Source organism: Pseudoclavibacter sp. RFBJ3 (assembly GCF_002931375.1).
In the GTDB taxonomy this organism is placed as follows: domain Bacteria; phylum Actinomycetota; class Actinomycetes; order Actinomycetales; family Microbacteriaceae; genus Pseudoclavibacter.
The window spans coordinates 55,390-279,329 of record NZ_PSXZ01000001.1; the positions used below are offsets into that span (position 1 = coordinate 55,390).

Genomic DNA, 223,940 nt, shown 5'->3' on the forward strand with positions numbered 1-223,940 from the left:
AGCTCCACGACGACGGGCACGTGGTCGCTCGGGCCGTCGCCCTTGCGCTCGTCGCGCTCGATGGATGCGTCCACGACGAGGTCGTCGAACTCGGTGTTCCCGAGGATGAAGTCGATGCGCATGCCCTCGTTGCGGGGGAAGCGGAGCTGCTTGTAGTCCCAGTACGTGTAGCCCTCGACGCCACGCGAGCGCACGGTGTCGACGAAGCCGGCCTCGAGGAACGCCTCGAACGCGGCACGCTCAGGGGCCGAGATGTGCGTCGAGTCGACGAACGCGGCGAGGTCCCACACGTCGATGTCGAGGGGCGCGATGTTGAAGTCGCCCATGAGCGCCAGCGGGGTGTCCGGGTGCGCCTGCCGCCACGTGGTCATGTCGGCGAGGAGCGCCTTCAGCCAGGCGAGCTTGTAGGTGTAGTGCTCGTGCGTGAGCTCGCGCCCGTTCGGCACGTAGAGCGACCAGAGGCGGAGGTCCTCGACGGTGACGCCGAGCGCGCGGGCCTCGAGGGGAAGCGTGCCCTCGGGGGTCGTCTTGCCGAAGCCGGGCATGTCGGCGAACGTGATCTCCGGGTCGCTCATGGGGAGGCGGCTCGCGAAGGCCACGCCGTTCCACTGGTTGAGGCCGTGGATCTCGAGCTCGTAGCCGGCTTCCTCGAACACCTCGCGGGGGAACTGCTCTGGCTTGCATTTGATCTCCTGCATCGCCAGCACATCGATGTCGGCCCGCACCATCCAGTCGATGACTCGGCCCGAGCGGGCCCGGATGGAGTTGACGTTCCAGGTGGCGATGCGCATGCGGTCAAGGCTATCGCCCAGGTATCGGGGTTGACGCAAACCAGTTTGTAACGCAAACTACTTTGCATGGAGACCAACGGAAGCTCGACCCCCGCAGGCATCACTCCGTCGCAGGACGACGAGGCAGCCCTCGCCCCGAGCGAGATGCTGGCCCTCATGCGCGAGCAGCAGCGCACCACGCGCACCCGCCTCGACCGGGCGCTCTACATCCTGCTCGCCACCTGGGCCCTCGCCTGGCTCGTCGGATTCCTCGCCCTCTGGAGCGCCGAGGACGGTGGCGGCAACCCGGTGCTGCGCATCCCGACCACGACGGCATTCGTCGTCTTCGGGGTGCTCATGGTCATCGGCGTCATCGTCTCGGCGGTCTCCGGCATCTCCATGGGCCGCGGGATGCGCGGCCGCAGCAACACCGCAGGCATGCTCTACGGCTTCTCCTGGTCGATCTCGATGATGGGCGCCTGGTTCTTCGCGGCGTCGCTCCTGCGCCAGGTGGACGATCCTGCCCTCGCGCCGCTCCTCATGCCAGGCGTGTTCGCCCTCACGATCGGCGTCCTCTACATGGCGGGCGCCGCCATGTCCCGGTCGAGAGCGCAGTTCGCGCTCGGCGCCGCAGTCGTCGCCCTCGTGGTCGTCGCGACGGCGCTCGGCGCCCCCACGCACTACCTCGTCTACGGCACCGTGGGTCCGCTCATCTTCATCACGTTCATCGTGCTGCTGCGCACGGGCGTCATCTCGAGCGAGCCGACGCTGCGGGGCGAGGTGGCCGCATGAGCGACACGAGCATCGACCTCGACCCGATCATCCACGCCCCTGCTCGGCTGCGCATCATGACGACCCTCGCCGAGAGCCTCGACGACGGCGACGAGATGACCTTCTCCAAGCTCCGCAGCCTCCTCGACATGACCGCCGGGAACCTCACGACGCACCTCTCGAAGCTCGAGGACGCCGGCTACGTCGTCATCGACAAGGCCTTCGCCGGCCGCAAGCCCATCACGTATCTGACCATCAGCCCCGCCGGACGCGCAGCGTTTCGCAGCTACCGGACGGCGCTCCTGAAGCTCCTCGGAGGATGACATGGACGCACAGCCCACCCGCGAACAGCGCGCCACCACGCCGGCACGATCCATCGTCGAGGTCACCGACGTCGTGAAGCGCTTCGGCCAGCACGCGGCCCTCGACGGCGTCACCCTCGACGTCCGGGCGGGGGAGTGCGTGGGTCTCCTCGGCCCGAACGGCGCGGGCAAGACGACGCTGCTGTCGCTCCTGCTCGGCCTCCGCTCGCCCACGACCGGCACGGTCCGTCTCTTCGACGGCGACCCGCTCGACGTGCGCACCCGCACCCGCGTCGGCTCGACACCGCAGGCGAGCGCGCTGCCGGAGGCCCTCAAGGTCGGGGAGGTGCTCGACTACGTCGCCGCGCACTTCCCGAGACCCGCGGCGAGGGGAGGGCTGGTGGATGCGTTCGACCTCGGCCCCCTGCTCGGCAAGCAGTGCGGCTCGCTCTCTGGCGGGCAGCAGCGTCGGCTCGCCGTGGCCCTCGCCTTCGTCGGCGACCCCGAGCTCGTGCTCCTCGACGAGCCGACCACGGGCCTCGACGTCGATGCGAGGCGCAGCCTCTGGGATGCCCTCCGTGCCAAGCACCGCAGCGGTTGCGCGGTCATCGTCACGAGCCACCACCTGGAGGAGATCGAGCAGCTCGCCGAGCGAGTCGTCGTCATCGACCACGGCACCGTCATCACCGACGGCAGCCTCGCCTCGGTCGTCGGCAGCGTCTCCCGGCGGCGCGTCACGATGCGCGGCGTTGACGTTGCGCGCATCCAGGCCATCGACGCCGACGCCCTCACCGAAGCTGTCGATGGTTCGGCGTCCGGCGGGCGGACAGCGGATGCGGGGCTCGTGACGGCACTCGTCCGCGACTCGGACGCGTTCATCCGCTCGCTCGTCGCATCCGGTGCACCCTTCACGGACCTGACGGTTCGCGGAGCCACGCTCGAGGAGGCGTTCCTCGCCATGACGCAGAACGCCCAGAACAGGAGCTGAGGACCATGTCCACTGCAGGACTCATCGCCACGCACGTCAAGTACTCGCTCATCGAGACCGCGCGCGTGCCCATCGCCGTGATCGGCTCGCTCGTCTTCCCGACGCTCGCGTTCTGCTTCTTCGTGCTGCCGCAGAGCGCCATCGTCGACGACCCGGCGTTCGCGACGCAGGCCACCGCGTCCATGATCGTCTTCGCATTCATGACGAACGGCCTCTTCAGCCTCGGCCTCGACCTGGCGGAGCAGCGATCGAAGCCGTGGGTGCCCTACCTGCGCACACTGCCCGGCAAGCCGTCGGCGCGCATCGCGGGTCTCGTGATCAGCACGCTGGTCATGGCCACGCTGGCCATCATCCCCCTGCTCGTCGTCGGCGGACTGTTCACGGCCGCCGACCCGACCCCGATGCGCGTGCTGCTCGGACTCGTCGCCGTCGTGCTCACCGCGGTTCCCTCCGCCCTCATCGGCGCGATCGTCGGCACGACCGCCGGCCCGAAGGCCGCCATCGCGATCACGCAGGTGCTCATGTTCCTGCTCGCGTTCGGCGGGGGCCTGTTCCTGCCGCCCTTCCTGTTCCCCGACTGGCTCGACTCGGCGTCGAAGGTGCTGCCCGTCCGCCAGGCCCGCGAGCTCGTCATCGCGACCGTCTCCGGAAGCGAGTTCCCCGTGTGGGCGCTGCTCGGCATCCTCGCCTGGACTGCGGTCCTCGGCTTCCTCGCCGTGTTCCTGTACAAGCGCGACGAGGGCCGCAAGTTCTCCTAGGGGGCCGTGGGGGAGGCCGCATGTGCACAGCGTTCTGCTGGGCAGCACCGCGTGCTGCGCCGAAGTCGGCCTAGTCCTGGCCCCCATGTCGGAGACCAATCCGCTGCGTGGCCTGGGGTGCGTGGTCCTCACTGCGCGTCGGCTCAGCGGCGCCCTCCCTGCTGGCGTGCCCATCGAGTGGTGATGGCCGATGTCGGCCGCCGCCGAGTCTCGATCCAGGTGGATGGCCCTATATTTGCGATCGTTCCCAGCGCCCGTCGACGGAGCCTTTGGCCGCACGTTGACCTCCACCGAGCCCGGCGGCACTGCCATCACTCTCCACGACAAGGTCGGACACATGACTCGACTCGAGACGGTTCACGAGATCGTCGGGCCCTGGTCGCTCGCCACCAGCAAGCGCTTCTGGGAGGGGTTCGCCCCCGGCAGGCTCGCATCCCAGACGGAGACCGCGGGCATCCAGACCACTTTTCTCTGCGATACCGACTGGCAGCGAGTGGATGCCGTCATCACCCAGGACGGGCCATCCGTCCGCATCGTGGTGGAGGGCCCGGGTGATCTGGATGCCGCGACCGAGCAAGTCCGTCGGCTGCTGTCGATAGACATCGATGCGCGCGGCTGGCCCGATGTCGCGGCGCGCGATGAGGTCATCGCGGGTGCGCAGGCTCGGCTCCCCGGGTTCAGGCCGTGCGGTTTCTTCTCGCCATACGAGGCGGCCGTGTGGTCGGTGCTGTCGCAACGGCTGCAGATGCGCCAGGCGGTGGCGATCAAGACGCGGCTCACGCTGCAGCTCGGCGACGACGGAGCCTTTCCGTCTCCGGCCACGCTGCGGGCGGCGTCACTCACCCTGCCCGGGCGCAAGGCGGAGTACCTGCACGCGATCGCCGAGGCCGCGCTCGACGGCCAGCTCTCCGGCTCCTACCTGCGCTCGTTGCAGTCGTCCGAGGCGTTCGTCCAGGTGCAGAGCATCCTGGGGATGGGGCCGTTCTCGGCCGAGCTCGTCGTGATTCGCGGCGCGAACTTCCCCGATGTGCTGCCGCGCAACGAGGGTCGACTGAGCGAGGAGGTCATGGAGCGCTACGGCGCTGATCGCTCGATCGACGAGATCGCCGAGGCGTGGAAGCCGTTCCGCTCGTGGGCAGGGGTGCACTTGCGCGCGCTGCGGGCGCTCGACGAGTAGACGATCGTCACGATCGCATCGCCGCAGGCGCGGGCCGAACTCAGGATGAGTGACGGCCAGCGGCAGTGAGCCGCTAGCGCCTGCGCGCTGGCGATGCTGCGTCGAGAACGGTGTCGAACGCGTTGGGATCATCAAGTGCGCGGGCGAGGACGATGCCGCCCTGAATGGCAGCGACCAGGTGGAGCGCGTGCGAGCGGGGCTCCGGCGACCCGGCGGCGGCCAGGGCGGCAGTGAGCGAGTCGACCCATTCGGTGAAGTAGCCGCGCACGGCCTCATCGAACTGGTCGCGTTCGCGGCCGGTGGCGAATGCGCCGGGGAGGCACGCGCGCCGACCCGAGCGGAAGTAGGCCCGTACCTCGTCGATCATGGCGTGGATGCCTCGTCGCGCCTCCTCCGCGTTGGTGCTGGTGGCGCGCAGCGGTGTGAAGATCCGCTCGTCGAACCATGCCTGGATATCGGCGAGGACTGCCGCCGCCATCTCTTCCTTGCCACCGGGGAAGAAGTGGTACAGGCTCCCGCGGCCGAGGCTGGTCGCGTCCTGGAGGATGGCCATGCTGGCCCCCTCGTATCCGTGCTCGCGGAATGCTTCCGTCAGGAGGGGGATCACGGCTTCACGAGTCGTCGACGGCTTGGCCATGACGCTCAGATGCCCAACTCGGTCAGCCCCGGGTGATCGCTCGGTCGCGGGCCGAGGGGCCAGTGGAAGAGCCGGTCGGCCTCGTCGATCGCAACGTCGTTGATCGCCGCGAGTCGACGACGCATCAGGCCGTCCTCATCGAACTCCCAATTCTCGTTGCCGAACGAGCGGAACCATTGCCCCGTCGCGGTGTGGGACTCGTAGACGAAGCGGACGGCGATGTGGTTCCCCTCGTGGGCCCAGACCTCCTTGATGAGCCGGTAGTCGAGCTCCCGGCTCCACTTCTCTGTGAGCAGCGCCACGATCTCGGCGCGCCCGTTCACGAACCGATCACGGTTCCGCCAGGCGCTCTCGACGGTGTAGGCCAGGGAGACCCGCTCGGGATCACGCGTGTTCCAGGCATCTTCGGCCGCCCGCGCTTTGCGTGCAGCGGTCTCCGCTGTGAACGGGGGAAGGGGCGGACGCTCGTCCATGGAAGCTCCTTGATGTCGCCACCGGTTCTTTACCGATTGGTACAGAGGGTACGCTGTATCGATCGGTAAAGCCAGGGTGCGGGATGGGCTGCTTGGTAGACTTGGAGCCCACTGAGCGAGAGGCTCGAGATGGCCGTCGAATTCGACATCCAGGAGCGTTGGCCGGAGCTCTTCGCCCCGCTGAGCGCACAGCAGCGCAAGATCGTCGTGAACGCGCTCGCCTCCAGCTGGCACGAGGGCTGGGTGCCGAATCGCGAAGACGTCGAGAACCTGACTGACCTGCTGCGCGGAGCGATCGACAAGGCCGAGTACGACCGTCGAGTCGCCGGTGCGATCGAGCGCACGCACGCGCACGCTGCCGCGAGCTGATGGCGGCCGACTCCGCCGCCTGGGATTCGTACCTCTGGGAGCCGGGCGGTTCCGTGCTGCGCAACCTCTTCGGGCTGCGGGACAAGGCCGATCTGGCGAAGGCGGAGTTCGCCGAGGCGAATGCGCAGCAGGCGCTCGTCGAAGAGGGTCCCCTGTCGATCCCGAAGACATACGACGCTGCACACGTCAAAGCGCTCCACAGGCAGCTCTTCGGGAACATCTACGAGTGGGCAGGGGAGTACCGCACGGTGCCCATCTACAAAGACCAGTTCGGGTTCGCGGAGCTCGACGACATCCCCAGATACCTCGAGGACGCCGGCCGGATCATCGACGAGCTCGACTGGTCGGAGCTCGACATCGACCAGTTCGCGGCCACGGCTGCCATGTGGAACGAGGGATCACGATTCTCCGGTCCCGATCGCTTCTCCTACGAGCCGGTGCCTGACTCGCTCGTGCCAGTATTCCGCGCGCTCGCCGCTGAGCGGTGAGGGCCGGCGTCGAGGCCGCGCCCGCGCCCGCGATCAGCGCACGAGCGACCGCAGGCGCCGCAGCGCGACCGACAGCGTGGCGAGACCCGTGTCGTCGCCAGCGTGCACCGCATCCGCAGCCTCGTCGAGCGCGCGGGTGGCGCTGGGGCCGAGCTGGCTGATCCACGCGTCGATGCGCGCGGTGTGCTCGGCCGGCTCGGTCTGCGTCATAACGGAGGCGGCGAGCTCGATCATGACCGCGTACAGGTCGTCGCGCATGGCGGCGCGCGCCATCGACCCCCAGCGGTCGTCCTGCGGCAGTGCCGTCGCCCGCACGAGCATGTCGTCGAAGCTGACGCGCGCCGACAGCACGTAATAGAGGCCGACGAACTCCTCGAGGTCCCAGCCGTGCTGGTCCGCGCGTTCGATGATGTCGAGCAGCGGCATGAGCTCGAGGAGGCCGGCCCCGCGCAGCGCAAGCGCACGCGGGACGGCGGCATCTTCGAACTCCTGCACGCGGGCGTCGAAGCGCTCGCGTTCCTCGCCCTGCTGCAGCTCGCCCATCCGGCTGGCAAACTGCGCGACCGGGCCGCTGAACCGTTCGATCTCCGCACCGACGTCGATGCTGTCGGGCCGGTGCTGCACGATCCAGCGAGTCGCCCGGTCGAGGAGTCGACGGAAGCCGAGGTACAGCTCGGTCTGGATGGACGCCGGCACGAGGTTGTCGGTGGCTTCGATCTCGACGACGAAGCCGCGCAGGTCGAAGATCTCCCGGGCGGCGACGTAGGCGCGCGCGATCTCCTCGCTCGTCGCCCCCGTCTCGTCCTGGGCGCGGTAGGCGAAGGTGATGCCGCCGCGGTTGACCATCGAGTTCACGACGGAGTTCACGATGATCTCCTGGCGCAGCGGATGCGCGTGCAGGTCGTCCGCGTACCGGTCGCGAACCTCGGCCGGGAAGTACTCGGCGAGGGTGTTCGCGAACCACGGGTCCTCGGCGAGGTCGGTCTCGGCGAGGTCGCTCTTGAGCGCGAGCTTCGCGTAGGCGACGAGCACCGAGAACTCGGGCCTCGTGAGGCCGCGCCCCTCGTCCATGCGGCGCCTGATCTCGGCGTTGCTCGGCAGGAACTCGAGGTCGCGGTCGAGCTCGTCACGTTCCTCCAGCCACGTGATGAGGCGCTTGTGGGAAGGCAGCATCTTGGCGGCGTTCGAGCGCGAGTTGCCGAGGAGCACGTTCTGCTCGTAGTTGTCGCGCAGCACCTGCGTGCCGACCTCGTCGGTCATGGCGCGCAGTACCTCGTTGCGGGCGTCGCGGTCGAGGCGGCCGTCGCGTTCCACGGCGCCGAGGAGGATCTTGATGTTGACCTCGCGGTCGGAGGTGCCGACGCCAGCGGAGTTGTCGATCGCGTCGGTGTTGAGGCTCACCCCGGCGAGGGCCGCCTCGATGCGACCGCGCTGGCTCACGCCGAGGTTGCCGCCCTCGCCGACGACGCGCAGCCGGAGCTGATGGCCGTCGACGCGGACCGCGTCGTTGCCGCGGTCGCCGATCTCCGCGTTCGTCTCGTCACTGGCCTTGATGTAGGTGCCGATGGCGCCGTTCCAGAGGAGGTCGACGGGGGCGAGCAGTACGGCCTTCTTCAGCTCGAGCGGGGTCAGGCGCTGCACGTCGGCGTCGAGGCCGAGCGCTTCCCGCATCTGCGGCGTCACCGGAATCGACTTCTGGGAGAGCGGGAAGACGCCGCCTCCCTCCGAGATGACGCTGCGGTCGAAGTCGTCCCACGAGGAGCCGGGGAGGTCGAAGAGTCGCTGACGCTCCACGAACGTGGCCGCCGCATCCGGGGTCGGATCGACGAACACGTGCCGGTGGTCGAACGCCGCGACGAGGCGGATGTGCTCCGAGCGCAGCATGCCGTTGCCGAACACGTCGCCCGACATGTCGCCGACGCCCACGACCGTGAAGTCCTGCGTCTGCGTGTCGTGGCCCAGCTCCCGGAAGTGCCGCTTCACGGACTCCCACGCGCCGCGGGCGGTGATGCCCATGCCCTTGTGGTCGTAGCCGGCCGAGCCGCCAGACGCGAAGGCATCCGCGAGCCAGAAGCCGTACTCCTCGGAGATGCCGTTCGCGATGTCGGAGAACGAGGCCGTGCCCTTGTCGGCGGCGACGACGAGGTAGGAGTCGTCCCCGTCGTGGCGCACGACCCGTGGCGGAGGCACGATGTCGGTGCCGTCGCGGTTGTCGGTGATGTCGAGGAGCCCGCGGATGAAGGTGCGGTAGGCGGATCGGCCGCCCTCGAGCCACGCGCCCCGGTCGCTCGGCGCGGGGAGCTGCTTCGCGAAGAAGCCGCCCTTCGATCCGGTCGGCACGATGACGGCGTTCTTCACCATCTGCGCCTTCACGAGGCCCAGTACCTCGGTGCGGAAGTCCTCGCGCCGGTCGCTCCAGCGCAGCCCGCCGCGGGCGACGCGGCCGAAGCGGAGGTGGACGCCCTCGACCTCTGGCGAGTAGACCCAGATCTCGGCCATGGGGTGGGGCTTCGGGAGGCCGGGCACGCGGGTGCAGTCGAGCTTCATCGACACCCACGACTTGGGCTCGCCCTGCGCATCCACCTGGTAGAAGTTGGTGCGCCAGGTGGCGTCGACGATGCCGATCATGGAGCTGAGGATGCGGTCGTAGTCGAGGCTGGCGACGTTGTCGAGGGCCTCCTGGACCTGCCCGGCGAGCGCGGCGAGCGCCGCTTCTCGGTCGCCGGCGAAGTCCGGGTCGAACCTCGTCTCGAAGAGCCGCACGATGTCGGCGGCGATGACGGGGTTGGCGATGAGGGCCTGCTCGATGTAGTCGACGGAGAACGTGGTGCCGACCTGCCGCAGGTACATGCTGATAGCGCGGAGGATCACGATCTGCCGCCAGCGCAGCCCGCCAAGGAGGACCAGCGAGTTGAGGCGGTCGCTCTCTGCGGCCCCCGACCAGACGGCGCTGAAGACCGACTCGAGCTCGGCACCCCATTCGGCGTCGTTCCACACGGACGCGCTCGGCGCGGTGAGCCCGAAGTCGGAGATGTGCAGGTTGCGCCCGTCCGGCAGCGTGACGACGTACGGGTGCTCGTCGACGACGTCGACGCCGAGATCGGTGAGGGTGGGGAGCACCATCGTGAGCGGGTACACGTCGTGCGACGCGAACGTGAAGTAGCGCTTCCCGGGCTCGTCCTCTTCCGGCGCGTAGAGGTGCACGGCGAAGGTGGTGTCCTCGTCGAGCTGCTCGAGGAGGGCGATGTCCTTCACCGCGTCGCTCGGGGGGATGTTCTCCTTGTAGCCCTCGGGGAAGGCCGAGCCGTAGGTGCTCAGGATCTCGGCTGCCCGCTCCTCATCGTGGTCGAGGTGGAGGGCGTCGACGAGCTCCTCATCCCAGCCGCGGATGGCGCGCTCGATGCGGGGCTGGATGTCCTGCTCGGAGACCTCTGGCAGGCGCACGCCCTTGGCGGCGCGCACGACGAAGTGGAGTTGTGCGAGCGGGGAGTCGCCGACCTTCGTCGCGTGATCGACCTGGCTCGCGTCGAAGGCGGTGCGGAGTTCCTGCTCGATGCGGAGGCGCACGGTCGTGTTGTAGCGGTCTCGCGGCAGGTAGATGAGTGCGGACGCGAACCGGCCGAACTCGTCGCGGCGCAGGAAGATGCGGTAGCGCCTGCGCTCTCGCAGCCGGCTGATCTCGGACGCGACGGCGTGGAGGTGGTCGGTGCTGTCCTGGAACAGCTCGTCTCGCGGGTACTGCTCGAGGATCTGCAGGAGGTCCTTGCCGGAGTGGGAGTTCGGCGCGTGGCCGGATGCGGCGAGCACGGATCGCACCTTGGCACCCACGATGGGCAGGGTGAGCACGGAGGCGGCGTAGGCGACGGACGTGAACATGCCGAGGAAGCGCAGCTCCCCGGTGACGTTGCCCGCTTCATCGAAGCTGCGGACGCCGATGTAGTCGAGGTACACGTCGCGGTGCACGGTGGCGCGGGAGTTCGCCTTGGTGATGGTGAGGAGTCGCGGCTCGCGGGCGGTGCGCTGGGCCTCCGGGGTGAGGTGGGTGGTCGCGGTGGACGGTCGGCGCAGGATGCCGAGCCCGGTGTGCGGCAGCGGTCGCAGCACCTCCTCGCCCCGCTCATCGGTCTCGAGCGAGTACTCGCGGTAGCCGAGGAACGTGAAGTTGTCCTCGGCGAGCCAGGTCAGGAACTCGACGGCGGAGGTGACCTCGCCGTCGTCGACGCTCGTGGGCGGCTCCGTGCGCAGGTCGGTGACGAGGTCGAGGCAGGCTCGGCGCATGGGCCGCCAGTCGGCGACCGCGGTGTGCACGTCGTCGAGCACGTGCTGCAGCCGGTCGGCGAGCTCGTCGCGGCCTTCCTCGGTGGGGATGCGGTCGACCTCGAGGTGGATCCACGATTCGAGGGTGCCGCCGTGGGCGTGCATCTCGAGCAGCTCGCCGTCGTCGTCGCGGCGAACCGAGACGACGGGATGCGCGAGCAGGTGCACGGCGAGACCCTGGCGCGCGATCGCCGCCGTGACGGAGTCGACGAGGAACGGCGCATCCGCGGTGCAGATGTCGACGATCGTGCGCCGGGAGCTCCAGCCCTCTTCCTTGAGCGTCGGCGTGAACACGGCGATGAGGGTCTCGCCCGTCTTGCGTCGTGTGGCGAGCCGGCGCATGGTCGCCGCGGCGCCCACGATGTCGCGGGGCTCGCGCGTGGCGATGTCGTCGGCGTCGACGTCGTCGATGAGCCGTTCGAGTCCGGTCCGCAAGCTCGGCTCGATGTCGTCGAGCGCCTCGCGCAGTCCGGTGAACTCGGTTCCGTGGATCATGCTTCCCCCTTCGCAGGCGAGCCCCCATTGGCCCGCCGTCGCACCCCGTGCCTTGATGGTAGCGGGGTGGAGGGGCGAGGGGTGCGGCTCAGATCTCCACGGTGAGTCCGGTGCGCGCGCTCTCGCGTGCCGCATCCAGGATCTCGACGGTGTGCACGGCCTGCTCGATGGGAACCGGGGGAGCGGACTCGCCCCGGACTGCGGCGAGGAGCATCCGGTAGTACTCGGCGTAGTCGCCGCGCGCGGACGGGATCTGCTGGCTGCCCTCGGTGGTGTGCAGGGTGCCCCAGCGGGCTTCGGCCTCGACTCCCCAGCCGGCGGCGGCGGATGCTGGGCGCAGGCCGGCATCGATCTGCGCCGTCTGCACGTCGTCCATGCGCGACTCGTAGGCGCCGAGGTCGCCGTACGCGATGAGCTCGCGGCCGTCGAGGTGGTTGATCTTGCTGGAGGCGACGCGGGTGAAGACGCCGTTCGCGTGGTGGAGGGCGACGTCGAAGCCGCAGTCGACCTCGACGCCGTCCACCTCGGTGATGTCGAGGTGGGCGCTCACGCGCTCGACGGGGCCGAAGAGGAAGGCCATCTGGTCGACGAGGTGGCTGCCGAGGTCGCGCAGGAGTCCGTGGGCTGGGCCGGTCTCGAGGGTGCCGGAGTCGTCCTGGTCCATGCGGGAGGAGACGCGCCAGATGTCCCCGAGCTGGCCTTCGTCGATGACCTGCTTGAGCGTGACGAGGTCGGTGTCCCAGCGGCGGTTCTGGTAGGCGGTGAGGATGCGACCGCTGCGCTCCGCGGCTGCCTGCAGCTCGCGCGCTCCCTGCGCGGTGGGCGCGAAGGGCTTGTCGGCGACGACGTGCGCGCCGCGCTCGAGGGCTCGCAGGACGAGCTCGCGGCGTGTGTCCGGCGGGGTGGTGATGACGACCGCGTCGACGCCGGCGCCGAGGAGGGCGTCGAGCGAATCGAAGGCTGGCACGCCCGGTGCCTCGGTGGCGAGGATCGCGCGGCGTTCCGCTGAGCGGGTGACGACGCCGGCGAGCTCCCAGCCCTCGACGGCCTGGATGTAGGGCACGTGGAAGCGGTGGCCGCCAGCCCCGTAGCCGACGACGCCGATGCGTGCGGGGGTGGACGCGCTCATGGTGCTCTCGATTCTGCGCTGCAGTGATTCGTTCTAATGACAGGACAAGGCTACGTCAGGGGTGCCCGGGTGACAACGGCTCGCCTGTCGGGGGTGTGGTGTTGAATGGGCGCAGACAGTGACAAAGGGGTGCGACCGTGGTGGAGAGCAAGAACGGGTACACGCCGCCGGCGGACTACAAGGCGCCTGACTTCGTGCGGCAGTGGGCCGACACCGCGAGTCGCGGCGCAGACCGCATCGAGCAGGAGCGCGAGCAGCGGGCGAGGGACGCCGAGCGGGCCGCCGCGCAGCGCGCGCAGGATGGGCAGCGTGCCCTCGATCAGACGTCGCAGGACGCCCAGCGCTCGGCTGGCCAGTCGGCGCGGGATGCGCAGCGCGCGGCCGAGCAGCTCGCCCGCGATGAGGGGCGCGCCGCGACGAGCACCGCAGCGCGCGCCACGTACGACCTCGACCGGGTCGGGGAGGGCGCGAAGCGCGGCCTCGCCTACACGCACGGCGGCTCGCAGGACGCCCTGCGGCGCGGGTCAGGGCCCGCGGCTCCCTCGGTGTCGGCTCCCTTCGAGGCGGCCGACGCGCCGCAGCCCACCACCGCGGGGCAAGCCCCGCCACCCCCACTCCCGCCGGCGCCGTCTGGTCGCGCGGCTCGCCAGGGTGGCAGGCCGACCGGCAATCAGCCCGGGCTCAAGCCGGGCCTCGCCGTGGGTGCCGGCGTCGCCGCGATCGTCGCGGCCCTCGTGGGCCTCTGGTTCGGGATCGTCTTGGCTCTGATCTTCGCGGCCCCGTCCATCAGGCGCGGCTTCCGCTCGGGCGCCAAGGGCGTCGCCGTCTCGATCCTCGCAATCCTCCTGTTCGTGGTGGCCGCCGGCATCCAGCTGCTGCAGTTCGCCTCCGACTCGCGGGAGAGCTCTGCCGCCGAGAGCAGCGCGACGTCGACGCCGGTCGGGTTGGAGGGCGACGCCGTCGTGACCGATCCGGTGCCAGAGCTCACGCTCGAGCCAGGGGTGCCGCTCAGCGGATACGGGGAGGCGAACATCGACGTCCTGCTTCCTTCCGGCGCCGGAGAGCTCGCGGTGCTGGAGGTCGTCGACACCATGGGCGACGTCACCTTCCTGGTCGCGAACCCGCAGGCCACGGAGGACGTGGAGTTCAGCAGCGGCATCCCGGGGGACACCACGCAATGGCTCGTGAATACGGCCGGTGCGGACGCCGCGGCTCGGGGCGAAGACCCGACGCCCGTGGCCACCAACAGCATCCAGGTCATCTCGGGTGGCGTGTGGGAGATGACGCTCTCCGCCGTCGACGTCCTTCCGACGTTCGATGCGACCCTCTCCGGTGAGGGCGCCGGTCTGTACCTCTATACGGGGGCTGGCGGGGAGGCCGCGATCAGCGCCGGCGACTACGGGAAGCTGCAGATCACCACGCACGGGGCGACGCCCGAGCTGACGCAGGTCGAGCTTCCCGAGACCGTCTCGCGCACCTGGCAGCCGGGTCCGATGGTGGTCGAGGTCGAAGAAGCGAGGCGCATCGACGGCACCCCGCAGCCCTGGAGCATCCAGGTCGCACAGCTCTAGGGGTGGTCGTGAGGTGCGGGGTGTCGTGCGTGGGTGCTTTCGGCCGGCGTGCCCTCGGGTCTCCGGCAGGCACGGCAGAACCGCAGCTGCGGCAGTAGAGTTAGCTTTGTGGCGCAGGTTCGGCCCCTGGGCCAAACTGGTTCCTCAGATCCAGGATCACTCAGAAGCCCCCGTACCTCGATCTTCGAACCGCTGCCCGAAAGGTCTCGACACATGACCCCCACCAGGAAGATCGCGGCGACGCTGCTGACGGCGGCGGTTGCTCTCAGCCTCTCGGCCTGCGCGGGCAGCGGCGCCCCCGCAGCCCCCGCCGCGGAAACTGCCCCGGCGAGCGCATCCACCCTCGAGGGATCCATCACGGTGTTCGCGGCGGCGTCGCTCAAGAGCACGTTCACGGAGCTGGCCGACGAGTTCGAGTCGAGCAACCCGGGCGTGACGGTCGAGCTGAACTTCGCCGGTTCCTCCGACCTGGTCACCCAGATCACCGAGGGCGCCCCGGCCGACGTGTTCGCCTCGGCCGATGAGAAGAACATGGCGAAGCTCACGGATGCCACCCTCATCGCGCCAGACGCCCCGGTGGATTTCGCCACCAACGTGCTCGAGATCGCGGTCCCGCCGAGCAACCCGGCCGGCATCGCCACCTTCGCGGACCTCGCCAAGCCGGAGGCGAAGACCGTCGTCTGCGCTCCCCAGGTGCCGTGCGGTGCCGCGACGCTCGCCGTCGAGACGGCGACCGGTGTGGACATCACCCCGGTGAGTGAGGAGTCGTCGGTCACCGACGTGCTCGGCAAGGTCACCTCCGGTGAAGCGGATGCCGGACTCGTCTACGTCACCGACATCATCGCCGCGGGAGACGCCGTCACCGGCATCGAGTTCCCCGAGTCGAGCGAGGCCGTGAACACCTACCCGATCGCCCCGGTCGCCGCGTCGACGAACCCCGAGGTTGCCCAGGCGTTCATCGCCTTCGTCACGGGAGCGGTGGGCCAGGACGTGCTCGCGACCGCCGGGTTCGGCCAGCCGTAGGAACGCATCCCGTGCCACGAAGAAGCTCCGCCGCTGCCGCCGTGCCCGGCTGGGTGCTGACCGTCGCGATCATCGGCGCGTCCTTCGTGCTGCTGCCGCTGATCGGGATGATCACCCGCGTGAACTGGGCCGAGTTCGTTCCGCTCGTCACGTCGGAGTCGTCGGTCGACGCGCTCCTGCTGAGCCTCCGCACCTCCCTCAGTGCGACAGTGCTCTGCGTCGTCCTGGGGGTACCCATGGCCATCGTGCTCGCCCGCACCGACTTCTGGGGGCAGAAGCTCCTCCGTTCCCTGGTGCTGCTCCCGCTCGTGCTGCCACCCGTGGTCGGCGGCATCGCCCTCCTCGCCACCTTCGGTCGGCGCGGGCTCCTCGGCCAGAGCTTCGAGGCCATGGGGATCACCATCGCGTTCTCGACGACGGCCGTCGTCCTCGCGCAGACCTTCGTGGCGCTCCCGTTCCTCGTGCTCAGCCTCGAGGGGGCGCTGCGCACCGTCGGAACGCGCTACGAGGCGATCGGCGCCACGCTCGGTGCACGGCCCACCACGGTGCTGCGCCGCATCACGCTGCCGCTCGTGCTGCCCGCCGTGATCTCCGGCGCGGTCCTCTCCTTCGCGCGCGCGCTCGGCGAGTTCGGGGCCACTCTCACCTTCGCGGGCTCGCTGCAGGGCGTCACGCGCACCCTCCCGCTCGAGATCTACCTCCAGCGTGAAACCGATCCGGATGCCGCGGTCGCCCTGTCGCTCGTCCTGGTCGCCGTCGCGGTGATCGTGGTCGCGGTGGCCCACCAGGCCGGCGAGGCCAACGGCTTCCGGCTCCGGCGGAGCGCGTCGTGAGCTTCGAGTTCGCCGCCACGGTGCGGGCGCGGGCGTTCGACGTCGAGCTCACGATCGCCGACGGCGAGACCGTCGCGGTGCTCGGGCCGAACGGTGCCGGGAAGTCGACGCTCCTCACGCTCATCGCGGGCCTGGTCCGCCCCGACACCGGCACGGCCCGGCTCAACGACGAGGTCCTCTTCGACATCGGCGATCGCGGCCGTGGACGCTGGCTGCCACCTCATGCTCGCGGCGTCTCGATGCTCGCGCAGGACGCGCTGCTCTTCCCGCACCTCACCGCACTCGACAACGTCGCCTTCGGTCCGCGCAGCAAGGGACGCTCGCGTGCCGAGGCCAACTCGCGCGCATCCAGCTGGCTCGACCGCGTCGATGCGGGAGGACTGGCGCAGAGCAGGCCCGCTCAGCTCTCCGGGGGCCAGGCGCAGCGGATCGCCGTCGCCCGGGCGCTCGCGTCCGACCCCGCTCTGCTCCTGCTCGACGAGCCGATGGCAGCCCTCGACGTGTCGGTTGCGCCGGCGATCCGACGGATGCTCCGCGACGTCCTGGCGGATCAGACGACGATCATCGTCACGCACGACGTGCTCGACGCCTTCATGCTCGCCGACCGCGTCGTGGTGCTCGAGGGCGGGCGCATCGTCGACGTCGGCCCCACGCGCGAGGTGCTCGAGCGGCCCGTCACGCAGTTCGCGGCCGGCCTCGCCGCGCTCAACCTCGTGACCGGCACCGCCCTCGACGACGCCTCCGTCGGGGCCGACGGCGGGCAGCGCCTCGCGGCGAGCTTCGTCGAATCGCTCCCGGCTGGCACGCGGGTCGGGATCTCCGTGCGGCCGACGCAGGTCGCCGTCACCACCGAGGAAGCGTCGGAGCCGAGCGCCTCACGGAACGTGCTCCCCGGCATCGTCACGGACCTCGAGCCGCGAGGGGACATCATCCGGGTCCGGAGCGCCGAGTTCTCCGCCGACGTGCCGCCTGGCAGAGTCGCTGAGCTCGACCTGGCGCCCGGCACTCGCGTGTGGTTCGCCTTCGCCGCCTCCGATGCCATCGCGTACCGGCTCTGAGGCCCTGCTCAGTCGAGGGTGCCGCCGCCGACCCGCACGTCGCTCTCGTGCGCGAGGGTCGCTCGCACGACGGCGGTGAGCGCGCTCGCGAGCTGGTCCATGGGCAGGAAGGGGCGGTCGGTGCCGACGGCTTCCTCCGCGGAGTAGGGGATGTGCACGAAGCCGCCGCGTGCGCCGGCCCGCTGCCGGAGCTCGTGCAGGAGCAGGTAGAAGACGTGGTTGCAGGTGTAGGTGCCGGCGGTCTGGGAGACGACGGCAGGGATGCCGCTCGAGCGCACGGCCTCGACCGCGGCCTTGATGGGCAGGGTGCTGAAGTACGCGGCGGGGCCGTCGCCCACGATGGGCTCGTCGATCGGCTGGAAGCCGCTGTTGTCGGGGATGCGCGCGTCGTCGACGTTGATCGCGACCCGTTCCACCCTGATCGTGTCGGTGCCGCCGGCGAGCCCGACGGCGATCACGATGTCAGGGTCGACCTCGGCGAGGGCGGCCCGCAGCGCGTCGTCCACCCTCGCGAAGTCGACGGGGAGCTGACGCACGTGGATCTCCGCGTCGCCGTCCCAGCGATCGCGCACCTCCTGCACGGCCGTCCACGACGGGTTGCTCGTGTTGCCGTCGAAGGGTTCGAAGCCGGTGAAGAGGACGGTCGGCATGCGGGGGCTCCTGTCGTGCGGGTGGGGCGGCCGGAAGGGGGAGACCTCAACGCTACGCCGCGGATGCACCCCTCGCTGGCCCCTCACCTGACGAGCAGGTGACCGAATGTGACTCGGAGCTTCGCCGCGCGACCGTGTCGGAACTTCCGTGAAGGGAGGCCGTCGCCCCCGCATCCGCGTGCCCATACCTTCTCGACATGCCCTCGAAATCGAGGGTGAGCCCCTCGAATCGAGGGTCCGCCGAGAGGAGAACGCGATGTCACAACTCGACACCGCACCGACCACCGACAGCCCGTCGTCGACGCCGCCAGACGACGCGAAGCCACTCGCGAGCCGGCGGATGCAGACGCTCGGGCCGGGCGAGCACCTCAAGGTCGTCCACCCCAAGCACTGGGTGCTGTGGATCCTCTCCGCCGTCGCCGTGTTCGCGGTCGCCCAGTTCGCGTGGTCGCTCGTCACGAACCAGCGCTACGAGTGGAACGTCTTCGGCGAGTACTTCTTCAGCCAGATCGTGCTCAACGCGCTTGTCCTGACGCTCCAGCTGACGGTGCTCTCCGGCGCGATCGGCTTCATCCTCGGAGCCCTGCTCGCGGTCGCACGCCTCTCGAAGTCGCCCCTCCTGAACTCGTTCTCGTGGAGCTTCATCTGGTTCTTCCGGTCCGTGCCGCTCGTCGTGCAGCTCGTGGTCTGGTACAACCTCGGCTACCTCTACCCGACGCTCGGACTCGGGACGCCCTTCACGACCGACTTCTGGCTCGTCGAGTTCCCGACGGTGCAGCTCATCTCCTCGTTCGCCGCGGCGACGCTCGGTCTCTCCCTGCACCAGGCCGCCTACTCGGCGGAGATCATCCGCGCCGGCATCCTGTCCGTCGACCAGGGCCAGCTCGAAGCATCCGCCGCGCTCGGCCTGCCCCGCCGGTACCGCTTCTTCCGCATCATCCTGCCGCAGGCGGCCCGCGCCATCACGCCGAACGCCTTCAACGAGATCATCGGCCTCGTCAAGGGCACCTCCGTGGTGTTCGTCGTCGCCCTGCCGGAGCTGTTCTACACGGTGCAGGTCATCTACAACCGCAACCAGCGCATCATCCCGCTGCTCCTCGTCGCGGTCGTCTGGTACGCCATCATCACGACGCTCCTCTCGATCGCGCAGTACTACATCGAGCGGCACTTCTCGAAGGGCGCGCACCGGGAGCTGCCGCCGACGCCCATCCAGAAGGCGCGCGCGTGGATCTCCGAGAAGTGGGCGCTGCTCGACGACGGTGAGCAAAGCGGAGGCAGAGAGAAACAACGCGAGGACCCCGAGAAGCCGGACGGAGAGCAGGCCGAGAGCGCGAAGGCGCTCGACCGCAAGAAGCACGGCATCCCCGCGGGCGCGCCAGCCCGCCCCACAGAAGCACCAGCGCCAGCACCAGCACGGAAGGACGTGAGCGAAGCATGAGCCAGGCAACCATCAACCGGAACGCCGAAGCGGAACTCGAACGCAGCAGCGCAGCATCCGGGCAGGTCAGCGTGTGCGGCGTCAGCAAGTCGTACGGCACCCACGAGGTGCTGCACGACATCGACCTCGAGATCGAACCAGGCGAGGTCGTCGCCCTCCTCGGGCCCTCCGGCTCCGGCAAGTCGACCCTCCTGCGCACCATCAACCACCTCGAGTCCGTCGACGGCGGATCGATCCTCATCGATGGCGAGTACATCGGCTACGTCAGGAAGGGAGACCGCCTCTTCGAGCTGCGCGAAGCTGAGACGCTTCGCCGCCGTACGAGGGTTGGCATGGTCTTCCAGAACTTCAACCTGTTCCCACACCTCACGGCGCTGCAGAACATCACGGCCGCGCCGGTGGCGCTGCAGCGAGCATCCAAAGCGGACGCGGAGGCGCAGGCGCGCAAGCTCCTCCAGCGCGTTGGCCTCGAGGGCAAGGAGCACCACTACCCGCGGCAGCTCTCCGGCGGCCAGCAGCAGCGCGTCGCGATCGCCAGGGCGCTTGCACTCAAGCCGGACGTGCTCCTCTTCGACGAGCCGACGAGCGCACTCGACCCCGAGCTGGTCGGTGAGGTGCTCGACGTCATCCGCGAACTCGCCCACGGCGGCACGACGCTGGTCATCGTGACGCACGAGATCGGCTTCGCCCGCGAGGTCGCCGACCGCATCGTGTTCCTCGACGCCGGCCGCGTCATCGAGCAGGGCACACCGGAGCAGGTGCTGACGAACCCGCAGCATCCGCGCACGCAGGACTTCATCCGCAAGGTGCTCTAGCCACACCCTGGCCCGTCGCTCATCCCCCACCCCAGAACTTCAGCAACGCACGTACCCGAAAGGTGCCACCCATGGCAAAGCTCAACAAGAAGAAGGTCGGCGTCATCGCCGGCGGTGTCGCAGCACTCGCCGTCATCGGCGTCGTCGCCACGACCCTCATCGTCAACGGCCAGTCGGCCCCCGTCACGGCAGCAGAGCCAGACGGCGCGGCCCCCGCGAGCGACCTCATCCAGTTCGACCTGACCAGCGCGAACGTCGACGGCCGCCCGCAGATCGACCCGGTCCCAGAAGCCATCGCCGCCCTCGAGGCCTCCGGATGGCAGCCCGCCGAGACGGGCAAGCTCACCGTCGTCGGCAGCGCGTACATCCCGCCGCTCAGCTTCCTCGCCGAGGACGACAACGTGACGCGCCTCGGCAGCGAGGCCGACTTCGCGCAGCTCATCGCCGACGGGCTCGGCCTCGAGCTGAAGGGCGAGGTCGCCGCCTGGGCCGACTGGCCCCTCGGCATCCAGTCCGGCAAGTACGACCTCATCACCTCGAACGTGACGGTCACGGAAGAGCGCAAGGACCTCTTCGACTTCGCCACCTACCGCGAGGACGTGCTCGGCTTCTACGTGAAGGCCGACAGCGAGATCGAGTCGATCACCGAGGCGAAGGACGTTGCGGGCCTCTCCGTCATCGTCGGCGCCGGCACGAACCAGGAGAAGATCCTCGTCGCCTGGGACGAGGAGAACAAGGCCGCAGGGCTCGAGCCGGTCGACTTCCAGTACTTCGAAGACGACGCGGCAGGCACCCTCGCGCTGCAGTCTGGTCGAGTCGACGTGAACTTCGGCCCGAACGCGACCGCCGCGTTCAAGGCTGCGAGCGACGGCGAGACGAAGCTCGTCGGCACCCTCAACGGCGGCTTCCCCGCCAACGCGCAGATCGCAGCAGGCACCGCGAAGGACAACGGCCTCATCGAAGCCGTCTCGATCGTCATCAACCACGCCATCGAGAACGGCCAGTACGACGCGATCCTCGACCGCTGGGGACTGCAGGATGAGCGCATCGACGTCTCCGAGGTGAACCCCGCGGGCCTCCCGCGCGAGGAGTAGCCATCGCCGCGCACCCCATGGCGACGGAACCCGTCGCGCCCTCGAAGGCTGAGGGCGCGGCGGGTCTCGCCGCGCCCTCAGCTCTCCGTCGACGCCGCCACGAACCCCGCCGCCGGATAGGTCAGCTTCGCCCCATTTCGACGCCGAGAACGGGGTGAAAGTGACCTATTGGCTGGGCTGCGGCGCTGCGCGCTGCGCGCGGCGGGCGGCTCGGCAGGCGGCGGTCAGGCAGCCGACGTGACCGACTTCAGGAAGTCGATCGTCGAGGTGAGCGCGCTCTGCGCATCCGCCCCCTCGAGCTTGAACTGGTACTCGTGCTGCAGCGCGGGCTGGTGGTCGTCCGGGTAGAAGACGGTCGTGACCGGCACGCCGAGCCCCTGCAGCTTCGCCGCGAACGGCTGCGACTGGTTCGAGGTGAGCGGGTCGGCGTTTCCGCCGGAGATCCACGTCTGCGGGAAGTCGGCGGTCACGGAGTCGAGGGTCGACATCTCGAGGCCGCCGGGCGTCTGCGACCAGTCCTTCTCTCCCAGATAGGCCCACAGCGCGACGCGGAAGCCGTAGCCGCCGAGGCCAGGCGCGTCCGGGATGCCGCTCACGTCGTAGATGCCGCAGTTCAGCACCATCCCGGCGATCTGCTCGCCGGCGAGCGCTGGCGTCAGACCGACGAGCTCGGCGTAGTCGGGGTTCGTGGCGAGCGTCGCGAGCTGGCTCGCGAGCTGTGCGCCCGCGGAGTCGCCGGCGAGGACGATGCGGTTCGGGTCGATGTTGTACTCGGCGGCGTGCTCGATGAGGTGCGCGAGCGCGTCGTTCAGCTGCGTGAGCGCCGTCGGGTACGTGGCCTCGGGGGCCACCGTGTAGTTCAGGGCGACCGTCGTGAACCCCTCGGCGGCGAGGATCTGCACGTACGGGTCGACGTTCTGCTTGCCGCCGGAGATCCACGCGCCCCCGTGGATCCACACGACCGTCGGCAGTGCCTCGCTCGTGCCAGCGGGGGAGTACAGGTCGAAGCTCGTGTCCGATCCATCGTCGCCGTAGGGGACGTCGAGCTGCGCCTGCAGGGTGTCGGCGGTTGGCGCGAACGACTCCATCTCGGTGATGGTGCGCTTCGCGTCGAGCTCGAACAGGGCGCGGATGAGCATGGCAGCTGGCCAGGGGGTCGACACCCAGATGATCGCGCCCACGAGCCCGGCCGAGAGCACGCCGAGGGGCACCGTCCTGCTCTTCCGGCGGTACCAGGGCTTCTTCGGCGTGACACTCGGGTGGATGCTCACCCGGCCATTCTTTCAGTACCGCGGTCCATGTAAACGCACGTCGCCGTGTTGTCGGCGGTACTCGGCATGCAATAGCGTGCAGATCACCCCTCCCTCGATGCAGCGATGCAGCACTGACCGCTCAGATCGGCAGTGGTGCTGCGGGCATCCCGACGCCGATCGGACCGTGCATGTACGCCCTCCTCGTGATCCTCCAGACAGTGGTGCTGCCGCTGATCTTCGGCGGCGTCCACCTGGGCGTCGCGGGCGGGAACCCGGCCATCGTGTTCGGGATCTGGTTCGCGTTCTGGGGTGTGGGGATACGCCTCATCGTCGCCGGCATCAGCCAGCTCACGAACCCGCGGCGCACCACGCAGACGATTCTCGGGGCGGCGCACGACGACGCGGAAGACGCTCCTGACGACGACGACGACGACGCCGCCGACGACGACGCCGCCGTGCGGGACGAGACGGGGACCGTAACCGCAACCGGAACCGGTGCCGCGACCGACACGATGATGAAGACCGGAGCGGCGACCGCGCAGGTCGTCCAAGAGCTCGGCCTCGCCAACCTCAGCCTCGGCGTGGTCGCACTCGTCTCGTCGCTCGTCCCCGGCTGGGGGCTCATCGGCGCGCTCCCTGGGGCGATCTACCTCGGCCTCGCGGGTCTGCGCCACCTCGCGAAGCGCGGCAAGAGCACGAACGAGCTCGTCGCCACCTGGACGGACCTGCTGGTCTTCCTGCTCGTCGTCGGGGGCGTCGTCGCCGCGGGTCTGCGCGGCTGGTGAGCATCCACCCGACCGGCCTGTCGCTCCCTCGCCTGCGATAGCGTCGGGCACACCATGATGCTTCGCCTGGCCCGCGCACTGCTCGTGCGCAGCGCTGTGCGCGACGTGCGGACGGGGCTGCTCTCGATCGCCGTCACGGGCATGCCTCCGGCGGGCGGGGCGGTGCTCGCCGCGAACCATGGCTCCTGGTGGGACGCCTATCTCATCGGCCTCTTCGCCAGGAACGTCGGCTCGGACGTCGCCGTCATGATGGGCGACGAGCAGCTGCAGCGCTTCCCGTTCCTGAGGCTGGTCGGGGCCGTGCCTCCGCGCGCGCTCCGCACCCTCGTCGCCCGCGCCCGTGCGGGCGACTGGGCGCTGATCTTCCCCGAGGGTGAGCTGCGCGCCGGACGCGGCCTGTCCGCCCTGCACCCTGGTGCCGAGTGGGTCGCGGAGCGAGCTGGGGTGCCGCTTGTGCCCGTCGCCGTCCGCGTCGTCCTGCGGGGCGCCGCGAAGCCGGAGGCGTTCATCCGCTTCGGCGCACCGGTGCGCCCGGAGCAGCTCCGGGCGGCGCTCGCGTCGATGCTCGACGAGCTCGACCGGGCGCTCGACGCCGCCGATCCCGCCCGCCCGCTCCCCGGGTACCGGGTCGTGTTCGACGCGCAGCGCTTCCGCCGAGACCGGGTCGGGATCGCGGGGCGGATGCTCGCCTACCTGACGAGGCCCGAGGGCTTCGGGATGCGCCGCGGCGGGGCGCGCGGTAGGGGCAGCGGGTGAACCGGGGGCTCGCGAGCCGCGCCGTCGCAGGAATCGCGCTCGCCTACCTCGGTGCCCGGGCCGTCGTGCTGCTCGCGAACCTGCTGACGCAGCCGAGCCTGCGGGCCGGCGCACCAGCTCGACGGCCGGCCCCTCGCGTCTCGCTCCTGATCCCGGCTCGCGACGAGGAGGCGACCCTGCGGGAGACGCTGCCAGGGTTCCTCGGGCAGGGCGCCGATGAGGTCGTCGTGCTCGACGACGAGTCGAGCGACGCGACGAGGGCCCTCAGCGAGTTGGCTGGTGCTCGAGTGCTCGGCGGCGCGCCCCGCCCCGACGGCTGGACGGGCAAGAACTGGTCGTGCGCGCAGCTCGCAGAGGCAGCTGCGCCCGCTCCCGCTCCTTTTCCCGGTCGTGCCGCTCCCGGTCCCGCTGGTCGCGCAAGCCAGTGTCCAACTTCAGTGCAGAATCCGCCGGCAGCGCCCGCTGCGGGCCGAGAACACTCGGAATCGCACCGATGTTGGTCAGGAGATCCTGAAGCAGCCGACGCAGACGCAGACGCAGACGCCGTCGCGCGGCACCCGAGCGACGTGCTGGTGTTCACCGACGCCGACGTGCGCTGGAGCCCCGGCGCGCTCGATGCGCTGATGGCCACCATGCGCGAGTCCCGCGCCGATCTGCTCACGGTGTTCCCGCGCCAGGAGACGCGGACGCTCGGCGAACGGCTCATCACCCCGTTGAACGACGCCGTCGTGCTCGGCTCGGTGCCCGTGGCCCTGCAGCACCGGCGCGCGCCGGTCGTCGCGAACGGCCAGGTCATGGCGTTCACCCGCGCCGCCTACGACCGCATCGGCGGCCACACCGCCGTGAGCGGGGAGCTCGTCGAGGACATGCGCCTCGCCGAGCGGATGCGCGCCGCTGGCGGGCGGGTTGTCGTCGCGCGCGGCGGAACCGCCATCGCCGTGCGCATGTACGACGGCTACGGCAGCTCCGTGCGCGGCTTCGCGAAGTCGCTCCTCGGCCTCCACCACGGCTCGCGAGCGCTCATGGCGGTGACGAGCCTCCTCACGGTCTGCGTCTACACGCTGCCCTGGGTGCTGCGCGTGTGGCCGGGTGCCCAAGCCAGCGCGGGCAGGGGCGCGACCGCCCGCATCCTGCACTTCGTCCGCATCGCCGGGCTGCTCGATCGCACCCTCGTGAGCGTCATCACAGGGAGATACCGGCCGCTCGACCTGGCGGAGGGGATCCTGGGCCCGATCAGTCCGCTGCTCGTGCTGCCCGTCTACGCGCTGGCCGGGCGACGCCGTGTCGCATGGAAGGGCCGCGTCTACGAGGCGTAGAAGAGCCGCCTAGACTTGAGGGGTGACCTCGACCGGCCTCCTGACACCCACCATGGGTGAAGTGGAGCTGCGAGGCACCGTTCTCGATCTCGACACCGATCTCGACTTCGGCACCGATCTCGACGTCGAGGCCGGTCTGGCCGCGCCCGTCGATCAGCGCCCGCGCGATGCCGCCCGGGTCCGCCGCGTGCAGCTCGCGTTCGTCGCCGCCTCCGTCTCCACGTTCATCGCGCTTGCCTCGCACGTCCTCGCGGGTGGCGGGATGCCGGGCCTCCTCGGCGTCGCCTTCCCGTTCGGCCTTGCCGTGCTCGCGTGCCTGCTGCTCGCGCGCATCCGCACCGACTCGCTGCGGCTGGCCCTGTCGGTCGGGGCCAGCCAGTTCCTCTTCCACACGCTCTTCGTGCTCGGCACGCCGTCCGCGACCGTCGGCGCGGGGTCGGCGGCGGATGCGCACGCCGGCCACGGCCAGCTCGCCGCAGCCTCCGCCATGGCTGACTTCGCGTCGAGCGCGGGCAGCGCGGCTCCTTCTGGCGCGGCGCTGCACCTGGCCCACGACGGCGCGCTCATGTGGGCGATGCACGCCGTGGCCGCGGTGCTGACGGCCCTCGCCCTCTTCTTCGGCGAGACGCTCGTCGCGAGCCTCGCCAGGGCGAAGGACGCGGCAGTCGAACTGCTGCTGCCGTTGCTGCGCACGATCTTCCTCCTCCTCGCCCGAGGCGCGCGCCCCATGGCGACCGTCGACTCGGCGCCACTCGGCCTGCCCTGGGTGCCGTCGCTGACGGTTCGCGCCGGGCGCACGCAGCCGCGACGCGGCCCGCCCGCGCCCCAGCGACCCTCAACGTTCGCGACCCCGAGCTAGCACCGCATTCCCTCACCTCCTCTTCCACGGGGGAGGCACTCCGGTGCGGGTCGGCGTCGAACTTTCTCCGTCCGCGGCAGCCGCGCGCCCTCTGCGCGCTCGGTTCGCGTGCGGTCGGACAGACCCGAGGAATTCTCGAGATGTCAATCGACTCAACTTCCCTTTCCACGACCCAAGCACTCCTCCCACCGACCACCGAACCGAAGCGCGCCCTCCGCGCGGCCGCCGCAGTGCTCGCGCTGCTCGTGGCCTGCCTCCTGGGCTTCGCCGGCGCGGCCCCCGCGCAGGCGCACGACCAGCTCATCGAGAGCGCACCAGCGCCGGGGGCGGCGCTCGACGCGGCACCCGCCGACGTCACGCTCCGCTACTCCGCCGACATCATGGACATCGGGCCGATGATCGTCCTCGAGGACGCCGACGGCACCGCCCGGGCGACCGGCGAACCGGTCATCGACGGCTCCGAGGTCACGAGCACCATCGACGATGCGCTGCCGGACGGCACGTACACCATCAATTGGCGCGTCGTCTCGTCAGACGGGCACCCGATCACCGGCACGATCCCGTTCACGGTCGGCGACGCGAGTGCAGCGGATGCGCTCGCCGCCGAGGCCGCCACACCGGCGCCGAGCGAGGCGGCCGTGCCGGACGCCGATTCGGCCCCTGCCTCGGAGTCCGACTCCGGCGCGACGACCGAGCCCACGGCCGAGGTCACCTCCCGGTCGGCGTTCGACGTGCCGCGGCTGCTTCTCATCGGCGGGCTGGGCGCGGTCGTCGCGCTCGGCGTCGCCTGGGTGATCGTCCGCTCCCGCAAGGGCGCCCAGCAGGACGGCGACGCCGGTGCGCGCTGACTCGGCCGCGCAACACCTTCACTTCTCCTCCCGAAAAGGAACCCCACTCGTGGCCAGCATGACCAGCATGACCGCGACCACCACCCGCCCCCTCGCAGCAGCGGCGTTCCTCGCGGCCGCGGCGCTCGCCCTCACGGGGTGCGCGACGGCAAGCACCGCGACCGGGGCCGATGCCGACTCAGCGACGCCCGCCGCCGACTCCGTCACCGTCGAGAACACCTGGGTCAAGGCCGAGGACTCCGGCATGTCCGCCGCATTCGGCGAGATCGAGAACACGGGGGCGGGGGACGTGACGATCGTGTCGGTCGCGAGCCCGGCATCCTCCGCCCTCGAGCTGCACGAGACCGTCGCGAACGAGACCGGTGAGATGACGATGCGCGAGAAGGGCGGCGGATTCACGATCGCCGCCGGCGAAGCGCTCACCCTCGAGCCCGGCGGCAACCACATCATGCTCATGGACCTGCCGGAGCCCATCGTCGCGGGGGACGAGATCACGTTCACCCTCACGTTCTCGGACGACTCGACGCTCGACTTCACCGCCCCTGCCAAGGACTACGCGGGCGCCAACGAGACCTACGAAGACGGCGACATGGATGACATGGGCGGCGACATGGAGATGGACAACAGCGACCACGCCGACCACAGCGACCACGCGGACAACAGCGACCACGCGGACAACAGCTGATGCACGGCGACCAGAGCCCTGGTCGCACCCGCCCGACCCGGCGGCAGCTCCTCTTCGGAGGAGCTGTCGCCGGGTTCGGCGCGGCCGCGGCCATCGGCGCAGACCAGGCGCTCCGCCTCGTGGCACCCCTTGCGAGCCAGGACGACAGCGCTTCCGTTCCCCTGCCGGGGGACGACACCGTCCCGTTCTACGGCCAGCATCAGGCCGGCATCGCGACGCCGCCACAGGCGCACGCGACACTCGTTGCCCTCGACCTGCGCGACGGCACCGACCGCGACGCGCTGCGCCGCCTCATGCAGCTCCTCACCGACGACGCGGCGAGGCTCGCGCGTGGCGAACCGGCGCTCGCCGACTCCGAACCCGAGCTCGCGCACGTCCCCGCGAACCTCACGGTCACGTTCGGGTTCGGGCCGGAGTTCGTCCGCCGCGCCTCCACCTCCTCGACGCGGGCCCCCGCCTGGCTGCGGCCACTCCCCGCCTTCGGGATCGACCGCCTCGAGGACGCGTGGAACGACGGCGACCTGCTCTTGCAGGTCGCCGCCGACGACCCGTTCACCGTCGCCCACGCGCTGCGGATGCTGCTGAAGGACACCCGCAGCTTCGCGACCGTGCGGTGGACGCAGCCCGGGTTCCGCCGGGCACGCGGCTCCGAGGCATCCGGCACGACGATGCGGAACCTGTTCGGGCAGGTCGACGGCACCGTCAACCCCGCGCCGCCGACCGTCGACTTCGAGCAGCTCGTGTGGATCACGGAAGGCGCGTTCGCGGGAGGGACGGGCATGGTGGTGCGGCGCATCAGCATGGACCTCGACAAGTGGGACAGGCTCGACCGCAGCGGCCGCGAGCAGTCGGTCGGGCGCACCCTCGCGAACGGTGCCCCGCTCACCGGCGCCCAGGAGCACGACGAGCCCGACTTCACCGCCAAGAACGCCGCGGGATTCCCCGTCATCGCCGAGTTCTCGCACCTGCGGCGGGCGCGGTCGGAGAACACGGCGGAGCGGTTCTTCCGCCGCGGCTACAACTACGACGACGCCCCGAGCGGCGAGCAGATCTCGAACTCCGGCCTGCTCTTCATCTCCTTCCAGGCGGACGTGGATGCGCAGTTCGTGCCCGTGCAGCGGCGCCTCGACGAGCTCGATCTGCTCAACGAGTGGACGACGCCGATCGGCTCCGCGGTGTTCGCCATCCCACCCGGATGCGCGGAAGGCGGCTACATCGGAGAGGGGATCCTCGCGTGAGCTCTGCGCGTCCGACTCCACGGCGAGGCTGGTTCGTTCAGCTGCTGATGCGCCTCCACTTCTTCGCCGGCGTGTTCGTCGGCCCGTTCATCCTCATCGCGGCGCTGAGCGGCGCACTGTACGCGCTGACACCGCAGATCGAGCAGCTCGTGTACGACCGCGAGCTGCACGCGCCGACGGCGGACGAGGTCCTGCCGCTCGCCGAGCAGATCGAGGCGGCCGACGCCTACATCGCGGACGGTGCGGACGGTGCGGACGGTGCAGCCCCGGCGATCGTCGCGGTGCGGCCGGCCCCGGAACCCGGCGACACGACGCGAGTCATGTACGCGGATTCCGGGCTGGGGGAGAGCACGACCAGAGCCGTCTTCGTCGATCCCGCGACCGCCGAGGTGCGCGGGGACCTGCCCGTGTATGGCACCTCGGGCTCCCTGCCGTTCCGAACCTGGGTCTCCGACCTGCACCGCAGCCTCCACCTCGGCGATGCCGGCAGGCTCTACAGCGAGCTCGCGGCGTCTTGGCTCGGGGTCGTCGCACTCGCCGGAGCTGGCCTCTGGGCGACCAGGTATCTGCGGGCTCGCAGTGCGAAGCGGGCGTCGCAGCAGCGCGAGCTGCTGCGGCCGAACCTCGCTGCGACAGGGTTCGTTCGCACGCGCAGCCTGCACGCATCCACCGGCATCTGGGTGCTCGCCGGGGCGCTCTTCCTGTCGGTCACGGGCATCACCTGGTCGCAGTACGGCGGGGCGAACTTCAGTGAGCTGCGCGCCGCCGTGGGCTGGACGACGCCGTCGGTCAGTACGAGCCTCGACGGCGTGGGCGGCCCAGCTGCCGACGAGCACGACGAGCACACCGGGCACGCCGGGCACGGGCACGGGCACGGTCACGGTGCGCCGACGCCGAGTGCCGACGTCGCAGCGCTGAGCCCGCGCGCCTACGACTCGGTGCTCTCGGTCGCGCGCGAGGTGAACGTCAACACGGGGCTCGTGGAGATCAGGCCGCCGGCCGAGCCGGGCACAGCATGGGTCGTGCAGGAGATCCAGCGCAGCTTCCCGACCGAGGTGGATGCGGTGGCCATCGATGGCGCGACGATGCAGGTCGTCGACCGGGTCGACTTCGCCGAGTTCGGGCCGGTCGCGAAGCTCAGCCGATGGGGCATCGACCTGCACATGGGCTCCATGTTCGGCCTCGCCAACCAGCTCGTGCTGTTCGCCGTCGCCATCGGCATCGCGGCGATGGTCGTGTGGGGCTATGCCATGTGGTGGCAGCGGCGCCCGAAGCACGACCCGTCGCGTCGTGTCGGCGCGTCTCCACCGCGGGGAGCGCTCCGGCGCGCGCCGTGGTGGGGCGTCCTGCTCATGCTGGCGGGTGCGGCAGCGGTCGGAGTGTTCCTGCCGCTCATGGGAGCCAGCCTCGCCGCGTTCCTGCTGGTCGACCTCGCCGTTGGTGTGGTCGGGCGTCGGCGTCGGGGTCGGCGTCGGGGAAGGGAGCGCAGCAGAACTCCTCATCTTCAGCGGTGAGTTTCGAGCGTGTCGTCGGACCGGACCAAGAATGTCGGTGGTTCGGGGGAAGCTGGTCGCATGGTCGATGAAGCGCTCGCAACGAGGATCCCGGAAGGGTGGATGCCACCTGCCCAGATGGTCGAGCGCGTGCGCAACCTCGAGCGCTTCCTGCTGGTCTCCCTGATCGCCGAGGCGAACGCCGGCGTGGCCCGCGCGCAGGCAGAGCAGGCGCGCGTCTACGCGCTGGCGGCACGAACCGGGGTCGCTGAAGATGAGCGAGCGGGCACCCTCGAGCAGGAGTGGGCGCTGCGGTCGTGGAAGGCGGAGATCGCGGCGGTCACGAACACCTCGAGGCAGGCCGTCGCGAGCATCATGGGCCGCTCGGCGGTTCTCACGGAGGACTTCCCGCTTGTGCACGCGGCGCTCGCGGCCGGTGAGGTGTCGATGGCGCACGCGCGCATCGTGTGCGAGGCGGGCACGATCATCGTGCACGAAGACCCAGCGGAACAGGCCGCGCGGCGTGAGCTGCTCGTGCAGGTTGCGCTCGAGAAGGCCCGGTCGACGTCGCCGGGCAGGTTGAAGGACTTCGCGATCAAGCAGGCCGAGCGACTGACGGCCTCGTCGCTGGAGGAACGCTACGACCAGGCGATGGGGTCGCGGGCTGTGCTCGTCACGCGCGAGGCGGACGGCATGGCGTCGCTTGGCGCGCGGCACTCGCTGCCGGTGCTCACGGCGATCGACGGGCGCTTGTCCGAAATGGCGAAGTCCATCATCGCGACGAGAGGCGGCGAATCCGACGACCCGCGAACCTTCCACCAGGTGCGGGCCGACGTGTTCGCCGAGCTGCTCCTCACCGGCGAGCTGACGTCCTGCCCGGCCGCGGCAGGCATCACCGCCAAGGCATCGGTCACGATGCCGGTGCTGACGATGCTCGACGCCAGGGCAGGCGACGGCAGCTCGCTCGAGACGACTCCCGCGCTCTTGGACGGCGTGACGCCGATCCCGATGAGCGTCGCGAAGGCCCTCGCCGCCAACGCACCGAGCTTCGAGCGCATCCTGACCCACCCGATCACGGGAACGGTGGTCGAGGTCGACCGCTACCGGCCGACCGAGGCGATGCGTGCGTGGCTGCGCGCTCGAGACGTGCACTGCCGGTTCCCGGGGTGTCGCCTCCCCGCCGAGAAGTGCGACCTCGACCACACGATCCCGGCGTCCGAGGGCGGGCCGACGAGCCTCGTCAACCTCGCCGGGCTGTGTCGCTGGAACCACACGGTGAAAGGCAACACGGCCTGGCGGGTCCGCCAGCTGCCGGGCGGGGTCCTCGAGTGGACCTCGCCCAGCGGCATCGTCCTGGTCGACGCTCCTGAACCGCGCGGCGTCACCTTCGGGCCCTCGCCGGGCGGTGCGCCCGGCATCGAGATCCGCGGGAGCACCTACCGGGTGCAACCGCCGGGATCTGCGCCTGGCCCGTTCTCTGGCCCGGCTTCTGGCCTGGCGCCCGGCCCGTCCGCTGGCCCGGCGACCGGCCCGGCTTCTGGCCTGGCGCCCGGCCCGGCTTCTGGCCTGGCGCCCGGCCCGGCTTCTGGCCTGGCGCCCGGCCCGGCTTCTGGCCTGGCGCCCGGCCCGGCTTCTGGCCTGGCGCCCGGCCCGGCTTCTGGCCCGGCGCCCGGCCCGTCGCCTGGCCCAGCCTCTGGCGTCGACCCTCCGCCGTTCTGACCGGGGCCGGTCGCGCTGCCCTGTCTTCGCTCTACTTCGTTGTCGGCCCGTAGAACCCGTTGACCTCCGACAGCTCGAGCTCGGCCGTCGCCTGGATGAGGGCGAGCAGCTCGGCGTCGAGCCCCGGCGCGAACTCCTCGAGACGCTCGTCGGCGATGAACGACGGGGCGCCTGCCGGCGCCTGCTCGGAGGCGTCCAGCGTCGTCCCATCGTTTGAGGGCGACGCTCCCTGGAAGATCTTGCCCGCCTCCGACTTGCCGTCGAGGTCGAACGAGTACTGCTTGCTCTGCAACTCCAGGTCGAGGAGCTCCTTCACCTCGGGGAACGCCTCGGCGTTCGTCTTGGGGATGGGCAGCAGCGACTTCCAGCTCACGCCGAGCGTCTCCAGCGCCCGCGCGTAGGCGTTCTCGTGCGCCTGATCGCGCACGATGAGGTAGGCGATCGTGCCGCGCGCCGTCGGGTTGTCGGTCATCTCGTAGATGCGGCACTTCTGCAGGCGCCCCGTCGACTCGAGCATGAGGTTGTACAGCAGGTCGAGGGGCAGGTTGCCCGAGTTGTACACGTAGCTGCCGCTCCACGGGTTGCCGGCCGCGTCCACCGGCAGCGCACCCTGCGCACCCACGAGATAGTGGTGGATGTTGCTCGTGTCGAGCGCGATCTTCAGCGGCGTCGCGCCGCCGGCGCCCGGCTTGTCGACGGGGTCGGTGAGCTTGCCCGTGTACTCGGGGGAGCCGTCGAGGAGGCGCGAGATCGTCGTCCCGATGAGCTCGACGTGGCTGATCTCCTCCGTGCCGATGCCCTGGATGAGGTCGCGGTAGGGCTTCGCGGTGGGGCCGCGGAAGTTCATCGCCTGGAAGAGGTACTGCATCATGGTGCGCATCTCGCCGAACTGCCCACCGAGCCCCTCCTGGAGGGCGTTCGCCGCTGCGGGGTCTGGCTCGCCGTCGGCGATGTCATTGATCCAGGTCTGTGCGTGGAAGTACATGGGTGTCTCCTCGTCATCGTTCCGGGCCGACACGGACGCGCCGGTTCCCCAAGAGCACCAACCGTTCCTGGGTTTTCGAGAGGGCTACCGCGAGCCCCGGCTCAGGGTGTAGAACGCGCGACACCTCGCCGCGCGAAGCGCAGCACGACGTACGTGACGAGCCCGACCGCGACGATGATCCCGCCGCGCAGCCACACCTCGCCGCTCTGCTGCGTGAGCAGGACGATGCAGGAGATGATCGCGAGCACGGGCAGCGCCGTCCAGGCTCGGAAGTGGGCGTGCTCGACCTTGTCGCGACGCAGCACGAGCACGGCGAGGTTGGTGCTGATGAACACGATGAGCAGCAGGATGACGACGGTCTCGGCGAGCACGGCGATGCCGCCGGTTGCGGTGAGCACGATGGCGCAGACGGTGGTGACGATGATGGCGACCCACGGGGTGCGCCTCCCGGGCAGCACGCGCCCGAGCATCCGGGGCAGCAGGCCCTGCCCCGCCATGCCGTAGGTGAGGCGGCTCGCCATGATCATGGTCAGCAGCGCTCCGTTGGCGACCGCGATGAGGGCGATCGCGCTGAACAGCCAAGCCGGAACCGGAACCCCGGTCGCCTCGATGACGTCGAGCAGCGGGCCGGTGGACTCGGCGAGCTCGCCAGCGGGCACTGCGATGGACGCTGCGGTGCCGACGAGCATGTACATGAAACCGGCGGTCAGCAGCGAGAAGAAGAGGGCCTTCGGGTACACCTTGGACGGCTCGCGCACCTCCTCGATGAGGTTCGCCGACGTCTCGAATCCGACGTAGGAGTAGTAGGCGAGCAGGGCCGCGCCGAGCACGGCCGGGAACGGGCTGATCCCGTCGCCGAACGACACCGCCCGGCCGATGTCGCCACCGCCGTTGCCGACGAGGACCCCCACGAGGACCACGACCAAGACGAGACCGGTGAGCTCGATGCACGTCATGATGATGTTCGAGCGCAGCGATTCCTTGATGCCGCGGAGGTTGACGAGGGCGATGAGCACAAGCAGCAGGGATGCGCCGACCACGGGCGGCAGATCGACGAACGTGGCCAGGTAGTCGCCGCTGAACGCGAGTGCGAGGCTCGCCGCGCTCACGACGCCGGCCGCGAGCATGCAGAAGCCCACCATGAAGGACACGAACTCCGAGCGGTAGGCGCGCTGCGCGAACACCGCGGAGCCGCCGGCCTTCGGGTACTTCGTGACGAGCTCCGCGTACGACGCCGCTGTGAGCAGGGCCAGGCCGAGGGCGACGAGCAGCGGCAGCCAGGTGACGCCGCCGACCTCGCCTGAGATGGTGCCGACGAGGGCGTAGATCCCGGCCCCGAGCACGTCGCCGAGGATGAACACGAAGAGCAGCAGCCCCGTGACGTCGCGTTTGAGTGCCGGAGTCTGCGATGGGGGCTGCGTGGGAGACATGCTCAGAGTCTGTCCCGCGTGGGGATGAAGGCCCCCGCCCCTTGTCAGGTGTGCGGTGGTGTGCATCCGACGGGTGTGGATGGGCAGCCCCTGTGCATCCGCAGCGACCGCGCCTCAGACCTGGCCAATGGTCCTGGCTGTTGCTACCGTTGGATGTTGAAGCCCCGGAATCGGGCTTGCGGACGAGGGAGCAGTACCCGCACCACGACAAGACTGACTCAGAAGGAGCCGTCGTGGCTTGGTTCGTGTTGATTCTGTCTGGAATGCTGGAGGCCGTCTGGGCCTCAGCGCTCTCCGCCTCGAAGGGCTTCAAGAAGCCCGTCCCCGTCGTAGTGTTCCTCGTGTCGCTCACGATCAGCATGGCCGGCCTCGCCTGGGCCATGACGCAGCTGCCCACCGGCACCGCCTACGCGGTCTGGGTCGGCATCGGCGCGACCCTCACCGTCGTCTGGGCCATGGTCACGAAGCAGGAACGCGTCTCGGTCGCCCGAGTCCTCCTGCTCCTGCTGCTCGTCGGCTCCGTCATCGGCCTCAAGGTGGTGAGTTGACATGGCGTGGATCGCGCTTGTCATCAGCGGCATCCTCGAAGCCGTCTGGGCCACCGCCCTCGGCCAGTCGGAGGGGTTCACGCAGCCCGTCCCGACGATCGTCTTCTTCGTGGGGGTCGTGCTCAGCATGCTGGGCCTCGGCTGGGCCGCAGCTCGCATCCCGATCGGCACCGCCTACGCCGTGTGGGTCGGCATCGGGGCTGCCCTCACCGTCATCTACGCGATGGCGACGGGCGACGAAGCGTTCTCTCCGTGGAAGGCCGTGTTCATCTCCGGCATCATCCTGGCCGTCATCGGGCTGAAGCTCGTGCCGGAGAAGAAGGCTGGGCTCGTCGAAGAAGCCGAACGCGCCTGAGTGCGTTCGGCGCGCATCCAGTCGGGTGTCCGTGGTCGCACGTACGCTGAGCCTTTCGGCCCCAGTCACCGCCGACCCCCGCCGCCGACCCCAGGAAGGGCCAGCATCATCGTCTCGTCTGCCAGCACCCCCGCTCGCACTCGCCTCCTCATGGCGCTGGGTGTCGGCGTCGCGTCCGCTTCGCTGCTGACGGGATGCGCCGGGTCCTTCTTCTCACCCGCCTACGGCGAGGACGAGGTCGGCAGCGGGGAGGCTCAGGTGCAGACGGAGCCGGAACTCGACCCCGCGGCCGAGGGCTACCCGGCGGCGCCTGCGCAGGCCCTGCCCGAGTCGGCGGGGTACGGGATCTGGGATGTGCCGCTCGCCGAGCTCGCGGCTCCGGCCTGGGTGCAGGTGACCTCAGAGGCGACGGGCATCCCGACCAGGGCGCTCTCGGCGTACGCGGGAGCCGCGATCCGCGTCTCGGAGACGCGTCCGGAGTGCGGCATCGGTTGGAACACCCTCGCGGGCATCGGGGCCGTCGAGTCCCGTCACGGCACGTACGGCGGGTCTCAGGTACTGGATTCGGGCCAGGTCGAGCCGCGCATCATCGGCGTGCCGCTCGATGGCAGCGCAGGGTTCCTCGCCATCCCGGACACTGACGGCGGTGCCCTCGACGAGGACACGGAATGGGACCGCGCGGTCGGCCCCATGCAGTTCATCCCGGAGACGTGGGCGAAGTTCGGGCAGGACGCGAACTTCGACGGTGTCGCCGACCCGCACCACATCGACGACGCCGTGCAGACGGCGGCCGCCTACCTCTGCGAGCGGGGTGGCGAGCTCACGAGCGATGACGGCTGGAACACGGCGATCTCCGCCTACAACCTCCCGGCCGAGTACGCACGCGAGGTCGCCGGCTACGCCGTGCTCTACGCCCCGTAGGGGTTCAGAGCAACCGCGGGGCGCGGCCCGGTCACGAGCCCTGGGGCACCTCGACGCAGGGGATCGCCATGGTCGCGACGAAGGCACCATCCGAGTGCATCACCGGGGGGACGGTCTCGTCGAAGATCGCCGCCTCGCCCTCGGCAAGATCGGTGTCGGCGACGCGGAGGCGTCCGCTGATGAGGTAGATGGCGCGCACGTCCGGGTCGAACTCGACGGGGTCGCTCACGAAGACGCGGCCGAGGATGATGGGCTGCATCTCCGACTTGCGGGTCACCCGCAGCAGCCGGGTGCTCTTCGCGCGTCCGATGGAGCTGCGCAGCAGGAGGAGCGGCGTCGTCGACTCGACCACGATCTGGTGGTCGGCGCGCACCTTCTCCTGCCGTGTCCCATCCACGAGTCGCAGCTGCGGCCCGCTGATGCCGAGCCAGTGGTCGACCGTTCCCTCGGGCCGGTGCAGCGACTTCACGTTTCGCTTCACGTCGACGAGGGAGAGGCTCCACCTGGGGTCGACCTCGTCGTCCGGGTCGCGCCAGATCTCGTGCACGCTTCCCGAGCGGAGGTCGGTGCCGAGTCGTTCCCGGGGCAGCGACTGCGGCGTGACGATCTTCATCGAACGGCGTCCAATCTGCGTGTAGCTCAGTTGGGGTTGGCGCTGCCCTGGTGGGGGAAGGCCAGAAGGTGGCGGCCAGTCTGTGAACTGTGCCGCCACCTTCGAGGTCGGTGAACGGGGCGACGCTAGACGCGCGTGTCCTCGAGCACGTAGCCCGCCTCACCGTGCGAGACGGTGTCGAGGCCGGCGATCTCGTCCTCGTCCTTCACACGGAAGCCGATGGTCTTGTGGATGATGAATCCGATGACCAGGGCTCCGACGAAGGAGTACGCCATGATGGCGAAGGCCGCGATGGCCTGCACGAGGAGCTGCGTGCCGTCTCCACCGAGGAACAGGCCGGTGCCGTTGGCGAAGAAGCCAAGGTAGAGGGTTCCGATGAGGCCGCCGACGAGGTGGATGCCCACGACGTCGAGCGAGTCGTCGAGGCCCAGCTTGAACTTCAGGTCGATCGCGATGGCGCAGACGGCCCCGGCGATGACGCCGAGGACGATCGCCCACACGGGGTCGAGGGATGCGCAGGCGGGGGTGATGGCGACCAGGCCCGCGACGGCACCGGATGCTGCGCCGACCGAGGTGGGCTTGCCGTCGCGGATCTTCTCGACGACCAGCCAGGCGAGGAGCGCGGCCGCGGGGGCTGCGATCGTGTTGACGACGGCGAGGGCTGCGACGCCGTCAGCGGCGAGCTCGGACCCGGCGTTGAAGCCGAACCAGCCGAACCAGAGGAGGCCGGCGCCGAGGAGCACGAACGGCGGGTTGTGGGGGACGTGAGCTCCCTTGCCGAAGCCGACGCGGCGGCCGAGGACAAGTGCGAGGGCGAGGGCTGCCGCACCGGCCGTGATGTGCACTGCCGTGCCGCCGGCGAAGTCGATGACGCCGAGGCCGAACGTCTCCTGCAGGCCGTAGGTCGTCCATCCGCCGTAGGCGAAGGAGCCGTCGTCGGCGAGGCCGAAGTTGAAGACCCAGCTGGCGACGGGGAAGTAGACGACGGTCGCCCAGATGCCGGCGAAGATCATCCACGAGCCGAACTTCGCGCGGTCGGCGATGGCGCCGGAGACGAGGGCGACGGTGATGATCGCGAAGGTCGCCTGGAAGGCGGCGAACGCGAGCGGCGGGTAGGCGGCGTCTTCCGGCACCTCGAGGAGGCTGGAGAGCCCCATCGCGGACGGGTCGATCGCGAAGAGCGGGCTCAGGCCCTCAGCCGCCGGGAAGGCGATCGAGTAGCCGAAGAGCACCCACAGCACGCCGATCAGGCCGATCGCGCCGAAGCTCATCATCATCATGCTGATCACGCTCTTCGCCTTGACCAGGCCTCCGTAGAAGAACGCCAGTCCTGGTGTCATCAGCAGCACGAGCGCCGCCGAGAAGAGGATGAATGCGGTATTTCCTTGATCCATCGTTGTAGACCTCTCTGCAAGGGACGCACGTGGGGCGTCGGGGTGCACTCATGGTGCGCTCGTGCTGTTTCGCCTGCGCGGCGGTGGTGTTACGCGAACGAACGAAGTGTGTTGCAGTCGTGTTTCCGGCATGTCCCCTGAAACGCACCGCCCGCCTTGCGCAATGTGACGCCCTGAGTAGTCCGGCGCAGGCCCCGTCTTACGGTTCCAGGCGGCGTCTGCCTACCATCCCCGCATGAGCATCTCGGCTTCCCCGTCCCTTGTCCGCGACGTCGACCGCGACCAGTTCACCCGCGACTGGGAGGCGTGGCACGTCGAGCACGAGAAGCGACGCACGGATGGCCACGGGTTCCTGGCCGTGACCAGCCTGAACTTCCTGTCGGAACAGCCGCAGGCCATCGACGGCATCCCCGGTTCCTGGTCGCTCGAGGACGGGCAGGCGATCGTCGACCTCGCCGACGGCGAGACCCTCGAGGCTGACGGCCTCCTGCTGCAGGGGCCCCGGCTGCACCGGTTCCCGTGCATCGCCGAGCGCGACGGGGTCACCGCCCGCGCCGGCAGGGTGCTCATCGAGATCGCCAAGCGGGGAGGCTTCACGATCGTGCGCCCCCGCGACCCCGACTACGACTACCTGGCCGCCTACTCGGGCACCCCCACCTACCTCCCGAACCCGCGCTGGCGCGCGCAGGGCACATTCGAGGCGTTCGACGAGCCGCGCGATGTCACCGTCGGTGCGGCGGTCGAGGGGCTCGAGCACGTCTACTCCTCGCCGGGCAAGGTCACCTTCGAGCTTCGCGGCGAGCAGTTCTCGCTCACCGCGTTCAACGGGCACGAGGCTGGATCGCTGCTCGTCCTGTTCACGGATGCGACGAGCGGCCTCACGACGTACGCCGCGAATCGTGCCCTGTCGGTCTCGGCGCCGGATGCGGAGGGCCGCGTCACGGTCGACTTCAACCGCGCCGTGAACCTGCCATGCGCGTACACGGTCTTCGCGACCTGCCCGCTGCCTCCCGCGGAGAACCGACTCCCCGTCGGCATCGAGGCCGGGGAGAAGACGCCGCTCGCGAAGGCCGGCGAGCACGCAGAGAGCGCCTCAGCGTGAAGTTCCAGGTCCTCGACATCGAGCTGATCGGGGCATCCGCCGCATGACGCAGACCGCACCCGTGCCGACGCAGGCGGCGTCGGCCGGGCCAGGGCCCGCAAGGCGCGCTGTGCCCGCTGGGATCCACGTCCGCGAGGCAGCGCCCGCCGACTGGCCCGAGGTCATCCGCGTCAGCGAGGCCGCGTTCGCCGCTGGGCCATACGGGCACCTGCAGGTCGGCGAAGAGCGCCGACGCTTCGTGCGCGACGTCGAGGGACGAGCCGCAGCCGGTGCTGTGCTCGTCGCCGAACGCGACGGTTCCGGCGGTCGCGACGGCGCCGAGATCGTGGGCACGCTCAGCATCGCGCGCGCCGGCACGGGCCCATCGCGCCTCGCCACGGGGGATGAAGCGGAGGTGCGCCTCCTCGCCGTCTCACCGACCGCGCAGCGGCTCGGCGTCGCGAAGCGCCTCATGCAGGCGGCGAGCGAGACGGCCCTCGGGTGGGGCGCATCCGCGCTCGTGCTCGACACGGGAGGCAAGAACCTCGCCGCGCAGGCGCTCTACGAGGGCCTGGGCTATCGGCGCACCAACGGGGCCGACGACGCGAGCGACACGGAGGCGGTCGCCGATGCGTCCCGCGTCCCACACATCGACTACCGGCTGCCGTTGCAGCTCGACCCCGGCGTCGTGGTGCGGCTCGTGCGGCCGAACGAGATCGACGCCGTCTCGGCCCTCTCGCTGCGCGCCTACGAACTCGAGTACACGATCTCGAGCCACTACCGCGACGACATCGTCTCCGTCGCCGAGCGCGCCGAAGCCAACCAGGTGTGGGTCGCCGTGGATGCACTGAGCGGGGAGCTGCTCGGATCCGTCGTGACGCCGAAACCGGGGGAGCACCTCACGACGCTGCCCGAGAGCGACGAGGAGCTCGACTTCCGGCTGCTCGCCGTCGACCCAGGCGCTCGCGGGCGCGGGGTCGGCGCGATCCTCACGAGGCTTGTCATCGAGCTCGCGCGACGGCGCGGGCTGCGCCGCGTGGTCATGAACAGCGGACCGCAGATGGTGCGAGCGCACCGCCTCTACGAGCGGCTCGGCTTCTCCATCCTCGAGTCGCGCGTGCGCACCGTCGACCCCGGCGACGGGCGGCCGCCGTTCCAGCTCCTCGCCTTCACGATCGACGTCTGAGCGTTGCCTCCGAACCTCCGAGCCACCGATCCGATGCCGAGCCCGGTTCCGAATGATTCCCGATGCGTCGCAAGTCGCGGCGCGGGAAGGCACCGCAATGACTGAGATCACCGCACACCACGGCCTGCTCGCGGAAACGAAGCTCCACGTCGACGACACGGGCGGAACCGGTCGCCCCGTTGTCCTCATCCACGGCTGGCCGCTCTCGGGCGAAGCCTGGAACCACCAGGTGCCGGCCTTCGAAGCCGCCGGCCACCGCGTCGTGACCTACGACCGCCGCGGCTTCGGCCGCAGCGACAAGCCCCTCACGGGGTACAGCTACGACAGCTTCGCCGACGACCTGCAGTCGGTGCTCGAGGCCCTCGACCTGCGCGAGGTCACCCTCGTCGGCTTCTCCATGGGCGGCGGCGAAGTGGCCCGCTACCTCGCGAAGTTCGGCGACGAGCGCGTGCACAGCGTCGTCTTCGCATCCGCTGTCCCGCCGTACCTGCTGAAGACCGCCGGCAACCCGGACGGCCCCCTCGAGGCTGGAGAGGCCGCGAAGATGACGGCCGCGCTCACCGCCAACCAGGAGTCGTTCTACGACGGCTTCATCACCACGTTCTACTCGGTCGACGACAAGCTCGTCGTCTCCGAGCAGGAGCGCCAGGCGGCCATCGAGCTGACCAAGCAGGCGTTCAAGCCCGCCGCTTTGCAGGCCATGGCGGCGTTCGCGAGCACCGACTTCCGCGACGACCTGCAGGCCGTGAAGGTGCCGACGCTCGTCATCCACGGTGACAGCGACGCGACCGTGCCCTTCGAGGGGTCCGGAGCTCGCACGAACGAGGCCGTCGCCGGCTCCGAGCTGTACGTCGTGGCGGATGCGCCCCACGGCGTCAACGTGAGTCACGTCGACGAGTGGAACCGGGTCGTGCTGGAGTTCCTCAGCCGCTGATTCCGCGAGGAGGGTGACAACTCCGCTGGACGCCGGGACCCGGCCACCGTCGTTTCGGTGGCCGGGTCTCGGCGTCTCGGCGATCTCACAGCGTGCGCGCGCTCGGCGGCCTTGGAGGCGCTGGGATCGCCGCCGTCGCAGGATCCGCAGAGTTCACTGGGAGTCGCGGAGACGGGCGAGTCCAGGCCATCGACGGCCCTGGGCGCTTGACAGCGGGCCGAGGGGCTTGATGGGCTGGCGGCAGCTCGACGCGCAGGACCGGAAGCATCCCGAGACAACGAAGGCCAGCGAGGCGCTGGCCGGAGGAGGCGTGATGAAGACGAACACCGTGACGAAGACCAGCGAACTCGACCCGACCACGTCGTCCGGGGCAGGCGACCATCGGCCCGCGTCCTCCGGTGGCGGCGGCATGACCGCGAGCCGCGACGAACACGGGCTGCCGACGGGCGCCGCCCTGCGGGAGTGGCGTCGCGCGCATCCGCGGGCCACGATCGCCGACGCCATCGCAGCGGACTCGCTCTCAGCGCGCTGACCGGCCCCTCGGGCGATTAGGCTTGAGGACCGTGACGACAGACCGCGACGCCCTCATCGAACTCATCCGCGACGAAGCCGTGTTCCACGGCGACTTCACCCTCACGAGCGGGAAGAAGGCGACGTACTACATCGACCTCCGCAAGCTGAGCCTCGACCACCGCGCCTCGCCGCTCATCGGCCGCGTGCTGCTCGAGGTCATCGAGGAGTTCGAGACCCTCACGGGCGCGCCGGTGGATGCAGTCGGCGGCCTCACGATGGGTGCAGACCCGCTCGCGAGCGCCGTCATGCACCAGGGGCTCGCGCAGGGCAAGATCGTCGACGCGTTCGTCGTGCGCAAGGAGCCGAAGGACCACGGCCGCGGCCGCCAGGTGGAAGGGCCGGACCTGGAAGGCAAGCGGGTCGTCGTGCTCGAGGACACGTCCACCACGGGCGGCTCGCCGCTCAAGGCCATCGAAGCCCTCGAGAAGGTCGGCGCGAAGGTCGTCGGCGTCGCCGTCATCGTCGACCGCGCCACGGAAGCGCAGGGCGTCATCGAAGCCGCGGGCTACCCGTATCGCGCCGCAATCGGCCTCGAAGACCTGGGCCTCGCCTAGGCACTCCCCATGGCAGCGACCCCCACGCCTGAAGCGCGCGAGCAGCCTCAAGCACGCGAGCAGCAGGTGGAGCGCGCCGCGAAGCGCCGCAACCGCGGCGTCCTCGCAGCGCTGATCGGGGTCCTCCTCCTCGGTGGGGCCGCGCTCGGAGTCTGGCTCCAGCCGTTCGGCGACGGGCAGGTCCCGCCAGAGGAGACGGCCGGGCCCGCGCTCACCGAGGTGCCACTCGCGGGCGCCGACGCGTCGATGCTCGAGCCGGGCCAGTGCATCCGCGACTACACCTCGCCCTGGGAGCCCAGGTTCGATGTCGTCGACTGCGACGCCGAGCACTCGGGGCAGCTGCTCGCCGACGTCGAGGCGACGACGCTGTCCGCAGACGCCGAGTACCCGGGTGAGGAAGCGCTCAGGGACCGCGCCCAGATCACGTGCCAGGCGAGCGACGTCCTCGACACCGCCGCGGCCGCGGCCGTGCCCGGGCTCGTCATCGAGGCCAGCTACCCCCTGAACCAGGCGGACTGGGACGCGGGGCTGCGCGGCTACCGCTGCTTCGCCTCCACGCCGGGGGCGTCCACGACCGGCTCGCTCGCGGCGAACCGGTAGCGTGCGACGGCTACGCTCATCGCATGACCTTCGTGAGTGAATCCATCGACATCGATGTGCCCGTCGACGTGCTCTTCAACCTCTACGCCGAGCCGGAGTCGCTCCCGAGCGTCCTCAGCATCGTGAAGCACGTCGAGGTGCTCGGCCCTGACCTCATCAGGTGGGACGTCGAGCTCGTCGGGCAGCGACGCTCGATCGACGCGAAGGTCGTCGTCAACGAGCCGGGCAAGCGCCTTCGCTGGGAATCGGTCGAGGGCCGTGCGTCCTTCGCCGCCGAGGTGCGCACCGAGGCGATCACCCCGGCCAGCACCCGCGTGACGGTGGATGCGGAGTTCGACGCCGGCGGCATCGCCGAGCGCCTCGGCCTCGCGAAGCCCATCGCAGCAGCCGCGATCGCCAGCGAGCTCCGCAGCGCGAAGAAGACCGCGGAGGCGCAGGCCGCCGCCGGATAGCCGTGTCTCGAGATGGCTTTCGCGCCTCGGGATGTGTTGCAAGCCATCCGCGTGCGTGCAGACCATCCCGAGAGAACGGTGACAAGGGCGACGGCGCTGCTGTCCAGGCATTCCCTGGAGCTGTTCGCTCGTCGCGGAGCGTCACGATGTCGCGCATCACGGGGGCGTGTCGTATTCTGGCGACAGAGTCCACGTGCTCCGGGGTCGGTGTAATTCCGAGCCGGCGGTTATAGTCCGCGACCTGCTCCCGCAAGGGAGTGGCTGATCTGGTGAAATTCCGGAACCGACGGTGAAAGTCCGGAAGGGAGGCGCACGTGACGGCACGCCTCGGCGTACCGTCAGCTCGTGGAATCCGCCGACCAGTTCGGCGACCTCCACGCGCCTCGTCATCCCCGGAGCTTTCCACGAAAGCCGGGTAGATGAACACGACGTCAGCACGCTTCCTCGCACCGATCACGGTGGCGATCGGTGTGCTCGCCGTGTGGTGGCTCGTCACAGCGGCGGGGCTCATCTCGCCGCAGTTCCTCCCTGCTCCCGGCCAGCTCGCCGAGCGCTTCTGGCTCGACGTGACGAAGGGCCCGATGCTGGGCCACGCCTGGGTGACGCTCTCGGCGGCCCTGCTCGGCAGTCTCCTCGCGATCCTCGTGGCCGTGCCGCTCGGCTACCTCATCGCGCGCCTCCCGTGGGTCGATGTCGCGATCACCCCGTACGTCGCCGCGTCGCAGGCCGTCCCGGCCATCGCCCTCGCACCCCTGCTCGTGCTGTGGATCGGCTACGGCCTCGCCCCGACGGTCGTGCTCTGCGCGATCATGTCCTTCTTCCCGATGATCGTCACGACCGTGCTCGGCGTGCGGCAGCTCCCGCAGGACGTCATCGAGGCGGGGCGCATCGACGGCGCCAACTGGTACCAGCTGCTGTGGTGGGTCGAGGGGCCGCTCGCCCTGCCGAGCGTGCTCGCCGGCATCCGCGCCGGTGTGACGCTGTCCATCACGGGTGCCGTCGTCGGCGAGTTCACGATGGGCGGGCGGGGGCTCGGCATGCTCCTCACCCTCAACCGCGACGCCAACGACATCCCCGGCATCTTCTCCACGCTGCTCATGCTCGTGCTCCTCGCCGTCGCCCTGTACATCCTCATGCGGCTGTTCCAGAACGCCGTGACCTGGAACGACGACGAACCCAAGTCGAGGCGGCGCGCCCGCGTGCTCGCCGACGAACCGCTCCCCGCCTGACCTCCCACCGCACCTCTCTCGATCTGGAGACGCCCATGAACACTCGTCCAACCACCGCGGGCTTCCGCTCGCGGGCCGTGCGCTCCGTCATCGCGGCCGGCGCCGTGGCAGCCGTGGCCGTGCTCGCCGGATGCTCCCCCTCGGCAGGTGGCGACGGCGCGGAGGCGCCCGCCGCGGCCGCGGGCGACGTGACCATCGGCCTCACCTACACCCCGAACATCCAGTTCGTGCCGTTCTACGTGGCCGAGGCGAAGGGCTACTTCGACGACAAGGGCGTCAACGTGGAGCTGCGTCACCACGGCGAGGGCGAGGACCTGTTCGGTGCGCTCGCGAACGGCACGGAGGACTTCGTGTACGCGGGCGGCGACGAGATCACGCAGGCGCGGGCGGCCGACATCCCCGTCACCTCGGTGGCGACGCTCTACAACACGTACCCGGCGACGCTCATCGTGCCGGAGGACTCCGACATCACGACGGCCGAGGATGCGCGCGGCACGACCATCGGCACGCCCGGCCCCTACGGGCAGACGTACTTCGCGCTGCTGTCGCTGCTGCAGAGCAACGGGCTGACGGCGGACGACGTGAAGATCGAGTACATCGGCTACACGCAGCAGGCGGCGCTCACGACGGGCGCGGTTGATGGGGTCATGGGCTACATCAACAACGACGCCGTGCAGTTCGAGAAGGCGGGCTTCCCGGTTCGCACGATCGAGATCGCGCCGGCGGATGCGCCGACCCTCGTCGGCCCGTCCCTGGGGGTCGCCGACTCGATCATCGAGGGCGACGATGCGTCGGTCACCCCCGTGCTCGAGGCCCTCGCCCTGGCCACGCAGGACGTGATCGACAACCCGGAGGAGTCGATCGACATCGCCGCCGAGTACATCCCGACCCTCTACACGGATGAGGCGAAGAGCGACGCGCTCGCGACGCTCGAGGCGACCATCCCGTTCCTGTCCGCGCAGGAGGGGCAGCCGCTCTTCACGAACGACGCCGACGTGTGGGCCACGATGGCGACGTTCATGAGCGATCAGGACCTGCTCGAGAAGCCGCTGGACGGCGACGCGTTCACGAACGCGTACGTGCCAAAGGGCTAGACGTCTGAGACCAGGACGTTGTTGACGCGGCGCCGGCAATAACGCCCAGTTCAGTGCTGCGACGAGGACGGCGGCGTTGGAGACGACGAATACCAGTCGTGGCCAGTGGCCAGTGAGTGGGGCGGACGAAGTTGAGGACCAGGCTGACGGGCAGGACTCCCGTGTAGGTGATGACGGCCTGTCGCCAGGTTCTGGGCCGGAATGCTGGCCTCACAGAGTGCTGAAACCTTCGCGCCAGCTTGGGTGCTGCAGAACGAGACCGGTGTCATGGGCGCGCGCGTTCGAGACGGGGCGACCGATATTGCCGGAGTCCGGGGTATTCGGCTCGGGTGCGCCGACTGCGGCCGCGAAGAGTGGTGCCCACTCGTACCCGGCCGCGGGCTCGTCGTCGACGATGTTCCAGATCCCGCTCGGCCACCCCAGCGCGAGGAGGGCCGCGTGGGCAGCATCGGCGGTGTGGATGAAGGACGCCACTGTCTCGGTGGTCTGCAAGCGACCGGCTCGTGCGTCCTGTCCGTAGCGTCCGTCGCGGGAGTACCAGGTGTCTGGTCCATAGAGCTGACCAAACCGCAACACAACATGCTCCGGGATCTCGCTGACGGCAGACTCGAGCGCCCTCACCGCGGAGATCGTCGTACGCCTGGGTTCGGCGGGGTCGGGATCGAGCGGCTCGGCCTCTCCGGCGAGTTCGGCTCCAGAGGAGTAGACCCAGGAGATGCTCTCTGCGATCATCCGAGACGTACCAGCCTGCCGGGCTGCGTCGACGAGATTGCGGGTGCCCACGATGCGCAAGCGCGCGTTGCTTGCAGAGCTTCCCGTGCCGAGATCCGTCAGGAGATGCACGATCACCTCTGGTCTTGCCTGGCCCACCGCCTGCAACACGGCGTCTCTGTCGAGCGCATCAACGACGATCGGGGCCGCGCCGAGCCGGCTCAAGAGGGCCGCCCTGACCTCGGAGCGGGTTGTGGCTGCCACCTCATGCCCGGCCGCGTTGAGCAGCGGAATGAGTGCACGCCCGAGCACGCCGGAACCACCAGCAATGAAGATGCGCAACAGGAACCCCTCTCGTTAGGAACGCTCACGAGGCTAAACCAGCCCTGGACCATCTGAAAGTTCCAGATGACGAGCAGTATCTTGGTCCAATGGATGATCTCTTCCGTCTGGACAGGTCATTGCCGAAAGCGCGTGCGGTCGAGCACACCATCCGCAATGCGATCGCACGAGGTGCCCTCGCTCAAGGGGCCAGGTTGCCTGCCACGCGCGAGCTCGCTGTGGAGTTCGGCATCGCTCGCAACACCGTCGTGGCCGCGATCGACGACCTCGTCGCCGAAGGCGTCCTGGAAGCCCGGCCGCGGGCCGGGATTTTCGTCGCTCGCAACACCTCCCCGGCACACCGCACGGAGAAGACTGCCCCTGGGATGCGGTCTGGGTTTGATCTTCGGCCAGGGCAGCCCGAGCGCGGCTCCTTCCCGACCACACGATGGCTCACTGCCACCCGACGCGCCGCGTCAACCGCGGGGGCCTTAGAAACGGATGGAGCGGGCGTCTTGGAGTTGCGCAGCGAGCTCGCGGCCTATCTCAGTCGAGCCCGCGGGGTAGAGACCACTGCCGAGGCGATCGTGATCTGTGCTGGTTTCCGCACCGCCTGCACGCTTCTTGCCGCCGCACTCGCATCTCAGGGCGCGACAACGATCGAGATCGAAGACCCATCGCTGCCCGGGATCGACCGGCCCTGGCGCACGGCCGGGCTCACCGTGAACGATCTTCCCGTAGACAACGACGGTGCCGATGTCAGTCAGCTACGCAATGAGACCAACGCAGTCCTGCTGACCCCGGCGCATCAGTTCCCGCTCGGCGGCGCGCTCGCCCCCACCCGACGTCAACTCGTCGCTGATTGGGCCACAACAAACGACAGCTACATCATCGAGGACGACTACGACGGCGAATTCCGCTTCGATCGTCGCCCGATCGCGGCACTGCAACGATCCGTGCCCGAACACGTCGTCTACGCGGGTAGCGCCAGCAAGACCCTCGATCCCGGGCTTCGGCTCGGCTGGCTCGTCCTTCCGCACGATCTCGTACAGCCCGTCACTGAGGTCTCCGAGGCCCTCACTGGCGGCGCCCCGGTGATCAACCAGCTCGCTCTCGCGGACCTGATCCGCAGCGGGGACTACGAACGCCACATCCGCCGCCAGCGCCGCGAATACGCTCGACGCCGCGCCCATCTTCAACGCGCGCTCCACAGTGCGGGGTACGACGTCCCCGGTATCCCGGCCGGACTCCACGCCCTGATCCCGGTGAGTGAGGATCAGGTGACCTTGGCGAGCGACCATGACGGCCTCTCCTCAGACGCTGTCGCAGTGCACACGCTTTCCCGCTACACCCGAAGCCATCCGCAACCCCGTGGGCTCGTCACCGGATTCGCTACACCCTCGCGCCCTCAATTCGAACCAGCGATCAACGCCCTCATCGCGCTACTGAACACGCCTTGACGTCAACAACCTCACGGCCAGCAACAGCTAGGCGTCCTCCGGCTCCCCGCCGTCGCGCGCGGCCATCCGCTTCTGGATGGCCGACGTGACGGGGCCTGTGAGGAGCAGCAGCAGCCAGGTGTAGCGCGCAGGGTCCGGGCCGAGGAGGAACGCGACCGGGATCGACAGGGCGAACACGGCCGGCACGACGAACGTGAACGCCGACCGGCGGCGCGCCGCCCGCGACGGCTCCGTGAGCCCGCGGTGCACGGCCACGACCCAGATGACGTGCTGCGCGAGCGACGCGCAGATGATGTTGACGGCGTAGAGCACGACCGGCAGGGGCTGCGCGTCGAGGGTCGCCTCGCTCATCGACGCGGTGCTGAACGGCAGCAGCACGATGAAGAACATCGCCACGATGTTGGTGTTGAGCAGCGGGCCGTCGAGCGCCGACACCTCGCCCATGAGGCGGTGGTTGACCTTCCAGAAGTTCGCGATGACGAAGAAGCTGATCGCGAAGGCGAGGAGCTGGTCGAGCACGCCGGAGCCGGCGAGCGCATCCCAGCTCGCCCAATGGTCTGCCGTTGGCGGCACGATGTCGACGACAAGCAGGGTGATGGCGACCGCGTAGACCGCGTCGAAGAACGTCAGCCCACGGTCGAACTCCGTGGTGCCGCGTGCGTAGCTGCGTGAAGCCATGATGGATGCTCCGTCTCCGTGAGGTCCGGTCAGTCGAGGGATCGGATGACGCGTGCCGGGTTGCCCACGGCGACGACATTCGCGGGCAGGTCCTTCGTGACGACGGCGCCAGCGCCCACGACCGTGTTCTCGCCGATCGTGACGCCGGGGCAGACGATGACGCCGCCGCCAAGCCACACGTTGTCGCCGAGCGTGATGGGCGCGCCCGCCTCGTAGCCGGCGCGACGGGGCTCGGGGTCGAGCGGATGCGTCGGCGTCAGCAGCTGCACGTTCGGCCCGATCTGGCAGCTCGCACCGATCGTGATGGGAGTGACGTCGAGCGCCACGAGACCCACGTTGACGAAGGTGCCGTCGCCGATCGTGATGTTGGAGCCGTAGTCGACGTACAGCGGCGCCTTCACGGCGACGTTCGCGCCCAGACTGCCGAGGAGCTCGGTGAGGATCCCGGATGCGCGCTCCGTGTCGACGGGGAACGCGGCGTTGTACTCGGCCTGCAGCCGAACCGCGCGCTCCGCCCCCGCCAGCAGCTCCGGGTCGTCCGCGTGGTACAGCTCGCCGGCCAGCATCCGCTGCTTCATGGTGCGACCGTCGTCGAAGTTCACCGTCATGGCAGAACCCTAGCCTGCGCCCGGATACGGCCGAGTGTGCACGTTCCGGCTCGCTCGGCGCGTTAATCTCGACGGGTGACCTCGTTGTGGAACGCCGCAGGACCCGACCTCGTCGTGCACGGCGACAACCTCGACGCCATGAGTCGCCTCCCAGACGGTGCCTTCCAGGTGATCTACCTCGATCCGCCCTTCAACACCGGCAAGCAGCAGAAGCGGCAGTCGGTGAAGGTGAAACGGCAGTCGCCAGTGGAGGAGTCCGTCGAAGCCGCCGAGCTCGGGGAGGCGCTCGCGCACGACGCCGCGCCCGCCGAATCGGAGGCCGCGGCCCCAGCATCCACGCCGCTCACCCGCACGGGGTTCCAAGGTCGCAGCTACGAGCACACCCTCGGGGAGCTCTCGGCGTTCAACGACGAGTTCGCCGACTACTGGGGCTTCCTCGAGCCCCGCCTCGTGGAGGCCTGGCGGCTGCTCGACGAGACGGGCACCCTGTACCTGCACCTCGACTACCGGGAATCGCACTACGCGAAGGTGGTCCTCGACGCGCTCGTGGGGCGCGACAAGTTCCTCAACGAGATCATCTGGGCGTACGACTACGGGGCGCGCACGTCGAAGCGGTGGCCGGCGAAGCACGACACGATCCTCGTCTACGTGAAGGACCCGAAGAAGTACCACTTCGATGCCGCCGAGGTCGACCGTGAGCCGTACATGGCACCCGGCCTGGTCACCGAGGCGAAGCGGGAGCGGGGCAAGCTGCCGACGGACGTCTGGTGGCACACGATCGTCTCCCCGACCGGGAAGGAGCGCACCGGCTACGCGACGCAGAAGCCGGCGGGGCTGCTGCGGCGCATGATCCGCGCATCCAGCCGTGAGGGCGACTGGGTGGCGGACTTCTTCGGCGGCTCCGGCACGACGGCGGCGGTGGCGCGCGAGTGCGGGCGCAGGGTCGTGACGGTCGACGCGTCGGTGGATGCGCTGCGCACCATGCGGAGGCGTCTCGGCCCAGAGGGGGTCGAGTACCGGAAGCTCACGAAGGACGGCTCGAGGCTCCTCTCGGGCGCCCCGAAGCGCAGGCGCTAGCCCCTCGAGACGCGCGCGACCGCCTCGAGGAGGGCGTCCGCCACCCCACCGAGCTCCTCCGCGGTCGTGGACGCTCCCCACGTGAACCGCAGGGCCGTCCGCGCGTCGTCCTCCGCGATGCCGAGGGCGAGCAGCACGTGCGACGGCTCGTCGTGGCCAGCGGCGCAGGCCGCGCCAGCCGAGGCGAGCACGCCGTGCTGCTCGAGCTCGAGCAGCACCGTCTCGCCGTTGATGCCGGGGATGACGAGCGACGCGTGCCGGGGGAGGCGAGCGGATGCGTGGCCCGTGAGCCGCGCGCCCGGGACCGACCCCAGCACCGCGGCGACGAAGGCGTCCCTGGCACTGACGGCGTCGAGCTGGCCCGCGCGCCGCTCCTCGTCGGCGAGCCGCAGCGCGACCGCGAACGCCACCGCGAAGGCCACGTTCTCCGTACCCGAGCGACGCCCTCGTTCCTGGCCGCCACCGTGCATGAGCGGCTCCAGCGGCAGCCTCGACCGCACCGCGAGCACCCCGACCCCCTTCGGTGCCCCGAGCTTGTGGCCGGACACGCTGAGCGCATCCACGCCGGTCGACGACATCGAGATGTCGAGGGAGCCCGCCGCCTGGATGGCGTCCGTGTGGAACGGCACACCGCGCGCATGGGCAACGTCGGTGAGAGCGGCGATGTCCTGCACCGTGCCGACCTCGTTGTTCGCCGTCGAGAGCGAGACGAGCGTCGTGTCGTCGCGGAGGGCAGCGCCGAGCGACTCCGCGCTGACCGTGCCCCGGGCATCCACGTCGACGAACGACACCTCGAAGCCGTGGAGCCGCACCAGCGCGTCGACGGAGGCGAGCACCGACTCGTGCTCGAGGCGACTCGTCACGACGTGTCGCCCCCGCGGGTCGCCGAGCGCGAGGCCCTTGACCGCCAGATTGTTCGCCTCGGTGCCACCCGAGGTGAACACGACCTCGGTGGCGCGGCAGCCGAGCACGGCCGCGACGCTCTTCCTGGCGTCGGCCAGCGCCGCAGCCGCCTCCTCGCCGAGTCCATGCGTGCTCGACGGGTTGCCGAACGACGCCGTCAGGAACGGCCAGGCGGCGGCGAGCGCCTCCTCGCGAACCGGCGAGGTCGCCGCGGCGTCGAGGTGCAGCACGTCAGGCACCCGCCTCAGGCATCGGTGTCTGACACGGGCCCGACCTCGAGCGACATGTCGAGACCCAGGTCGATGGCCCGCGCGCTGTGGGTCAGTGCGCCGACGGAGATGACGTCGACACCGGTCTCCGCGATCGCCGCGACCGTCTCGAGGCTCACCCCGCCGCTCGCCTCCACGACCGCCCGACCAGCGATGAGGGCGACACCCTCGCGGAGCTCGGCAAGCGAGAAGTTGTCGAGCATGATCGTGTCCACGCCCGCGTCGAGCACCGCCGGGATCTGGTCGAGCCGATCGACCTCCACCTCGACGTGCGTCGTGTGGCCCAGCCTCGCGCGCGCCGCGAGGAGCGCATCCGTGACCCCGAGACCGGACTGCTGGAGCAGCACCGCCAGGTGGTTGTCCTTCGCCATGACCGCATCGGACAGCGAGAAGCGGTGGTTCCGGCCGCCCCCGCTCGCGACGGCGTGCCGCTCGAAGGCCCTGAGCCCTGGCGTCGTCTTGCGGGTGTCCGTGATGCGAGCCGAGGTGTGGGCGACGGCCTCGACGTAGTTCCGAGTGAGGCTCGCGATGCCGCTCATCCGCTGCGTGAAGTTCAACGCGACCCGCTCGGCCGTCAGCACCGACCCGGCGGGGCCCGTCACGGTCGCCAGCACATCCCCGGCCGCGAACGCCTCGCCATCCTCGGCGTGCAGATCGACGAGGACCTCGGCATCCGTCAGCCGGAACGCCGCCGCGAACACGTCGATGCCCGAGAGCACCCCCGCCTCGCGGGCGACGAGCGTCGCGCTCGCGGTCGCCTCGACGGGGATGAGCGCGTGCACCGTGATGTCACCCCACGGGGCGTCTTCGGCGAGCGCCGCGCCCACGGCGGTCGCGATGTGGGCAGGAGTCAGCATCAGTGCGCCATCGCCTTCTGTCGGAGGGGGAGCGAGCGGGGGAGCGCGCGCGGCGACGCGGGCTGGGGTGCCGCCCCCGCCGCCGGAGGCTCGTCGGATCGGAAGTGCGCGCCCACCGTCTCGGTGCGGGCAAGAGCCGCGGCCACCGTGAGGCGGGCGAGGAGGAGCAGGTTCGTGTCCTCGCGGTCGGAGACGGAGGAGGAAGCCCCCTCTGTTGGCCGTGCTTCGGCCCACGCGTCGAGCGTGCGCTTGGCGTCTTCGAGCGCCGGACCGCTGCGGTGCAGGCCCGCGTGCGCCCACATGAGCTCCTGCAGCGCCCCGCGCGAGAAGGCAGGCGCGTCGTCGCGCGACGTCGCCTGTCCAACATGAGTGCGATTCTGGCGAGAATGCGGTTGAACCGGCCCTGCTGGCGCAGATTCGCACTGAAGTTGGTCAGCGGCGGCGGCAACGGGGGCGGGAGCCGGGGCGAGGAATCGCGCTGCGGCGTCGTGGTCGATCGCCTCCGCGACGCGGCGCCCGAACACGGCACCCTCGAGGAGCGAGTTCGACGCGAGCCGGTTGGCGCCGTGCACGCCGGTGCGGGCGGTCTCCCCGGCGGCGAACAGTCCGGGGATGCTCGTGCGCCCGGAGAGGTCGGTCACGACCCCGCCCATGAGGTAGTGGGCGGCCGGCGTCACGGGCACGGTCTCGCGCGACCAGTCGAGCCCGCTCTCGTCGATGTGCGCGGTGATGCTGGGGAACCGGCGTTCGAGGAACTCCCGCCCGAGGTGCCTCGCATCGAGGCGGACGGGGCGGCCGTCCTGCCTCGCCATCTCGTCGGCGATGCCCCGCGCCACGATGTCGCGCGGCGCGAGCTCCGCGTCGGGATGCACGCCGAGGAGGAACCGCTCGCCCGCCTCGTTCAGCAGCACGGCTCCCTCCCCGCGCACGGCTTCCGAGATGAGCGCGCCGCCGGAACCGGCGAGCACCGTCGGATGGAACTGCACGAACTCCAGGTCGGCGAGCTGCGCGCCGGCCCTGGCTGCGGCGGCGATGCCGTCGCCGGTCGCGACGGCGGGGTTGCTCGTGTGGGCGAAGAGCTGGCCGGTGCCGCCCGTCGCGAGGACGACGGCGTCGGCACAGTGGAACCGGGGCGTCGACGCCTCGGGGCTGAGCAGCCACGCGCCGACGGCACGCTCGCCGCGCACCGCGACGTCGGCGAGGAACGTGTGCTCGAGCAGCCGGAGCTCGCCCTTCGCGGCCGCCGATCGGACTGCTGCGCTGAGCGCGCGCTGGATCTCGCGCCCCGTGGCATCCCCGAACGCGTGCAGGATGCGGGCGTGCGAGTGCGCGGCCTCCAGGCCCCGGCTGAGCGCGCCGACGGGTTCCCGGTCGAAGCGGGTGCCGAGCGCGATCAGCTCGAGGATGCGCGCCTCCGCGGAACGGCAGAGCTCCTCGATGGCGCGCCGGTCGCCGAGGCCGGCACCGGCCGTGACGGTGTCGCGGACGTGCGACTCGACGCTGTCGTCGGCGTCGCCGCCAAGCCCGGTGCCGGCGCCGAGCACCGCCGCGATGCCGCCCTGGGCGTGGGACGTGGCGGTGTCATCGAGTGTCGACTTCGTGACGACGCTCACGTCGTGGCCTTCTGCGCAGGCGGAGAGGGCGGCGGTCAGGCCGGCGATGCCGCTCCCGATGACGAGGACCCGCAGGGGCCCGGCCTCCCGGGCCATGTCAGGACGCCATCGTGGTGTCTGGCCTTGCCGCGAGCATCCGCTCGACGGCGACCCTGGCGGGCTCGGCGATGTGGGCGGGCACGCTGATCTGGTTGCGCACCTCGCCCGCGACGAGCCCCTCGAGCACCCAGGCGATGTAGCTGGGGTGGATGCGGTACATCGTCGAGCAGGGGCACACGACGGGGTCCAGGCAGAAGATGGTGTGCTGGGGGTACTCGGCGGCGAGGCGCTGCACGAGGTTGATCTCGGTGCCGATCGCGAACACCGACCCGGCCGGGGCGGCCGCGATGGCCTTCGTGATGTAGTCGGTGGAGCCGTACTCGTCGGCGGCGTCGACGATCGCCATGGGGCACTCGGGGTGCACGATGACGCGCACCTCGGGGTACTCGGCGCGGGCCTTCTCGATCTGCGCGACGGTGAAGCGCTTGTGGACGGAGCAGAAGCCGTTCCAGAGGATCACCTTGGCGGCGTCGAGCGACTCCGGGGTCTGCCCGCCGAGGGGGCGGCGCGAGTTCCAGAGCGGCATCTCCGTGGTGGGCACGCCCATGGCCTTCGCGGTGTTGCGGCCGAGGTGCTGGTCGGGGAAGAAGAGCACCCGCTGGCCGCGCTCGAAGGCCCACGTGAGCACCGTCTCGGCGTTGGAAGAGGTGCAGACGATGCCGCCGTTGCGGCCGCAGAACGCCTTGAGCTCGGCGGACGAGTTCATGTAGGTGACGGGGATGACGGGCACGCGGCCGCTGGCGTCCGGCTCCGTGCCGTAGAGCTCCGTGAGCTGCTCCCAGCACTCTTCGACCGAGTCGCTGTCGGCCATGTCGGCCATGGAGCATCCGGCCGCGAGGTTCGGGAGGATGACGGCCTGCTCCGGTGCCGACACGATGTCGGCGGTCTCCGCCATGAAGTGCACGCCGCAGAACACGATGGCTTCTGCCTCCGGCTTGGCCTTGGCGGCGTTCGCGAGCTGGAAGGAGTCGCCGATGAAGTCGGCGTACTGCACGACCTCGTCTCGCTGGTAGAAGTGGCCGAGGGTCACGACTCGGTCGCCGAGCGTGGCCTTGGCGGCGAGGATGCGGTCGTGGATCTCCTCGTCACTCGCGGTCCGGTACTCCTCCGGCAGGAGCTCCTGCCTGGGTGCCGCGGGCGGAAGCCGGTCGGCCATTGACGCCCCAGGCCCGTAGGACGGCACTTGCAGGTCGAACACCCATGGGGACTTCACGAGCTCCGGCGAGCAGCTCTCGCCCGCCTGCTTGCCGTTCTGGATGCGCGTGATCGTGGTGTGCACTGAGGCGGTCGTGGTCATGGCTTGCGTCTTTCTGGGGGAGGTACCGGTAGAGCTTCGGGGGTCGGTGCCGGGTGCCGGCGAGGGTCTCTCCGGTCTCGGTGAGGGACTTCGAGGCGAGCATGTCGCGGCGGAAGTTGGCGGCGTCGAGCGGCCTGCCGAGCACGGCCTCGTAGACCTCCCGCAGCTGGGCGAGGGTGAACGATTCGCCGAGGAAGCTGTGCGCGATCGAGCTGTACTCGACCTTGTTCCTGAGTCGCCAGAGGGCGTAGTCGATGATGCGCCGGTGGTCGAAGGCGAGGGGCGGGAGGTCGTCGACGGGGTGCCAGCGCACGTTGTCTCCGAGGCGGGCGGTGCTGGCCTCCTCGCCTCCCACGAGCGCCCAGTAGACGACCGAGACGACGCGCGGGTCGTTGCCGAAGACGCGGTCGGCGTCGCCGAAGGCGTAGAGCTGCTCGAGGTACTTCGGCGCGAGGCGCATCGTCTCGAAGAGGGTGCGCGAGGCGGCGGCGCCGAGGTCTTCGTCGCCGAGCGGTCCGCCTGGGAGGGCGAGGAGGTCGATGAACGGCTGGCGCTGACGGCGCACGAGCGGCACCCAGATCGTGGGCGCTGGCGCCCGGTGCGACGAGGGCGGGGATGGGCGCAGCGCGAAGATCACCGTGGAGACGGCGAGGGTCGCGTTGGTGGCGGTCATCCGCTGCTCTCTTCTCTGCTGGTGGTGTCGCCGCTGCGGCGGGTACTTAAGGTCACTTCGACTCTAAGTGGAGTGTACGCCACGTTCGGCGCTCGGCGCGCCTAGGCTGTGGCGGTGAGTGAACAGCAGCAGTTCGGCAGCGAAGACGACGCCCCGCACGGGGTCGGCCCCTGGCCCGGCGGTCGCGAGGACTGGCCAGAGGGGCCCTGGTTCGATGCGGAGCTGCTCGAGCACGGCGACCGCAGGAACGTGATCGACCGCTATCGGTACTGGTCGATGGATGCGATCGTCGCCGACCTCGACACGAAGCGTCACGCGTTCCACGTCGCGATCGAGAACTGGCAGCACGACATGAACATCGGCTCGATCGTGCGCAGCGCGAACGCGTTCGCCGCCGACACGGTGCATATCGTCGGCAAGCGCCGCTGGAACAAGCGGGGTGCCATGGTCACCGATCGGTACCAGCACGTCGTGCATCACGAGACGGTCGAGGCGTTCATCGCCTGGGCGAGAAGCGAGGGCATGCCCGTGCTCGCCATCGACAACGTGCCCGGCTGCGTGCCCATCGAGACCTACGAGCTGCCGGAGCGGTGCGTGCTGCTGTTCGGGCAGGAGGGGCCAGGGGTGTCGACGGAGGCCGTCGAGGTGTCGGATGCTGTGCTGGAGATCTCGCAGTTCGGCTCGACTCGCTCGATCAACGCGTCAGCGGCGGCGGCCGTCGCGATGCACACGTGGGTGCTGCAGCACGTCGAGTTCGCCTAGGGGGCGGTGCTTGTCTCGTCCTTCGCGAGCGCGGCGGCTCCGGCAAGGATCAGGTCGAGGCCTGCCGTGAAGCGCTCGGTGGGATCCTGTGGCTCGAGTGGGTCCTGGGCGTGGGCCTGGAGGGCGCCGACCTCCGCGGCGTGGGTCTGCTGCTGTTCGTGGAAGGCCTGCCCGATCGTGTAGTGCACGACCGCCTCGGCGCACGTGCGACCGCCCGCGCCATCGAGGGCGAAGTCGCTGCGGGCCGCGCCGGAGGTCATCCGCACCAGATCGACGGTCAGCAGGCCGAGGGCGAACGAGCTCGAGACGAGCTCGGCGCCGTCCCTGCGGGAGCGGAGCGCGGTGTGAAGCTGCAGCGCGAGGGTGCGGGTCTGCTGTGTTCTGGGCTTGGTCCCTGCGCCCGGGAGGAGCCAGGTCTCGGCGGTGAGGGGGCGCAGGATGCGGTCGCTCACGGCCGCCAGGAGCGACTGCTTGTTGGGGAAGTGCCAGTAGAGCGCGCTCGGCTGTACCTCGAGGTAGTCGCTGATGCGCCGCATCGAGAGGTTCGGCAGGCCGTGCTCGTCCAGCACCTCGAGCGCTGTGGTGACGATCTCGGTGCGGCTGAGCTTCTCGTGGCTGCTCGCAGGTGTGCGTGCGGCGTCACGCGAGGCGCCTTCGGCTGGACCACGGGGTGTCATGGCGCTAATCTACTGAACACCGTTCACTGAACACCGTTCAGGAGATTCGAGAGAAAGGTCCAACTCCCTATGAGCACCGAATCGATCGACGCCGCCAGGCGTCCCGCCAATGGCGCCGTGCCCCGCGTTCTCGCCGATCTCGTGGCGGGGGCCGGTTCACGCACCGGAGTTCAGCTCCTCAACGTCGCGCTCGTGCTCGGCGGCACGCTGTTCCTCATCGCGGCCGGCTTCATCGTCATCCCGCTGCCGTTCACGCCCGTGCCCGTCTCGCTCGCGACCTTCGCCGTGCTGCTGACCGGCGCATCCCTCGGGCCCGCTCGGGCCGCGGCGAGCGCCGGCCTGTACCTCGCGCTCGGAGCTCTCGGCGCGCCCATCTTCGCCGACGGGGCCTCCGGTGTGCTGTTCCCGTCGTTCGGCTACATCATCGGCTACGTGCTGGCCGCGGTCGCCGTCGGTGCGCTCGCCCGTCGCCGCGCCGACCGCCACGTCGCGTCCACAGTGGGCGCCACGGTGCTCGGCACGCTCCTCGTCTACGCGGCCGGCGTGCCGTGGCTCGCGGTCTCGCTCGGCGTCGACCTCGGCACCGCCCTCGCGCTCGGGGTCGTGCCCTTCCTCATCGGCGACGCCATCAAGATCGCGGCTGTCAGCGCGCTCCTGCCGTCGACGTGGAAGCTGCTCAGGCGGTAGCGGCAGCCGCGGCCCAGGACGGGTCGCCGGGGAGCCGCCCCATCGGGTCTCGCTGCGACGCGGGCACGGTGGGGTCGGGCTGCGCGACGGAGCGACGAAGCGCCTCGTCGATGGACAGCGGGCGCTCGGCGTCCTCCGGGAGGAGCTCGGCGATCCACGTGTCGTCGTCGGCGACCATGTCCTCGCGCAGGCTCTCCATGAGCGATGTCACGGTCGAGGACGGCACGTCGGTGATCAGGGTGGCGAGCCTCGCGACCAGGGGCTCCGGCAGCCCAGGCAGGATGACCTGCGGTCGGCGCTTCTCGACGGTGTCGGCGTAGCGGTCGATGAGTCTCGGGTAGGGGAGCCGCTCGCCGCCGCCGACGGAGTAGGCGCGCGTCGAGACGTCGGCGGTCAGCGCGCCGCTCACGGCCCTGGCGAGGTCGACCACCGCGATGGGCTCGACGTCGCTCTGCATCCACGCAGGCACCACGGTCACGGGCAGCCGCGCGGCGAGCTGCGACATGAGCTCGAAGCTCGTGGAGCTCGCGCCGAGGACCATGGCGGCTCGCAGGGTGACGACCACCGCGTGCGCCTCGTGGAGCTCGCGCTCGACCTCGAGGCGCGAAGTGAGGTGCTCCGAGAGCTCCTCCTCCGCAACGGGCGGGATGATGCCGGAGACGTACACGATGCGTCGGACCCCGGAGCGGTCGGCGGCCGCGCGAACGAGCCGCGCCGCCTCGAGATCCGCCTCGCGGAAGTCGTCGCTCGCCATGCCGTGCACGAGGTAGAGGATGGCGTCGACGTCGGCCGTCACCGCTGCCGCGACGGAAGATTCATCGAGCACGTCGAGCTCGACCCGGCGCACCCGCTCGGCCCACCAGAACGCGTCGAGGTCGCCCGGCTTGCGGGCGCCGGCCGTGACCTCCATGCCCGCGTCGAGCAGGACCGGTATCACTCGGCTGCCGATGTATCCCGTCGCGCCCATCACCAGTACGTTCATCGGTCGAAGCCCTGCCTCCTCGGCACCGCGTCGGGTGCCGACCCTCATCATGGCGGTGCAAGCTGCGAGGCGGCATCGGCGTTCTGTAAGGAAGGGCATCCACCTCGTATGGGTTCCGTTAGGACGACCCTCCTGGCGCTCTGAGAGGAGTTGTATCGAGCACTGCGCCTCACGGCGTGCAGCCCAGCCGCCTCGGCTCGGCCGCTGACCTCCGAACGGAGCCCAAGTGCTTGACGTCGTCTTCGTCGCGGGCGTGCTCGCCCTCTTCGCCACCATCGGCCTGCTCGGCAAGGCGATGGAGAAGCTGTGATCGTCTTCGACATCGTCGCGGTCGCTCTCGGCATCGCCGCCATCGTCTACCTCGTCGTGGCACTCCTGAAACCGGAGCGCTTCTGATGGACGGATCTCCTGTGCTCATGGCATCCCTCGCGTTCCTGACTCTCGCGCTCCTCCTCGCGGCACTCCACCGCCCCCTCGGCGACTACCTCGCCTGGGTCTACACCTCAGAGAAGGACTGGCGTCTCGAGCGGGCCGCGTACCGGCTCGTGGGTGTCGACCCCGCCTCCCCGCAGACCTGGCAGTCGTACCTCCGCGGAGTGCTCATCTTCTCCGCGGTCGGCGTGCTCCTCGTCTACCTGCTGCAGCGCACCCAGCAGTGGCTGCCGTACTCGCTTGGGCTGCCGGCGCCGTCCGAGCCCCTCTCCTTCAACACGGCAGTCTCGTTCGTCACGAACACGAACTGGCAGTCGTACTCGCCGGAGCTCACGCTCGGCTACACCGTCCAGCTGTCGGCGCTCACCGTGCAGAACTTCGTCTCCGCCGCGGTCGGCCTGGCCGTCGCGATCGCCCTCGTGCGCGGTCTCGCCGCCACGCGCAGCGGCACGCTCGGCAACTTCTGGGTCGACCTCGTGCGGGGCACCGTCCGAGTCCTGCTGCCCATGTCGACGATCGCCGCGCTCGCGCTGCTCGCGGGCGGCGTCATCCAGAACTTCAACGGGTTCACCGACGTCGCGACGCTCGCCGGGGCGACGCAGTCCATCCCGGGCGGCCCCGTCGCGTCCCAGGAGGCGATCAAGCTCGTCGGCACGAACGGCGGCGGCTTCTTCAACGCGAACTCGGCGCATCCGTTCGAGAACCCGAGCGCGGTGACGAACCTGCTGCAGATCGTCCTCATGCTCGCGATCCCGTTCTCGCTGCCTCGGACGTTCGGGCGGATGGTCGGCGACCGCCGCCAGGGGCTCGCCGTGCTCGCCGTCATGGCCACGCTCTTCACCGTGTCGTTCGCCGTGCTCACCGCCGTCGAGAGCGCGGGCTTCGGTGCCGCGCCCGAGGCCGCGGGGGGAGCGATGGAGGGCAAGGAGCAGCGCTTCGGCATCATCGGCTCGACGCTCTTCGCCACCACGAGCACTGGCACGTCGACCGGTGCCGTCAACTCCATGCACGACTCCTACACGGCCTTCGGCGGCCTCCTCCCGATGCTGAACATGATGCTCGGCGAGATCGCGCCAGGCGGCGTCGGCTCCGGCCTGTACGCCATGCTCGTGCTGGCGATCATCGCGGTGTTCATCGCCGGCCTCCTCATCGGGCGCACCCCGGAGTACCTCGGCAAGCGGATCGGGCCGCGAGAGATCAAGCTCGCGAGCCTCTACATCCTGGTCACGCCCGTCCTCGTGCTCACGGGAGTCGCCCTGAGCTTCGCCATCCCGGGCATCCGCGAGGACGTGCAGTCGACGTCCATCTGGAACCCGGGCGTGCACGGCCTCTCCGAGGTGCTCTACGCCTTCACCTCCGCCGCCAACAACAACGGATCGGCGTTCGCCGGCCTGACCGCGAACACGCCATGGCTCAACACGGCCCTCGGCATCGTCATGCTGCTCGGCCGCTTCGTGCCCATCGTGTTCGTGCTGGCGCTCGCCGGCTCGCTCGCCGCGCAGGACAAGGTGCCGGCCACCGTCGGCACCCTGCCGACGCACCGCCCGCAGTTCATCGGGCTGCTCACCGGCGTGAGCGTCCTCATCACGGCCCTCACCTACTTCCCAGTGCTCGCGCTGGGCCCCCTCGCAGAAGGACTCTCCTGACCATGCAGAGCATCCCCATCATGGCGTCGCTGCCCGGCGCGTTCCGCAAGCTCGACCCTCGAGCGCAATGGCGCAACCCGGTCATGTTCATCGTGTGGGTCGGAGCGGCGTTCACGACGGCGCTCGCCATCGCCGAGCCCTTCCTGGGCGGTCCGGCCGACTCCGGCGGCACGCAGATCCCCGCCTCGTTCACCATCGCCATCGCCGTCTGGCTGTGGCTGACGGTGCTGTTCGCGAACCTCGCCGAGTCGGTCGCCGAGGGGCGGGGCAAGGCGCAAGCCGAGACCCTCCGGCAGACCAGGACCAGCACCGCGGCTCACCGGGTGGGCGGCTACGACCCAGCCGGCGACCCGGGGGCGGAGCGCGGGAGTACCGTCGAGGTCTCCTCGGCCGACCTCACCCTCGGCGACGTCGTCGTCGTCTCCGCGGGGGAGCTGATCCCGGGCGACGGCGACATCATCTGGGGGATCGCCTCCGTGGATGAGTCGGCCATCACGGGCGAGTCAGCCCCCGTCATCCGCGAGTCCGGCGGCGACCGCAGCGCCGTGACCGGGGGCACCCGCGTGCTCTCCGACCGCATCGTGGTTCGCATCACCTCGAAGCCGGGCGAGACGTTCGTCGACCGGATGATCGCCCTCGTCGAGGGAGCCTCGCGGCAGAAGACGCCCAACGAGATCGCGCTCTCCATCCTCCTCGCGTCCCTCTCGATCGTGTTCGTGGTCGTCGCGCTGACGCTCAACCCGATCGCCTCGTACGCGGCGAAGCCCGTCAGCATCACGGTCCTCATCGCCCTGCTCGTGTGCCTCATCCCGACGACCATCGGAGCGCTGCTGTCGGCGATCGGCATCGCGGGCATGGACCGGCTCGTGCAGCGCAACGTGCTCGCGATGTCCGGGCGGGCCGTCGAAGCCGCCGGCGACGTGACGACCCTGCTGCTCGACAAGACCGGCACCATCACCTACGGCAACCGGCGCGCGTCCGAGTTCGTGCGGATGCCCGCCACGGGCGAGCAGGAACTGGTCCGCGCCGCTGCCCTGTCCTCGCTCGCCGACCCGACCCCCGAGGGGGTCTCCATCGTCGAGCTCGCCCGCCAGGAGGGCGTCGATCTCGCCGCCCAACCGGGTGCGGCGCAGGGCGAGGTCGTCGCGTTCACAGCGCAGACCCGTATGTCGGGACTCGACCTGCCTGACGGCGCGCGCATCCGCAAGGGCGCCGGGTCCGCGGTGACCGCCTGGCTCGCCGACGAGGGCGCGCCACTCGAGGCCTCACGGCTCGAGGAGCTCCAGGACGCCACGAACCGCATCTCGCAGAGCGGAGGCACGCCGCTCGTCGTCGCCGTGATGGATGCGCCCGGCCCCGGCGCGGTTAGAGGCACCGGCGCGGCCGCCGGGCGCGTGCTCGGCGTCGTCCACCTCAAGGACATCGTCAAGGAGGGCCTCAGCGAGCGCTTCGCGGAGCTGCGGTCGATGGGCATCCGCACCGTCATGGTGACGGGCGACAACCCGCTCACGGCGGCCGCCATCGCCAAGGAGGCCGGGGTCGACGACTTCCTCGCCGAGGCGACGCCGGAGCAGAAGCTCGCCTACATCCGCCGCGAGCAGGACGGCGGCAACCTCGTCGCGATGACGGGGGACGGCACGAACGATGCGCCGGCGCTCGCGCAGGCCGATGTGGGCGTCGCGATGAACACGGGCACGTCGGCGGCGAAGGAGGCTGGCAACATGGTCGACCTCGACTCCGACCCGACGAAGCTCATCGACGTGGTGCGCATCGGCAAGCAGCTGCTCATCACGCGCGGCGCGCTCACCACGTTCTCCATCTCGAACGACATCGCCAAGTACTTCGCGATCATCCCGGCCATGTTCATGGGCGTGTACCCCGGTCTCGGGGTCCTCAACATCATGGGTCTCCACTCGCCTGCTTCGGCCGTGCTCTCCGCCATCGTCTTCAACGCCATCGTGATCGTGGCGCTCGTGCCGCTCGCGCTCCGGGGCGTGAAGTACCGGCCAGCGAACGCCGCGAGCACGCTCGGCCGGAACCTGCTCGTGTACGGGGCTGGCGGCATCGTCGCACCCTTCGTCGGGATCTGGCTCATCGACCTCGTCGTGCGCCTCATCCCCGGCTTCTGACCCCGCCACCACCGCCCCGACTGATCTGACAGGACTCCACCTTGAACTCCTCAACTCGCGCCACGGCGCGCACCACCTGGGTCGCCGTGCGGGCGATGCTCCTCTTCACGCTCGTGCTCGGCGTCGGCTACACCCTGGTCATCACGGGCATCGGGCAGCTCGCGTTCGGAGCCCAGGCGAACGGCTCCCAGCTGCACGACGATGACGGCACGAGCATCGGGTCCAGCCTCATCGGGCAGTCCTTCACGGACGCCGAAGGCAATCCGCTTCCCGAGTTCTTCCAGTCGCGCCCATCGGCCGCGGGCGACGGCTACGACTCGGGCGCCTCCTCCGGCTCGAACCTGGGGCCCGAGAACCCGGAGCTCGTCGCAGCCATCGACGAGCGGCGCCGCGAAGTCGCGGAGCTCAACGGCGTCTCGCTCGCGGAGGTGCCCGCGGACGCCGTCACGGCGTCCGCATCCGGCCTCGATCCGCACATCAGCCCCGAGTACGCCGCCCTGCAGGTGGCACGCGTCGCCGAGGCTCGCGGGCTCGCGGAGGCGGACGTCCGTACTCTGGTCGCAGCGCATACGACCAGCCCCTTCCTCGGCTTCCTCGGGGAGGAGAGCGTCAACGTGCTCGAACTCAACCAGGCCCTGGTCGAGCTGCAGGCCACGACCATGGATACGAAGGAGCGCTGAGTCATGGCGAAGCGCGGACGGCTGCGGGTGCTGCTCGGCGCCGCCCCTGGCGTTGGCAAGACATTCGCGATGCTGCACGAGGGCAGGCGGATGCGCGAAGCCGGACAGGATGTCGTCGTCGCGGTGGTCGAGACCCACGGCCGGGCCGCGACGGCTGCCGCAGCAGACGGGCTCGAGGTGCTGCAGCGTGCGGAGTCCCTGCACCGCGGCGTGACGCTCTCGGAGATGGACGTGGACGCCGTGCTCGAGCGCAGCCCCGAGATCGCCCTCGTCGACGAGCTCGCCCACACGAACGCCCCCGGCTCGCGCAACGCCAAGCGCTGGGAGGACGTCGAGGAGCTCCTCGAGGCCGGCATCGACGTGCTCTCGACGGTGAACATCCAGCACGTCGAGTCGCTGGGCGACGTGGTCGAGCAGATCACGGGCGCACCGCAGCGGGAGACGATCCCCGACCAGGTGCTGCGTCGCGCCGACCAGGTGCAGGTGGTGGACCTCTCGCCCCAGGCGCTGCGCGATCGGCTCGCGGCTGGTCTCGTCTACCCGGCGGAGCGTGTCGACGCCGCGCTCTCCAACTACTTCCGCCTCGGCAACCTCACGGCGCTGCGGGAGCTGGCGCTGCTGTGGCTTGCCGACGAGGTCGACCAGTCCCTGCAGAGCTACCGCGCCGAGCAGGGCATCGACACCACGTGGGAGGCGCGCGAGCGAGTCGTCGTGACGATCACCGGCGGCGCGGAGGGCGAGACGCTGCTGCGCCGCGGCGCCCGCATCGCCGCGAGGTCGGGCAGCGGGGAGCTGCTTGCTTTGCATGTCACGAGCCAGGACGGTCTTCGCGCCGGTGACCCAGCGCACCTCGCGCGCCAGCGGGCGCTCGTCGAAGAGCTCGGCGGAACGTACCACCAGGTCGTCGGCGAGGATGTCCCGGCGGCGCTCATCGAGTTCGCGCGCTCGGTCAACGCGACCCAGCTGGTCATCGGCGTGAGTCGGCGGAATCGCCTGGCTGCGCTGCTCACGGGGCCGAGCGTCGGGAGCGCGGTGACCCGCGAGGCGGGCAGCATCGACGTGCACATCGTGAACCACGCGCGAGCCGGCGGCGGCGTGAGGCTGCCCCGGCTCGGCGGTGCGCTCACGATGCGTCGCCGCATCGCGGGGCTGGCGCTCGCCCTGGTCGCTGGACCACTGCTGACCTGGCTCCTGGCCTCGCTCGGCAGCGTCGACTCGTTCACGACGCACGCGCTCAGCTACCAGCTCCTCGTCGTCACGGTCGCCCTCATCGGCGGGCTGTGGCCCGCGCTCTTCGCTGCCGTGCTCTCGGGGGTCACGCTCGACTTCTTCTTCGTCGCCCCGTTCGGCACGGTCCTCATCACCGAGCCGAGCCACCTCGTCGCGATCGTCCTCTACATCGTCATCGCGACGCTCGTGAGCCTCGTCGTCGACCGGGCGGCCAGGAGGACGCGCGAGGCGAGGAGGGCCGCCGCGGAGTCGCAGCTGCTGCAGACGGTTGCAGGCAGCGTGCTGCGCGGGCAGAGCGCCCTGCAGGCGCTGGTCGAGCGGACACGGGAGGCGTTCGGGCTCGCGGGTGTGCGACTCGTTGATGCGCGACGCGATGCCAGTGGGGCTGACCCGCTTGTGCTCGCGAGCTGCGGAGAGCCGGTGCGCGGGAACCGCCACGCGGTCATCCCGGTGAGCGCGGGGACGTCGGACGGGGCTGGCGCGCGACTCGAGCTGCACGGGCGCGAGCTCGATGCCTCTGAGCGTCGCCTCCTGACGGTCATCGTCGCCCAGCTCGGTGCGGCCCTGGAGCACAGCGACCTGCGGGTCGCGGCAGACGAGGTGGCCCCGCTCGCCGCCTCCGACAAGGTCAGACGGGCCCTCCTGTCCGCCCTCAGCCACGACCTGAGGCGGCCCCTCGCCTCGGCGACGGCGGCCGTCAGCGGCCTGCGTTCGGCGGGCGAGGAACTCGCGGCAGCCGACCGCGACGAGCTCCTCGAGACCGCGGACGAGAGCCTCGGAACGCTCGCCGCTCTCGTCACCGACCTCCTCGACGTGAGTCGACTGCAGTCCGGGGGCCTCGCCGTGTCGATCATGCCGACCGACCCCGCCGACGTGATCGTGCCCGCGCTCGACGAGCTGCAGCTCGGCCCGGACGACGTGGAGCTGGCGCTCGACTCGAGCGCCGCATCCGTCGCCGCCGACCCGGCCCTCCTGCAGCGGGTGCTCGTGAACCTCCTCGCCAACGCGGTCCGGCACTCGCCACTGAACCGCCGCGTGCGGCTCGCGACGAGCGAGTTCGGCGGGAGCGTGCAGATCAGGATCATCGACCGGGGGCCCGGAATCCCCGCCGAACGCCGCGACGACGTGTTCGTGCCCTTCCAGCGCCTCGGCGACACCGACAACTCGACGGGCCTCGGGCTCGGCCTCGCCATCTCGAAGGGATTCGTGGAGGGAATGCACGGCACACTGGTGCCGGAGGACACCCCGGGCGGAGGGCTCACGATGGTCGTGACGCTGCCGGTCACCGGGAACCCGCCCGAGCAGATCCAGGGAGATCGCGCATGAAAATCCTGATCGCCGACGACGACCCACAGCTGCTGCGTGCGCTGCGCATCACCCTCACCGCCAAGGGGTACGAGGTGCTCGTCGCCCGCAACGGAACGGAGGCCGTCTCGATCGCGGCCGAGCGCCGCCCGGACCTGTACCTCCTCGACCTCGGGATGCCCGAGCTCGACGGGATCGAAGTGATCCAAGCCATCCGCGGCTGGTCGGACGCGCCGATCCTCGTCGTGTCCGGGCGCAGCGGGGCCGGCGACAAGGTGGATGCGCTCGATGCCGGCGCCGACGACTACGTCACGAAGCCGTTCTCCGTCGACGAGCTGCTCGCGCGCATCCGTGCCCTGTCTCGTCGGGTGCCGCAGGGCGACGCGGAACCTGTCGTCGCGTTCGGCGACGTGTCCGTCGACCTCGCCGCGAAGAGCGTCGTGCGCACGGGAGGGGGAGAGGCGGCGCACGTGCGCCTCACCCCGACGGAGTGGCAGGTGCTCGAGCTGCTCGTGCGCAACGCGGGGAGGCTCGTGACGAGGCAGATGCTGCTCACGAGCATCTGGGGCTCCGAGCATGTCACCGACACCGGATACCTCCGGCTGTACATGTCGCAGCTGCGCAAGAAGCTCGAACCGGTGCCGTCCGAGCCCCGCCACCTCCTCACGGAGGCCGGCATGGGCTATCGGCTGGTGCTGCGGCCGGACGGCCCCGCCTCGGCCTCGCTGTCCGAGAAGGGCTAGCTGTCCGAGGGGGCCGCTCGGCTCGCCTCCTCCGCGCTGGGGAATTCAATGCCTTCCGCGTCGATATCGCCGACGTCGTCTGGCCCGCCCGTGCCCGGCCGCACGTTCACCTTGTCGGTGTCGATGTCGCCGTCGAGGCGCCCGTCGACCTCGTCGACCCGTGCGGTGCCGGTCTCCTGCTTCGCCTGCGTCTCGGTCTCGCTTCCGGGGGAGTAGGCGGTGTCCTTCTCGAGCTGCTCGTCCGTGGAGAGGCTGTCTTCGTGATCGTGCATCTGGTGGCTCATCCCGCGAGCCTGTGGGCTCGTCCTGGGAAGCCGCGGGGGTCCGGATGCGTGGAGCCCGTGAGTCTCGACGCAGATGGCCCGCGTCGCCGGAGCGTCGCGGGCCACAGCATCAACCGGCTGGGTGGCCGGTGTCAGTCCTCTTCGGGCTCGAAGGTGGAGGCGTCCGGGTCGTAGCCGACGGCGACTCCATCGTCGGAATCGGGAATCGTCCCGTCTTCGCCGAGGCCGTTCGGCTTTTCTTCGCCGTCGGCGTCGTGGGAAATCTTCTGGTCGCTCATCGTTGGCCTTCCGGTCGGGATCTTCCTTGACTGGGCCGACGATAGCGCTCGCGGCTGGGGAGTTTGCGGGACGTGACGCGGCGGGGTGACGTCGGGGAGCGGTGGCTGCTACTCGGAGTCCCAGATCGCCGTCAGCGCGTTCATGATCTCCGTCTGCGACGTGCCTGAGCGCCGTGCTTCCTCGACGGCGGCCCGCAGCTTCGCGGTGACGGCACCGGGCAGTGTCGAAGGCTGGTCCGCGACCCGGGTTCCCGCGGCTCCGCGTGTGACGATCGTGCCCTCCGCCTCGAGCAGCCGGTAGGCCCGCGCCGCGGTGCCGAGGGCGACGCCGAAGTCCCTGGCGGTCTGGCGAACGGTCGGCAGTCGTTCACCCGCGCCGATCCGTCCCGCCAGGATCAGCCCCCGGAAGTGGGCCGCGACCTGCTCCGACGTGCCCTCGCTCATTGTCGTCCCCGACCGGTCCGGTGCGTGAAGCCGACGAGCAGGAGCAGCGTGAGGCCGACGCCGCGGAGCAGGCGGCCGCCCCATGTGAGCACCGGCTCGAAGGCGGCCATGCTCGTGCCCCAGGAGTAGTCGGGCGCGGTCAGCTGCGCACCGGCCGCGCCTCCCATCCGGAGCGCGCAGCTGCCGAGCACGAAGACGAGGATCCCGATCGAGAACCAGAGGACGCGTGTTGCGAGCGCCCGACGTGCTTGGCTCTCCCACTCGACGCTCTTCGGCTCGAGGAAGGTGCGCGTCGCATTGGCGTGCAGTGCGAACGCGGTTGCCGCGACGAGGGCGACCGCCGCGATCGCTGCCGGGACGCCATACGCCCACCCGTAGAAGCGCCCCGACGCAGCAGAGAACTGCCCACCCGTCTCGATGACGAACAGTGTGTGGCGGCCGTCCTCGTCCGCGCTCGAGATCGAGCCCGCGAACACGGTCAGGAGGAGAAGCGCAGCGAGAGCCGCGGCGAGGGTCGCGAGCCCGCGACCCGGGGCGTAGGTCCGCAAACCGCGCGGCCCGGAAGGTGGAACCGCAGCGCGAGGCGTGCTGCGGAACAGGGCGAGGATCAGAGCGACCACGATGAGGGCGAGGCTGCCGACGATGAGCTCTCGAGAGAAGTCGTGCCAGCGGAAGTCGAACGGGTCCGAGTTGAGCGTGAGCCAGCCGGGCAGCATGCCCTCGACGAAGGGTGCAAACGCGACGAGGGCGGCCAGCATGGCGGCGACGCCGAGGGTCAGGCTGGCCAGTGCATCCGGGCGTGAGCGCAGCAGACCCGGGCTCGCTGTCGGGACGTGCACTCGAGAGCGCACCCACGGGGCGAAGCTCAGTCCGAGGGCGAGCACTGCCGCCGGCACGAATGTGACCAGGTCGAACATCAGGATCAAGAACAGCGGGCTCATCTGCGCCTCCTTTGGCAGTCGTCAACCTCTTGTTACTCTTCGAGGGTACAAGATTTTGTACCTGCTCGGCGGTACAAGTGCTGAGGTTGGAGGCGTCGGCGGTTTGCTTGGGTCAGAGTCCGAGCAGCAAGGAGGTGGCGATGCCAGCCATCACGACAGCGATGATGGCGTCGAGGATGCGCCACGCGGCGGGGCGCGCGAAGATCGGCTGCAGGAGCCTGGCCCCGTATCCCAGGGCTGTGAACCAGACGATGCTGCCGAGTGCCGCCCCCGCGCCGAAGAGCCAGCGCGCATCGCCGTGGGTGTTCGCGACGGACCCGAGCAGGACCACCGTGTCCAGGTAGACGTGCGGGTTCAGCCAGGTGAGTGCGAGCGCCGTGAGCAGCGTCGGGACCAGGCCGGCCGAGGCGCGTGGTTCGTCCGCATCCAGGGCCTTCGGTCTGAGGGCGCGGCGGGCCGCGAGCACCGCGTAGCCGAGGAGGAACGCGGCGCCCCCGATGCGGACCACGGTCGTCAGCCAGGGGAGCGCAGTGAAGACGATGCCGGCGCCCCCGATTCCGAGCAGGATGAGGATCGCGTCGGAGAGGGCGCACACGGCGACCACGGCGAGGACATGCCTGCGGAGCAGTCCCTGGCGCAGCACGAACGCGTTCTGTGCGCCGATCGCGACGATGAGCGACAGGCCGAAGCCGAAGCCAGCGAGCAGGGGGAGCAGATCCGGGGTCATGCTGTGACCGTATTCATGCCCGCAGTGATGGTCCAGCTCATGTTTCTTGTGAATCATTAGCATTGCTTCATGCCTGATTCCCCGCACGCGTTCGACCCGCAGCGCCTCGCGGCGCTTCGATCCGCCGTCGAGACGGGCACCTTCGAGGCGGCCGCCCGGGAGCTGCGCGTCACGCCCTCGGCGATCAGCCAGCGCATCAAGTCTTTGGAAAGCGAGACCGGGCGCGTGCTGCTCCAACGCAGCAAGCCGGTCGTGCCGACCGAATCGGGCGAGGTCCTCCTCCGCCTCGCGCGGCAGGTGGATGCGCTCGGCAGGGAGGCCTCGAACGTTCTCGGGCGAGTGGGTGGAGCATCCGGCGCCACTCCTGGAGCCGCGGAGGAGCCGCCCTCGCTCGAGCGGCTGCCGATCGCCGTCAACGCCGACTCGCTGGCGACCTGGCTGCTCCCCGCCCTCGCGCCGTTGGCTGGAGAGATCGCCTTCGACCTGCACCGAGCCGACGAGGCGCACACCACGGACCTCCTCAGACGGGGCGCCGTGACCGCCGCGATCACCGCCGACCCGGTCCCCGTGCAGGGCTGCACCTCCGCGCTCCTCGGAGAGATGCGCTACACGCCGATGGCATCGCCGGACTTCGTGGAACGCTGGTTCACGGGGAGCGCTCGGAACTCGGGAGGGGTGCTCGCGCACGCGCCCGTTGTGGTCTTCGACCGAGCCGACAGGCTCCAGGAGCGCTACCTGCGCGGGGTCGGCGTCGACCCGGCGGGCCCGCCCTGCCATTTCGTGCCGTCCTCCGCGGACTTCGTGCGGGCCATTCGCCTCGGCTTCGGCTGGGGCCTGGTGCCGGACCTCCAGGGAGGCGACGATGCCTCGCTCGTCGAGATCGACCCCGGAGCGTCGATCTCGGTGCCCCTGTTCTGGCAGCAATGGCAGCTGCATACGGAGGCCCTCGGCAGGACCGCGTCGGCGGTCTTCGCCGCCGCCGCTCGCGGCCTCTGACCTGGAATGGCTACCAACAGTGCGCTTTTGCCGAGCAGAGTGCAACCCCCAATAAGTTTCCCGGCGTTCATCTAGTCTCAGCCGGGTTCGCATTCACGCGGGCGCCCGCCCCCGCGGCACCAGGAGGTCCCCATGGGAAGCACACCCGTTCGCAGTACTCGTCACCTCAGATCTCGACGCAAGCAGCTCCTCCTCCTTGCGGGTTCGACGGTCGCCGTCGCGGGTCTCTTCCCGGTCCTGCTCGGCTCCCAGTCGGCCCAGGCCATCGGCACGGCGCCCGACCTCGGCACCGCCGCCAGTTACTCGGTGCTCGGCGGGCAGTCGGTGACGAACACGGGCCCAAGCGTGCTCGATGGCGACCTCGGAGTGAACCCCGGGACGGCGATCAGCGGGTTCCCGCCCGGCATCGTGCTCGGCGACGTGCACGCCACGGACGCCAACTCCCTGCAGGCCCAGGCGGATGTGACCACCGCGTACAACGCGCTCGAAGGTCAGGCCGCCGACGCGCCCATCAGCGCCGACCTCGGCGGACAGACGCTCACGGCCGGCGTGTACGAGGCTTCGAGCACCGCGGGCATCACCGGGACGCTCTCCCTCGACGCGGAAGGCGATCCCGACGCGGTCTTCATCTTCCAGATCGGCTCCGCGCTGACCACCGCACCCGACAGCACCGTCGCGCTCCTCAACGGCGCACAGGCGTGCAACGTGTTCTGGCAGATCGGCAGCTCCGCCACGCTGGACACCGACACGACCTTCGTCGGCTCGATCCTCGCCCTCACCTCGATCACCGTGAACGAGGGATCGACCGTCGACGGACGTGCGCTCGCCAGGAACGGCTCGGTCACCCTCGACACGAACACCTTCACGACCAGTGAATGCGTCACTGTCACGCCGACGGAGACGACGACGCCGACGGAGACGACGACGCCGACGGAGACGACGACGCCGACGGAGACGACGACGCCGACGGAGACGACGACGCCGACGGAGACGACGACGCCGACCGAGACGACGACGCCGACGCCGACCGTGACGGTCACGCCGACGGAGACGACGACGCCGACCGAGACGACGACGCCGACGGAGACGACGACGCCGACCGTGACGGTCACGCCGACGGAGACGACGACGCCGACGCCGACCGAGACGACGACGCCGACGGAGACGACGACGCCGACCGTGACGGTCACGCCGACGGAGACGACGACGCCGACCGAGACGACGACGCCGACGGAGACGACCACGCCGACCACGACCGTGACGCCGACGGAGACGGCGACGGCGACGCCGACCGTGACCGTGACGCCGACAGCGTCAGTCACCCCGACGACGACAGCGTCGGTCACGCCGACGACGACGGCCCCCGCAGCCGTTCCCGTGAAGCCCGGAGCCACCGGCTCGCCTGACCTGGCGACCACCGGTGCTCAGGATGCGGGTCCCTGGCTCATCGGAGGGCTCGCCGTGCTCATCGCCGGCGGCGCGCTGCTGATCGCCAGCCTGCGTCGACGCAACTCGCACGAGGTCTGAGCCCGCGCGACTGCGACTGAACTGAACTGAACTGAACTGAGCAGGCCTCGGCAGGTGCCAACCGCACCGGCCGGGGCCTTCTCGGCGTCCGCCTCCCGTCACCGTGCATTCACCGCACGTTCTTGTGAGGCCGCAGCAGGGTACCGCCTAGGCAAAGCACAGGTTCTCCCATCCCGAACCCCGCCGGCATCCCGCTCTCACTCCAAAACGAACTGCTCCAGGACGATCTTGATCGCCTCCGCGTCCACGCCGACGCTGAGGTGCAGAGAAGGCCGGGCGAGGATCCTTTTGAACGCGACCCGGACTCTGCCGGCCTCTTTACTGGTGACGTTCTCCCCGACCCGGTCACCTCGGGTGACGAGGGAGGCGAGGATCGACAGGTCGTTGAGGTGGCGTTCTTGCTTAGTGCCCTCGCCGATCAGCATTGCGGACGCCTTCGCGGTGATGGCCCCCTGAAGCGTGGGTCGGCGGACGGTGCCAGTGACGCCCGCGACGGCGACCTCAATCACCTCGGAGCGATCCAAAGCGCCTTGGCCACCAGGTGCGGCGATGGTGCGGCCGCCCGTGACTCCGGTGCGATTGTCGGCGCGCTCCCCCAAGAACCGCGGAATGAGGACATCGATCTGCGCCGCACCCTTCACCCAACGATGCTGCACACCTTTCATGCCTTCGAGGATCGACGGCGACTCGCCTGCGGACTTGTAGCCAAGGTCGGTGAGAGTCTTGGTGAAGTCGAAGAGCATGGTCGGATGGGCCCGGATGTCGAGGATGGCGTCCGCGTCTTGCGTGGGCCGAGGCGGGTCCGCCTCGCGCTCCCAGCAGAGCGAGTGGACCATCTGCCCGCCGACGAGCGCCCAGCCCTTTGGGTGCGCCTTGTAGACCTCGAAGAGCGCGTGCCACGCCTCGGCCTGGGTGGGAGTCATGGCTGGGGCGGTGATGGTCAATCGTCGACCTTTCGGAGGAGTTCGGCGACGCGGGATCGCTCGCGGACGCCGTCATGGTGTGCGAGGTCTACGAGGAGCAGCCCGAGAGGCAGGGGTGACGGCGGTTTCTCGTCGGTGAGGTGCAAGAGAACATTGGGCCTCTCGGATGGCCGGAGCAGGTACTCGCGGCGGATCGCGGCGGCATCATCCTTGGCGACCCGGGCTTCGAGCTGGCCCGCGGCGGCGATCTCGGCGCGCGGATCGCTGAACCCGGACTTGACGATGCGCTCGTCGGCGGCGAGGTCGGCGAGGTCACTGGCAGCCACCTGGAGCTTCAGGGGTGCCTCTTCGCGGATCCAAGCGCCAAGGATGCGGTCCGGATCGGGGCTGTGCATGAGTTCGTTGCGGTAGCGGCGGAGTCGTGCGCGTTCGGATGTCGAGAGCCCCTCAGGGGCATCTCCGGAGAGGATCGCGAGGAGGTTCGCGCGCATCCGGTTGGCCAGCGGGCGAGAGGCTGCGGGGCGGTGTGCGGAGGACTGATCGATGAGCCACTGCCTACCCACCTGGCGGGCCGGGATGGTGCCTTGCTCGATGAGTGCGCGCACGCGGCGAGGGGACACCCCCTCACGTTTGGCAAACTCGGCAACGCTCTCTTCTGGCATGTACACAAGCGTACCGGCAGCGGTAGGGATGTGTACATGGGTGCGGCTGCTGGGCGTGCCTAAGCCGCCGCGGCGACTGCGGCGAGCACGACGGGGTCTTCGCATCCGCGTGCGAATCCGCGGATGCGGCGGTCGATGTCGCGCTGCAGCACGAACTTCCCGATGCGCTCCGCGACCGGGGCGAGCCACTTCGGCTTGCAGGCGAAGTTGTAGCGCCATACCGCGAGTGTGCGGGCCTCACCGTCGCCCTCGGCGCCCGGGGCGGGTGTGAACCGCCAGCCCCCGCCGAGGCGCTCGAAGAACCAGGAGCCCTTCGTCATCTTCATGCCAACATTCGTCGGCGGGGCGTAGGAGACGTACTCGCTGATCATCCGGAAGCCGAGCCGCTGCACGGTGGCGGTGCGCACCCCCTTCGCGGGGAGCGTCGCCCCGTCGAGGAAGTGCTGACGACGGATGAACGGGTCCCAGCGCATCCGCACCTCACCGGTGGTCTGGGATACGGCGAACGCCGTCGCAGGATCGACGTGGACGATGCAGCGGGACTCGACGACGGGCATGCCCCATCGTGACACGCGCGTTCCCGAGAGGCGTCCGCGAGGTTCGACATGATGGGGTGATGGACAGCGCCTTCGAGGAACTCATCGCCGAGGCCGAGGCCGCCAGCGTCGATGGCTGGGACTTCTCCTGGCTCGATGGACGGGCCAGCGAGGAACGGCCCAGCTGGGGCTACGCGCGCCTCCTCGGCGAGCGGATGGGGCGTGCGCAGGCGTCCCTCGACATTCAGACGGGCGGGGGCGAGGTCCTGGCGCTGTCGCCCGTCATGCCGCCGTTGGCTGTCGCGACGGAGTCCTTTCCGCCGAACGTCGCGAAGGCGACTCGGCTGCTGCATCCGAGGGGCGTTGCCGTCGTCGCCGACCCCGACGAGCCGCCGCTGCCGTTCGCAAGCTGCGCCTTCGATCTCGTGACGAGCCGCCACCCGGCGACGGTTTGGTGGGTGGAGATCGCACGCGTGCTGCGCCCCGGCGGCACCTACCTCGCGCAACACGTCGGCCCCGCCAGCGTCTTCGAGCTCATCGAGTACTTCCTCGGCCCTCAGCCGCAGGCGCGTCTCGAGCGGCGCGCGGACGATGAGGCGAGGGCTGCGGTCGCGGCCGGACTCGACATCGTCGACCTCCGCGAGGAGCGGCTCCGCATCGAGATCAGAGATGTTGGGGCAGTCGTCTACCTGCTGCGGAAGGTCATCTGGTGGGTTCCCGGCTTCAGCGTCGACGCCTATCGGACCCGCCTGCGAGAGCTGCACGAGCTCATCCAGCGCGAGGGGGCGTTCGTCGCGCACTCCACTCGACACCTCATCGAAGCCAAGCGGCCCGACTGAAGATCCCGGCTGCGCCCCTGAACCCCGCTCCCCAGGTTCGCGGAGGATCGCGTGCTTGCCTGAGACGCGAGAACTCCGCAAGCGAACAGGCGGGAGCCCCCATGGAAGACAAGCGACGCCGCGACGCGCGCCCCGGAAGCTCAGGCGCCGGTGACCCCGTTGGGGACCCGGGCGAGCGGAGCGGGCGTGAAGAGAAATCCGGTGCCGAGACGGCTGGCGAGAAGGGCGACCTGCTCGGCGCGGTCGGCAAGCTCGCCAACGTGTTCGCGTTCGGGAAGCTCCCGGACGCGTCAGCCGCCGCCTCGACCGCCGACGGGACGCCGTCGGCGGACACCGACGATGACGGGACCGGCGGCACGGGTGGAGCGAGGCGCGCCCCGTAGCCGCCCCTCGGGCCGACGATCAGTCGATGACGAAGAGCTTGGCGCCGGTCGCCGTGCTGGAGCGGTGCGCTTCTATGCCGGTGCCGACCTGGTAGCTCTGGCCCGCCTCCAGCGTGACGCGGCGGCCGTCGTCGAGCTCGGTCTCGAGGCTCCCCTCGAGCACGAGGAGCACGTGCCCGCGGGAGCACCAGTGATCGGCGAGATAGCCCGGCGAGTACTCGACCTGGCGGATGCGCGTGTCACCGATCTGCTGCGTCCGCCAGGTGGCGCCGCCGGTCTCGCCGGAGTGCTGCGTCGGCGCTACTGCCGCCCAGTCGGTGGTCGTGAAGGCGTGCCCGATGAGGTCCATCCCCCGACGATAGCTCCCCGGCGAATGCCGGCGAGACCGCCGCGGCTCACACGGAACCGCTGAGCTCCCGGGTGCGCATCGCCTCTGCCGTGATCTCCAGCGAACGGACGCGATCGGCGCTTTCCAGCGAGCCGTGCCCGATGATGAGCTCGTCGGCGCCGGTCGCCTCCGCGAACTCGGTGAGGTAGTCGCGCACCTCCTGCCCGGTTCCCACCGCCGTGTACCGCATCATGTTCGCGATCTGCTGCCCCTGCGGGCTCGCGATGATCTGGTCCATCTGCTCATCGCTGAAATCGGAGTTCGGCCCGCGCAGCAGGATGCTGCGAAGTCTGGAGCGCCGGGAGCGGGTGAACTGCTCCTGCGCATCCGCCGAATCGAGGGCCGCGACGACGTTGACCCCCACGATGAGGTGGGGCGCCGCGAGCTGCTCGGAGGGCTGGAACTGCTCGCGGTACAGGGCGACGGCCTGGAACAGCTGGTCCGGGGCGAAGTGCGACGCGAACGCGTACGGCAGGCCGAGCTGCGCGGCGAGCTGCGCGCCGAAGAGGCTCGAGCCGAGGATGTAGAGGGGCACCTCGGTGCCACCGCCCGGCACCGCCTGCACGCCGGGGATGGTCGACTGGCCGCGCAGGAACGCCTGCAGCTCCAGAACATCCTGCGGGAACTCGTTGGCGGAGGCCGGGGAACGCCGCAGCGCTCGGAACGTCGCCTGGTCGCTCCCTGGCGCGCGCCCGAGGCCCAGGTCGATGCGGTCCGGGTAGAGCGTCGCGAGGGTGCCGAACTGCTCCGCGATGACCAGCGGGGAGTGGTTCGGGAGCATGACGCCACCCGCGCCCAGCCGGATCGTGGAGGTCTGCGAGGCGATGTGCCCGATGAGCACGCTCGTTGCGCTCGACGCGATCGTCGGCATGTTGTGGTGCTCGGCGTACCAGACACGGCGGTAGCCGGAGCGCTCGGCAGCCTGGGCGAGCTCGACGCTCGCCTGGAAGCTCTCCCTGACGGTCTGGCCAGGGGCGATGGGAGCGAGGTCGAGGATTGAGAGAGGAACAGTCACCCTGGATGCAACCGCCGAGAGGCGTCAGGTGTTCCCGGCGGGTCCGAGTCGTCTCGTCGGCCGTGCCTGAACTCCCGCACCGCTCTACGTCTATTCGTCGCCCGTGTAGAAGGCCGCGGTGCGCGTCGCCGACTCGTGGGCGTCGTCGGGGTCGGCGCCCGCGCTCAGATGCGCGATGCACCAGCGGTCAGCCGCGGAGGCGACGAACCGCCTGCCGCCGTCGGAGTCGTTGAAGGCGGACATGGTCGCGTGGACGTCCGCGTCCTCGTCGGCGAGGGCGATCGCCAGGGCGAGGAGAGCTCCGTCCCAGCCGATGCCGGTGGCAGCTGGCCCGTACTGGGCCCAGTGCTCGTTGTCTGCCACGACGTGTCGGAGCGTGAGGCGCGTCCCGTGCCCCGCTGGCTCGAGGGCGAGGCTGACGCGGCTCACGTCGCCGTCGTACTCCCACGTCAGATGCATGAGGGCGTTCGCCTCGCAGCGCTCGATGGTTCCGGAGGTGCCGCTGTCGGTCAGCCGGTACCTGCCGCCCTGCCGGAGTTCGCCTTCGGCGGGCTCGAACCAGCGGGCCAGACCCTCCGGGGTCGTGCACAGGCCCCAGATGTTCTCTGGTGGATTCGCGAAGTCGCGCTCGAGCGTCACCACGTGGCTCGTGCCATCCCGCGCGACGCTGCGCGTGACGTTCTCGAGGCTCTCGGTCGACGCTCCGGCGGGGGACACCGGTTTCGTTTCCATGCGACCAGCGTGCCCGCGGATGTTGTGGAATCGCGCAGACCCGGGGCGACCCGGGTATCGGCGTCCTGGATTGTCGGTGCCCTGCCCCACAATGAACGGATGCACATCCTCGTCACGTCGCTCGCGCGCGGCTTCGCGCTCGAAGACCGGCGAGGCCCCGCCGATGGCGACGAGGCGTCGGCGCCCGTCACCGTTCCCGACGCGATCGCCCTCGCGCAGCTCGTGTCCGAACGTGAGCGGTCTGCGCCGCCGTCCGATCCCATCCGGTGGGTGTGGAACAGCCAGGACATCGTGCCGCGACTTCTCGCCCACGGCGTGCGGGTGGGGCGCTGCCACGATCTGCGCCTTGCCGGGCGCATCCTCATCACGGCCGGCTACCTCGACGCTCGATTCGACGTCGCGGATGCTCGTGGGGGCTCGCACCCCGGCGAGGGCCTCTTCGATCTCGACGCCGAGAACCCGGGAACACCCGAGGCGACGCGGCGGCTCTTCGACGCCCAGCTCGCCGGGCTGGAGGCGTCGGATCAGGAAGCGGATCGGAAGGGCGCCCTCGCGTTCCTCGTCGGCGTCGAGAGCGCTGGAGCCCTCGTCGCGGCCGAGCTTCGGGCAGCGGGCATGCCGTTCAGTGTCGAACGCCACGAGGGCGTGCTCGTCGAGGCGCTCGGCGCGAGGGGCACGGGTGGCCGACCGGCGAAGCTCGAGGCGGCGGCCTCAGCTGTTCGAGCTGCGCTCGGGGAGGCGACGCTCAACGTCGACTCGCCAAAAGACCTCCTCGCTGCACTGCGCCGGGCGGGGCTCGATGTGGCCAGCACCAGCAAGTGGGAACTCGTCGGCAAATCGCATCCGGTCGTCGATGCGCTGCTGCACTACAAGCGTCTGCATCGGCTCTTCACGGCGAACGGCTGGACGTGGCGCGAGGAGTGGATCCACGGTGGGCGGTTCCGCCCCGACTATGTGCCGGGCGGCGTAGTGACCGGGCGCTGGGCGACGAGCGGCGGCGGAGCGATGCAGCTCCCGAAGGAGATCCGCAGCGCCGTGGTCGCCGACACCGGCTGGAAGCTCGTCGTCGCGGACGCGGCCCAGCTCGAACCGAGGATCCTCGCGGCTATGTCGGGGGATGAGGCCATGGCGCGGGCGGGCGCGCAGCGCGACATGTACGCGGCATTCGTCGACCGCGGCGTGGTGCCTGACCGCGATAGCGCCAAGGTCGCGATGCTCGGGGCCATGTACGGCGCGACGACGGGCCAGAGCGCCGTCCTCCTGCCGGGTCTCGAGCGGGCGTTCCCGCACGCCATGGGGCTTGTCGCCTCGGCGGCGCGTTCCGGTGAGCGGGGGCAGCAGGTGCAGACCTGGCTCGGTCGCACGTCTCCGTGGCCGCCCGCTGAGTTCTCGCCTCGCGACTTCGGCCGCTTCACACGGAACTTCATCGTGCAGGGCACGGCAGCCGAATGGGCGCTCACGTGGATGGCGGGTATCCGGCAGCGCCTCGCGGCCCTCGGCTCGGGAACGGGCGACCCGCGGGGCACCGGCTCGGTCGCGGATGCGCCGCTCGAGCGCACGGCGCACCTCGCCTACTTCCTGCACGACGAGGTGGTCGTGCACTCGCCAGCCGAGCACGCGGAGCGCGCCGCCGCGGAGGTCATCGCGGCCGCCGCAGAGGCAGGGCGCTTCCTGTTCGCCGGCAGCCAGGTCACGTTCCCCGTCGTCGCGCACGTCGTGGACAGCTACGGAGAAGCGAAGTAGGCGCGGCTTCGGTGACTCAGCGCTTCGGCCAGACCCAGAGCGGTCCGTCGAACTGCAGTTTGCCGCGGATGCTCGTCGCCCCCGCCTCCTTCTCGAGCTCGACGACGTTCGCGTCGTCGCGCAAGCCATCGACGAGGGGCTGCGAGTGGGTGACGACGATCACCTGCGTCTGCTCCGAGGCTCGCCGGATGAGGCCCGCAAGCGTTGGCAGGAGGCTGGGGTGGAGGCTCGCCTCCGGCTCGTTCAGGACCAGCAGCTCTGGCATGCGCGGCGAGAGGAGCGCCGTCGCGAGGAGGATCATCCGCAGCGTGCCGTCGGACAGCTCCCGCGCATCCAGTGGCCTCGCGAGGCCCGGCTGCGACATGACGATCTTCGCCATGCCAGACTCGTCTTCCTCGACGCTGACCCGTGACCCCGGGAAAGCAGCATCGATGGCGTCGTGGAAGGCCCCCGCCTGGCCGATTCGCTGCACCGTCGCGAGCGCGGCTGGGAGCCGCGAGCCGTCGTCGGGGAGCACCGGGGTGAACGTGGCGGGGCTCGGCAGCCGAGCGGGAGCCGCCGCGTCGGTGCGGAGGTAGTCGAGGAAGCGCCAACCGCGCGCCGACTCGCGCAGCGCGTACAGCTCGGGTGCTGTTGAGGGATCGGCGAGTGTCGCGAGCATCGACTCGGCCTCGCGCACGCTCCACTCGGCCTGCACGAGCTTGAAGTCGGCGTCTCTCACGCGCACCGAGTTCGCGCGGCGTTCGACGAGCGTCGTCGAGGGGCGCAGCAGCTCGCTCGCCCAGACGAGCTCGCTCTTGACCACCGGGTCGAAGGGGAAATCGGAGATGATCGGGATGCCGAGGTCGATCGCGAAGTTCTGGACCTGCTCCGGCGAGGGCATGCCGAGGTCGGTCGCGAAGGACACCCCGGAGGTGCGCAGGCCGAGCTTGAGGGTGACGGGCTCACCGCGGGACCGCTTGCCGGCGTGGATGACCGCCCGGAGACCGCCCTCCATCGCGAGCGACGAGAGGGCCCCCTCGCGGATGATGTCGTGCAGCAGGCGCAGCGCTCGGTAGAGGTTGGACTTGCCGCTGCCGTTCGCCCCCGTGATGACGTTCAAGCGCTCGAGCCCGAGCGTGACGCTCTTGATGGACCGGTAGTTCTCGATGGCGAGGAGTTCAAGCATGCTCACACGCTAGGGGGTACCTCCGACATCGCCGCTGGAGGGTGCGGTCGCGCCCTGCACCTGCAGCAAGCGCGGCACCGCCTCCGGAGAGGCGGTGCCGCGCTTGTCCTCTGCGCGCTGGCCGTCTACTTGACCTGGCGGATGAGCTTCTTGTTCACGAACTCCTCGATGCCGAGCGAACCGAGCTCGCGGCCGAAGCCGGAGCGCTTCACTCCGCCGAAGGGCAGCTCGGGGCTGTCGAGCCCGACGCCGTTGATGTAGACCATGCCGGCTTCGATGGCGTCGGCGACGCGCTGCGCCTGCTCCTGGTCGGTCGTGAAGAGGTACGAGCCAAGGCCGAAGGGCGTCGCGTTCGCGAGCTCGATGGCCTCCTCTTCGCTGCTGACCTTGTAGAGCGCGGCGACGGGGCCGAAGAACTCCTCCGTGTAGGCGTCGTTGTCGGGGGTGACTCCGGCGAGCACGGTCGACTCGAAGAAGTTGCCGTCGTGGCCACCGCCAGCGAGGAGCTGCGCGCCCTGAGCGACAGCCCGCTCGACCTGCTCGGCGAGGTTCTTCGTGGCCGGGGCAGAGGAGAGCGGGCCGAGCTCCGAGTCATCCTTCGTCGGGTCGACGGCCGCGACCGAGGTCATCGCGGCCGTGAACTTCTCCGCGAACTCGTCGTAGAGCGAGTCGATGACGATCATGCGCTTCGCGCCGTTGCAGGCCTGCCCGGAGTTATCGAGGCGCGCGGCGACCGCTGCTTCGACGGCCTCGTCGACGCTGTCGGTGCTGAGCAGGATGAACGGGTCGGAGCCGCCGAGCTCGAGGACCACCTTCTTGAGGTTGCGGCCCGCGATCTCGGCGACCGCGGCGCCCGCGCGCTCCGAGCCGGTCAGTGAGACGCCGTGGATGCGGTCGTCGGCGATGATGTCGGCGATCTGCTCGTTGGTGGCGAAGATGTTGACGTAGGCACCCTCTGGGAACCCGGCGTCGGCGAAGATCTGCTGGAGCGCTGTCGCCGACTCGGGGCACTGGCCGGCGTGCTTCAGCAGGATCGGGTTGCCGAGCACGAGGTTCGGGCCGGCGAAGCGAGCGACCTGGTAGAACGGGAAGTTCCAGGGCATGATGCCGAGGAGGGGACCGAGGGCCGAGCGGCGGATGAGGGCGGTGCCTTCGCCTCCGAGCAGCTCGATCGGGGCGTCCTTCAGGAAGCTCTCCGCGTTGTCGGCGTAGTACTGCAGGATGTCGGCGCTGAAGTCGACCTCCCCGTAGGACTGCTCGATGGGCTTGCCCATCTCCCTCGTGATGATCTCGGCGAGGGCCTCGCGGCGCTCGCGGTGCAGCTCGGCTGCCCGGCTCATGAGGGCGGCGCGCTCTGCGACGGTGCTCGGCTTCGACCAGGTCCGGTAGGCGCCGTCGAGGCTCTGCAGGGCGGTCTCGATGCCCTCGGATGTGACGAGCGGGAATTCCTGTCCCTGCTCGCCGGTGGCTGGGTTCACGACTACGTAGGTGCTCAAACTCACTCCAGACATTGGATGCGTGCGCGCAGCATCGCGCGATTGGGTGAAGCCTAGGAGATGGGGCCTTGGAAACCCAGGGTTCGGGCCGATTTAACTGAATATCGTTTATTTACAAGGTGCCTCTCCGGCGATGCGGCTCTAGGCTCTGGAGCGGCGGGATTCGCCCGCAGGCAGGGGATGGCATGAGCGAGCAGTCACACGACGATGTCCAGTTCTTCCGTGCGTTCAAGCGGTTCCTCGAACGCGTCAACGAGACGCCGGCCGAGGTCCAAGTCGTGCGCACGCCCTTCGGCGGCGAGCTGAGCGATTTCCTCGGCGCCGACGCCGAGGCGCTCCCGGTTGTCGTCGAGGAGTTCGCGAGCTACCGGATCGTCGACGCGGATATCGCGCTTGAGGAGATCGCCGCCCGCGGCGAAGCGAGGCTCGTCGGTGTCGCCGGTGGCTCCGCCCACGCGCACGCCGGCCTCGCGGAGCTCATCTCGAGCCCGCACATGCCGTTCAGGTCGGGGCCCGCCGAGTTCGCCGAGAAGGCGACAGGGCCCAGGTCGACACGACAGGTCGTGAGCTTCGGTGCACGACTCTTCACCTACCGTGGTGCCCGAGTTGTGGTCATGCAGCGCGCATCCCGCCCCGACATGGGCCGACCGCAGGGGCAGCTCGAGGTGCTCACCGCCGCAGACCCCTCGCTCGTCTCCGATCTCCTCGGCGAGGTTCGAGCCCTCATGATCGAGCGCAGCGTGCTGCGCGGCAAGGTGCTCGCGTTCGAGAACAGCGACTACCGGATGGACGCTGGCGCGTCCTTCCTGGAGCGCCCGAACGTCGCCGAGACCGACGTGATCCTGCCGTACGGCGTCCTCGAATCAGTGGTGGCGCACGTGATCGAGATCGGGCGGCAGCGTGAGGTCCTGCTCGCCGCGGGCCAGCACCTGAAGAGAGGCGTGCTGCTGTACGGCCCGCCTGGGACCGGGAAGACGCTCACGGTCAGGCATCTCCTGAGCCGCACGGAGGGGGTGACGGCCGTGCTGCTGACCGGGTCGAGCATCCAGCACATCAGCGCGGCCGCCGAACTGGCCCGCACCCTGCAGCCGTCGATCGTGGTGCTCGAGGACATCGACCTCGTTGCCATGGAACGCCACGCGTCCCCGCAGCCGTTGCTCTTCGAGGTGCTCGACGCGCTTGATGGCCTCGACGGCGATGCCGACGTCGCCTTCATCATGACCACCAACCGGGTGCAGGTGCTCGAGCGGGCGCTCGTCTCGCGTCCCGGTCGCGTCGACCTGGCCGTGGAGATCGCGCTGCCAGGCGGGCCGGAGCGCTACCGTCTGCTCGAGAAGTACGCCGCGGGCCTGCCGTTCAGCGACGAAGCGCTCCTGGAGGCGTCGGGTCGCGCCGAGCAGACCACCGGGTCGTTCGCCAAGGAGCTCATCCGCCGTGCGGTGCTCGCGGCGGCACGGCATGGCGTCGAGCCGGACGACGAGATCCTGCTGTTCGAGCTCGACGAGCTGATGTCGGCGCAGTCCGCGCTCACGAGGCGCCTCCTCGGCGACGGCACGGAGCCGAGCGGCGACGAAGCCACTGAGGGCGGGGTGGAGATCATCTCCACAGCGGAAGGCGACCGCACGGGGTCCGTCACCTACCGGGCTCTGGGTGCAGAGGCTGACTCCGGCTGGACGGCGTACGTGCCGGCCTCGGACGCGGTCTACCCGCCTGGTGCGGGTGCCTCGGCGACCGAGGAGCAACCCTCGCGTGGCGACGGGGAGGCGCTCAGCTGACGGCTGCCCGCCAGCGCTCCGACGAGAAGGTGCGAGTCGAAGCGCCGCCCGGGTCGCTCGGCGGGCGTGAGCCGCGGCTCACGTCGCGCACCCTGATGCGCCAGCCGTCTGCCGTGCGGACGAAGGTGTCGATATAGTCGCCGCTCGCCGTCGTGCCGTCAGTTCGCACGAGGAGGAACTTCGACCAGGACGTGATGGTGTCGGCGTCGACCCGATGGAGGACGGTGTCGGTGGTGTAATGCGGGTGGTAGGGCTGCACGGTGTTGATGACCCGGGCGAGCGCCTCGTCACCGCGCACCGCGTTCGGGCCCGTGCCGAAGGAGAAGTCCTCCGTGAATACCTTGCGCAGGTGATCCCAGTCGCGGTTGTCGATGACCTGCCCGTAGCGGGCGAGCACGTCGAGGACCTCGGCGGTGTCGGCGGCAGGCACTTGCGCTGCCACGGCGCTCGGGCTCTGCGCTGTCATCGCGCCGACTCGAAGCTCGCGAAAGACTCCGCGCCCTCGGCCGAGTACTGTCCGCTCGGGCGCTCGCGGTTTCGCTCCGTGATGCGGCGGCTCGTGATGACCCACGTGCCGTCGCGTTCCTCGAGCGTGTCGAGGTAGTCGCCGCCTGCGGCGGACGCCTCATAGGTGACGAGCACGTAGCGACTCCAGGCGACGGCCGACCCGGCGGCCTCGCCAGCCCGGATGACCGTGTTGATGGTGTGGTGGGAGGGCAGGTGCCCTCCGAGCGAGGCCGCGAGCTGCTGCTCGAAGGCTCTCGCTCCTGATGCGCCAGTGAACTCGCCAGCAGGGCTCTCGAGGCGCGCATCCGGAGCGAGGACCGAGTCGAGCAGGGTCCATTCGCCGTTGTCGACGAAGTGCCCGTAGAGCGCGAGGGTCTGCTGGATGCCCCAGCGGTCGTCGGCGGTGAGTGTGGTCACGGTCAGCCCCATTTCGTTTCCGTTCAGGAACAGTCTCACCACCCACCGACATCCGCGTGCTCTCCGCGGTCGCGGAACTTCCGCGGGCGTCACGAGCGGAAATCTCGGCGAAATTCTGCCCGAGAGGGCTCTGTCTGTGGTTTCCGCTCCGGGGCGCACCCATTTTTGCTAGTTTGTTGAACTAGTTTCATGGCGTCGACGGCGCCACCACGAGGAGGACCATGGCGCACAAGCCCGCTGAGCGCTCGTCCGGGTACTGGTACCCGACCGGCGGAGAGCATGCGACCTCGGTCGACGTGCTCAACCTGCTGCGTGACTACCGCGAAGCGGAGGCCAAGATGCGAGCGCGGACGCGCTCGTCGATGCGCATGAACGAGAACGACCTGCTGGCGCTTCGCTTCCTGCTCCAGCAGCAGCGGCAGGGCAAGGTCGTCATGCAGAAGGACCTGGCGGAGCGGCTCAAGATCTCGTCCGCGTCGGTCACCGGCCTCGTTGATCGCCTTGTGAAGAGCGGCCACGTCGAGCGGCGACCGCACCCCACCGATCGTCGGGCTTCGATCATCGCGTCGACGGCCGAGTCCGACCGTGAAGTGCGGGAGACGCTCGGCCTCATGCACCAGCGCATGATCGCGGTCGTCGACTCGCTCACGACCGAGGAGCTCGACGGGGTGGCGAAGTTCCTCTCTGGCATGGTCGGCTCGGTGGAGGCAGCCGAGCCGGAGGGTGCTTCGCTGCGTTAGTGGCTGTTTCCTCGAGAGTCAACCCCCCAGGTCGCTTTTTATTTAGTTAGATAAACTACATATGTGCTCAAACAAAGACGCAGGCTCAACCGCAGTGCAGTAGCCGCCGCTCGACGACGGGCAGAAGAGCGCTACTGGGACGTTTACCAGCGCACCATCATGCCAGGGGAGCTTCTTGCGCTCTGCTTCGTGGGTGCCACCATCTCGATCGGAATCGCGGTCTCCTTCTTCGCCTTCCTCCCCTGGTAGCGCGAGCGGCCACTTGGATGGTCGCCACAAGGCTCTCGAAGTGCCAGCCGATGGGTGCGAGGCTCTTCGGTGCGCATCCATCTCCGGATGCCATGGCGCAAAGGAGCGACATGACCGACCCGACTTCGATGACCGGCCTTGAGCAGCTGAGGGCTCACCTCGCGAACGGTGCAGAGATCGCTCCGATCGCGCAGCACTTCGGCATGACCGTCGTGAGCTTCGCCGAGGGCGAGGTGATCTTCGAGGGTGTTCCCGACCGGTCGCACTACAACCCCATCGGAACCGTGCACGGCGGATTCGCGGCGACGCTCCTCGACTCGGCGTGCGGCACGGCAGTCCACACGACGCTCCGCCCGGGGCAGGCCTACACATCCCTCGAGATCAAGGTCAGCTTCCTGCGCCCCATGACCGTGGAGACGGGCCCCGTCCGGGTGCGCGGTCGCGTCGTGAAGTCAGGGGCGAGGGCGGCGTTCGTCGAAGCCGAGCTCAGGGACTCCGCCGACGTGCTCCTCGCCACGGCGACCAGCACGTGCGCGATCTTCCCAGCGCGCTGACCCGGTCTTCTGAGCCGCGCTTCTCCACAGCTTCGCTTCTCGAGCGCGCCCCGAAACGAGCACAGGATAGAATCGGCTCCCGTGACCGGAACGAATCTCCTCGGCATCCCCGAGACGCGCCTTGCGGCTGAGCCAGAGGTCGTCGACGACCTGTCCAACCTGCCCCACGACCAAGCCGCGCTTGCAGCCATCGTCGAGAAGCACCCGGCCTCATCGCTGGCGTGGGCGACCCTCGCAGACGCCGCGCACGCCGACGGCAACACGATCGGCGCGTACGCCTACGCACGCGTCGGCTACCACCGGGGGCTCGACGCCCTTCGCAAGGCCGGGTGGCGCGGCCAGGGCCCCGTGCCGTGGTCGCACGACCCCAACAAGGGAGTCCTGCGCGCGTTCTACGCGCTCCGACGAAGCGCAGCAGAGATCGGCGAGGAGGGCGAGCCCGAGCGCCTCGCCAGCCTGCTCCACGACGCCGACCCGCAGGCGATCACCGAGATCGAGCGGATGCACGCGGCGAGCTAGCGGCGCATCCGCACCAGCAGACAAGCAGGGAACAAGGCAGGGCCGCCGAGTCGGTCCGCCGACCGCGCGGCTCACGCCACGCACACGACAGGCGCGAGCTGCGCCGATCCGACAGAACAGGGGCGACACATGCCAGGCGTAGCAATCATCGGCGGCCAGTGGGGCGACGAAGGCAAGGGCAAGGCAACCGACCTCCTCGGCGACCGCATCGACTACGTCGTGAAGTTCAACGGCGGCAACAACGCCGGCCACACGGTCGTGATCGGTAACGAGAAGTACGCGCTGCACCTGCTGCCCTCCGGAATCCTCACCCCAGGCGTGACCCCCGTCATCGGCAACGGTGTCGTCATCGACCTCGACGTGCTCTTCCACGAGATCGACCACCTCGAGGCGCGCGGCGTCGACACCTCGAAGCTGCGCGTCTCCGCGAACGCGCACCTCATCACCGGGTACCACACCACGCTCGACAAGGTCACCGAGCGGTTCCTCGGGAAGCGCCAGATCGGCACCACCGGACGCGGCATCGGCCCCGCCTACGCCGACAAGATCAACCGCATCGGCATCCGCGTGCAGGACCTCTTCGACGAGAACATCCTCCGCCAGAAGGTCGAAGCAGCGCTCTTCGGCAAGAACCACCTCCTCGTGAAGGTCTACAACCGTCGCGCGATCACGGTCAACGAGATCGTCGACGCGCTCCTCCTCCACGCCGAGCGCCTCCGTCCCATGGTCGGCGACACCTCGCTCGAGCTCTACGACGCCCTCAACGCGGGCCGCAACGTCGTCTTCGAGGGTGGCCAGGCGACCATGCTCGACGTCGACCACGGCACCTACCCGTACGTCACCTCGTCGTCCTCGACCGCGGGAGGCGCATCCACGGGCGCCGGTGTCGGACCGACCCAGATCAACCGCATCATCGGCATCGTCAAGGCCTACATCACGCGCGTCGGAGCCGGCCCCTTCCCGACCGAGCTGTTCGACGAGTGGGGTGAGCTGTTGCGCACGCGAGGCGGCGAGTTCGGCACCACCACCGGACGCCCGCGCCGCACCGGCTGGTACGACGTTCCCGTCGCCCGCTACACGGCCCGCATCAACGGGGTCACCGACTTGGTCATGACGAAGCTCGACGTGCTCAGCGGCATCGAGCGCATCCCCGTCTGCGTCGCCTACGACGTCGACGGCGTCCGCTTCGACGAGATGCCCGTCTCGCAGTCGGACATCCACCACGCGAAGCCCATCTACGAGTACTTCGACGGCTGGACCGAGGACCTCTCCGGCTGCCGCACCTTCGAGGAGCTGCCCGAGAACGCGCAGCTCTACGTGCAGGCACTCGAGCGCCTCTCCGGTGCCCGCATCTCCGCGATCGGCGTCGGCCCGAAGCGCGACGAGATCATCCAGATCCACGACCTGATCGACTGACCGCGGGCATCGCCGTCAGCGCCCGTGTGCGGGCAAGCGCTCAACGCCTGAGACAATCGACGACGTGAATAGCGCCCCCGCAGCCCTGACCGTCCTCCCAGACCCCCAGTTCGTGATGGTCGGCGACGGTCACCGCATCGCCACGTACACGTGGGGAGATGTGGACGCGCCGACGGTGATCGTCGTGCACGGCTTCGCGTCGAGCACGAAGGACAACTGGGTGGCGACGGGCTGGGTGCGCGACCTGCTGCGCGCCGGCTACCGCGTGCTCGGCCTCGACCAGCGCGGGCACGGGCAGAGCGACAAGCCCTACGAGGGGCGCGACTACGACATCCGCACGCTGGCCTCCGACGTCGAGGCCGTGCTCGACGCGTACCTCGTCGACACCGCGCTGTACGTCGGCTACTCGCTCGGCGCGCGCGTCGGCTGGGAGGTCGCACAGGACTTCGCCGACCGCATCCCGCGGGTCGTGCTCGGGGGAGTCCCGGATGGCGTGCCGCTCGGGCGCCTCGATATCGATCAGGTGCGCGAGCTCATCGACCACGGCACCCCGGTGCAGGACCCGGTGACGCAGAACTACCTCGCCCTCACGGAGCGCGTCGGAGGCAACGACCTGCGGGCGCTGCTCGCGATCGCCGAAGGGATGCGCGCGTCCGGCAAGGCCGACCCCGACCTCGGCCGTGTGCCGCAGCAGCCGGTGCTCTTCGCGACCGGGTCCCGCGACGGGATCATCGAGGGGTCCAAGGCACTCTCCGCGGCGACGCCCAAGGCCCGCTTCTTCGAGATCCCGGACCGCCACCATTTCAACGCTCCAGGCTCGCGTGACTTCCGTGCCGCAGCCCTCGCCTTCCTCGCCGAGGAAGTCCAAGAGGGCTAGCGGACCCCGGAGGGTGGCGACTGGGTGACGTTCGGGAGCGCCGGGCAAGATGCTTCCATGTCGTCCAGAACACTCGAACGCCGCTCCCGCGGACACGGCGGGGCCATCCCGTGGATCGTCGTCCTTCCCTTCGCCGTCTCCGGCGTCATCCACCTCGTGAAGCCCGCCGTCTTCGAACCGATCATCCCCAAACCGCTGCGGGGGCACAGCCGCGAGCTGGTGGTCGCGTCCGGCGTCGCCGAGCTGACGTGCGCGGCGGGGCTCGTGCGCCCGTCGACACGGTCGATCGCGGGGCTCGCGAGCGCGGCCGTGCTGCTCGCGGTCTGGCCCGCCAACGCCCAGATGAGCGTCGACCTGGGCCGCCGGGCGTGCCGGAAGCGCACCGCCTCGTCGGTCGTCGCGTTTGTCGTCTCCGTTGCTCGCCTGCCGATGCAGCTCCCGCTCATGAGGGCCGCGCTGGGCTCCGGGAGCTAGCCTTTCCGAATGAGCATCGAGTCGAAGAACGATCAGGTTCGGACGACCTCCGAGCAGCGGGAGATCGAGCGGAAGTACGACATTCCCGAGGGGGCGGGGGAGCCCGAGCTCTCGAAGCTCGGCGCGGGGCTCCGAGCAGGGGAGCCGGTCACGGAGACCCTCGTCGCCGAGTATGTCGACACCCCCGAGCTGGCGATCCTCGACGCCCGCTGCGTGCTGCGTCGCCGCACGGGTGGCGACGACGAGGGGTGGCACCTGAAGCGTCCGCGCAGCGGCGACGAGCGCATCGAGGTCCACGCGCCCGTGGGCGCCCCGCGGCGGATCCCGCCGGAGCTGCGCGCCGAGTTCGCGGACATTATCGGCGAGCGCCCCGTGCTTCCGCTCGTGGAGCTCACGACGACGCGCACGACCACTGAGGTGCGTGGCGGCGGCGCGTGGTCGGCCGGCGGGGCGCGGGACGACGACGACGCGCTCGCCGCGCTCATCTGCGACGACGTCGTGCACGCCAGGGTCGTCCGCATCGGCGAGGAGCGCACGCTCGAGTGGCGGGAGTTCGAGGTCGAGCTGGCGGACGGCGCATCGACCCGGGTCTTCGACGAGATCGAGGCGGTGCTCTTCGACGCCGGCCTCACCCCGTCCGTCCACCGTTCCAAGCTCGTTCGCAGCCTCGACGGGGTCAAGCCCGCCCAGGCGCCGTCGGGGCAGGGGACGGCCGGCGACGCGGTCGTCTTCGCCATCGCGTCGCGGTTCGGCGAGTTCCAGGAGCAGGAGGCCGCGGCCCGCATCGATGCGCCGGACGCGGTGCACCAGGCGAGGGTCGCCCTGCGCAGGCTGCGGAGCCTCCTCAAGGTCTTCGGCGCCCTGTTCGAGGCGGATGCGGTCGAGTGCCTCGCCGGGGAGCTCAAGTGGGCTGGGGGCGTGCTGGGGGCTCCCCGTGATGCGGAGATCCTCCGCGAGCTCGTGCTCGCCGAACTCGACTCGGCGGGACACCTCGAGGCGGGCGCGGGGGCTGTCGACGTCGCCAGAGCGTGCATCGAGGCGCGCCTCGCCGACCGGCACGCAGCCGCCCTCGCGTCCTTCCGGACGGAACTCGATGGGGAGCGCTGGGACGCGCTGCACGACAGCCTCGTCTCCTTCGTCACCGCGCCCCCGTTCGCAGGGCTCGCCGATCGGCGCGCCCTCGGCACCATGCGGAGCCTGACCCGCACCGCCATCACCACGGTCGAGAAGCGGACGGAACGCGCCCGCAAGAAGCCGAAGAAGCTCGAACGCTGGCACGACGTGCGCAAGGCCGCGAAGTCGGTCCGCTACGGCTACGAGGCCATCGACGAGCTGCCGGACGCGACGGCGAAGAAGCAGCGCAAGGAGTGGAAGCACCTCGCGCAGGCCTTCGGCGAGCTGCAGGACTCGTCGATGCTCGACGAGGAGCTCGGCGTGCTGAGCGAGCGGCTCGGGCAGTCCGCGCAGGAGGAAGAGCGCGGAGAGGCGGGTGCAGAGCACCGCGACGCCGTCGCCGTGCTCTCGGAGCTCCGGACGCGCATCCGCGCCCGCCAGAACGACGCGCTGCGAGTCGCCCGCGACGCCCTCGACGACCTGGCCTGACCGGACGGCGAGATCTGCACGGACCGGTCAGGCGGTGGTGCCAGGATCGGCGCATGCACATCGATCTCTCGGGCCGTACGGCCCTCGTCACGGGTTCCACGCAGGGTATCGGCCTTGCGATCGCCGCGGATCTCGCCGCCGCTGGCGCGCACGTCATCGTGAACGGGCGCGGAGCCGCCAGCGTGGAGTCGGCCGTCGCCGAGCTGCGCGGGCGCGTGCCAGACGCGACGATCGAGGGGGTGCCCGCCGACCTCGCGACGGCGGAGGGCGCGGCCGTCGTCCGCTCTGCGTTCCCTGACCTCGACATCCTCGTCAACAACCTCGGCATCTACGGCAGCACGCCCGCTCTCGAGATCAGCGACGAGGAGTGGCTGCGCTACTTCGAGGTGAACGTGCTGTCGGCCGCGCGTCTCATGCGCGAGTACCTCCCGGGCATGACGTCGCGCGGCTGGGGGCGGGTGATCTCCATCGCGAGCGACTCAGCCGTCGTGATTCCCGAGGAGATGATCCACTACGGCATGACCAAGACGGCGCTGCTCGCGGTCTCGCGCGGCTACGCGAAGGCGGTGAAGGGCACCGGGGTGACCGTCAACGCCGTCATCGCGGGGCCGACGCACACCGGCGGCGTCGAGGCGTTCGTGGCGGAGCTCGTGGGCGAGGACCTCGCCTGGGACGACGCGCAGCGGGAGTTCATGCGACGGCACCGGCCGCAGTCGCTCATCGAGCGTCTCATCGAGCCGGAGGAGATCGCGCACCTGGTCACCTACCTGGCATCGCCGCTGGCTTCGGCGACGACCGGAGGCGCCCTGCGCGTCGACGGCGGCTACGTCGATTCGATCCTGCCGTGAGCGTCGAGCGCAGCCTCGATGTTGGCGACATTGGTGAGGTGTGGGCGTCGCTCGTCGCAGCCACGACGGGGCGCACGCCGTTCACGCTCGGCTACCTCGGCACCGTGGCGTCGGGCGGCGAGCCCCGCGTCCGTGCCGTGATCCTGAGAGCCGTGGATGAGCGGCGCGGCGTCGTGGCGTTCGCGACGGACAGTCGGACGGCGAAGGTCGGGGAGCTGGCCGAGAACCAGCGAGCGGCCCTCACGTTCTACGATCCGGAGCGCGACGTGCAGCTGCGCCTGGACGGCCGCGCGGAGATCGTCACCGACAGTGCGGTCCGGCGCGAGGTCTGGGAGGGGCTCGGGGCGGGGTCGAAGCGGCTCTACGACAAGCCTGAGGTGCCCGGGACTCGGCTGGCAGAGGGGGACTCCGACGCTCGGGGGACGGGCGATGAGGCTGCGTTCGAGCGCTTCGCGTGGGTCCGCGTCACGGTCGTCACGGTCGACGCGGTCGACCTCTCCGGCGCTGAGCACATCCGCTGCCGCCACACACGAGGAGTCGACTCCTGGGCAAGCGATCGGCTGGTTCCCTAGGCGCGCTACTGCATGGGCGCGTTCAGGTTCGACGCCCAGGTTCGAATCGCTGAACGCTCGTTCTCGTCGCACACGTACCCGTAGCCGGTCGTCGTGTCGCCGTTCGTGAGCGACCACTCACCGTAGTAGGTCAAGGCGTAGCAGTCGGCCATGACTTCGGCACTGCCCTGGAAGAGGCCCTGCGCGAGCAGCTCGTTGTACTCGCCGCGATGGTCGAAGACGCTGGCGTTGTCGGCACGCTGGTAGACGTGGGCCAGCTCGTGTATGACGGTGAACTTGCTCGACCATTCGCCGAGCTCGCTTTCCGGCAGCAGGTGCACGGTGAGCGAGTCCTCCTTCGTGATGCACCCTGTTGTGCGCCAGTCCTCCCGATCGTCGGCCGTGCACGCGGTTGCCGCATCCCACTGCACGTCGATAAACCCTTTGCCTGCCGTGTCCACGATGCTCTCCGTGACCAGGCCGCTGGTGTTCACGCGCCGGGCTTGCGCCTCGGCGACGCTGACCTCGAGTCCCTCTCGGAAGGTCTTCGCCTGCGCTGCGATCGTCTGCGCGCTGTACTCGAGCAGGTTCGGATCAGCCATCTTCTCGTCCTGCCGGAACAGCCACTCGAATTCAGCGACGAGCCAGGCGACGGGAGACTCGTCGAACTCGAGGGACAGCTCGTCGATCTTGGCGCGTTCGTCCGCGTAGAGCGCGCGCTGGGTGTCGATCTCGGAGTCTGCCGTGGGGGCAGCATCGGGTGTCGCCACGCTGGAGGAGCCGCCCGTCTCATCACCCCCGGAAAAGAGCAGCGCGCCGAAACCGGCGAAGACGACGACGGCCACGATGGCCACGACGGCCAGGCATCCGCACCCGGCGAGCCAGCCGCCGACGCCGCGGCTTCGGCGAGGCACGTGAGGCGCCGCCACCGGCGCGAATGCTGGACCGACTGGTGACGCCGCTGGTTGGCGACCTGGCGCTCGTCCGGTCGACAGCGTCGGGTTGACGCCTCGGATCCAGCGGATGAGCTCAGGGGAAGCGGCTGGGTTCGCGGCGATGAGCGCATGGAGGTCCCAGCGCTGGGCGGCGAGATCGACGAGCACCTGCAGCGGTGTGCTCGGATCGCAGGCGATCGCGTGCGCTGCACTCGGCTGCCGGTCGTTCATGCACTCCCCTTGCTGTTCTGGCTCACCGCTCGGGAGAGATGCGGTGCTGTCTGCTCCAGGAAGGGACTCTCCCGCGGCGATTCTGGCACCGGTCCAGCGTAGTCCGCGGTGCGCTGCTGGCCGCTGCACCGCGTCCGTCTGTCCGAGAGTCGACGATCTGTGTCGCTCGATGGCGTCGCCGGGGCACGCCGGTGGGAGCGGCTAGGCGAGGGCGGCGTCGATGGCGTCGGCCGAGAGCACGTGGTCGATGGCGAGGGCGCTGGCGCCGAGGATCGCGGCGTCGCCTCGGGCTCGCGACGCCACGACCCGAAGGTGCTGCGTCGCGAGCGGCAGTGAGCGCGAGTAGACGACTTCGCGGATGCCGGCCATGAGCTGCTCGCCGGCCTCCGCGATGCTCCCGCCGATGACGATCATCGACGGGTTGAGCATGCTGACGCAGGCGGCGAGTACGGTGCCGACGTCGCGGCCGGCCTGACGGAGGGCGCGGGCTGCGCTGAGGTCTCCCGAGCGCACGAGCGCCACGATCTGCCCGCTGCCCGACACCTCGATGCCCTCTTCGTGGAGCCTTCTGGCGATGGCGTCGCTCCCGGCGACGGCTTCGAGGCAGCCGAGGTTGCCGCACCTGCAGGGGATGCTCTCGGCGCCAGGCACGGCGATGTGCCCGATGTCGCCTGCGGCACCCCTGGCGCCGCGTCGCAGCGAGCCGTCCGCGATGATGCCGGAGCCGATGCCGGTCGCGACCTTGACGAAGAGCAGGTCGGAGACCTCGGGCCACTCACTCCGGTGCTCGCCGAGGGCCATGATGTTGACGTCGTTGTCGACCAGCACAGGAGCGTCGAAGTGGGCGCCGAGCCTGCCGGCGACGTCTGCGTCGTCCCAGCCGGGCATGATGGGCGGGTTGATGGGGCGGCCGGAGCTGAACTCGACGGGCCCGGGGAGGCCGACGCCGACACTCACGAGCTCCCGGCGCCCGCGGTTCGACGCGGCGAGCATCTCGTCGCCCTTCGTGCACACCCAGGCCAGCACCGCGTCCGGCCCGAGGTCGATGGGCAGCTTGTCCTCCGAGTCGGCGATGATGTTCGAGGCGAGGTCGGTGAGGGCCATTCTCGCGTGGGTCGCGCCGAGGTCGACGGCGAGGACAACTCTGCTCTCGGGGGAGAAGGCGAAGACGGCGGGGGGCCTGCCGCCCGTCGAGTGGGCCTCGCCGACGGTCACGATGAGGCCCGCCGCCATGAGCATGTCGATGCGGGTCGCGACCGTGGAGCGAGCCTGGCCGGTGACGGATGCGAGCTCAGCGCGCGTTCGGGGGGCGCCGTCGCGGAGCATCTGGAAGAGCTCTCCGGGGCCAGGCTGGCGGGACGCCGGCTTCGGCAGCTGCTCGATGACCATGCGCGTCTTCTCTCTCGGATCGGTGGTCGGCGAGAGCCGACTTCGCCACGTTACCGCCCTGCCCGTCTTCGGTGACTGCAGCGCTTCTGTGTGGCGGCGTATCTCAATTGTGCAACAGGCAAGACACTTTTGCTTGACCATCGACAAAAGTGACGGTAGCTTTCGACACATGGTCAACGAAGACCCCACACCGGGTCCCTCCCCCCTCCTGCAGATGCGCGGCATCGTCAAGCAGTTCCCAGGTGCTCGGGCGCTCGACGGCGTCGACCTCGACGTCCTCCCCGGCGAAGTCCACTGCCTGCTCGGCCAGAACGGCGCAGGCAAGTCGACGCTCATCAAGGTGCTCGCAGGCGCACACCAGCCCACCGAGGGCCAGCTGCTCCTGGGCGGCGAGCCCATCACCATCCCCAACCCAGTCGCTGCCCTCGGGCTCGGCATCGCCACGATGTACCAGGAGCTCGACGTCGTCGACGGCCTGACCGTCGCGGAGAACGTGTACCTCGGGCACGAACTCGACACCGCGGGAGTCTCCAGGCGTGCCGAGGCGAAACAGCGGACGAAGGAGATCCTGGCGCGGCTCGGGCACTCCGAGATCTCACCGACGACCGAGGTCGGCGAGCTCTCCGCCGCTGGCAAGCAGATCGTGTCGATGGCTCGAGCGCTCTCGCACGAGGCCCGCATCATCGTCATGGACGAGCCCTCCGCGGTGCTCGACTCCGAGGAGGTCGCGAACCTCTTCCGCGTGGTCGAGGAGCTCACGAAGGCGGGCGTCGCGATCATCTACATCTCGCACCGGCTCGAGGAGATCCGCACGATCGGCGATCGCATCACGGTGCTCAAGGACGGCCGCACGGTCGCCCAGAACCTGCCGGTCAGCGAGACTCCGACCTCGGAGCTCATCACCCTCATGACCGGCCGCAAGGTCGAGTACCTGTTCCCCGATTCCCCTGAGCTCCCATCGGATGCGCCCGTGCTGCTCGACGTGCAGGACCTCGCGCTCGCGGACACGTTCTCGGACGTCTCGTTCACCGTCTCCGCTGGCGAGATCGTCGGATTCGCGGGGCTCGTCGGTGCCGGCCGGAGCGAGATCATGGAGACCATCTACGGCGCACGCAAGGCGACGGGGGGCACGGTCACGGTCGAGGGCAAGACGCTCGCGCGCGGTTCGGTCACGGCCGCCGTGAACGCGGGCATCGGCCTCGCGCCGGAAGAGCGCAAGAGCCAGGGGCTCCTGCTCGACGAGCCCGTCTACCGGAACATCACGCTCTCCACGTTCCAGCGCTTCGCCTCGTTCTCGTGGCTGAAGGAAGGCGACGAGCGCCGCGCTGCGAAGGAGCAGGCGGAGTACCTCGACCTGCGGCCGGCTGGCGTCGATCGCGACATCCGCACGCTCTCGGGTGGCAATCAGCAGAAGGCGATGCTCGCCCGCTGGCTCGTGCACGGCTGCCGAGTGCTGCTGCTCGACGAGCCGACCCGAGGCGTCGATGTCGGCGCGCGGGCCGAGATCTACGCGCTCATCCGCAAGCTCGCCGACGAAGGTGCTGCGGTTGTCGTCGTCTCGAGCGAGATCCCAGAGGTCCTCGGCCTCGCCGACCGGGTGCTCGTCGTCTCCGAAGGGCGAGTCGTCCACCAAGGCCCAGCATCCGCTCTCGATGAGCACGCCGTACTCGACATGGTTATGGAAAGCAGCGCAGCATGAGCACTCAGACTCCCCAGTCCTCCGCCCCGAACGGCGGCTCGCCATCCCAGGATGGCACGATCACCGCCCCCGCCGCTGACGAGAGCTCCCGCGTGGAGCACGAGGTCGCCAGCGACAACGCCAAGCGCAGCGGCTTCTTCCGCGGCAGCTCTGCCCGCAACTTCGGCCTCATCCTGGCGCTCGTCGTGCTCTGCATCGCGGGCACGGTGTCGGCGGGAGAGCGCTTCGCGAGCGTCGACAACCTCATGGTGGTGCTGAGCCAGGCGTCCATCATCGGCGTCCTCTCGATTGGCATGACGTTCGTCATCACGGCGGGCGGCATCGACCTGTCGGTCGGCTCCGTGCTCGGGCTCGCCTCGGTCTGGGCGACGACGCTCTCCACCCAGGCCTACGCGGAAGCGTGGGGATGGTGGGTCATCGTGCTCACCTCGCTGCTCGTCGGGCTCGGCGCCGGGGTCGTCAACGGCGTCCTCATCGCCTACGGCAAGGTCGTGGCGTTCATCGCAACGCTCGCCATGATGGTCGCCGCCCGTGGGTTCGCGGAGCTCATCGCCGGTCGCCGCACGCAGATCGTCAACGTCGACTCGTTCCTCGAGACCTTCCGCGGCGACCTCCTCGGCATCCCGGTCATCGTGTGGATCTTCGTGCTCGTCGCGATCGGCGGCTGGTTCCTCCTGAACCGCACGACCTTCGGCCGCCGCACGGTCGCCGTCGGCGGCAACCCGGAGGCCGCGCGCCTCGCCGGCATCAAGGTGAAGCGCCACACGATGTACCTCTACGCGCTGGTCGGTCTGACCGCCGGCATCGCGTCCATCATGATGCTCGCCCGCACGACGGCGGGCTCGTCCACCAACGGCATGCTCTACGAGCTGGATGCGATCGCGGCGGTCGTCGTCGGCGGCACCCTGCTCGTCGGCGGTCGCGGCACGATCGTCGGCACCGTCCTCGGCGTCCTCATCTTCGCCACCCTCACGAACATCTTCATCCAGGCGAACCTCGACAGCTCCGTGCAGGCCATCGCGAAGGGCGCGATCATCGTGATCGCCGTCCTCCTCCAGCAGCGCTTCTCGTCGCGGGCCAAGACGTCCTAGCCGAGGGGCTGGGCGCGAGCCAGGCCCGCCAGCCCGATCCTCACCAGACCCACCGAACCCCACCAGACCCAACCCCCATCACCATGGCAGCATCAAAGGAGATCCCCATGTCCACGAGTTCCTTCAGGAAGACAGCTTCCCGAAAGCGCCGGATCCTCGCAGCAGGCGCAACGGCCGCTTCGGCGCTGCTGCTGCTCACCGGCTGCCTCTCGAACACCCCGCCGGCGGCGGAGGGCGAGGCGCCAGCAGGCGGCAACGCCACGGCGTCCGACAACGACGCGGCCGGCGAGCCGCTGGTCATCGGCTTCTCGGCCCCGGCGGCCGACCACGGCTGGATGGGCGCCATCACGTCCGCCGCCGAGGCGGAGGCCGCGAAGTACGAGGACGTCGAGCTTCGCGTCGCAGAGGGCACGAATGACGTGAACCTCCAGATCAGCCAGATCGAGGGCTTCATCAACGACGGCGTCGACGCCATCGTGCTGCTGCCCTTCGACGGCGCCGCCCTCACCGAGGTCGCGACCAAGGCGATGGAGGCGGGCATCCCGGTCATCAACGTCGACCGCGAGTTCACGAGCCCCTTCGCCGCCCGCACGACGGTGCTCGGCGACAACTACGGCATGGGCGTCAGCGCCGGCACGTACATGTGCGAGCAGCTCGCGGACAAGCCAGACGCCGTGGTCGCCGAGATCGCCGGCATCGACTCCCTGCCGCTCACCCAGGAGCGCAGCCAGGGCTTCGCGGATGCGCTCGGCGACTGCGGTCTCGAGGTCTCGAACCGTGTCGCTGCCGACTTCACGGTGCAGGGCGGTGAGCAGGCGGCCACGAACCTCCTGCAGGCCGCTCCGCAGATCGACGCGATGTGGAACCACGACGACGACCAGGGTGTCGGTGTCCTCTCTGCCATCGAGAACGCCAACCGCGACGAGTTCTTCCTCGTCGGCGGCGCGGGCTCGGCGAACGTGATGCGCGAGATCCAGGAGGGCGACAGTGTCGTCAAGGCGACCGTCGTCTACCCGTCGACGCAGGCGGCCGACGGCATCAAGCTGGCCCGCCTCATCGCGCACGACCGCTCGCTCGGCGACCTCACGTCGCAGAGCGTCCCGCGTCTTGTGCAGCTCTACGCTCCCGTCGTGACGAGCGAGAACGTCGGCGACTACATCGACGCGGCGTTCGAGTCGTAACCAGCTGCTCACACTGTCCGCGCGGGGCGGGGCTCTCCTCCTCTCTGACTCCGCCCCGCGTTGGCCTCCTGAACGAAAGAGTGAACAATGAGTCAAGACGCACAGCCGGACCTGGGCATCGGCATGGTCGGCTACGCCTTCATGGGGGCCGCGCACTCGCAGGCGTGGCGGAACGCTCCCCGCTTCTTCGACCTGCCGCTCGCGCCCAAGATGCGCGTCGTGGCTGGCCGGAACGCCGCGAAGGCGGCGCAGGCCGCTGACAAGCTCGGCTGGGCATCGAGCACCTCGGATTGGCGGGAGCTGCTGACTCGCGACGACGTGCAGCTCATCGATATCTGCTCGCCGGGCGACACGCACGCCGAGATCGCCATCGCGGCGCTCGAGGCGGGCAAGCACGTGCTCTGCGAGAAGCCGCTCGCCAACACGGTCGAGGAGGCCGAGCGGATGAACGCGGCTGCGATCGCCGCGGAGGCCCACGGCGTGCGCGCCATGGTCGGCTTCACGTATCGGCGAGTGCCGGCGATCCGACTCGCGCAGCAGCTCGTGGCGGAGGGTCGCATCGGCGACATCCGTCAGGTGCGAGCCCAATACCTGCAGGACTGGCTCGCTGACGAGAACGCGCCGCTCTCCTGGCGTCTCGACAAGGAGAAGGCCGGCTCGGGTGCGCTCGGCGACATCGGGGCGCACATCGTCGACCTCACCCACTTCATCACCGGCCAGCAGCTGAGCGGAGTCTCGGGTCTCGTGGAGACGTTCGTGAAGGAGCGACCCGTCGCCGAGGATTTCGCGGGGCTCTCCGGAACCGGCGGCACCGAGCGCGGCCCCGTCACGGTCGACGATGCCGCAGTCTTCTTCGGTCGCCTGCAGGGCGGCGCGATCGCCGTGTTCGAGGCGACACGATTCGCGTACGGCCGGAAGAACGCGATCAGGCTCGAGATCAACGGAACGACAGGATCGATCGCCTTCGATTTCGAGGACATGAACGTGCTCGAGTACTTCGACGCGAGCGGCGATCCGACCACGGCCGGGTACACGCGCATCATCGTCACCGAGCCAGAGCACCATCCATTCATCAAGGCGTGGTGGCCGGCCGGCCACGGGCTCGGCTACGAGCACGCCTTCACGCACCAGGCGGTCGAGCTGGTCGAGGACATCGCGGCTCACCGCGCTCCGGCGCCCTCGTTCGCCGACGGCCTCGCCGTCCAGCGGGTGCTCGCCGCCGTCGAGGAGAGCTCGGCACACGGCAGCTCGTGGGTCTCGATCCCCGTGCCGAGCGATGCCCCGCACACCTCAGTCGAACCAGAACTCCAGAGGAGCTAGTCCATGTCTCGTCCTGTCACGTTGTTCACCGGTCAGTGGGCCGATCTGCCGTTCGAGGAGGTCGCTCGTCTTGCGGGGGAGTGGGGGTATGACGGCTTGGAGATCGCCTGCTGGGGCGATCACCTTGATCCGTGGCGGTGGGATGACGCCGAGTACGTGGCCTCCAAGCTGGAGGTGCTCGAGCGCAATGGTCTCAAGGTGTGGACGATCTCGAACCATCTCAAGGGGCAGGTGGTGTGTGACGACCCGATCGATCAGCGCCACCGGGGCATCGTGTCCGACCGGGTGTGGGGCGACGGGGAGCCGGAGGGGGTGCGGCAGCGGGCGGCGGAGGAGCTGAAGAACACGGCCCGCCTGGCCGCGGCGCTGGGTGTGAAGACGGTCACGGGTTTCACGGGCTCGAGCATTTGGAAGTACGTGGCGATGTTCCCTCCCGCGACGGAGGCGATGGTGGATGCGGGGTATCAGGACTTCGCCGACCGATGGAATCCGATCCTGGATGTGTTCGAGGAGGTCGGGGTGCGGTTCGCGCACGAGGTGCATCCGTCGGAGATCGCGTATGACTACTGGACCACGAAGCGCGCGTTGGAGGCGATCGGGCATCGGGAGTCGTTCGGGTTGAACTGGGATCCGTCGCACATGGTGTGGCAGGACATCGACCCGGTGGGGTTCTTGTGGGACTTCCAGGACCGCATCTATCACGTGCATTGCAAGGACACGAAGAAGCGCTTGTCGAATGGTCGGAATGGGCGGTTGTCGTCGCATCTGCCGTGGGCGGATCCTCGGCGGGGTTGGGACTTCATCTCGACCGGGCACGGGGACGTGCCGTGGGAGGACTGCTTCCGCATGCTGAACGCGATCGGCTACGAGGGTCCGCTGTCAGTGGAGTGGGAGGACGCGGGCATGGACCGTCTCGTGGGTGCCCCGGAGGCGTTGGGGTTCGTGCGCAAGCTCTCCACGTACCGCCCGTCGGAAGCGGCGTTCGACTCGGCCTTCTCCACGAAGCAGGACTAAGCCCGGAGCAGGAGGAGCTGGCGCGGATCAGCCCTCTGCGAGTTCGTCGAGGATGCGCGCCAGTCGGTACGGCACGACCTCGGAGAGCGAGACGGTGGTGCTCGTCCGGGTGACGCCGGGCAACTCGAGCATGGCGCGCGTCACCCGATGCAGGTCGCTGGTGTCCTTGGCGACGACACGCGCCAGCAGGTCGGCATCGCCGGTCGTCGAGTGCACCTCCACGACCTGGGCCATCTCGCCGAGTCGCTCGTAGGCCTCGTCGGCGGCATTCTGGCTGAGGGAGAGCGCGACGAAGGCCGTCAGCGGATAGCCGAGGGCGGCGGCGCTGAGGCGGGTGCTCTCCGGCGAGAGCATCCCCTCGTCGGCGAGCCTCGACAGGCGAGCGTGCACGGTGTTCCGGGCGACGCCGAGCTCTCTTGAGAGGGCGAGCACGGAGGCGCCGGGGAGTCGGTCGAGCGTCCGGATGATGCGGGCGTCCAGGGCGTCGAAGCCACGATGATTGGGCAAATCTCCTCCTCAGGTGCGGAGAGCGTGCAAACTGCTCAGTCTGCGCAGCTTGTCTTGCGCAGACTACCCCCGGGCGACATGCTCAGCGCATGCCTGAACTCGTCGCGCCTCCACGCCACCGTGCTCTCGACGACATCGCCGGCCTCGCCGTCGGAGTGCTGGTCATCTCGTTCGGGCTCTTCCTCCTCAAGTCGGGCGGCCTCGTCACCGGAGGGACCGCCGGACTGGCGCTGCTGCTCGGGTACGTGCTGCCCGTTCCGTTCGGGGTCATCTTCGTCGTCGTGAACCTGCCGTTCTTCGCGCTCGCCGCTCGAGGCAAGGGCTGGCGGTTCGTCGTGAGGAGCCTCGTCTCGATCGCGCTCGTCTCCGTGCTGACCTCGCTGCATGCATCCGTCGCGGGGGTTGGGCCTCTCGAGCTGCCTCCCGTCTACGCGGCGGTGCTCGGCAACGTCCTGTGCGGCGTCGGGCTGCTCATTCTGTTCCGACACAACTCGAGCCTCGGCGGATTCACCGTCGTCGCACTCGTGGCGCAGGAGAAGTTCGGAGTGCGGGCCGGCTACGTGCTGCTCGCGCTCGATCTGCTGGTGGTGCTTGCCTCCTTCGCCGTCCTCGACCCGTCGCAGGTGCTCATCTCGGCGCTCGGTGCCGGCGTGCTGAGCCTCATCATCATGCTCAATCATCGGCCGGGCAGGTACCGGGCGTCCTGACCTCAGGTGCTCGTCGCGGGCCGTGCATGCAGTGATGGGCACCAACCTCCCCCGAGGTTGGTGCCCATCGTCCCCTGCCGCGGTCGCCAGGTGAGGAGTGCAGTTGGGCGTCGTCCCCCGATGACGCCCACCCGAGTTGATTCGGGCTGCAGTTTCTCGAACCCGGCGTTACGCGCCGGCGAGGGGAGTATTTGGTTGCTCTCTGTTCCGTTCCGCATCTCGAACCGCAGCTCGAGGCCTCACGGATGTGGTGACTGTTCCGCCGAAGATGGCTTCACTTCCGTGAGGCGGCCCTGACGGTGGTCATTTCGCTCACCACATGAAGGAAGCTAACACGGCGGTGGCGGGTCGGCGCGCGCATCTGCGGTTGCTAATGAACCGTTTAGTCCATTCGCATCGTCCACATGCCTTCTGGTCGGTGTGCTCGCGAATTAGATCCTGATCTGGGAATTCGCAGGGGAACGTGATCGGCCGATCCGGCCTGCAAAAACGGAATCGGCATTCCGTGCCGCTGTGTCCGAACCCGCATCGCACCTCACGGTGCTGGATGCGCCGGTATCGATCGGTGTGCTCGGATCGTGTTTCATGAGGCTATGCATCTCGATCCCGCACAGGCACTCGAAGGCCGCCATGTCTCTCTCCAGCCGGCGAGCGCGGCAGGCTGGTCGGAACTCGGCGATGTCCTCTGCGTGCCAGAGGTGTTCGCCTCCGGATGGGGTGGGGGCCCAGCGGGAAGGCCGGACCGTCGAGACTGGGATGACTGGGTGGAGAACTACACGCCCGGGCCTCGGAGCGGATGCACCTACGTCGTCAGAGTCAACGGCGGGCCGCAGCACGGGCGCGCCGTCGGTACGACGTCGATCGGTCGCGTCGACCTGGTCAGGGAGTCGGCGGAGATCGGGTGGACCGCCTACGCGCCAGCGGTGTGGGGGACTGTCGTGAACCCGGCCACGAAGCTGGTGCTCCTCGAACACCTCTTCGGGGTGGGCTTCGGGCGAGTCGAGTTCAGTGTCGACAACCGCAACGAACGTTCGCAGGCGGCGCTCGCCAAGCTGGGCGCAGCCCGGGAGGGGGTGCTGCGGCGGCACCAGGTCCGAGCGGACGGCACCTGGCGAGACACGGTCCGCTTCTCCGTCATCGAGCCTGAGTGGCCGGCAGTGCGCGAGCAGCTGCGTGCGCGCGTCGAGGCCGGGGCGGCGCTGATGGGCGAGGCGGGTCCCGTCGACGGAAGATCAGCCAGCTGACAGAGAACGCGGAGCTCGCCTCAGCGTGTCCGTGAGCAGACGTGGTTCCATGGACCCATGACGACTCCTGTGTACACCGCAATTGCCCACGCTTCCGGTGGTGGCCGCGACGGCCACGTGCGTTCGGAAGACGACCGCATCGATCTCGACACGCGTCCCCCGAAGGAGATGGGTGGCAGCGGAGAGGGCACGAACCCTGAAGAGCTCTTCGCCGCCGGATACTCGGCCTGCTTCCTCGGCGCGTTCCACGCGGCAGGAAAGCAGCTCGGCAAGGACACGAAGGACGCCGCCGTCTCCACCTCGGTGGGAATCGGCAAGCGCGAGCCCACTGGCTTCGAGCTCTCGGTGGTCCACGACGTCTACGCGCCGAACCTGTCGAGCGAGGAGACCCAAGAGGTCGCTCGCATCGCGCACGAAGATATCTGCCCCTACTCGCACGCCACCCGCGGCAACGTCGACGTGCAGATCAACGTCGTCAGCTGATGACGGAGTTGAACGAACAGTCGCATCCGGATGACCGGGTCACGCGAGCCGAGCTCGCGGGCATCGTCGACCACACGCTGCTGAAGACCGACGCGACCCCCGGGCAGGTGGGTGCCCTCCTCGAGGAGGCCAAGGCCCTGAAGGCGTTCTCCATCTGCGTCTCGCCCAACATGCTCCCCGTGCAGGGAGATCCGGGCGAGGTGAAGATCGCGACCGTCGTCGGCTTCCCCTCCGGGAAGCACCACTCCGCGATCAAGGCCGCAGAGGCGGCGCGGGCCGTCGCCGACGGCGCAGACGAGCTCGACATGGTCATCGACATCGGCATGCTGAAGGCTGGCCGGGCCGACCTCGTCCAGGCGGACGTCGCCGCGGTCCGCGAGGCCGCCCCGTCCGCACTCCTCAAGGTCATCATCGAGTCTGCCGCGCTGACGGACGACGAGATCGTCGCCGCCTGCCAGGCTTCCGAAGCTGCGGGGGCCGACTACGTGAAGACGTCGACGGGCTTCTCGGCCGCTGGCGGAGCATCCACCCATGCCGTGGCGCTCATGCGTGCCACGGTCGGCGAACGGCTCGGCGTGAAGGCGTCCGGCGGTATCCGCTCGACGGCGGATGCGCTTGCCATGGTCGAAGCCGGCGCCTCACGCCTCGGCCTCTCCGGAACGGCGGCTGTGCTGGACGGCCTCGGCGGCTAGAGGTCCCGCCTTCCGGGTTCCCATTCGGCGGCCCGGAACGCTGAACGCGCGAAGAGCGCATGCCCTCAGGGCATGCGCTCTTCGTCGTTGTGCCTCGAGCTCGCGCGCCGGTCAGGCGGTGCCCGTTCAGGCTGTGCGCGGTGTGAGGTGCCGGTGCACGGCCTCGTGGATGCCCTCGATGTCGCCCTGCTCGGTGAGGCGGACGAGTTCCTCGTGATGGGTGCTGAAGTCGCCGAGCGCGGGGTGCGCGCCGATTGCGTGCGAGGTGCAGATGAGCGACTCGGTCGCGATGGTCGAGTACGCCCGGGAGAGGCGCGAGTTGCCTGCACTCTCGACGAATCTCCGGTGGAAGGCGTGGTCGAGGCGGAGTGCCCGGATCTCGTCGCCGGCATGGGCGGCTTCGTGCAGCTCCGCCACGACGGCGGACAGGGCCGAGGCGATGCTCGCCCGCTCGGCGGGGGGCTTGGCCGCGATGACGGCGGCGGCCGCGCACTCGAGCACTTCCCTGGCCGCGAAGATCTCCGCGGCGTCCTCGTCGGTGAGTTCTCGGACGAAGACGCCACGATTGCGGCGGCTCTCGAGCAGGCCCTCCTGGACGAGCCGCTGCAGCGCCTCACGGACCGGCCCGCGCGAGACCTCGTAGTCGGCGGCGATGCGCGCTTCGTTCAGCTGCGCGCCTGGTGCGAACGAGCCGTCGATGACCTGCTCGCGGAGATGGTCGGCGATGATCGCCGAGGTCTGCTGGCTCTGGAGGCCAAGCGTGGCTGCTGCGCTCATGGGGTGCGTCCTCAGCTGTGGAGCTGACCCGAGTGGGCCGCGTGGTCGACATGGGTGGCGGGCTCGACCTGGAAGGTGCTGTGGCTCGTCTCGAAATGCTCCTTGAGGCACGCGTCGAGCTCGCACAGCACCGCGTCGAGGCCCCGCTCGTCGAGCGTCTCCGGGGCGACGACGACGTGGGCGGAGAACATGGGCACGCCGGAGGTGATGGTCCACGCATGCACGTCGTGCACATCCACGACCCCGGGCACGGACCGCAGGTGCCTGCGAGTGGCGTCGAGGTCGACGTTCTTCGGGGTGGCTTCCATGAGCACGTCCACCACCTCGCGGAGCAGGCTGATGGCCCTTGGGAAGATGAGGACGGCGATAAGGATCGACGCGATCTGGTCGGCGACCATCCACCCCGTCACCCAGATGACGATGGCCGCGATGATGACGGCCACCGAGCCGAGCAGGTCGCCGAGGACCTCAAGGTACGCGCCGCGCACGTTCAGGCTCTCCTTCTGGCCCGATCGCAGCACGAGGAGCGAGACGAGGTTCGCGACGGCTCCGATGACCGCTGCTGCGAGCATGATGCCGGACTCGACCTCCACCTCCTGCCCGAATCGGCGGATCGCCTCGATGAAGATCGTGACGGCGATGACACCGAGGATGAGTCCGTTGATGAGTGCCGCCAGCACCTCCGCCCGCTGGAAGCCGAAGGTGCGGCGGGAGGATGCGGGGAGCGTCGCCACGTAGCTGGCGAGGAGCGCGACGGTGACGCCGGCCGCATCCGTGAGCATGTGGCCGGCGTCGGCGAGCAGGGAGAGCGAGTTCGAGGCGAAGGCTCCGACGATCTGCACGAGGAAGACGCTCGCCGTGATGGCGAGGACGATGATGAGCTTCTTGCGGTGCTTGCCCGTGGCCGTCGTGTGGTCACCGAGCCCGTGGCTGTGCCCGTGGTCCTCGTGGAGCTCGGAGGAGCGTTCGACGCACGGATGCGTCGGGCTGAAGGCCTCGCCGCCGTCGTGGTCGTGCGCCGACTGATCGCCGTCGTGGCGGTGGCCGTCGGCAGGCTCGGTGGGGTTCGACATGCGTCCAGGCTAGCGCTGCTGTCGATTGTTGACAATCTCCAATCCTGGGACGGTGGCGGGGAGTATCGGTCCCGAGCCGCGCCTGGCGCGTATTTCTCGCGACACGGAGCCAGCGCTAGGCTCCTGGCATGTCCTCATCGAGCGAAGCCCCCGCAGTCAGGAACGAGCACGTCGATGGCGTCGAGTCTCCCGCATCCGCTCCCGACGCGCAGGTCCAGCACACGTCGGACGACGCAGCGCTGCGCCGGCTGACCTCGATCCGCGGCAGCATCGACAACATCGATGCCGCGCTGGTGCACATGCTCGCCGAGCGCTTCAAGTTCACGACCCTCGTCGGTGAGCTGAAGGCCGAGCATGGCCTGCCGCCCGCAGATCCCGACCGTGAGCGACGCCAGATCCTCCGCCTTCGCCAGCTCGCGGAGGAGGCGCACCTCGACCCCGAGTTCGCGGAGACGTTCATCAACTTCGTCATCGCCGAGGTGATCCGCCACCACGAGCGCATCGCCGAGCAGAACTAGGCGATCGGGCCCGCATTCCCGCGAGCCCGCCCCCTCGGGCGGGTGCGGTGCCCTAGCGGGCCGCGAGAGCGTCGGCCATGCGCTGGATGATCTCCTCGATCACCGGCTTCGGGGTGGCGAACACGATGCGCACGTACTGCTCGAAATCGGCACCGCAGGACGCACCTGCGGTCAGGGTGACGCCGGCGTTGTCGAGGAAGAACTTCGCGGGTGAGCCATCGATGCCGAGGGCTGACACGTCGAGCCAGGCCACGTAGGTCGATTCGGGCACGATGGCGCGCACGCCGGGCAGGAGCTCGGCAACCAGCCGGAAGAGGAGGTCGCGGTTCTCGACGAGCGCCGCGTTCACCTCGTCGAGCCAGCCGTCGCTGTCGCTGTACGCGGCCTCGGCGGCGAACGCACCCAGGATCGACGAGCCCCACACGACTCCGAAGCCGAACGTGCGGTAGTGCTCGAGGTCGGCGTCGTTCGTGAAGATGATCTGCGCGGACTTCAGGCCAGCGACGTTCCACGCCTTCGAGGCCGCCGTCGAGGTCACCGAGTGGCGGGCCGCTTCGGCCGAGACGGACGCGTACGGGATGTGCTGCGGCCCATCGAGGGTGAGCGGCGCCCAGATCTCGTCCGCGAAGACGCGGCCACCGCCGCGCTCGACGATGTCGGCGAGGCGGAGCAGCTCGTCTCTCGTGTAGACGGCGCCCGTCGGGTTGTGCGGGTTGACGAGCACCACGTTGGCCGGCCCATTCGCGAAGGCACGCTCGATGCCCTCGAAGTCGAGCGTCCAGCGCTCGTCTTCGATCACTCCCGCCACCTCGATCGTCTCGCGCCCCTGCAACGCGTCGGTCACGAGGAACGGCATGTACGCGGGCGTCGGCACGATGATCGGAGAGCCCGGAGCCGTGAAGTGACGCACGAACACGTCGAAGGCGCCCATGACATCGGCGATGTGGTGGATGCGCTCGGGCTCCACCGCCCAGCCGTAGCGTCGCTCGAAGAACGCGGACGCGGCCGTCGCCGTGCGCGCCCAGGTGGGCGGGGCGAGATAGCCGAGCTCGTCCTTCTCGACGGCCCCGAGGATCGCCTGCCGCACGTTCGACGCCGTCCCGAAGTCCATCTCCGCGACCCACGCGCCGATGGTGCCCTCGTTGAGGCTCCACTTTCGGCTGTCGGGGCGGGCCAGCTCCGCGCGGGTGACGGCGTCGAAGCGCCTCGTGGTCTCGGTGCTGCTTGTCGGCGAGGGCATGTGGGAAACGTAACCACGCAAACGCTCGAGGCCCTTCCCGTATTTCCAAAGGTTTCGCCGCGGCTCCACAAGCTGACGCGAGTTCCGTACGTTGACCCTGTGGCCATTGAAGAGCGAAACGAACAGACCTTTGCGACCAGGCAGATCCACGCCGGCGCGGTCGTCGACAGCGACGTCGGCGCACGCGTGACCCCGATCTACCAGAGCGCCGGGTACGTCTTCCCGTCCTACGACGAGGCCGAGGCCCGATTCTCCGGCGAGAGCGTCGGGCGCGCCTATTCGCGCGGCGACAACCCGACGAACGTCGTCGCGGGGAAGCGCATCGCGAACCTGGAAGGCGGGCGGAACGGGCTCGTCGTGTCGAGCGGGCAGGCGGCCATCGCCATGACCCTGTTCTCGCTGGCCGCCTCCGGTGACCACATCCTCTCGACGGCGAGCCTCTACGGGGGCACCCGGCAGCTGTTCGACGGCAGCCTCACCCGGCAGGGCCTGAACTTCGAGTTCCTCCGCGCGGATGCGAGCGAGGAGGAGTGGCTCGCGCGCATCCGCCCCGAGACTCGGGCCGTGTACACGGAGTCGATCCCCAACCCCAAGAACGACGTCGTCGACCTCGAGCTGCTCGGGCGCGTAGCCGCCAAGGCCGGGGTGCCGCTCATCGTCGACAACACGGTCGCGACCCCTTACCTCTGTCGTCCCATCGAGTGGGGCGCCGACATCGTCATCCATTCCACCTCGAAGTGGCTCTCGGGTCATGGCTCGGTCATCGGCGGCGTCATCATCGACGCTGGCAAGTTCGACTGGGCCGCCAACTCCGAGCGATTCCCGCACTTCACGAAGGGGTCGTTCGAGGGGGCCCCTTCCTTCATCGAGCGGTACGGCGCCGACACGTTCATGAGCTACGTGAAGTCGGTCACGGTCCTCGACTACGGACCCACGGTGCCGCCGACCAGCACGTTCCTGTTGCTGCACGGCATCGAGACGCTGTCGCTGCGCATGGAGCGCCATGTCGCGAACGCGCAGCGCGTCGCCGAATGGCTCGAGGCCCGACCCGAGGTCGCCTCGGTCGACTACTCGGGACTGCCGTCGAACGAGTACTACGCCCTCGCCCAGAAGTACCTGCCGGACGGTGCTGGTTCCGTCGTCTCGTTCGACCTTCCCGGCGGCCCGGATGCGGCGCGCAAGTTCGTGGAGGCCCTCGACCTGGTCAGCCACATGACGCACATCGGCGACGTGCGATCGCTCGCGCTGCACATGGAGTCGACGATCTTCAAGCGCTCCTCGCAGGAGCAGCGCGACGAGGCCGGTGTGACTCCAGGACTCATCCGCCTGTCGATCGGCATCGAGGGGATCGAGGACATCCTCGCCGACCTCGAGCGCGGCCTCGAGGCGACGCGGTCCTAGCAGGCGCGGCCCCTGCCTGGCGCGGCCCTGCCGGGCACAGCTCCGGGTGGTGGCTCCGGGACGTGGGCGTCGCGCGCGTGCGACTCGCGCCCGTGGGCTTGCGGGGTTTCTGCATCCCTGATGGGTTTCGATGCTGGGCGTGATGGGTTTCGGTGACTGGTCATGGGTTTCTTCCCATCACGGTCGCGGGAACCCATCACGCGCATCCCGGGCACCTCTCAGGCGCCCTCGGCGAGGAGCGTGCTGGGTGCGGATGCGCTCACCTCGTCGCGCGAGCCCGGTGTCGGCGAACGGCGGCCCGGTTCGCGCAACGCACCGAGCAGTAGCGCTGGCGCCCGTTCCGGGTGACGTCGACGACCACGTTGCGGCACTCGTCGCCCTCGTCGAGGCCGGCCGCGCACCGGCCGAGGCGGTGCATGCCTCGCGTCGTGAGGTGCAGGGCGGTGCCGACGGTGATGACGGCGAGCAGGATGTCCGGCAGCGACATGTTCCAGTCGCGGTAGTGGAGGTGCCAGCCTTCGTTGTCGTGGTTGGTGAGGCGCGGATAGGCCGTCGCCGAGGCCATGAGGGTGTTGAGGACCTCGGCGCGCTGTTCGTCACTCGGGGCATCCACGACGCGGAGCCACTCGTCGATCACGGCTCGGGTGCGCGCGTGGTCCTCGGCCTCCGGCGGAAATGGCATGGTCATCCCGTGCTCGCGGGTGCGAGCGAGGAGCGCGGGGCGGTCCGCTGGCCAGTCGTTGGCCAGCGAAGCGGCCAGGATGACGGCGTACTCACCGTAAGGGTTGAGATGCATAAGGCTATTACACCAGGCTCGATGGCATGAAGAGACTCACGCCAGCAGATGACTTCGCCACGCGCCCTATCGCCCTGCCTGCCGCCGCGCAGGCGCCCGTTCCAGCAGTCGCCGACGCCGGGCCGACGTGCGTCGAACACGGATGGGTCACCGCATCCCGACACGCGACGTCGCTCGGCACGATCATCTACAGCGCCTGCGCGAGCTGTGGCACGCACCGGACGGAACTCCTCGAGCAGCGCGCTTTCTTTCCCACACCCATCTCTCACGCGGTCGGCGTGCGCTCCGCAGATCGCTCCTAGGTTCGGGAGAGGTGCCGCGGGGGCTGGTTCCGCCCGCAGGCCCGCAGGCGCGGAAGGCTGGAAGTCCGCATGCACGGCCACGGATGCGTCACATCCATCTCTCGGATGACGAAGTTCACCACTTCGGATGACGCGATAGACCCGGTCCAACAAGTAGGGTCACTCCTGTGCACCCCCGTCGAGCAGTGACCTTCGTCGCCCTCAGTGTGCTCTCCGTGACCTCGCTGTCGGCCTGCGCGACCCCCGATCCGGTGCGCCTGGTCGATCACCTCAAGGTCAACGAGCTCTCGGCGACGATGGAGATCGATGAGCTGCTCCCCGAGGACGCGAGCGCGTTTGTGCTCGGCTGCCCGTACAGCGATGTCGATGCGCTCGCTGCGAGCTCCGGCATCGACCGCGAGCTGTTCCGCGTCGGCGACCGCGACCTGCCGGGCCTGACGACCGACGGCCCGGTTGCACTGCTGCCCGTCATCGACGGCAAGGTGCGCCCCGGCGTTTCCTACGACACGCAGCACGTGTCGATGTGCGGAACCCACAACGAGGCGACCATCGACCGCGGGTCGACGCTCACCTTCGCGCAGGACGGCTACGGGCAGTGGTTCGCCGTATCGGTGCTGCCGAGCGAGCAGGCGTAACGCGAACGAGGCGCCGCCGAACCCCGCGGGCACGCAGAAGGCGCTGCCCGTCGTTCTCGGTGCGGTGAGGTCCCCTATCCCGCCCTCGGCGTCCGGCCAGCACATGGTGATGAGGTGTCCTACGTGCGCGGTTCCCGGTGAGGGATGCTGGGCTGAGGTGTGACGGCCGAAGCCGAGACGCTGCCCACCGCGTCGACAGGTGGACTGGAAACCGCCAGCCCTCGGTGTGTGCTCGCGCCGTTCGCCTACCGACTCACCGCGACAGTCTTCCCCGTGTTCGCCCCGTCGGCGGCTACGCCTCGAGGAGCTCCACCTCCCAGTTCGTGCGCTGGATGACGACGTCCAATTCGCGGAGCGCCTGCGCGACCCCGTCGGCCTTGGCACGCACGTCGCGCACCGGCAGGGCGGACATCTGCCGCAGCTCGCTGCGCATCTGCCGCTGCCCCCAAGACCCGGCCGCCGCATCCGCTGCCCGCACCAGGATGCTGTGCTGCGTGCGCAGCGTCTCCCGCGCCGCGAGCAGCGCCGTGATGGTGCGCCCATCTTCCGTGGGCGCGGTCGCGTTGGTGATGTTGATCGACGTCACGAGACGCTCCAGCTGCAGGAGGCGAGTCGCGCACTCCTCGAGCAGCTCACTCGCGTCTTCGGTCGGCTGCTCACCCTCCTGATAGGAGGCGTTCGCGACGATGCGAGCCTGCAACGACTCGACGCGCTTCTGCAGATCAGCGCGCTCCAGGAGCGCTTCGGCGAGTTTCATGTGCTCACGATCTCACGTCGTTGCTGGCTCGATGATGATGGGGCCGAGCGGGGAACTCTCGTGCGTGATCGAGACGGAGACATTCCCGGCGACGCCCGCAGGGATGGCGAACACGTCGGCGCGGTCGATCGATTCGACGCTGCAGCTGGCACCGTCACCGTCTTTCGCGAGGTACCGGTAATTGATCGAGACCTCGGATGCGCTCAATGTGATGAGTTCGCTCGGCACGTGGCTGCACGGCTCAGCGCCGTCTGGGCGGATGACGGTGAAGGTCCCGTCGTCATTGGCGACGACCACGGGCCGACGCTGCGTGATGTCCGTTCCGGGGATGAGGGCCGACTGCTCGGCTGTCGCGACGGGTGCCACCGCGCCGTCCAGCGTGGTGAAAGCTGGGGCGACCGCCTCCGTCGTCGCCCCGGACGGGATCTCCACGGTCGGGTCGTCGGTCTGCACGTACTCACTCGTCATGCGCACCTCGACACCCTCCGGGTCGATCCCGGGCGGGACCTGGAACTCGTCGACCCTCGTCATCCCGGTCAGTGTGCAGGCCTGTTCAGGATCGCCCAGGTAGGCGTACGTGATGAGGATCGTCGTGCTGTCGAGCACCATGAGCCGCGACGGCGCCTCACTGCAGGTGTCCACCCCGTTGTCGCTGCGAACGACGCGGAACGTCTCCCGGTCCTCGCTCAGCACGGCGGCTTCGACCCGGAAGTTGTCCTCCTGGCGGAGCAGCTCTTCTTCCTCCTGGGTCGCAGCTCTGGCCACCGCGAGATCGAACTCCTCGACGTAGACGCCTCCGTCAGCCCCGGGCGTCTCGCTCGGGTTCCCGACTCGCGGGTCCGTGGGCGCGCATCCGACGAGCGTCGCGAGAGCCAGCGCGGCAAGAGCCGCGGCGAGGGGCATCTTCGAACGGCGCAGCGCTGTCGTCTCGGTCATGCTCGAAGGGTACCGAGCGGTGCGGCCGTCGGGAAGACGTGATCGCGCGACCGCGGAACGGCAGACTCAGGCTGGGGAACTGGTCGGTCACGACAGGATGTGGAGCTGTCGCACCTCGTCGATGAGCTCCACGGTGATGGGTCCCGCGGTCACCTCGAGCGGAAGACCGCACTCGTCGACGACGGAGACGCCCACCGCCATGCAGTTCGACGTGGTCTCGCGCTCGGAGATGATCGCCCCACCACCGGTCGCTAGCCTGGCCTCATGTCCTGGATCCACGCAGCCGCCTTCACGGCGGAGCCCCTCTACTTGAACACCGCGTCGATGGGCCTGCCGCCGAAGGCGACAACGGATGCGCTCACGCGGGAGATCGCAGGCTGGAGCGCGGGGCGCCGACAGGCGAACGGCTATGACGGCACGGTCACTCGATCGCGGCAGCTCTACGCGGAGCTCGTACACGTGCCCGCCGCCTGGGTGGCGATCGGCAACCAGGTCTCGCCCCTCGTCGGACTCATCGCAGCCTCGGTCCCGGACGGCGCCGAGGTGCTCTTCGCAGAGAACGACTTCACGAGCGTCAGCTTCCCGTTCGCGGCCCACGCCGACCGTGGCCTGAGGCTGCGCGAGGTGCCCGTGCACACTCTCGCCGAGGAGATCGGCTCGGACACGGCCTGGGTCGTCGTCTCGGCGGTGCAGTCCTCGACGGGCACCCTCGCCGACCTCGACGCCATCGAAGCTGCGGCGAAGAAGCACGGGGCGCGCACCCTCATCGACCTCACGCAGTCCGCCGGGTGGAACGACGTCGACGCGAGCCGCTTCGACGCGACCGTGTGTGCCGCCTACAAGTGGCTGCTGTGCCCGCGAGGCACCGCCTTCCTGACGCTCGATCCGGAACTGCACGACAGCATCCGCCCGCTCGCCGCGAACTGGTACGCAGGTGAGGACCCGTGGTCGAGCATCTACGGGCTGCCGCTCCGGCTCGCAGCGGATGCGCGACGCTTCGACGTCTCGCCCGCCTGGCAGGCATGGGTCGGCACCGAGGCCTCGCTCGAGTTCCTCCTCGGAGTGGGGGCGCCGGAACTGCAAGCCCACGCGCTCGAGGTGAGCGCCGCATTCGCGTCGGCGGCGGGACTCCCGGATGCGCGCTCCGCGATCCTCGCACTCGCCCCCGTCGAGGGCGCAGCCCTGCAGATCAAGGACACGCTCGAGCGCCTCGACGTGATGGCCGCCAACCGCGCCGGTAACTTGCGGCTGTCCTTCCACGCGCACAACACCGCCGACGAAGTCGAGCCGCTCGGAGCGGCGCTGAGAGGCCTCGTGCACATCGTCTCCGGACGCTGACGCAGCCCCTCTCGCGCAATTAGACTCCGGCCGTGCGCGGTAAGAACTTCTTCGACAACCTGGCCAGGAAGGTCGGCGGGAAAACCCCGTCGACGACCATCGGGCGCCGCGCGCAGCGTGCCCTGCTCGCCGAACGCAGCATCCGCGAGGTGCTCGAGCTGGCCGTGCGGGTCGGCGAGACGATGCTCGCGCTCGGTGCCTCCGCGACGGACGTGACGGACGCGATCCGCCGCACCACGAAGGCGTTCGGCGTCGACTGCCAGATCGACCTCACCTTCACGTCGATCCTCGTCGTGCACGACGGGGCGAACGACGGCGCGGGCATCAGCCTGCTGCGCGTCGTCAACAGCCGCCTCCCCGACTACGACCGCCTCACCCGGGTCATGGAGCTGTCGCGCGAGATCGCGGCCGACCCCAACGACATCGACGTCGCCGAGACGATCGACGACCCGGCGAAGCTGGAAGAGGCCCTGCAGCAGCTCGAGTCGTTCCACCAGCGCCTCGACGAGATCCTCGTCGCCCCGCAGCGCTTCCGCCGGTCGATGGTCACCGTGTGGCTCGCGCTCATGGCCGGCGGCGTCGGCTTCCTGCTCGGCGGCGGACCGCTTGTCTGCCTGCTCTCGGCGGCGACGACCGTGATCGTCGACCTCGTCCTCCAAGCGCTTGGCCGTTGGGGGCTTCCCGCCTTCTTCCTGCAGATCGCTGGCGCCGCTATCGCGACGGGGGTGGCCGTTGGCCTGCTCGCGCTGCTCCCGGTGCTGCCAGTGGAGTTCGCCGCGCTCCCACCGGCGCTTGTCGTCGCATCCGGGCTTGTGGTGCTGCTCGCCGGGATGTCGTTCGTGGGCGCTGCGGACGACGCCATCAACGGCTTCCCCATCACGGCGATGGGGCGGCTGCTCGAAGTGGTGCTGCTCACGCTCGGCCTGATCGTCGGCATCGCCATCGTGCTCGACGTCGCGCGGGGCCTCGGCATCGACCTGCGCCTCGTCGAGCGATCCGTGCAGCCGTGGCCGTCGGCCGTGCAGGTGGTCGGCGCCGCCATCGCAGCCGCCGCGTGGGCGCTCGCGTCCTACGCGACCGTGCGCACCGCCCTGGTCGCCATGGTGTTCGGCGGAATCGCGTACCTCGGCTACGACATCCTCGTGACAGCCGGAACAGAGCCGCTCGTCGCAACCGCTGTGCCCGCCCTCATCATCGGCGTCCTCGGCGAAGGCCTCTCACGCAAGCTGCACATCCCCGCCACCATCACCACCGTCTGCGGCACCGTGCCCCTGCTTCCAGGATTGGCCATCTACCAGGGGATGCTCGACATCACGTCGAGCTCCTCCTCGGACGACGGCGTGCTGCGACTCGTGCAAGCGGGTTCCATCGGCATCGGCATCGCCGGCGGCGTCACCCTGGGGCGGTTCCTCGCCCGGCAGTTCCGGCGTCGTCGTCGTGGCGCGCCGCGCGAGGCGAGGGTCATGTCGAAGCGACAGTTCCGAGGAACCGCGACCGCCGGCCCTGAGACACGCGCCATGTACGTCATCCCCGACGAGGTCGCCGTCGGCCTCGAGACAGGAATGCTGCGCATCGTCTCGGTCGACGAGGTCGTGGATGCGGTGACGGGCGCCGCCGCGAAGGCTCCAGATGCGCCAGCTCAGCCGGACGCGACGGCGCGGCCGACGCACCCCAACGTCGCGCTCAAGCGCGGCGACCTGAACGCTCGCGGAGAGTGACGGTCGGGGCGAGGCATAGAGTCTCCTCGGTCCCGCCGTGCTCTGAGAACCGGAGCAGGCGAGCGAACGACCTCCACGCACATCCCGAAGGAGCACGAATGACGACCGCGAAGGCCTACGCCGCCCCCTCAGCAACCGAACCGCTCGAGTCCATCACCATCGAGCGCCGCGACGTCGGAGCGAACGACGTGCTCATCGACATCGCCTACTCGGGCATCTGCCACTCCGACATCCACACGGTGCGCGGCGAGTGGGGCCAGGTTCCCTACCCGCTCGCCCCCGGCCACGAGATCGTGGGCACGGTCGCCGAGGTCGGCTCCGACGTCACGAAGCACAAGGTCGGCGACCGCGTCGGCGTTGGCTGCATGGTCAACTCGTGCCGCGAGTGCGACAACTGCAAGGCCGGCTCCGAGCAGTACTGCACCAATGGCAACGTCATGACGTACGGCGGCAAGGACCGCGACGGCAGCATCACGCAGGGCGGATACGCGACGAACGTCGTCGTCGACGCCGACTTCGTGCTCAGCGTGCCGGAGAGCATCCCGTACGAGAAGGCCGCCCCGCTGCTCTGCGCCGGTGTCACGACGTACTCGCCGCTTGCCCACTGGAATGCAGGACCCGGCAAGAAGGTCGCCGTCGTCGGCATGGGCGGCCTCGGTCACATGGCCGTGAAGATCGCCGTCGCCATGGGTGCCGAGGTCACCGTGCTCTCGCAGACCCTCAGCAAGCAGGAAGACGGGCTGCGCTTCGGAGCGAAGCACTACTACGCGACGAGCGACAAGGCCACGTTCACCGAACTGCGGAACACGTTCGACCTCATCATCAACACGGTGAGCGCGAACCTCGAGATCGACCAGTACCTCAACCTGCTGACGCTCGACGGCACCATGGTCTACGTCGGTGCGCCGGCCGAGCCGATCCCCGTGCGCGCGTTCACGCTCTTCAACAACCGCCGCTCCTTCGCAGGATCGACGATCGGGAGCATCCGCGAGACGCAGGAGATGCTCGACTTCTGCGCCGAGCACGACATCGCGCCGGAGATCGAGCTCATCGACGCCGCGCAGATCAACGAGGCCTACGAGCGCGTCCTCAAGTCGGACGTGCGCTACCGCTTCGTGATCGACGCCGCCACGTTCTAGAGCGGCGCCGCCACGTTCTAGCGGCGCCGCGGCGTTCTGGCGCCGGCGCGGCGGCTCTCCCGCCGGCGCGGCGTTCTGGCGCCGGCGCCTGGCGCGGATCTTCAGTTTCGGGATGGGTTTCACGCCTCCGGATGGGTTGCAACCCATCCCGAGGCGTGAAACCCATCCCGAATCTCGTTGCGCGGCGGGCGTTCCGCAGGGCATCCGGCCGGGATGCGACGCTGAGTTTCGGGGTGGTTTTCGCGCACGCGGGTGGGTTGTAAGTCATCCGGAGGCGTGGAGCCCATCCCGAATCTCGTTGCGCGGCGGGCGTCGTGCCGTGCGTTCTGCCGGGCGCCGCCGGCGGCTACGCGCGCGTCGGGCATGTCGTGACAGCGGCCGTCTTCGATGCACGCCTCCGCGGCCTCGGCGCTGAGTTTCGGGATGGCTTTCGCGCATGCGGGTGGGTTGTACGTCATCCGGAGGCGTGGAACCCATCCCGAAGCTCGTCGTGCGGTGGGCGTTCCGCAGGGCGTCCGGCCGGGATGCGGCGCTGAGTTTCGGGATGGCTTTCGCGCATGCGGGTGGGTTGCAACCCATCCGGAGGCGTGGAGCCCATCCCGAATCTCGTTGCGCGGTGGGCGTTGGGGCGCAAGCCGTGCCGGCGGCTACGCGCGGGCGGGCACGTCGTGCCAGGATCCGTCCTCGATGGACGCCTCCGCGGCCTCGACGATCTGCGCGGCGACGAGTCCGTCGGCGACCGACGGAGCGACCTGCCTGCCCGTGACGACGCTCTCCAGGAACCGCGCCGCCTCGATGGTCTTGAGGTCGTCGAAGCCCATGCCGGTTCCGCCGCCCGGTTGGAAGCGGTGGAATTCGCCGTGGCCGGGGGACATGTAGACGGTCGTGTAGCCGTACGGGTTCGACGAGTCGAGGCAGACCTCGAGCTCGTTGAGGCGCTGGAAGTCCCACCGCAGCGAGCCCTTCGTGCCATACACCTCGAGGGCGTACTCGGCGCGGGGGCCGCGCATGATGCGGCTGGAGTCCATGATGCCGATGGCGCCGTTGTCGAAGCGCATGAGCAGGGCGGCGTAGTCCTCGTTCTCCACGGGCTTCAGCTCGCCGGTTGAGGGGGCGGAGCGGTCGACGATGCCCGTGCCCGGGGCTGGGCGCTCGGTGATGAAGGTCTCGGCAGTCGCGGAGACGCTGCCGATGCGGCCGACGACGTGCTGGGCGAGGTCGAGGCCGTGCGAGAGCAGGTCGCCGAGCACGCCGGATCCGGCGCGCTCGCGCTCGAAGCGCCACGTGAGCGGTGCGAGGGCGTCGGACGAGTAGTCGGCGAGGAGCGCGCCGCGCACGTTCGTGACGCGGCCGATGGCGCCCTCCTCGATGAGCTGCTTCATGTGCGCGATCGCTGGTGCGTTGCGGTAGTTGAACCCGACAGCCGTGACGATGCCGGCGGCATCCACTGCGGATGCGATGCGCCGCGAGTCGGACGCATAGCGTCCCATGGGCTTCTCGATCCAGAACGGCTTCCCGGCTTCGGCTGCCGCGATGGCCATCTCGGCGTGCAGGAAGTTGGGGGAGCAGATCGAGACGACGTCGACCTCCGGGTCGGCGAGCACTTCGTGGTAGTCGGCGACGGTGCGCTCGAAGCCGAGTCGTTCTTCTGCCTGTGAGCGGGCTTCCGGCACGGGGTCGGCGGCGACGACGAGCCGCGTCTTGATGCCGAGCTCGGGGAAGTGGTCGGGGACGGCCCGGTAGGCGCGCGAGTGGAGGCGACCCATCCAGCCGACGCTGATGAGGCCGACGCCGATGGTGCGGGGCGTGGTGGTGGGCTGGTCGGTCATGGGAACTCCTTTGTCCAGCTTGGAGCTGTCATATGTTCGGACAACGAGACATTTCTACCCGGTGTGGTCGTGTCGTAGCTCTGCGTAACCTTGCGTTACCTGGAGCGTTCAGTTTCGGGTCGAGAGCGCGAGTCATGCTGTTCCGATGGGTTTCGTCGAAGGACACACATCAGTTGCAGCGCCGGACCGGGTGGTGGTCCGAGGCGCCCGCGAGCACAATCTGCGGGACGTCGATGTCGATATCCCGCGGGATGCCCTCGTCGCGTTCACGGGGGTCTCGGGTTCGGGGAAGAGCTCGCTCGCGTTCGGGACGCTGTACGCCGAGGCGCAGCGGCGGTACTTCGAGTCGGTCGCACCCTACGCACGCCGCCTCATGAACCAGGTCTCGCCGCCCGACGTGGATTCGGTCGAGGGCCTGCCGCCTGCGGTCGCGCTCCCGCAGCAACGCGGAGGCGGGAGCGCTCGTTCGACGGTCGGGAGCACGTCGACGATCGCGAATGTCGTGCGCATGCTGTTCTCGAGGGTCGGCGTGTATCCGGAGGGTGCGCCGATGCTGCTCGCGGAGGACTTCTCGGCGAACACCGTGCAGGGTGCCTGCCCGAACTGCCATGGGCTCGGCCGCGTCTACGAGGTGCCCGAGTCGCTCATGATCCCGGATGCGTCGCTGAGCATCCGCGACGGGGCGATCGCCGCGTGGCCGACGGCCTGGCACGGCAAGCAGCTCCGGGACAGCCTCGTCTCGCTCGGCTACGACATCGACATCCCGTGGCGCGAGGTTCCCAGCGAGCGCCGGTCGTGGCTGCTGAACACGACGGAGAAGCCGCAGGTGCCAGTGTTCACGGGCAGGTCGCCCGCGCAGGTTCGCGCCGCGGTGGCGGCGGGCGACGAGCCCTCGTACATGAGCACGTTCGTCGGCGTGAAGCGGTACGTGCTCGATACCTTCGCCAATTCGAAGAGCGAGCGGATGCGCGAGAAGGCGGCCGCGTTCATGGAGAGCGTGCAGTGCCCGTCGTGTCGGGGCACGCGGTTGAAGCCGGATGCTCTTGCCGTGACGTTCGAGGGGCTCGACATCACGCAGCTCGCGGCGATGCCGCTGCGCGAGCTGGCCGTGCTGATGGAGCGTGTGCTCGAACCCGGCTGGGTGCGGGAGGGGGAGGCGCTTGCCCCGGAGCAGGACCTCGCCGCGCGACGGCTGGCTGGTGAGCTGTGCGCGCGACTCGCGCCGCTCTCGGACCTCGGTCTGGGCTACCTCTCGCTCGACCGGCAGACGGGGACGCTCTCCGGCGGTGAGCTGCAGCGGCTTCGGCTCGCCAACCAGTTGCTCGCGGGGCTCTTCGGTGTCGTGTTCGTGCTCGATGAGCCGTCGGCGGGTCTGCATCCTGCCGACACGGAGGCGCTCCTCCGGATCCTGCGCGGGCTCCGCGATCGGGGCAACACGGTCTTCTACGTCGAGCATTCGCTCGACGTGATCCGCGAGGCGGACTGGATCGTCGACATCGGCCCGGGGGCAGGGGCTTCCGGCGGCCGCATCGTCTACTCGGGCGCTCTCGAGGGGGTGCGGTCCGCCGAGGAATCGGTGACGCGGCGCTACCTGTTCGACTGCGAGGACTCGCCCAAGCCGAAGCTGCGTGAGGCTCGGCCCAGGGAGCAGCAGGTGGCGCTCGAGGGTGTGGTGCGCAACAACATCCGCGGACTGTCCGTGGCGTTCCCGCTCGGCTGCCTGACCGCGGTCACGGGGGTCTCGGGCTCGGGGAAGACGACGCTCGTGAACCAGGCGCTGCCCGACCTGCTCCGCGCGAGTCTTGCGAGTGAGCTGGGCGAGGCTGTCGCCGATGAGGAGCCGGACGGGGCAGACCCCATGGTCGCCGTCGCGGCGGAGACCACGCGCGGGCGAGCCATCGGCCCGGCCGAGCGGCTCACGCGCATCGTGCAGGTCAGCCAGGCGCCGATCGGGCGCACGTCACGCTCGAACGTCGCGACCTACACGGGGCTGTTCGACCGCATCCGCTCCCTGTTCGCGGCGACGGATGAGGCGAAGCGCAGGCGGTACTCGGCGAGCCGATTCTCGTTCAACCTCCCCAGCGGCCGTTGCCCGACGTGCAAGGGCGAGGGGACGATGGAGGTCGAGCTGCTCTTCCTGCCCACGGTGCAGGCACCGTGCTCGACCTGTGGCGGGAAGCGCTACAACGCGGAGACGCTGGAGATCGAGTACGAGGGGTCGTCGATCGCGGACGTGCTCGCGATGAGCGTCACCGAGGCGCGGGAGAAGTTCGCCGGTCGGGCGGAGGTGCTCCAGCATCTGGATGCGCTCACCGATGTCGGGCTCGGCTACGTGTCGCTCGGCCAGCCCGCGCCGGAGCTCTCGGGCGGCGAGGCGCAGCGCGTGAAGCTCGCTGCCGAGCTGCGTCGGGCTCAGCAGGGCGACACCCTCTATCTGCTCGACGAGCCGACATCAGGGCTGCACCCCGCTGATTCCGATCGCCTCCTCGGGCATCTCCACGACCTCGTCGATCTGGGGAACACCGTCATCCTCGTCGAGCACGACATGCGCGTCGTCGCCGGCGCGGACTGGGTGATCGACATGGGGCCGGGTGCGGGGGACGAGGGCGGCGAGGTCGTCGCGCAGGGCACGCCGCAGGAGGTGGCGGCTGCCGACGGCAGCGCGACCGCCCCCTACTTGAAGCTCGCCGTGGAGCGGCTGGCGGCATCCGGGAAGTGCTGATCCGGGACCGCTCCTCGCGGCTGGCTCGGCGTTCCTCCCTTGAGGTGACCGTCGGTGCTGACCTCCGGAGCGGTCACCGGGGGTGCCTCGGTCGCCTCGGTGTCCAGGTCTCGCACCTCCGTCTTGAGGATGCGCATCGACTGTCCGACGCTCTTCGCGAGGGCGGGCAGCTTGGACGCGCCGAAGATGAGCACGATGATGGCGAGCACGGCGAGGCCGTGCCAGCCGGTGAGATTCGCGAGCATGTCGGGATCCTTCGGTTGTCGGTGGTCGATCAGTTCCCGGGTCCGCCGGAGCCGCCTGGCCCTCCGGCACCGCCACCGCCGGAGGGGGCCGCGCCTGCGGTCGGGGCGGTCGTGGTGTCGACGCGCACGGTGAGGGCGACGTTGTAGCCGCTCGTCGCATCGCCCGTGACGGTTGCGAGCTGCAGGGCTCCGCCGTCGTCGCCGAACACGTTGTCGGAGTCGAGGCTGACCTGGGCAAGGTTCGAGGCGGAGCCCTCATAGCCCGCGAGCGCGAAGACCGCGTTCGAGGCGTACTCGGGCAGCGCGACCTGCGAGGTCGAGATCGCGTTGGTGGACTCGGTGATGTCGTCGACCGTCGGGTACACCTCGAAGTGGATGTGCGGCCAGCGGCCCGTGTAGCAGGCAGGGAAGATCGACGTGAAGGTGACGCTGCCGGAGCCGTCGGCGACCTGGACCCCGCGGAGGAAGGTCTCGTTCTCGATGCCCTCGGAGTACATGGAGTAGCCACCTGTGGCGTCGCAGTGCCAGACGTAGACGGCGACGTTCTCGAACGGCCGGTCGCCGTTCGCCATGTCGAGGATCGTGAGCGTGAGCGTCATGGGCACGCCGGCAGCTGCGGTGCTGCTGCCGATGCTCGTGCGGATGTCGCTGCGCACGACCCCGGACTGTTCGAGCACATCCGCGCCGTTCGAGCCGTCGCCCGGATAGGGGCCGGCTGTCTCGTCGGGGATCTCGCTCGCTGGGAGGGCGCCGGCCGCTGCCGAAGCGCTCGAGGTAGGGCTAGCCGTGGCAGCTGCCGTCGTCGCGGCGGTGCCCGCAGCACCCGACCCGGCAGGGGTGCACGCGGCGAGGGCGACCGTTCCGACGCCCACTCCGAAGATGCTGAGCAGTCCGCGCCGCGACAGGAGCGTGCCGATGTCGAAGGCGACGCCCTGGTCGACGACCTCCTCGTCCGCTCGGTCGAGGAGCCTGCCCTCGTAGGCGGGTCCGTCAGGCGTGAGGTCGGGTTCGGGGATCTTGATCATGGCGGTGCTCCTGCTCTTCATCGTGGGATGAACGTCAGCATGAGTCGCCTGCCCAGGAGGGGGCTATGCCCTGCCTATGCCCTGCCTATGGCGTTGATCCCAGGCTGAATGTCCGTGGCCCGTGCTTAGCTATGCCCACACTTCGGCGGTGGCGAGAGGCGGGGGAGCGACGTGACGCAGCAGATCGGTGTTCGGGAGTCGGGGACAGGCACAGCGGCGAGCCCAGGGCCAGCCGGCCTGCAGCGTGCATCCAAGCTGCGGCAGACGCTGCTGCGCCTCGGTTCCGGTGCGCTCACGAAGACCTACGACCTCTACCACCTGCACCCCGCCGTCTGGCGGTGGACCGCCCGCCACTACGTGCCGGCCATGGGCGACTTCGCGAAGTTCAACGCCTGGATGATCTGCCAGCGCGCCAACCTCGACGTGCCCGCGTACCAGCGGTGGCTGCACGAGAACGACTTCACGTTCCGGTGGTGGCAGCTCTCGAGCTACCCCGAGACGAGCAAGGACGACTACGTCAAGCGCTACACGGAAGACGAGCGCTGCTGGGGCGGGGAGATCGACACGGTGGGCACCGTGGTCGATGAGTCGAGCGGGTCGAGCGGTTCTCCCTTCAACTGGATCCGTGGGCGGCACGAGTTGAAGACCATCCACAACAACGTCGCCGGCTACATCACGCTCCTGTTCGGCACGAAGAAGCTCTTCGGCATCAACGCCTTCTCGATGGGGGCCTGGGCGACCGGCACCAACACGGGCCACGCGCTGTCGAAGATCTCGATGGTCAAGAACACCGGGCCGGACATCGACAAGATCGTCGACACCATCCGTCACTTCGGCCCGAAGTACCAGTACCTGGTGAGCGCCTACCCACCGTTCCTGAAGCACCTGCGCGACCGGCTCGACGGCGAGGAGTGGTTCGACTGGTCGAAGCATCGGCTCAACGGCTTCGTCGGAGGCGAGGCGATGACCGAGGGGCTGCGTGACTACCTGGAGGAGCGCTTCGGCCGCGTGTACTCGGGGTACGGGGCATCCGACCTCACGATCGGCATGGCGGGCGAGTCCGACGCATGCGTGTGGCTGCGCCGGGCGATGTTCGCCGACGAGCGGCTGAGGCGGGCGCTCCTCGGTGATGACGAGTCGCGCATCCCGATGGTCTTCCAGTACAACCCGCTCGAGACGTACCTCGAGACGAACGCGAGCAACGAGCTCGTCGTGACCCTCAACTCGTCTGCCGTGCTCAGCCCGAAGCTGCGCTACAACATCGGCGACGAGGCGAAGATCCTCTCGTTCCCCGAGGTGCGGGAGAAGATCGCCGAGCTCGACCCGGCGTTGTCGCGGGCGTTCCATCGCGCATTCGCGGTGCAGCGCATGAAGCTGCCGTTCCTCCTGCTCTTCGGCAGGAAGGACTCGACCATCTCGTACATGGGCGCGAACCTCTATCCGATCGACATCGAGAACGGGCTCTACCGCGACAACCCGCACGCTGGCGACATCGAGTCGTTCAAGCTCGGGCTGCTCGAGCTCGACGGCCACGAGCAGCGGCCCGTCGTGCACCTCCAGCTGCGCGAGGGCGCGGCGCTCTCGAGCGAAGAGCTCGCGACGCTCAGCGAGACGACGAGGGCGGGCATCGTCGACCACCTCGCCTCCGTCTCGCGCGACTTCGCCCAGTCGCTCGACGAGGACCCGACGACGGGTGACCTCCGCATCGAGGTGCACTCCTTCGGCACGGGGCCGTTCGCCGGGGGCAATGCGAAGATCAAGAACGTCTACGTCGTGAAGAACGCCGAGTAGGCCGTGTACACCACCGATTTCTCGAAGGCGCCCATCCAGGGAAGGGCGGAGGCTCTTGTCATCGTCGAGGGGCGCAGCGCCGAGCGGGAGGGCGTGATCTGGCGGCGGCGCCTCCGCGACCGCCGTGTCTCGGCGGAGCTGCTGCTCTTCGCGAGCGTCGAGCGCGCCCGCGAGGTCGCCGCTCGACACGACGGGCGCACGAAGCTCCTGCTCGCCGAGACCCGCGGCTACTCGAACGGCATCTGGCGGGCCGACCCCGAGCCGCCACCCGGCGAGATGGCGCACAACCCCCACTTCGCCCCCGTCGCCAAGGAACGGGCCGAAGGGCGCACGCCACCGCTCGTCGCGGAGCCCACGCGCAAGCCGAAGCGGCTCACGACGCCCATCCCGCCGCCGTCGCACACGATCTTCGACACCGCATCGATGTTCGTGGGTGCGACCCGCTACACGACCCCGCTCGCCTGGGCAGTGACGAGTCGAATCTGGGGCCGGATGACCGGCAAGATGCGGCGCATGCCCGACTACTGCTGGCACGGCATCTACTGGGAGGCGCCGTGGACGCTTGGCACGCTGGCGAACTTCTCGACGCGCGACGCCCTCATCCGCTTCGCGAGGATGCCAGAGCACCGGCACCTCATGCAGTGGATCGTGAAGGACACCAAGAACGCCGACGCCGGGTTCATCCGACTCTTCGCGAGCGAGGAGGAGCTGGCGGGTCTCGAGGAAGGCGCAACGCGTCGAGAGACGGAAGCGGGTGACGCGTCGCGGCCTGCGCTCGAGGTGCGACGCGTCAGCTCTGAGCTCGAGTTCCTGGAGTTCGTCGAGCTGCCGGGGCGCGTCTCAGACCCGAGCCGTGAGGTGCCGGTGCTCGAGTCGACACTCCGCTCGTGGTGGAAGGACAAGCACGCGCACGAGTCGAAGGTGGAGCTGCTGCTCGCCTACCGCGGGGAAGCACCGGTCGCCCGCGCCGTCACGCACACGAGCAGCGCCCTCGACGCGAAGCTCGGATCGAGCCTGCAGCTGTTCGGCGCCGTCGCCGCGGCCGACGCGGAGGCGCTCGGAGCGATCATCGGAGCCGTCGAGGAACGTGCCGCGGAGACAGGTCGGCGCGAGCTTCTCGGACCTGTCACCCTGCTCCCCAACCAAGTGGGCGGCGTCATCACCTCGGGCTTCGGCGAGCGGGGATTCGTCGAGGGGGCCTGGAACCCGGATTGGGTGCCAGGCGCCTACGAGGGGCTGGGCTTCACGACGTGGAACGAGTCGGCGACATGGATCGCCCGGCTCGAGCAGGGTCGCCTCGGACAGATCGAGAGCGACGCCTTCACGGCTCCGACCGAGGCCGAACTCGAGGCCGCCGGCATCGCCATCGAACGGGCGTCGCGGTTTCGGTTCGCACGTGATGTCGCTCGCCAGCGGGAGCTCGTCAACGCCGCCTTCGCCGAGCTGCCCTACTACACGCAGATCTCGCCAGCGCAGATGCGCGAGGCGACCAGCGGGCTCGTCGCCATCATCGACCCCGCCATCTGGGTGTTCGCGTTCGATGCGAAGACGCGTGCGCCACTCGGCTTCCTGCTCTGCGTGCCCGATGTGACCCGCATCGTTCAGCGCTCCTCGGGTCGCATCGGGGCGAGGCAGCTGCTCGAGATCTGGCGCCAACGGCGCGAGCCACGGGAGGCGGTGCTCACCATCCAGGGTACGGCGCCCGACGCTCGCGGTCGCGGGATCAGCTCGCTGCTGGGGCGCACCGTCGGTGAGGCACTCATCGAGGGCGGCTACACGGCACTGCGCTCGACCTACATCGGCCTCGACAACCCCGCCTCGGCGAGGCAGCTCAGCAGGATGGGCGGATCGGAGCTGCACGGCACGGTGTTCTACCGGCGGCCCGTGGGCACTCGGGGCAGTCAGGGCGCAGACACAGCGATCGCGGGGCAGCAGCAGGCGACGAACCAGGGGGAGCAACCATGACCGGCATCCACACGCTGAATCAGATCATCGCCGACGCAGCGTCGGCACCGTCAGCGCACAACACCCAGCCGTGGTCGCCGCGCATGATCGGTGACGGGGTGGCCGTGGAGCTGAGAGTCTCGCGAAGACGAACGCTCCCGGCCGCAGACCCGACCGGTCGCGACACGCTGCTCGGCCTCGGCGCGTGGCTCGAGGCCTTCAGCGTCAGCGCGGCATCGCACGGCGTGGCCTTCGACGTCGAGCTCCTCCCCGCGCTTGCCGACCCGGAAGCGATCGTGCAGGCCAGAAACGACGAACCGGTGCTCCGCATCCAGCTGCACCACGACACCGTGTCTTCGCCCGGCGGCGACACGAAACAGCACGCCGAGTCCGCGTTCGACCCCGACTCCGAGCGACGGATGCTCGCCGCACGCAAGACCGTGCGCAGCGGGCTCGAGCCCGCGCGTGGTCTGGTGCTCGAGCTCTCCGGCTCGCTCCCCGAGTGGCTGCGGCTCGTTCCCGTCGACGCCGACGATCTGCGGCACTTCTCGTCCCTCGGCACGGCCGACACCCTGCGAGAGCCGGCTGTGGCGCGCGAGCTCGCGCACTGGCTGCGGCTCCACCCCTCGCATCCGCGCTACACGGTCGACGGGCTGAACGACAAGGCGCTCGGCATCCCCGCGTTCGCCACCCGGTTCGCTTCCGCGTTCACCAGGAAGCGGCGCCTTCGAGACGCGGCAGTCGGCGTCGCCGCACCGCTCGGCGAGCTGTGGCGTCGGGTGCTGCTCGAGGTGCCAGTGTCGGCCGCCGACGAAGACGCCCCAGCCGAGGCGACGGCCTTCGTGCTCGTCGCCGACACCAAGCTGCTCGACCTCGGCTCCGGGGCAGAGATCACGCGGGTGCTCAACTCCCCGCTCGGGCTGCCACCCGCGCGAGTGCTCGAGGCCGGCCAGGCGCTCATGCGCCTCTGGCTGCGTGCGACCGCGCGCGGGGCGGCGTTCGCGCCCGCCTCAGAGGTGATTGACTCCTCGCTCGCGCAGGGCGAGCTGCGCTACCGGCTCGGCCTCTCCCGCCGCGACGTGCCGCTGTTCGTCACGCGCGTCGGAGTTCCGAGAGACCCACACCCGCCCCGGGCCCCGCGACGCTGAACAGCGCCCCGCTGCGCGGAACGCGTCGTCCGCGCGGGTCCGCTCGGGTCCGCTTGAGTCCGCTCAGTCGAGGCACCGCATCCACTCGCTGATCAGGTCTATGCCGCGAGTGAAGGCCGGGTCGCGCGGCCGGTTGAGGAAGGCGTGCGCACTTCCGGGAATCACGCGGTACTCGGTGTCGACGCCGGCTGCGGCGAGCTCGCGCGCGAACGACGAACCGGATGCGCGCATCGCATCGCGGTCCGCGTCCACCACCAGCGACGGCGGGAAGCCCGTCAGGTTGTGCCCGCCGGGGAACGCGTCCGGACGTAAGAGCACGTCCTCGCTCCCCGCGTAGTTGAGGTTCATGGCTCCGATGAGCCAGGGAGTGTGGACGAAGCGGCGGCTTCCGCGCAGTCGGCTCAGCAGCTCGGAGGACCGGGGCGGCAGCTGCGCGTGGAACGTCCCGTAGGTCAGGAACAGGCCCCGCACGGGAGAGCGCTCAGCTCGGGCGAGCCGGTACGCCGCCGCCGCAGCGAGGCAGGCACCGGCACTCGCCCCGCCGAGCACCACATCACGACCCGACCGGGAGGCGACCGCCTCGACGACCGCGAGCACGTCGTCGAGCGGCACCGGGAACCGCACGTCGGGGCGACGGTCGCGTTCCCATCGAGCTGAGCGTCCCGACTGTGGTGCGCGTCCAGACCGCTCCGACCGCTGCGCGGACCCGGACGCCTCGCGTTGGGCCCGGTCGCGCCCGCCGAGCGTCACGAGCCGGTAGTCGACGGTCGTCACCTCGAACCGCGCGCGCGCGAGCGCGAGCGCGACCTCATGCGTCTCCGGCTGGTCGAGGCCGCCGGAATAGAAGCCGCCGCCGTGCAGCCAGATCACTGGCGAACTCGAGAGCCGGGCAGCGCTCGCGGCGGGCGCGTAGGACCGGATCGCCACCGGGCCGTTCGGGCCAGCGACGGCGGACCCCGTCGCATCCACCCCGTGCGGTGCAGTCGGCGAGCGTCTCGGCATCCGCCCACCATACGGGCACACGCTCTAGGCTCTTCGAATGCACGAGCTACGCCTCTCCCCGGAAACCCAGCGCCGTGCCGTCGCGCTGAACATGCGGCAGTCCTGGATCAGCCTCGGGATGCTCGCCCCGCTCCTGCTGATCCTCACCGTCATCTTCTCGCTGCAGGATTTCTGGCTCGGCTTCGGCTACGGCGCACTGATCGTCGTCCTCCTCGGGGGCTCCGTGCCGCTCTCCATCTGGCTCGCGCGCAAGTCGATGCGCGAGACCTACATCCGCTTCGGCGACGGCTGGATCGAGCACAAGTGGATGTTCCGCACCCGCCGGTTCGCGGCGGCCGAGGCCACCAGCGTCGTCACGGTCGACCGGATGTCATTCGGCGGCTTCTCCGGACCTCCCACCCATCACCTCATCGTGACGGGCCACGACCGCCGCCTGCTGATCCTCGTCGGACAGATGTGGAGCACGCAGCAGCTCACGGCGATCATGCAGGACCTCGCGAGCCGGGGCGTGCCGTGGATGTCCGTCCCCGAGCTCGTCACGCCGCCGCAGCTGCGCCAGCGGGACCCTCGCCTCGTACCGTGGTGGCAGGCGCACCCGGTCGCCCTCGCCCTGCTCATCGCCGGCGGCGTCTTCATCTTCGTCATCCTGCTGCTCGTCGTCCTGGCCCTCGTCATCTTCACGGCGACCACGTCCTGACCGAGGCTCCTGGCCCTCGCTGAGCTTCGTCCCCGGCCCGCGGCCTACGCTGAGTCAGTGCGCTCCCTCTCCCGTCTCACCGGCCTCGACCGGATTCAGGCGAGCAAGCGCGTGCCCGCACTGCAGGTCGCGAAGACCGCCATCGCGGCCGTGGGCGCGTGGCTGCTCGCAGGGTGGCTCATCCCTGGCCCACTGCCGGTGTTCGCCGCCGTCGCCGCGCTGCTCGTCGTGCAGCCGAGCGTCAACCAGTCGTTCGCGAAGGCGCTCGAGCGAAGCGCCGGCGTCGTCATCGGCGTCGCCGTCGCGAGCGCCATCTCGCTCGTGCTCGGCCCCCAGTCGTGGGTGATCCTCCTCGCGATCGTCGTCGCCATGATCGTCGCCTGGCTGCTGCGCATGACCGCAACGACCAGCAACCAGGTCGCCATCAGCGCCATGCTCGTGCTCGCGCTCGGCGCATCCACGCCCGAGTACGCGCTCGACCGCATCCTCGAGACCCTCATCGGCGCGGCCTTCGGGCTGCTCGTCAACGCCATCATCCTGCCGCCAGTGCTCGTCGGGCCTGCGCAGCGCGACACCGCGATGCTCGGCAACGAGATCGCCGCGTCACTGGAGCGACTCGCCGACGCCATCGAGCAGCCGCAGACCGCCGCGAGCCTCACCGAGATGCTCCTCAAGGCGCGCCTGCTGCGCCCCATGGCGGGCGCCGCAGAGAACTCCATCGCCGACGGCCTGGAGTCCCTCGCCTTCAACCCGCGCAAGTCGAGCCACCATGAGGAGCTCGTCGAGTGCCGCCAGCTCCTCGACCGCTTCCGCCCGATCGTCACACAGCTCACCGGCATGACCCGCGCCGTCGCAGAGCACTGGGAGCCGACCCTCGCGGACGAGCCGCAGGCCATCGCGATCGCCGAGCAGCTCCGACGGGCAGCCCACGACACGCGCATCCTCATCCCGAGCGAGCCCGGAGAGCCCCGCGGGTTCATCCTCGAACCGCCCGCCCTCACCGCCCCGCTGGTCGTCTCGGCGCCAAAGGGCGGCAGCTGGGTGCTCATCGGCTCCCTCATCGAAGACCTCCGCCGCATCCACGAGGGGCTCACCGCCGACGCGTAGCGGCAGGGCACGCCCGCCCCCTCCGCCTTCGCGCAGCCGGTCGTCCGGGCTCGCTCGGCCGAGTCTCTCGCCGCGCTGTCCAAGATCAGTGCAAAATCGGCACCGGAGGCTCGAAAACCGCTGCCAGAGCCCGACTTTGCACTGATGTTGGACACGGAGCGCTGGCGCGGACCTTGCGTGACGCAGGTCGCTCGTGCCGCCGCATCCCCTGCCAACCCCTGCCGCACCTCCCGCCTAACCCCTGCCGCTCAGTCTCGCTGGGCGGAGGCTCTCGCCGTGCGCTGTCCAAGATCAGTGCAATATCCGCGATGCGGATGCGGGCGGCCGCGAAAGCCCCCGCTTCTGCACTGATGTTGGTCACCCGCCGCGCGCGCCGTGGCAGGGCATGCCAGTACCTGGCACACCTGCCCCTCCCGGGCGCAGGCTGGTAGCGATCCAATGGAGGAACGGCGGCGGCCGGTGCTCTCGACGAGGGCGGCGGCGCGCTGCCGTTCCCGGAAGCGCAACGAGAGGCACCCATGAAGGCCACATTCATGTACGCGGCAGGCGACGTCCGAGTCGAGAGCGTCGCCGACCCGACCATCCAGCAGCCCACGGACGCGATCGTGCGCGTCACGCAGGCGTGCATCTGCGGCTCGGACCTGCATCCGTATCACTCGATGCAGGCGAGCGAAGAGGGGTCCCCGATGGGACACGAGCTCATCGGCATCGTCGAGGAGATCGGCGCCGCCGTCACGACCCTGAAGGTCGGTGACTTCGTCATCGCGCCGTTCGCGTTCCAGGACAACACGTGCGTGTTCTGCCGCGAGGGTGTGCAGACGTCGTGCCTCCACGGCGGCTTCTACGGCAGCCGCGAGGTCGGCGGCCTGCAGGCGGAGTTCGCCCGCATCCCACAGGCCGACGGCAGCCTGGTCGTCGTGCCCGGCGTCGACGCCGCAGCGCTCGGACGCGGGGAGAGCGCTGAGCTCGCCGCCAGCCTGCTGACGCTGTCCGACGTGTATCTGACCGGCTACCACGCAGCCCACATGGGCCGCGTCGAGGCGGGCAAGACCGTCACCGTGATCGGTGACGGCGCCGTCGGGCTCTCAGCTGTGCTCGCCGCCAGGCAGCTCGGCGCCGAGCGCATCATCCTCATGGGTCGTCACACCTCGCGCACCGACCTCGGCATCGATTTCGGCGCAACCGACGTCGTCGCCGAGCGCGGTAACGACGGCATCGCGCAGGTCATGGACCTCACGAACGGCGAAGGCAGCCACGTCGTCCTCGAAGCAGTCGGCCACATGCCCGCCTACGAGCAGGCCTACGGCATCGTGCGCCCCGGCGGCGTCATCTCCCGGGTCGGCGTGCCCCAGTACGAGGATGCGCCCATCGGATTCGGCTCGCTCTTCGGCAAGAACGTCACCCTCACCGGTGGGCCCGCCCCTGTCCGTGCCTACATGGAACCGGCCATCCAGCAGGTCCTGAACGGCGACATCAACCCCGGCCGCGTCTTCGACCGCACGATCGGCATCGACGAGGTGCCGGCCGGCTACGCCGCCATGGATGCGCGCGAAGCCCTCAAGGTGCTCGTTCAGATGTAGGCGCCAGCGGCCGCGCACGCTCGCCGCGTGCGCGGCCGCGCGCGAACCGAAAATGCGTGATCGATTGTCGAGAGGAATACCCTCATGAGCACAGAACTCCAGCCGAAGAGCGCGACCAGCAAAGGTCCAGCCGAGTGGTTCACCGGTGACGTCTACTTCAACGCCTACTACGCGGGCACCGAGCCGTCACGCACCCGCCTCAACCTGGTGCGCTTCACACCGGGCGCGCACACCGCCTGGCACCGCCACGCGGTCGGTCAGACCCTGCATGTCACCGAGGGGTACGGCTACGTGCAGTCGCGTGGTGAGGAGCTCATCGAGCTGCGCCCGGGCGACACCGTCCACACCCCGGCCGGCGAGTGGCACTGGCACGGCGCATCTGCCGACAACTTCATGTGCCACCTCGCGCTCTGGGAAGCTCCAGGCGCTGACTCCGACGAGCCCGAGACGGTCTGGGGTGAGCTGCTCACGCCGGAGGAATACCCGCAGAGCGGGTGGTGAGCGGGCGCACGCGCGACGGTCGGCAGGGCCTCACGCGCCGCTCGGCCACCAGCTGACCCTGCACGCCTCGCGCCTTTGAAGTGTGAGCCAGACGCATCCAGAACCCTTGTGGGCGGATGCGTCTGGCTCAATTTCGCGTGCGTACGAGGGGCGTGCAGCAGGGCGGCAACAGGCAACAGGCAGCCGGCTCGCGCCTACTGCTGCTGGAAGGCTGCCTGCGTTTCGACGGGGAACTCCGTCGCCGCCCAGGATGCGAGCAGCCGCAAGCCGTCGGCGCTGGGGCTTCCCTCGGCGGCCGTGTAGACGTTCATCGTGAGGCCGGGCTCGCTCGGCAGCGGCAGCGACTCGAAGTTCAGCTCGAGCAAGCCGACGACCGGGTGGTTCAGGCGCTTCACGCCGCTGCGGTGGAACTTCACGTCCTTCGCCGCCCACATCTCGCGGAACAGCTCGCTCTGCGTCGACAGCTCTCCGATGAGCTGGTGCAGCTGGGGGTCGTGGGGGTTCCGGCCCGCTTCCATCCGCAGCATGGATGCCGCGTCGGCGGCGATGCGGTCGAAGTCCGGCCAGAAGTCGCGGGCCGCCGGATTCAGGTAGATGTACCTCGTCGTGTTGACGGGCCGGCGAGGGTCGTCGAAGACGGGGGAGTAGAGCGCCCGGCCGAGGCGGTTGGCCGCGAGGACGTCGTGCCGGTCGTTGCGCACCCACGCGGGAGCCTCGGAGAACGCGTCGAGCATCTGCCGGACCGAGGCGCGCAGCTCGCCGCCGCCCCGCTTCCTCGACACTCGCCTGGGTGGAGCGCTCGCCCGTGCGAGGTTGAACAGGTGCTCGCGCTCGGCCTCGTCGAGCTGCAGCGTCGACGCGATGGCATCGAGCACGCTCTCCGATGCGCCCGACAGGTTGCCGCGCTCGAGCCGCACGTAGTAGTCAACGGAGACGCCGGCGAGCATCGCGACCTCTTCGCGCCGCAGTCCCGCGACGCGGCGGTTCCCTCCGTAGGCCGGCAGCCCAGCCTGCTCGGGGGTGATCTTCGCCCGGCGGGAGCTGAGGAACTCCTTCACTTGCTCGCGCACATCGTTCATGTGTCCAAGCTACGCCCGCGGGCTCGAGCGAGGGAGGCCCCGCGAGTACCTGGTGGCGGATGCAGACGCGCCGCTGTCCAACTTCAGTGCAGATTCCTGCGGGAACGCGAGTAGAGCTCCCGTCGGAGCTGATTCTGCACTGAAGTTGGACAGGGGCGGAGGCAAGCCAGGCAGGCCCCGACTCGGTTGACGACGGGTGGCTGGCCAACTTCCGGGAGTAGATCGGCTCAGGCGCGCGGTTCGGGCCTGCGCGGGCGTTCCGGTCCCGGGAGTTGGACACCCGCGAGGGGAGAACCACCGCAAGGGAGGCTCAGCGCAGAGAGGCACGCGGCCGCACCGGTCAGGCCGCGCGGATCAGGCCTCGGGGATGGGCATGCCGTAGGCCTCCAGCGTCAGCGACTCGGGCTCGGGCCCGCGGCGCACGCCCTTGTCGAGGGCGTCGATCTGGGCGACCTCGTCGGGCGTGAGCTCGAAGCCGAAGATGTCGAAGTTCTCGGCGATGCGATGCGGCTTGACCGACTTGGGGATCACCGAGCGGCCCTCCTGCACGTGCCAGCGCAGCATGACCTGCGCAGGGCTCTTGCCGTGGGCGTCCGCGATGGCGCGGATCGTCGCGTCTTCCAGCGTGCTTCCGCCGTCGCCCTCGCGGTAGAACGTGATGCCGCCGATGGGTGACCAGGCCTGGTCGAGGATGCCGTGGCGCGCATCCGCTTCCTGCACGTCCTTCTGCTGGAAGTAGGGGTGCAACTCGATCTGGTTGAGGGCCGGCACGATGTCGGTCGCGTCGAGCAGCCGGTCGAGGTGGTCTGGCATGAAGTTGCTGACGCCGATGGCGCGCACCTTGCCGTCGGCGGAGAGCCGTTCGAGGGCACGGTAGGCGCCGATCGTCTTCTCCCAGTCGGTGGGGAGCGGCTGGTGGAGGATGAGCAGGTCCAGCTGCTCGAGGCCGAGCTTGCGGGCCGACTTGTCGAAGGCGTGGAGGGTCTCGTCGAAGCCGTAGTCGCTGATCCAGACCTTGGTCTCGACGAAGATCTCGTCGCGGGGCACTCCGGATGCGGCGATCGCCTGGCCGACTTCCCGCTCGTTGCCGTAGGCGGCGGCGGTGTCGATGTGGCGGTAGCCGACGCGCAGGGCTTCGGCGACGGCGGCTGCGGTCTCCTCGGGGGCGGACTGGTAGACGCCGAAGCCGATGCTGGGCAGTTCGACGCCGTTGTTCAGGGTGAGGTTCGTGGTGCTCATGCTGAAAACGCTACGTCTGGCGGCTGAGGGGTGACAGGTTCTGACAGAACCTGTCAGCCGAACCGAAGCCGTTTCGGATGGGTGAAAACCCGCACTTGCGCACGGGGTCCCGCATGCCTACACTTTCGGCAGGTGCACAAACGATCATATCTATTTGCAACTTCGTGCACACCCCGACAAAGGAGTCAGAACATGCGGTTTACGTCGCCGCTCGCCGCCCCCGCGGCCAGCACAGTCGAGCACAGCTCGACGACCACGTCGGGAGGGCAGCCGGCATGGAAGTAATCACCTGGATCGCCGAGAACTTCATCGGCCTCTTCAACGCCTCCGCCGAGAGCCTCATGGGCCTCATCACGGGCATCCTCCCCCTGCTTCTCGTGCTGCTCACGGCAATGTACGCCGTCACCACGTGGATCGGCGAGGAGCGCGTCACGCGCGCCGTCCGCTGGGCGGGCAAGTACGCGATCACGCGCTACACGGTCATGCCGATCATCGCGGTCATCATGCTGACGAACCCCATGGCGTACACGTTCGGCCGCTTCCTCCCCGAGCGCTACAAGCCGGCCTTCTACGACTCCGCAGTGTCGTTCGTGCACCCGGTCACGGCGTTCCTGCCTCACGCCAACGCTGGTGAGCTGTTCGTCTGGACGGGCATCTCCGCCGGTGTCCTCTCCATCGCACCGGACAAGTACGCGACCCTCGCGGCCCTGTACTTCATGGTCGGCATCGTCGTCATCTTCATCCGCGGCATAACGACGCAGTGGATCACGAAGATCCTCATCAAGCGCGGCGGACACGAGGCGACGTTCGCTCGTTTCGACGAGATGTATGCAGAGGGCCACCTCCAGGGCTCCAAGAGCGAAGGTGGTGTCCTGTGAGCACAGACGCTGAGAACACGAACGCCAACTCGGCCGACGGCGGCGCGAGCACCGCGGACTACAAGGGCGTCAAGGTCAACCGCGGTCGCGGCGGCTGGGGCGACGGGCTGACGCTCGTCCCCAACGCCGAGAAGAACATCGTCCTGTCGGTCACGGGTGGTGGCATCCACCCGGTCGCCCAGAAGATCGCAGAGCTCACGGGCGCTGAGGCCGTCGACGGCTTCAAGAACAACGTGCCGGACGCGAACGTGCTCTGCGCGGTCATCAACTGCGGTGGCACGGCGCGCATCGGCGTGTACCCGAAGAAGCGCATCCCGACGGTGGATGTGTACCCCGGCGAACCGGGCGGCCCGCTCGCCCAGTTCATCACCGAGGACATCTTCGTCTCCGACGTCGCCCCTCGCGACGTCGTCGCGCTCGACGCGGCGGCAACGGCAGCAGCTGGTGCCCCGGCCGCAGCCGAGGCGCCCAGCCTGAGCCCGGAAGAGGTCGCGGCGAAGGCCAAGGCGGATGCACGCGCCAGGGTCGCAGCGCAGGGAAGCGGATTCACGGGCTTCGTCGTGAAGTTCGGAAACGCCATCGGCTACTTCATCAACACGCTGCTCTCCTCGGGCCGCCAGGCGATCAAGCTGACCCTCAACACGATCCTGCCGTTCATGGCGTACGTCTCGCTCCTCATCGGAGTCGTCACTTACACGGGCGCTTCGGACTTCATCGCCAACGCGGTGTCGCCGCTGGCCTCGAACCCGATCGGCCTGATCCTGCTCGGCGTCATCACGGGTCTCCCCTTCCTGTCGCCGATCCTCGGCCCAGGTGCCGCGATCGCCCAGGTCGTCGGCGTGCTCATGGGAACGCAGATCGCGGCAGGCGCGCTGCCGGTGCAGTACGCACTGCCGACGCTCTTCGCGGTGAACGGCCAGGTCGGCTGTGACTTCATCCCCGTCGGTCTCTCCCTCGGTGAGGCTGAGCCGGAGACGGTCGCGGTCGGTGTCCCAGCCGTGCTGTTCTCCAGGCAGATCACGTCGCCCCTCGCGGTTGTGCTCGCCTACTTCGCCTCCTTCCTCCTCATCTAGTGGGCGCCGGGCGGGCCGCACCGGCCCGCCCGCGCATCCACCCCTGAACTTCGCTTCAACCTCTCGCCTCAAGAAAGGACCACCACGTGTCCACGACCATCTGGCAGTCAGAAATCGCACGCATCGGACCCGACGCGAACGACATGTTCGAGGGTGGCGTCTACATCCTCTTCGGCGAACCCGTTCCGGATGCGCTCGCCGAGGTCAGCCTCGTGCACAAGGGCCACTCGGGTGAGTTCGTCCCCGTGCAGGCCGGCGACGAGTTCGTGATCGGCGACGAGGCCGTCACGGTCACCGCGGTCGGGGATCTCGCCAACCCGAACCTGCAGGAACTGGGTCACGTGGTGCTCTACCTGAACGCGGAGGACACCGCGCTCCTCCCGGGCGCCATCCAGGCGACCGGCACCCTCACGACTCCCGCCGAGGGCGCACTCATCAGCGTGCGCCGGAACGAGGTGTAGATCATGGACTGGAGATTCCCCGCCGTTCTGGTCCTCGCGCTTGTCCTGAGCATGTTCATGACGGTCGTGCAGATGCGCGCCTACATGAGCCAGGTCAACGAGATCGCGAAGGCGAACGCCGGCAAGAACCTCAACCTCGTCAGCGGTCGAGGCAAGGGCGCGTTCCGCGGCGCGATCGCCGTGCTGCTCGTCGACCCGACCACGCTCGAGGTCGTCGAGGCGCGCGCGCTCCTCGGGTTCAGCGTCTTCGGACGCCTGAAGCCCGCACCCGACCTCGAGGGCCCGCTCACGACGGTCTACGACCGCGCGGAGGCCCGCCACAAGCACCTCGGAACCGCCGTCCGCCAGGCGATCAGCATGCTGCCGCACACGGTGCGCGCCCAGGTCACGCTGCCGCCGGTCAAGGGCAAGACGAAGCGTGCGCAGCCCAACGCTGTCAAGGGCGCGGCCCCGAAGCAGTTCGCCGGCCTCTCCCGCGTCAGCAACTAGCCCCTGATCAGCACCCCACCCCACGAACTCAGCAAGGAACGCACATGAACTACACCCAGCGCCTCATCCAGCGTGAAGCAGAACTCGGCCGCCCCATCCGCGTCGGCGTCGTGGGGGCCGGTCAGATGGGCTCAGGCCTCATCGCCCAGATCGAGCGAGCGAAGGGCATGGAGGTCGCCGTCGTCGCCGACATCGCCGTCGAGCGCGGTGTGGATGCGTACACTCGCGCCGGCCGCAGCGACGTCCAGGTCGAGACCGACCTCGCCGTGGTCGCCGAGCACATCGAGGCTCGCCGCCCGGTGGTCATCAACGACGGCCTCCTCATCCCGAAGCTCCCCGTCGACGTCGTGCTGGAGGTCTCCGGTGTCACCGAGATCGCAGCGCAGGTCGCCTACGCGTCGCTCCTCGGAAAGAAGGACGTCGCTCTCATGACCGTCGAGGCCGACGTGACGGTGGGGCTCTTCCTGGCCAGCATCGCCAACGCCGGACAGCAGATCTACACGATCTGCCGCGGTGACGAGCCCGTCGAGGCGCTCAAGCTCGTCGAGCACGCCACCGACCTCGGCCTCACCGTCGTCGCAGCCGGCAAGGGCAAGAACAACCCGAACCGCCCGACGGACGTGCCGGAGGACGTCATGGAGGAGGCGAAGGCCAAGAACATGAACCCGCGCATCCTGTGCGAGTTCACCGACGGAACGAAGACGCAGATCGAGATGGCCTCCCTCTCGAACGCGACCGGCTTCCCCGTCAACAAGCCGGGCATGCACGGCCCGGCCGCCGACATCGCGACGCTCGCGACCACGCTCATCCCCGTCGAGGACGGCGGAGTCCTCACCTCGACCCCGGCCGTCGAGTACACGGTCGAGGGCGATGTCGCGCCAGGCGTGTTCGTCGTCGTGAAGTCGGAAGACGATGTCGTCACGCACGAGCTCGACTACCTGAAGCTCGGCAAGGGGCCGTACTACGCCCTCTACCGCCCGTACCACCTCGCCTCGGTCGAGGCGATCCTCTCGATCAGCGAGGCCGTGCTCGAGCGTCGCGCCGACTTCCAGACCACCACGTGGCGCACCGAGGTCGCCTCGAAGGCGAAGTTCGACCTCGCCGCCGGCACGAAGCTCGAGGGCATGGGCGGGCACCACGTGCACGGCTGGGCCGTGGACGCCGACGAGGCACGCGCCGACAACTCGATCCCGATCGGGCTCATCTCCGGCGGCATCCTGAAGCGCGACATCAAGGCGGGTGAGATCGTCTCCTACGACGACGTCGAGCTCGACGAGACGCGTCCGCTCATCGCGATGCGCCGCCTGCAGGACTCGCTGGTCGCGGCTGGCGTCATCGGCGCCTGACCCCCGTCCGACACCCGTCGGGCGCCCGGCTGGACCGGGCGCCTGATCGTCGGTCGATAGGATCATGTGAACCGGATCACCGATGCCGCGCCAAGCGTGCGGCGTCGGGGCGGCTCCCGAACGGCGCGAGAGCGCGGTGCGGGAGCCGTCGCCATCTGGGAAAGACGTCCCGCACCGCAGGGCCACGCAGGAGTGAGCAGCGCTGCGCCTCCTGCCCAGCACAGCCTGCGCGTCGCTCTGCACCACCCACAGGAAGGAAGGCTCGGGATGCCAGCACCCCGCAACGCCGAGACCCTCGTCCGAGCAGCGCGCCTCTACTACCTCGACGGCCTCTCCCAGAGCGACGTCGCGACAGCACTCGGCGTCTCGCGGGCGAGCGTCTCACGCATCCTGTCGGCGGCACGCGAGCAGGGGATCGTCGAGATCCGCATCCACGACCCCCACGTCGTCGGTCGTGTCGATGAGCTCGAACGGCAGATCACGGATGCGTTCGGTGTCGGTGCCGCCGTCGTCGTCTCTGCGCTGCCGGGCAGGAATCCCCTCGACATCGTGGCCGGAGCGGCCGCCGACTACTTCGCGGAGCGCGTGCCCTCGGTCGGTTCTGTCGGCCTGAGCTGGGGCAAGTCGATCGACGCGTTCGTCGAGCAGATCCACGTCGAGTCCACGGGGCGCGCGCTGACGCTGTGCCCGCTCGTCGGCGGCATGCCGTTCGACTCGGGGCCGGCCGGGAACACGGCCCTGGAGCGTCTCTCGCAGAAGTCGGGGGCGATGGCGTTCCGGTTCGAGTCGCCCGCCGTCGTCGAGTCGCCCCAGACCTGGGCTGCGCTCACCGGGGAATCGTCGATCTCCATGGCCATCAAGCGGGCGACGGATGTGCAGCTCGCGTTCGTGGGCATCGGTTCGTACGGGCTCCACGCGTCGAGGCACATCGTCTCCGCGATGCGGCTCAGCGATGCCGAACGCGCCGAGCTGGACGCGCAGCAGCCCGTCGGCGATATCTGCGGTCGCTTCTTCGACGCCCAGGGGCGCGCCCTTGGCGCACCGGTCTCCGAGCGGGTCATCGGCATCACCCTCGGCCAGCTGGCGAAGATCCCGGAAGTCGTGGGCTTCGCCGCTGGCGCCGAGAAGGCCCCTGGGGTCGCCGGCGCGCTCCGCACGGGGGCGCTCGACGGCGTGATCCTCGACGAGGACCTCGCGCGCGCGCTCGTGGAGCTCGTGTAGGGCGCTGCCCGGGCCCGAAGAGTCAGGTTCCGCGGCGGATCTCCATGCCTCTGGCTGACTCTTGCCGCCCTCAACGGTTCGCCGGGAGGCGCGGGCTGTGCGGAGCGCAGCTGCCAGGGCAGGGAACTCTGGGATCGACACGCGACGATGCCTCCGCATCCGCAGCCACGTCCCAAACCGCAGCCACGTCCCAAACCGCAGCCACGTCCCAAACCGCGGCCACGTCCAAACCGTCGCCACGGCTCAGAGACGCAGAACGCCGCCGGTCGATCGTGCCGCTGACGGGGAGTCAGGGTGCGATCGAACGGCGGCGTCGGTGCGCCGACGTCGTTGGCGGCGTCAGCGGAGGCGGATGCTCGGAGGGGGAGCGCGCGCCTACTCGCCCATGACGACGACCTGGCACTTGCGCGAACGGGCGCGCGTGCGGTCGAAGTCGACGAAGTAGATGTACCCGGTGACGCCGACGCCGAGCTTGCCGTCGATGACCGCGAACACCTCGCTCGAGCCGATGATCGTCGACTTGATGTGCGCCTCCGCATTCAGCAGCGCCGTCTTGTCGCCGCCGGGCAGGTACACCTCGGCGTCCGGCCACGACTCGACGTCGGCGTAGTGCTCCGGGCCCGGGTAGCGGTACTCGCCCTCGGGCGGCACGGCCGTCTGGTTCGGGGCGACGCGGTTCAGCACGTCGTCGAGGTCGGCCTGCAGGAACTCGGTGCCGTCCTCGAGGCGGTCGTGCACGAACTCCTCGAAGAACACGGCGCACGTCGTGTGAGGAGAGATGACGGTGACCGTGCCCGCCGTGATGCCGCTCGCCGCGATCGCCTCCTTCACCTCCGCCGTGACGTCGATGTAGCTGGGCGTGCCGCCGTGCGACTGCAGCTGGAGGGTGGTCTGGTAGACGGTCATCGGTGTTCCTTCGTGGTCGTGGATGCGCGTGCTTCGGCGCGCGCGCAGATGTCGGTTGGTGTGGCTGGCTCCGCTCAGGCGCCCGGGCGCAGGGCCTGAATGAACTCGGCCACGTCGGCCTCGACCTGCGCGGAGACCGCCTTCGCGACCTTCGGGAACAGGATGGTGTTGGGCTGCTCCGCGGCCCGGAGCGCCGCATCCAGTGCCGCCTTCGCCGCGTACGTGTAGTAGTTGATCTTGCGGACGCCGCGCGTGATGGAACGGTGGTACTCGTCGAGGCTGAGCCCGGAGCCGCCGTGCATGACGATGGGGACGCCCGTTGCGTCCCGCAGCTGCTCGATGAGCTCGTAGTTGAGCTTCGGCTCCTGGTGGTACATGCCGTGCACCGTGCCGAAGGAGGCAGCGAGCGCGGTCACGCCGGTGCGCTCGACGAACTCCTTCGCCTGCGCCGGCTCCGTGTACAGGGTCTCGTCGGCGATGCCCTGGCTCGGGTCGCCGTTCTCGTTGCCCGTCATGACGCCGAGCTCGCCTTCGACCCCCACGCCGCGTTCCTTCGCGAGCTTCACGACCTCGGTCGTGCGGGCGACGTTCTCCTCGTACGGCAGCGTCGAGCCGTCGATCATGACGGAGTTGAAGCCGATGTCGAGGCCGCGAGCGATGTACTCGATGTCCTCGCCGTGGTCGACGTGCAGCACGAACGGCGCTTCGCTGCGCGTCGCGAGGGCGAGCATCGCCGGCCCGATGTCGTCGATCGACAGGGTGCTCTCATGCACTTGCGCGTGCTGCAGGATGACGGGAACGCCCGCCTTCTCGGCGGCGGAGATCGTGCCGAGCAGCCCCTCGAAGTAGGGGGTGTTGACCGCCGCGATGGCGATGTTGTTCTTCTGTGCGTAGCGGAGCGCTTCGTCGAGTCCGATGAGCATGTGTTGGTCTTCTCTCTGGTGGCCCTGTGGGGGAGCGGGTCAGTTGGCGGGGGCGGCGCTCGCCTGCGCGTCGCGGTGGTCGGCGAGCGCCTGGAACATCTCGGTGAGAATCTCGCGCCAGTCGGGATGCTTGATGATGCCGCTCGTGCCGCCGGAGCAGTCTGCGCCCTGCTGCAGGACGCGCGTGATGTCGGCGCCGCGGCTCACGCCGGCTGCCTGCACGACGAGGATCGCCGGGTCGACGTTCTTCACGATCTGTGTCGTGCGCTCGATGTAGTCGCCCGCGTCCATCTGCCCCGTGCCGATGTTGGCGGTCGGCTCGCAGATCATGCCGGAGGGGTCGAGGTCGGCAACCGCGCGGCACTGCAGGTCCGAGTCGGCGCAGACGATGGTTGCAAGACCGACCTCTTCGCAACGGCGCATCGTCGCGTCGAGGTCGGCCAAGGTGAGGGGGTGCTCGGCGTGGTTGAGCACGACGGCCTTGACCCCGGCTTCGGCGAGGCCCTCGGCGAGGATGTGCCCCATGCCGCGGCCAGGCACGATCGGGTCGACGTGCTGGGCGGTGACGCAGAGGTTCGTCGTCTCGGCGACGACCGACCGGAGGTCGATGTGCTGCGCGGTGAACACGACGTCGATGTCGAACGCTCCAGCGAGTTCGTCGGTGAGGTGTGCCAGCTTCATGAGCTCGCTGCCCGTCAGGTACGCCTTCGGGTTGACGATCAGAAACGGGCTCCGTACAGGGATGGGGACAGCCATTGTCAGTTGCTCCTAGCGGATAAATGCACAAAGTTGCACTAAAAAATGTACGAACGTGCAGTGTGGCAAGTATCGCATCTGTGGAGAGCACCTGGCAAGAGCACGGATGCGCAGGCCCCGCCCACGTCCGCGTGCGCCCCGGAGTCGTCCCAGGTGCCCCGAATAAGGTGGCACCTCACACTTGGACCAGGGAGCCACATGACTCGCGAACCCGTCTACTCATTTGCGATCGGGGTCGGCCGCACTGTCTTCGGCGCGCTCCGCGTTCGCCAGACGGTCCGCGGCGCGCAGCACCTTCCCGATACCGGCGGCGCCGTCATCGCGATGACCCACTTCGGCTACCTCGAGTTCGCCCTCGTCGAGTGCGCGACCTGGATGCACAACCGGCGGCGCATCCGCTTCATGGCCAAGCAGAGCGTGTTCGAGAAGCACGTCGTCGGCCGACTCATGCGCAGCATGCGGCACATCCCGGTGAACATGAAGGCCGGTGCGGACGCGTTCGCCGCCGCCGCGACCGCCCTGCGTGACGGCGAGCTCGTCGGCGTCTTCCCCGAGGCTGGTGTCAGCGCGTCGTTCACGATTCGCGACTTCAAGACCGGAGCCGCACGCCTCGCCGCGCAGGCCGGCGTGCCCATCATCCCCGTCGCCGTCTGGGGCGGGCACCGCCTCCTCACCAAGAACCGCAAGATCACGCTGCGAGAGCGCCTCAACATCCCCGTGCACTTCTCTTTCGGCGCCCCCATCCATGTCGCACCGGACGACGACCCCGCCGACACCACAGCCAAGCTCAAGACGGTCATGGAGGCGCTCCTCAGCGAGCTGCAGTCGAACTACCCGGAAGACGGCGCGGGCAAGTGGTGGCAGCCCCGCGTGCTCGGCGGCACCGCCCCCACGCCCGAGGCGGCGGCTGCGGCAGACGCCGAGCGTGACCGCAGGCGCGAGGCCGCGCGAGCGCAGCAGGCAGCCAGGAAGTAGCGGGTCGGTTGCCACTGGCGCTGCGTCTGCCGCTGGGGCCGCAGCTGCCGTTGCCGTCGCCGTCGCCGCGGGCCGTGTCCAACATCAGTGCAGAAGCCCTGCATCCAGTGCCGGAAGCGGGTCGAAGGCCGGAAATCGCACTGATGTTGGTCAGTGATCGCCGGCACACGCGACCCGGTGCCAGACTTGGCGCATGAACGGTGAGCATCCCGGAAGCCTGATGAGCATCGGCGAGTTCTCGCGATACTCGGGTCTGAGCGTGCGCATGCTGCGGCATTACGCCGAACGGGGCGTGCTCGCGCCCGCCGAGGTCGACGAGTTCAGCGGGTACCGACGCTACGCCGCAGCCCAGCTCCGGGAGGCGGGGCGCGTGCGGATGCTGCGCGACGCCGGGTGCGGAATCCCCGCCATCGCAGAGCTCCTGCCGCTCTTCGCGGCCCCTGACGTGCTCCGACCGCGCCTGCAGCTGCACCTCGACGAGCTCAAGGCCGAGGCGCAGCGGGTCGCCGATCAGCAGGCGCTCGCCGCGACGCTCCTCGATGGGCTCGCGGCGCGCTCGACCCGTCTGGACGTCACCGAGCGCACCTTCCCGGCGCTGCGCGTGCTGTACCTGCGCCGCACGGTCGCCGACTACCCCTCCGAGGGTCCGCTCTGGGTCGACTTCCGTGGGCCGGTGGCCGACCTCACCTCGCGAGACCCCGCTGCCTTCGGCGAGGTCGGTGGTGCCACCTACTTCGACGACGAGTATCGAGACGCTGACGTCGAGATGGCGATCTGGCGCGAGTACCGCGGTACATCCGCGCCGGAGGGGTACGAGGTCGTGGAACTCCCCGAGCAGCGCGTCGCGACGGTCACCCACCACGGCGGCTTCGAGACCATCAACGAGGCCACGGCGACCGCGGGCAGCTGGGTCGCCAGGCAGGGTCGCACCCGCGTCGGCCCGATCTTCAACGTCTACGTGCACGGCCCAGGCCGCGAGCCGAACCCGGACAACTGGGTCACCGAGGTCAACGTCCCCATCGCGGCTTGACTCTCACACTGTGTGAGACCTCACGATCGGATCCAACGGCCGAACAGGCCGGCGGCGCAGCCAGAATCGCTGCGGCGCATCCGAATGAGAGGACAGCAACCATGCCGGACAACGTGAACTACTTCGAGATCGGCACCACCGACCCGGAGGCCGCGAAGGCCTTCTACGGTGACACCTTCGGCTGGACGTTCGGCTCGCTCGAGCCCGGCGGCTACGGGATGGTCGACGGCGCAGGCAACGGAGGCGGGCTCTGGGATTCCAACACGGTCGGCGGCGGCAGCTGGGCGGTGTTCTACGTGGAGGTCGAGGACATCGAGGCGAAGCTCGAGCAGGCGGCCGCGAACGGGGCGGAGACCGTCATCCCGCTCGTCGACAACGGCAGGATCAAGTTTGCGCATCTGCGCGACCCGCTCGGCAACCGCTTCGGTGTCTGGCAGCGCAAGCCGCAGGGCTGAGCAGCGCGCCGAGTCAGCAGAACCCCGCCAGCGAACGAATCGCAGGCGGGGTTCCGTTCCCTCTCTCAGCGCAGACCGGGGCCTGCGCGGCGAATCAGGTGTCGTGGATGACCGGGGCCTGTTCGGCTCTGCCGTCGTCATGGCCACCCGCCGGGTAGTCGGCGCGTTCCGGACGCCGACGGAGTGCGATGACGGACGCGGCGCATCCGCCCCACACGATCCCGATCGCGACGATGAGCATCGTGATGGCTTCTGGGGTCATCGGACCGTCTCCTTCTCGCGAAGCTCAGCCGATGTCGGCCAGGCAGTGAACGTGTCCGGGCTGTTGCGCCAGCGGACCAGGGTCATGATCGCGCTCGCGACCAGCATGACGAGGACCGCACCCCAGCCGAAGACGCCGACGTACCACAGCGGGTAGCCCTCGTAGCCGTCGACGATCAGCGTCCTGATCTGCTCGATGAGCATGTAGGTGAGGACAACCGGCGCGATGATGCCTGTCAGGACGAGCCACCACTTGCCGACCTGGAACGTCGACACGGCGTTGAGGTGCAGACGGATCTCCTCGCCGCGTCTGGCGACCCAGATCACGCCGATGCAGGTGGCGATAGCGGACGAGATGATGCCGATGTTGTTCGTCCACATGTCGACCGTGTCGAGCGCGATGAGGCCCGTGGTCGTCGAGAAGAGCAGGATCGAGATGACGGCGCTCACGCTGCCGAGGATGACCGCAGCCTTGCGGGGTGACCAGCCGAACTTGTCCTGGAAGGCTGACGAGACGACCTGCAGGATCGACAGCAAGGAGGTGAATCCCGCCATCACGAGCGACCCGAAGAACAACGCGCCGAAGATCTGCCCACCTGGCATCTCCGAGATGATGGCGGGGAAGGTCACGAACGACAGGATCGGCCCGGTGAGCCCCTCCAGCTCGCCCACGGCGACGTTCTGCTGGTGAGCCATGAATCCGAGCGTCGCGAACACTCCGATGCCCGCCAGGATCTCGAACGACGAATTCGAGAAGGCGACGACCAGTCCGGGGGAGGTCATGTTCGAGCGACGGTTCCGGTACGACGAGTACGTGACCATGATGCCGTAGGCGATGGACAGCGAGAAGAAGATCTGGCTGTACGCGGCGATCCAGACGCTGGGGTCGCCGAGCGCGACCCAGTCGGGCGTGAAGAGCGCATTGAGCCCGTCCGCCGCGCCTTCCAGGAAGAGCGCGCGCACCACGAGGATGAGGAACGACACGAGCAGCAGCGGCAGGAAGATGAAGTTCGTGCGTTCTACGCCCTTCGCGATACCGGCTGCCAGCACGAAGATCGTCACTCCCCACACGGCGACGAGCGGGATCAGGACAGAGGGCACGAATTGCATCGAGACGCCAGGCTCGCTGAGCTGCAGGAAGTCACCGGTGAAGAACGCCGCGGGGTCGTCGCCCCAGCCGAGGTTGAACGAGAGCACGAAGAAGCTCAGCGCCCAGGCGATGATGGCCGTGTAGTACAGGCCGATCACGAAGCAGATGAACACCTGGAACCAGCCGAGGCTCTCCATCCACTTCGCGACGCGACGGAACGCGGTCGGCGCGGCCCCGCGCATCCGGTGCCCGATGGCGTAGTCGAGGAAGAGGATCGGGATGCCCGCGGTGATGAGCGCGACCAGGTACGGGATGAGGAACGCGCCCCCGCCGTTCTCATAGGCGACACCAGGGAATCGCCAGATATTGCCGAGGCCGACGGCGGAGCCGATGGCGGCGAGGATGAAGCCGGTCTGCCCGGTCCATTGCTCGCGAGGCTTGACCTCGGTTGTCGTGGATGTCGTCATTGAGAATCCCCCAAGAGCGTGGTGAGCGGGTGCGCCTGCGAGGACAAGCGCTCTGCTTGCCCGACGAGCCTAGTGAATTCGAGCTGTACCGCGCATGCCCGGCATCGAATCGTGACTCGCGGCCGGGCGGCGAACGCCCTAGGCGGACAAGCCTCAGCGCTGGAGGAGGTGCAGGCGGCTGACCATGCGGAACGCGTCGGCACGGCCGGCGGCAGCCGCGACGAACTCGTCGAACGACGCGTCGGCGTGGAAGTGCGCCTCGATGTCGTAGTCGACGAGCACGTCCACGGCGTTCACGAAGCGCTGCTGCGGGTCGCGGCCGACGGAGGCGAGGAGGGGAACGTCGAGGATGTGCCACGTGTCGAAGTCGCGCGCCCACTGCAGGAACTCGAGCGACGAGGTCTGCACGATGAAGAGCTCCGCGAACGTCGCCCACAGCTCGCGGCCGCGCACTGCCGTCACCTCGAACGTGCGGCCGCCGAGCTCGAGGCTCGTCGCCTCGGCGGGAGCCGGGCGAGTGGCGTCGGGTGCACGGCCCGCAGCAGGACTGGACTCCCCGTCTGCGCCGTCCGCGTCGTCTGCGCCGTCGATGCGCGTCGACGTGACGCTCGGCACGTGCACCCACGAACCGGTCGCGAAGCCCCGGCGCTCGACGGCGTCCGCGCGTGAACGGCGGTAGTCGACTTCGCCCGGCAGCTCCACGACGTCGAGCTCGCGCTCGATGAGCTCGATGCCCGGCTCGAAGATGTGGTGGTAGACGGGGCTCGGGAGGAGGCCCTGCGGCCGGTAGTTCGAGGTCGCGACGACCGTGATGCCGTGGTCGAGGGCATACCGCAGCAGGGCCGTGAGCAGCGTCGCGTGGCCCGGGTCGTGCACGTGGAACTCGTCGAAGAGCAGCAGCTTCGCGTCGCCGATGAACTCGCGGACGGCGTTCGCGAAGACGGTCTCGGAGCCTCGGTTCGCGAAGATTCGCGAGTGCAGCTCGTTGAAGAACGAGTGGAAGTGGACGCGCAGCTTCCGGTCCACGGGCACCGCGCCGTAGAAGGCGTCGAGCAGCCAGGACTTGCCGCGGCCGGCGGGCCCCCACAGGTAGAGGCCGCGCGGGACCGTCGCATGGGCGGCGGATGCGTCGGGGCGATCCGCCTCGGCGACCTCGGGCTCGCTCACTCCGGCGGCCTCGGGGTCGCTCACCCCGGCGACGGGGGCAGCGTCGGCGGCTGTGCTCGGAGCGGCGTTCTCCACGGCGAGAGCTTCGTGCTCGACGATCTGCGCGCCGAGCCCTGCGAGACGCCGGGCGACCATCCGCTGGCCATCATCGAGAGTGAAACCGGCCGCGGTCGCTGACGCCGCGATCGCAGCGAAGACCTCGCCGACGCTCGCGCCAACAGTTTCGGGATGGGTTCCCCGCTTCGAGATGGGAAGCAACCCATCCCGAAGCGTGGAACCCATCCCGAGACTCAAGAGGTGCGGCGCTTAGTTTGCCGACGAGGCCGGCGCCGACGAGGCCGGCGCCGACGAGGCCGGCGCCGACGAAGCCGCCGCCGTGATGGCTGCGGAGATCGGTGCGGAGTTCGGTCCGACGACGTCGCCGAAGCGCTTCGGCAGCGTCGCGCCGCGCGCCTCGGAGAGCTCGGAGAGCGTGAACTCGAAGAGGCCCTGGACTTCGAGCTTCGCGTCGGCACCCATGCCGTCGCTCACGCCGACGCGGGTGACGGGGAAGTCACGCGCCTCGCACATCGCCTGGAAGCGCACGTCGTCGTCGTGCGGGACGGAGACGAGGATGCGCCCGGCCGACTCGCTGAAGAGCGCGGTCGCGGCATCGACGCCTTCCTTGCGCATGAGGCCGTCGAGCACGATGCGCGCGCCGACGCCGAAGCGTGTCGACGCCTCGACGATCGCTGCCGCGAGGCCACCCTCGGAGAGGTCGTGCGCCGAGGTGAGGAGGCCCTGCTGGCCCGCGCCGATGACGAGGTCGGCGAGCGCCTTCTCGCGCTCGAGGTCGACCTGCGGGGGGAGGCCACCGAGGTGTCCGTGCACGACGTCGGCCCAGCTGGAGCCGGAGAGCTCCTCGAGGGTCGTGCCGAGGAGGTAGAGGTTGTCGCCCTCCTCCTGCCAGCCCGACGGAACGCGGCGTGCGACGTCATCGATGAGGCCGAGCACGGCGACGACGGGGGTCGGGTGGATGGGCACGTCGCCCGTCTGGTTGTAGAACGACACGTTGCCGCCCGTGACCGGGATGCCGAGTTCGAGGCAGCCATCCGCGAGTCCCTCGACGGCCTGCGCGAACTGCCACATGACCTCGGGGTTCTCGGGGCTGCCGAAGTTGAGGCAGTCGGAGACGGCGGCGGGGCGTGCGCCCGTGGCGGCGACGTTGCGGTACGCCTCGGCGAGCGCCAGCTTGGCCCCGGCAGAGGGGTTGAGCTGCGCGTAGCGGCCGTTGGCGTCGAGGCTGATGGCGAAGCCGAGCCCGGACTCCTCGTCGATGCGCACCATGCCGGCGTCCTCGGGGGTGCCGAAGGCGGTGTTGCCGAGCACGTAGCTGTCGTACTGCTGCGTGATCCACTCGGGGTTGGCGAGGTTCGCCGACGAGATGAGGGCGAGCACCTGCTCGCGGAGCTCCTCACCCGACTGGGGGCGGGGGAGCGCGGATGCGGAGTCGGCCTGGAGCGCGTCGATCCAGCTCGGGTAGGCGACGGGGCGGTCGTAGACGGGGCCGTCGATCGCGACGGTGCGCGGGTCGACGTTCACGATCTCCACGCCGCGCCAGTTGATGACTAGGCGGCCCGTGTCGGTGACCTCGCCGAGCACGCTCGTCTCGACGTCCCACTTGTCGACGATGGCCATGAACGCGTCGAGCTTGTCGGGAGCGACGACCGCCATCATGCGCTCCTGGCTCTCCGACATGAGGATCTCCTCGGCCGTGAGGTTCGGGTCGCGCAGCAGCACCTTGTCGAGCTCGATGTACATGCCGCCGTCGCCGGCCGCCGCGAGCTCGCTCGTCGCGCAGGAGATGCCTGCGGCGCCGAGGTCCTGGATGCCCTCGACGACCTTCTCGCGGAACAGCTCGAGGCAGCACTCGATGAGCACCTTCTCGGCGAAGGGGTCGCCGACCTGGACGGCCGGGCGCTTCGTGGGGCCCTTCTCGTCGAACGAGTCGGACGCGAGGATGGATGCGCCGCCGATGCCGTCGCCGCCCGTGCGCGCGCCGAAGAGCACGACCTTGTTGCCGGCGCCGCGGGCGTTCGCGAGGTGGAGGTCCTCGTGGCGGAGCACTCCGACCGCGAGCGCGTTGACGAGCGGGTTCGCCTGGTACACGCTGTCGAACCAGGTCTCGCCGCCGATGTTCGGCAGGCCGAGGCAGTTGCCGTAGAAGGAGATGCCGCTCGTGACGCCGTGCACAACCCGTGCCGTGTCGGCCTCGTCGATCGCGCCGAAGCGGAGCGCATCCATGACCGCGACGGGGCGGGCACCCATGGAGATGATGTCGCGGACGATGCCGCCGACGCCGGTCGCGGCGCCCTGGAACGGCTCGATGTAGGAGGGGTGGTTGTGCGACTCGACCTTGAAGGTCACCGCCCAGCCCTCGCCAGCGTCGATGACGCCGGCGTTCTCGCCCATGCCGACCATGAGGTTCTTCTTCATCTCCTCGGAGACCTTCTGGCCGAACTGGCGCAGGTAGTTCTTCGAGGACTTGTAGGAGCAGTGCTCCGACCACATGACCGAGTACATGGCCAGCTCGCCCGAGGTGGGGCGGCGGCCGAGGATCTCGCGGATCTTGTCGTACTCGTCCGGCTTCAGCCCGAGGGCGCCGTACGGCTGGTCCTTCTCGGGAGTCGCCTTCGCGTTGTCGACGGTGTCCGGGCCAACTGCTTCGGAAGACGGGGTTGTGGTCTGGCTGCTCACTGGCGAGGCTCCTTCTGGCGGCGCGATGCGGAGAAGTCGGGGCGTGTCCGCACCGGACGAGTCTACGGCGTTCGCGGGCGGCCGCGCGATGGGCGGCGGATGCGCGCGAATGGGCCGTTCAGATGCGCGTCCGTCGGCGTTCATCCGGTGACCGCTGGTGTTCACGCTGGCGTGGTGGCCTGTGTCCGCCCAGCCAGTCGGCAGGGTTGCGCCGGCTGGCCTCTCGGCTTCCGGCCCCACCAGGATTCCGAGAAGGACATCGACTTCGCATGAACAAGCGACTTTCAATTGTGGCGACCCTCGCCCTCGCGGGACTTGCCCTGACCGCGTGCTCGCAGAGCCCCGCGACGGGTGAGACCGGCGACACCGCCGCTGCGGCGACCGCGACGAGCCTCGACGACTTCGGCAGCATGGAGGCGCTCGTCGAAGCCGCGAAGGCCGAAGGCACCATCAACGTCATCGCGCTGCCCGACGACTGGGCGAACTACGGCGAGATCAAGGCCGGCTTCACCGAGAAGTACGGCATCACCGTCAACTCGATCCTCCCCGACGCCTCCTCGCAGGAGGAGATCGCGGCGGCCGACGCCAACAAGGGAACCGACCAGGCGCCGGACGTCTTCGACCTCGGAGCGAACGTCGCCCTCGCATCCACCGACTACTTCGCGCCGTACCAGGTCGAGAACTGGGAGCACATCCCCGACGCCAACAAGGAGGCCACCGGCCTCTGGGTGAACGACTACACGGGCATCATGTCGGTCGGCTACAACGCCACCAAGTACGGCGAGATCACCTCGATCGACCAGCTCACCGACGCGAAGTTCGCGAACTCCGTCGCCCTCAACGGCAAGCCCGCAGAGGCCGGCGCGGCGTTCAACGGCTTCCTCTCGGCGAACAACGCGGTCGGCGGAGACTTCGCCGACCTGCAGCCGGGCCTCGACTACTTCGCGAAGCTCAAGGAGGCTGGCACCCTCAACCTGAAGGACGTCACAGCCGGCACCGTCGACGCCGGCGAGCACGGTGTCGTCTTCGACTGGAGCTACAACCAGCTCTCGACCGTCGAGCGCCTCGAGGCGAAGGGCGTCGAGTGGGCGACCTTCGTGCCGAAGGGCGGCGAGATCGCCGCGTACTACAACCAGGCCATCAACGTCGACGCCCCGAACCCCGCCGCCGCTCGCCTCTGGATGGAGTACCTGTACTCGCCGGAGGTGCAGAACATCTGGCTCGCCGGCGGCGCCATGCCGGTCCTGTTCGACTGGATGGAAGCCGAGGGCACGGTCGACCAGACCGCGCTCGAGAGCCTCCCCGAGGTCGAGGGCACGCCCGTGACGCCCACCTCGGAAGAAGCCGAGACCGCGAACGCGTTCCTCGCCGAGAACTGGGACTCGACGATCTCCTGATGACCGCAACCGCACCCCTCGCGGCGGCGACCGAGCCGTCAGGCGCTGCACTCGCAGCCACGCCTGACGCGCCCGGGCGCCGCCCGTCGGGCGCATCCAAGGCGGCGTCGCGGACGTCGCTCTTCGGTGTCGCCCCCTTCCTCCTCTACACGGGCGTCTTCCTGCTGCTGCCGACGGTACTCGTCGCCATCGGCGCGTTCTTCACCAGACAGGGCGTCTTCACGACGAGCGGATTCGAGCGGCTCCTCTCTCCCGCCTCCATCACGATCTTCTGGACATCGACGTGGCTGTCGGTCGTCACCGCGGTGCTGGGCGCCGTCATCGGCGCCGTCGTCGCGTACGCCCTCTCCACGAGCCCGCCGAACAGCATCGGTCGCCGCGTCTTCACGGCCTTCAACTCGGTGCTCGCGCAGTTCGGCGGCGTCATGCTCGCGTTCGCGTTCGTCGCGACGATCGGCACGAACGGGATGCTCACGCGCTTCCTGCAGGGAGCGGCCGGCTTCCAGGTCGACTCCGGCTTCCTGTCGAGCGTCCCAGGCCTCGTCGCCGTCTACCTCTACTTCCAGGTGCCGCTCATGGTCATCGTGTTCCTGCCGGCAGTGGACGGCATCCGCCGGGAATGGCGCGACGCGACCGTCATGCTCGGCGGCAGCTCGCTCGTCTACTGGTTCCGCGTCGCCGGCCCGCTGCTCGCGCCGAGCTTCCTCGGCTCCGTGCTCCTGCTGTTCGCGAACTCCTTCTCCGCCTTCGCGACGGCGGCCGCCCTCATCTCGCAGCAGACAATCATCGTGCCGATGGAGATCGAGGCGGCGCTGCGCAACGAGAACACCGCGGGGCTCGAGTCCTACGCGCAGGCCCTCGCGCTCGGGATGATCGTGGTCGTCGCCATCGTCATGTCGCTCTACGCGCTCCTGCAGAAGCGCAGCGCAAGGTGGCTGTCCCGATGACGCAGCTCGCACCATCCGCCCCTGCGCGTCCACGCCGCCGCGGCCTCGTCGAGCGGGCCCGCCGCCGCCAGCAGGCCTTCCGCATCGCGGTGCTCACCCTCACCACCGTCGCGCTGCTCGTGCCGCTCGTGAGCCTCTTCGAGTTCTCCATCCGCTTCCCGCTCACGGGGGAGGTCAGCTTCGACGCCTGGAAGCGCGTCTTCGCGGGCAACACGGGCGAGTACTCGACCCTCGACGTGCTCTGGTCCGGGCTCACGAACTCGCTCATCATGTGCGTCCTCACCGTCGCCATCATGCTCGTGCTGCTCGTGCCGACCATGGTGTGGGTGCGGCTCAAGGTGCCCGCCATGGACCGGGCGGTCGAGTTCATCTGCCTGCTGCCGCTCACCATCCCCGCCGTCGTGCTCGTCGTCGGACTCGCGCCGATCTACCGCTTCCTCGCCTCCACGCCCCTCGGGTCGAACACCGTGTGGCTCGCGTTCGCCTACGTCGTGCTGGTGCTGCCGTTCGCCTACCGCTCGATCGACGCCGGCCTCCGGTCGATCGACCTGAAGACCCTCACCGAGGCCGCCCGCTCGTTCGGGGCGTCCTGGCCCGTCATCATCGTGCGCGTGATCCTGCCGAACATCCGCACCGCGCTCATCTCGGCGAGCTTCGTCACCATCGCGGTCGTGCTCGGCGAGTTCACCGTCGCCCGCTTCCTCGCCCGCGACAACCTGCAGACCGCCCTCTTCCAGATCAACCTCTCCGACGGGCAGATCGCCGCCGTCATGTCGCTCCTCGCGCTCGGCGTCACCACGATCCTGCTCATCGCCCTCGACCTGCTCGCGGGGCGCAGGAAGCGCACGACCCGAAAGGCACGCCCATGACCAGCACCCTCCCTGAAGTCGCCTCCCGTGGCGGCACCGACGCATCCACCTCCACCACGCACTCCCAGGTGGCCGTCGGCGTCGAGCTGCGCGGCGTCACGCGACGCTTCGGCCAGACCGTGGCACTGCGCGGACTCGACCTGAGCATCAAGCCCGGCGAGATGGTCGCCCTCCTCGGGCCCAGCGGATGCGGGAAGACCACCGCTCTGCGCGCGCTCGCGGGACTCGAGGACATCGACGAGGGCGAGATCCTCGTCGGCGGCCGCGACGTCGCGAACGTGCCAGCCTCGAAGCGCGACATGGCCATGGTGTTCCAGTCGTACTCGCTGTTCCCGCACCTGACCGTGGCGCAGAACGTCGCGTTCCCCCTCAGCCTCCGCCGCGGAATCTCCGCGAAGGAGCGCAATACGCGTGTGCCCGAGTACCTCGAGCTCGTCGGGCTCGGCGGCTTCGGCGAGCGGTACCCCAACGAGCTCTCCGGGGGTCAGCAGCAGCGAGTCGCGCTCGCACGCGCGCTCGCCGTCCAGCCGAAGGTGCTGCTCCTCGACGAGCCCCTCTCCGCGCTGGATGCGAAGGTGCGCGTGCAGCTCCGCGACGAGATCCGCCGCATCCAGCTCGAGGTGGGCATCACGTCCGTCTTCGTCACGCACGACCAGGAGGAGGCGCTCGCCGTCGCCGACCGGGTCGCTGTCATGCGCGGCGGCATCATCGAGCAGCTCGGCGAGCCAGAGGCCATCTACTCGACGCCCGAGAACGCGTTCGTCGCCGACTTCATCGGCCACCACTCGCGCGTGCGGGCCAGCGCGGAGGGCGGAGTCGCGACGGTGCTCGGGCAGCGGGTGCCGCTGCTCGCGGGCAGCGCCGAGGGTGCCGTCGACGTGCTGCTCCGGCCGGAGCACGTGTCGTTCGCGGTGGCCGATTCCCGGCTCGCGGCGGACGAGTCGGGGGCCTCGGGTACCGTGAGCGCCGAGGTGTCCGTGGGCGGTCCGAGCGCATCGACAGGCGTCGATGCCGACGATGCTCTGCCAGCCGGTGAGGCGCTCGCGCGGGTCGTCTCGACCGGATTCCTCGGGGCCCACGTCGTCGTCCAGGCGCGGCTCGCGGACGGCACGCTCCTGCGGGCGCACATGCGGAGCCGCGACACGGGTGCGCTCGAGCCGGGCAGCGTCGTCGCCGTCGACGTGCATTCGGCCCCTGCGCTCGCGGTGCCCGCCGGACAGTAGCTCTGCTGACCAACATGAGTGCGATTTCGCTGCGTTCTGGCGTTTGAGCGTCGGACACCGCCGAAATCGCACTGATGTTGGACACTCGCGGAGGTGCCGAGGCGCTCGGCCGGCTGAGTGCGGCTAGACCTGCTGCACGTCGCTGCCGGCCGCTCGAAGCGCCGCGACGTCGTCGTCGGCGGCCTCGGCGCCGGTGATGATGCTCGCGAACTCGGCGAGCCCGCCGATGACGCCGACGTGGGCGCGGCCGAGCTTGCTGGCGTCGGCGACGACGACCGAGCGGTCCGCGGCGTGGAGCATGGCCCGTTTGAGCTCCGACTCCGGCAGATTCACGTTGGTGACGCCGGCCGCGACCTGCACGCCAGTGCAGCCGATGATCGCGAGGTCGGTGTGGACGCGCTCCAACATGGCGGATGCGTACGGCGCGACGAGCGAGTGCTGCAGCGGGCGGAGGGTGCCCCCGGTCACGACGACCGTGAAGCGGGGGATGGCCGACTCGAGGGCGAGCGCGATGGAGAGGCCGTTCGTGATGATGACGACGTCGTCGAGGTCTTCCCGGGCGAGGAGCGCCTCCGCCACGGCCGTCGTGGTGGTGCCGACGTCGAGGAGCACGCTCGAGCCGCTGGTCACGAGTGCGGCCGCGGCGATGCCGATGCGGCGCTTCTCGTCGGCGGCGCTCTGCTGCGCCGTCTCGAACGAGGTCTCGAGGCCGGTCGGCCCGTGCCCGTAGATCGCGCCGCCGTGCACGCGGCCCAGCACTCCGTCGCGCTCGAGCGCGGTGAGGTCCGAGCGCACGGTCACCTCGGAGACGCCGAGTTCTCGGCTCAGGTCGGCGACCCTGGCGAAGCCGGTACGCTTCACGAGTTCGACGAGGTCGGCTCTGCGCGCGTGCGCGGGGCCTTCTGGGGGCGTCTCGATGTTCACCACGGGATTCAGCTTACGCCTTCGCAAGCGAAAGGCACTTGACTTTCGAAAACGAAAGTGGCGTAATCGGAGCGTGCATTCCCTCACCAACAACATCGTCAAGCGTCCGACGCTGCTCTCCGACGGTCGCGAGCTCATCTACTTCGACGACGCCGACACGACGCTCGACCCAGAGCGCGCCCTCGACAGCCGGGTGCCCGCCGACCGCCCACCGGTCGCCGAGATGCGTCAGGACCCGCTCACCGGTGAGTGGATCTCGATCGCCGCGGCCAGGCAGAACCGCGTCATGCTGCCCCCCAAGCACCTCGACCCCCTCGCGCCGTCCACGCCCGCCAACCTCACCGAGGTGCCGAGCAACTACGACGTCGCCGTCTTCGAGAACAAGTCGCCCTCGTTCGGACCCGCGCTGGGCGGAGACGACGCCGACGCCGACGTGCAGCTCGAGGAGCTCACCTCGGTGGGCCTCGGCCGCACGAAGCCATCCATCGGTCGCTGCGAGGTCGTCTGCTTCAGCCCGGAGTCGGAGGGATCCTTCGCATCGCTCTCCCTCTCGCGCGCCCGCACGGTCGTCGAGGCCTGGGCCGACCGCACGACGGCGCTCTCGCAGCTGCCCGGCGTGCAGCAGGTGTTCCCCTTCGAGAACCGCGGCAAGGACATCGGGGTGACGCTGCACCACCCGCACGGCCAGATCTACTCCTACCCGTACATCACGCCGCGCACGAGCGCCCTCATCCGCTCGATCGAGACGTACGGACCGACGCTGTTCCAGGACATCCTCGACTTCGAGCAGGCCTCCGACCGGGTCCTGCTGCGCGGCGAGCACGTCACGTTCTTCGTGCCGTTCGCCGCGCGCTGGCCGCTCGAGGTGCACATGCTTCCGCATCGCCACGTCGCCGACCTCGCCGAGACGACGGCCCAGGAGCGCGACGAGATCGCCCGCGAGTACCGCCGCGTGCTCCGCGCCATCGACGCGATCTACGACACCCCGACCCCCTACATCGCCGCCTGGCATCAGGCGCCCGTCAACTCGCACCGGGACGACATCCGGCTCATGCTGCAGATCACCTCGCCGCGACGCGCGGAGGACAAGCTCAAGTTCCTCGCCGGCTCGGAGTCGGCGATGGGCGCCTTCATCGGCGACGTCCCACCCGAAGCCACGGCAGGCCTCCTGCGCGCGGCGCTCGCGAAGGTGGACGCAGCGTGACCCGGCCGGAGCTCGCGAGGACGGCCGCCGAGGCGTTCGCGCGCATCCACGATGGGGCGCCGGACGGCCTCTGGTCGTCGCCCGGCCGCGTGAACCTCATCGGGGAGCACACCGACTACAACGAGGGCTTCGTCTTCCCATTCGCGATCGACCGGCACACGGTGGTCGCGGCGAGGCTGCGCGACGACCGACTCGTCCGCGTCTCGAGCGGCCTGCGCGAGGGCGTCGAGGAGATCGCCATCGACGAGCTGGCACCGGATGCGCTCGGCGGCTGGTCCGCGTACGCCCTCGGTGTCATCTGGGCGGCTGGCGAGCTGGGCGCCGACCTCAGCGAGGTGCGCGGCCTCGACCTGCACATCGAGTCGGATGTGCCCCTCGGGGCGGGTCTGTCCTCATCCGCTGCCCTCGAGGGGGCTGTGGCGGTCGCGATCGATGAGCTGTGGGGCCTCGGGCTCGACCGGCGGACGCTCGCTCGAGTGGGACGCCTCGCGGAGAACGAGGCCGTCGGTGCGCCGACGGGCATCATGGACCAGTCGGCGGTGCTCCTCGGCCAGCGCGACTCCGGCGTGCTGCTCGACTGCCGTTCGCTCGAGTCGAGGATCGTGCCGCTGGCGTTCGAGGCGCAGGGCCTCGCGCTGCTGGTCATCGACACCCGTGTCGAGCACTCCCACGCGAGCGGCGGCTACACGGAGCGGCGCGCGTCGTGCGAGAAGGGTGCGGCGGGGCTCGGCGTCGCCTCGCTGCGCGACGTGACGGGCGGCGACCTCGAGCGCGCCGAGCGGGTGCTGGACGACGAGACCTTCCGTCGAGTGCGGCACATCGTCACCGAGAACGCGAGGGTGCTTGCTGTCGTCGCCGCGCTCGGCGACAGCGGCCCGCGCAGCATCGGCCCGCTGCTCGCCGAGTCGCACGCATCGATGCGCGACGATTTCGAGATCTCCGTGCCCGAGCTCGACCTCGCTGTATCGACGGCCGTCGCTGCGGGAGCCATCGGCTCGCGCATGACGGGCGGCGGCTTCGGGGGAGCGGCGATCGCGCTCGTGGAACGCGGCGATCTCGCCGAGGTCTCGCGCAGCATCCACGAGGCCTTCGCCGCGGCCGGGTTCGCGGAGCCCGCGACCTTCGAGGTGCTCCCGTCGCAGGGCGCAGGTCGCGTCTGAGTCGCAGACGTCGGGGCTGCGCATCTAGTTGCCGTCTGGTGGGTGCGCGGGTCCCAGGTCTGTGAGGTCTGTGGGCGTGCTTTGCCCTGTCGGCGTGCTTCGTCTTCTCAGCGCAGACGTTGGGGTTGCGCACCTGCTTGCCGCCGGGTGGGTGCGGGAGGCCCAGGTCTGTGGGATCTGCGGGCGGGCCTCGCCCTTGTCGGCGCAGACGTCGGGGTTGCGCATCTGCTTGCGGCCGGGTGGGTGCGGGAGGCTCAGGTCTGTGGGACCTGCGGGCGGGCCTCGCCCTTGTCGGCGCAGACATTGGGGTTGCGCATCTGCTTGCGGCAGGGTGGGTGCGGGAGGCTCAGGTCTGTGGGATCTGCGGGCGGGCCTCGCCCTTGTCGGCGCAGACATTGGGGTTGCGCATCTGCTTGCGGCAGGGTGGGTGCGGGAGGCGCAGGTCTGGGCGCGTGCTTCGTCTTCTTGGCGCAGATGTTGGGGTTGCGCACCTGCTTACTGCCGGGTGGATGCGGGAGGCTCAGGTCTGTGAGGTCTGTGAGGTCTGTGAGGTCTGTGAGGTCTGTGAGGTCTGTGGGGTTTGTGGGCGCACGTCGTCTCGTCGGCGCAGACGTCGGGGTTGCGCACCCGCTTACCGCCGGGCGGGTGCGGGAGGCTCAGGTCTGGGCGCGTGCTTCGTCTTGTTGGCGCAGATGTTGGGGTTGCGCATCCGCTTGCCGCCGGGTGGGTGCGGGAGGCCCAGGTCTGTGGGGCTTGTGGGCGCACGTCGTCTCGTCGGCGCAGACATTGGGGGTTGCGCACCTGCTTGCCGCCGGGTGGGTGCGGGAGGCCCAGGTGTGTGGGCGTGCTTTGCCCTGTCGGCGCAGACGTTGGGCTTGCGCACCTGCTTGCCGCCGGGTGGATGCGGGAGGCTCAGGTCTGTGGGGTCTGTGGGGTCTGTGCGCGCGCGGCCCGGCCGCGTGCCTACCCGCGCGGGGCGAGCGACACGATGAGGTCGGTGCGCAGGTCGTCCGGGTTCATGTCGGGGCTCGGCTCGGTGACGTAGATCTCCACCGTGGAGCCTGGCTCGTCGCCCGAGTCGCGGAGATCCTGGATGAGGCGACCCCACGATTCGCCGAGGCCGTCGAAGGATCCGAGGTGCGACGCGCCGGCCGCGGCTCCCGCAGGCAGGGTGGAATTCTGGATCGTCACGTCGCCGACGAGCGTCTTCTCGCGGATCGGCTCGACGACCGGGAAGCCGATCTCGACGTCGAACGTCTGCGAGGGGTCGCCGTGGTAGACCGCGAGGGCGGGGCCGGAGGGATGCACCTTGTCGGCGCCGATCGCTGCAGCCATCGCCTGGAAGGTCGTGTCGAAGAGCGTCCGCAGCTCGCGCATGCTGACGTTGTCGTAGCGCGCGACGGCAAGCGGGACGGCGCTCAGCTCGAAGCGCTCCACGCCCTGGCGGGGGGAATCGGGCAGCGGAAGTGTCTCTGGCATGGTGTCCTCCTCGACGCCCCACTCGAGCGGGGCAGATGCTTGACGCCAACCTAGGGCAACGGGCCGTGCGCTTGGCGTCATTCACGGGTGACCTCCCCGGATTCTCGGCGGGTTCCTGGCATCGCTCCAGCTTGGGTCCAGTGCCGACGACGGCGCGCCGAGGGGCTACGATTCCGCAGGTGGCGCGCCGGCGCAGAAGACGGTCGGGTGGATGCGCCACCGAGCGACGAGAGACACGAGCTGCGCATGAACACGGTCGAGAACGACGGCATCGAATCGGGGGCGACCCCGAAGCGGCCGCTCGCGCGGGCGCTCACGGCGCGGCACATCCGCTTCATGGCGCTCGGCTCGGCCATCGGAACCGGCCTCTTCTACGGGTCCTCCGCCGCGATCCAGGCCGCGGGTCCGGCGGTCCTGCTCGCCTACATGATCGCGGGCGCCGCCGTCTTCATGGTGATGCGCGCGCTCGGCGAGATGACGGTGCGCCACCCCGTGACGGGCTCGTTCGGGCAGTTCGCGAACCGCTACCTCGGCGCACGCTGGGGGTTCATCACGGGCTGGACGTACGCGTTCGAGATGATCGTCGTCGCGATCGCCGACGTCACCGCGTTCGGCGTGTACATGGGTTTCTGGTACCCGGACGTCGCCCGCTGGGTGTGGATCGTCGCCGTCATCCTCTTCATCGCCGCCATCAACCTGCTCGGGGTGCGCGCGTTCGGCGAGCTCGAGTTCTGGCTCGCGCTCGTGAAGGTCACGGCCATCATCGCCATGATCGCCGGCGGCATCGCGATCATCATCTTCGGCTTCGGCAACCAGTCACCGGATGCGTCTGGCATCGGGGCGCTCTTCAACCCGGCGACGGGCGGCTTCTTCCCCATGGGCATCGAGGGCGTCATCGCGTCGTTCGCGATCGTGGTCTTCGCCTTCGGCGGCATCGAGATCATCGGCATCACGGCCGGCGAGGCGCAGGACCCGAAGCGCGTCATCCCGAAGGCCATCAACAGCGTGCCGCTGCGCATCCTCCTCTTCTACGTGGGCGCGCTCGCCGTCATCATGATGCTCGCGCCGTGGAACACGATCACGGGTGACGCGAGCCCGTTCGTGTCGATCTTCGATGGCCTCGGGATCCCCGCGGCCCCGCACATCCTGAACTTCGTCGTCATCACGGCGGCCCTCTCGGCCATCAACTCAGACGTGTTCGGCGCTGGCCGCATGATCTTCGGTCTCGCCGAGCAGGGGCAGGCGCCGCGCGTGTTCCTCCGCGTCTCCGGAAACGGCGTGCCATGGGCGACGGTGGCGCTCATGGTCGCGGCGCTCGCGGTCGGCGCGTGGATGAACGCCGTCATCCCCGAGGATGTCTTCCTCGTGATCGCCTCCATCGCGACCTTCGCGACGGTGTGGGTGTGGATCATGATCGTCTGCTCGCACATCGCCATGAAGCGCGACATCGCGCGCGGCGAACGCAGCGCATCCGAGTTCCCTGTGCCGCTGTGGCCGTTCGCGTCATGGGCGACCCTCGGCTTCCTCGTGTTCGTGCTCGGCGTGCTGGGCTGGTTCGAGAGCACCCGCGTCGCGCTCATCGTCGGCGCGGTGTGGCTGGCCCTGCTGCTGCTCGCGTACCGGTTCGCGGTGGGCTCCGCCGGCAAGCGCCGCGCTGAGCTGGTCGACGAGACCACGGCGCTCGAGGTTCAGGCTGGTCGGCAGACGCCGCAAGTCAAGGGCACCTCCCGGGACTGAGCCGCCCCGATACGATGGGGGCGCACATTCCCGGTGAAACACGACGACTGAGGCGAGTGAACTTGCAATACATCTCAACCCGTGGCGGCACGCTCGGTTCCTACTCCGACGTTCTTCTCGAGGGCCTCGCCCCGAACGGCGGACTCGCCGTGCCGGAGCTGCTGCCGCACTTCACGAACGAGGACCTCGAGGGCTGGCGCTCGCTCGACTACGCCGGGCTGGCGACGGCGGTGCTCGGCCTCTTCGCGACCGACATCCCGCGCGAGGACCTCGAGCAGCTCACCGCGCACGCCTACGGGGAGGGCCGCTTCGCGTCAGAGGACGTCGTTCCGCTGCAGAAGCTGGATGCGCAGCTCACGCTCGTCGGCCTGTCCGAGGGGCCGACCCTCGCGTTCAAGGACATGGCGATGCAGTACCTCGGGCAGACGCTCGACTACGTGCTCGGCAAGCGCGACCGGGTGCTCAACGTGCTCGGTGCCACCTCGGGTGACACCGGGTCCGCCGCGGAGCACGCGCTGCGCGGCCGCGAGCGCGTCTCGGTCTTCATGCTCTCGCCGCAGGGCCGCATGAGCGCGTTCCAGCGCGCGCAGATGTACTCGCTGCAGGACGAGAACGTGCACAACATCGCCGTGAAGGGCGTCTTCGACGACTGCCAGAACCTCGTGAAGCGCCTCGCCGAGGACATCGACTTCAAGCGCGGCAACAACATCGGCGCCGTCAACTCCATCAACTTCGGCCGCATCTCCGCCCAGATCGCGTACTACGTGTGGGCGTGGCTGCGTTCGACCGACGAGCTGTCGGCGGATGAGCGCGACGGCTTCGAGGTCTCGTTCGCGGTGCCGTCCGGCAACTTCGGCAACATCCTCTCGGGTCTGTACGCGAAGCTCATGGGCTTGCCGGTCCGCAAGCTCGTGCTCGCCGTCAACGAGAACAACGTGCTCGACGAGTTCTTCCGCACGGGCTTCTACCGCCCGCGCAACGCCGAGAACACCCTCGCCACGTCGAGCCCGTCGATGGATGTGTCGCGCGCGTCGAACCTCGAGCGGTTCGTGTTCGAGCTGCTCGGTCGCGACGGCGGCCGCACGGCTGCCGCCTGGAGCGAGCTCGCCGAGACCGGCGAGATCGACCTCTCCGTGGCGCAGCACACGTTCGAGCCGCTCTTCGGCATCGTCAGCGGAACGAGCACGCATGCCGACCGTCTCGCGACGATCCGCAGCGTGCACGACGCATCCGGTGTCACCATCGACCCGCACACGGCCGACGGCGTGAAGGTCGCGCGCGAGCACCTCGAGGACGGCGTGCCCATGCTGGTGCTCGAGACCGCGAAGCCGCAGAAGTTCGCCGACACCATCTCGGAGGCCCTCGGCTCGGCCGTCGATGTGGATGCGGAGACGCAGGCCCTCCTCGACGCCCCGCAGCGGGTCGTCGAGCTCGACGACGACGAGCAGGCGCTGCGCGCGTTCATCTCGGAGCGCGTGCTCCGCTAGGCCAAGTGGATGCGCCCGCTCGCCGGGCGCATCCACCCGCCTCTTGCCTGCCCTGTGCGCGCGGCAAACATGTGAAAATGCATGCTCTCGACGTCGGGAGCATGCATTTATTGCATGTCTGCGTCGGGGAGACGGACATCCAGGCGGGAGACGCGCCGGCGGGGCGCCTACTTGTAGTGGTGCTCGCCGCGCGCCGCCTTCTCGACGACATCCTGGATGCGGGCGGCGCGGATCGCGGGTGTCTTGATGCCCGTGATGCGGAAGATCACCTGGAAGCGGGCCTGCTTTTTCATCGCTTCGAAGAAGGCCAGCGCCTCTGGGTTCGCGTCGAGTGCCGCCTGCAAGTCGGCGGGGACGACCGCATCCTTGACCCGGTAGGCCGCTTCCCAGCGGCCGTCGGCCTTCGCGCGCTCGATCTCCGCGTGGCCGGCAGGCTGCATCCGCCCCTCGTCGATGAGGCGGGCCACGTGCCCGACGTTGATCTGCGACCACGGGCTGTTCTTCCGCCGCGGCGTGAAGGCCTGCAGCATGTAGTCGTCGTCGAATCGCGCCGACTGGCCGTCGATCCACCCGTAGCAGAGGGCCACGTCGAGGGCTTCCTGCCAGGTGATGCCCGGCGCATTCGAGAGCTTCTTGCGCAGCTTCAAGCGCACGCCGCCGTCGTCGGGGCCGGCCGCGAGGAACGCCTCCCACTGCTCGATCGTGAAGTCGTGAATGGGTTTGTCGGCGAAGCTCACCATGCCGTCATCCTAGGAGGGCGCAGGGGGCGACCGGTGCTGTCCGACTTCCGTGATGGATGTGCCTCCTCGCCCAGGACGACGCCGGGCCCCGGCGAGTGCCGATGGGCCTGATCACGGAAATTGGCCAGGGCCCTCGCGCAGCCTGCTGCCGCGCACGGACCCTGGCCAACGGCCGCCGCGAGACCTATCCTGCGATGAAGCTCAGAAGGAGCCGAACGGAGAGGGCGAGCACGGCGGCGAGGCCGATGATGCCGAACGCGTTCTGCCACCACCTGTTGCGCATCTCGCCCATGAGCGAGCGGCGGTTCGCCATGATGATGATGAGCGCGGCCAGGATGGGAGCGACCAGGATCGTGAGGGCCTGCGCGAGCACGATGAGTTCGACCGGCGAGGTCTGGAAGATGAGCGTGACGCCGAGCCCGAAGGCGAGGATGAAGCCGCTCGTGAGTCGTGCCGTGAGGGTGTTGGCGGATGCGCCGCGGCCGAACGCGTCGGAGAGCATCGTGCCGCCGGCGATCGCGTTCGGGATCATGGAGGAGAACGCCGCCCCCGCGAAGCCGAGCGCGAAGATGAAGCCGCCGATGGGGCCGGCTAGCGGTTCGAAGATGGCGGCAAGGCTGGTGATGGAGGTCGCCGTCTCGGACGTCTTCCCCAGGGCGCCGGCCGCGACGATGATGACGAGCCCCGTCATGATGCCGGGGGCGATGATGCCCGGAATGGTGTCGACGATCGTCACGTCGCGGTAGTCCTCTTCCTTCCGGCCGCGTTCCTTCGTGCCGTAGGAGGTGTAGAAGGCGGCGTTGATGGAGAAGTTCGTGCCGACGAGCGCCACGATGAGCAGCCATGAGCCTTCTGGCGCCGTGGGGATGAGCCCGCGGCCAGCCGCCGACCAGTCGGGGTTCACGACGAACGCGCTCACGACGAAGCAGATCGCCATGAGCGCGACGATGGCGATGAGCACCTTCTCGATGACGTTGTAGATGCTGCGGATGAACAGCACCGCCGCGACGCCGAGGGTGCAGATGAGGGTCCACATGACGGGCGACGAGCCGTCGACGAGCATGGAGAGGCCGAGCCCGGAGCCGACGGCGTTGCCGACTGAGAAGCACAGCGTGATGAGGAACACGCCGACGCCCGCGACGACGCCCAGGGGCTTCCCGAGGTGGTCCTTGATGGAGGCGATGAGGGAGACCGGCGACTTGATGCCGAGTCGCACGCTCATGTCGGTGAGGAAGATCATGAGCACCGTCGAGACGGCGATGACCCAGATGAGCGTGTACTGGTAGGAGCTTCCGGCCTGCACTGCCGTGGTGAGGTTGCCTGGGCCGAACTGCCAGGCGCCCGCGACGAAGGCGGGGCCGATGAGGGCCAGCTGCTGCCAGAAGCGGCGCCGAGTTCGGCGGGATTCGACGATGGTGCGGACTGCTTCGGTCGAGACTCGCGCGTGGCCGGTGCCCGGCGTCGAGTGGAGGCGGGTGTCGCCCATGGGGGTCTCCTTCGTGGAGTGCGGCCGATGGATGGGGTGCATCCGGCCGCGAAGTCGTCATTGACTTGGGGGTCGCACGGGTTCGCGAACCCGTGCTTCCGGTGCCGCGTCTGGGCGGCGTGTGTCGTCGAGCTTGCAGCAGTCGACGCCAAGCGTAGGGGCAGCGACCCTGTTGTCGCTGCCCCTCCCTGCTAGGAGGCGACCGTCACGCGGTCGAGTCCGGCGATGGCGAATGCCTCGGCGATCTCGCGGTCCGCGCCGTCGGCGAGGGGCAGCAGCGGGGTGCGGACCGTGGCGTGGTCGAGGATGCCGCGGTGCACGAGGCCCCACTTCAGCGCGACGGTTCCCTCCATGTGGGAGCCGCGGTGGTAGACGTTCTTCGTGACGGGCAGGAGGCGCTCGTGGATCTCGTGCGCCCGGTCGTAGTCGTGCGCCTTGCCTGCCTCGATGAGCTCGACGAGCGCCTCAGGGGCGATGTTGCCGTAGCCGACGAGCAGGCCGTCGACGTCGAACATGGTCGGGAGCAGGTACTCGTCGTGGCAGGAGAGGATCTGCAGCTCCGGGTATGCGGCGCGCAGCGCGGGGATCTCCGTGTACCACCGGCGCATGTTGCGCACGCCGTTCTTCGTCGCGAACACGCCCTCCTGGCCGGCGATCTCGAGCTGGGTGTCGAGGTTGTAGCTGGCCTTGGTGTTGTCGGGGTACTGGAAGAGGATCAGCGGCAGTCCGCTCTCCTCGTAGATGTCGCGGTAGCGCGTCTGCGGTGCGCCGTCCTGGTAGCCGAAGCGCAGCCACCCGTGGGAGGGGTAGACGAGGCCGGCGGATGCACCCGCGTCCACTGCGCGCTTCGCTTCCTCGGCGGCGACGGCGTTGCCCTCCTGGGTGATGCCGGCGACGATCGGGATGCGCGAGTCGACCGATTCGCGGAAGGCGGTGATGACCTTCGCCTGCTCGGTCTGGGTGAGGAAGGTGCCTTCGCCGGCGTGGCCGAGGACGACGAGGCTCTTGACGCCGTCGACGGAGCCGAGCCAGGAGCCGAGGCGCTGGATGGCGTCGTAGTCGACGGCTCCGTCCTCGGTGAAGGGGGTGACGGGGGCGGGGGAGAGGCCGCGGAGGTCGATCGACATCTTGTCTTCCTTTGCTCATCGTTGAGGTGGTGGGTCCTGCTCGTCGCTGCTCTTTCGAGCTGATGCAAACGTTTGCAGGAACGATTGCAAGTCTTCATGCAAACGTTCCCGATGTCAAGGGTCGAGTCTGGAGATTCCTGCCGGGCGGGCGTCGAGGGCCGGGATACACTCCTCTGCATGAGGCGAAACGACAGTGCCGTTGCCCCCGGAGCGGGCGAGCGACGAGTCGTGACCCTCAAGGAAGTCGCGGCCGAGGCCGGCGTCAGCATCTCCACCGTGAGTCGCATCCTGGACGAGCGCACCGCGCAGTCGCAGTCGGCGACCGCCGTGCGGGTCCGCGAGATCGCGAACGAGCTCGGCTACCGGCGCAACGTCTTCGCATCCCAGCTCCGCCGCGGCTCGACGAGCACGATCGGCGTGCTGGTGCCGCGCCTCAGCGACACCGTCATGGCGCTCATGTACGAGGCCATCGAGCGTGCCGCTGCCGCGAGGGGCTACGTCGCCGTCGTGGCCACCACGGGGGACGACGCCGAGGGCGAGCAGCGCGCGGCCCAGGTGCTGCTCGACCGCAACGTGGACGCGCTCATCATCGCCTCGTCTCGCCGCGTCGACAGCTTTCCCCAGTCGTTGCAGGAGTCCGGCATCCCGCTCGCCCTCGTGCTGCGCACCGACGGCGTCAGCCCCTCGTCGCTGGGGGACGACGAGGTCGGCGGGTACCTCGCCGTGCGCCACCTCGTCGACCTCGGCCACCGCGACATCGCGCTCGTGACGGGTCCCGACTTCACCTCGAGTGCGCGTGACCGCCTGGCCGGCGCCCTGCGTGCGGCGCGCGAGGCTGGCATCGAGATCCCGCCGCATCGCATCGCGGGCGACGGCTTCCGCATCGAGCACGGCGCGGCCGCGGCCGAGCGCATCCTCGCCGCGACCGAGACGCCCCCGACCGCGATCTTCGCCGCCAACGACAACCTCGCGCTCGGGGTCATGGCGGCCTCGCACCGACACGGTCTGCAGATCGGCACCGACCTCGCGCTCGTCGGCTACAACGACGTCCCCCTCGCCGAGGCCCTGCCCGTGCCGCTGACCTCCGTGCGCACATCGTTCGACCAGATCGCCACGACGGCGCTCGAGCTGCTGCTGACGCCAGGGATCGGGTCCGTCATCCGGCGCGCGATGCCGACGCTCATCCCGCGCGCATCCAGCTGCCCGCCGCCGCGCTGAGTCGCGGCGGCTGGCAGGACGACGGGCGCTCGCGGCAGCCCTGACCAACATGAGTGCGATATGCGGCAGATCTGGCGCCTGATGCCCGCGTCGGCCCAATAGTGCACGGATGCTGGTCACATGTCTTGAGCTCAGATGGCCCGATGCCGGCTCGTGCCCTGCGTGGCCGGTAACCAACTCCCGTGATGGATGCGGGTGCGTGGTGCGGGCCGTGTCGGGTGGGCGCGCGTGATCCCGCAAGTTGGCCAGTCGAGTGGTGGCTAGTCGTCGAGCAGGTCGAGGAGGGTGCGGATGATCTCCTCGCGTTCCTCGTCGCTCGGCAGGAGCTTCGCGGCCTCCGGCAGGCTCTCGCGCGACTCGGTGACGAACGAGCTCGAGTGGTAGAGGCCGTCGCCGAGGAGCTTGGTCATGTGGGCGACGAGGGGGCTGCCGGTCGACTCGAGGATCGCGTCGTGCCAGGAGCGCTCGAGCTCGAGGATGGCGCGCGTCGCGCTCTGGTTGCCGTTGCGGGAGAGGTTCATCGCGGCGAGCCAGGCCGTGTCGAGCTCGTCGCCGACGGAGCTGCTCATCTCGATGAAGTGCCGGACGGTCGACGCGGCGTCGCCCTGGAGCTGTTCTGCGCTCGCGCGGGCCATGCCCGTGAAGCGCTCGATGAGGGCGTCCGCCAGTGCCTCCTTGGAGGGGAAGTGGTAGATGAGTCCGCCCTTGGAGACGCCGGCGATGCGGGCGACCACGTCGAGGGTGGTCGCGGCGACACCCACGGTGGTCAGCGACTCCTCGTAGGCGTCCAGGATCCGGTCTCTAGCTGAACTCATGGCCGCCATCCTACAGTTGCCAACTGTACCGTCTGGTCGGTATAGTCCTCTTTCATGACCACACTGATCGAACAGCGCGCGGGCCGGAAGGAATGGCTCGGCCTCGCGGTGCTGATGCTCCCCGTCCTCCTCGTGTCGATCGACAACACGGTCCTGAGCTTCGCCCTCCCGTACATCGCCCTCGACCTCCAGCCGAGCGCCGCGATGCAGCTCTGGATCATCGACATCTACCCGCTTGTCCTCGCGGGTCTGCTCGTCACGATGGGCTCCTTCGGCGACCGCATCGGACGCCGGAAGCTGCTCCTCATCGGCTCGACGGGCTTCGCGCTCGTCTCCGTGCTCGCAGCCTTCTCCGTCTCCGCCGAGATGCTGCTCATCTCGCGGCTCCTCCTCGGCTTCTTCGGCGCCATGATCATGCCCTGCACGCTCTCGCTGCTGCGCGGCATGTTCCACGACCGCGCCCAGCGCCGCCTCGCCATCGCCGTCTGGGCGACCGGCTTCTCGGCGGGCACGGCCATCGGCCCGATCGTCGGCGGCGTGCTCCTCGAGCACTTCCACTGGGGCTCCGTCTTCCTCATCGCCGTCCCGTTCCTCCTGCCGCTCCTGATCTTCGCGCCGCTGCTCGTCACCGAGTCGCGCGACCCGAACCCGGGCCCCATCGACGTTCCCGCGATCCTCCTCTCCATGGCGGCCCTCGCGCCCATCGTCTTCGCGATCAAGCACACGGCGACCGACGGCATCGACCTCATCTCGGTCGGCGCGCTCCTCATCGGCGTCCTCTCCGGCTGGCTGTTCGTGCGTCGCCTGCTGAAGCAGGAGAACCCGATCCTCGACATGCGCCTCTTCGCGGTGCCCGCCTTCACGGGCTCCGTGCTCGTGAACCTCGTGAGCGTCGTCGCGCTGGTCGGGCTCCTCTTCTTCCTGTCCCAGCACCTGCAGCTCATCCTCGGCCTCACGCCCCTGCAGGCTGGCCTCATGCTGCTCCCCGGAACCGTCACGATGATCGTCGCCGGGCTCCTCATCGTGCGTGTCGTGCGCCGCGTGAAGGTGCACATCGCCATGGCGTTCGGCCTGGGGCTCGCGTTCCTCGCCTACCTCTCGCTGGCGATCACGGGCGGCTCCGCCCCGCTGTGGATGCTCGTCGCAGCATTCACGCTCCTCGCGGCCGGCATCGCGATCGCCGAGACCCTCTCCAACGACGTCATCATCGCGAGTGTCCCGCCCGCCAAGGCCGGGGCAGCATCCGCCGTCTCCGAGACGGCCTACGAGGTGGGCGCGGTGCTCGGCACGAGCGTCCTCGGCGGCGTGCTCACTGCGAGCTACCGCTCCGGGATGGTCGTCCCGGAGGGGGCGACGGCCGAGCAGGCGCATGCCGCTCGCGAGACCCTCGCCGGCGCCGTGAACGTCTCGAACGAGCTCGAGGCCGGCGGCATGACCGCTCAGGCGCAGACGCTCCTCGACTCGGCGTTCCACGCGTTCGACGCCGGCAGCACCGTCACGTCGGCCGTCGGAGCCGTGCTCATGGTGGGCGCGATCATCCTCGCGCTGCGCATGGTCGGCAAGGCCACGGCCTAGCCGACGGCGCGCGCTGCGCCGCCTTCGACCGGTCTCCGAAATCGCGCAAGCCACCCGGACCCGGTACTGTCGCTGTCGAGCCGTCTTCCAACGCAGGAATCCGCTTCTGCACTGAACTCGTTTCCGTGGGGTGGGCTACTCGACCGTGATGGCTGTTTGCGAGATTTGCCACACCCAGAGGAGAGCGAACGCATGAAGATCGGACTGCTGACCAGCGGCGGCGACTGCCCCGGACTCAACGCTGTCATTCGCGGCAGCGTGCTCCACGGCATCAAGACCTACGACAACGAGTTCGTGGGCTTCCGCGACGGCTGGCGCGGTGTCACCGAGGGCGACATCATGGACCTCCCTCGCACCAAGGTCCGCGGCCTCGCGAAGCAGGGTGGCACGATCCTCGGCACGTCCCGCACCAACCCCTTCGACGGGCCGAACGGCGGCCCGGAGAACATCGCCGTGATGCTCGAGCGTCACTCGGTGGATGCGCTCATCGCGATCGGCGGAGAGGGCACGCTCGCGGGAGCCAAGCGCCTCGCTGACGCCGGCATCCCCGTCGTCGGCGTGCCGAAGACGATCGACAACGACCTCCAGGCCACCGACTACACGTTCGGCTTCGACACGGCCGTGCAGATCGCGACCGACGCCATGGACCGCCTCCGCACGACCGGCGAGTCGCACCACCGCGTCATGGTCGCCGAGGTCATGGGTCGCAACGTCGGGTGGATCGCCCTGCACTCGGGTATGGCCGCTGGCGCTCACGCCGTGCTCATCCCGGAGCAGAAGGTGCCCATGACGCAGGTCGCCGAGTGGGTCTCCGAGGTCCACCAGCGTGGGCGTTCGCCGCTGGTCGTCGTCGCCGAGGGCTTCATTCCCGAGGGGATGGACGAGGTGCTGTCGCAGGGCACCGAGGTCTCCGGGCGTCCGCTGCTCGGCGGCGTCGGCGACTACGTGACCGCTGAGCTCGAGAAGCTCACGGGCATCGAGACCCGCAACACGACGCTCGGCCACATCCAGCGCGGCGGCGCCCCGACCGGGTTCGACCGCGTGCTCGCGACCCGCTTCGGCCAGTACGCCGTCGACATGGTCAACGAGAAGCAGTGGGGCAACATGGTCGCCCTCCGCGGTACCGAGATGCAGACGGTCGCCTTCGAGGAGGCGCTCGACGGCCTCAAGACCGTTCCGCAGGACCGCTGGGACCAGGCGAAGATCTTCTTCGGACGCTAGGCCAGAGGCCGGAGGCCGGAGGCCGGAGGCCAGAGGGCCGAGGGCCGAGGCGAGCGAAGAGGGCGGATGCGCGTGCATCCGCCCTCTTCGTGTCGCTTGGCGTTGACGGTCGGCTGCTCCCGACGGGCGAGTGGTCCTAGTGGGCGCCGGTGGGGCCGACGAGGGCACCGCTGAGGGAGCCCGTGAGGATGACCACGGCCAGGACGATGACGGCCGCGCTCATGGTGATGGGGCGGTCGACGAACCAGCGCACGATTCGCTGCAGCGAGAAGCCCTTCGACGGGGCCTCGCGCCAGCCGCCCTCGAGCGCACCGCGCCGCTCCGCCCACCAGTCGTAGACGAGCGTCGCGAACGGCGGGATGGCGGCGAACCAGCCGAGCCCGAACATCCACCACGGCCAGCGCTGGTTGATGCCGACGAACGCCGTGACGACGAGGTAGACCATGAACATTGCGCCGTGCAGCGAGCCGCCGACCGACACGAGGACGTCGGTGGTCTGCGTCACGTACTTCAAGAACATGCCCGTGAGCAGCAGGGCCCACGTGATGGCCTCGCCGATCGACACGGCGCGCAGGAGGACCCGCGGGGTGAGCCGCCGGTCGTCGGCCGTGGCCTCGGGCGAGGTCGCCTTGGTCTGCGTCATCGGCTGCGCTGCGCTCTCCGTCTGCGACAAGGTCTAGACGCGCGCGAGCAGCGCCTCGACGGCGCTGCGGAAGATCGGGAGCCCATCGAGGCCCGAGGCCATGTGGGTTGCCGTGTCCGGACCGAAGCCGAGCTCGACCGCGTGCTCGGGGTGCGGCATGAGGCCGACCACGTTTCCGCGCTCGTTCGTGAGACCTGCGATGTCGTTGCGGGAGCCGTTCGGGTTGACGTCGACGTAGCGGAACGCAACCTGGCCCTCGCCCTCGATGCGCGCGAGGGTCTCGTCGTCGGCGATGAAGCCGCCCTCGCCGTTCTTCAGCGGGATCGTGATCTCCGCGCTCTTCTCGTACGCGTTGGTCCAGACGGTGTCGTTGTTCTCGACGCGCAGCACCTGGTCACGGCAGACGAACTTGCCGTGGTCGTTGCGGATGAGCCCGCCGGGCAGGAGGTGCGCCTCGGTGAGCATCTGGAAGCCGTTGCAGATGCCGAGCACGGGCAGGCCCGCGTTGGCGGCCGTGATGACCTCGGCCATGATCGGCGAGTGGCTCGCGATCGCGCCGGCGCGGAGGTAGTCGCCGTAGCTGAACCCGCCGGGGAGGATGATGGCGTCGACGCCGTGCAGGTCGTGCTCGCCGTGCCAGAGCGCGACGTCCTCGCCGCCCGCAAGGCGAACGGCGCGCTGGGCGTCGCGGTCGTCGAGCGAGCCGGGGAAGGTGATGACGCCGATGCGGGGGCTCATGAAGCGGAGCCCTTCGACTGCACCTCGGCGGCGATGACCGACGCGAGGGAGTCCTCGGTCTCGACCGCGGCGTCGTCGAGCTCGTCGGCGTCGTCCGGGGTCTCGGTGCCGTCGGGCAGCACGTCGATGGAGATGACGTCCTCGATGACCCCGTTGGCGAGGAGCTCATCGGCGACCTGCGAGATCTCCTCCATGAGCTCGGCCGTGACCTCGCGGTCGGTGGTGATCTCGAAGCGCTTGCCGACGCGCACGTCGTGCAGGTGGTCTTTGCCGAGGCGCGAGAGTGCGCCCGCGACGGCCTTGCCCTGCGGGTCGAGAAGTTCCTGCTTCGGCATGACGATGACGACGATCTTGGGCATCGGGAGCGGCTCCGATTCGATGGAGGAAAGAGACGCCCCCAGCTTACCGTCAGGCGCGGATGCGCGAGGCTCGTCCACAATGTCGGTGCACACGCATAGCCTTGTCACATCTTCGCGACGGCGGGCACCTCCGCCGGTCGCCTCACCGACCTTCTGGGAGCATCCATGAGCGACAAGCTCAAGCGCCTCTTCGGCCGCGACAAGCCAGCGGCTCGCCCTGCGCTGCCGGCCCCCTCCGCATCTTCCGTGGCCGCCCAGCTGGCGGCGCAGTCCGCAGGGCCGGTGGAGCACCTCGAGGCCCCGGCCCGAGACGAGGTCATGGTCGGCGGCAGCGCCGTGCAGGCGTACGCGCCCGACGACGGCGAGGGCCGCGGGCGTCGCCCGACGAGCGTCGGCGTCATGTGGACCGACCAGCTCGGACGAGTCGCCACCCGCGCGCTGCAGGGGCTGGTCATCGTCGCGGCCGCGACACTGCTCATCTTCGCGGGGCTGCAGGTCACGATCGTCGTCATCCCGGTGCTCCTCGCGCTCATCGTGTCCGCCGCCGCGTGGCCCATCATCAAGTTCCTCACGTCCAAGAAATGGCCGCCGGCGCTGGCGACCGTCACGGTGCTGCTCGCGATCATCGTCTTCCTCGGCGGCGCCCTCACGATGGTCGTTCTGCTTGTGCGGAACCAGTGGTCCGAGCTCTCCGAGCAGGCCGTCCAGGGGTTCAACCAGGCCATCGAGTGGGTGAACGCGACCTTCCCCATCACGATCGATCAGGACCAGATCAACGAGTGGCTCGGGCAGGCTCAGGACTTCATCTTCACGAGCCAGTTCGGCAACGCCGCCGCGAGCGGCCTCACCGCCGGCATCTCCGGCGTGACCACGTTCATCACGAGCGGCGTGCTCTTCGTCGTCATCCTCTTCTTCTTCATGAAGGACGGCCCGCTCATCTGGGGCTTCCTCACGAAACCACTCAAGGGCGCCAACCAGCGCCGCGCGCGCCTCATGGGGTCCCGTGCGGTTGAGGTCATGGGCGGGTACGTGCGCGGCACGGTCATCGTCGCGCTCGTGGATGCGGTGTTCATCGGCATCGGGCTCGCCATCGTCGGGGTGCCCCTGGCCTTCCCGCTCGCTGTCCTCGTCTTCATCCTCGCGTTCATCCCGATCGTGGGAGCGACACTCGCGGGTGTCCTGGCCGCGCTGGTGGCGCTCGTCACGAACGGGCTCGTCCCGGCCGTCGTCGTCGTCGGAATCGTCGTGCTCGTCAACCAGCTCGAGGGCAACTTCCTCCAGCCGGTCGTGCTCGGCAAGTCGCTCAAGCTGCACGAGCTCGTCGTCCTCATCGCGCTGACCGTCGGCACGATCCTCGGTGGCATTGTCGGCACGCTGCTCGCAGTGCCCGTTGCGGCAGTCAGCTGGGCGCTCATCCGCGCCTGGTACGAGCCGCTCGAGAAGCTGCAGGAAGACGAGGCGGTTCCCGACGACATGCGCACGCGGCTGCCGTGGCGCAAGGACCTCGGCGAGGAAGATGCTGCTATCGGCGCTGCCTCCGACGCCAAGGGCTCGAACGCCGACGCCTGATGTGGAGCCAGCTCACCCGGGGGATCCGGAGCAAGGGGATGCTCGCCGAGCTCAGCTCCGCAGGCATCGCGGTGGCGGTCCTCGTCGGTGTCTGGACGCTCTACACGATTGCCGACGTCACACAGTTCCCGTACGACGCCTCCACCTGGTCCTACGCGGGCATGGGCGCTCCCGCACTCCTCGGCATCTGGCTGATCGTCGAGCTCCTCAGTCTCCCTGACACCCCGGATCGCCCGCTGCTCGGGCGCTTCATGGTTCGCACGATGGTGGTCGGGCCGGTGCTGTTCACGGCCGCCTGGCTGCTCGGGTCACTGCTCCTGCTCGTGCTGACGCTCACTGGTGGCATCGTTCCGGAGCTCAACGAGACGGAATCACCGGTCGCCGAGCTCCTGCTCAACGCCTTCCTCACCTGGCTGCTCGGGGTCGCGGCCGTGCTCTGCGGGGCGCTTGTCGGCCTCGTGTTCGTGGTGCTTCCCGTCCTGTCCTGGCGCGATCCCGCGCGGGCGGCGTCGATCAACGCCGAGCCAGCGCCGAAGGGGAGCCTCGCCAGGGCCCGGCTCGAGCGGATGACCTTCGCGGGCATGCTCATGCTCATCTTCCTCGCCCCGTCCCTGTGGGTATCCGGCGAGAGCAACGCTCGCGGGAGGAACGCCGTCGAGGCGTTCCAGAACACCTGGCTCGCGATCGTCGACTTCGAACCGTCCTGGTGGGACCGCTACCTGTGGGACGTGCTCTGGGTGCTCGGAATGCTCAGCGCCCTCCTGCTCGTCGCGTCCGTCGTCGCGGTCGTGGTCATGCGGATGCCGCAGAAGGGCCCGTCGCCGAGGGGGCGCACCGCCGACCGCGGTGGCGAGTAGCGGTCCTCGAGCGCCTGGATGCGGGCTCGCCGCTCGCTCCTCGCCGTCGTGACGCGCGGACCTCTGGCGCACTCAAAACCTATTGTGATAATGTCAGGACATATGCGGCAGGTGGGTATCGGCCGACACGGACTCGAAGGCGAGCATCCACGTCGGTGATGGCCCGCGAGGCCTGACGCCTCGGACCTCGGGGTGTGCGGCCGCCGCGGCACCGGCGAACCCGGCAATCCGCCACCGATGAGGAGAACAGCATGACCCTGCTCGACACAGCGCCGTCCAGTGACAACGGCACTCCAGCCACGAAGCTCGCACCCCTCGCCTGGGCGGCGCAGAACACGAAGACCGCCCTCTGGAACGACTCCGCAGACCCCGAGGAGCTCACGAGGTCCATCGAGTTCGGCGCGGTCGGCGCCACTTGCAACCCCGTCATCGCCTTCGCTGCCATCAAGAAGTGCCCTGACGTCTGGGGCCCGCGCATCAAGGAGATCGCGGCGCAGAACCCCACGTGGGGCGAGTCGGAGATCGGCTGGCAGGCCGTGCGCGACCTCTCGATCAACGCGGCCCTCCTCCTCGAGCCGGAGTTCGAGCGCAGCGGAGGCCGCAACGGCCGCCTCTCCATCCAGACCGACCCGCGCCTGCACCGCGACGCAGCTGCCCTCGCCGACCAGGCCGAGGAGTTCTCGAAGCTCGCGAAGAACATCATCGTGAAGATCCCCGCCACGAAGACGGGTATCGAGGCCATGGAGGAAGCCGCCTACCGCGGCGTCAGCATCAACGCGACCCTCAGCTTCACCGTGCCGCAGGCTGTCGCGGTCGGTGCAGCCCTCGAGCGTGCCCTCGAGCGCCGGGCCGCCGACGGTCTCCCCGAGCAGGAGTTCGGGCACGTCGTCACCATCATGGGTGGGCGCCTCGACGACTGGCTCAAGAAGTGGACGACCGCCAACCGCATCCTCGTCACTCCCGGCATCCTCGAGTGGGCAGGTGTCGCGGCGCTCAAGCGCGCGCACGCCGTGTTCCAGGAGCGCGGCTACCGCAGCCGTGTGCTCTCGGCGGCATTCCGCAATCAGCTCCAGTGGTCGGAGCTCGTGGGCGGAGACCTCGTCGTCTCGCCGCCGTTCGACTGGCAGGCGCGCATCAACGAGAACGACATCCCCGTCGCGGATCGCATCGGGGTCCCCGTCGAAGCCGGGATCCTCGAGGAGCTGAACACCCTCAGCGAGTTCCGCCGGGCCTACGAGGTCGAGGGCATGACCGCTGAGGAGTTCCAGGACTTCGGTGCGGCACGCAACACGCTTCGCCAGTTCCTCGACGCGGACGCCCAGCTCGACGCGCTCGTGCGCGACATCCTGGTGCCCGCCGCCTAAGCGGCCGCCGGTCTGCCGTATCCGCTTCCTGAACCGAGTTCGGCCGTGCCGAGGCGCGACACCCGGAGCGTGCCGAGCTCATCCCGCCTGCTGCTCAATCAGTGGGGCGGCGCAGGGGAGGTGCCGTCGTTTTCTCGCGAGGAAAGCCCAGGCGCCTCCCCTTCTGCGCGCCCCGCGCATGAGAGCCACTGCTTTTGGAGTGCCCCGGCCCCGTCCGCCCTCTCGGGGCCTCTCCCGCCCCTTCTCCTCCCCAGAACCGCCACAAGAGTGAGGGGGATGCAGGCTTCTCCCCGCGGGCGGGTGCTTCTGGCTGACGCTTGCTTCTGGCGGATGCTCAGCTCGTGGGCGCGCCGCGCTTGGCTGCCGGCAGCACGACGTTGTCGATGATGCCGATCAGGAAGTCGCGGTCGGGGGAGCGGCGCAGGATGAGTGTGCGAAAGGCCGCCATGGCCGGTGCGATCGTGCTCAGGGTGTCGAGGTCGACGTCGGCGGAGATCTCCCCCCGCTCGATCGCCCGCTCGAAGATGGCGCGGTTGGCGGCTGCCCTCGGCGCGACGATCGCCTCCTGGGCCGCCGCGGCCATCTCGGGGTCGCGGGCGATCATCGAGACGACCCCCGTCATGACGTTGAGCTTGCGCTCGGCGTCGCGGATGCTCGGTGGGCGCACCAGCGCGACCAGGTCGCCCCGCAGGGAGCCCGTGTCCGGGAGTGCGGCGAGGTCCAGGTCCTTCGACTTCATGCAGGCGACGGCGTCGAGCACGAGGTCTGACTTCGAGGCCCAGCGTCGGTAGAGCGTGGCCTTGCCGGCCTTTGCGCGGGTCGCGACCATGTCGATCGTCATGCCGTCGTAGCCCGTCTCGGCGAGCACATCCAGAGCCGCTTCGAGGATGTCGGTGTCTCGCGTGTGGTCGCGCTTGCGGCCGAGCCTTGGCTTCTTCTCGGCGCCTGCCGGGGACTGCGAGGTCGGTGCCGCGGGTGCGCTCGCCGCTCCAGTCGCCTCGGTCGCCGGTGCTGCGGGGGAGCTGTCGGCGAGGTCAGTCTGCGTCATCGAAACCACCTCTCGTTGTGGTCACAGCCTAGCTCGCGACATTACGAAACTCAAGGTATCCGAAACGACTCAGTCTCGTATATGGTGAGCCGCATGTCCGAAACCTCAACCCCTGCGACCGACGGTCGCCGCTGGCTCACGCTGATCGTCGTCGGCCTCGCCCAGCTGATGGTGGTCCTCGACGCGACGGTCGTCAACATCGCCCTGCCGTCTGCGCAGGCCGACCTCGACTTCTCCGACGGCCAGCGCCAGTGGATCGTCACCGCGTACTCGCTCGCCTTCGGAAGCCTGCTGCTGCTCGGAGGTCGCCTCTCCGACCTCATGGGCCGCAAGCGCACGTTTGTCATCGGCCTCATCGGCTTCGCGATCGCCTCAGCACTGGGCGGTGCCGCCCCCTCGTTCGAGCTGCTCGTCGCAGCCCGCGCACTGCAGGGAGTCTTCGGCGCGCTGCTCGCCCCCACCGCCCTCGCCGTGCTCACCACGACCTTCACGATCCCGAAGGAGCGCGCCCGCGCCTTCGGCGTGTTCGGCGCGATCGCCGGCGCAGGCGGAGCTGTCGGCCTGCTCCTCGGCGGCGTGCTCACCGAGGCGTTCGACTGGCGCTGGAATCTCTATATCAACGTCGCCATCGCGGCCGTCGCCCTGGTCGGCGCCGTCATCTACGTTCCCTCCATCTCGCGCTCCGGCCCGCGCCCGAAGCTCGACATCCCGGGCACCCTCCTCGTCTCCGGCGGCCTCTTCGGCCTCGTCTACGGCTTCTCGAACGCCGAGACCGACGGCTGGGACTCCCCGCTCACGTGGGGCATGCTCGCGGGTGCCGCGGTGCTCCTCGTGGCGTTCGTGCTCTGGCAGACGCGTGCCGGGCATCCGCTGCTGCCGCTCTTCATCGTCCGCGACCGCAACCGCGGTGCCGCCTACCTGTCGGTCATGATCGCCGGTGCCGGCATGTTCGGGATCTTCCTCTTCGTCACCTACTACCTGCAGCTCACGCTGGGCTACTCGCCGATCCAGACCGGTCTCGCGTTCCTGCCCATGATCGGGATGCTCGTGCTCGCGGCTCAGCTCGGCACGAACCTGCTGGTGCCGCGCTTCGGTCCGAAGGTGCTCGTCCCGATCGGCATGACGCTCGGCGCGAGCGGCATGGTCTGGCTCACGTTCCTGGATGCGTCGAGCACGTACGCGGGGCACGTCATGCCGCCGCTCATGCTCATCGGGTTCGCGATGGGCACGATCATGCCGGCGTCGATGCAGACGGCGACGCTCGGCGTCGACCGCCAGTTCGCGGGCGTCGCGTCGGCCATGGTCAACACGAGCCAGCAGGTGGGCGGGTCGATCGGCACGGCCCTGCTGAACACGCTCGCCGCGACCGCCGCCGCCGACTACCTCGTCGAGCACGGGCCCGCAGCGGTCGGCGACTCGATGATCGCGAGCTACGCGGCCGCCTACTGGTGGGGTGCAGGCTTCTTCGCGGTCGGGGCCGTGGTCTCCGCGCTGCTGTTCCGCCGCCGCGGCCAGGGCGCATCCCTCAGCCAGGAACCGGCGGAGGCAGGGGCAGCTCCCGTACTCGCGCACTGAGAGTGTGGCTGGATGCGCCCCTACCGCTGCGGGTCCTCCACGTCGACGAGCCGCACCTTGCCGACGACGGGCGCATCCAGTTCGAGTCCCTCGGCCTCCCGCACGGCCTTCTTGATGGGCAGGATGTAGGTGGCGTCGCTCGGGAAGATCGAGGTGCGCCACGTTGATCCGCCCACGGTCGCCTCGACCCGCACCGAGCCGAAGCCGTGCGTGAAGCGCTCCGAGGCAGCGGCGATCCTGTCGGAGGCGTCCTCGCTGAGGCTCACGAACGTCCACAGCTCGCGCCGTTTCTCCCAGCGCCACAGCGGATTCGAGAACGAGAACTCCATGCGTCCATGATCGCGCACGGGGGCGGCGAGTGGCGAACCCTGAGCGGCTCTAGTGTCCGCCGCCCGGCAGCACATCGCGCATCCGCTGCAGGCGGGTCTCGCTCTCGTCGTTGAGGCCGACGACCTCCACGGAGGCGCCGTGCTTCTCGTACTTCTCGATCACCGCGTCGAGGGCGGCGACCGTCGAGGCGTCCCAGACGTGCGCCGCGCTCAGGTCGATGACCACGCGTGCCGGGTCGGCGGCGTAGTCGAACTGCGCGTAGAGGTCGTTCGAGGAGGCGAAGAACAGCTGTCCCGTCACCGCGTACGAAGCCACGGCGCCGTCTTTCGAGAGCGTGCGGCGCACCTGCACAACGTGCGCGACGCGGCGCGCGAAGAGCAGCACCGCGCACAGCACGCCGGCGCCGACGCCGATCGCGAGGTTGTGGGTCGTGACGGTCGCGACGACCGTCACGAGCATGACGGCGGTCTCGCTCAGGGGCATGCCGCGCAGCGTCGACGGGCGGATCGAGTGCCAGTCGAACGTCGCCCAGCAGACGAAGATCATCACGGCGACGAGCGCGGCCATCGGGATGAGCGCCACCAGGTCGCCGAGCAGCACGACCAGCAGGAGGAGGAAGACGCCGGCGAGGAACGTCGAGATGCGCGTGCGAGCGCCGGACGCCTTCACGTTGATCATCGTCTGCCCGATCATCGCGCAACCGCCCATCCCGCCGAAGAAGGCGGTGATGATGTTCGCGGCGCCCTGCCCCCACGCCTCCCGCGTCTTGCTGGAGCGGGTGTCGGTGATGTCGTCGACGAGCTTCGCCGTCATGAGCGACTCGAGCAGCCCGACGAACGCCATCGCGAGCGCGAAGGGGAACAGCAGCTGGAGCGTCTCGAAGGTGAGGGGCACATCCGGGATGAAGAACCCGGGCAGCGTGCTCGGCAGCTCGCCCTTGTCGCCAACGGTCGGCACGGTGACCGACGCGAGCACCGTGATGAGCGTGAGCACGACGATCGCGACAAGCGGGGCCGGTACGGCGGTCGTCAGCCGCGGCAGGCCGAACACGATGACGAGCGCGAGCGCGGTGAGCGGATACACGAGCCACGGCACCCCGAGCAGCTCCGGCACCTGCGCCAGGAACACGAGGATCGCGAGCGCGTTGACGAAACCGACCATCACCTGGCGCGGGATGTAGCGCATGAGCTTCGCCACACCGAGCACTGCGAGGAGCACCTGCAGGACCCCCGCGAGGAGGACGGCGGCGATGAGGTAGTCGAGGCCGTGCGAGGCCATGAGGGGCGCGATCACGAGGGCGACGGCGCCCGTCGCCGCGGAGATCATGGCGGGCCTGCCGCCGAGGATCGCGATCGAGACCGCCATCGTGAAGGAGGCGAAGAGGCCGACCCGAGGGTCGACCCCCGCGATGACCGAGAAGGCGATCGCTTCGGGGATGAGCGCGAGCGCCACGACCAGTCCACCGAGCACCTCGACCTTGAGGAGGCGCGGCGACCGCAGGGTGCGGAGCACCGACTGGCGCTGCTCGGGGGAGAGCGCGGCTGGGGCCGCCGAAGCTGCAGCGGGCGCGGAGGCGTGGGAGGAGGTCACGGCGAAGTTCCAGTCTCGAAGGGAGGGGCGCGAAGGGAACGGCCGGTGAGGGCACACGCCGATGCGCGTGCGGGATTCCAGGAGGGAGTCCGGGTCGTCAAGCCCAGCGGAGGGCGACAGCGTGTACGCCGCCGACGGCGATTCTACGACGAGATGAGCAGGCACCCAAGGCGGAGCTGCGCTCCAGGGGCGTCGGACGGACCTAGGCGCGGACCTAGGCGCGGACGCCCAGACGGTCGAAGAGCTCCGCGTAGCGGGCCTGCGTGCGCTCGATGACCTCGGCGGGAAGCTCGGGCGGCTGGCCCTGCTTGTCCCAATTCGCGGAGAGCCAGTCGCGAACGATCTGCTTGTCGAACGACGACAGGCGCTGCTTCAGCGGCAGGCTCTCGTCGGCGTAGAGCGTCGCATCCCAATACCGGGACGAGTCGCTTGTGAGCACCTCATCGCCGATCGTGATCTCGCCGTTGGCTGGGTTGCGCCCGAACTCGAACTTCGTGTCGGCCAGAATCACTCCGCGCTCCTCGGCGATGGCCGATGCCTCGCGGAAGATGCGCAGCGAGAGGTCGCGCAGCGCGACGGCGTCGTCGAGGCCGACGAGCTCGATCATCTTCTCGAAGCTGATGTTCTCGTCGTGCTCGCCCTGGGGCGCCTTGTACGCGGGGGTGAAGATCGGCGTCGGCAGCCGGTCGCCGTCCTCGAGGCCAAGCGGCAGCTGGATGCCGCACACGGTACCGTGCTCGCGATACTCGAGGAGTCCGGAGCCGGTCAGGTAGCCGCGCACGACGCACTCGACGGGGAACATCTCGAGGCGCACGACACGCATGGAGCGTGCCGCGGTGTCGGCCGGCAACGCGGCGCCCCACCCGGACGGCTCGCGGAGGTGGTTCGGCACGTCGATGCGATCGAACCACCAGCGGCTCAGCGCCGTCAGGCGTGCGCCCTTGCCGGGGATGCCGGGGGAGAGGATGTGGTCGAACGCGCTCACGCGGTCGCTCGCGACGACCAGCAGCACGCGGTTGTCGTCGGCGGTCTCGTACACCTCACGGACCTTGCCGGAGGACACATGCGACCAGCCCTCGAGGGCTGGAGCGCTGGCCGCGTCGGTCACGACTGCTGCTCGCGGGCGGCGAGCTCCGCGATATCGGCGCGGTACTGGGCGCCGTCGATGTGGATGCGAGACAGGCCCTGGTAGGCGAACGCGCGAGCCTCGGCGATCGTCGCTCCGGTTCCGACCACGTTGAGGATGCGGCCACCGCTCGTCACGAGGGTGTCGTCGTCGCGCTGCGTGGTCGCCGCCTGCAGGACCTTCACGTTCGGCTCGGCCAGCGCATCCGGAACCCCGGCGATGGTGCGGCCCGACTGCACGTCCTCCGGGTAGCCCTCGCTCGCGAGCACGATCGTGACCGCCGCGTTGTCGGCGATCGCGAGCTCCTCGGGCAGGTGCCCGAGGGTGCCGGTCGCGGAGGCGTAGAGGAGCTCGGAGAGCGGCTGGTCGAGACGCTCGAGCACGGCCTGCGTCTCGGGGTCGCCGAAGCGGGCGTTGAACTCGATGACGCGGATGCCCGCGCTCGTGACGATGAGCCCGCAGTAGAGGAGCCCGGCGAAGGGTGTGCCGGCGGCGCGCATCTCGTCGACGACCGGCTTCGCGACCTGATCGACGACGAGCTTCGAGAAGGCGCGCTCCCCGCCGAAGCGCTCGTTGAGGAAGGGGACGGGCGTGTACGCGCCCATGCCGCCTGTGTTCGGCCCCGCGTCACCGGCGAGGAGACGCTTGAAGTCCTGGGCGGGCGGGAGCGCCCGCACGTTGACGCCGTCGGAGAAGACGAACTGCGAGACCTCCTGGCCGTCGAGGAACTCCTCGACCAGCACGGGCCCGGCAGCGAGCCAGTGCTCGGCGTGGACCAGCGCGTCCTCGCGGCTCTCGGTCACCATGACGCCCTTGCCCGAGGCGAGGCCGTCGGCCTTCACGACGTACGGTGCACCGAACTCATCGATGGCGGCGGCGACCTCGTCGAGCGTCTCCGCGAGGCGCGCGCCACCGGTGGGGACACCGGCACGGGACATGACGTCCTTCGCGAACGTCTTCGATCCCTCGATCGTGGCCGCGGCCTTCGATGGGCCGAAGACGGGGATGCCGGCCTCGCGCAGCGCGTCGGCGACACCAGCGACGAGCGGGGCCTCAGGGCCGATGACGACGAGGTCGAAGCTCTCGTCCTTGGCGAAGTCGGTGACAAGCGACGGGTTGTTCACGTCGAGCCGGATCACCTCAGACTCAGCGGCGATGCCGGGGTTGCCCGGGGCCGTGACGATCGAGTGTGCGCGCTCGCTGTGGAGGGCGGCAACAATTGCGTGCTCGCGGGCACCGGATCCGAGGACGAGAATTCTCACCGCACCAGCCTAACCGGGGACGACGGCTCGTGCCGCCGCGTGAACGCAGATGACCGCACGGCGACACCCGGCCGCCACACACGGCTCCACATTCGCACCGCGCCCGCCGGGCCTGTCGCACAATGGGGGCGTGCCGAAACCCCGAATCGCCGACGCCGCAGGGCTCGGAGCCATCACCGCCTGGAGCGAAGCCCGCGCCGCGGGCAGCCCGACGCCCCGCGCCGACGCCGCGACGGCCGTCCGCTATACCCTGCAGGCTCTCGAAGACCGCGCCCCGGGCGCGAGCGTCGAGGTGCGGGTACCGCCGTTCGGTGCCGTGCAGTGCGTGGAGGGCCCAGGCCACACCCGCGGCACGCCGCCGAACGTCATCGAGCTCGACGTCGACACCTGGCTCGAGCTCGCCACTGGCCGCGTGACCTGGCAGGAGGCGTTCGAGGCGAACCGGGTGCGCGCATCCGGAACCCGCGCCGACGTCTCGCCCTGGCTGCCGCTCGTGCGCCGCTGACGGGCGCGCCACGCCCTGCCGGCCCTGCTCGTTGACGCGCCGCGGCGCTCCCCGCGGAGTCTGCGAACGCTCCCCGCGAACTGCGCGACAATGGATGCATGCTCCGCGAGAACGAACCCACTCAGTCGCGCCCCGAAGACGGCGGCGACACCATGGCAGGCCGCGAGGTCGACGCCGGACGCGAGTTCGAGGGCTACGACGCTGAACTCGCCGAGTTCGAGGAGCAGGACGAAGACGAGGACGACGGCGTTCGGGAGATGGCGGCGAGGGTCCACCACGTCCCTCGCATGAGCAGCTTCCTCGTGCTCGGTGCGATCGTCGGCGTCGTCCTCGTGACGATCCTCACGTTCGCGTTCCCGCCCAACGAGGTGTTCTCCCGCATCCAGGTGTTCGCGTTCCTCCTCGCGTTCACGGTGCCCGTCACGCTCGCGCTCGGCGGCATCGCCGGGTACATCGCGGGTCGCGTGTCGGCGAAGCGCTCGGTCGACGCGCGCTTGATCCGCGCAGACGAGCTCGAGAACCGCTCCTAGCGCACCGGCAGCAGGCGGGCCATCGTCAGTCGTCGAGGCCCCGCGCCTGCAAGGCGTCGGACATGGCGTCGGCGCGGCGCAGCGCCCGGACGACGAGCGGCACGGCGAATGCCCGCGGGCTGCCGCGACGGCCCCGCGCGTACTGTGCCTGTCTCGCGGTCTCGGCGAGCTCGGCGACGAGGGGCACCGCGCGCACGCCGAGGGCGAGCTGCAGGGCGACGCGGTCGGGGTTCACGCCCACTCGACGCAGCGGCCCCAGTAGCCAGACGATGGCGTCGATCATGTCCGTGGTGCGGGTCGTGAGGCTCACGAGCGTCGCCGCGAGCACGAGAGCGACGATCGAGCCGACGACGCCGACGGCCCGAGACAGGTCGGCGGACCACCACTGGAAGGCGAAGATGCCGAGCAGGAAGATCCAGGTCGGGCGCACGCCGCGCCACGCGTATCGAGGGCCAAGGCGCGCCGCAGCGAAGCCGAGCGCCGCGACCGCGACGGCGATGCCGGCGGAGAGCGGTGAGCCGAGCGCGAGCACGGCCGCCCCTGCAGCCAGGAGCGCGAGCAGCTTCAGCCCGGCCGGCAGGCGATGGATGATGGAGCTGCCAGGCACGTAGACGGCAAGTGCCGTTCCGCGGTCAGCCACGAGCCCCCGCCGAAGCGGTCGTGGTTGCGGTCGCGGTCGTGGGAAGGGGAGTCACAGCCCGCCCTCGAGGGAGACTGCAGCGCGATAGGCGGCGACCGCATCCCGTGGAGGACCGTCGAAGGTGAGGCGCCCCTCGTGCACCACGAGCACGCGGTCGAAGCCCGCCAGGATCTCGAGGTCGTGGGTCACGAGGACCACCTGCTGGGGGAGCGTGGCGATACGCGCCGCGATCGCGCGCGAGTTGCGCAGATCGAGGAGCGTCGTCGGCTCGTCGAGCACGAGGATGCTCGGCTCGGTGACGAGCACGGCCGCGAGGGCGAGCAGCTGCTTCTGCCCTCCGGAGAGCAGGTGCGCTGGATGGTCGGCGCGGTCGGCGAGACCGACCTGCTCGAGCGCCGCAGCCGTGCGTGCGGAGATCTCCGCCCTGCTCAGGCCGCGGCGGCCGAGCCCGAAGGCGACATCCTCGCCCACGGTCGGCATGATGATCTGCGAGTCGGGGTCGGTGAAGCAGAACCCCACCCGACGCCGCACCTCCCTGCCGGCGCGCCTCGTGTCGAAGCCCTCGACCGAGACGGTCCCGCTCGTGGGCAGCAGCAGCCCGTTGAAGAGTCTCGCGAGGCTCGACTTCCCGGAGCCGTTCGCGCCGATGACGCCGATCCGCTGCTCGCCGAGCGTCACCGAGATGCCGTCGAGCACGGAGCGACGCTGCGCGCCGTCGCCGAAGCTCACGCTCACGTCGCGCAGCTCGATCATGCGCGGCCCCGGCTCAGGAGGCACCCGCGAGGTGCGACGGCGGCCCCGGCCTCACGCATCCACTGCCGGTGCCGTTGCCTGGTCTGGCGAGGTCGGCCGGTCGCGCCGCCGCCGATCGGGGAGCAGCCCCGGGTAGGCCTTGTGCACACCTCGCGCGATGAGCGCCGCGACGACGGCCTTCGCGAGGTCGCCCGGCAGGAAGGCGAGCGCCGACAGGGCGGCGGCCCCGAAGCCGATCTTCGCCACGAGTGCGACGCCGATGATCCCGGGCAGGTAGAGCACGAACACGCCCCCGACGGCCGTCGAGACGATGCCGGGGAGAATGCGGAACGGGCTGCCGAAGCGCTCGACGAGCCAGCCGACCGCGAACGCCGCGATGGGGAAGCCGATGAAGTAGCCGACCGTGGGGCTCGCGAGCACCGCGAGCCCACCACGGCCGCCCGCGAGAAGCGGGAGCCCGGCGAGCACCAGGACGTCGAAGAGCAGCAGCGCCGAGAAGCCGCGCTTCGAGCCGAGCACGGCGCCCGCGAGCATGACGCCGAGCATCTGCAGGGTGATCGGCACTCCGGGGCCGGGGATCGTGATGGCCGGCACCACTCCGAGCGCGGCCACGATGCCGGCGAACACGGCGACCTGCGTGAGGTCGCGCGTGCGATTGCGGGGTGCGGGGTGCGCGTCGGTCATGCACGGGACTCTACCGGCGCGCAGAGCTGCGCACCGACCCCGCCCGGCGGCCGAACCGCACCGAGCGTCCCCGCGGGAACCTATGGAAAACGCATGCTCGTCGTGCAACGAACATGCGTTTCCCGGAGGTCTGTCCCGCCCGGCTAGCTCTTCGTATTGAGCTCGAGCCAGGCCAAGTACTCGGGAGTCACGGTGCCCGTCACGTACTTGCCGTCGAAGCAGCTCATGTCGAGCTCCTTCACGTCGGAGCCCTCGGTGATGGCCGTGAACAGGTCCCCGACCTCCTGGTACACGAGGCGGTCGGCGCTGATGACCGACGCGATCTCCTCGATCGACCTGCCTGAGGCCACGAGCTCGCCGCGCGACGGCATGTTGATGCCGTAGACGTGCGGGTAGCGGACCGGCGGTGCAGCGGACGCGAACGTCACCGAGTTCGCGCCAGCCTGACGCGCCATCTCGACGATCTCCTTCGACGTCGTGCCGCGCACGATCGAATCGTCGACGAGCAGCACGTTCTTGCCGCGGAACTCCGTCGGGAGCGCGTTGAGCTTCTGGCGCACCGACTTCTTGCGCACCTTCTGCCCCGGCATGATGAATGTCCGGCCCACGTAGCGGTTCTTGTAGAAGCCCTCGCGGTAGTCGATGCCGAGGGTCTTCGCCATCTCCATCGCGGTCGGCCGGCCCGAATCGGGGATGGGCATGACCACGTCGATGTCGCCGGCGGTGATGCTGCGCTCCACCTTCGAGGCGAGGGTCTTCCCCATGCGCAGGCGCGACTCGTAGATGGAGATGCCGTTCATGACGGAGTCGGGGCGGGCCAGGTACACGTACTCGAACGAGCACGGCACGAGGCGCGGGTTCACGGCGCACTGGCGCGAGTACAGCTCGCCGCCCATCGTGATGAAGATGGCCTCGCCCGGCTCCACGTCGCGGACCAGGTCGTAGCCGCCGGACTCCAGCACCAGCGACTCGGACGCCACGACCCACTCGTCGCGGCCGTGCTCGTCGTCGCGTCGACCGAGCACGAGGGGGCGGATGCCGAACGGGTCGCGGAACGCGAGCAGTCCGTGTCCGGAGAGCAGGGCGACGGATGCGTAGGAGCCCTCGACGCGGTCGTGCAGGCGGGAGATCGCGTCGAACAGGTCATCCGGCGTGAGCTCGTCCCCGTTGATGCCGTGCTGCAGCTCGTTCGCGAGGACGTTGAGCAGCAGCTCCGTGTCGCTCGACGAGTTCAGGTGCCTGCGGTCGACGTTGAAGAGCTCCTTGCGCAGCTCTCGCGTGTTCGTCAGGTTGCCGTTGTGCACGAGGACGATGCCGTAGGGCGCGTTCACGTAGAACGGCTGCACCTCGTCGTCGCTCTTCGCGCTGCCGGCCGTCGCGTAGCGGACGTGGCCGAGGCCGACGTTGCCGAGCAGGTTCCGCATGTCGCGGGTGCGGTAGCCCTCGCGCACCTGGCCCTTGACCTTCGCGATGTGGAAGGTGTCACCGTCCGCCGTCGCGATGCCGGACGAATCCTGACCGCGATGCTGCAGGAGCAGAAGGGAATCGTAGATCTGTTGGTTGACGGGACTGGTCGAGACGTGACCAACAATGCCGCACACGCTGGGGGAGCTCCAAGCACAGGTAAGCGGGCCCGCGAGGGCCACTGATTTGACCGGACCCGCGAGGGCCACTGATGTGATGAGGCCCGCGAGGGCCACAGTTCTGACGAGGCCCGCGAGGGCCACGAGTGTGATGAGGCACCGAGGCACCCTGAACGATTTTCCGATTTTGTCACAGCTCGCGGATCCGCGCGCACCCGCGTGGAGAGGGTTCGCTTCCGGCGTCACGTTCGCGGCGCACTAGGCTGTTGGGCGCATCCCCCCGAGGAAAGGGCATTCTGTGTCAGGCAACGACCTCTACGCCGCCGCTGGCGTCGACACCCGTGCGGGTGACACCGCCGTCGAGCTCATGAAGCGCGCCGTCCAGGCGACCCACGGACCGGAAGTGCTCGGGGGCGTCGGCGGTTTCGCCGGACTCTTCGACGCCTCGCGTCTGACCTCGTTCACGAAGCCGATCCTCGCCACGTCGACCGACGGCGTCGGCACGAAGGTCGCGATCGCGCAGGCGATCGACAAGCACGACACGATCGGCCAGGACCTCGTGGCCATGGTCGTCGACGACATCGTCGTCGTGGGCGCCGAGCCCCTCTTCATGACCGACTACATCGCCTGTGGCCGGGTCGTGCCGGAGCGTATCGCCTCGATCGTCGAGGGTATCGCGAAGGCGTGCGCCGAGACCGGCACCGCGCTCACGGGCGGCGAGACCGCAGAGCACCCTGGCCTCCTCGGGCCCGACGACTACGACGTGGCAGGCGCCGCGGTCGGCGTCGTCGAGGCTGACCGGATGCTCGGACCGGAGCGCGTGCAGCACGGCGACGTCGTCATCTCGATCGCCTCGAGCGGCCTCCACTCGAACGGCTACTCGCTCGTGCGCCGCATCGTCGCCGACCAGGGCCTCGCCTTCACCGACACCTCCGCGGAGCTCGGCGGCGTCGTCGGCGAAGTGCTCCTCGAGCCGACCCGCCTCTACACCGGCCCCCTCGTCAAGCTCCTCGCCGAGCCTGCCCTCGACGGCGCCGTGCACGCCTTCAGCCACGTCACCGGCGGCGGCATCGCCGCCAACCTCGCGCGGGTCCTCCCGCAGGGCGCCTGGATCGAGCTCGACCGCGGCGCGTGGTCGCCGAACGACATCTTCCGCGTCCTCGCGGGCTTCGCTGGCACCGACCTCGAGTCGACGGAAGGCACCTGGAACCTCGGGATCGGGATGTTCGCCGTCGTCGACGCCCAGCGTGCATCCGCGGTCGTCGAGTGGCTCGAAGCCGCTGGCCTGCCGTCGTGGGTCGCCGGCATGGTCTCGACCGAGTCGCGCGACTTCGACGGCTTCGAGCAGGGCGCCAAGGGTGTCGATGGCGGCGCGGTGCGCCTCGTCGGCAGCTACGCCAGCTAGGGCAGAACACGAGCCGTCGCGTCTCGCCGAGAGGCGAGGGCGCGGCGGCCATCCGGTGCCGTTCGCCCGTGACGTGACCAACTTGCGTGCAATAGAGGCGCTTTGAGCCGGTTTCGGGGCTTCGGGCGCCGATATTGCACTGATGTTGGCCACGCGCCGGCGGGACTTGGGCGTCACGCGCGGGCGGCGGAACGGCGGCTGGCGCGAGTCTCGGCGCAGCGCCTGCGCGGGGTGGCGCCGCGGGGCCGTGACCAACTTGCGTGAGCTACGCGTGAGGTGAGCCGGTTTCGGGGCTGCGGGCGCCGATATTGCACTGATGTTGGTCACGCGCCGGCGGCGCCGCGGACGAGGGGCAAGTCTCACCGCGGCGGCTGACGCGGCGGCGGTCGCAGGGCTGAGCGGGGCAGTGTCGCGGGGTCGTGACCAACTTGCGTGCGATAGAGGCGCTTTGAGCCGGTTTCGGGGCTGCGGGCGCCGATATTGCACTGATGTTGGTCACGCGGCGGCGGCGCGGCGCCGCGCCGCTACTCGGCGGCGAAGGCCGCCGCGATCTCCTCGGGCGTCGCCTCGTTGGCGATGAGGGCGGCGAGCAGGATGCGCGCCTGGCCGGCCCGCAGGACGGCCGCGTGGATGGCGCCGACAACCGCGAGGTCGTGTCCGCCTCCGCCTCCGCCGTAGCTGGCCTTGAGCACGCCGAACGGCACGCGGCTCGACACGACGAGCGGGATGTCCGATGCCTGGCACTCCCAGGCCGCGGAGACGACGCTCTGGCTCGCGTTGCCCGAGCCGAGGCCGACGAGGACGATGCCCTGCACGCCGGCCTCGAGGCTCGCATGCAGGTGGGTCGCGTCAGCGCCGGGGCTGACCGCGACGGTGTCGACGCGCATGCCGGCGACGGGCGCGGGAAGGTGCAGGCGGCGGGCGGGCTTGTCGGTGACGCTGCGGAACGCGTCCGCGCGGTCTGCTGAGGCCTTCGTCAGCCCCCACGCCTTGAGGAGCCTGCCGCCGAACGCGACGAGCACGCCTCGGCCGCGGTTCTCCGGGTCGAGCGCGGCGGCGAGGGCTGCCGCGACGTTCGCAGGCCCGTCTGGCGACTCCGACTCTGCCGTGAACTGCGAGCCGGTGAAGACGACGGTCTTGTCGCTTTCGAGCTGCAGGTCCGTGAGCAGCGAGGTCTCCTCCATCGAGTCGGTGCCGTGCAGCACGATGACGGCGCTGACCTCGTCGTCTTCGACCTGGCGTCGCACCTCGTCGCTGATCGACTGCATGTCGGCGAGCGTGAGGCTCGACGAGTCGACGGCCATGAGGTTCACGGCGCGCAGCTGGGCGCCGTGCGCTGCGGTTCCCTCGAGCAGGGCATCCGCCCCGAGGCTCGGCGTCGTCGCGCCCGATGCCGTCGTCGTGCTGGCGATGGTGCCGCCCGTCGCGATGACGGCGATGAGCGGGAGCGAGGATGAGGTCGTCACGTGGTCATTTCTACCCGGTTTGGCTTCCGCGCGCGCTGAGGGTTGACTTCGCCCAATTCGTGCGAATGTACTGAGGATGCGCCGCATCTGGTTCGGGAACACCGGGCCGGTCCGCGACGTTGCGCACGTAACACAGAGTTAATTCGCGCTATCCGGGAAGCGCGCTCCGAATTCATGGGGCACATTCCTAAGATGGCCGAACTCACTGATGTTCTGGCTACCGCCGAAGATAGGGGACCCCCAATGCAGAAGAAGCGTCTGATTACCGGAGGCATCGCTGCACTCGCAGCGATCGGCCTCCTCTCGGCCTGCTCCAACCCGACCGCTCCCGACGCTGGCGGCACCGACGGTGGTGCCGCATCCGGCGACACGATCGTCGTCTCCTCGGCGAACTTCCCAGAGTCCGAGATCATCGGAAACCTCTACGCGGAAGCGCTGAAGGACGCCGGCTTCACCGTCGAGACGCAGTTCAACATCGGCTCGCGCGAGGCCTACATCCCCGCGCTGTCGGACGGATCGATCGACCTCATCCCCGACTACACGGGCAACCTCCTCATCTTCCTCGACCCCGAGGCAGAGACGACGGACGCGGAGACCATCAACACGAACCTCACCGCAGCGCTCGAGACGGAGGGGCTCACGGGCCTCACCCCGGCCGACGCCGAGGACAAGGACGCGGTTGTCGTCACGAAGGAGACCGCTGAGAAGTGGAACCTGACGACCATCGCCGACCTCGCCGCCCACAACGCCGAGATCACCTACGGTGCCCCGGCCGAGTTCCAGGAGCGCCCGCAGGGTCTGCCTGGTCTGAAGGCGAACTACGGCGTCGAGCCCGCAGCGTTCACCCCCATCGCCGATGGTGGCGGACCGGCAACGGTCGACGCGCTGGTCAGCGGACAGGTGCAGGTCGCGAACATCTTCACGACGTCGCCCGCGATCGTCGAGAACGACCTGGTCGTGCTCGAGGACCCGAAGAACAACTTCCCGGCCCAGCAGGTCATCCCTGTCGGCAACACCGAGAAGCTCACCCCCGAGGTCGCTGAGGTCATCGACGCCATCTCGGCGCAGCTGACGACCGACGAGCTCATCGCCCTCAACACGCGTGTCTCCGGTGAAGAGAAGGTCGAGCCCACCAAGGCCGCGACCGACTGGCTCACCGAGAAGGGCCTGCTCGGCGCCTAGGCTCCGCTTCCCCATCACGCGGTGACGCTGCGAGGGTGGATGCGGGCGAGTCCGGCCGCATCCACCCTCTCGGCAGCAACACCCTGAACCACCGACTTCCCGACCGACTCTCCCCGCTTTCCTCACCTCCAGCTCCAAGATCTACGAGAAGCGAGTTCCGGATGCAGCAGCACGCAGACGCCGAACGGCCGCACGTGCGACCCACGATGCGCCCCAGCAAGCGGGCAGCGCAGGGCAAGCGGTCGGTCACGGACGCCTCCTCGGCCGGAGTCAACGCGCTCGCGGGCACCAGCGCAGAGGGGTCGTTGCCGCTGACGAGCTTCGTCATCGGCCGCGACCGGATGACGCCGCGGGTCCTGGAGCGGCTCGCCGTCACGGTCGGCCACCTCGACATCGACCCGCACGTCAGGGTCCGGCTCGCGGAGGCGCGGGGCGTCATCGAGAGCGTCATGGCCCGCGGCGAGCCCGCGTACGGCGTCAACCGCGGCCTGGGGCCGCTGCGCGACCAGGAGATCCCGGAGGAGCTGCAGCACGCGTTCCAGCTGTTCGTGCTCGCCTCCCACGACGCGGCGGTCGGCAAGAACCTCACCCCCATCGAAGCGCGAGCCGTGATGCTCGCGCGCCTCGCCGTCATGGCGCAGGGCAACTCCGGCGCCACGACGGCGCTGTTCGAGGGCCTGCGCTGCCTGCTCGAATGCGGCGTCACCCCGGCCATCCCCTCCGAGGGGTCCGTCGGCGCCGCCGACCTGTCGATGCTCGCCGCCGTCGGCAACGTGCTCGTCGGCCGCGGGCGCGTGCTCGACGAGACCGGCACGCAGACCGTCCCCGCCCGCGAGGCGCTGGCGACGGCCGGCCTCGTGCCGCTCGAGCTCGCCGCGAAGGACGGGCTCGCGCTCGTCGGGGCGAACGCCGCCTCCGTCGGCATCGCGGCCCTCACCTCCGTGCGGCTCGACCGGTTCACCGCATCCGCCGACCTCGTCGTCGCCCACACCTTCGACGCCCTGAACGGCAGCGTCAAGGGCTTCCAGGAGAAGGTCGTCGCGGCCAGGCCCCACCCCGGCCAGATCAGGGCGGCCGCGCGCTTCCGCTCCCTGCTCGGCTCGAGCCGAGCCTACGGGCCGGCCACGGCGGGCTCCCTGCAGGACCCGCTCTCCATGCGCACCGTGCCGCAGGTGCACGGCACCCTCATCGAGCAGGCGGATGTGCTGCGCGAGTCGGTCACGGTCGAGCTGAACGCGCGCAGCGAGAACCCGTACATCGACATCGACAACGACGTCATCATCTCGAACGGCAACTTCTCGACCATCCAGATGGCCATCACGGCCGACTCCGTGCGCCTGCTGCTCGCGCACTTCGGCATCATGAGCGAGCGGCGCTGCTCGCTCATGATCAGGCGCCTCCGCTCCGAGCGGTCGCTCGTCGAGCAGGTGCTGTCGATCGACGACGCCGACCATCCGTTCGTGCCCGTCATTCTCGCCAACACGGCATCGTCGCTCATGGCGCGCCTGCAGCAGCTCGCGGCGCCCGTCTCGCACCTCGGCGGGGTCGTCGGCGACGGCGTGGAAGACCACAACGCGCAGGGCTACCTGGCCGTGCGGCTCCTCGAGGACAGCCTCGAGGCGGCCGAGCGGCTCCTCGCCATCGAGGGGCTCCTCGCCGTCGGCGTGGGCGTCGCCGCGCCAGCCCCGAGCATGAAGGACCGCGCTCCGCTTGTGGTGCAGCTCTCGAAGCGCATCCGCGAGACCCTCGCCCTCAACGACCCGGCGATCATGACCTCTCAGCGAATCGACCGCGTGCGCGCCGACATCGCCGAGCTGAGCGAGCACGTGCAGGACGCGTGAGCTCCACGCTCGCCCAACGACCACCCGTCACCAGCCAAGGAGCAGCATGATCACCTTCGAGAACGTCACCAAGACGTATCCGGATGGCACCACGGCGGTGAACGACCTCAGCCTCAACATCGAGCAGGGCTCGTTCACGGCCTTCGTCGGTCCGAGCGGATGCGGCAAGACCACGTCGATGCGCATGATCAACAAGATGATCGACGCGTCCAGCGGCCGCATCACGGTCGCGGGCAAGGACGTCGCGGACGTCCCCTCCACCCAACTGCGCCTCGGCATCGGGTACGTGATCCAGAACGCCGGCCTCTTCCCGCACCGCACCGTGCTCGACAACGTCGCGACGGTGCTGCGCCTGAAGGGGGTCCCCGCGAAGGAGGCCAGAGCGAAGGCCATGGATGCCATCGAGCGCGTCCGCCTCCGCCCCGAGCTGGTCCACCGCTACCCGGCCGACCTCTCCGGCGGCCAGCAGCAGCGCGTCGGCGTGGCCCGTGCCCTCGCGGCGGATCCGCCCATCCTGCTCATGGACGAGCCGTTCAGCGCCGTCGACCCCGTCGTGCGCGACGAGCTGCAGCAGGAGATGATCCGGCTGCAGCGCGAGCTGAAGAAGACCATCGTGTTCGTCACGCACGACATCGACGAGGCCCTCATCCTCGGCGACAAGATCGCCGTCTTCGGGCCGGGTGGCGTGCTCCACCAGTACGCGGCAGCCGAGGAGGTCATGACGAGGCCCGCCAACACGTTCGTGTCGAGCATGATCTCGAAGGACCGCGGCTACCGCGCCCTCACGTTCCGGGACGCCTCGCTCACCGCGGAGCCCCTCGCCGACGCCGTGGCCGGCATCATCGGCCTCGATGGGCACACGGCCGAGTGGTCGCTCGCGGTCGACGAGGACGGCCGCCCAGACGCGTGGCTGCACCGTGCGAGCTCGCTGCGCGTCCCGGTCGGCGCGGTCGTGACGCTCGACGACAACCTGCGGCGCTCCCTGGATGCGGTGCTCGCCTCCCCGGCCGGCCTCGCGATCGTCGTCGACCAGGCCGGCGTGGCCACCGGAGTGGTGCGCGGTGAGGCGGTCTTCGCCCGCGTCGCGGACGCGAGCGGCGAGCGATCATGAACTGGCTCATCGCGAACTGGGAGACGGTCTGGCCGATCATCATCCAGCACACCGTGCTGTCGGTGGTGCCGACGGTGCTCGGCCTCGTCATCGCCTTGCCGCTCGGGATGCTCCTCGTCGGGCGACCGCGCGGACGAGGCGTCGCGATCATCGTCGCGAGCATCGTCTTCACGATCCCCTCGCTCGCGCTCTTCGTCGTGATCCCGTCGATCGTGGGCACGCCCATCATCAGCCCGCTCAACGTGATCATCGCGCTGACGCTGTACTCGACGGCGCTGCTCATCCGCACCGTGCTGGAGTCGCTCGACGCGGTTCCGGACGACGTGAAGGACGCGTCGAGCGCCATCGGCTACTCGCCCATCAAGCGCGTCATCGCGGTCGAGCTGCCCCTCGCCATCCCCGTGCTCGTCGCCGGGCTCAGGGTCGTCGCGGTCACCAACGTCTCGCTCGTCTCCGTGGGCGCCGTCATCGGCGTCGGCGGCCTCGGCCAGCTCTTCACCGCCGGGTTCCAGCGCGACTACCCCGACCAGATCTTCGCGGGCATCATCACGATCCTCGTGCTCGCGTTCATCTTCGACCGCGTCATCGCGATCATCGGCGTCGCGACCACCCCGTGGCTGCGCAGCGACCGCGTGAAGGCGAAGCGGGCGTCGAGGCGCACACCGAACGAGCGCACCGAGACCGCCATGCTCGACACCGTCATCGCGAAGGGGGACATCTGATGTTCAACGAGATGCTGTCCTACTTCCTCGACCCGGCCAACTGGGCGGGCTCCTCGAGCATCCCGGCCAGGGTCGGCGAGCACCTCTGGTACTCGCTGCTGGCGGTCGCGCTGGCCGCCGTCATCGCGTTCCCGCTCGGTCTCGTCATCGGCCACACGGGCAAGGGCACGACGTTCATCGTCGCCACCGCCAACGTGCTGCGGGCTCTCCCCAGTCTCGGTCTCATGACGCTGCTCGTGCTGCTGATGGGCCTCGGACTGTTCCCGCCGGTGATCGCGCTGGTCGTGCTCGCCGTGCCCCCGCTCCTCGCCGGCGTCTACTCGGGTGTCGCGAACGTGAGCCGCGCGACGGTGGATGCGGCGCGAGCCATGGGCATGACCGAGTGGCAGATCGTGTGGCAGGTCGAGCTGCCGAACGCGATGCCGCTCATCGTCGCGGGGCTCCGCAGCGCGGTGCTGCAGGTCATCGCCACGGCGACCATCGCCGCCTACGTGAACCTCGGCGGCCTCGGACGCTACATCTTCGACGGCCTCGCCGTCACGGACTACGGGCGCGTGCTGGTCGGCGCTGTCCTCGTCACGGGGCTCGCGCTGGTCGTCGACGGCCTGCTCGCGCTGCTCGGGCGACTCGTCGTCCCTGGCCGCACGAAGCGCGGGTCGAAGGGTGCCGGGGCTGAGTCCGGTGCCGGTTCTCGCGCCGGCGTCTCCTCGGGCGCGACCGCCGCATCCACGAGCGCGGCCACGGCGAGCGCGTAGCCCCCGGGCGGGCGGGCGCGGCGCCAGGGACCGAGCTACTCGGCGGCGAGGACCTCGTCGACCGGGCGGTAGGCGAGGCCGAGCGCCGTGGCGACACCTCGGTTGGTGACGTGCCCGCCGTGCACGTTGAGGCCGAGCGCGAGGGCATGGTCCTCCTGCATGGCCCGCTTCCAGCCCTTGTCGGCGATGGCGGTCACGTACGGGAGCGTCACGTTCGTGAGGGCGCGCGTCGAGGTCTCCGGCACGGCACCCGGCATGTTGGCGACGCAGTAGTAGATCGAGTTGTGCACGGCGAACGTCGGGTCGTCATGCGTCGTGGGGTGGGAGCCCTCGAAGCATCCGCCCTGGTCGATCGCGATGTCGACGAGCACCGAACCCTTCTTCATGCCCGCCACCATCTCGTCGGTGACGAGCTTCGGGGCGGCGGCGCCCGGGATGAGGACGGAGCCGACGACCAGGTCGGCCTCGGCGAGCTGCGCCGCGATCTCGTACGCCGACGAAGCCCGCGTCTGGATCTTGCCCTGGAACTGCACCTCGAGCTCACGGAGGCGCGGGATGTTCAGGTCGATGATGGTGACGTCCGCGCCCATGCCGACGGCGTTCGCGGCGGCGTGCTCCCCGGCGACACCGCCGCCGATGACGACGACCTTCGCCTTCGGGGTGCCGGGCACGCCGCCGAGCAGCAGGCCGCGTCCGCCCGCAGCCTTCATGAGGTGGTAGGCGCCGACCTGGGTGGCGAGGCGGCCGGCGACCTCGCTCATGGGCGTGAGCAGCGGCAGGGAGCGGTTCGGGAGCTGCACCGTCTCGTACGCGATGGCGGTCGTGCCGGCGTTCGCGAGCGCTTCCGTCTGCGCGCGGTCGGCCGCGAGGTGCAGGTAGGTGAAGAGCACCAGCTCGGGGCGCATGTGGCGGTACTCGGCGGCGATGGGCTCCTTCACCTTGAGCAGCAGCTCGGCCGTCGACCAGACCTCGTCTGCGGTCGCGAGGATGCGCGCACCCGCCGCCTCGTAGGAGGTGTCGGGGATTGCCGAGCCGAGGCCGGCCCCTGCCTCGATGAAGACCTGGTGGCCGTGGCGCTCCAGCTCGTGGACCCCGGCGGGCGTGATAGCCACGCGGTTCTCGTTGTTCTTGATCTCCGTCGGGACCCCGATGCGCATGATTACCCCTTTGTGTTCGTGCTCGTTCGGTGCTTCTCTCCGGCAATCATGCGCAGAACGTGTTTCGAATACGTTGAATGCCGAAGAAACATCGGCATGTGAGGGAGAATCGGGGCAGAACTTCGATGAGGAGGCACGCGCGTGGGTGAAATGCCGAAGGAACTACGGGCCGTCGACGCCGGAGTGCTCGACGATGTCGACCGCCGTCTCGTCGAGCTGCTGCAGGCCAACTCGCGGCAGTCGAACACGCAGCTCGCGGCCGCGGTCGGCATCGCCCAGTCGACGTGCATCGCGCGCGTGCGCTCGCTCGTCGATCGCGGCATCATCACGAGGTTCACGGCGGATGTGGGCCTGCCGCAGCTGGGCCTCGCGCTGCAGGCACTCATCAGCGTCAACATCCGCTCGGGGCAGCGCCAGGAGCTCGCGCACTTCGCGGAGGAGATGCGTGCGCTGCCCGAGGTCGTGCAGATCTTCTTCCTCGGCGGCTCGGAGGACTTCATCGTGCACGTCGCCGTCCGCGATTCGAACGACGCGAGGGAGTTCGTGGTGGCGAACCTGTCGACGCACCCTGCCGTCGCCTCCACTCGAACGAGCATCGTCTTCGACCACCACCGCATCCGCTGAGCTGCCGCGTCGTGCGTGCCGCGTCCTGCGTGCCACACGGCAAGACGTCGGTCCTTGGCGGATTCACGGAGGTGGCGACCTGCAGATACCCCAGGTCTGCGAGCGTCGGGGCCGTATCCCGCGCAGACTTCGGGCATGTGCAGGCGCGGCGGTGCGCACGCCTGCGCAAGGCCGAGGTCTGCGTAGCTGGAGTGCGCCCGACCCACAGGGCCCCTTCGTCTCAACGCCGGCCCTGACCCGTGCTGACCAGCCCGCTCCGGCACCCGCAACTCATCCCGTGACCTGAGAACGCAGTAGCCGGAACCGCCGAGACGTTCTTATTCTGTGTGCATGGATCCAGCAGCGCAGGCGCAGGGCGACCTCGTCGCGACCCTCATCGTGCGTGGGAAGATCCGAGACCCGCGCGGCGTCTGGGGGCCAGGCGAGGTGTGGGCAGCGGGGCCGCGCATCGTCGCGGTGCACACGGGCCGCTCCCGCACCCCGGCACCCGCTGGTGCCCGCATCGTCGACGTCGGCGACGCCTACGTGCTGCCCGGAGTGGTGGATGCGCACGTGCATTCCCTCTCGCACGGCGGCGAGGGCATCGCAGCGGCGACGAGGGCCGCCGCGGCCGGCGGCGTGACGACGATCGTCGAGATGCCCTATGACGGCACCGGCCCCATCAACAGTCTCGACAGGCTCCGCGCGAAGCAGGACCTCGCGAACGATGAGGCGCATATCGACGTGGCGCTCCTCGGCACGCTCGCGCCCGGCGGCGGCTGGCGCGCGGCCGGCGAACTCACCGAGGCTGGGGCTGCCGGCTTCAAGGTGTCGCTGTTCCACACGCACGAGACGCGCTTTCCTCGCATCGACGACCGCGAGCTGCTGAGCGTCATGGCCGCGGTTCGGGACGCGGGACGCACGCTGTGCACACACGCCGAGAACAACGAGATCATCCAGGCGCTCCTCCGCGAGGAGCGAGCGGCGGGCAGCACCGACCCGCAGTCGCACTCACGCTCTCGCCCGCCCGTCTCGGAGACGCTGGGTGTGCTGACGGCACTCGAGGTCGCCGCCGACACTGGGGCCAGGCTGCACGTCTGCCACCTGTCGCTTCCCCGCAGCGTCGACCTGGTCGACTGGTACCGGACGCAGGGCGCCGACGTCACGCTCGAGACCTGCCCGCACTACCTGACCTTTACCCAGGACGACCTCGAGACGCAGCGGGGACGCCTGAAGATCAACCCGCCGTTGCGGGACGCGGAGGCGCGCGACGGGCTGTGGGATCGCCTCGGCAAGGGGCTGGTGAGCGTGGTCAGCTCGGACCACGCCCCGTGGTCGAGGGAGCTGAAGGACCACGACGTCATGCTCGACAACAGCTCGGGCGCGCCGGGCGTGCAGACGCTCGTCGCCGCGACGCTGGGCGGCGCGCTGCGTCGTGATCCGTCCGGCACGCTGCTGGCGCAGGCGGTGGATGCGCTCACGATCAGCCCAGCGCGCCGCTACGGTCTCGACGCTCGCAAGGGGTCGCTCGAGGTCGGCAAGGACGCCGACATCGTCGTGTTCACGCCGGGGGACGCATCCATCGAACTCGACCGGATGCTCTCGAACGCCGGCTGGACGCCATACGAGGGCATGTCGCCCGGCGGCAGTGTGACGCACACCTTCTCGCGCGGCGAGCTGGTCTACTCCGACACCGCTGGGCTCCTGGCGCGCGCGGGCCGGGGAGAGGTGCTGGTCTGACCATGAGCGATCTACGACCGAAGGCGGACCCGAACGGACGGCCCATATCGGGGGGAGCGGCCGCCTCCGGCGGGGCTGGGGGGACCGGGGGAGCCGCGTACAAGTCGCTGCACCGGGGCCTCGAGATCCTGCAGCTCATCCAGGGCCGAGGGCGGCTCAAGATCTCGGAGATCAGCAGCGAACTCGGGATGCCGCTGTCGACCGTGTACCGCTACGTGACCGTGCTTCGAGACGCGGGCTTCGCGATCGAGATCGACGGCTACCTCATGCCGTCGAGCCGCCTCGCGGAGAACGACGACGCCTCCCCGCACCTCGTGCGCTACGCGGCACCCGTGCTGCGTCGCCTCAGGGAGCTCACCGGCATGACGGCGATCCTCGCCGTGCGCGTGCACATCACGGCCGTGTGCCTGGAGGTGTCGTATGCGCATCCGCAGCACCGCATCCCCTTCGGCCGCGGGAAGGTGCGCAGCCTGTACGCGGGGGCGACGGCCCTGCCCCTGCTCGCGTACGCACCGAAGAAGGTCGTGCGCGAGCTGCTCTCCGGCGGCCTCCGCGCGTACACGACCGCGACGATGAGCCCGGAGATGATCGAGCCGTACCTGCGGCAGGTGCGCGCCGAGGGGCACGCCGTCTCCTACGGGCAGATCACCCCTGGCATGGTCGGCATCGGCGTGCCCGTCTTCGCGGGCGGCCGGGTGCTGTGCTCCCTGTCTCTTGTCGGTGACGAGCGGCAGACTGGGGTACTGGATGAGCGCGTCGCGCTCCTCAAGCAGGGAGCTGCAGAGCTCGCCGCGAAACTGCCGTCGAACGTCGACCTCGAAGTCTGGAGCGACCAGAGTGCCTGAAATCGCCGCGAACCCCGCAGCCCCGTCCCCCGCCTTCGAGGAGTCCGCGCCGCCCGTGTCCGGGCCGCTCTCGAGCCCCATCCTCGCGCGTGGGACGCAGCCGATCACCGCGCAGCGCGGCACGAAGCTGCGCGCGAGGAACTGGCGGGCCGAGGGCCTGCTTCGCATGTTCGAGAACGTGCTCGAGGTGGGCGAGAACGCGGCGGAGCTCATCGTCTACGCGTCGCTCGGCAAGGCCGCCCGCAACTGGGACGAGGCCTGCCGCATCGTGAACTCGCTGCTCGAACTCGACGAGGCCGAGACGCTGATCCTGCAGACGGGCGCCGCGGTCGGCATCATGTCGACGAAGCGCGACTCGCCCATGGTGCTCTCCGCCGTCAACAACACCGTCGGCAATTGGGCGACCAGCGACCGCTTCTACGAGCGGTACCGAGCCGGGCAGACCATCTGGGGCGGACTGACGGCCGCCGCCTGGCAGTACATCGGCAGGCAGGGCGTGCTGCAGGGCACGTACGAGCTCCTCCGCGAGGTGCTGGTCCAGCACTACGACGCGCGGGCAGAGGGCCGGTGGATGCTCACGGCCGGGCTCGGCGGCATGGGCTCAGCCCAGCCCATCTCGGCGCGCATCCTCGGCCTGTCGTCCCTGACCGTGGAGATCGACCAGGTGAAGATCGACCGGGCGCTCGCGGTGGGCGGGGTCGACGTCCTCGCACCCTCGCTCGACGACGCGCTGGCGCTGCTCGAGGCGGCACGCGCCGAGGGCATCCCCGCCGCCGTCGCGCTCCGCGCCAACGCGGCGGCCGTCTTCGCGGAGCTCGCCGCGCGCGGCGTCACCCCGGACATCGTCACCGACCAGACCGCCGCGCACGACGCCCGCTACGGCTACGTGCCCCTCGAGTACACGCTCGACGAGTGGATCGCCGCCCGTGAGTCCGAGCCGGAACGCGTCGAGGGCCTCGCACGCGCCTCCATGGCCAAGCAGGTCGAAGCCATGCTCACGCTGCAGGAACGCGGATCCATCGCCTTCGAGAACGGCAACAACCTGCGCGTGAAGGCGCTCGAGCACCTCGGCGAGAGCGAGACCGAGCGAGTCAACCGCATCCCCGGCTTCATGGAGGCCTACCTCCGGCCGCTCTTCGCGCGCGGCATCGGCCCCTTCCGCTGGGTGTGCCTGTCTGGCGACGTCGAAGACCAGCTGACGATGGACGCGCTCGCATCCTCGCTCTTCCCGGACCGGCCCGAGGTCGCCGAGTGGCTCGCGCTCGCGGGCGTCCACGTGCCGCAGCAGGGCCTCCCCGCGCGATCCTGCTGGCTCGGGCACGGCGAACGCTCGCGCCTCGCACAGGCCGCGAACGAGCTCGTCGCCGACGGCCGACTCACGGCTCCCGTGCTCTTCAGCCGTGACCACCTCGACTCCGCCGGCATGACCCATCCGCGCATCGGCACCGAGGGCATGCGAGACGGCTCCGACGGCGTCACCGACTGGCCGCTCCTCGACGCCATGCTGCTCTCCACCGCCGGGGCCGACCTCGTCGCGATCCACTCGGGTGGCGGCGGCTACACCGGGTGGATGCAGTCCGCCGGCGTCTCCATCGTCGCCGACGGCAAGCCGGAGACCCTCGAACGACTCCGCCTGGCTCTCGACCTCGACACGGGGCTCGGCGTCATCCGCCACGCCGCCGCCGGCTACGAGGAGGCCGCGTCCGCCATCGAGCGGAACGGCGAGACGGGCGACGCCCCCATCGCCGCCCTCGGGCTCGCCGCGCGCGGTGCCCCCGCGTCCGCCGTGCCGGCCGCAGAAGAGGCCGCAGCGCCGGCGGCATCCACCCCCACCGACCCCGAAGGGAACGCCCGTGCGTGAACTGACCCAGGAAGACGCCGTCCACGGAGTGCTCGGAGGCGGTGTGCTCGCGTGCGGCGGCGGCGGGTGGAAGCACCACGGCGAGCTCATGGGCCGCATGGCGACCGAGCTCAACAGGCCGGTGCTCGCGGGCATCGACGAGCTCCCGGAGGACAGCTGGGTGGCGACGGTCACCGCGATCGGCGCCCCAGCCGCGAAGAACTGGGAGATCCGCCCCGTCGACTACGTGCACGCCCTGCAGGAGCTCATCAGGGCGACTGAGGTGCCCATCTCGGCCGTCATGACCGCGCAGAACGGCTACTCGACGACCCTGAACGGCTGGATCCAGTCGTCCGTGCTTGGCGTCAAGGTGCTGGATGCGGCAGGAGACGTGCGCGCGCACCCGACGGGCAAGCTCGGCTCGCTCGGCCTCGCCGAGCGAGAAGGCTACGTGGCGACGCAGGTCGTGTCGGGCGGCAACCGCGCCCTCCACGGCCACTTCCTCTCCGTGAACCGGGGCACGATCAACACGTGCGACGACGTGCTGCGCGACATCTCGGTGCGCACGGGCGGCTTCATCGCCGCCGCCCGCAACCCGGTCGAGCTGAGCTACGTGCGCGAGCACGCCGCGCACGGTTCCATCTCGCTCGCCCTCGACCTCGGCAGGGACATGGCGGCGGCGCTCCGGAAGCGCGGCGCCGGCAAGCAGGAGGCGTTCGTGCAGGCAGTCGTCGAACGCCTCGGCGGCACGGTCGTCTCGCGCGGGCCGCTCGGCCTCGAGGTGCCGACCGACACGCACGGAGGCTGGGACCACGGCACCTTCCGCATCGGCGACTTCACGGTGCCGTACCTCAACGAGTACATGGCCATCGAGTCGGGCGGGGAGCGCATCGCAACCTACCCGGACACGATCATCCTCCTCGACCCGAAGCTCGGAGAGGCGGTGGCGGTGAAGGATGCCGCCGAGGGGCAGGAGGTTGTGCTCGTGTCAGTGCCGGCCTCCGCGCTGCCGGTGTCGTCGTCGGCGATCGACGAGTCCGGGCTCGCCGAGATCGAGCAGATCATGGGCATCGACTTCCTGAAGTACCGCGACTCCGGCCTCGTCGGCGGAACGGCCGGCTATGTCGGCTGACACCGCGGATGCGCTGCTCGGCGCCGTCGACCCGTCGCGTCTGCGGCCAGACCAGCAGCGGGTGCTCGCCGACCTGACCGAGCTCGCCGGCCTCATCGAGAGCGCAGAGCCAGGGTTCTCCCGCCGGGTGTTCTCGGACGCGTACCGTGCGGGGCGCGAATGGGTGCGAGACCGGATGCGCGCATCCGGTCTCGACGCGCACATCGACCCGGCGGGCAACGTCGTCGGGGTGCTGCGCGGCGCGAACTCGTCGCTGAAGCCCCTCATGACCGGTTCGCACACCGACACCGTGCACGCGGGCGGACGCTACGACGGCATCGTGGGCGTGCTCGGCGGCATCGAGGTCGCGCGGCGGCTGCGCGAGGAGGGCATCACGCTCGCACGTGACCTGTACGTCGTCGACTTCCTCGGCGAGGAGGCGAACTCGTTCGGCGTCTCCTGCATCGGCTCGCGCTCCATCGCGGGGCTGCTCCTCCCCGAGCACCTCGAGCGCACGAACGGCGACACGGCGCTTCGGCTCGGCGACGCCATGACGGGGTTCGGCCTCGACACGAGCGGCGCCCTCGGCCAGGCCTGGGCGCCCGGCTCCCTGCACGCCTACCTCGAGCTGCACATCGAGCAGGGGCCGCAGCTCGAGCGCAGCGGCAAGCAGATCGGCGTCGTGACGGCGATCGCGGGCATCGAACGCCTCATGGCCGCGTTCTCGGGCCGAGCAGACCACGCGGGCACCATGCCCATGCAGGGCAGGCACGACGCGCTCATCGCGGCCGCCGAGGCGATCCTCACGATCGAGCGGGAGGCGTGCGGGGCCCCCATCCACGGCGTGTCGACGACGGGCCGTATCGAGTCGTCGCCTGGCTCCTTCAACATCGTTCCAGACGAGGCGCGCATCTGGGCGGAGATGCGCAGCGTGGACGCGTCGTGGCTGCACGGCGCGAAGCGTCGCGTCGCCGAGGATATCGCTGCGGCTGCCGCGCTCCGCGGTGTCGAGACTGCCATCGAGTGGCTCAACGACCAGGACCCGGTCGCGGCCGACCCCGACGTGCAGCGCCTCCTCGGCGACGCCGCGGACGCGCTCGGCTATACGTGGGAGGCCGTGCCGTCCGGCGCGGGCCACGACGCGGCGCACCTCGCGCACCTCGGACCTATGGGCATGATCTTCGTGCCGTCGGTCGGCGGGCGCAGCCACGTGCCCGAGGAGTTCACCGAGGCCGACGACATCGCGGTCGGCATCCACGTGCTCGCGACGGCGCTCGTCGCCGCCGACCGCAGCGAGCGCCCCCTCGCCGTGAGCTGACCGCGCCGGCCCCGCCCTCGCGCCCTCGCGCCCGCCCTCGCGCCCCCGCGCCCGCCCTCGCCGGTTTCGGGATGGATTTCACGCTTCGGGATGACTTGCAACCCATCCGCGTGCGTGTATGTCATCCCGAAACTCCACTGGCCGCTTGGTGACGCCGCCCGCGCCGCCCGCCCCCGCGCGCCGCACGGTTTCGGGATGGGTTTCGCGCTTCGGGATGAGTTGCAACCCATCTGCGTGCGTGTATGCCATCCCGAAACTCGCGCCGGTCGCGACGGCCGCCTCGCGCCGGGCGCTTCGCGCCGGCGCAGGCCCGAGTAGAGCGAAAGCCCAGGCACGGCCCCCAAGGTGGGAGGGTGTGTCGGTCAGGTGGCCGGCGGTCGGGAACGAGGGGAACGCCCATGGCTACGTTTGTGCTCATCCACGGTGGAGGATCGTCGAGCTGGGACTGGCACCTCGTGGTCCCGAAGCTGGAGGAGGCGGGCCATCGCGCGGTCGCCGTCGACCTGCCGATCGAGGAGCCGGGTCTGTCGCTCGTCGACTACGCGGACTCGGTCTCGGCGCAGCTCCACGAGGCGAGGGGCGACAGTTCCGACGGCGACGGGCAGGGGGAGCAGCTGGTGATCGTCGGCCACTCGCTCGGCGGCTTCTCCGCCGCTCTCGTGGCTGAGCGTCTCGACGCCGACGGGCTCGTCTACGTCGCGGGCATGATCCCGAAGCCGGGCGAGACGATGCAGGAGTGGTGGACGGCGACGGGCCACAGCGCGCTCGGCGTCGATGCCGAGGACGAGCTCGTGTACTACAACCTCGTGCCGGACGATCTTGTGGTCGACGCGAAGGCGCACGTGCGCGAGGAGTCCGGCTCGTGGATGGATGCGCCGTGGCCGGGCGTCGGGCGCGAGGTCCCCACGGGGTTCATCGCGCCTGAGGACGACCTGTTCTTCCCGCTCGAGTTCGCGAAGCAGCTCGCCCGCGACCGTGCGGGGGTCGAGGCGGTCGTGGTCCCCGGAGGCCACTACGTCGCCATCGGCGCGCCTGACCCGCTCGCGAGGGCCCTCGCGGAGTTTGCTGACGGCCTCTGACCGGGAGGCTGGGTACGCTCGTCAGATGCAGCAGCTCACCGAGGCCCAGATCCGGGATGCGTTTGTCAACGCCTCGCGCAAGGAGGTCAGCGACCTGACGTTGCTGCCTGGGTTCCACGACGTGGACTGGGAGCGGCGCGACTACCTCGGCTGGACGGACCCGAAGCTGGGGCGTCGCGCCTACGCGGTGATCCCGGTGGACGGGGACCTCGTGGCGATCATGTTCGAGCGTGCGCGGAAGCTGCCGACTCGGCGCGCCATGTGCTCGTGGTGCGAGGACGTGACGCTGCCCAACGACGTCGTCTTCTACAGCGCGAAGCGCACCGGTGACGCAGGCCGTCGCGGGGATACCGTCGGCACGCTCGTCTGCGCCGAGTTCGAGTGCTCGACGAACGTGCGACGCCTTCCCACGTCGGCGTACATCGGCTACGACCGTGAGGCGGCCCGCGAGCAGCGCAAGGAGAACCTGCGGATGCGCGCTGCGAGCTTCGCGAGGAACCTGCGCGACGGGGTCTGAGCGCCATCCACCGGACGCCGCTCGGCGTCTACTTGCCGGCGACTGCCTTGGCTGCGCGGTGGGCGATGACGAGGCTCAGGATGACTCCCGTGAGCGTCGAGAGCACGGCGAGGGAAAGCGCGACGAGGTACGGCGCGACGGAGTTGGCGGAGAGCACCGAGACGATCGCGAAGACGATGCCGGCGCCTGCACCCGTATTCGCCGGACGCAGTGCCGCCTCGTGGCCGGCCCGCCAGGCTTCGTCGGATGCGCGAGTCGCTGCGGTGCGCAGACCCGCGTACCCCCAGCGATCGAGACGCCCGTCAGCTCCCCAGCGGACCGTGAGCATGCTCATGAGGTTGCCGACGACGAGGATCACTGCCACTGCTATGGCGGCAGGGAAGCTCGGGGGCTGGAGTTCGATCACCAGGTGATGAGGTCGGCTCGGAGTCAGACGAGAGCAGCGGCGGCAGGACTCCGGGGAGTCGTGCTCGCACGCTTACGCGCGCTTCTGCTCGTAGCCGCTCGCGTCGTCGTCTTCGTCGGCGTCATCATCGTCGAGGTACTCGGACCACTTCGAGAGGATGTCGTCGTTGGGTTCTTCAGTGGCTGGCGGACTCACCGGGTAGCTCGAGGAGCCACCGGAGAGTTCACGTGCCAGCGCGTCATAGTTCGTCTCATGTACGGAGTACTTGAGCTCACGGGCGACCTTGGTGTGCTTCGCCTTTTGACGGCCACGCCCCATGCGTAACCCCCTTATAATTCGGGCCGGGCAGGAATGGCCACCCGGTCGCAAGTCGTTAACGAAAATCTGACGCTCACATTACCACGGCGGCCGAGCGAATCTTCGGTGCGCCGACCCGGCCGCGTCACTCTGCGTCTCTAGACTGTGGCCTACCGGACCCGAGCTCGTCGACAGTCCGATGTACCCGCAGAGCTGCGCCCGCAGCGCCTCGACAGGAAGCCGGACGTGCTCACCGTGAAGACCGACATCGACCTCGTCGTCATCGGCGCGGGTGTGCCAGGTGTGACGGTCGCTGCGACGCTCGCCGAGATGGGCCTCCGGCCGCTGCGGGATTTCGTGGTCTTCGATGCCGAGCCGCAGCCCGGCGGATCCTGGGGACGCGGATGGGACTTCCAGACGGTGGGGCACACGCCCCTGCTCTCCGGCCCGCCTGGGCTCTCTGAGCTGGGCATCCGTCTCAGCGATCAGGATCCTGAGGCCATCGTCCGCGACATCATGCCCCCGCTCATGCGGCGCTACGAGGATGCGTACGACCTGTTCGTGGCCCGCCCGGTGCGGGTGCTGCGCGTCGAGGCGATGCGGCGCTCGCCGTTGCTGACGCTGCACATCCAGGTGGGGGACCGCCCGCCGCGCACGATCACGACGAGGTACGTCATCAACGCGACTGGCGACTGGTCGTCGCCGTTCGTGCCCTGGTATCCGGGTGCCCTCGACTTCGCCGGCCAGCAGCTGCCGTCCGCGCACATCGAGTCGTTGGCGGGATTCTCGGGCAAGCGGGTGCTTGTCGTCGGCGGTGGGCGCTCGGCGGTGACGATCCTGCGCGAGCTGGAGCCGATCGCGGCGAAGACGGCGTGGTCGACGCGTCGTGAGCCCGACTTCCACGAGCTGCCGCGCCTCACGCTGCCGTCGCGGACCGATTCCCGGCAGCGGGAGATGGATGCACGCCACGAGGCCGAGTTCGTCCGATTCGTCGAGCGAGGGGAGCGTCTGCCGAGCGAGGTGAGCGTGCGCGGCATCCCACTCTCGAGGGGGACTCTCGCTGCGGTTCGGCGGGGGCTGCTCGTCTCGCAGGGTCCTCTCGCGAGCGTTCAACCGGATGGGGTGACGTTGGCGAGCGGTGAGCGCTTCGAGGCGGATGCGATCATCTGGGCGACGGGGAGTCGTCCCACGATGCGCCATCTCGCGCCCCTGCAGCTGCGCGAGCAGGGCGGCATGGCTCGTCTGCGCGACGGGTGGAGTCGCCGAGACAATCGCGTCGCGCTGCTCGGCTACGGAACGAACCGTCGGAACCCGGTGGCGGCCCGCCTCGATGCCGAGCATCTCGCGGAGGGCGTCTTCGATCGCCTCGGCGAGACCCCGGCCACGGTGAAGTAGCCCCCTCCTCCCTACCCCTTCCCGCGCTGAAAAGTCAGCCAGATGCAGCTTCCGTCGATCGGGCGCGTGCATCTGGCTGACTCTTCCACCGGGGATCAGCGAATCAGGGGTCAGCGAGTCAAGGGTTCCGGGGGCAGAGGGACCAGAGGGCGAGGCGCACCGCGGGAGCGCTAGCCGCGGTGCGCGGAGGCGAGCACCGAGGTGACGACGGGGCGCGTGCCGAGGAGCGCCAGCCAGACGGCACCGAATCCGAGCGCGAAGCAGAGGGCCATCGTGAGCATCGCGAGGGGCGCGATGATCAGCGAGGCGCCGACGATCGGCAGGATGATGGCTGCCGCGGCTCCGGCCCCTCCGAGTGCGGCGAGCAGCAGCGGCGCCCAGACCTGCACGCGCTGCGCCTGCTCGAAGACCTTGCGCGGCATGCCGGCCCTATCGAGGGAGATGAGCAGCTTGCGCTCGTCGAGGATCGCGGCCGCCTGCGAGACGCCGACCGTGCACGCCAGCATGAGGAACGCGATGAAGAGCGTCAGGAAGACGCCGGTGCGCAGGTCGGTCATGAGGATGAGATCCTCTGCCTGCATCCCCGACGTGCCGACCATGTCGAGGAGGGCGAGGCCGCTGCCGCCGATGACGGCGACGAACGCGATCATCGCGATGCCCGAGACGCTGCGCCACGCGACGCCGGGCGTCTCGGCGAGCCGGCGCCCGCCGATGAGGCGTGCGGGTGACTTTGCGCGCTTCGCCATCTGCCGGCCGATGAGGCCGACCAGGGGGCTGCCGATGAGGTTGAGGGCGAGCATCCCTGCCGCAAGGGGGACGAGCACGGCGATGACGATTCCGATCATGCCGAAGGCCGACGCGAGTCCCTGCATCATGCCGACGAGGCCGAGGCTGATGAGCAGGATGACGACGCCGGAGGCGAGCGCGAACCACTTGACCCGCGGCTGCGTGCCGCGCTTGCGCACGCCGAGGGGCGTGACGCGCACGGCTGCCAGCCCGGCGAATGAGCTGAGGGCCGCCAGCAGGGTGATGCCGGCCGCGGTCGCGAGGAGCACAGGGAACCCCACCCAGACGGACGCCGCCCCGATGGGGGCGCCGTAGAAGTGCAGGAGCCCCACGAGGGGGAGGAGGGCTGCGTAGAGCACCATGCCGGCGAGGATGCCCGCGATGGCGACGAGCGTCGCCTCGGCGACGGCGAGCAGCGTCACGACCCTGGTGGATGCGCCGAGCAGCCTGAGCGTCGCGAGGCGATCGTCGCGGCGGCGGGCGGAGAGGCGTGCCGCCGCGACGCCGAGGGTCAGCAGCGGGACCGCGAGCAGGGTCAGCGCGAAGACGGCGAAGAAGCCGTGGGATGGCATGCCGGGCGGTGGGTTGAAGAGCATCATGGTGCCGCCGACCACGACGAGCGTGAGGGCCGTCACGACGGCGAAGGCCACGGCCGGCAGGGCGACGGCGGCGCGGCCGACGGTGTCGGGCCGGGTGAGCATCCGCAGGATCGTGAGGAGCGGGATGCGGCTGGAGCCGCGGGGCGCGGGGCTCGGGACGCTCACGGTGCCGACTGCGGACGACGGGGCGGCGGCCCTGACCTTCGCGGTCGGTCGGGTATCCGCTGCGAGGCCGAGGGGCCCGGCCTCGTGGCTGCCGTTCATGCGCGGGCCGCCGTGTCCTCGAGGAGGTACCCGTCGCGCATCCGAACCGTGCGGTCGCAGCGCGCCGCGACCTCGGGGTCGTGGGTGACGACGACGAGGCTGCGGCCGGCCCGAGCGGTCGCGGCCAGCAGCGCCGTCATGACGTCGGCGCTCGTCGCTGAGTCGAGGGCGCCCGTCGGCTCGTCCGCGAAGACGACGCGGGCGCCGGTGACCTGGGCGCGGGCGATGGCGACGCGCTGCGCCTGCCCACCGGAGAGCTCTCCGATGCGACGGGCCTCCATACCGGCGAGCCCCATAGCCGCGAGCCACTGCGCAGCGGCCTGCTCGGCGCGCGTGCGGTCGACGCCGCAGAGCATCGCCGCGATGGCGACGTTCTCGAGTGCGGTGAGCTCCGGCAGGAGCATCCCCTCCTGGAACACGAAGCCGAATTCGGTGCGGCGCAGCTCGGTGCGCTCCGCGTCGGACATTCCGGTGATCTCGCGGGTGCCGGCAGCGCCGTGCAGGTCGATGCGGCCCGCGTCCGGCGTGACGATGCCGGCCAGGCAGTGGAGGAGCGTGGTCTTGCCCGACCCGGAGGCGCCCATGATGGCGAGCGCCTCGCCTGCCTGCACCGCGATGCTGACGCCCGCGAGGGCGGTCGTCGGTCCGTAAGCCTTGCTGAGTGAATGTGCCGCGAGCACCCCGCCGGCAGCTGGCAGGGCTGCGGATGCGCGGCCCGCCGCATCGTTCGGGTGCGGGGCGAAGCGTTGTGCGGGTGCTGCTGCCGCGTGCGGTTGTGCCGCGGCCGGTGTCTGGAAGCCTGGGTGGGAAGTCATGCCTCCAAGGTGCCCGTCTGGGGGTGCGCGCCTCGACCGCCTGCGGGCTCATCCGCCCCCGACTCTGGGAGGGTATTCGCGGGCTGGCATCATCCGGGAGGATGACCGCTGGCGCCGCGGCCGGGGTCTACCAGCCGAGCATCCCAAGCCCGAGGCTCTCGCCGAGCAGCTGGCCGACGGTCACGCCGATCAGCGCCGCGAGCACTCCCCAGAGCATCTGGATGATCACGATGATCGCGGCCTTGCCGATCTTGCGGGCGCCCAACGCGTTCGTCGCGTCGAGCATGACGGAGCTCCACGAGCTCATGCCCCCGCAGAAGCCGGAGATGACGAGCATCGACGCGACGGTGGGAAGTGGGAGCAGCCCTGCCGCGAGGCCGGCGATGAGCGATGCGACGACGTTCACGATCATGAGCCGCCACTCCGGGGCGATGCGGCGCGGTGCGGCTGCGCCCTGCGGGCTCGATGGGTGGGCGGTGGAGATCGCCGATGCCGGCTGGCGCATCCGCGGCCACCCTTCGACGGCGACGTACCGGATACAGGCGCCGAGGCCTCCTGCGAGCCCGACCGCCAGGAGCATGAGGATGTCCATCAGCGCACCCCGCCAGCTGGCGCTCCGCCGTCGGGGCCGAACGTGTCGTGGCTCGGCGCGACCGGGCCTCGGCCCGCACCTGGCGGAGGGGAGAGGCGACGGCCGATGGCTCGCCCCGCGACGATGGCGAGGATGCCGCCGACGGTGCCGGCCGCGAACGCGACGACCGCCCAGCCGGAGTTCGAGAAGACGAGGGCGAGCGCCAGAGCGATGAGGGAGAACGTGGTGAAGCCGCCGCAGAAGCCGGGGCCGAGGGCCGCGCGCAACGTGGCCAGCCGCTCCGGCCAGTGCGCTCCCGCGACGATGCCGAGCGCGAGGGACCCGGCCACGTTGGCGATGAGCGCCGCGACGATGTCGGAGTCGAGAACGTGCAGGTTCGCGGAGAGTGGCACGTACAGCGTCTGGTCGCCATCGAGCATCGACGTCGTCGTCAGGGACGTCAGCCAGACGCGCGCGAGCGTCCCGAGGGTGCCGCCGAGGAACACGGCGAGGAGGAGGCGGGCAGGCGAACGCACGCGGCAACCGTACTCCCGGGCTGGGCTGGGCGCCAGCAGCCCGCGGCGGCGGCGATCCTGCGGCGCGCCCATCGCGAGGGGCGCTCCCCGTGGTGGAGAGCGCCCTTCGCGCCTGGCGTCTGGCGTGCGCCTGGTCCGCGGCTCAGGCGTCGGAAGTGCCCCCGCCGTCGCCGCTCCTGTCGTCACGCGAGCCGAGGGCATGCGAGATGCGCTCTCGCACTCGCTCCAGCTCCTGGTCGAGGAACGTCACGATGCCGGGGGAGAGCCGCTGCTCGCTCTGCGCGGCGCGCAGCTCCTGCCGCAGCTCGTGTCGGAACCGGTTGAGCACCAGGTCGGCCTGAGACAGAGCCTCGAGCTGCGCGCGCAGGGCGTCTCGCGGCGGTCGGCTGTCGCCTCCTGGCTCGGATCTTGAGCCCCCGTCGTCTGCCGTGCCGCTGCTCCAGACGTGCGAGCTGCTCGCGGAGGACCACGTGTCGTAGCGCCCATGCGTTCGGTGGCCGTCGCCCGCTGCCGTCGGAGCCGTCGGCGTCTGCGGAGTCTGCGGCGCCTCGGGGGCTCCAGGTGCGTCTGGTCCCGCTGGGGGCCGGGGCGGGTCCTGCGGGCGCGGTTCGCCCGCCGCGCTCGAGCCGCGCGTGAATCCCGGTGGCACGAAGCCGGGCGGTGTGTCGCCTGGCGTCGTGATCGGGTTCTCGCGCGGCGCATCCCATCCCTTGCCTGCGCCGGAGAAGAAGCCACGAGCGGATGCGGCTCCCGCTGCTCCCGCGCTCGCGGCCTTCTCGAACCCGGCACGTGCATCCGGCCCGAGCTCCTGGGCGAGCCGCGCGAACTCGGCACGCAGCTCCTCGCGGGCACTCGCGAGCCCGTGGCGGACGTCGGCGGCGAGACGGCGGACCGACGAGTCGACGTCCTGCTCGATGGAGGCGAGTTCCTCTCGGCGCGAATCGAGCTCACGCCGGCCGGCTTCCGTGATGCGGTAGACGCTCTTGCGGCCGTCGTTGTGCTTGGTGACGAGCCCTTCCTCCTCGAGCTTCGCGAGGCGCGGGTAGATGGTGCCGGCGCTTGGCGAGTACGTGCCGTCGAAGCGCTCGGAGAGCGCCTGGATGAGCTCGTAGCCGTGGCGCGGCTGGTCTTCGAGCAGGCTCAGCAGGTAGAGGCGAAGGTGTCCGTGGGCGAAGACTGGCGGGGTCACGCGGTGCCTCCCGGCTGTGTGGTGTCGTTCTCGGGCTCGTCGCCCGCGTTCTCGGATGCAGGGGCCGCGGCCTCGCGGACGCCGTCCCCGGCGTGGACGCCGTCGGGAACGGGGCTGGTCGCGATGCGGGCGTCGATGCGCTCGTCGAAGTCCGCTGGCGCATCTCCTGCCCGCGGAATGTGGGCGGAGAGGAGCACGGAGACTCGACCGGTGACGGTGCTGATGCGCACGTCGGTGACGGCGCCCTCGGTGGGTTCGGAGCGGTACGTGGTCCCGCGCAGCGGTTCGAGGTGGAGGCCGTCGAGCTGCACCGAGGAGCCGACCGTGGAGACCTGGTAGCTGGGGTGGGTGCCGCCGGGGAGGCGCACCGTGGTGGCGCCGCTGACGGACCTGTTCGCGATGAGGCTGGGGGCGCCAGAGGTGACGTCGACGATCGTGGCACCCGAGACGGTGCTGCCGTCGAAGCTCACGAGAGATCCGGTGGCGGTGACGTCCCCGGACGCGGTCTTCACGACGGCCGTCCCAGCGTGGCCGCGGACGCTGATCTCGCCGCCGATGGAGTTGAGGTGCAGCTCGCCGCGGGTCGCGTCGAGGAACTGCTCTCCGCCGACCGTGTTGATGTCGATGCGTCCGCTGATCCCGGCGACGAGCACCTCCGCGCTGACGCCGAGCACGTCGACGTCGACGCCGGCGGGGACGAGCACGCTCACGACGACGTTCGGCTGGTTCCAGATGGTCTTCGCCGAGGTCTGCACGTCGGTCCAGGACAGCTGCGGATGGTCTATGAGGAGCTGGTCTCCGTCGATGGCGATCTTCAGATCGCGGCCGGTGATGCCGGACACCTCGATGCGGGTGCTCGGCTCGTCGTGCGCGAGCACGCTGATGGCGCCGCCTGCGAGTCTCGCGCGAACGCTGCGGACGGTCTGCACGTCGATGACGCGGGGTCCGTCCACGATCCACTGTTCAATAGCCACTGCTGCTCCTCGGGAAAGGGTTCTTGATGCGCGTCGGGCTTCGCGCCCGACGACTGCAAGTCACGTTATATCGCGAGTCTGGGGATTCGCGTGCGCTCGCGACTCTCTCAGCTGGCTTCTGGCGTGCGGCATACTGGGCGCACCGTCGGCGGCCCCCGGCGGGTGTGTCGCGAGGGAGCAGGACATCATCACGCAGGAACTGTCATGGGTGTCGGTACTGCTCACCCTCGTCGTCGGCGCGGGACTGGCCTTCATCGCCGTGCGGCGCACGAGGAACGAGCCTCGACGCCTCAGCAACGGCGTGTGGATCGTCGCCGCGGCCGTCGTCCTCATCAGCGCCGTCTCCAGCTTCGACGGTCAGGTGTCGATGCTCGTCAGCACGCTGACGTGGCTGCCCTTCGTGCTCTCGCCCGCTCTGCTGCTGGCGCTCATCGTGCTGCTGTACGTGAATGGGGCCCGCATGATCCGACGCGAGGGGCGCTCGCTGGGGAACCTGCTGTCCCTCGTCTTGGCTGTCATCCTGACGGCGCTGGCGGCGCTGCCGTTCGCGGCCATCCTCGTCGGCGACGACGTCTTCATCTCCATCGCGCTCCTCCTTGCGGCCGGAGCCGCCTACCTCGGGGCGGCGTTCGCCCTGTTCCTCGCCTACTCGTGGCTCTACTCGCGGCTCGTTCGCGGTGCCGTCGGCACCTGGGTCGTCGTGCTCGGCTCCGGCCTCAGCGAAGGGCGACGCGTGCCGCCGCTGCTCGCCGCGCGCATCCGGGCGGGCCTGGATGCGGCGCACCGGGTCGGGGCCTCCGTCGTCGTCATGTCCGGCGGGCAGGGCGGCGACGAGGCGCTCGCGGAGGGGCGCGCCATGCGCGAGTGGGCGCTCGACCCCGCCAACGCCAACGCCGACCCCGCCAACGCCGACTCCGCCAACGCCGGCGCCGACGGACGCCAAGGGGCCGTGCGGATGGCGGGGAACGCGGCCGAGCCACGCATCCTGAGCGAGGAGGAATCGGTCAACACCGAGGAGAACCTCCGCTTCACGATGCCGATCCTCGAGCGCGAGGGCGTGACCGGCCCCGGCATCATCGCGACGAGCAATTACCACGCCATGCGCGCCGCGATGCTCGCCAGGGAGCTCGGCATCGATGCGCAGGCAGTGCAGGCACCCGTCGCCCGCTACTACTGGCCGAGCGCGATCCTGCGGGAGTTCGCGGCGATCCTCAGGCGCTACTGGCTGCTCAACCTCGTCGCCGGGGTGCTCTTCGCGTTCCCGATCCCTGCGCTCAGCCTCTGGGTCGCGCTCGGCAACGGCTGATCCCGCCATCGGTCGGCGCGGCTGATCGGCGAGCGCGACCCGAACCGCGGATTCGGGACGCACTCAGTCAGGGTCCCGGGCTGTGTCGGTGGTGCGTGCGACACTGACGGAGTGCACAAACTCGCTGAGATGAGCTTGAAGAACCGCGCGCTGATCGCCCTCGTGACGCTCTCCGTGCTCCTCTTCGGCGGACTGTCCATGACCTCGCTCAAGCAGGAGCTCATTCCCTCGGTCTCCCTGCCGATCGTGTCGGTCGTGACGAGCTACCCGGGCGCATCGCCGGAGATCGTCGACGAGGACGTGTCCAGGCTCGTCGAGACCTCCCTTCAGGGGCTTCAGGGGCTCTCCTCGACGCAGGTCACCTCCAGCGCGAACCTCTCGTCGGTGACGGTCGAGTTCGAGTACGGCACCGACACCGTCTACGCCGAGCAGCGCATCCAGCAGGCGCTCAACCGCATCGAGAGCCAGCTGCCGGAAGGTACGGAGACGACCGTGCTGAGCGGCTCGATCGACGACTTCCCGGTCATCCAGATCGCGGCGACGGGCGGCACGAGCACGGAGGAGCTCGCGGCCAGCCTCGAGAGCTCGACCGTGCCAGGACTGACCGAGCTCGATGGCGTCCGAGAGGCGGCCGTCAGCGGTGCACCGGTCTCCCGCATCGAGATCACGCCAGACCAGGCGGCGCTCGCGGGGGCGGGAGCCAGCGTCCAGAGCATCCGCGACACGCTCGACGCGGCAGGCACGCTGATCCCCATCGGTCAGATCACCGAGGGTGACGACGCCCTCACCGTGCAGGCCGGAACGCTGCTCGACAACGTCGACGCCATCGCCGCTCTGCCCCTCAGCGGGGCCACCCCCGCCACGACGACCCTCGGCGACGTCGCGGCCCTCGAGCTCGGGCCGGAGCCCGCGACCTCCATCTCCCGCGTCAACGGCGAGGACGCCCTCACGGTGTCCGTCACAAAGCTCGCGAACGCCAACACCGTCGAGGTGTCGCAGGCGGTTAGGGACGCGCTCCCGGCGCTGCAGGCATCCATCGGCGGGGGAGCGACCCTGCAGATCGTCTTCGACCAGGCCCCATTCATCCAGCAGTCCATCGACACCCTCGTCGTGGAAGGCCTCCTCGGGCTCGTCTTCGCGGTCATCGTCATCTTCGTCTTCCTGCTGTCCTTCCGCGCCACGCTCGTCACGGCGATCTCCATACCGACCTCGCTGCTCGTGACCTTCATCGGCCTGCAGGCCGCCGAGTACTCGCTCAACATCCTCACGCTCGGCGCCCTCACCATCGCGATCGGGCGAGTCGTCGACGACTCGATCGTCGTCATCGAGAACATCAAGCGGCACATGGCGATGCACCCGGACGCGAGCCTGCGCGGCACCGAGCGGGTGCGCGTCATCACGGAGGCGGTCCGCGAAGTCGCGACCGCCGTCACGAGCGCCACGATCGCAACCGTCGCCGTCTACCTGCCCATAGCGTTCGTCGGCGACATCTCCGGAGAGCTCTTCCGCCCGTTCGCGCTCACGAGCGTCATCGCGCTCCTCGCGTCGCTCCTCGTCTCGCTCACGATCGTCCCCGTGCTCGCCTACTGGATGCTCGGAGGGCGGCATCGCAAGCGCCGCGCCCGCGTCGGCACGGCGGAGACCTGGGCCGGAGGCGGCACCCCCGCAGGCGAGGCCGCCCGAGACCGCGAGGCGGTCCTCGCGAGCGAGGCCACACGCACCTCGGGCAGCGTCACCGCGCAGGAGCCTCTCCCCGCTGCGGGCGGCGATGAGGCTCCCATCGAGCCGGTCCGCGTGCGCCCGCGTCGAGAGCGTGCCAAGCGCGACGCCGGTCGGTTCGCGCCGCTCGGACTGCGCAGCGACGACGAGGACCTGCACCCCCGACGTGCGCTCCGCCGCCAGGCGGAGCAGGAGGCCGCCGTCGCCGGCCGCGCGGAGAATGGCCCAGACTCTGAGCTCGCCTCGTCGAGTGAAGAGAGCAGCTGGCTGCAGCGCGGCTACGAGCCGGTCCTCGGCTGGACCCTGCGCCGCCCCTTCATCACGCTCGGCGCGGCGCTGCTCATCCTCATCCTCACGGGCGCACTCGCGCCGCTCATGAAGACCAACTTCCTCGGCAACACCGGCAGCAACAGTTTCACGGTGACGCAGACCCTCGAACCCAACCTCACGCTCGCCGCCTCCGGCGAGGCCGCCTCCCAGGTGGAAGACCTCATCAGGGCCAAGGAAGGCGTCGAGACGGTGCAGCTCACGATCGGCGGAGGGGGAGCGGCATCGCTCTTCACCGGCGGCGGAGCCTCCCGCGCGAGCTTCTCCGTGACCACCTCAACCGACGCCGACTCCGACGCCATCCAGGCCGAGCTCCGCGAGGAGCTCGACGGCCTCGAGGGGGCAGGCGAGATATCCGTCGGCGGTGGCGGCAGCGCCGGATTCTCGAGCGCGATCAGTGTCGACCTGACCGCACCGGATGCCGAGACCCTCCGCCAGGCCAGTGACCAGGTCGTCGCCGTGCTCGCGGGAGTCGAGCAGCTGGGCGAGGTCACGAGCGACCTCGACGAGACCCGACCGTTCGTCGAGATGGACATCGACCAGGCTACGGCCGCCCAGTACGGGCTCAGCCAGACGGCCATCGGGGCGATCGTCGCCCAGCAGCTCCAGCCGACCCCCGTCGGCTCGCTCACCGTCGACGGGTCCAGCGTCCAGGTCGTGCTCGTCGGGTCGGAACCGCCGGCGAATATCGATGCGCTCCGAGCCACGAGCATCCCAACGGCCCTCGGCCCCGTCCCGCTCACGACGCTCGCGAGCGTCGAGATCGTCGACGGGCCCGTCTCCATCTCGTCCGAGCGCGGGGTGCCACTCGCCTCCGTCACGGTCGTGCCCACCGACGACAACCTCAGCTCCGCGAATGCGCTCATCACCGAGCAGCTCGACACGATCACCCTGCCAGAGGGTGCCACGGCCGCCCTCGGCGGCGTCAGCTCCGACCAGGCGGCCGCCTTCCAGCAGCTCGGGCTCGCGCTGCTGGCTGCAATCCTCATCGTCTACATCGTCATGGTGGCCACCTTCAAGAGCCTCCTGCAGCCGCTGCTCCTGCTCGTGTCCGTGCCGTTCGCGGCGACGGGCGCGATCCTGTTGCAGCTCGCGAGCGGCGTGCCCCTCGGTGTGGCCTCCCTCATCGGCGTGCTCATGCTCATCGGCGTCGTCGTGACCAACGCCATCGTGCTCATCGACCTCGTCAACCAGTTCAGGGAGCGGGGCCTCGCCGTGCACGAGGCGATGCTCGCCGGAGGCGCCAGACGTGTCCGTCCCATCGTCATGACCGCGCTCGCGACGATGCTGGCACTCACCCCGATGGCCCTCGGCATCACGGGGCACGGCGGCTTCATCTCGCAGCCGCTCGCGCTCGTCGTGATCGGCGGGCTGCTCTCCTCCACGGTGCTGACGCTGCTCGTCCTGCCAGCCCTCTACTCCGTCGTCGAAGGCCCGCTCGAACGCCGACGAGCTCGCCGTGAGGAGCGCATCGAGCAGGAGCTCGCCTCCGCCGAACGCGACGAGGAGCGGAGCGCCGCGCCACCCCAGCTGGAGCGCACCTAGCGGCGAACGGGACTCCGCCAACGGCCGTCGCCGCTCCGGCGCAGGCTGAGCAGGGCGGCCTGCAGGCACAGCAGCGCGTCCAGCCAGCGGAGAACGGGCAGAAGGGGCGCCCATCTCAGGAATGCGAGTCGCCGTGAGATGCACAGGGCGACGAGCGTCAGCGCCAGGTCCGCTGCGAAGAACGCGGCGAGCAGCAGGAGCGCGGGAAAACGTGCGGCGGCTTCCTCGAGCGACGGGCACGCGACCACTTCGGGGAGGCCGACCGTGAACGACGCCAGCACCAGGAGGGGAGCCAGGGTGATGAACAGGGAGCTGATCGTGATCTCGACCACCGACGCCGCGGCCAGGGTGCCGAAGCGCGGCTGCATCCGCGAATGGCGCCGGAGGGTCTGCCAGAAGCCGAGATTCCAGCGACGCACCTGCGCGATGTAGCTTCGAAGCGTGTCAGGGTCCTGCGTGTACGCCGTGGCCACGCGTGGGTCGAAGGCGATCCGGCCGAGCCGCTTCGCGTGGACCTCGAAGGTCATGTTGAAGTCCTCGATCACGAGGCCGGGTGCGGCGATGTCGAGCTCGGCGAGGATGCGCGTGCGGTACAGCGACGCGAAGCCGGGCACGATCATCACGGCGTTGGCGAAGCTCGCGGCCTGACCGAACTTGAGCAGGTACTGCATGACGACGTACATGCGGTCGCGGTGGGTGATGAGGAGGTCGCCGAGACGCGAGGTCGGGCCTGGGAAGAGTGCGGTCCTCGCCGTCCCCGCGACGGCGACGACACGCTCGTCGGCGAACAGCGGCAGCGCGGAGTCGAGGTAGTCCGGGCCGAGGACGGTGTCGGCGTCGAGCAGCATCACCACCTCGAACCGATCGGCGAGCCTGAACCAGCGGATGGCGTGCTCGAGTGCCCCCGCCTTGCCGCGGTTCGGTGAGATGTCGACGACGTTCGCGCCTTCGGCTCTCGCAATGGCGGCGGTCGAATCGCGGGAGCCGTCCGAGGCGACGAACACGTTGGAGCGCGGGACGTGCTGACCCGCCGAGCGCACGGTGCGCTGGATGCCGCGTTCCTCGTCGTGCGCGGCGATGAGGATGGCGACGTCCCTCGGTCGGAGGGCTGTGCTCGTGAGGGTCTGCGGCACCTCGTGCAGGCGAAGCCGTCGCTCGCGAAGGGCGCGCACCGCGGAGACCGTGGTCCAGAACGATGCGTTGGCCCCGACGAAGAGGAAGACGACGAGCGCCACGAGGAGGATCGCTGGGTTCGGCACTGCAGAAGTGTATCGAGCTGGGCGCTTCTCTGGCGGGATTCTGCCATCACTTGACGGGGACTTCTCTCCATGTCGATGCGTACGCATCGGAATACTCCCGCACTCGATGCGGTGGTTCGGAAACCCAGACAGGTGGCCCACATTCCGCTCGTTGTTCGGGTGTTCACGGAGAAGTTGCCCCTTTGTGCACCCCGTTCCGAGGGTAGCCTCGGTTGTAGAGCTGGTGGATGGCCGGGGGATTCGTGGCCTGCCAGTCTCGGTTCACATCGTCGCGAAAGGGGCGTCAATTGTCGCGCGTCAACACAGTGCTCACCGATCCACCGTCCGTGTCCCAGGTCTGGGACTTCGATATCGCCATCGTGGGCCTCGGCTATGTCGGCCTGCCCACCGCGCTCGCCTTCCGGACAGCGGGCTCCAGGGTGCTCGGCGTCGACGTCGACGAGTCGAGGCTCGCCTCGGTGCGAACGGGGAGCGTCGACCTCGTCCCCGGGGATCAGCTTCGACTCGGAACCGCGAACGCCGAGCCCGAGGGCTGGTGGCTGACCTCCGACGTCGCATCGATCAGTCGGGCGCGCGCCGTCATCGTGTGCGTTCCGACTCCCATCGACGCGCACGCGGTGCCAGACCTCCACGCGCTGACGTCCGCCTGCTCGGCGGTGCTCGACGCCGCCGGGCCAGGTCAGCTCCTCATCCTGACCTCGACGTCGTACGTGGGCTGCACC

General features: G+C 69.7%; 216 protein-coding genes, 1 pseudogene and 2 riboswitches (2 of these 219 only partly in view). Of the genes and pseudogenes, 129 read left to right on the forward strand and 88 right to left on the reverse strand.

The window, feature by feature from the left end; genetic code table 11:
* Positions 1-791: the 5' portion of an exodeoxyribonuclease III gene (locus C5E07_RS00275; protein ID WP_104297979.1), read on the reverse strand. It extends 46 nt beyond the left edge of the window; only the first 791 of its 837 coding nucleotides appear in the window; its start codon is at positions 789-791; its stop codon lies beyond the left edge, outside the window.
* Between the two features lie 66 nt (positions 792-857).
* Between C5E07_RS00275 and C5E07_RS00280 the strand changes: the two genes are divergently transcribed.
* The 5 genes from C5E07_RS00280 to C5E07_RS00300 all read left to right on the forward strand — a co-directional run bounded on the left by C5E07_RS00280 (position 858) and on the right by C5E07_RS00300 (position 4,766).
* Positions 858-1,562: a hypothetical protein gene (locus C5E07_RS00280; protein ID WP_104297980.1), complete on the forward strand. Its 705-nt coding sequence runs from the start codon at positions 858-860 to the stop codon at positions 1,560-1,562.
* Complete coding sequence (locus C5E07_RS00285; RefSeq protein WP_104239989.1) at positions 1,559-1,864, forward strand: transcriptional regulator; 306 nt, start codon at positions 1,559-1,561, stop codon at positions 1,862-1,864. Before C5E07_RS00280 ends, C5E07_RS00285 begins: the two co-directional genes overlap by 4 nt.
* 1 nt (position 1,865) lies before the next feature.
* Positions 1,866-2,831, forward strand: a complete 966-nt coding sequence (locus tag C5E07_RS00290; RefSeq protein ID WP_104297981.1) for an ABC transporter ATP-binding protein — start codon at positions 1,866-1,868, stop codon at positions 2,829-2,831.
* Between the two features lie 5 nt (positions 2,832-2,836).
* Positions 2,837-3,589, forward strand: a complete 753-nt coding sequence (locus tag C5E07_RS00295; protein ID WP_104297982.1) for an ABC transporter permease — start codon at positions 2,837-2,839, stop codon at positions 3,587-3,589.
* Between the two features lie 337 nt (positions 3,590-3,926).
* Positions 3,927-4,766 (forward strand): DNA-3-methyladenine glycosylase, encoded by an 840-nt coding sequence (locus C5E07_RS00300; protein ID WP_104298249.1) that lies wholly within the window; start codon positions 3,927-3,929, stop codon positions 4,764-4,766.
* Positions 4,767-4,839: 73 nt separating this feature from the next.
* Here the strand turns inward: C5E07_RS00300 and C5E07_RS00305 are convergent, their stop codons facing one another.
* Together C5E07_RS00305 and C5E07_RS00310 are read right to left on the reverse strand one after the other, a co-directional pair.
* Complete coding sequence (locus C5E07_RS00305; protein WP_104297983.1) at positions 4,840-5,403, reverse strand: TetR/AcrR family transcriptional regulator; 564 nt, start codon at positions 5,401-5,403, stop codon at positions 4,840-4,842.
* A 5-nt stretch (positions 5,404-5,408) separates the two neighbouring features.
* On the reverse strand, positions 5,409-5,876 hold the full coding sequence (locus C5E07_RS00310; protein WP_104297984.1) for a nuclear transport factor 2 family protein: 468 nt from the start codon (positions 5,874-5,876) through the stop codon (positions 5,409-5,411).
* Between the two features lie 129 nt (positions 5,877-6,005).
* On the opposite strand from C5E07_RS00310, the gene C5E07_RS00315 reads away from it, so the two are divergent.
* Positions 6,006-6,245 (forward strand): antitoxin VbhA family protein, encoded by a 240-nt coding sequence (locus C5E07_RS00315; protein WP_104297985.1) that lies wholly within the window; start codon positions 6,006-6,008, stop codon positions 6,243-6,245.
* Positions 6,245-6,733 carry a Fic family protein gene (locus C5E07_RS00320; protein WP_104297986.1) on the forward strand — a complete coding sequence of 163 codons (489 nt, stop codon included), beginning with the start codon at positions 6,245-6,247 and terminating at the stop codon, positions 6,731-6,733. The genes C5E07_RS00315 and C5E07_RS00320 overlap by 1 nt, the downstream gene beginning before the upstream one ends.
* Before the next feature lie 33 nt (positions 6,734-6,766).
* Here C5E07_RS00320 and C5E07_RS00325 read toward each other — a convergent pair whose 3' ends face one another.
* The gene (locus tag C5E07_RS00325) at positions 6,767-11,545 is read right to left on the reverse strand and encodes an NAD-glutamate dehydrogenase (protein WP_104297987.1); all 4,779 of its coding nucleotides are present in this window, start codon (positions 11,543-11,545) and stop codon (positions 6,767-6,769) included.
* Positions 11,546-11,633: 88 nt separating this feature from the next.
* Positions 11,634-12,674 (reverse strand): Gfo/Idh/MocA family protein, encoded by a 1,041-nt coding sequence (locus C5E07_RS00330; protein WP_104297988.1) that lies wholly within the window; start codon positions 12,672-12,674, stop codon positions 11,634-11,636.
* A gap of 137 nt (positions 12,675-12,811) precedes the next feature.
* Between C5E07_RS00330 and C5E07_RS00335 the strand changes: the two genes are divergently transcribed.
* The 4 genes from C5E07_RS00335 to C5E07_RS00350 all read left to right on the forward strand — a co-directional run bounded on the left by C5E07_RS00335 (position 12,812) and on the right by C5E07_RS00350 (position 17,159).
* Positions 12,812-14,245: a hypothetical protein gene (locus C5E07_RS00335; protein ID WP_104328142.1), complete on the forward strand. Its 1,434-nt coding sequence runs from the start codon at positions 12,812-12,814 to the stop codon at positions 14,243-14,245.
* A gap of 213 nt (positions 14,246-14,458) precedes the next feature.
* A complete protein-coding gene (gene modA, locus C5E07_RS00340) occupies positions 14,459-15,268 on the forward strand; it encodes a molybdate ABC transporter substrate-binding protein (protein WP_104297990.1) in 810 nt (269 codons plus the stop codon).
* Positions 15,269-15,279: 11 nt separating this feature from the next.
* Positions 15,280-16,101, forward strand: a complete 822-nt coding sequence (locus C5E07_RS00345) for an ABC transporter permease (RefSeq protein WP_104297991.1) — start codon at positions 15,280-15,282, stop codon at positions 16,099-16,101.
* Positions 16,098-17,159 (forward strand): sulfate/molybdate ABC transporter ATP-binding protein, encoded by a 1,062-nt coding sequence (locus C5E07_RS00350; RefSeq protein WP_104297992.1) that lies wholly within the window; start codon positions 16,098-16,100, stop codon positions 17,157-17,159. The genes C5E07_RS00345 and C5E07_RS00350 overlap by 4 nt, the downstream gene beginning before the upstream one ends.
* Before the next feature lie 8 nt (positions 17,160-17,167).
* Here the strand turns inward: C5E07_RS00350 and pcp are convergent, their stop codons facing one another.
* Positions 17,168-17,809 (reverse strand): pyroglutamyl-peptidase I, encoded by a 642-nt coding sequence (gene pcp, locus C5E07_RS00355; protein ID WP_104297993.1) that lies wholly within the window; start codon positions 17,807-17,809, stop codon positions 17,168-17,170.
* Between the two features lie 340 nt (positions 17,810-18,149).
* Between pcp and C5E07_RS00360 the strand changes: the two genes are divergently transcribed.
* From C5E07_RS00360 to C5E07_RS00370, 3 genes are all read left to right on the forward strand, one after another.
* The gene (locus C5E07_RS00360) at positions 18,150-19,247 is read left to right on the forward strand and encodes an amino acid ABC transporter permease (protein WP_104298250.1); all 1,098 of its coding nucleotides are present in this window, start codon (positions 18,150-18,152) and stop codon (positions 19,245-19,247) included.
* A complete protein-coding gene (locus tag C5E07_RS00365) occupies positions 19,244-20,062 on the forward strand; it encodes an amino acid ABC transporter ATP-binding protein (protein WP_104240008.1) in 819 nt (272 codons plus the stop codon). The genes C5E07_RS00360 and C5E07_RS00365 overlap by 4 nt, the downstream gene beginning before the upstream one ends.
* A gap of 71 nt (positions 20,063-20,133) precedes the next feature.
* Positions 20,134-21,156 carry an ABC transporter substrate-binding protein gene (locus C5E07_RS00370; protein WP_104297994.1) on the forward strand — a complete coding sequence of 341 codons (1,023 nt, stop codon included), beginning with the start codon at positions 20,134-20,136 and terminating at the stop codon, positions 21,154-21,156.
* 224 nt (positions 21,157-21,380) lie between these two features.
* On the opposite strand, the gene C5E07_RS00375 is transcribed toward C5E07_RS00370, so the two are convergent.
* Positions 21,381-22,427: an alpha/beta hydrolase gene (locus C5E07_RS00375; RefSeq protein ID WP_258063719.1), complete on the reverse strand. Its 1,047-nt coding sequence runs from the start codon at positions 22,425-22,427 to the stop codon at positions 21,381-21,383.
* A 170-nt stretch (positions 22,428-22,597) separates the two neighbouring features.
* On the opposite strand from C5E07_RS00375, the gene C5E07_RS00380 reads away from it, so the two are divergent.
* The 9 genes from C5E07_RS00380 to C5E07_RS00420 all read left to right on the forward strand — a co-directional run bounded on the left by C5E07_RS00380 (position 22,598) and on the right by C5E07_RS00420 (position 32,108).
* Positions 22,598-23,194, forward strand: coding sequence for a hypothetical protein (locus C5E07_RS00380; RefSeq protein WP_104297995.1), 597 nt, complete (start codon positions 22,598-22,600; stop codon positions 23,192-23,194).
* Between the two features lie 54 nt (positions 23,195-23,248).
* Positions 23,249-23,950 carry a lysophospholipid acyltransferase family protein gene (locus C5E07_RS00385; protein ID WP_104297996.1) on the forward strand — a complete coding sequence of 234 codons (702 nt, stop codon included), beginning with the start codon at positions 23,249-23,251 and terminating at the stop codon, positions 23,948-23,950.
* Positions 23,947-25,266: a glycosyltransferase family 2 protein gene (locus tag C5E07_RS00390; protein ID WP_104297997.1), complete on the forward strand. Its 1,320-nt coding sequence runs from the start codon at positions 23,947-23,949 to the stop codon at positions 25,264-25,266. The genes C5E07_RS00385 and C5E07_RS00390 overlap by 4 nt, the downstream gene beginning before the upstream one ends.
* A 22-nt stretch (positions 25,267-25,288) precedes the next feature.
* Complete coding sequence (locus C5E07_RS00395) at positions 25,289-26,125, forward strand: hypothetical protein (RefSeq protein WP_104297998.1); 837 nt, start codon at positions 25,289-25,291, stop codon at positions 26,123-26,125.
* Positions 26,126-26,265: 140 nt separating this feature from the next.
* A complete protein-coding gene (locus C5E07_RS00400; protein WP_104297999.1) occupies positions 26,266-26,973 on the forward strand; it encodes a copper resistance CopC family protein in 708 nt (235 codons plus the stop codon).
* A gap of 67 nt (positions 26,974-27,040) precedes the next feature.
* Entirely contained in the window at positions 27,041-27,658 is a 618-nt protein-coding gene (locus C5E07_RS00405; protein WP_104298252.1) for a copper chaperone PCu(A)C, read from the forward strand.
* The gene (locus C5E07_RS00410) at positions 27,658-28,896 is read left to right on the forward strand and encodes a Dyp-type peroxidase (RefSeq protein WP_104298000.1); all 1,239 of its coding nucleotides are present in this window, start codon (positions 27,658-27,660) and stop codon (positions 28,894-28,896) included. Before C5E07_RS00405 ends, C5E07_RS00410 begins: the two co-directional genes overlap by 1 nt.
* Positions 28,854-30,410 (forward strand): PepSY domain-containing protein, encoded by a 1,557-nt coding sequence (locus tag C5E07_RS00415; protein WP_104298001.1) that lies wholly within the window; start codon positions 28,854-28,856, stop codon positions 30,408-30,410. Before C5E07_RS00410 ends, C5E07_RS00415 begins: the two co-directional genes overlap by 43 nt.
* A gap of 60 nt (positions 30,411-30,470) precedes the next feature.
* Positions 30,471-32,108: an HNH endonuclease signature motif containing protein gene (locus C5E07_RS00420; RefSeq protein WP_104298002.1), complete on the forward strand. Its 1,638-nt coding sequence runs from the start codon at positions 30,471-30,473 to the stop codon at positions 32,106-32,108.
* Between the two features lie 31 nt (positions 32,109-32,139).
* On the opposite strand, the gene C5E07_RS00425 is transcribed toward C5E07_RS00420, so the two are convergent.
* Positions 32,140-33,093, reverse strand: coding sequence for a manganese catalase family protein (locus tag C5E07_RS00425; protein ID WP_104298003.1), 954 nt, complete (start codon positions 33,091-33,093; stop codon positions 32,140-32,142).
* Between the two features lie 101 nt (positions 33,094-33,194).
* Positions 33,195-34,523, reverse strand: a complete 1,329-nt coding sequence (locus C5E07_RS00430) for an APC family permease (protein ID WP_104298004.1) — start codon at positions 34,521-34,523, stop codon at positions 33,195-33,197.
* 156 nt (positions 34,524-34,679) lie between these two features.
* Positions 34,680-34,746, forward strand: a riboswitch (guanidine-III (ykkC-III) riboswitch).
* 10 nt (positions 34,747-34,756) lie between these two features.
* Between C5E07_RS00430 and C5E07_RS00435 the strand changes: the two genes are divergently transcribed.
* The 3 genes from C5E07_RS00435 (at position 34,757) to C5E07_RS00445 (ending at position 36,347) form a co-directional block, all read left to right on the forward strand.
* The gene (locus tag C5E07_RS00435) at positions 34,757-35,071 is read left to right on the forward strand and encodes a multidrug efflux SMR transporter (protein WP_104240021.1); all 315 of its coding nucleotides are present in this window, start codon (positions 34,757-34,759) and stop codon (positions 35,069-35,071) included.
* Position 35,072: 1 nt separating this feature from the next.
* On the forward strand, positions 35,073-35,426 hold the full coding sequence (locus tag C5E07_RS00440) for a multidrug efflux SMR transporter (RefSeq protein ID WP_104298005.1): 354 nt from the start codon (positions 35,073-35,075) through the stop codon (positions 35,424-35,426).
* Between the two features lie 150 nt (positions 35,427-35,576).
* Positions 35,577-36,347, forward strand: a complete 771-nt coding sequence (locus tag C5E07_RS00445) for a lytic transglycosylase domain-containing protein (RefSeq protein ID WP_146080457.1) — start codon at positions 35,577-35,579, stop codon at positions 36,345-36,347.
* Positions 36,348-36,378: 31 nt separating this feature from the next.
* On the opposite strand, the gene C5E07_RS00450 is transcribed toward C5E07_RS00445, so the two are convergent.
* Together C5E07_RS00450 and C5E07_RS00455 are read right to left on the reverse strand one after the other, a co-directional pair.
* Positions 36,379-36,960, reverse strand: a complete 582-nt coding sequence (locus C5E07_RS00450; RefSeq protein WP_104240024.1) for a hypothetical protein — start codon at positions 36,958-36,960, stop codon at positions 36,379-36,381.
* Between the two features lie 125 nt (positions 36,961-37,085).
* Complete coding sequence (locus C5E07_RS00455; RefSeq protein ID WP_104298006.1) at positions 37,086-38,354, reverse strand: ammonium transporter; 1,269 nt, start codon at positions 38,352-38,354, stop codon at positions 37,086-37,088.
* Between the two features lie 235 nt (positions 38,355-38,589).
* Here C5E07_RS00455 and C5E07_RS00460 point away from each other — a divergent pair, with 235 nt between their 5' ends.
* The 9 genes from C5E07_RS00460 to C5E07_RS00500 all read left to right on the forward strand — a co-directional run bounded on the left by C5E07_RS00460 (position 38,590) and on the right by C5E07_RS00500 (position 46,057).
* Positions 38,590-39,456, forward strand: coding sequence for a DUF1684 domain-containing protein (locus C5E07_RS00460; RefSeq protein ID WP_104298007.1), 867 nt, complete (start codon positions 38,590-38,592; stop codon positions 39,454-39,456).
* A gap of 43 nt (positions 39,457-39,499) precedes the next feature.
* Positions 39,500-40,621 (forward strand): GNAT family N-acetyltransferase, encoded by a 1,122-nt coding sequence (locus tag C5E07_RS00465; RefSeq protein ID WP_104298008.1) that lies wholly within the window; start codon positions 39,500-39,502, stop codon positions 40,619-40,621.
* Positions 40,622-40,718: 97 nt separating this feature from the next.
* Positions 40,719-41,555, forward strand: coding sequence for an alpha/beta fold hydrolase (locus tag C5E07_RS00470; protein ID WP_104298009.1), 837 nt, complete (start codon positions 40,719-40,721; stop codon positions 41,553-41,555).
* A gap of 313 nt (positions 41,556-41,868) precedes the next feature.
* On the forward strand, positions 41,869-42,087 hold the full coding sequence (locus tag C5E07_RS00475) for a hypothetical protein (RefSeq protein WP_104305730.1): 219 nt from the start codon (positions 41,869-41,871) through the stop codon (positions 42,085-42,087).
* Between the two features lie 31 nt (positions 42,088-42,118).
* On the forward strand, positions 42,119-42,682 hold the full coding sequence (gene pyrE / locus C5E07_RS00480; RefSeq protein ID WP_104240031.1) for an orotate phosphoribosyltransferase: 564 nt from the start codon (positions 42,119-42,121) through the stop codon (positions 42,680-42,682).
* A 9-nt stretch (positions 42,683-42,691) separates the two neighbouring features.
* Positions 42,692-43,282, forward strand: a complete 591-nt coding sequence (locus C5E07_RS00485) for a septum formation family protein (RefSeq protein WP_104298011.1) — start codon at positions 42,692-42,694, stop codon at positions 43,280-43,282.
* Positions 43,283-43,305: 23 nt separating this feature from the next.
* Entirely contained in the window at positions 43,306-43,734 is a 429-nt protein-coding gene (locus C5E07_RS00490) for an SRPBCC family protein (RefSeq protein WP_104298012.1), read from the forward strand.
* Positions 43,735-43,924: 190 nt separating this feature from the next.
* A riboswitch (FMN riboswitch) is annotated at positions 43,925-44,051 on the forward strand.
* Positions 44,052-44,153: 102 nt separating this feature from the next.
* Positions 44,154-44,963, forward strand: a complete 810-nt coding sequence (locus tag C5E07_RS00495) for an ABC transporter permease (protein WP_104240034.1) — start codon at positions 44,154-44,156, stop codon at positions 44,961-44,963.
* Positions 44,964-44,998: 35 nt separating this feature from the next.
* Positions 44,999-46,057 (forward strand): ABC transporter substrate-binding protein, encoded by a 1,059-nt coding sequence (locus C5E07_RS00500; RefSeq protein WP_104298013.1) that lies wholly within the window; start codon positions 44,999-45,001, stop codon positions 46,055-46,057.
* 210 nt (positions 46,058-46,267) lie between these two features.
* On the opposite strand, the gene C5E07_RS00505 is transcribed toward C5E07_RS00500, so the two are convergent.
* The gene (locus tag C5E07_RS00505; protein ID WP_104240036.1) at positions 46,268-47,110 is read right to left on the reverse strand and encodes an NAD(P)-dependent oxidoreductase; all 843 of its coding nucleotides are present in this window, start codon (positions 47,108-47,110) and stop codon (positions 46,268-46,270) included.
* An 89-nt stretch (positions 47,111-47,199) separates the two neighbouring features.
* Here C5E07_RS00505 and C5E07_RS00510 point away from each other — a divergent pair, with 89 nt between their 5' ends.
* Positions 47,200-48,549 (forward strand): PLP-dependent aminotransferase family protein, encoded by a 1,350-nt coding sequence (locus C5E07_RS00510; RefSeq protein WP_104298014.1) that lies wholly within the window; start codon positions 47,200-47,202, stop codon positions 48,547-48,549.
* A 27-nt stretch (positions 48,550-48,576) separates the two neighbouring features.
* Here C5E07_RS00510 and C5E07_RS00515 read toward each other — a convergent pair whose 3' ends face one another.
* Both C5E07_RS00515 and C5E07_RS00520 read right to left on the reverse strand, forming a co-directional pair.
* Complete coding sequence (locus tag C5E07_RS00515; RefSeq protein WP_104298015.1) at positions 48,577-49,227, reverse strand: TMEM175 family protein; 651 nt, start codon at positions 49,225-49,227, stop codon at positions 48,577-48,579.
* 29 nt (positions 49,228-49,256) lie between these two features.
* On the reverse strand, positions 49,257-49,835 hold the full coding sequence (locus C5E07_RS00520; protein WP_104298016.1) for a sugar O-acetyltransferase: 579 nt from the start codon (positions 49,833-49,835) through the stop codon (positions 49,257-49,259).
* 138 nt (positions 49,836-49,973) lie between these two features.
* Here C5E07_RS00520 and C5E07_RS00525 point away from each other — a divergent pair, with 138 nt between their 5' ends.
* Positions 49,974-50,912 carry a site-specific DNA-methyltransferase gene (locus tag C5E07_RS00525; protein ID WP_104240230.1) on the forward strand — a complete coding sequence of 313 codons (939 nt, stop codon included), beginning with the start codon at positions 49,974-49,976 and terminating at the stop codon, positions 50,910-50,912.
* On the opposite strand, the gene C5E07_RS00530 is transcribed toward C5E07_RS00525, so the two are convergent.
* From C5E07_RS00530 to C5E07_RS00550, 5 genes and pseudogenes are all read right to left on the reverse strand, one after another.
* On the reverse strand, positions 50,909-52,045 hold the full coding sequence (locus tag C5E07_RS00530; RefSeq protein WP_104298254.1) for a cysteine desulfurase family protein: 1,137 nt from the start codon (positions 52,043-52,045) through the stop codon (positions 50,909-50,911). The genes C5E07_RS00525 and C5E07_RS00530 overlap by 4 nt on opposite strands.
* Positions 52,046-52,059: 14 nt before the next feature.
* The gene (nadC, locus tag C5E07_RS00535) at positions 52,060-52,941 is read right to left on the reverse strand and encodes a carboxylating nicotinate-nucleotide diphosphorylase (RefSeq protein ID WP_104298017.1); all 882 of its coding nucleotides are present in this window, start codon (positions 52,939-52,941) and stop codon (positions 52,060-52,062) included.
* Positions 52,941-54,650 carry an L-aspartate oxidase gene (gene nadB / locus C5E07_RS00540; RefSeq protein ID WP_104298018.1) on the reverse strand — a complete coding sequence of 570 codons (1,710 nt, stop codon included), beginning with the start codon at positions 54,648-54,650 and terminating at the stop codon, positions 52,941-52,943. Before nadB ends, nadC begins: the two co-directional genes overlap by 1 nt.
* 1 nt (position 54,651) lies before the next feature.
* Positions 54,652-55,950, reverse strand: a complete 1,299-nt coding sequence (gene nadA, locus C5E07_RS00545; protein ID WP_104298019.1) for a quinolinate synthase NadA — start codon at positions 55,948-55,950, stop codon at positions 54,652-54,654.
* Positions 55,951-55,972: 22 nt separating this feature from the next.
* A pseudogene (locus tag C5E07_RS00550) lies at positions 55,973-56,623 on the reverse strand (NUDIX domain-containing protein); the annotation flags it as partial.
* Between the two features lie 114 nt (positions 56,624-56,737).
* Here C5E07_RS00550 and C5E07_RS00555 point away from each other — a divergent pair.
* On the forward strand, positions 56,738-57,385 hold the full coding sequence (locus tag C5E07_RS00555; protein ID WP_104298255.1) for a TrmH family RNA methyltransferase: 648 nt from the start codon (positions 56,738-56,740) through the stop codon (positions 57,383-57,385).
* Here the strand turns inward: C5E07_RS00555 and C5E07_RS00560 are convergent.
* Entirely contained in the window at positions 57,382-58,062 is a 681-nt protein-coding gene (locus tag C5E07_RS00560; protein WP_104298020.1) for a TetR/AcrR family transcriptional regulator, read from the reverse strand. The genes C5E07_RS00555 and C5E07_RS00560 overlap by 4 nt on opposite strands.
* A gap of 69 nt (positions 58,063-58,131) precedes the next feature.
* Between C5E07_RS00560 and C5E07_RS00565 the strand changes: the two genes are divergently transcribed.
* Positions 58,132-58,749 carry a biotin transporter BioY gene (locus C5E07_RS00565; protein WP_104240044.1) on the forward strand — a complete coding sequence of 206 codons (618 nt, stop codon included), beginning with the start codon at positions 58,132-58,134 and terminating at the stop codon, positions 58,747-58,749.
* Here the strand turns inward: C5E07_RS00565 and C5E07_RS00570 are convergent.
* Positions 58,739-59,731: an NAD(P)H-binding protein gene (locus C5E07_RS00570; protein WP_104298021.1), complete on the reverse strand. Its 993-nt coding sequence runs from the start codon at positions 59,729-59,731 to the stop codon at positions 58,739-58,741. The two genes, C5E07_RS00565 and C5E07_RS00570, sit on opposite strands and share 11 nt — an antisense overlap.
* Positions 59,732-60,037: 306 nt before the next feature.
* Here C5E07_RS00570 and kdpF point away from each other — a divergent pair, with 306 nt between their 5' ends.
* Genes kdpF through C5E07_RS00600 form a run of 6 tightly spaced genes read left to right on the forward strand, consistent with a single transcriptional unit; the run spans position 60,038 to position 67,896 of the window.
* Positions 60,038-60,127, forward strand: a complete 90-nt coding sequence (kdpF, locus tag C5E07_RS00575; protein WP_104240046.1) for a K(+)-transporting ATPase subunit F — start codon at positions 60,038-60,040, stop codon at positions 60,125-60,127.
* A 20-nt stretch (positions 60,128-60,147) separates the two neighbouring features.
* Positions 60,148-61,809 (forward strand): potassium-transporting ATPase subunit KdpA, encoded by a 1,662-nt coding sequence (gene kdpA, locus C5E07_RS00580; RefSeq protein ID WP_258063747.1) that lies wholly within the window; start codon positions 60,148-60,150, stop codon positions 61,807-61,809.
* A gap of 2 nt (positions 61,810-61,811) precedes the next feature.
* Entirely contained in the window at positions 61,812-63,938 is a 2,127-nt protein-coding gene (gene kdpB / locus C5E07_RS00585; protein WP_104298023.1) for a potassium-transporting ATPase subunit KdpB, read from the forward strand.
* 41 nt (positions 63,939-63,979) lie between these two features.
* Positions 63,980-64,618: a potassium-transporting ATPase subunit KdpC gene (gene kdpC, locus C5E07_RS00590; protein WP_104298024.1), complete on the forward strand. Its 639-nt coding sequence runs from the start codon at positions 63,980-63,982 to the stop codon at positions 64,616-64,618.
* 3 nt (positions 64,619-64,621) lie between these two features.
* Entirely contained in the window at positions 64,622-67,174 is a 2,553-nt protein-coding gene (locus C5E07_RS00595; RefSeq protein ID WP_104298025.1) for an ATP-binding protein, read from the forward strand.
* Positions 67,171-67,896 (forward strand): response regulator, encoded by a 726-nt coding sequence (locus tag C5E07_RS00600; protein ID WP_104298026.1) that lies wholly within the window; start codon positions 67,171-67,173, stop codon positions 67,894-67,896. Before C5E07_RS00595 ends, C5E07_RS00600 begins: the two co-directional genes overlap by 4 nt.
* Here the strand turns inward: C5E07_RS00600 and C5E07_RS00605 are convergent.
* From C5E07_RS00605 to C5E07_RS00620, 5 genes are all read right to left on the reverse strand, one after another.
* The gene (locus C5E07_RS00605) at positions 67,893-68,180 is read right to left on the reverse strand and encodes a hypothetical protein (RefSeq protein WP_104240052.1); all 288 of its coding nucleotides are present in this window, start codon (positions 68,178-68,180) and stop codon (positions 67,893-67,895) included. The two genes, C5E07_RS00600 and C5E07_RS00605, sit on opposite strands and share 4 nt — an antisense overlap.
* A 131-nt stretch (positions 68,181-68,311) precedes the next feature.
* Positions 68,312-68,458: a hypothetical protein gene (locus C5E07_RS19320; RefSeq protein ID WP_181057671.1), complete on the reverse strand. Its 147-nt coding sequence runs from the start codon at positions 68,456-68,458 to the stop codon at positions 68,312-68,314.
* Between the two features lie 108 nt (positions 68,459-68,566).
* Entirely contained in the window at positions 68,567-68,902 is a 336-nt protein-coding gene (locus C5E07_RS00610) for a GntR family transcriptional regulator (RefSeq protein WP_104240053.1), read from the reverse strand.
* A complete protein-coding gene (locus C5E07_RS00615; protein ID WP_104298027.1) occupies positions 68,899-69,843 on the reverse strand; it encodes a hypothetical protein in 945 nt (314 codons plus the stop codon). The genes C5E07_RS00610 and C5E07_RS00615 overlap by 4 nt, the downstream gene beginning before the upstream one ends.
* Before the next feature lie 112 nt (positions 69,844-69,955).
* Entirely contained in the window at positions 69,956-70,570 is a 615-nt protein-coding gene (locus C5E07_RS00620) for a LysE/ArgO family amino acid transporter (RefSeq protein WP_104298028.1), read from the reverse strand.
* A gap of 69 nt (positions 70,571-70,639) precedes the next feature.
* On the opposite strand from C5E07_RS00620, the gene C5E07_RS00625 reads away from it, so the two are divergent.
* Together C5E07_RS00625 and C5E07_RS00630 are read left to right on the forward strand one after the other, a co-directional pair.
* The gene (locus C5E07_RS00625) at positions 70,640-71,566 is read left to right on the forward strand and encodes a LysR family transcriptional regulator ArgP (protein ID WP_104298029.1); all 927 of its coding nucleotides are present in this window, start codon (positions 70,640-70,642) and stop codon (positions 71,564-71,566) included.
* Positions 71,567-71,698: 132 nt separating this feature from the next.
* Positions 71,699-73,093, forward strand: a complete 1,395-nt coding sequence (locus C5E07_RS00630) for an ice-binding family protein (protein WP_104298030.1) — start codon at positions 71,699-71,701, stop codon at positions 73,091-73,093.
* Positions 73,094-73,290: 197 nt separating this feature from the next.
* Here the strand turns inward: C5E07_RS00630 and C5E07_RS00635 are convergent, their stop codons facing one another.
* Genes C5E07_RS00635 through C5E07_RS00645 form a run of 3 tightly spaced genes read right to left on the reverse strand, consistent with a single transcriptional unit; the run spans position 73,291 to position 75,235 of the window.
* A complete protein-coding gene (locus C5E07_RS00635; RefSeq protein WP_104298031.1) occupies positions 73,291-74,037 on the reverse strand; it encodes a hypothetical protein in 747 nt (248 codons plus the stop codon).
* On the reverse strand, positions 74,034-74,783 hold the full coding sequence (locus C5E07_RS00640) for a helix-turn-helix domain-containing protein (protein ID WP_146080458.1): 750 nt from the start codon (positions 74,781-74,783) through the stop codon (positions 74,034-74,036). The genes C5E07_RS00635 and C5E07_RS00640 overlap by 4 nt, the downstream gene beginning before the upstream one ends.
* Positions 74,738-75,235 (reverse strand): SRPBCC family protein, encoded by a 498-nt coding sequence (locus C5E07_RS00645; RefSeq protein ID WP_104298032.1) that lies wholly within the window; start codon positions 75,233-75,235, stop codon positions 74,738-74,740. The genes C5E07_RS00640 and C5E07_RS00645 overlap by 46 nt, the downstream gene beginning before the upstream one ends.
* A gap of 59 nt (positions 75,236-75,294) precedes the next feature.
* On the opposite strand from C5E07_RS00645, the gene C5E07_RS00650 reads away from it, so the two are divergent.
* Both C5E07_RS00650 and C5E07_RS00655 read left to right on the forward strand, forming a co-directional pair.
* On the forward strand, positions 75,295-76,053 hold the full coding sequence (locus C5E07_RS00650) for a methyltransferase domain-containing protein (RefSeq protein WP_104298033.1): 759 nt from the start codon (positions 75,295-75,297) through the stop codon (positions 76,051-76,053).
* A 101-nt stretch (positions 76,054-76,154) separates the two neighbouring features.
* On the forward strand, positions 76,155-76,436 hold the full coding sequence (locus C5E07_RS00655) for a hypothetical protein (protein ID WP_104298034.1): 282 nt from the start codon (positions 76,155-76,157) through the stop codon (positions 76,434-76,436).
* A gap of 19 nt (positions 76,437-76,455) precedes the next feature.
* Here the strand turns inward: C5E07_RS00655 and C5E07_RS00660 are convergent, their stop codons facing one another.
* The 3 genes from C5E07_RS00660 to C5E07_RS00670 form a co-directional block, all read right to left on the reverse strand.
* Positions 76,456-76,785, reverse strand: coding sequence for a DHCW motif cupin fold protein (locus C5E07_RS00660; protein WP_104298035.1), 330 nt, complete (start codon positions 76,783-76,785; stop codon positions 76,456-76,458).
* Between the two features lie 46 nt (positions 76,786-76,831).
* Positions 76,832-77,839 (reverse strand): LLM class flavin-dependent oxidoreductase, encoded by a 1,008-nt coding sequence (locus C5E07_RS00665; RefSeq protein WP_104298036.1) that lies wholly within the window; start codon positions 77,837-77,839, stop codon positions 76,832-76,834.
* Positions 77,840-77,929: 90 nt separating this feature from the next.
* Positions 77,930-78,571 carry an SRPBCC domain-containing protein gene (locus C5E07_RS00670; RefSeq protein ID WP_104298037.1) on the reverse strand — a complete coding sequence of 214 codons (642 nt, stop codon included), beginning with the start codon at positions 78,569-78,571 and terminating at the stop codon, positions 77,930-77,932.
* 99 nt (positions 78,572-78,670) lie between these two features.
* Here C5E07_RS00670 and C5E07_RS00675 point away from each other — a divergent pair, with 99 nt between their 5' ends.
* Complete coding sequence (locus C5E07_RS00675; protein WP_104298038.1) at positions 78,671-80,314, forward strand: bifunctional 3'-5' exonuclease/DNA polymerase; 1,644 nt, start codon at positions 78,671-78,673, stop codon at positions 80,312-80,314.
* 16 nt (positions 80,315-80,330) lie between these two features.
* On the opposite strand, the gene C5E07_RS00680 is transcribed toward C5E07_RS00675, so the two are convergent.
* Both C5E07_RS00680 and C5E07_RS00685 read right to left on the reverse strand, forming a co-directional pair.
* Entirely contained in the window at positions 80,331-81,482 is a 1,152-nt protein-coding gene (locus tag C5E07_RS00680; protein ID WP_104298039.1) for an AAA family ATPase, read from the reverse strand.
* Between the two features lie 125 nt (positions 81,483-81,607).
* Positions 81,608-82,978, reverse strand: coding sequence for an NAD-dependent succinate-semialdehyde dehydrogenase (locus tag C5E07_RS00685; RefSeq protein ID WP_181057675.1), 1,371 nt, complete (start codon positions 82,976-82,978; stop codon positions 81,608-81,610).
* A 185-nt stretch (positions 82,979-83,163) separates the two neighbouring features.
* Between C5E07_RS00685 and C5E07_RS00690 the strand changes: the two genes are divergently transcribed.
* On the forward strand, positions 83,164-84,753 hold the full coding sequence (locus tag C5E07_RS00690) for an ATP-binding protein (protein WP_104298041.1): 1,590 nt from the start codon (positions 83,164-83,166) through the stop codon (positions 84,751-84,753).
* Here C5E07_RS00690 and C5E07_RS00695 read toward each other — a convergent pair.
* Complete coding sequence (locus C5E07_RS00695) at positions 84,746-85,219, reverse strand: nuclear transport factor 2 family protein (RefSeq protein ID WP_104298042.1); 474 nt, start codon at positions 85,217-85,219, stop codon at positions 84,746-84,748. The two genes, C5E07_RS00690 and C5E07_RS00695, sit on opposite strands and share 8 nt — an antisense overlap.
* Entirely contained in the window at positions 85,216-85,677 is a 462-nt protein-coding gene (locus C5E07_RS00700; protein WP_181057677.1) for a nuclear transport factor 2 family protein, read from the reverse strand. Before C5E07_RS00700 ends, C5E07_RS00695 begins: the two co-directional genes overlap by 4 nt.
* 221 nt (positions 85,678-85,898) lie before the next feature.
* On the opposite strand from C5E07_RS00700, the gene C5E07_RS00705 reads away from it, so the two are divergent.
* The 10 genes from C5E07_RS00705 to C5E07_RS00745 all read left to right on the forward strand — a co-directional run bounded on the left by C5E07_RS00705 (position 85,899) and on the right by C5E07_RS00745 (position 93,528).
* Entirely contained in the window at positions 85,899-86,417 is a 519-nt protein-coding gene (locus C5E07_RS00705; protein WP_104298044.1) for a MarR family winged helix-turn-helix transcriptional regulator, read from the forward strand.
* A 63-nt stretch (positions 86,418-86,480) separates the two neighbouring features.
* Entirely contained in the window at positions 86,481-86,666 is a 186-nt protein-coding gene (locus C5E07_RS19090; protein WP_146080459.1) for a hypothetical protein, read from the forward strand.
* A 110-nt stretch (positions 86,667-86,776) separates the two neighbouring features.
* Positions 86,777-87,220, forward strand: coding sequence for a PaaI family thioesterase (locus tag C5E07_RS00710; RefSeq protein ID WP_104240073.1), 444 nt, complete (start codon positions 86,777-86,779; stop codon positions 87,218-87,220).
* An 81-nt stretch (positions 87,221-87,301) separates the two neighbouring features.
* Positions 87,302-87,739 carry a DUF3151 domain-containing protein gene (locus tag C5E07_RS00715; protein WP_104240074.1) on the forward strand — a complete coding sequence of 146 codons (438 nt, stop codon included), beginning with the start codon at positions 87,302-87,304 and terminating at the stop codon, positions 87,737-87,739.
* Positions 87,740-87,868: 129 nt separating this feature from the next.
* Complete coding sequence (locus C5E07_RS00720) at positions 87,869-89,155, forward strand: adenylosuccinate synthase (protein WP_104240075.1); 1,287 nt, start codon at positions 87,869-87,871, stop codon at positions 89,153-89,155.
* Positions 89,156-89,270: 115 nt separating this feature from the next.
* The gene (locus C5E07_RS00725; protein WP_104240232.1) at positions 89,271-90,032 is read left to right on the forward strand and encodes an alpha/beta fold hydrolase; all 762 of its coding nucleotides are present in this window, start codon (positions 89,271-89,273) and stop codon (positions 90,030-90,032) included.
* Between the two features lie 57 nt (positions 90,033-90,089).
* Positions 90,090-90,506, forward strand: coding sequence for a DoxX family protein (locus tag C5E07_RS00730; protein ID WP_104298045.1), 417 nt, complete (start codon positions 90,090-90,092; stop codon positions 90,504-90,506).
* Between the two features lie 9 nt (positions 90,507-90,515).
* A complete protein-coding gene (locus tag C5E07_RS00735; RefSeq protein ID WP_104298046.1) occupies positions 90,516-92,108 on the forward strand; it encodes a CYTH and CHAD domain-containing protein in 1,593 nt (530 codons plus the stop codon).
* Between the two features lie 53 nt (positions 92,109-92,161).
* Positions 92,162-92,956 carry an SDR family NAD(P)-dependent oxidoreductase gene (locus tag C5E07_RS00740; RefSeq protein ID WP_104298047.1) on the forward strand — a complete coding sequence of 265 codons (795 nt, stop codon included), beginning with the start codon at positions 92,162-92,164 and terminating at the stop codon, positions 92,954-92,956.
* Complete coding sequence (locus C5E07_RS00745; RefSeq protein ID WP_181057679.1) at positions 92,953-93,528, forward strand: pyridoxamine 5'-phosphate oxidase family protein; 576 nt, start codon at positions 92,953-92,955, stop codon at positions 93,526-93,528. Before C5E07_RS00740 ends, C5E07_RS00745 begins: the two co-directional genes overlap by 4 nt.
* A gap of 5 nt (positions 93,529-93,533) precedes the next feature.
* Here C5E07_RS00745 and C5E07_RS00750 read toward each other — a convergent pair whose 3' ends face one another.
* Entirely contained in the window at positions 93,534-94,673 is a 1,140-nt protein-coding gene (locus tag C5E07_RS00750) for a hypothetical protein (protein ID WP_104298048.1), read from the reverse strand.
* A gap of 201 nt (positions 94,674-94,874) precedes the next feature.
* Positions 94,875-96,062 carry an ROK family transcriptional regulator gene (locus C5E07_RS00755; RefSeq protein ID WP_104298049.1) on the reverse strand — a complete coding sequence of 396 codons (1,188 nt, stop codon included), beginning with the start codon at positions 96,060-96,062 and terminating at the stop codon, positions 94,875-94,877.
* A gap of 169 nt (positions 96,063-96,231) precedes the next feature.
* On the opposite strand from C5E07_RS00755, the gene C5E07_RS00760 reads away from it, so the two are divergent.
* The 5 genes from C5E07_RS00760 (at position 96,232) to C5E07_RS00780 (ending at position 102,367) form a co-directional block, all read left to right on the forward strand.
* The gene (locus C5E07_RS00760; RefSeq protein ID WP_104298050.1) at positions 96,232-97,761 is read left to right on the forward strand and encodes a sugar ABC transporter ATP-binding protein; all 1,530 of its coding nucleotides are present in this window, start codon (positions 96,232-96,234) and stop codon (positions 97,759-97,761) included.
* The gene (locus C5E07_RS00765; protein ID WP_104298051.1) at positions 97,758-98,852 is read left to right on the forward strand and encodes an ABC transporter permease; all 1,095 of its coding nucleotides are present in this window, start codon (positions 97,758-97,760) and stop codon (positions 98,850-98,852) included. Before C5E07_RS00760 ends, C5E07_RS00765 begins: the two co-directional genes overlap by 4 nt.
* A 107-nt stretch (positions 98,853-98,959) precedes the next feature.
* Positions 98,960-100,033: a substrate-binding domain-containing protein gene (locus C5E07_RS00770; protein ID WP_104240084.1), complete on the forward strand. Its 1,074-nt coding sequence runs from the start codon at positions 98,960-98,962 to the stop codon at positions 100,031-100,033.
* 87 nt (positions 100,034-100,120) lie between these two features.
* Positions 100,121-101,353, forward strand: coding sequence for a Gfo/Idh/MocA family protein (locus C5E07_RS00775; RefSeq protein WP_104298052.1), 1,233 nt, complete (start codon positions 100,121-100,123; stop codon positions 101,351-101,353).
* Between the two features lie 3 nt (positions 101,354-101,356).
* Entirely contained in the window at positions 101,357-102,367 is a 1,011-nt protein-coding gene (locus C5E07_RS00780) for a sugar phosphate isomerase/epimerase (protein WP_104298053.1), read from the forward strand.
* Positions 102,368-102,394: 27 nt separating this feature from the next.
* Here the strand turns inward: C5E07_RS00780 and C5E07_RS00785 are convergent, their stop codons facing one another.
* Positions 102,395-102,874, reverse strand: a complete 480-nt coding sequence (locus C5E07_RS00785) for an Lrp/AsnC family transcriptional regulator (RefSeq protein ID WP_104298054.1) — start codon at positions 102,872-102,874, stop codon at positions 102,395-102,397.
* Between the two features lie 89 nt (positions 102,875-102,963).
* Between C5E07_RS00785 and C5E07_RS00790 the strand changes: the two genes are divergently transcribed.
* From C5E07_RS00790 to deoC, 4 genes are all read left to right on the forward strand, one after another.
* Positions 102,964-103,581, forward strand: coding sequence for a YitT family protein (locus tag C5E07_RS00790; protein WP_104298055.1), 618 nt, complete (start codon positions 102,964-102,966; stop codon positions 103,579-103,581).
* 593 nt (positions 103,582-104,174) lie between these two features.
* Positions 104,175-104,825: a GNAT family N-acetyltransferase gene (locus tag C5E07_RS00795; RefSeq protein WP_104298056.1), complete on the forward strand. Its 651-nt coding sequence runs from the start codon at positions 104,175-104,177 to the stop codon at positions 104,823-104,825.
* A gap of 57 nt (positions 104,826-104,882) precedes the next feature.
* Positions 104,883-105,308, forward strand: a complete 426-nt coding sequence (locus tag C5E07_RS00800; RefSeq protein WP_104298057.1) for an organic hydroperoxide resistance protein — start codon at positions 104,883-104,885, stop codon at positions 105,306-105,308.
* Positions 105,308-106,000: a deoxyribose-phosphate aldolase gene (gene deoC / locus C5E07_RS00805; protein WP_104298058.1), complete on the forward strand. Its 693-nt coding sequence runs from the start codon at positions 105,308-105,310 to the stop codon at positions 105,998-106,000. Before C5E07_RS00800 ends, deoC begins: the two co-directional genes overlap by 1 nt.
* Positions 106,001-106,126: 126 nt before the next feature.
* Here deoC and C5E07_RS00810 read toward each other — a convergent pair whose 3' ends face one another.
* Positions 106,127-106,777: a GntR family transcriptional regulator gene (locus C5E07_RS00810; protein WP_104298059.1), complete on the reverse strand. Its 651-nt coding sequence runs from the start codon at positions 106,775-106,777 to the stop codon at positions 106,127-106,129.
* An 11-nt stretch (positions 106,778-106,788) separates the two neighbouring features.
* A complete protein-coding gene (locus C5E07_RS00815) occupies positions 106,789-107,850 on the reverse strand; it encodes a cation diffusion facilitator family transporter (RefSeq protein WP_104298060.1) in 1,062 nt (353 codons plus the stop codon).
* A gap of 128 nt (positions 107,851-107,978) precedes the next feature.
* Here C5E07_RS00815 and C5E07_RS00820 point away from each other — a divergent pair, with 128 nt between their 5' ends.
* Positions 107,979-108,368, forward strand: a complete 390-nt coding sequence (locus C5E07_RS00820) for a chorismate mutase (protein ID WP_104298061.1) — start codon at positions 107,979-107,981, stop codon at positions 108,366-108,368.
* 52 nt (positions 108,369-108,420) lie between these two features.
* Here the strand turns inward: C5E07_RS00820 and C5E07_RS00825 are convergent, their stop codons facing one another.
* The gene (locus tag C5E07_RS00825; RefSeq protein WP_104298062.1) at positions 108,421-109,608 is read right to left on the reverse strand and encodes a MalY/PatB family protein; all 1,188 of its coding nucleotides are present in this window, start codon (positions 109,606-109,608) and stop codon (positions 108,421-108,423) included.
* A 99-nt stretch (positions 109,609-109,707) separates the two neighbouring features.
* Between C5E07_RS00825 and C5E07_RS00830 the strand changes: the two genes are divergently transcribed.
* On the forward strand, positions 109,708-111,009 hold the full coding sequence (locus C5E07_RS00830) for an O-acetylhomoserine aminocarboxypropyltransferase/cysteine synthase family protein (RefSeq protein ID WP_258063728.1): 1,302 nt from the start codon (positions 109,708-109,710) through the stop codon (positions 111,007-111,009).
* 259 nt (positions 111,010-111,268) lie between these two features.
* Here C5E07_RS00830 and C5E07_RS00835 read toward each other — a convergent pair whose 3' ends face one another.
* Positions 111,269-111,805, reverse strand: coding sequence for a CGNR zinc finger domain-containing protein (locus tag C5E07_RS00835; protein WP_104240096.1), 537 nt, complete (start codon positions 111,803-111,805; stop codon positions 111,269-111,271).
* A 26-nt stretch (positions 111,806-111,831) separates the two neighbouring features.
* Between C5E07_RS00835 and C5E07_RS00840 the strand changes: the two genes are divergently transcribed.
* Positions 111,832-112,107 (forward strand): hypothetical protein, encoded by a 276-nt coding sequence (locus C5E07_RS00840; RefSeq protein ID WP_104298063.1) that lies wholly within the window; start codon positions 111,832-111,834, stop codon positions 112,105-112,107.
* Between the two features lie 167 nt (positions 112,108-112,274).
* The gene (locus C5E07_RS00845) at positions 112,275-112,742 is read left to right on the forward strand and encodes a hypothetical protein (protein WP_146080460.1); all 468 of its coding nucleotides are present in this window, start codon (positions 112,275-112,277) and stop codon (positions 112,740-112,742) included.
* Positions 112,743-113,034: 292 nt separating this feature from the next.
* Here the strand turns inward: C5E07_RS00845 and C5E07_RS00850 are convergent, their stop codons facing one another.
* From C5E07_RS00850 to C5E07_RS19095, 3 genes are all read right to left on the reverse strand, one after another.
* Complete coding sequence (locus C5E07_RS00850) at positions 113,035-113,499, reverse strand: DIP1984 family protein (RefSeq protein WP_104240099.1); 465 nt, start codon at positions 113,497-113,499, stop codon at positions 113,035-113,037.
* Between the two features lie 12 nt (positions 113,500-113,511).
* Positions 113,512-114,435, reverse strand: a complete 924-nt coding sequence (locus C5E07_RS00855; RefSeq protein WP_104298064.1) for a hypothetical protein — start codon at positions 114,433-114,435, stop codon at positions 113,512-113,514.
* 87 nt (positions 114,436-114,522) lie between these two features.
* Entirely contained in the window at positions 114,523-114,714 is a 192-nt protein-coding gene (locus tag C5E07_RS19095; protein WP_146080461.1) for a hypothetical protein, read from the reverse strand.
* Between C5E07_RS19095 and C5E07_RS00860 the strand changes: the two genes are divergently transcribed.
* From C5E07_RS00860 to C5E07_RS00870, 3 genes are all read left to right on the forward strand, one after another.
* On the forward strand, positions 114,700-115,773 hold the full coding sequence (locus C5E07_RS00860; protein ID WP_104298065.1) for an aminotransferase class V-fold PLP-dependent enzyme: 1,074 nt from the start codon (positions 114,700-114,702) through the stop codon (positions 115,771-115,773). The genes C5E07_RS19095 and C5E07_RS00860 overlap by 15 nt on opposite strands.
* Before the next feature lie 32 nt (positions 115,774-115,805).
* Positions 115,806-117,491, forward strand: coding sequence for a threonine/serine exporter ThrE family protein (locus tag C5E07_RS00865; protein WP_104298066.1), 1,686 nt, complete (start codon positions 115,806-115,808; stop codon positions 117,489-117,491).
* A 98-nt stretch (positions 117,492-117,589) separates the two neighbouring features.
* Positions 117,590-118,630 carry an NAD(P)-dependent alcohol dehydrogenase gene (locus tag C5E07_RS00870; protein ID WP_104298067.1) on the forward strand — a complete coding sequence of 347 codons (1,041 nt, stop codon included), beginning with the start codon at positions 117,590-117,592 and terminating at the stop codon, positions 118,628-118,630.
* Positions 118,631-119,277: 647 nt separating this feature from the next.
* Here the strand turns inward: C5E07_RS00870 and C5E07_RS00875 are convergent.
* The gene (locus C5E07_RS00875) at positions 119,278-120,459 is read right to left on the reverse strand and encodes a Gfo/Idh/MocA family protein (protein WP_104298068.1); all 1,182 of its coding nucleotides are present in this window, start codon (positions 120,457-120,459) and stop codon (positions 119,278-119,280) included.
* Between the two features lie 145 nt (positions 120,460-120,604).
* Here C5E07_RS00875 and C5E07_RS00880 point away from each other — a divergent pair, with 145 nt between their 5' ends.
* On the forward strand, positions 120,605-123,181 hold the full coding sequence (locus C5E07_RS00880; protein ID WP_181057681.1) for an excinuclease ABC subunit UvrA: 2,577 nt from the start codon (positions 120,605-120,607) through the stop codon (positions 123,179-123,181).
* Here C5E07_RS00880 and C5E07_RS00885 read toward each other — a convergent pair.
* Positions 123,133-123,426, reverse strand: coding sequence for a twin-arginine translocase TatA/TatE family subunit (locus tag C5E07_RS00885; protein ID WP_104298070.1), 294 nt, complete (start codon positions 123,424-123,426; stop codon positions 123,133-123,135). The two genes, C5E07_RS00880 and C5E07_RS00885, sit on opposite strands and share 49 nt — an antisense overlap.
* A gap of 29 nt (positions 123,427-123,455) precedes the next feature.
* Complete coding sequence (locus C5E07_RS00890) at positions 123,456-124,451, reverse strand: intradiol ring-cleavage dioxygenase (protein ID WP_104298071.1); 996 nt, start codon at positions 124,449-124,451, stop codon at positions 123,456-123,458.
* Positions 124,452-124,622: 171 nt separating this feature from the next.
* Here C5E07_RS00890 and C5E07_RS00895 point away from each other — a divergent pair, with 171 nt between their 5' ends.
* The 3 genes from C5E07_RS00895 to C5E07_RS00905 are packed head-to-tail and all read left to right on the forward strand — an operon-like array spanning position 124,623 to position 129,334.
* The gene (locus tag C5E07_RS00895) at positions 124,623-126,242 is read left to right on the forward strand and encodes a phenylacetate--CoA ligase family protein (RefSeq protein WP_258063730.1); all 1,620 of its coding nucleotides are present in this window, start codon (positions 124,623-124,625) and stop codon (positions 126,240-126,242) included.
* Positions 126,243-126,245: 3 nt separating this feature from the next.
* Positions 126,246-128,207, forward strand: coding sequence for a hypothetical protein (locus C5E07_RS00900; RefSeq protein WP_104298072.1), 1,962 nt, complete (start codon positions 126,246-126,248; stop codon positions 128,205-128,207).
* The gene (locus tag C5E07_RS00905) at positions 128,204-129,334 is read left to right on the forward strand and encodes a hypothetical protein (protein WP_104298073.1); all 1,131 of its coding nucleotides are present in this window, start codon (positions 128,204-128,206) and stop codon (positions 129,332-129,334) included. Before C5E07_RS00900 ends, C5E07_RS00905 begins: the two co-directional genes overlap by 4 nt.
* 63 nt (positions 129,335-129,397) lie before the next feature.
* On the opposite strand, the gene C5E07_RS00910 is transcribed toward C5E07_RS00905, so the two are convergent.
* Entirely contained in the window at positions 129,398-130,336 is a 939-nt protein-coding gene (locus C5E07_RS00910) for an alpha/beta hydrolase fold domain-containing protein (protein WP_104298074.1), read from the reverse strand.
* Positions 130,337-130,373: 37 nt separating this feature from the next.
* On the opposite strand from C5E07_RS00910, the gene C5E07_RS00915 reads away from it, so the two are divergent.
* The 4 genes from C5E07_RS00915 to C5E07_RS00930 all read left to right on the forward strand — a co-directional run bounded on the left by C5E07_RS00915 (position 130,374) and on the right by C5E07_RS00930 (position 134,221).
* Positions 130,374-131,033: a hypothetical protein gene (locus C5E07_RS00915; protein WP_104298075.1), complete on the forward strand. Its 660-nt coding sequence runs from the start codon at positions 130,374-130,376 to the stop codon at positions 131,031-131,033.
* 57 nt (positions 131,034-131,090) lie between these two features.
* A complete protein-coding gene (locus C5E07_RS00920) occupies positions 131,091-132,140 on the forward strand; it encodes an aromatic acid exporter family protein (protein WP_181057683.1) in 1,050 nt (349 codons plus the stop codon).
* Between the two features lie 518 nt (positions 132,141-132,658).
* Positions 132,659-133,720, forward strand: a complete 1,062-nt coding sequence (locus tag C5E07_RS00925; RefSeq protein ID WP_181057685.1) for a zinc-binding dehydrogenase — start codon at positions 132,659-132,661, stop codon at positions 133,718-133,720.
* An 84-nt stretch (positions 133,721-133,804) separates the two neighbouring features.
* Entirely contained in the window at positions 133,805-134,221 is a 417-nt protein-coding gene (locus tag C5E07_RS00930) for a cupin domain-containing protein (protein WP_104240115.1), read from the forward strand.
* A 194-nt stretch (positions 134,222-134,415) separates the two neighbouring features.
* Here the strand turns inward: C5E07_RS00930 and C5E07_RS00935 are convergent, their stop codons facing one another.
* Together C5E07_RS00935 and C5E07_RS00940 are read right to left on the reverse strand one after the other, a co-directional pair.
* The gene (locus C5E07_RS00935; protein WP_104298076.1) at positions 134,416-135,300 is read right to left on the reverse strand and encodes a helix-turn-helix transcriptional regulator; all 885 of its coding nucleotides are present in this window, start codon (positions 135,298-135,300) and stop codon (positions 134,416-134,418) included.
* Positions 135,301-135,654: 354 nt separating this feature from the next.
* Positions 135,655-136,539 carry an aldo/keto reductase gene (locus C5E07_RS00940; RefSeq protein ID WP_104298077.1) on the reverse strand — a complete coding sequence of 295 codons (885 nt, stop codon included), beginning with the start codon at positions 136,537-136,539 and terminating at the stop codon, positions 135,655-135,657.
* Between the two features lie 275 nt (positions 136,540-136,814).
* Between C5E07_RS00940 and C5E07_RS00945 the strand changes: the two genes are divergently transcribed.
* From C5E07_RS00945 to C5E07_RS00970, 6 genes are all read left to right on the forward strand, one after another.
* Positions 136,815-137,417, forward strand: a complete 603-nt coding sequence (locus tag C5E07_RS00945; RefSeq protein ID WP_104240118.1) for a PTS glucitol/sorbitol transporter subunit IIC — start codon at positions 136,815-136,817, stop codon at positions 137,415-137,417.
* A complete protein-coding gene (locus tag C5E07_RS00950; protein WP_104240119.1) occupies positions 137,414-138,490 on the forward strand; it encodes a PTS glucitol/sorbitol transporter subunit IIB in 1,077 nt (358 codons plus the stop codon). The genes C5E07_RS00945 and C5E07_RS00950 overlap by 4 nt, the downstream gene beginning before the upstream one ends.
* An 86-nt stretch (positions 138,491-138,576) precedes the next feature.
* Positions 138,577-138,951, forward strand: coding sequence for a PTS glucitol/sorbitol transporter subunit IIA (locus tag C5E07_RS00955; protein WP_104298078.1), 375 nt, complete (start codon positions 138,577-138,579; stop codon positions 138,949-138,951).
* 3 nt (positions 138,952-138,954) lie between these two features.
* Positions 138,955-139,440 carry a transcriptional regulator GutM gene (locus tag C5E07_RS00960; protein ID WP_104240121.1) on the forward strand — a complete coding sequence of 162 codons (486 nt, stop codon included), beginning with the start codon at positions 138,955-138,957 and terminating at the stop codon, positions 139,438-139,440.
* 44 nt (positions 139,441-139,484) lie between these two features.
* Positions 139,485-140,786: an NAD(P)H-dependent oxidoreductase gene (locus tag C5E07_RS00965; RefSeq protein ID WP_104240122.1), complete on the forward strand. Its 1,302-nt coding sequence runs from the start codon at positions 139,485-139,487 to the stop codon at positions 140,784-140,786.
* A 267-nt stretch (positions 140,787-141,053) separates the two neighbouring features.
* Positions 141,054-142,007, forward strand: a complete 954-nt coding sequence (locus C5E07_RS00970; RefSeq protein WP_104240123.1) for a sugar-binding transcriptional regulator — start codon at positions 141,054-141,056, stop codon at positions 142,005-142,007.
* A 375-nt stretch (positions 142,008-142,382) separates the two neighbouring features.
* Here C5E07_RS00970 and C5E07_RS00975 read toward each other — a convergent pair whose 3' ends face one another.
* The 3 genes from C5E07_RS00975 to C5E07_RS00985 form a co-directional block, all read right to left on the reverse strand.
* On the reverse strand, positions 142,383-142,913 hold the full coding sequence (locus C5E07_RS00975; protein ID WP_104298079.1) for a YjbQ family protein: 531 nt from the start codon (positions 142,911-142,913) through the stop codon (positions 142,383-142,385).
* 74 nt (positions 142,914-142,987) lie between these two features.
* Positions 142,988-143,836 (reverse strand): class II fructose-bisphosphate aldolase, encoded by an 849-nt coding sequence (locus tag C5E07_RS00980; protein WP_104240125.1) that lies wholly within the window; start codon positions 143,834-143,836, stop codon positions 142,988-142,990.
* Positions 143,837-143,875: 39 nt separating this feature from the next.
* A complete protein-coding gene (locus tag C5E07_RS00985; protein ID WP_104240126.1) occupies positions 143,876-144,592 on the reverse strand; it encodes a triose-phosphate isomerase in 717 nt (238 codons plus the stop codon).
* A 198-nt stretch (positions 144,593-144,790) separates the two neighbouring features.
* Here C5E07_RS00985 and C5E07_RS00990 point away from each other — a divergent pair, with 198 nt between their 5' ends.
* The 3 genes from C5E07_RS00990 (at position 144,791) to C5E07_RS01000 (ending at position 147,052) form a co-directional block, all read left to right on the forward strand.
* Positions 144,791-145,567 carry a 1-acyl-sn-glycerol-3-phosphate acyltransferase gene (locus tag C5E07_RS00990; protein WP_104298080.1) on the forward strand — a complete coding sequence of 259 codons (777 nt, stop codon included), beginning with the start codon at positions 144,791-144,793 and terminating at the stop codon, positions 145,565-145,567.
* Between the two features lie 193 nt (positions 145,568-145,760).
* Positions 145,761-146,597: a GyrI-like domain-containing protein gene (locus C5E07_RS00995; protein WP_104298081.1), complete on the forward strand. Its 837-nt coding sequence runs from the start codon at positions 145,761-145,763 to the stop codon at positions 146,595-146,597.
* A gap of 101 nt (positions 146,598-146,698) precedes the next feature.
* Entirely contained in the window at positions 146,699-147,052 is a 354-nt protein-coding gene (locus C5E07_RS01000) for a VOC family protein (RefSeq protein ID WP_104298082.1), read from the forward strand.
* Between the two features lie 94 nt (positions 147,053-147,146).
* Here C5E07_RS01000 and C5E07_RS01005 read toward each other — a convergent pair whose 3' ends face one another.
* The 4 genes from C5E07_RS01005 to purL form a co-directional block, all read right to left on the reverse strand.
* Complete coding sequence (locus C5E07_RS01005; RefSeq protein WP_104298083.1) at positions 147,147-147,314, reverse strand: methionine/alanine import family NSS transporter small subunit; 168 nt, start codon at positions 147,312-147,314, stop codon at positions 147,147-147,149.
* Positions 147,311-148,870 (reverse strand): sodium-dependent transporter, encoded by a 1,560-nt coding sequence (locus C5E07_RS01010; RefSeq protein ID WP_104298084.1) that lies wholly within the window; start codon positions 148,868-148,870, stop codon positions 147,311-147,313. Before C5E07_RS01010 ends, C5E07_RS01005 begins: the two co-directional genes overlap by 4 nt.
* A gap of 153 nt (positions 148,871-149,023) precedes the next feature.
* A complete protein-coding gene (gene zapE / locus C5E07_RS01015; RefSeq protein ID WP_104298085.1) occupies positions 149,024-150,319 on the reverse strand; it encodes a cell division protein ZapE in 1,296 nt (431 codons plus the stop codon).
* 24 nt (positions 150,320-150,343) lie between these two features.
* Positions 150,344-152,773, reverse strand: a complete 2,430-nt coding sequence (purL, locus tag C5E07_RS01020; protein WP_258063732.1) for a phosphoribosylformylglycinamidine synthase subunit PurL — start codon at positions 152,771-152,773, stop codon at positions 150,344-150,346.
* A 269-nt stretch (positions 152,774-153,042) separates the two neighbouring features.
* Here purL and C5E07_RS01025 point away from each other — a divergent pair, with 269 nt between their 5' ends.
* From C5E07_RS01025 to C5E07_RS01040, 4 genes are read left to right on the forward strand one after another with little or no spacing between them, the layout of a single operon-like run.
* On the forward strand, positions 153,043-154,170 hold the full coding sequence (locus tag C5E07_RS01025) for an ABC transporter substrate-binding protein (protein ID WP_104298087.1): 1,128 nt from the start codon (positions 153,043-153,045) through the stop codon (positions 154,168-154,170).
* Positions 154,170-155,117, forward strand: coding sequence for an ABC transporter permease subunit (locus C5E07_RS01030; RefSeq protein WP_104298088.1), 948 nt, complete (start codon positions 154,170-154,172; stop codon positions 155,115-155,117). The genes C5E07_RS01025 and C5E07_RS01030 overlap by 1 nt, the downstream gene beginning before the upstream one ends.
* Positions 155,114-155,986: an ABC transporter permease gene (locus C5E07_RS01035; protein ID WP_104298089.1), complete on the forward strand. Its 873-nt coding sequence runs from the start codon at positions 155,114-155,116 to the stop codon at positions 155,984-155,986. Before C5E07_RS01030 ends, C5E07_RS01035 begins: the two co-directional genes overlap by 4 nt.
* Positions 155,983-157,209 carry an ABC transporter ATP-binding protein gene (locus tag C5E07_RS01040; protein ID WP_104298090.1) on the forward strand — a complete coding sequence of 409 codons (1,227 nt, stop codon included), beginning with the start codon at positions 155,983-155,985 and terminating at the stop codon, positions 157,207-157,209. Before C5E07_RS01035 ends, C5E07_RS01040 begins: the two co-directional genes overlap by 4 nt.
* A gap of 123 nt (positions 157,210-157,332) precedes the next feature.
* Here C5E07_RS01040 and C5E07_RS01045 read toward each other — a convergent pair whose 3' ends face one another.
* Positions 157,333-158,136 (reverse strand): DeoR/GlpR family DNA-binding transcription regulator, encoded by an 804-nt coding sequence (locus C5E07_RS01045; protein WP_258063733.1) that lies wholly within the window; start codon positions 158,134-158,136, stop codon positions 157,333-157,335.
* Between the two features lie 70 nt (positions 158,137-158,206).
* Between C5E07_RS01045 and galT the strand changes: the two genes are divergently transcribed.
* Both galT and galK read left to right on the forward strand, forming a co-directional pair.
* Entirely contained in the window at positions 158,207-159,337 is a 1,131-nt protein-coding gene (gene galT, locus C5E07_RS01050) for a galactose-1-phosphate uridylyltransferase (protein ID WP_258063734.1), read from the forward strand.
* The gene (galK, locus tag C5E07_RS01055; RefSeq protein ID WP_104298092.1) at positions 159,334-160,497 is read left to right on the forward strand and encodes a galactokinase; all 1,164 of its coding nucleotides are present in this window, start codon (positions 159,334-159,336) and stop codon (positions 160,495-160,497) included. Before galT ends, galK begins: the two co-directional genes overlap by 4 nt.
* A gap of 963 nt (positions 160,498-161,460) precedes the next feature.
* Here the strand turns inward: galK and C5E07_RS01060 are convergent.
* The gene (locus tag C5E07_RS01060) at positions 161,461-161,976 is read right to left on the reverse strand and encodes a GyrI-like domain-containing protein (protein WP_181057687.1); all 516 of its coding nucleotides are present in this window, start codon (positions 161,974-161,976) and stop codon (positions 161,461-161,463) included.
* Positions 161,977-162,222: 246 nt separating this feature from the next.
* Here C5E07_RS01060 and C5E07_RS01065 point away from each other — a divergent pair, with 246 nt between their 5' ends.
* Positions 162,223-163,713, forward strand: a complete 1,491-nt coding sequence (locus C5E07_RS01065) for an amino acid permease (RefSeq protein ID WP_104298094.1) — start codon at positions 162,223-162,225, stop codon at positions 163,711-163,713.
* A gap of 62 nt (positions 163,714-163,775) precedes the next feature.
* On the forward strand, positions 163,776-165,200 hold the full coding sequence (thrC, locus tag C5E07_RS01070) for a threonine synthase (RefSeq protein WP_104298261.1): 1,425 nt from the start codon (positions 163,776-163,778) through the stop codon (positions 165,198-165,200).
* 167 nt (positions 165,201-165,367) lie between these two features.
* On the opposite strand, the gene C5E07_RS01075 is transcribed toward thrC, so the two are convergent.
* From C5E07_RS01075 to C5E07_RS01085, 3 genes are all read right to left on the reverse strand, one after another.
* Positions 165,368-165,940 carry a YdeI family protein gene (locus C5E07_RS01075; RefSeq protein WP_104298095.1) on the reverse strand — a complete coding sequence of 191 codons (573 nt, stop codon included), beginning with the start codon at positions 165,938-165,940 and terminating at the stop codon, positions 165,368-165,370.
* Between the two features lie 184 nt (positions 165,941-166,124).
* The gene (locus tag C5E07_RS01080) at positions 166,125-167,426 is read right to left on the reverse strand and encodes an Nramp family divalent metal transporter (RefSeq protein WP_104240140.1); all 1,302 of its coding nucleotides are present in this window, start codon (positions 167,424-167,426) and stop codon (positions 166,125-166,127) included.
* 191 nt (positions 167,427-167,617) lie between these two features.
* Positions 167,618-168,553, reverse strand: coding sequence for a dihydrodipicolinate synthase family protein (locus C5E07_RS01085; RefSeq protein ID WP_104240141.1), 936 nt, complete (start codon positions 168,551-168,553; stop codon positions 167,618-167,620).
* 177 nt (positions 168,554-168,730) lie between these two features.
* On the opposite strand from C5E07_RS01085, the gene C5E07_RS01090 reads away from it, so the two are divergent.
* The gene (locus C5E07_RS01090; protein WP_104240142.1) at positions 168,731-169,771 is read left to right on the forward strand and encodes a LacI family DNA-binding transcriptional regulator; all 1,041 of its coding nucleotides are present in this window, start codon (positions 168,731-168,733) and stop codon (positions 169,769-169,771) included.
* Positions 169,772-170,031: 260 nt separating this feature from the next.
* Here C5E07_RS01090 and C5E07_RS19610 read toward each other — a convergent pair whose 3' ends face one another.
* Positions 170,032-170,586 (reverse strand): TetR/AcrR family transcriptional regulator, encoded by a 555-nt coding sequence (locus C5E07_RS19610; protein WP_104305809.1) that lies wholly within the window; start codon positions 170,584-170,586, stop codon positions 170,032-170,034.
* A gap of 54 nt (positions 170,587-170,640) precedes the next feature.
* Here C5E07_RS19610 and C5E07_RS01100 point away from each other — a divergent pair, with 54 nt between their 5' ends.
* Together C5E07_RS01100 and C5E07_RS01105 are read left to right on the forward strand one after the other, a co-directional pair.
* Positions 170,641-172,161 carry an MFS transporter gene (locus C5E07_RS01100; protein WP_160073858.1) on the forward strand — a complete coding sequence of 507 codons (1,521 nt, stop codon included), beginning with the start codon at positions 170,641-170,643 and terminating at the stop codon, positions 172,159-172,161.
* Between the two features lie 192 nt (positions 172,162-172,353).
* Positions 172,354-173,382, forward strand: a complete 1,029-nt coding sequence (locus C5E07_RS01105) for an ATP-dependent 6-phosphofructokinase (RefSeq protein WP_104240143.1) — start codon at positions 172,354-172,356, stop codon at positions 173,380-173,382.
* A gap of 136 nt (positions 173,383-173,518) precedes the next feature.
* Here the strand turns inward: C5E07_RS01105 and C5E07_RS01110 are convergent, their stop codons facing one another.
* Genes C5E07_RS01110 through purS form a run of 3 tightly spaced genes read right to left on the reverse strand, consistent with a single transcriptional unit; the run spans position 173,519 to position 175,122 of the window.
* The gene (locus tag C5E07_RS01110) at positions 173,519-174,025 is read right to left on the reverse strand and encodes a DUF3817 domain-containing protein (protein WP_104328139.1); all 507 of its coding nucleotides are present in this window, start codon (positions 174,023-174,025) and stop codon (positions 173,519-173,521) included.
* A 33-nt stretch (positions 174,026-174,058) separates the two neighbouring features.
* Positions 174,059-174,763 (reverse strand): phosphoribosylformylglycinamidine synthase subunit PurQ, encoded by a 705-nt coding sequence (gene purQ, locus C5E07_RS01115; protein ID WP_104298097.1) that lies wholly within the window; start codon positions 174,761-174,763, stop codon positions 174,059-174,061.
* Positions 174,760-175,122: a phosphoribosylformylglycinamidine synthase subunit PurS gene (gene purS, locus C5E07_RS01120; RefSeq protein WP_104240146.1), complete on the reverse strand. Its 363-nt coding sequence runs from the start codon at positions 175,120-175,122 to the stop codon at positions 174,760-174,762. Before purS ends, purQ begins: the two co-directional genes overlap by 4 nt.
* A 165-nt stretch (positions 175,123-175,287) precedes the next feature.
* Between purS and C5E07_RS01125 the strand changes: the two genes are divergently transcribed.
* The 3 genes from C5E07_RS01125 to C5E07_RS01135 all read left to right on the forward strand — a co-directional run bounded on the left by C5E07_RS01125 (position 175,288) and on the right by C5E07_RS01135 (position 178,912).
* Positions 175,288-176,691 (forward strand): AI-2E family transporter, encoded by a 1,404-nt coding sequence (locus C5E07_RS01125; protein WP_104298098.1) that lies wholly within the window; start codon positions 175,288-175,290, stop codon positions 176,689-176,691.
* A gap of 38 nt (positions 176,692-176,729) precedes the next feature.
* Entirely contained in the window at positions 176,730-177,548 is an 819-nt protein-coding gene (locus C5E07_RS01130; RefSeq protein WP_146080462.1) for a hypothetical protein, read from the forward strand.
* 251 nt (positions 177,549-177,799) lie between these two features.
* Positions 177,800-178,912: a transaldolase family protein gene (locus tag C5E07_RS01135; protein WP_104298100.1), complete on the forward strand. Its 1,113-nt coding sequence runs from the start codon at positions 177,800-177,802 to the stop codon at positions 178,910-178,912.
* Between the two features lie 334 nt (positions 178,913-179,246).
* On the opposite strand, the gene C5E07_RS01140 is transcribed toward C5E07_RS01135, so the two are convergent.
* Positions 179,247-179,960, reverse strand: a complete 714-nt coding sequence (locus tag C5E07_RS01140; RefSeq protein ID WP_104298101.1) for a TetR/AcrR family transcriptional regulator — start codon at positions 179,958-179,960, stop codon at positions 179,247-179,249.
* 93 nt (positions 179,961-180,053) lie between these two features.
* Between C5E07_RS01140 and C5E07_RS01145 the strand changes: the two genes are divergently transcribed.
* Positions 180,054-181,535, forward strand: coding sequence for an MFS transporter (locus tag C5E07_RS01145; protein WP_181057689.1), 1,482 nt, complete (start codon positions 180,054-180,056; stop codon positions 181,533-181,535).
* A 20-nt stretch (positions 181,536-181,555) separates the two neighbouring features.
* Here the strand turns inward: C5E07_RS01145 and C5E07_RS01150 are convergent, their stop codons facing one another.
* From C5E07_RS01150 to purD, 4 genes are all read right to left on the reverse strand, one after another.
* Positions 181,556-181,864 (reverse strand): DUF1905 domain-containing protein, encoded by a 309-nt coding sequence (locus C5E07_RS01150; protein ID WP_104298103.1) that lies wholly within the window; start codon positions 181,862-181,864, stop codon positions 181,556-181,558.
* Between the two features lie 49 nt (positions 181,865-181,913).
* The gene (locus C5E07_RS01155; protein ID WP_104298104.1) at positions 181,914-183,455 is read right to left on the reverse strand and encodes a SulP family inorganic anion transporter; all 1,542 of its coding nucleotides are present in this window, start codon (positions 183,453-183,455) and stop codon (positions 181,914-181,916) included.
* 214 nt (positions 183,456-183,669) lie between these two features.
* Positions 183,670-184,563 (reverse strand): phosphoribosylaminoimidazolesuccinocarboxamide synthase, encoded by an 894-nt coding sequence (locus C5E07_RS01160; RefSeq protein WP_104298105.1) that lies wholly within the window; start codon positions 184,561-184,563, stop codon positions 183,670-183,672.
* Complete coding sequence (purD, locus tag C5E07_RS01165; RefSeq protein ID WP_104298106.1) at positions 184,560-185,843, reverse strand: phosphoribosylamine--glycine ligase; 1,284 nt, start codon at positions 185,841-185,843, stop codon at positions 184,560-184,562. Before purD ends, C5E07_RS01160 begins: the two co-directional genes overlap by 4 nt.
* Positions 185,844-185,973: 130 nt before the next feature.
* On the opposite strand from purD, the gene C5E07_RS01170 reads away from it, so the two are divergent.
* Positions 185,974-186,348, forward strand: coding sequence for a sterol carrier family protein (locus tag C5E07_RS01170; protein ID WP_104240155.1), 375 nt, complete (start codon positions 185,974-185,976; stop codon positions 186,346-186,348).
* 98 nt (positions 186,349-186,446) lie between these two features.
* A complete protein-coding gene (locus C5E07_RS01175; protein ID WP_104298107.1) occupies positions 186,447-186,878 on the forward strand; it encodes a hypothetical protein in 432 nt (143 codons plus the stop codon).
* A 25-nt stretch (positions 186,879-186,903) separates the two neighbouring features.
* On the opposite strand, the gene C5E07_RS01180 is transcribed toward C5E07_RS01175, so the two are convergent.
* The 4 genes from C5E07_RS01180 to purF all read right to left on the reverse strand — a co-directional run bounded on the left by C5E07_RS01180 (position 186,904) and on the right by purF (position 190,556).
* Positions 186,904-187,518: an energy-coupling factor transporter transmembrane protein EcfT gene (locus C5E07_RS01180; RefSeq protein WP_104298108.1), complete on the reverse strand. Its 615-nt coding sequence runs from the start codon at positions 187,516-187,518 to the stop codon at positions 186,904-186,906.
* A 51-nt stretch (positions 187,519-187,569) separates the two neighbouring features.
* The gene (locus tag C5E07_RS01185; RefSeq protein WP_104298109.1) at positions 187,570-188,271 is read right to left on the reverse strand and encodes an energy-coupling factor ABC transporter ATP-binding protein; all 702 of its coding nucleotides are present in this window, start codon (positions 188,269-188,271) and stop codon (positions 187,570-187,572) included.
* A 51-nt stretch (positions 188,272-188,322) separates the two neighbouring features.
* Positions 188,323-188,955, reverse strand: coding sequence for a biotin transporter BioY (locus C5E07_RS01190; RefSeq protein ID WP_104298110.1), 633 nt, complete (start codon positions 188,953-188,955; stop codon positions 188,323-188,325).
* A gap of 143 nt (positions 188,956-189,098) precedes the next feature.
* Entirely contained in the window at positions 189,099-190,556 is a 1,458-nt protein-coding gene (purF, locus tag C5E07_RS01195; protein WP_104240160.1) for an amidophosphoribosyltransferase, read from the reverse strand.
* A gap of 280 nt (positions 190,557-190,836) precedes the next feature.
* Between purF and purM the strand changes: the two genes are divergently transcribed.
* The gene (purM, locus tag C5E07_RS01200) at positions 190,837-191,943 is read left to right on the forward strand and encodes a phosphoribosylformylglycinamidine cyclo-ligase (protein ID WP_104298111.1); all 1,107 of its coding nucleotides are present in this window, start codon (positions 190,837-190,839) and stop codon (positions 191,941-191,943) included.
* Positions 191,944-192,467: 524 nt separating this feature from the next.
* Here the strand turns inward: purM and C5E07_RS01205 are convergent.
* Complete coding sequence (locus C5E07_RS01205) at positions 192,468-193,409, reverse strand: asparaginase (protein WP_258063006.1); 942 nt, start codon at positions 193,407-193,409, stop codon at positions 192,468-192,470.
* Between the two features lie 243 nt (positions 193,410-193,652).
* Here C5E07_RS01205 and C5E07_RS01210 point away from each other — a divergent pair, with 243 nt between their 5' ends.
* From C5E07_RS01210 to C5E07_RS01230, 5 genes are all read left to right on the forward strand, one after another.
* Complete coding sequence (locus tag C5E07_RS01210; RefSeq protein ID WP_104298112.1) at positions 193,653-194,591, forward strand: ABC transporter substrate-binding protein; 939 nt, start codon at positions 193,653-193,655, stop codon at positions 194,589-194,591.
* 161 nt (positions 194,592-194,752) lie between these two features.
* Positions 194,753-196,432, forward strand: a complete 1,680-nt coding sequence (locus C5E07_RS01215; RefSeq protein WP_104298113.1) for an aromatic amino acid ammonia-lyase — start codon at positions 194,753-194,755, stop codon at positions 196,430-196,432.
* Between the two features lie 46 nt (positions 196,433-196,478).
* Positions 196,479-197,543 (forward strand): ABC transporter ATP-binding protein, encoded by a 1,065-nt coding sequence (locus C5E07_RS01220; RefSeq protein ID WP_104298114.1) that lies wholly within the window; start codon positions 196,479-196,481, stop codon positions 197,541-197,543.
* Positions 197,540-198,265 (forward strand): ABC transporter permease, encoded by a 726-nt coding sequence (locus C5E07_RS01225; RefSeq protein ID WP_104240165.1) that lies wholly within the window; start codon positions 197,540-197,542, stop codon positions 198,263-198,265. The genes C5E07_RS01220 and C5E07_RS01225 overlap by 4 nt, the downstream gene beginning before the upstream one ends.
* Positions 198,265-199,020 (forward strand): ABC transporter permease, encoded by a 756-nt coding sequence (locus tag C5E07_RS01230; protein ID WP_104298115.1) that lies wholly within the window; start codon positions 198,265-198,267, stop codon positions 199,018-199,020. Before C5E07_RS01225 ends, C5E07_RS01230 begins: the two co-directional genes overlap by 1 nt.
* A 35-nt stretch (positions 199,021-199,055) precedes the next feature.
* On the opposite strand, the gene ald is transcribed toward C5E07_RS01230, so the two are convergent.
* Positions 199,056-200,177, reverse strand: coding sequence for an alanine dehydrogenase (gene ald / locus C5E07_RS01235; protein WP_104298116.1), 1,122 nt, complete (start codon positions 200,175-200,177; stop codon positions 199,056-199,058).
* A gap of 150 nt (positions 200,178-200,327) precedes the next feature.
* On the opposite strand from ald, the gene C5E07_RS01240 reads away from it, so the two are divergent.
* The 8 genes from C5E07_RS01240 (at position 200,328) to C5E07_RS01275 (ending at position 209,230) form a co-directional block, all read left to right on the forward strand.
* Positions 200,328-200,801: an Lrp/AsnC family transcriptional regulator gene (locus C5E07_RS01240; protein ID WP_104298117.1), complete on the forward strand. Its 474-nt coding sequence runs from the start codon at positions 200,328-200,330 to the stop codon at positions 200,799-200,801.
* A 330-nt stretch (positions 200,802-201,131) separates the two neighbouring features.
* On the forward strand, positions 201,132-202,520 hold the full coding sequence (locus tag C5E07_RS01245) for a dihydroorotase family protein (protein WP_104298118.1): 1,389 nt from the start codon (positions 201,132-201,134) through the stop codon (positions 202,518-202,520).
* 2 nt (positions 202,521-202,522) lie between these two features.
* Positions 202,523-203,365 carry an IclR family transcriptional regulator gene (locus tag C5E07_RS01250; protein ID WP_104240169.1) on the forward strand — a complete coding sequence of 281 codons (843 nt, stop codon included), beginning with the start codon at positions 202,523-202,525 and terminating at the stop codon, positions 203,363-203,365.
* Complete coding sequence (locus C5E07_RS01255; RefSeq protein ID WP_219820045.1) at positions 203,358-205,226, forward strand: urocanate hydratase; 1,869 nt, start codon at positions 203,358-203,360, stop codon at positions 205,224-205,226. The genes C5E07_RS01250 and C5E07_RS01255 overlap by 8 nt, the downstream gene beginning before the upstream one ends.
* Positions 205,219-206,337 (forward strand): DUF917 family protein, encoded by a 1,119-nt coding sequence (locus C5E07_RS01260; protein WP_104298120.1) that lies wholly within the window; start codon positions 205,219-205,221, stop codon positions 206,335-206,337. Before C5E07_RS01255 ends, C5E07_RS01260 begins: the two co-directional genes overlap by 8 nt.
* Complete coding sequence (locus C5E07_RS01265) at positions 206,327-207,634, forward strand: M20 family metallo-hydrolase (protein WP_104298121.1); 1,308 nt, start codon at positions 206,327-206,329, stop codon at positions 207,632-207,634. The genes C5E07_RS01260 and C5E07_RS01265 overlap by 11 nt, the downstream gene beginning before the upstream one ends.
* A gap of 398 nt (positions 207,635-208,032) precedes the next feature.
* Entirely contained in the window at positions 208,033-208,713 is a 681-nt protein-coding gene (locus C5E07_RS01270; RefSeq protein WP_104298122.1) for an alpha/beta fold hydrolase, read from the forward strand.
* Positions 208,714-208,738: 25 nt separating this feature from the next.
* Complete coding sequence (locus C5E07_RS01275) at positions 208,739-209,230, forward strand: FBP domain-containing protein (protein WP_104240174.1); 492 nt, start codon at positions 208,739-208,741, stop codon at positions 209,228-209,230.
* 28 nt (positions 209,231-209,258) lie between these two features.
* On the opposite strand, the gene C5E07_RS01280 is transcribed toward C5E07_RS01275, so the two are convergent.
* The gene (locus C5E07_RS01280) at positions 209,259-209,636 is read right to left on the reverse strand and encodes an SdpI family protein (RefSeq protein WP_181057693.1); all 378 of its coding nucleotides are present in this window, start codon (positions 209,634-209,636) and stop codon (positions 209,259-209,261) included.
* Between the two features lie 72 nt (positions 209,637-209,708).
* Positions 209,709-209,954, reverse strand: coding sequence for a DUF3073 domain-containing protein (locus C5E07_RS01285; protein ID WP_104298123.1), 246 nt, complete (start codon positions 209,952-209,954; stop codon positions 209,709-209,711).
* Positions 209,955-210,179: 225 nt separating this feature from the next.
* On the opposite strand from C5E07_RS01285, the gene C5E07_RS01290 reads away from it, so the two are divergent.
* On the forward strand, positions 210,180-211,328 hold the full coding sequence (locus C5E07_RS01290; protein ID WP_181057695.1) for an NAD(P)/FAD-dependent oxidoreductase: 1,149 nt from the start codon (positions 210,180-210,182) through the stop codon (positions 211,326-211,328).
* Positions 211,329-211,498: 170 nt separating this feature from the next.
* On the opposite strand, the gene C5E07_RS01295 is transcribed toward C5E07_RS01290, so the two are convergent.
* From C5E07_RS01295 to C5E07_RS19325, 6 genes are all read right to left on the reverse strand, one after another.
* Positions 211,499-212,977, reverse strand: coding sequence for a permease (locus tag C5E07_RS01295; RefSeq protein ID WP_104298124.1), 1,479 nt, complete (start codon positions 212,975-212,977; stop codon positions 211,499-211,501).
* Positions 212,974-213,792, reverse strand: a complete 819-nt coding sequence (locus C5E07_RS01300; protein ID WP_104240178.1) for an ABC transporter ATP-binding protein — start codon at positions 213,790-213,792, stop codon at positions 212,974-212,976. Before C5E07_RS01300 ends, C5E07_RS01295 begins: the two co-directional genes overlap by 4 nt.
* Positions 213,793-213,919: 127 nt before the next feature.
* On the reverse strand, positions 213,920-214,384 hold the full coding sequence (locus tag C5E07_RS01305) for a CrcB family protein (RefSeq protein ID WP_104298125.1): 465 nt from the start codon (positions 214,382-214,384) through the stop codon (positions 213,920-213,922).
* Positions 214,384-214,899, reverse strand: coding sequence for a CrcB family protein (locus C5E07_RS01310; protein ID WP_181057697.1), 516 nt, complete (start codon positions 214,897-214,899; stop codon positions 214,384-214,386). The genes C5E07_RS01305 and C5E07_RS01310 overlap by 1 nt, the downstream gene beginning before the upstream one ends.
* A 142-nt stretch (positions 214,900-215,041) precedes the next feature.
* Entirely contained in the window at positions 215,042-216,088 is a 1,047-nt protein-coding gene (locus C5E07_RS19955; RefSeq protein ID WP_104298127.1) for a PadR family transcriptional regulator, read from the reverse strand.
* Positions 216,085-217,062 carry a hypothetical protein gene (locus C5E07_RS19325; protein ID WP_181057699.1) on the reverse strand — a complete coding sequence of 326 codons (978 nt, stop codon included), beginning with the start codon at positions 217,060-217,062 and terminating at the stop codon, positions 216,085-216,087. The genes C5E07_RS19955 and C5E07_RS19325 overlap by 4 nt, the downstream gene beginning before the upstream one ends.
* Before the next feature lie 208 nt (positions 217,063-217,270).
* Between C5E07_RS19325 and C5E07_RS19330 the strand changes: the two genes are divergently transcribed.
* Positions 217,271-218,368: a YdcF family protein gene (locus tag C5E07_RS19330; RefSeq protein WP_181057701.1), complete on the forward strand. Its 1,098-nt coding sequence runs from the start codon at positions 217,271-217,273 to the stop codon at positions 218,366-218,368.
* Positions 218,369-218,497: 129 nt separating this feature from the next.
* Positions 218,498-221,959, forward strand: a complete 3,462-nt coding sequence (locus tag C5E07_RS19685; protein ID WP_258063736.1) for an efflux RND transporter permease subunit — start codon at positions 218,498-218,500, stop codon at positions 221,957-221,959.
* Here C5E07_RS19685 and C5E07_RS01335 read toward each other — a convergent pair.
* Positions 221,956-223,218: a glycosyltransferase family 2 protein gene (locus C5E07_RS01335; protein WP_181057702.1), complete on the reverse strand. Its 1,263-nt coding sequence runs from the start codon at positions 223,216-223,218 to the stop codon at positions 221,956-221,958. The two genes, C5E07_RS19685 and C5E07_RS01335, sit on opposite strands and share 4 nt — an antisense overlap.
* Positions 223,219-223,505: 287 nt before the next feature.
* Between C5E07_RS01335 and C5E07_RS01340 the strand changes: the two genes are divergently transcribed.
* Positions 223,506-223,940: the start of a nucleotide sugar dehydrogenase gene (locus tag C5E07_RS01340; protein ID WP_219820046.1), read on the forward strand. Its footprint extends 876 nt past the window's final position; the window shows 435 of its 1,311 coding nt (coding positions 1-435); it begins with the start codon at positions 223,506-223,508; its stop codon lies off the right edge, out of view.

What these genes read in the sequence shown, in the direction of transcription:
- C5E07_RS00300 (WP_104298249.1), top strand. Translation starts at nt 3,927, where the DNA reads ATGACTCGACTCGAGACGGTTCACGAGATCGTCGGGCCCTGGTCGCTC.
- C5E07_RS00795 (WP_104298056.1), top strand. Translation starts at nt 104,175, where the DNA reads ATGCATCTCGATCCCGCACAGGCACTCGAAGGCCGCCATGTCTCTCTC.
- C5E07_RS01040 (WP_104298090.1), top strand. Translation starts at nt 155,983, where the DNA reads ATGACCAGCACCCTCCCTGAAGTCGCCTCCCGTGGCGGCACCGACGCA.
- C5E07_RS00875 (WP_104298068.1), bottom strand. Translation starts at nt 120,459, where the DNA reads ATGACCGACCAGCCCACCACCACGCCCCGCACCATCGGCGTCGGCCTC.
- C5E07_RS01225 (WP_104240165.1), top strand. Translation starts at nt 197,540, where the DNA reads ATGAACTGGCTCATCGCGAACTGGGAGACGGTCTGGCCGATCATCATC.
- C5E07_RS00870 (WP_104298067.1), top strand. Translation starts at nt 117,590, where the DNA reads ATGACGACCGCGAAGGCCTACGCCGCCCCCTCAGCAACCGAACCGCTC.
- C5E07_RS00595 (WP_104298025.1), top strand. Translation starts at nt 64,622, where the DNA reads ATGGCGAAGCGCGGACGGCTGCGGGTGCTGCTCGGCGCCGCCCCTGGC.
- C5E07_RS01300 (WP_104240178.1), bottom strand. Translation starts at nt 213,792, where the DNA reads ATGACTTCCCACCCAGGCTTCCAGACACCGGCCGCGGCACAACCGCAC.
- C5E07_RS00990 (WP_104298080.1), top strand. Translation starts at nt 144,791, where the DNA reads ATGACTCGCGAACCCGTCTACTCATTTGCGATCGGGGTCGGCCGCACT.
- C5E07_RS01295 (WP_104298124.1), bottom strand. Translation starts at nt 212,977, where the DNA reads ATGAACGGCAGCCACGAGGCCGGGCCCCTCGGCCTCGCAGCGGATACC.
- C5E07_RS00485 (WP_104298011.1), top strand. Translation starts at nt 42,692, where the DNA reads ATGGCAGCGACCCCCACGCCTGAAGCGCGCGAGCAGCCTCAAGCACGC.
- C5E07_RS00310 (WP_104297984.1), bottom strand. Translation starts at nt 5,876, where the DNA reads ATGGACGAGCGTCCGCCCCTTCCCCCGTTCACAGCGGAGACCGCTGCA.
- C5E07_RS00475 (WP_104305730.1), top strand. Translation starts at nt 41,869, where the DNA reads ATGAAGACGAACACCGTGACGAAGACCAGCGAACTCGACCCGACCACG.
- C5E07_RS00690 (WP_104298041.1), top strand. Translation starts at nt 83,164, where the DNA reads ATGAGCGAGCAGTCACACGACGATGTCCAGTTCTTCCGTGCGTTCAAG.
- C5E07_RS00670 (WP_104298037.1), bottom strand. Translation starts at nt 78,571, where the DNA reads ATGGAAACGAAACCGGTGTCCCCCGCCGGAGCGTCGACCGAGAGCCTC.
- C5E07_RS00370 (WP_104297994.1), top strand. Translation starts at nt 20,134, where the DNA reads ATGGCAAAGCTCAACAAGAAGAAGGTCGGCGTCATCGCCGGCGGTGTC.
- C5E07_RS00655 (WP_104298034.1), top strand. Translation starts at nt 76,155, where the DNA reads ATGGAAGACAAGCGACGCCGCGACGCGCGCCCCGGAAGCTCAGGCGCC.
- C5E07_RS01220 (WP_104298114.1), top strand. Translation starts at nt 196,479, where the DNA reads ATGATCACCTTCGAGAACGTCACCAAGACGTATCCGGATGGCACCACG.
- C5E07_RS00940 (WP_104298077.1), bottom strand. Translation starts at nt 136,539, where the DNA reads ATGAGCACCACGAACCTCACCCTGAACAACGGCGTCGAACTGCCCAGC.
- C5E07_RS00855 (WP_104298064.1), bottom strand. Translation starts at nt 114,435, where the DNA reads ATGACCGAGACGACAGCGCTGCGCCGTTCGAAGATGCCCCTCGCCGCG.
- C5E07_RS00885 (WP_104298070.1), bottom strand. Translation starts at nt 123,426, where the DNA reads ATGCTCGCGAATCTCACCGGCTGGCACGGCCTCGCCGTGCTCGCCATC.
- C5E07_RS00925 (WP_181057685.1), top strand. Translation starts at nt 132,659, where the DNA reads ATGAAGGCCACATTCATGTACGCGGCAGGCGACGTCCGAGTCGAGAGC.
- C5E07_RS00495 (WP_104240034.1), top strand. Translation starts at nt 44,154, where the DNA reads ATGAACACGACGTCAGCACGCTTCCTCGCACCGATCACGGTGGCGATC.
- C5E07_RS00985 (WP_104240126.1), bottom strand. Translation starts at nt 144,592, where the DNA reads ATGGCTGTCCCCATCCCTGTACGGAGCCCGTTTCTGATCGTCAACCCG.
- C5E07_RS01275 (WP_104240174.1), top strand. Translation starts at nt 208,739, where the DNA reads ATGCAGCAGCTCACCGAGGCCCAGATCCGGGATGCGTTTGTCAACGCC.
- C5E07_RS00840 (WP_104298063.1), top strand. Translation starts at nt 111,832, where the DNA reads ATGAAGAGACTCACGCCAGCAGATGACTTCGCCACGCGCCCTATCGCC.
- C5E07_RS01100 (WP_160073858.1), top strand. Translation starts at nt 170,641, where the DNA reads ATGACCACACTGATCGAACAGCGCGCGGGCCGGAAGGAATGGCTCGGC.
- C5E07_RS19610 (WP_104305809.1), bottom strand. Translation starts at nt 170,586, where the DNA reads ATGAGTTCAGCTAGAGACCGGATCCTGGACGCCTACGAGGAGTCGCTG.
- C5E07_RS00410 (WP_104298000.1), top strand. Translation starts at nt 27,658, where the DNA reads ATGCACGGCGACCAGAGCCCTGGTCGCACCCGCCCGACCCGGCGGCAG.
- C5E07_RS00565 (WP_104240044.1), top strand. Translation starts at nt 58,132, where the DNA reads ATGAGCACCGAATCGATCGACGCCGCCAGGCGTCCCGCCAATGGCGCC.
- C5E07_RS00420 (WP_104298002.1), top strand. Translation starts at nt 30,471, where the DNA reads ATGGTCGATGAAGCGCTCGCAACGAGGATCCCGGAAGGGTGGATGCCA.
- C5E07_RS01240 (WP_104298117.1), top strand. Translation starts at nt 200,328, where the DNA reads ATGCCGAAGGAACTACGGGCCGTCGACGCCGGAGTGCTCGACGATGTC.
- C5E07_RS01215 (WP_104298113.1), top strand. Translation starts at nt 194,753, where the DNA reads ATGCAGCAGCACGCAGACGCCGAACGGCCGCACGTGCGACCCACGATG.
- C5E07_RS00320 (WP_104297986.1), top strand. Translation starts at nt 6,245, where the DNA reads ATGGCGGCCGACTCCGCCGCCTGGGATTCGTACCTCTGGGAGCCGGGC.
- C5E07_RS01265 (WP_104298121.1), top strand. Translation starts at nt 206,327, where the DNA reads ATGTCGGCTGACACCGCGGATGCGCTGCTCGGCGCCGTCGACCCGTCG.
- C5E07_RS00290 (WP_104297981.1), top strand. Translation starts at nt 1,866, where the DNA reads ATGGACGCACAGCCCACCCGCGAACAGCGCGCCACCACGCCGGCACGA.
- C5E07_RS00515 (WP_104298015.1), bottom strand. Translation starts at nt 49,227, where the DNA reads ATGGCTTCACGCAGCTACGCACGCGGCACCACGGAGTTCGACCGTGGG.
- C5E07_RS00570 (WP_104298021.1), bottom strand. Translation starts at nt 59,731, where the DNA reads ATGAACGTACTGGTGATGGGCGCGACGGGATACATCGGCAGCCGAGTG.
- C5E07_RS00405 (WP_104298252.1), top strand. Translation starts at nt 27,041, where the DNA reads ATGACCGCGACCACCACCCGCCCCCTCGCAGCAGCGGCGTTCCTCGCG.
- C5E07_RS00720 (WP_104240075.1), top strand. Translation starts at nt 87,869, where the DNA reads ATGCCAGGCGTAGCAATCATCGGCGGCCAGTGGGGCGACGAAGGCAAG.
- kdpA (WP_258063747.1), top strand. Translation starts at nt 60,148, where the DNA reads ATGGCATCCCTCGCGTTCCTGACTCTCGCGCTCCTCCTCGCGGCACTC.
- C5E07_RS00500 (WP_104298013.1), top strand. Translation starts at nt 44,999, where the DNA reads ATGAACACTCGTCCAACCACCGCGGGCTTCCGCTCGCGGGCCGTGCGC.
- C5E07_RS00970 (WP_104240123.1), top strand. Translation starts at nt 141,054, where the DNA reads ATGCCAGCACCCCGCAACGCCGAGACCCTCGTCCGAGCAGCGCGCCTC.
- C5E07_RS00945 (WP_104240118.1), top strand. Translation starts at nt 136,815, where the DNA reads ATGGAAGTAATCACCTGGATCGCCGAGAACTTCATCGGCCTCTTCAAC.
- C5E07_RS00975 (WP_104298079.1), bottom strand. Translation starts at nt 142,913, where the DNA reads ATGACCGTCTACCAGACCACCCTCCAGCTGCAGTCGCACGGCGGCACG.
- C5E07_RS00675 (WP_104298038.1), top strand. Translation starts at nt 78,671, where the DNA reads ATGCACATCCTCGTCACGTCGCTCGCGCGCGGCTTCGCGCTCGAAGAC.
- C5E07_RS00770 (WP_104240084.1), top strand. Translation starts at nt 98,960, where the DNA reads ATGTCCACGAGTTCCTTCAGGAAGACAGCTTCCCGAAAGCGCCGGATC.
- C5E07_RS00525 (WP_104240230.1), top strand. Translation starts at nt 49,974, where the DNA reads ATGAGTCGCCTCCCAGACGGTGCCTTCCAGGTGATCTACCTCGATCCG.
- C5E07_RS00680 (WP_104298039.1), bottom strand. Translation starts at nt 81,482, where the DNA reads ATGCTTGAACTCCTCGCCATCGAGAACTACCGGTCCATCAAGAGCGTC.
- C5E07_RS01075 (WP_104298095.1), bottom strand. Translation starts at nt 165,940, where the DNA reads ATGGTGAGCTTCGCCGACAAACCCATTCACGACTTCACGATCGAGCAG.
- C5E07_RS00935 (WP_104298076.1), bottom strand. Translation starts at nt 135,300, where the DNA reads ATGAACGATGTGCGCGAGCAAGTGAAGGAGTTCCTCAGCTCCCGCCGG.
- C5E07_RS00660 (WP_104298035.1), bottom strand. Translation starts at nt 76,785, where the DNA reads ATGGACCTCATCGGGCACGCCTTCACGACCACCGACTGGGCGGCAGTA.
- C5E07_RS00790 (WP_104298055.1), top strand. Translation starts at nt 102,964, where the DNA reads ATGCCTGAACTCGTCGCGCCTCCACGCCACCGTGCTCTCGACGACATC.
- C5E07_RS00305 (WP_104297983.1), bottom strand. Translation starts at nt 5,403, where the DNA reads ATGGCCAAGCCGTCGACGACTCGTGAAGCCGTGATCCCCCTCCTGACG.
- C5E07_RS01185 (WP_104298109.1), bottom strand. Translation starts at nt 188,271, where the DNA reads ATGATCGAGCTGCGCGACGTGAGCGTGAGCTTCGGCGACGGCGCGCAG.
- kdpB (WP_104298023.1), top strand. Translation starts at nt 61,812, where the DNA reads ATGCAGAGCATCCCCATCATGGCGTCGCTGCCCGGCGCGTTCCGCAAG.
- C5E07_RS00775 (WP_104298052.1), top strand. Translation starts at nt 100,121, where the DNA reads ATGAGTCAAGACGCACAGCCGGACCTGGGCATCGGCATGGTCGGCTAC.
- C5E07_RS01010 (WP_104298084.1), bottom strand. Translation starts at nt 148,870, where the DNA reads ATGACGACATCCACGACAACCGAGGTCAAGCCTCGCGAGCAATGGACC.
- C5E07_RS00880 (WP_181057681.1), top strand. Translation starts at nt 120,605, where the DNA reads ATGGGTTTCGTCGAAGGACACACATCAGTTGCAGCGCCGGACCGGGTG.
- C5E07_RS00810 (WP_104298059.1), bottom strand. Translation starts at nt 106,777, where the DNA reads ATGAGCGCAGCAGCCACGCTTGGCCTCCAGAGCCAGCAGACCTCGGCG.
- C5E07_RS01245 (WP_104298118.1), top strand. Translation starts at nt 201,132, where the DNA reads ATGGATCCAGCAGCGCAGGCGCAGGGCGACCTCGTCGCGACCCTCATC.
- C5E07_RS01175 (WP_104298107.1), top strand. Translation starts at nt 186,447, where the DNA reads ATGCTCCGCGAGAACGAACCCACTCAGTCGCGCCCCGAAGACGGCGGC.
- C5E07_RS00625 (WP_104298029.1), top strand. Translation starts at nt 70,640, where the DNA reads ATGCCTGATTCCCCGCACGCGTTCGACCCGCAGCGCCTCGCGGCGCTT.
- C5E07_RS00910 (WP_104298074.1), bottom strand. Translation starts at nt 130,336, where the DNA reads ATGCCGAGACGCTCGCCGACTGCACCGCACGGGGTGGATGCGACGGGG.
- C5E07_RS00850 (WP_104240099.1), bottom strand. Translation starts at nt 113,499, where the DNA reads ATGAAACTCGCCGAAGCGCTCCTGGAGCGCGCTGATCTGCAGAAGCGC.
- C5E07_RS00735 (WP_104298046.1), top strand. Translation starts at nt 90,516, where the DNA reads ATGAGCATCGAGTCGAAGAACGATCAGGTTCGGACGACCTCCGAGCAG.
- C5E07_RS00295 (WP_104297982.1), top strand. Translation starts at nt 2,837, where the DNA reads ATGTCCACTGCAGGACTCATCGCCACGCACGTCAAGTACTCGCTCATC.
- C5E07_RS00825 (WP_104298062.1), bottom strand. Translation starts at nt 109,608, where the DNA reads ATGCCCTCGCCGACAAGCAGCACCGAGACCACGAGGCGCTTCGACGCC.
- C5E07_RS01210 (WP_104298112.1), top strand. Translation starts at nt 193,653, where the DNA reads ATGCAGAAGAAGCGTCTGATTACCGGAGGCATCGCTGCACTCGCAGCG.
- C5E07_RS00645 (WP_104298032.1), bottom strand. Translation starts at nt 75,235, where the DNA reads ATGCCCGTCGTCGAGTCCCGCTGCATCGTCCACGTCGATCCTGCGACG.
- C5E07_RS01065 (WP_104298094.1), top strand. Translation starts at nt 162,223, where the DNA reads ATGAACACGGTCGAGAACGACGGCATCGAATCGGGGGCGACCCCGAAG.
- C5E07_RS00725 (WP_104240232.1), top strand. Translation starts at nt 89,271, where the DNA reads ATGGTCGGCGACGGTCACCGCATCGCCACGTACACGTGGGGAGATGTG.
- C5E07_RS00640 (WP_146080458.1), bottom strand. Translation starts at nt 74,783, where the DNA reads ATGCGAAGACCCCGTCGTGCTCGCCGCAGTCGCCGCGGCGGCTTAGGC.
- C5E07_RS00965 (WP_104240122.1), top strand. Translation starts at nt 139,485, where the DNA reads ATGAACTACACCCAGCGCCTCATCCAGCGTGAAGCAGAACTCGGCCGC.
- purQ (WP_104298097.1), bottom strand. Translation starts at nt 174,763, where the DNA reads ATGAGCCCCCGCATCGGCGTCATCACCTTCCCCGGCTCGCTCGACGAC.
- C5E07_RS01085 (WP_104240141.1), bottom strand. Translation starts at nt 168,553, where the DNA reads ATGTCGATCGACCTCCGCGGCCTCTCCCCCGCCCCCGTCACCCCCTTC.
- C5E07_RS00465 (WP_104298008.1), top strand. Translation starts at nt 39,500, where the DNA reads ATGACGCAGACCGCACCCGTGCCGACGCAGGCGGCGTCGGCCGGGCCA.
- C5E07_RS01000 (WP_104298082.1), top strand. Translation starts at nt 146,699, where the DNA reads ATGCCGGACAACGTGAACTACTTCGAGATCGGCACCACCGACCCGGAG.
- C5E07_RS19685 (WP_258063736.1), top strand. Translation starts at nt 218,498, where the DNA reads ATGAGCTTGAAGAACCGCGCGCTGATCGCCCTCGTGACGCTCTCCGTG.
- C5E07_RS01230 (WP_104298115.1), top strand. Translation starts at nt 198,265, where the DNA reads ATGTTCAACGAGATGCTGTCCTACTTCCTCGACCCGGCCAACTGGGCG.
- C5E07_RS01125 (WP_104298098.1), top strand. Translation starts at nt 175,288, where the DNA reads ATGAGCGACAAGCTCAAGCGCCTCTTCGGCCGCGACAAGCCAGCGGCT.
- C5E07_RS00835 (WP_104240096.1), bottom strand. Translation starts at nt 111,805, where the DNA reads ATGCATCTCAACCCTTACGGTGAGTACGCCGTCATCCTGGCCGCTTCG.
- C5E07_RS00620 (WP_104298028.1), bottom strand. Translation starts at nt 70,570, where the DNA reads ATGACCCCGGATCTGCTCCCCCTGCTCGCTGGCTTCGGCTTCGGCCTG.
- C5E07_RS00710 (WP_104240073.1), top strand. Translation starts at nt 86,777, where the DNA reads ATGACCGACCCGACTTCGATGACCGGCCTTGAGCAGCTGAGGGCTCAC.
- C5E07_RS00380 (WP_104297995.1), top strand. Translation starts at nt 22,598, where the DNA reads ATGTACGCCCTCCTCGTGATCCTCCAGACAGTGGTGCTGCCGCTGATC.
- C5E07_RS01035 (WP_104298089.1), top strand. Translation starts at nt 155,114, where the DNA reads ATGACGCAGCTCGCACCATCCGCCCCTGCGCGTCCACGCCGCCGCGGC.
- C5E07_RS00510 (WP_104298014.1), top strand. Translation starts at nt 47,200, where the DNA reads ATGGATGATCTCTTCCGTCTGGACAGGTCATTGCCGAAAGCGCGTGCG.
- C5E07_RS01025 (WP_104298087.1), top strand. Translation starts at nt 153,043, where the DNA reads ATGAACAAGCGACTTTCAATTGTGGCGACCCTCGCCCTCGCGGGACTT.
- C5E07_RS00630 (WP_104298030.1), top strand. Translation starts at nt 71,699, where the DNA reads ATGGGAAGCACACCCGTTCGCAGTACTCGTCACCTCAGATCTCGACGC.
- C5E07_RS01250 (WP_104240169.1), top strand. Translation starts at nt 202,523, where the DNA reads ATGAGCGATCTACGACCGAAGGCGGACCCGAACGGACGGCCCATATCG.
- C5E07_RS00360 (WP_104298250.1), top strand. Translation starts at nt 18,150, where the DNA reads ATGCAGACGCTCGGGCCGGGCGAGCACCTCAAGGTCGTCCACCCCAAG.
- modA (WP_104297990.1), top strand. Translation starts at nt 14,459, where the DNA reads ATGACCCCCACCAGGAAGATCGCGGCGACGCTGCTGACGGCGGCGGTT.
- C5E07_RS00325 (WP_104297987.1), bottom strand. Translation starts at nt 11,545, where the DNA reads ATGATCCACGGAACCGAGTTCACCGGACTGCGCGAGGCGCTCGACGAC.
- ald (WP_104298116.1), bottom strand. Translation starts at nt 200,177, where the DNA reads ATGCGCATCGGGGTCCCGACGGAGATCAAGAACAACGAGAACCGCGTG.
- C5E07_RS00315 (WP_104297985.1), top strand. Translation starts at nt 6,006, where the DNA reads ATGGCCGTCGAATTCGACATCCAGGAGCGTTGGCCGGAGCTCTTCGCC.
- nadC (WP_104298017.1), bottom strand. Translation starts at nt 52,941, where the DNA reads ATGCTGACTCCTGCCCACATCGCGACCGCCGTGGGCGCGGCGCTCGCC.
- C5E07_RS19320 (WP_181057671.1), bottom strand. Translation starts at nt 68,458, where the DNA reads ATGAGCGACCAGAAGATTTCCCACGACGCCGACGGCGAAGAAAAGCCG.
- C5E07_RS00445 (WP_146080457.1), top strand. Translation starts at nt 35,577, where the DNA reads ATGGCGCTGGGTGTCGGCGTCGCGTCCGCTTCGCTGCTGACGGGATGC.
- C5E07_RS00330 (WP_104297988.1), bottom strand. Translation starts at nt 12,674, where the DNA reads ATGAGCGCGTCCACCCCCGCACGCATCGGCGTCGTCGGCTACGGGGCT.
- C5E07_RS00960 (WP_104240121.1), top strand. Translation starts at nt 138,955, where the DNA reads ATGGACTGGAGATTCCCCGCCGTTCTGGTCCTCGCGCTTGTCCTGAGC.
- nadB (WP_104298018.1), bottom strand. Translation starts at nt 54,650, where the DNA reads ATGGCCCGGGAGGCCGGGCCCCTGCGGGTCCTCGTCATCGGGAGCGGC.
- C5E07_RS00490 (WP_104298012.1), top strand. Translation starts at nt 43,306, where the DNA reads ATGACCTTCGTGAGTGAATCCATCGACATCGATGTGCCCGTCGACGTG.
- C5E07_RS00755 (WP_104298049.1), bottom strand. Translation starts at nt 96,062, where the DNA reads ATGGTCATCGAGCAGCTGCCGAAGCCGGCGTCCCGCCAGCCTGGCCCC.
- C5E07_RS00615 (WP_104298027.1), bottom strand. Translation starts at nt 69,843, where the DNA reads ATGAGCCCGCTGTTCTTGATCCTGATGTTCGACCTGGTCACATTCGTG.
- C5E07_RS01190 (WP_104298110.1), bottom strand. Translation starts at nt 188,955, where the DNA reads ATGACCGACGCGCACCCCGCACCCCGCAATCGCACGCGCGACCTCACG.
- C5E07_RS00385 (WP_104297996.1), top strand. Translation starts at nt 23,249, where the DNA reads ATGATGCTTCGCCTGGCCCGCGCACTGCTCGTGCGCAGCGCTGTGCGC.
- C5E07_RS00455 (WP_104298006.1), bottom strand. Translation starts at nt 38,354, where the DNA reads ATGGATCAAGGAAATACCGCATTCATCCTCTTCTCGGCGGCGCTCGTG.
- C5E07_RS01270 (WP_104298122.1), top strand. Translation starts at nt 208,033, where the DNA reads ATGGCTACGTTTGTGCTCATCCACGGTGGAGGATCGTCGAGCTGGGAC.
- C5E07_RS00610 (WP_104240053.1), bottom strand. Translation starts at nt 68,902, where the DNA reads ATGAGCGAGGGCACGTCGGAGCAGGTCGCGGCCCACTTCCGGGGGCTG.
- C5E07_RS00605 (WP_104240052.1), bottom strand. Translation starts at nt 68,180, where the DNA reads ATGAGCCACCAGATGCACGATCACGAAGACAGCCTCTCCACGGACGAG.
- zapE (WP_104298085.1), bottom strand. Translation starts at nt 150,319, where the DNA reads ATGGGTTCCACGCTTCGGGATGGGTTGCTTCCCATCTCGAAGCGGGGA.
- C5E07_RS00780 (WP_104298053.1), top strand. Translation starts at nt 101,357, where the DNA reads ATGTCTCGTCCTGTCACGTTGTTCACCGGTCAGTGGGCCGATCTGCCG.
- C5E07_RS00285 (WP_104239989.1), top strand. Translation starts at nt 1,559, where the DNA reads ATGAGCGACACGAGCATCGACCTCGACCCGATCATCCACGCCCCTGCT.
- C5E07_RS00600 (WP_104298026.1), top strand. Translation starts at nt 67,171, where the DNA reads ATGAAAATCCTGATCGCCGACGACGACCCACAGCTGCTGCGTGCGCTG.
- C5E07_RS00705 (WP_104298044.1), top strand. Translation starts at nt 85,899, where the DNA reads ATGGCGCACAAGCCCGCTGAGCGCTCGTCCGGGTACTGGTACCCGACC.
- nadA (WP_104298019.1), bottom strand. Translation starts at nt 55,950, where the DNA reads ATGACCACGACCGCCTCAGTGCACACCACGATCACGCGCATCCAGAAC.
- C5E07_RS00740 (WP_104298047.1), top strand. Translation starts at nt 92,162, where the DNA reads ATGCACATCGATCTCTCGGGCCGTACGGCCCTCGTCACGGGTTCCACG.
- C5E07_RS01030 (WP_104298088.1), top strand. Translation starts at nt 154,170, where the DNA reads ATGACCGCAACCGCACCCCTCGCGGCGGCGACCGAGCCGTCAGGCGCT.
- C5E07_RS00730 (WP_104298045.1), top strand. Translation starts at nt 90,090, where the DNA reads ATGTCGTCCAGAACACTCGAACGCCGCTCCCGCGGACACGGCGGGGCC.
- C5E07_RS01090 (WP_104240142.1), top strand. Translation starts at nt 168,731, where the DNA reads ATGAGGCGAAACGACAGTGCCGTTGCCCCCGGAGCGGGCGAGCGACGA.
- C5E07_RS01150 (WP_104298103.1), bottom strand. Translation starts at nt 181,864, where the DNA reads ATGGAGTTCTCGTTCTCGAATCCGCTGTGGCGCTGGGAGAAACGGCGC.
- C5E07_RS00815 (WP_104298060.1), bottom strand. Translation starts at nt 107,850, where the DNA reads ATGTCGAACCCCACCGAGCCTGCCGACGGCCACCGCCACGACGGCGAT.
- C5E07_RS00280 (WP_104297980.1), top strand. Translation starts at nt 858, where the DNA reads ATGGAGACCAACGGAAGCTCGACCCCCGCAGGCATCACTCCGTCGCAG.
- C5E07_RS00650 (WP_104298033.1), top strand. Translation starts at nt 75,295, where the DNA reads ATGGACAGCGCCTTCGAGGAACTCATCGCCGAGGCCGAGGCCGCCAGC.
- C5E07_RS00890 (WP_104298071.1), bottom strand. Translation starts at nt 124,451, where the DNA reads ATGATCAAGATCCCCGAACCCGACCTCACGCCTGACGGACCCGCCTAC.
- C5E07_RS01060 (WP_181057687.1), bottom strand. Translation starts at nt 161,976, where the DNA reads ATGCCAGAGACACTTCCGCTGCCCGATTCCCCCCGCCAGGGCGTGGAG.
- C5E07_RS00425 (WP_104298003.1), bottom strand. Translation starts at nt 33,093, where the DNA reads ATGTACTTCCACGCACAGACCTGGATCAATGACATCGCCGACGGCGAG.
- C5E07_RS01305 (WP_104298125.1), bottom strand. Translation starts at nt 214,384, where the DNA reads ATGGACATCCTCATGCTCCTGGCGGTCGGGCTCGCAGGAGGCCTCGGC.
- C5E07_RS01285 (WP_104298123.1), bottom strand. Translation starts at nt 209,954, where the DNA reads ATGGGGCGTGGCCGTCAAAAGGCGAAGCACACCAAGGTCGCCCGTGAG.
- C5E07_RS00400 (WP_104297999.1), top strand. Translation starts at nt 26,266, where the DNA reads ATGTCAATCGACTCAACTTCCCTTTCCACGACCCAAGCACTCCTCCCA.
- C5E07_RS00995 (WP_104298081.1), top strand. Translation starts at nt 145,761, where the DNA reads ATGAACGGTGAGCATCCCGGAAGCCTGATGAGCATCGGCGAGTTCTCG.
- C5E07_RS01140 (WP_104298101.1), bottom strand. Translation starts at nt 179,960, where the DNA reads ATGACGCAGACTGACCTCGCCGACAGCTCCCCCGCAGCACCGGCGACC.
- C5E07_RS00430 (WP_104298004.1), bottom strand. Translation starts at nt 34,523, where the DNA reads ATGTCTCCCACGCAGCCCCCATCGCAGACTCCGGCACTCAAACGCGAC.
- C5E07_RS00440 (WP_104298005.1), top strand. Translation starts at nt 35,073, where the DNA reads ATGGCGTGGATCGCGCTTGTCATCAGCGGCATCCTCGAAGCCGTCTGG.
- C5E07_RS01005 (WP_104298083.1), bottom strand. Translation starts at nt 147,314, where the DNA reads ATGACCCCAGAAGCCATCACGATGCTCATCGTCGCGATCGGGATCGTG.
- C5E07_RS00415 (WP_104298001.1), top strand. Translation starts at nt 28,854, where the DNA reads ATGCGCGGAAGGCGGCTACATCGGAGAGGGGATCCTCGCGTGAGCTCT.
- C5E07_RS00800 (WP_104298057.1), top strand. Translation starts at nt 104,883, where the DNA reads ATGACGACTCCTGTGTACACCGCAATTGCCCACGCTTCCGGTGGTGGC.
- C5E07_RS01130 (WP_146080462.1), top strand. Translation starts at nt 176,730, where the DNA reads ATGCTCGCCGAGCTCAGCTCCGCAGGCATCGCGGTGGCGGTCCTCGTC.
- C5E07_RS01105 (WP_104240143.1), top strand. Translation starts at nt 172,354, where the DNA reads ATGAAGATCGGACTGCTGACCAGCGGCGGCGACTGCCCCGGACTCAAC.
- purS (WP_104240146.1), bottom strand. Translation starts at nt 175,122, where the DNA reads ATGCCCAAGATCGTCGTCATCGTCATGCCGAAGCAGGAACTTCTCGAC.
- C5E07_RS01080 (WP_104240140.1), bottom strand. Translation starts at nt 167,426, where the DNA reads ATGGGCGACACCCGCCTCCACTCGACGCCGGGCACCGGCCACGCGCGA.
- C5E07_RS00520 (WP_104298016.1), bottom strand. Translation starts at nt 49,835, where the DNA reads ATGACGGTGAACTTCGACGACGGTCGCACCATGAAGCAGCGGATGCTG.
- C5E07_RS00560 (WP_104298020.1), bottom strand. Translation starts at nt 58,062, where the DNA reads ATGACACCCCGTGGTCCAGCCGAAGGCGCCTCGCGTGACGCCGCACGC.
- C5E07_RS00760 (WP_104298050.1), top strand. Translation starts at nt 96,232, where the DNA reads ATGGTCAACGAAGACCCCACACCGGGTCCCTCCCCCCTCCTGCAGATG.
- deoC (WP_104298058.1), top strand. Translation starts at nt 105,308, where the DNA reads ATGACGGAGTTGAACGAACAGTCGCATCCGGATGACCGGGTCACGCGA.
- C5E07_RS00930 (WP_104240115.1), top strand. Translation starts at nt 133,805, where the DNA reads ATGAGCACAGAACTCCAGCCGAAGAGCGCGACCAGCAAAGGTCCAGCC.
- C5E07_RS00980 (WP_104240125.1), bottom strand. Translation starts at nt 143,836, where the DNA reads ATGCTCATCGGACTCGACGAAGCGCTCCGCTACGCACAGAAGAACAAC.
- C5E07_RS00765 (WP_104298051.1), top strand. Translation starts at nt 97,758, where the DNA reads ATGAGCACTCAGACTCCCCAGTCCTCCGCCCCGAACGGCGGCTCGCCA.
- C5E07_RS00695 (WP_104298042.1), bottom strand. Translation starts at nt 85,219, where the DNA reads ATGACAGCGCAGAGCCCGAGCGCCGTGGCAGCGCAAGTGCCTGCCGCC.
- C5E07_RS00905 (WP_104298073.1), top strand. Translation starts at nt 128,204, where the DNA reads ATGACCGGCATCCACACGCTGAATCAGATCATCGCCGACGCAGCGTCG.
- C5E07_RS00365 (WP_104240008.1), top strand. Translation starts at nt 19,244, where the DNA reads ATGAGCCAGGCAACCATCAACCGGAACGCCGAAGCGGAACTCGAACGC.
- C5E07_RS00820 (WP_104298061.1), top strand. Translation starts at nt 107,979, where the DNA reads ATGTCCTCATCGAGCGAAGCCCCCGCAGTCAGGAACGAGCACGTCGAT.
- C5E07_RS00915 (WP_104298075.1), top strand. Translation starts at nt 130,374, where the DNA reads ATGCACGAGCTACGCCTCTCCCCGGAAACCCAGCGCCGTGCCGTCGCG.
- C5E07_RS00860 (WP_104298065.1), top strand. Translation starts at nt 114,700, where the DNA reads ATGTCCTGGATCCACGCAGCCGCCTTCACGGCGGAGCCCCTCTACTTG.
- C5E07_RS01145 (WP_181057689.1), top strand. Translation starts at nt 180,054, where the DNA reads ATGTCCGAAACCTCAACCCCTGCGACCGACGGTCGCCGCTGGCTCACG.
- C5E07_RS00470 (WP_104298009.1), top strand. Translation starts at nt 40,719, where the DNA reads ATGACTGAGATCACCGCACACCACGGCCTGCTCGCGGAAACGAAGCTC.
- C5E07_RS01135 (WP_104298100.1), top strand. Translation starts at nt 177,800, where the DNA reads ATGACCCTGCTCGACACAGCGCCGTCCAGTGACAACGGCACTCCAGCC.
- C5E07_RS00460 (WP_104298007.1), top strand. Translation starts at nt 38,590, where the DNA reads ATGAGCATCTCGGCTTCCCCGTCCCTTGTCCGCGACGTCGACCGCGAC.
- C5E07_RS01110 (WP_104328139.1), bottom strand. Translation starts at nt 174,025, where the DNA reads ATGACGCAGACCAAGGCGACCTCGCCCGAGGCCACGGCCGACGACCGG.
- pcp (WP_104297993.1), bottom strand. Translation starts at nt 17,809, where the DNA reads ATGCCGACCGTCCTCTTCACCGGCTTCGAACCCTTCGACGGCAACACG.
- C5E07_RS00450 (WP_104240024.1), bottom strand. Translation starts at nt 36,960, where the DNA reads ATGAAGATCGTCACGCCGCAGTCGCTGCCCCGGGAACGACTCGGCACC.
- C5E07_RS00750 (WP_104298048.1), bottom strand. Translation starts at nt 94,673, where the DNA reads ATGAACGACCGGCAGCCGAGTGCAGCGCACGCGATCGCCTGCGATCCG.